Here is a 225,746-nt window from a genome sequence, read left to right on the forward strand (position 1 = left end):
ACCTTGGCGACGCGGTTCGCGGCGAGCTCCGAGATGTGGACGAGGCCGTCCTTGGCGCCGAAGAAGTTCACGAAGGCGCCGAACTCCATGCACTTCACGATCGTGCCGTCGTAGATCACGCCGACCTCCGGCTCCGCCACGATCGAGCGGATCCAGTTGTAGGCGGCCTTGATGGCCTTGCCGTCCGAGGAGGCGATCTTCACGACGCCGGTATCCTCGATGTTGATCTTGGCGCCGGTCTTCTCGACGATCTCGCGGATCACCTTGCCGCCGGTGCCGATCACGTCGCGGATCTTGTCGGTCGGGATCTGCATCGTCTCGATGCGCGGCGCGTACTCGCCGAGCTCGGGGCGGGCCGCCGTCAGGGCCTTGGCCATCTCGGCCAGGATGTGGGCGCGGCCGTCCTTCGCCTGGGCGAGGGCGATCTTCATGATCTCCTCGGTGATGCCGGCGATCTTGATGTCCATCTGGAGCGAGGTGACGCCCTCGTCCGTGCCGGCCACCTTGAAGTCCATGTCGCCGAGGTGGTCCTCGTCACCGAGGATGTCGGACAGGACCGCGAAGCGCTCACCTTCCAAGATGAGGCCCATGGCGATGCCCGCAACCGGGCGGCGCAGCGGCACGCCGGCATCCATCAGCGACAGCGAGCCGCCGCAGACCGAGGCCATTGAGGACGAGCCGTTGGACTCCGTGATCTCCGACACGACGCGGATCGTGTACGGGAACTCGTGGGCCGGCGGCAGGACCGGGCGGATCGCCCGCCAGGCGAGCTTGCCGTGGCCGATCTCGCGGCGGCCCGGCGAGCCCATCCGGCCGGTCTCGCCGACGCTATAGGGGGGGAAGTTGTAGTGGAGCAGGAAGCGCTCCTTGTAGGTGCCTTCCAGCGCGTCGATGAACTGCTCGTCCTCGCCGGTGCCGAGGGTGGCGACCACGAGGGCCTGGGTCTCGCCGCGGGTGAACAGGGCCGAGCCGTGGGCGCGGGGCAGCACGCCGACCTCGGAGAGGATCGAGCGGACCGTCTTCACGTCGCGGCCGTCGATGCGGGCGCCGCTGTCGAGGATGTTCCAGCGGACCACCTTCGACTGGGCCTCCTTGAAGGCGGCCTTGACCTTCTCGGCCGGGAACTTCTCGGCGCCCTCGGGGCAGAGGGCGGCCATCACCTTCGCCTTCACGGCGTCGACGGCGGCGTAGCGCTCCTGCTTGACGGTCTTGGTGTAGGCAGCGCGCAGCTCCGCCTCGCAGACCTCCAGCACCGCCTTCTCGACGTCGGCGTTCTCGGGGGCCTTGAAGTCGCGCGGCTCCTTGGCGGCCTTCTCGGCGAGGCGGATGATCGCCTCGATCACCGGCTGGAAGTGCTTGTGGCCGAACATCACGGCGCCGAGCATCACCTCCTCGGAGAGCTCCTTGGCCTCCGACTCGACCATCAGCACCGCGTCCTGCGTGCCGGCGACGACGAGGTCGAGGCTGGACTCTTCCTTGGTCTCGGTGACCAGCGGGTTCAGCCGGTAGCCGCCGTTGATGTAGCCGACGCGGGCGCCGCCGATCGGGCCCATGAACGGCACGCCCGAGATGGTCAGGGCCGCCGAGGCCGCGACCATCGCGACGATGTCGGGATCGTTCTCGAGGTCGTGGGTCAGGACGGTGACGACGACCTGGGTATCGTTGCGCCAGCCCTCGACGAAGAGCGGGCGGATCGGGCGGTCGATGAGGCGGGAGACCAGCGTCTCCTTCTCGGAGGGACGGCCTTCGCGCTTGAAGTAGCCGCCCGGGATGCGGCCGGCGGCGTAGGCGCGCTCCTGGTAGTTCACGGTGAGCGGCATGAAGTCGATGCCGGGCTTCGGCTCCTTGGCGGCGACCACGGTCGCGAGCACCGAGGTCTCACCGTAGGTGGCGATGACGGCGCCGTCGGCCTGACGGGCGACCTTGCCGGTCTCCAGGACGAGCTTGCGGTCACCCCACATCAGCTCTTCGCGTTGAACGTCGAACATTCTCAATCTCTTCCTTGCCTGCGGCGGGCCCAAGCCCGGCGCCGCCCGGGGGCAAGACGGCGAGACACTGCGCCGGAACATCCTCGGCGAAGTGTCTCGCGATCCTGCCCCGACGCTGGCGCCTCGAAGCGGCCCGCTTGTCGGGAGGCCGGACCCATTCCGGCAGCCCGTGATGGTGAAACGCGGCCCCGGGCCGGGCCCGGAACCGCGCGAGGGGCGCCTTAGCGGCGGATGCCGAGACGCTCGATGAGGGCGCGGTAGCGGGCCTCGTCCTTGCGCTTGACGTAGTCGAGCAGCGAGCGGCGCTGCGAGACCAGCTTGAGGAGTCCGCGGCGGGAATGGTTGTCCTTGCCGTGGGTCTTGAAGTGGCCGGTCAGGTTCGTGATCCGCTCGGTGAGGATCGCCACCTGGACCTCGGGGGACCCGGTGTCCTTGGCGTCCTTGCGGTGTTCCTTGATGAGCGCGGTCTTGCGCTCTGCCGTGATCGACATCGCGTGCCTTTCGGGTTGTGCTGGTCGGATGCGGCGCCCCAAACGGGCGCGCGCGGGCTCGGCGTTCGGCCGGTGCCGGGATGTCGTCCAGCACGGTCACAGCGCCAAGCGGCTCAAGCCCCGCCCGGCAACCCGGGTCGAGGCCGCGCGATCCATACACGAAACCGACGGTTATGCCAGTCCCGAGCCGGGCGGGCCGCAGCGGTGGCGCGTCGCGGCTGTCCGGGCTCGTCCAAAGAACGGTTAACGCCCCCGTGCTACCCGGAGCCGCTCACGCGACGCGGCCCGGCGATGAACGGCACCTTCTCGGATGCGTGCGGCGTCGTCGTCGCGACGCTGCTCGGCATCCCCCTCGTGCTCCTGCCGGGCTACGCCCTGGGCGGACTGACCGGCATCCTCGGATTCCGCACGCTCGCGCCCGGCGACCGCCTGCTGTGCGGGGCGCTCCTCGGGATCGGCCTCCTGCCCGCCCTCGACAGCCTGCTGATCCAGGCGGCCGGCGTCCCGGTCGCGGCGCTCGCGACCGGCGCCGCGGGGCTCGTCGCGCTCCGGCCGGCCCTGCGCGACCTGCGGGATTCCCGCGACCGGGCGGCGCGCGCCCTCGCGTTGTTCTGGCTCGGCGTCGTGGCCTACGCGCTGATCGACGTCGATACCGGCACCGCTCTCTACCGCCCCGCGACGATCATCGACCTCGTCAAGCACGCCGCCCTCACGCGCGCGATCGTCGAGCACGGGTTGCCGCCGGTGGATCCGTTCTTCGCCCGGCCCGAGCGGGCGGGCTACTATTACGGCTTCTACACGCTCACCGCCCTGGTCGACTCGGCGGGCGGGCGGCTGGTCGACGGCCGGACCGCCTTCGCGGGCTTGGCCTTCTGGACCGGGCTCGCGCTCCTCGGCCTGATCGACCGGCTCCTCGCCGCGACCGGCCTGGTCGCGGACGCCGCGCCCCGGCTCGTGCGCCGCGCGGTGCTCCTGCTGCTGCCGGCCGGAAGCCTCGACATCCTGCTGGTCCTCGCCGACCGGGCGACCTCCGGGACCTGGCTGCCGATCCCGGAATGGCTCAACGAGCAGGTCCTCAACTGGCCCGCCTCCCTGGTCTGGGTGCCGCACCACGTCGCCGGCGCCCTGGCCGGATGGCTCGGTCTCCTGGCCCTGGCGGAGGTCGCGGACCGGACGCGGCCGGACCGGCGATCGGAGGCCGCGGCGATCGGCGTCGCGGGGCCGGCCTTCGCAGCCTGCGCGGGCCTGTCCGTCTGGGTCTGCCTCGGCACNGGCCTGGAGCGCCGCTGGCGCGCCGCGGGCCGGCTGGCCGTTGCCGGCCTGCTCAGCGCCGCGCTGGCCGCCCCCTACCTGATGAGCATTCTGGCCAACCGGACCGACGACGGCGCGCCGATCCGGTTCTCGATCCGGCGCTTCGGCCCGCTCGACGGCCTCGTCGACGAGCCGGCGCTGAGCGCGCTCCGCCTGATCCTCCTGCCGCTGAACTACTACGCGGCGCTGGGCGTCTGCGCCGCCGGTGCGCTGCTGTTCTGGCGCGTCGTGCCCCGCCGCGAGGCCCACGGCCGCGAGGCCGGACGACTGCTCACCCTCTGCGCGGCGGCCAGCCTGCTCCTCGGCGGCTTCCTGCGCTCGGCGATCCTCAACAACGACCTCGGCGCGCGCGTCGTCCTGCTCGCGCAGGTCGCGACCCTGGTCTGGACCGTCGTGGCCCTGGCCCGCCTGAGCGAGGCGCGGCGGCTCCGGTTCCCCGGTCTCCTCGGCCCGCTGCTCGCCCTCGGTTACGCGACGACCCTCTACGGCTTCGTCGGGATGCGCGCCTATCCGGCCTCCGACCGGCCCGCCTTCGCCCGCCTCGCCGGCCATCCCGATATCGACCGGTCGCTGCGCGCGGCCTACACCTGGGCCGGCACGCACCTGCCCCGGGACCTGGTGATGCAGCAATCGCCGGTGCCGCGGCGGGTGTTCGATTTCGGGCTCTACGGTCTCCAGCCGACAGGAGTGGCCGACGCGGAGGCCCGGCTGTTCGGCGCGCCGCCGGAGGCCGTGGCCGCGCGGCTCGCCGATGTCGCGCCGATCTTCCGCGACATCCTGGACGGCGCCGCGGTGCGGCGGCGCGCCGCGGCGGCCGGGATCGGCGCCCTGGTCATCACCGCGCAGGACGCGCCCTGGAGCAGCCCGGATTCCTGGGTCTGGCGCAGCCCCGCGGTCTACGCCGATCCGCGCGTCCGGATCCTGCGGGTCGAGGATCTCCATGACTGAAGCCGGTTCCACGACACCCGCCCGCCCGCGGGCCGGGCAGGCCCTGCGCTGGCTCTGCGCGCAGGCGCTGCTGCAGGCCGCGGCGATCGTCCTCGGCCTCGCGAGCTTCGTGCTGCTGTTCCAGACCGATCTCTGGTCGGGCGTGACGATCCTGTTCTACCGCGGCCTGATCCTGCTCGCGGTCGCCTTCCTGCTGACCCTTGGGGTCACCGCGCTCCTGGCTGGACTCGGCCGGGCCTGGGGGCTGCGCCGGCGCGACGCCCTCGGCGCCTGCGTCCTGTCGCTGTCCCTGAACCTGAGCGCCTTCGTGATCCTGCCGGTGACGGTCGACCGCTCGATCAGCGTGTTCCTGCTCGGTCAGATGGCCGCCCACCCCGGGGAGCGCGTCACCCCGGACGCGGCGCGGGCGGTGTTCGAGCGGGTCTATCTCGGCGAGTTCCGGCAGATGGAGCGGCGCCTCGCCGAGCAGCAGGCGTCGGGCAACGTCGCGCGGGCGGGTGACGGCTACGTCATCACCCCGCAGGGCAGCGCCTTCATCCGCTTCTGCGGCCTCGTCGCCCGGGCGTTCCGGACCGACACCCGGATGATCGGCGGCGCGGGCGCCGCACCGCCCCAGTCCGGCGCGGGCGACCCGGGCGCGCCCGACGGTGCCGCCGGGCCCGGAGCGGTGGGGCGCGGGACCGGCCCGGGCGAGTCCGCCGGGGCCGCCGTCCGGGCATGGAATGTGCCGGGTGACGATCCGGGCGAGGGGGAACGGGCGCGATGGCGGACTCGGCGATGACCACGGGTGAACGGCCGGGGGCGGGGCGCGACCTCGCCCGGAGCCTGACCGCGCCGGGCCTCGTCGCCATCGGCCTCGGCGCCACGATCGGCGCCGGCATCTTCGTGCTCACCGGAACGGCGGCGGCGCAGTACGCGGGCCCGGCGCTCAGCCTCTCCTTCGTGATCGGCGGCATCGCCTGCGGCCTCGTCGGCCTGTGCTACGCCGAGCTGGCCGCCATGATCCCGGAGGCGGGATCCACCTACACCTACACCCGCGCGAGCCTCGGGCGTCTCCCCGCCTGGATCATCGGCTGGGATCTCGTCCTGGAATTCGCCGTGGCGGCGGCGACCGTGGCGGTGGGCTGGTCGGGCTACGCGCAGTCCCTGGCGGCGGAGTTCGGCCTGCATCTGCCGCCGGCCCTGGCCGGGGCACCCGGCGACGGCGGCGTCGTCAACCTGCCGGCGGCCGGGATCGTGCTGCTGCTCAGCGCCCTGCTGATGCGCGCCACCCGGGAGGCCTCCCTGGTCAACGGGCTGCTCGTCGCCTGCAAGATCGCGATCATCCTGGCCTTCGTGGGCGTCGGCGCGGCCCATCTGCGGCCGGAACTCTGGCACCCGTTCGTGCCGGAGAATGCCGGGACCTTCGGCGCGTACGGCTGGAGCGGCGTGTTCCGCGGCGCCGCGGTGGTGTTCTTCGCCTTCGTGGGCTTCGAGACCGTGGCGACGGCCGCGGGCGAGTGCCGGGCGCCGCAGCGCGACGCGCCGGTGGGCCTGATCGGATCGCTGCTGATCACCACGATCCTGTACGTGGCCATGGCGGCCGTCCTCACCGGCCTCGTCCCCTACCGCGAGCTGGGCGTCGCCGACCCGGTGGCCAAGGCGGTCGACGTGATCGGGCTGTCGGGCTTCTCCACGGTCATCAAGGTCGGCGCCCTGATCGGCCTGACCACCTCGGCGCTGACCGCCCTCTACGGGCAGAGCCGGATCTTCTTCGCCATCGCCCGCGACGGCCTGCTCCCGAGGATCTTCTGCCGGGTCCATCCGGTGACGCGCGTGCCGGTGGCGAGCCAGCTAGTGATCGGGCTGTTCACGGCGGCCGTGGCGGGGCTCGTGCCGATCGACGTCCTGGGCGAGATCGTCAGCATCGGCACGCTGCTGGCGTTCTGCCTCGTCTGCGCGACGGTGCTGATCCTGCGCCGGACCGCTCCGGACCGGGCGCGCCCGTTCCGCGTGCCGGCGGCGACGCTCACGGCCGGGCTCGGGATCCTGTCCTGCGTCACGCTGATGGCCTCGCTCCCGGCCGACACCTGGATCCGCCTCGCGATCTGGCTGGCGATCGGTCTGGCGATCTACGCCGGCTACGGCCGGCGGCACGGCCGGCTCAGCTGATCAGGTTGATCGTGGCCTGCGTCAGCGTGCTGAGCGAGGTCGAGGCGCTCAGGCTCAGCTCGTAGTTCCGGATCACCCGCTGCAGGTCGGCCGATTCGACCGCGATGTTCACGTTCGGCAGGCGGACATAGCCCCTCAGATCCGCACCGGGGCTGGTCGGGTCGTAGCGGGTGCGGAAGCCGGTCGTGTCGCGGACGATCCGGCCGACCGGGTCGCCGGGGCTGTCGGCGACCACGGGCGCGAACACCGCGATCTTGCGGGCGTAGGGGGCACCGCCCGGGGTGGTCGGCACCGAGTCGGCGTTGGCGAGGTTCTCGGAGATCGCGCGGATCCGCCCGCTCTGCACCTGCCGGCCGGCGGCCAGGGCGTCGGAGGCCGAGTGGAGGGCGCTGGTATCCGGCATGCGCGGGCCCTGTCGACGGCGAGGATCTGACCGAGTCCTTGCCGAACAGCCTTAACCGGGAGTTAAGATGCCCGCGCGGACAGGCTCAGCGCGTCCCGCAGGTCCTGCCCGTCGGTGAGCCGCAGGCCCCGGCGGCGCAGCGCGGCCAGCATCGCGCGGTCCGGGAACGGGCAGTACGGCAGAACCGGCGCGGTCCGCCCCTCCGGCAGCGCCCCGGTCCGGGCGATCTCGTCGAGCAGCCGGTCGAGCATCGCGCGCCCGTGGGCGTGGAGCGCCACCGAGGCCCGCGTCGCGGTCGTGCCCTCGGGCAGCGCCACCGCCTCCTGGGCGAGGATCGCGCCGGTGTCGATCGCGGCGGCCAGCCGGTGCAGGGTCATGCCGAACTGCCCGGGCCCGTCGGCCAGGGCGTGGATCGTCGGCACCGGGCCCCGGTGGCGCGGCAGCAGGCCGGGATGCCCGTTGATGCCGCCGAGCCGCGCCAGACCGATGGTCTCGGGTTTCAGGATCTGGTCGAAATGGTAGGTGAGGATCAGGTCCGGCGCCGCGTCCCGCAGGCTCCGGGCGACGTCGGGACCGTTGACGTCGTCGACGGTCAGGGTCGGGATGCCGAGGCGGCGGCACAGGGTCCTGAGGGGCGTCGCCTCCGGCGCGTCCCCGCTTCCGGACGCCGCCTGGGTCAGGGGTGCCAGGGGCCGCAGCAGGTCCGGGAGGCCGAAATTGACCGCGAGGTACGGCAGGATCCCGGTGCCCGAGCGGGCGAGGTGGCGCCGGATCTGGCCGGTCAAGCCGCCGCTCGACGGCCGCTCGGCATTCGAGAGCCCCACCAGCGCGATGTCGCCCCGGAGGTCGGCGACGAGCCGGCGCACCGCGCGGGCGTTCGGCAGCGCCTCCAGAACGAACAGCGCGATCCGCGGGCGCGCCATCAGCGCCGCTTCCGCCGCTGGAACCGGAAGGCGTAGAGGCCGGCCTTGCGGACGTTCTCCGGCAGGAGCAGCACGGTGCGGGCGAGCGCCGTGAGGATGTACGGGAAGGCGATCACGTCGCGGTTGGCCGCGATCCCCTTGGCGATCCGCACGGCCGCCTCCTCGGCGCTGATCTCCAGCGGCCGCCAGCCCTTGAGCTCGCCGCCCATCGGCGTCTTCACGTAGCCCGGGGTGACGACGTTGACCTTCACGCCCCGGGGCGCGACCTTCTGGCGCAGGGCGAGGCCGTGGGCGACCAGGGCCGCCTTGGCGCCGCTGTAGGCCGGCGCGTCCTGGAGCGGCGCGTAGGCCGCGAGCGACGACAGCAGCACGATCTGACCGCGCCCGCGCTGGAGCATCAGCGTCAGGGTCGGCAGGATCACGTTGAGCGTGCCGGTGTAGTTGATGTCGGCGGTCTCGAAAGCCACGTCCTCGGCCTCCACCTGCCCCTCCTGGTTCCCGCCGTTCACCGCCGCGTTGGCGATGACGAGGTCGAGGGGGGCCTCGGCATCGGACCGGTGGACCAGCGCCACGGTGGCGGCCCGGTCGCGGGTGTCGAGACGGGCGGTCTCGACGGCGGCGCCGCGGGCGCGGCAGTCCCGGGCGACCGTCTCCAGCCGCTCGGCGTTGCGGCCGACCAGGATGAGGCTCGCGCCGGATTGCGCGTAGTGGCGCGCCAGCGCGGCGCCGATGCCGCTCGACGCGCCGGTGATCAGAATGCGGGGCATGGGGCGGGTTACGCCGCCGCGCGGGGAAAGATCAAGGCCGGGAAAGGCTCACCGGCGGTGAAACCCGCTTCAAACGCCGCCGAACGGCGACGGATCCGGGAGCCGGCGATTCCGGTCAGTAGACCGGCGCGAGCTCGCCGTCGCGCTCGGCCACCGCGCTGACCGCCCGCGCCGCCGCCAGCATCGAGTCGGGCAGGGCCGCCTCCATCCGCGGAACGGAGCCGGCCACGGCCCGGTCGATCGCCTCCTTGGAGAAGAAGCCGCCGTTGACCTGGGTCCGGTGCAGGACCACGCGGCGGAAATCCGCCATCAGGTCCATCTCCGGCGGCGTCGGACTCTTCCAGAAGCTGTCGAGGTCGCCCTGATGGGTCAGGCCGGCCATGTTGTAGATCGCGGTGCCGACCGCGTGGGTCGGGCAGCCCATCTCCAGGGACAGCATCCCCACCGTCGAGTTGACGATGACGACGCCGCGCGCGCCCTTGATCAGGACCGGCAGGTCGCCGCCGTCGATGAAGTCGAGCCGGTCGCTGACGCCGTGGCGGCGGGCGGAGGCGCGCGCGAACTTGCGCCAGTTGATCAGGCCGCTGTCGAGCGGGTGCAGCTTCACCAGCAGCCGGGTCGGTGCCGACGAGCCGTCCGCGAAGGACTTGATCACGCGGTCCATGAAGCCCTCGACGCCGAGGAAGGGCGAGTGGACCCGGATCTGATAGTCGCTGTCGAGCTGCAGCGGCAGCAGGAAGTAGTCGCAGCCGACCGCGCGGTAGATCTCGTCGCAGCGCGCCGCCTCGCGGCGGGTATGGGCGCGGCGGGCGAACTTCTTGATCCAGCCGGCATACTCGGCCGCGATATGGGTCGGCCGGTGGCTGCGGAAATGCGGGAAGAGGTAGGGGAACAGGACGTTGGCGAGGTTGTAGCCGACGTCCCAGACGCTGCGGCGGGCCATGTCGCCCGTGGAGGGCATCGCCCGGCCGGGCTGCGGCAGGCGTCGGGCCAGGGCCCGGATCTCGGCGGCCGTCCGGGGGAGGGACGAGAAGCCGTTCACGCCGCCCAGTTCGCAGGTGATCCAGTTCGGGCGGATGTAGCCCTCCTCGAACACGTGCACCCGCAGGCCGCGATACTCGGCGATCATGCGGGCCGCCTTGTGGAACGGCCGGCAATCGCCGAACAGCACGATGTCGGTCACGCTCTCGCGGTCGAGATAGGCCTCGAGATACTCGCCCCAGGCCTCGCGGCGGCCGCGGTAATTGTCGGCCTCGCCGCTCCAGAACAGCCAGTCGCCGGGGCAGAGGTTGATGCGCCGGACGGAGTGTCCTCGCGCGCGCAGCGCCTTCCCGAGATCGGAGAAGAACGGCGTCGCGATGCCCTGCAGGAAGAGGAAGGTCGCGGGGCGGTCGCGGAGGGCGTCGGGGGCGGGCTGTTGCATTCCGCGGCGCTTCTGTCCTTGACCCTGGGCCGGATGAACCGGGCCGGCGAGAGACTCTTGAGGTGGCACGGTGCCCGGCGGGCCCGCAATCCGAAGCCATGCCGCGGCATGGCGTTTCCGCATCGGCGTGGCCCGTCTGCAACGGTCCCGCGCCTGCGGCTCAGCCTTCGGATTAGGGTGCCAATCGCGGCGACGATATGTCCAAATCCTTTCCAGGACGTGGCGACGGCGACGCGCGCTCAGGTTGTCCCCGCGTTGCAACACCATCCCATGCCGGCGAAAATGCGCTACAGGCCTGTTCCGCACCTCACCCGACCGGAGCCGGACACACCGACCATGCCCGCTGACCCGACCCCGTCGCTCTACGCGACCGGCCGCACGATCCGCCGCCTGCGGGCGGAGATCGAGGCCGCGACGGGTCTCGCCTTCGGCCCGGCGCGCCCCGGCGCCGTCGGCGCCGCCTGGAGCGCCGGCAGCCTCGCCANGCGCCTGCTGGCGCTGACGCGGCAGCGCCGGCTCGTGGTCGCGCCCGGGCCGCTCCTGAGCCCCTACGACTCGCCGGAGGCCGGCTTCGCCTCCCTGCGGCTCACCCTCGACGGCGCGCCGCTCGGCGGGGAGGGCGGCGTCCACTACTTCGACCCCTGGAGCCGGGCGACGATCGACCGCGCGGCCTGCGCCGAACGGGTGGCGTGGCTCGCCGCGCGCTTCGCCGAGAACGACCGGCGGGTGGTCTATGTCGGGATGTCGCGCTGGAAGCGGCCCGCCCTCGACGTCCTGGGCGCGGGGCCCGCCGGCCGGCCGATCCACACCATGACCACCGAGGCCGCGGTCGCCGCGGGGCAGCGCCACGGCGGCCGCATCCTCGCCTGGGCGACGCGGGCACCGGGCCAGCTCGAGGAGGCCTGCGCGCGGGCCGGCCTGCCCCTGGCTCGGGTCGAGGACGGGTTCCTGCGCTCCGTCGGGCTCGGTGCCAGCCTGCAGCCCGGCGCCTCCATCGTGGTGGACGACCTCGGCATCTACTACGACCCGCGCCGGGAGAGCCGCCTGCAGCGGCTGCTCGCCGAGGCCGACTTCACCCCGGACCTCGTCGCCCGGGCGCGGCGCCTGCGCGAGGAGGTCGTGGCGCGCCGGCTCAGCAAGTACAATGTCGGCCTCGACGCCGCCGCACTCGACTGGCCGTCGAGCCGGCGGATCGTACTCGTGCCCGGCCAGGTCGAGGACGACGCCTCGGTGCGCCACGGCTCGCCGCTGGTCCGCTCGAACCGGGCGCTGCTCGAGGCGGCGCGGCGGCGCAACCCGGACGCGTTCCTGCTCTACAAGCCGCATCCCGACGTGGAGGCCGGGTTCCGTCCCGGCATCATCCCGGAGCCGGAAGCCCTGACCCTGGCCGACCGGATCGTGGGGGGCATCAGCATCGTCGATCTCCTCGACCGGGTGCATCACGTCGAGACCATGACGTCGCTCGCCGGGTTCGAGGCCCTGATCCGCGGGCTGACCGTGGCGACGCACGGCCGGCCGTTCTACTCGGGTTGGGGCCTGTCGGAGGATCTCGCGCCGGGCGCCGACCGCGGCCGCCGCCTGAGCCTGGACGAGCTGGTGGCGGGCGCCATGATCCTCTACGCGCGCTACCTCGACCCGGTGGCGATGAAGCCGTGCACCCCGGAGCAGCTCCTCGACCGTCTCAGCGCGGCCCGGGCGGCGGCGCCGCGCAACGCCCTCTCCCTCGGCCGCACGGCCCATCTGGTGATGCGCGCCCGCTACGGCCTCCTGAATCCCGTCGTGCGGGCCCTGCGCAGCCGGCGCGGCGTCGGCCGCGAGGCCGGCGGCGGACCGCGCTAGGGCGGCGCGCGCGGCGCGAATCCGGTTCCGCGAGACCCTGATGTGACACCAAAGCGATAGCGCCCGCTGCTAGAGTCCGCCCGCAGCCGCCCGTCCCCGGGGCCGATTCCGATCATTCTGGATCAGGAACGGCTCGTAACGCCTTGCTCCCGCGCGCTGTTTCCCGCCAGGCCCGGATCCCGGCGGCGAGCAGGCCCGCCCCACGCCGAGTGCCCGTGTCTTGACGACGTTCCTCATCGCCACCGGTCTCGCGCTCGCCGTGTGCCTCGCCCTGGAGGTGTTCGCGGGCGACTCGATCGCCCGGGCGAGCCTCGCAGCCCGGGATCTCGGCCTGCGGCTGCTCGGCTACCTGCTGATCCTGCTGTTCTGGTTCGAGTTCTCCTGGCGGCCCTGGCTCGCGGGGCTCACCGGCGTGATCACCGTGGCGATCCTGATCGTCATCAGCCGCGCGAAGCGCTCCGTGATCGGCGAGCCGCTGCTGTTCAGCGACTTCGCCCTGCTTCCCCAGGTGCCGCGTCACCCGCAGCTCTACTACATCCCGCCCCTGTGGGACCCGCGCATCTCGGTGCCGGTGCTGCTCACCGCGGCCTTCACCGCCCTGTGGTACTGGATCGAGCCGAGCGTGCTGCCCGCCGCGACCGTGCCGCGGGTGCTGGCGATGCTCGGCCTGCCGCTCGCGCTCTGGCTGCTGGTCAAGGCCGCCCCGCGTCCGCCGCTCGCCCGGCTGATCGCCCGCTGGTTCCCGGAGCCCGATCTGGAGGCGGACGTGACCCGGGTCGGCCTCCCGGCGAGCCTCCTGGGCTACACCGCCCGGGCGCTGGCGGGCGGCGTGCCGGTGCCCGCGGCGCCGGCTCTGCCGGACGGGCCGGGCGACGACGTCGTCGTGGTGATCCAGCTCGAGTCCTTCGTCGATCCGGAGCGGCTCGGCGGCGCGGAGCTGCCGGCGATGGAGCTGTTCCGCACCCGGGCCGCGCAGTACGGGCGTCTCCGGGTTCCGGCGCACGGCGCCTACACGATGCGCAGCGAGCACGCGGTGCTCACCGGCCGACCGTCCGAGAGCCTCGGCTTCGGCCGCTACGACCCCTACACGGCCCGCGGCGGCGACGAGCCGACGAGCCTCGCCCGGCTCGCCGGGAAACGGGGCTACGGGACCCTGTTCCTGCACCCGTTCCACCGGGACTTCTTCCGCCGGGCCAAGGTGATGGAGGCCTTCGGCTTCGCCGACCTCGTCATGGGCGAGGCGTTCGCGGAGGCGCCGCGCGTCGGCCCCTATGTCGGGGACGTCGCCCTCGGCGCGCGGCTCCTCGCGGAGGTCCGGGCCCGGCCTACGCCGCTGTTCCTGTTCTGCGTGACCATGGAGAACCACGGCCCCTGGAAGCCCGGGCGGCTGCCGGGCATCGACGACCCGCAGGCGCAGTATCTCCATCACGTCGCCCATACCGGGCGGATGGTCGAGGATCTTGTCGCGGGCCTGGACGCGGTCGCCCGCGAGCGCCGCCAGACCATCACGCTCTGCGTGTTCGGCGACCACGCTCCGTCGCTGCCGAGTTGCAAGCCGGGCTTCGGCGGCCGGACCACCGAGTACGCCCTGTTCCGCTTCGGCCGCCCGCAGGCGGCGCCGCGGCGCGCCGACATCGCCGCCGACGAGCTCGGGCGGGCGCTGCGCGGGAGTCTCGCGACCGCGCCTGCGGACATCGCCGCGGGGACATGATACGGTTAAGCTTGCGCCGCATAAGCGTGGCCGTGCCACGCTGGTGACGCATTGCCCGCGGATAGCGCGACCGTCCGCGCGGTGGCCGCCCCTCCGGCGGGGCCATTAAAGCGATCGCAGCGTTTGGCGGTCAAACTGGGTGTCCCGGCTCGGGCCAGCGATGGCGCGGGCTCGGCGAGGAGAAATCTTTGTGATGCTGCGTAAGACGGCGTGCACCGCCCTGATGGCCGCCCTGGCGGCTGGATCTGCCGGCGGCTGCACGTACCTGCCCGCGGCGGGTCCGACGGCGAGCGCGATCCAGGCCGGGGCCGAGGTCGCCACGGCCGACGGCGGGATCCTCGCCCGCTACGAGATCATCGACGTCACGCCCTCCGTGGTCGAGGCCCTGCGCGGCCGCCCCCTCGACAGCCTGCTCGCCTCCTTCGGCGACCACCGTCCCTCCTCCGAGCCGGTCATCGGCATCGGCGACATGGTCTCGGTCTCCATCTGGGAAGCCGGCTCGGGCGGCCTGTTCTCCGGCCCGCTCGTCGCCGACCGCTTCTCCGCGGGCTCGAAGTCCGCCCTCATCCCCGAGCAGCCCGTCGGGCGCGACGGCGCCATCTCGGTGCCCTATGCCGGCCGCATCAAGGTCGCCGGCCGCCGCACCCAGGACGTCCAGGCGCTTATCGAGAACGAACTCGCCGGCAAGGCCATCCAGCCGCAGGTGCTGGTCTCGGTCACCCGCCCGATCTCCCAGGCCGTCACCGTCACCGGCGAGGGCGCCGCCGGCGCCCGCCTGCCGCTCTCCGGCCACGGCGACCGCATCCTCGACGTCATCGCCGCCMCCGGCGGCGATGACGTCGAGGATGCGGTCGCCGTGGCCGGGTCCCAGCGCGGCGGGCGCGCCCGCCGCGCTGGGACATGCCGGCCCGGCTCGCGGCCGCCACCGCCCTGGTCCTGCTGGTCTCGGGGCTGGCGCCGCATCTCGGCTCCGGCCTGAGCGGCGTCCTGGCGCCGATCCCGATCATCTCCTGGCCGCTCATCGTCTTCGCCCGGGCACAGGACGGGGTCGGCGCCGCGCTGGACGTGGTGCGCGGCAGCGCCCAGGGCGCCTTCGGCGTGCTGGCCTTCTATGTCTGCGTGCACCTGCTGCTCGGACGGATCGACCCGGTCGCGGCCTACGCCGCCGCGATCGCGGTGTCGGCGGCCTGCGTGCTGCCGTGGCTGGTCGCGCGGCGGCGCCCGCTCGCCGCGTGACCGGGCCGCGCCGAGGCGACCGCGGAGAGGATCGATGCTGCCGGATACCGGGATCCCGACCCTCGTTCCGGGCTATGCGGCGGTTCCGCCCGGCCACATCGCCACGATCGTCACCAGCCTGGAGATGCTGCGACCGCCGCCCCCGCGGCCCGGACGGCCGTTCCCGCCCGGGCTCGCCCTCGAACCCCTGGAACGCACCGACCCGGAGACCTACCGGAGCCTGTACCGGGCGGTCGGCGCCGACTGGCTCTGGTTCTCGCGCCTCACCCTGGCGGAGGAGGCGCTGGCGGCGATCCTCGCCGACGACGATGTCGAGATCTTCGCGCTCCGTCGGGACGGGCGGAACGTCGGCATGCTGGAACTGGATTTCCGCCAGCCCGGTACCTGCGAGCTGGTCTTCCTCGGACTGACCGGGGACGCGGTGGGAACCGGGATCGGCCGCACGCTGATGAACGCCGCAATCCGTCGGGCCTGGGCGCGCCCGATCGCGCGGTTCTGGGTGCATACCTGCACCCTGGACCATCCCGGCGCGCTCGCCTTCTACCGGCGCTCCGGCTTCGTGCCCTTCGCGGTCCACGTCGAGGTCGCGCCCGATCCGCGGCTCGACGGGACCCTGCCGCGCGACTGCGCCCCGCACGTGCCGCGGCTCGGCTGAGGCGCCGCGGGGTCCGGACACGAAGAGACCCGCGGCCTCGCGGCCGCGGGTCTCTTCGTGTCGTCAACCGTGCGCGCCGGTCAGGCGGCGGTGCGCTTGCGGGCTTCCTGCTTCGTGTCGACGCCGGCCGCTTTGATCTCGGACAGCTTCTGCGCGACGTTGCGCGAGAACACGAACTCGGCCGGGCGCTGGTTCTCCAGGCTGACCTCGGGGGCCATAGCGCCGTCGGTCTTGATGCCGCGAATCGCGTGCACCAGCGGCTTCCAGGGCTTGCGGACCGAATCGACCACCGAGGAGGCCTCGTAGCCCGAGTGGACCATGCAGTCGGCGCACTTCTCGTAGTTGCCGGTGCCGTAGGAGTCCCAGTCGGTGGTCTCCATCAGCTCCTTGAAGGTCGCCGCGTAGCCCTCGCCGAGCAGGTAGCAGGGCTTCTGCCAGCCGAACACGGTGCGGGTCGGGTTGCCCCACGGGGTGCAGTGGTAGGTCTGGTTGCCGGCCAGGAAGTCGAGGAACAGGCCCGACTGCTGGAAGGTCCACTTCTCGCGGCCCTTCTCCTTGCCGTGCCGGAACACGCCGCGGAACAGCTCCTTCGTCGCCTTGCGGTTCAGGAAGTGCTTCTGGTCGGGGGCGCGCTCGTAGGCGTAGCCGGGGGAGACGGTGATGCCGTCGATGCCCATCCGGGTCACGCTGTCGAAGAAGTCGGCGATCTTCTCCGGCTGGGAATTGTTAAAGAAGGTGCAGTTGATGGTGACGCGGAAGCCCATCTCCTTGGCCTTCGCGATCGCCGCCACCGCCTTGTCGTAGACGCCGCGCTGGCACACCGACTGGTCGTGCATCTCCTTGTCGCCGTCCAGATGGATCGACCACGTGAAGTACGGGCTCGGCTTGTACTCCTTGATCTTCTTCTCGAGGAGCAGCGCGTTCGTGCAGACGATCGCGAACTTCTTCTGGGCGATGATGCCCTCGACGATCTGCGGCAGGTCCTTGTGCAGGAGCGGCTCGCCGCCGGCGATCACCACCACCGGGGCGCCGCACTCACGCACCGATTCGAGCGCGTCGGCGACCGGAAGGCGCTTGTTCAGGATCTCGTCCGGGTAGTCGATCTTGCCGCAGCCGGCGCAGGCCAGGTTACAGCGGAACAGCGGCTCCATCATCATCACAAGCGGGTAACGCTTGCGGCCCGTGAGGTGCTGCTTCAGGATGTAGCCGCCGATCTTCGCGACGTACCGGAGGGGGATACCCAAGATTGCGGCTCCTTACTTCGTCGACCCCGGGGCATCGGGGTGCTTAACGCGAAAAAATCTCGAATTCCAGCGATCTAGCTTGGAACTAATCTGAAACGACCCCGTTTGGGCGGGGCGATGACATCTTATTCCGTGCCTGACGCAACGGCGCCACATGGACCGCGCGTGCGAAGCCCGTGGGCGGACGCGCCCGATCGTTGAGGACAGCACGTGCATTGCGTCGGCAATACGACCGGAATCCCACGATTCGGGTGGCCGCGCCAGAAACGCCGTGCGCTAGCGCACACGGGCGGGCGCGGGATGCGCGCCACGGCGGCCGCGTTGCAATCTGGCATCGCCCTCTTTACTGAGCCTCGTGGCCGCGATGCAAGTCCCGGCCCGCGGCGGGTGTCCCGATCGCGGACCGCGTCGGGCGCAATCAGTCGGGTGGCGGGCGCGCGCGGCGCGCTCGGATCGGGCGGTGTGGCGTTCCTCGAACCCGATGCGAACCCGGCCGAATCGCGGAGCGTCGCGCGGCGGGGTCCTGAGCCCACCCGCGCCGGTGGCCCGGGTTCGGACTTGACGGATGGCAGGAGCCGGTCGCGCGCGGGGCGCGTCCGGCGCGAACAGGCAGGGTGCTCGTGATCGAAAGTCTCGTCGCGTTCTCGGTGCGGTATCGGTGGATCGTGATCGCCCTCACGGCGCTCCTCACGGTCGCGAGCCTCGGAGTCGCGGCGCACCTGTTCCGGATCAACACCGACGTCGAGCGGCTGATCGACCCGAAGGAGCCGTGGCGCCAGGACGAGATCAATTTCGAGAAGGCGTTCCCGCAGCGCAGCAACACCATCGTGGCGGTCATCAACGGCGAGACGCCCGAGGAGACCGAGGAGGCGGCCGCCAACCTCGCCAAGGCGCTCACGGCGCACAAGAACCTGATCGAGACGGTCTACCGGCCCGACGGCGGCCCGTTCTTCAACAAGAACGGCCTGCTGCTGATGTCGCAGGCGGACCTCGACAAGACCCTGGAGGCGCTGACCCAGCAGCAGGGCCTGCTCGGGCCGCTCGCCGCCGACCCGTCGCTGCGCGGCATCATGCGGGTGCTGACGCTGGGCGCGCGCGGGGTGAAGACCGGCGACGCCAAGATCGAGGATCTCGAGAAGCCCATGGGGCAGATCGACGCCACCCTGCAGAAGGTGCTGGCGGGTCAGCCCGCGCGGATGTCGTGGCAGGAGCTCCTGTCGGGGGGTGAGACCAGCGTCACCGACAAGATGAAGTTCGTGGTGATCCAGCCGGTCCTCGACTTCAACGCCCTGGAGCCCGGCTACCAGGCGACCAAGCTGATCCGCAACGTCGCCAAGGATCTCGGGATCGACGCCCAGAACGGCCTGCGGATGCGCCTGACCGGCACCGTCGCGGTGGCGGACGAGGAGTTCGCGACACTGTCGGAGGATGCCGGCCTCAACAACAGCATCATCGTGGGCGCGATCGTGCTGTTCCTGTGGCTGGCCCTGCGCTCGGGCAAGCTCGTCGGCGCGGTGATCATCACCACCTTCGCGGGCCTCGTGGTCACGGCCGCCCTGGGCCTCATCATGGTCAAGGAGCTGAACCCGATCTCGGTGGCCTTCGCGGCCCTGTTCGTCGGACTCGGCATCGATTTCGGCATCCAGTTCTCGGTCCGCTACCGGGCCGACCGCTACGAGCAGCCGACGCTGGAGAGCGCGATCCGCGCCGCGGCGCGGGGCGTGGGCTGGTCGCTGACCCTCGCCGCGGTGTCGCTGGTGGCGGGCTTCTTCGCCTTCCTGCCCACGGCCTTCCGGGGCGTGTCGGAGCTGGGCCTGATCGCCGGCGTCGGCATGATCGTGGCCTTCCTGTTCTCGCTGATCCTGCTGCCGGCGCTGATCGCGGTGTTCAAGCCGGCGGGCGAGAAGGCGGCGGTCCAGACCGAGTGGCTCGTCGGCGTCGACCCGTGGATCATCCGGCACCGCAAGCCGATCCTGATCGGCGTCGGCCTTCTGACCCTGGCCGGCGCGCCGCTGCTCTGGCACCTGCCGTTCGACTCGAACCCGATGCACCTGCGCAGCGCCAAGACGCAGTCCATCGCGACCTACCTGGACCTGATCAAGAATCCCGAGACCAGCCCGAACTTCATCGACGTGCTGGCGCCCAACGTCGAGGCGGTCCCGGCGCTGTCGAAGACGCTCCTGGCCCTGCCGGTCACCGCCTCGGTCAACAGCATCGACACCTTCGTGCCGCGGGATCAGGACAAGAAGCTGGCCCAGATCGCCGACACGGCCCAGCTCCTCGACCCGGTGCTCAATCCCGGTCGCCGGCCGCCGCCGCCGACCGACGCCGACAACGTGAAGGCGCTCAAGGACGCCGCCGCGGCGCTCAACGGCCTCTCCGCCGACGCCAAGGGCGACGCGAAGGGCGCCCAGGAGGCGAAGCAGCTCGCCGGCACCCTCGACAAGCTCGCTGCCGGCCCGGTGCAGCTGCGCGAGGCGGCCTCGGTGGCGCTCACCAAGGATCTGGTGCCGCTGCTCGCCCGGCTGCGCGACCTGCTGCATCCCGAGAAGATCACGCTCGACAACCTGCCGCCGCAGCTCAAGGCCGACTGGGTGGCGGCGGATGGCCGGGCGCGCATCGAGGTCCACCCGAAGGGCGACTCGAACGACGACACGGTGCTGCGCCGGTTCTCGGACGAGGTCCTGAAGGTGGCCCCCCACGCCACCGGCGCGCCCGTGGCGACGACGCAGTCGAGCTACACGATCCTGGGCGCCTTCGTGCAGGCGGCGGTGACGGCCTTCGTGCTGATCTTCGTCATCCTCTCGGTCGCCCTGCGCAAGCCGTGGGACGTGGCGATGACCCTCGGCCCGCTGGTGATCGCGACCCTGTGGACGCTGATGGCGATGCGCATCGTCGGCATGCCGCTGAATTTCGCCAACATCATCGCCCTGCCGCTGATGCTCGCGGTCGGCGTGGCGTTCCACATCTACTACGTGATCGCGTGGCGGGCGGGCGTGACCGACATGCTCGCCTCCAGCCTGACCCGGGCGATCTTCTTCTCGGCGCTGACCACGGGCAGCGCCTTCGGATCGCTGGTCCTGTCGAGCCATCCGGGCACGGCGAGCATGGGCAAGCTCCTGGCGCTGTCGCTGTTCTTCACCCTGGTGGCGGCGTTCTTCGTGGTGCCGGCGACCCTCGGCGAGCCGCCGGAGCAGCCCGACGAGGATCGTCCGGAAGCCGAGAAGGCGGCCGGCGCGGCGCTGCGCAAGGCCGCCCCGCACCAGGATCCGGTACCGGCCAAGTAGGCTGACCGATCAGGGCCGGCCCAGTCGTGGCCGGCGCCTCGGAGGGCCTCAGAGGGCCTTCTCGAAGAAGTGGTCCGGGTAGGGATCGTCGTTGAAGCGGTCGATCTCCACCCAGCCCGACCGCCGGTAGAGCGTCAGGGCCTCGGGGAGGGCGCTGTTGGTGTCGAGCCGCAGCGTCCGGACCCCGAGGTCGCGGGCGGCGGCCTCGGCCTCCCGCATGAGCCGCTTGGCGAGGCCCAATCCCCGGGCCGCGGGATCGATCCAGAGCCGCTTGATCTCCGCCGCCGCGCCGCCGCTCCCCTTGAGCCCGACGCATCCCACCGGCAGGCCGTCGGCGCTCGCGAGGAGGAACACGCCGCGCGGCCGCACCATGGCGCCGGCCTCGGGGTCGCACGACCGGGCGACGTCGAACCCGCCGTCGAATCGGCTGGCCAGCTCGGCGTAGTAGGCGGCGAGGCAGGCGCGGGCGGCCGCGCTCGCGGGATCGGCCTCCCGGATCGCGACGGCGTCGCGGCCGAGGGCCAGGGCGATCCGGTCCATGGCGCGCAGGAGCGCGTCCACCTGCGGGGCGCGCTCCAGCAGGGCGACGGCGCGAGCATCCGACAGCGCCTCGTAGGCCGCGAACTCGCGCCGACCGGCCTCGGTCAGGGACGCGACCCGGCGGCGGGCATCCGCGGGATGCGGGGCGGTCGCGACCAAGCCCTCCTCCTCCAGGCCCCGCAGGAGACGGCTCATCAGGCCGGAATCGAGACCGAGATAGGCCCGGATCTCGCCGATCTCCGCGCGCCCGGCACCGATGGCGTTCAGGACGCGCGCGGCGCCCAGGGGACGGCCCCGGCCGAGGAACGACGAATCGAGCGCGCCCACCTCGGCGGTGACGGCGCGGGCGAAGCGGCGGACGCGGGCGATCTCGGCGGGTCCCATGATCTCTGACTAAAGTCAGATATCGATCCGGGTCAACCGAGGAAGTCGGAGAACCCGCCGCGGACCGCGCCCGACGCGTCGGCGGCCGACCGGGATGCGGGGGCGGTCAGCGCGTCCCGCTCGTCGGCGTAGCGGTAGCCCGGCGCCTCGCCGGGGAAGCCGCCGGCGGTGGCCGGGTGGGTGTAGAGCTCGGTCAGCCCGTCCGGGAGCTCGGCCAGCAGCGCCGCGACCCGGGCCGGTGTCATGGCGCCGGACCACGCGAGGCCGAGGGTGCGGTCGGGGATCAGCAGACCGGCCTGACGGGCGCGGACGGCGAGCAGCGCCGCCCAGGGGGCNGACGGCGCGCAGCGCCGCCCAGGGGGCGATGTCGAGGGCGGCACGCGGCCGGGCGCCGGGCTCGGCGCGCCGCAGGATCTCGCGGGGCTCCCGGGGCACCCGCAGGGCGCGCATCCCGAAATCGCGGCCGATCCGCAGGACCGCGCCCGCGACCAGCGGGTGGACGTGGAAGTGCTTGTGGGCGTTGACGTGGTCCAGCGGCAGGCTGGTCGCCCGGTAGGCCTCGAACTGCGCGCGGATCTCGGCGGCGAGCTGGCGCCGGGCCGCGGGCCTGCGGGCGAAGTCGAGGCCGAGGCGGGCCATGTCGGCCCGCATCAGGCCGGCCGCGTCCGTCAGGTCGGGCAGCTCCGCGGCGGGGAGGGTGGGCCACGCCTCCACGAGGACGAGGTGCAGCCCGACCCGCAGGGACGGCATCCGCCGGGCCCGCGCCACCGCGTCGGCGGCGGCCGGCGCCGAGACCATCAGGCTCGCGGCCGTGAGGACACCCTCGCGATGGGCCTGCTCGACGGCCTCGTTGACCTCGGGGCTGAGCCCGAAATCGTCCGCGGTGACGACCAGACGCTTCACGCAAACCTCGTAAAGGGTGTCGACTGGTCCAGGGCGGAGCCCTGGAAGAAAGAGCGGGGCTCTGCCCCGCGCTCTCCGCCGGGGCGTGAGGCCCCGGACCCCCGACTCACGCCGCCTTGGCGGTGCCCTGACGCTCCTTGAGGAAGCGGTAGAACTCGACGCCCTCGCGCAGGCGGCGCTTCATCATGTCGGGCGAGCGCACCATCTCGCTGACGATCGAGGCGATCTTCGGCGCCCGGAAGTAGAACTTCTTGTAGAACTCCTCGACCGAGGTGAAGATCTCGGTGTGCGAGAGGTGCGGATAGTGCAGCGGCGCGACCTGCACGCCGTTCTCGTCGACGAGCTCGGCGTTCTCGATGTCGAGCCAGCCGTTCTCCACCGCCTGCTTGTACAGGAAGGTGCCCGGATAGGGCGCCGCGAGGGAGACCTGGATCGTGTGCGGGTTGATCCGCTTGGCGAAGGCGATCGTCTCCTGGATCGTCTCCTTGGTCTCGCCCGGCAGGCCGAGGATGAAGGTGCCGTGGATGGCGATGCCCAGGTCGTGGCAGTCCTTCGTGAACTTCTCGGCGACCTCGACCCGCATGCCCTTCTTGATGTTGTGCAGGATCTGCTGGTTGCCGGACTCGTAGCCGACCAGCAGCAGGCGCAGGCCGTTCTCCTTGAGCACCTTCAGGGTCTCGCGCGGCACGTTCGCTTTGGCGTTGCACGACCAGGTGACGCCGAGCTTGCCGAGCTCGCGGGCGATCTCCTCGGCGCGCGGAAGGTTGTCGGTGAAGGTGTCGTCGTCGAAGAAGAACTCCTTGGTCTGGGGGAACTCCTTCAGGCAGTACTTGATCTCCTCGATCACGTGCGCGACCGAGCGGGTGCGGTAGGTGTGGCCGCCGACCGTCTGCGGCCAGAGGCAGAACGTGCAGCGGCTCTTGCAGCCCCGGCCCGAGTAGAACGAGATGTAGGGGTGCTTCAGGTAGCCGATGAAGTACTTCTCCATCTCCAGGTCGCGCTTGTAGACGCTGGTGACGAAGGGCAGCTGATCCATGTCGGTCATGATCTCGCGGTCCTCGTTGTGGACCACGACACCGTTGGCGTCGCGATAGGACAGCCCCTTGATCTCCGACATCGGGACGCCCTCGGCGACCTCCTTGACGGTGAAGTCGAACTCGTTGCGGGCGCAGAAATCGACCACCGGGGCCTGGGCCATCGCGCCGGCGGCGTCGACCGCGACCTTGGCGCCGATCAGGCCGGCGATCAGTTTCGGGTTGGCGGCCTTGAGCGCCTCGATCGTCTTCACGTCGGACTTGAACGACGGCACCGAGGTGTGGAGCACCACGAGGTCGAAGTCGTTGGCCTGGGCCACGATCTCGGCGAGCTTGATGTTGTGCGGCGGCGCGTCGATCAGCTTCGAGTTCGGCACCAGGGCGGCGGGCTGCGCCAGCCAGGTCGGGTACCAGAACGACTTGATCTCGCGCTTGGCCTGGTAACGGGAGCCGGCACCGCCGTCGAAACCGTCGAAGGTGGGGGCCTGGAGGAAGAGCGTGCGCATGGGGTTCAAGGCCTCAGGGCAATGCCGGGGAGAGGGCGGAGGACGAGGGAGCCGGGTTCAGCGGAGCGGCGCGCCGGCATCGCGGCCGAGTTCGGCGTCCGGGATCAGGGTGCCATCCGCAACCACGTGATAATCGTGACCTTTCCATGTCACCGCCCCCGACACGAAGGCCCAGGAGAAGTTCAGGAAGGAGAGGATGTCGCGGATCGGCAACAGTCCGTAGGGGTGCGGGGCGAGGCCGAAGGCCCGCTCCAGCTGCCGGCAGAGCAGGACGCGGCTCGCCAGCGCCGCCGCGGCGACCCAGAGGGCGCCGGTGCCGGCGCCGGGCAGGAGCGCGCCGAGCAGGGCCAGCGGGAAGGCGTGCGTGACGATCGAGCCGGCGTAGCCCGCCGGATCGACGGTGCGGATGGTGCGGTTCCAGCGCAGCTCGTGCCGCCACAGGCCGGAGAGATCGGTGTCGACGCTGGTGTGGCCGATCGTGAAGCTCGGGATCACCACCCGGCCGCCGAGGCCGCGCAGGGCGGCGCCGATGGCGTAGTCGTCCGCCAGATCGTTGCGGAAGGTGCGGAAGCCGCCGACCGCCTCCAGGCTCGCCCGGGTGAAGGCGACGGTGGAGCCGAAGCAGGGCTTCGCCAGACCGAGGCTCAGCCCCATCACGACGTTGGGCAGGAAGTGGGTGTCGATCGCGAGCGTCGAGAGCTGGTCGTACAGGCCCCGGAAGGCCGGGACGCCGTGGTACAGGCAGGTCACGCCGGTGACGCCGTCCTGCGACAGCTCCGCGACGAGGCGCTCCAGGTAGTCGGGTCCCACCACCATGTCGCTGTCGGCCAGGACCACCACGTCGTGGGCGATGGCCTCGGCCATGTTGATCAGGTTCGAGACCTTCCGGTTCGATCCGTGCTGGCGACCGTCGATCACCAGGTCGATGCGGGCCTCCGGATAGGCCTGCTGCAGGCGCTCGACCACGCCGATTGCGGGATCGGTGGGCTTCTGGACGCCGAACAGGACCTGGACAGGCCCGGCGTAGTCCTGGCGCAGCACGGTCTCGAGGTTCGCGTAGAGGTTGGGCTCGAGGCCGCAGAGCGGCTTCAGCACGGTCACGGAGGGCCGCGTCGCGCCGGCGGGGAGCGCCGGCGGGCGGCGGCCCGCGTAGCGTCCGGCGCTAAAGGCGGCGGCCAGCCCGTAGACGCAGCCCGCCGCCGCCAGGATCAGGCAGAGCAGCGAGAGCCACGAGAGGCCGAGCAGCGCCAGGGAGGAGACATCCATCCGGTCGGATCCGTGCGGTCGTCCGGCCGCCGAGGCGGCGATGGCCGCGAACGGCCGGGTTCAGGTCGGCGCGGACGCCGATGCCGCTCAGGGCGTCGGCTTGGCCGCGAGCATGCCGTCGGTCCGCGCCCGGAGGAACTTCACGACGCCGTCGGCCCCACCGGACTTCAGCGGCGCCGACAGGGCGTTCCGCTGCGCGGCGATCTCGCTGACGTCGCCGTTGAGCAGGACGTCCTGGATGCGGTTGTCGGCGTTGACGACGAAGTCCACGGCCGAATCGTCGCCGTCCGCGGCGGTGACGCGGGTCGGCACCACGCGCTGCGCGCCCCGCTCCTCGACCTTCGGGGTCACGTCGAACTTGCCGCCGGCGGCGCGGGCCAGCCGGTTGGCGTAGGTGACGGTCAGGCTGCGCTTGAACGCGTCGATCACGGCGGCCTGCTGCTCCGGGGTGAAGCTCGACCATTTCGAGCCCACCGCGATGCGGGTCATGGCGGGGAAGTCGAACGCCTTGTCGAGCGCGGGGCCGACGGCCTCGACCCGGGCCGGCAGCGGGCCCGGCCCGTCCTTCAGCGCGGCCGAGAAGGCGGCGTAGAGGTCGCGCACGGTCTGAACGGCCGGATCGTCCGCGGCCCATGACGGGGCCGGGACGAGGAAGTTCAGGGCCAAGGGAGCGGCGATGAGGGCGGCCGCGAGCCGGCGGGTCAGGCGCACTTCTTCAACTCCTCGCCGTCGCCGAGCCGCGCCCCCATGCGCGGCGGGGCGTAGCTGTAGAACGGGCCGAGGGTAGCGGGCTGCGCGACCCTCTTGGCCTTGCGCCCGGCCTCCGGCTCCGGCTCGCGCTCCTCTTCCTCGGGCGCCTCGGACCGGAGCCTGGACTCGATCCGGTGCCAGAGGAGGAGGCTCGGGAGCCCGACGCCGAGATCGGCGAAGCGCTTGACCAGTGAGAGGGCGAGGGCCGCCTCGGCCGGGATATTGAACAGGCCGCACAGGGCGATCAGGCCGCCCTCCTGCGCGCCCAGCGCACCGGGGACCGCGAAGGCCGCGCCGCGCACGGCCTGGGCGAGGCTCTCGATCATCAGCGCCTGCGCGAAATCGATCGGGTAGCCCATGAACCGCAGGCAGACGTAGACCTCGAGCGTGCCGATCACCCAACCGGCCAGATGAACCACCAGAGCCAGCGCGAACCGGCCGTGATTGCCGTAGAGCCGGCGCAGGCTGTCGTAGAGCTGATCGATGGCGCCGAAGGCACGCCACTCGCGCCCGGAGGCGAAGCGGCTGAGCAGGCCCTGGATCAGGCGGTGCCCGGCCCGGCGCTGGATCAGGTAGAAGGCGCCGAGCGCCGGCACCGCCAGGGCCAGACCGCCCTCGACCGTGTGGGCGATCGGGCCGTCGCCGGAGATCAGGACCAGCAGGGCGAGGCCGATCACCGTGAACAGGAGCTGCGTGAGCGCCTGGGTCATCAGGTCGACGAACATGCTGGCGCCCGCGAGCGCGCCCGGAACGTCGCGCTTCGACAGGAGCCGGGCGCCGACGAAGTCACCGCCGACGGTGGCCACGGGCAGCAGCGTGTTGATGCCCTCGCGGACGAAGCGGAGCGAGACGCAGTCGGAGAGCTTGGTCGCGCCGGCGGGGAACACGACGTACCAGCCGAGCCCCGCCCAGGCGACGGCCACGACGCGCGCCAGCACCACCAGGGCGGCGCCCCAGCCGGCGCTCACGACGGCGGCCGACACATCCTCCAGGCCGGAGGACATGAACAGGCCGACGACCGTGCACAGACCGGCGATCGAGGCCAAGGTCGTCAGGCGCTTCATTGTCGTCTTTCAAGCTCGCGTAAGGCTTGATGCGGGAAATCGGTCACGGTCGCGGCAGAAATAGGTCCGTCGGCCCGGGAACGTTTCTGTCACGTTGCAGCACGGATTAGCGGTGTCTATCACCCGTTTGACACACCGGGGGCCAAAGCGGCGGCGGGGCTGAAGAGCCCGCGCAGAAGGCCGCGGCACGTCGCAGAAGGGGCACACGTCATGGAGCGCGAATCACCGATCACGGCCCTCGAGGCCGTGACCGACGACACGCATGCGGGCGGGCTCCCGGGCGGGACCGGACCGGGCGTGCCGGCGCCCCAGTCGCCGGTGATGGCCTGGAACGAGTGGGATCCGCTGGAGGAGGTGATCGTCGGCTCCCTGGACGGCGCCACGATCCCGACCCACCACCTGACGGTGATCTTCAACCTGCCGCGCGCCGCGCAGCCGTTCTACCGGCTGGCGAGCGGCTGGAAGTATCCGAAGTTCATGAAGAAGCTCGCCCAGGCCGAGCTCGACAACTTCATCACCATCCTGGCCGGCGAGGGCGTGAAGGTCCGCCGCCCCGACGCGGTGGACTTCTCGAAGAAGTTCAAGGCGCCGCGCTGGTCGTCCCGGGGCTTCTGCGTCGCCTGCCCGCGCGACCCGTACCTCGTGATCGGCGACGAGATCATCGAGAGCCCGATGTGCTGGCGCTCGCGCTACTTCGAGGGCGACGCCTACCGGTCGCTGTTCAAGGAGTACTTCCGCGCCGGCGCCCGCTGGACCTCCGCGCCGCGGCCGCAGCTGACCGACGACCTCTACAACTACGATTACCGGGTGCCGAACCTGAAGGCCGGCGAGCCCATGCAGTTCACGGTCAACGAGTTCGAGCCGGTCTTCGACGCCGCCGACTTCGTCCGCTGCGGCCGCGACCTGTTCGTGACCCGCTCGAACGTGACCAACCTGATGGGCATCGAGTGGCTGCGCCGCCACCTCGGCCCGGGCTTCCGCATCCACGAGATCGAGAGCCGCTGCCCGCAGCCGATGCACATCGATTCGTCGTTCATGCCGCTGGCCCCCGGCAAGGTGCTGGTGAACCCGGACTACGTCGACGTCGAGAAGCTGCCGGCCGTGCTCAAGAAGTGGGACGTGCTGGTCGCCCCGCGCCCCGACCCGGTCGAGGGCTTCATGAGCAAGATCTCCATGTGCTCGCCCTGGACCTCGATCAACGTGCTCGCGATCACCGAGAAGAAGATCGTCGTCGACCAGAGCCAGCCGACGCTGATCAAGGCCCTGAAGGACTGGGGCTTCGACCCGATCCCGGCGCCGTTCCTCAGCTACGGCCCGTTCGGCGGCTCGTTCCACTGCGCGACCCTCGACGTCCGCCGCCGGGGCGTCCTGAAGTCGTACTTCTAGGACCGGCCCGCCGTCGTCCCGGGGCGCCGCGAGCGCCCCGGGACGACGGGCCACGTCACGCGGCGCCTACCGCGCCGCGATCCCCGCGATCAGCGCCGCGTTGAACCCCTCCGGGTCGGACATCTGCGGCGCGTGGCCGAGATCCGGGAACTCCACGAGCCGCGCGCCCGGGATCGCCCTGGCGGCCGCCTTGCCGAGTTCGGGATAGTTGCCGAGGCTCGCCCGCACCTCCGGCGGCGCGAGGTCCTTGCCGATCGCCGTGTTGTCCTTCTGGCCGATCAGGAGCAGCGTCGGCACGGCGATCTGCGGGAACCGGTAGACCACCGGCTCGGTGAGGATCATGTCGTAGAGCAGCGCCGAGTCCCAGGCGACTGCCTCCTTGCCGGGGCCGCCGTTGAGGCCCGCCAGCATCGCCACCCACGGCTCGTAGCGGGGCTCCCAGGCGCCGGCGTAGTAGGTCGCCGTCTCGTAGGCCCGGATCGAGGCCGCCGTCACCTTCAGCTCGCGCTGGTACCACTGCTCCACCGAGGTCGGCGGCACGCCCTTGGCCGCCCAGTCCTCCAGGCCGATCGGGTTGACCAGCACGAGCTGCTCCACCGCCTTCGGGTAGAGCAGGGCGTAGTGGGCGGCGAGCATGCCGCCCGTGGAGTGGCCGACCAGGATCGGGCGCTCGATCCCGAGCTTGGCCAGGAGCGCGTGGGTGTTCTCGGCGAGCTGCCGGAAGGTGAACTGGTAGGCCGCCGGCTTGCTCGACTTGCAGAAGCCGATCTGGTCCGGCGCGATCACCCGGTAGCCGGCCGCGCTGAGCGCCCGGATCTGGCTCTCCCAGGTGGCCGCGCAGAAGTTCTTGCCGTGCAGCAGCACCGCGGTGCGGCCGTTCGGCGTCCCCGGGCGGATGTCGAGATAGGCCATCTGCAGCGGCTGGCGCTGCGACGTGAACTGGAACCGCTCCACCGGGAACGGGTAGGCGAAGCCCTCGAGCTCCGGCCCGTAGGTCGGATGCGGCGGTGGCTCCGCGGCAGCGGGTCCCGCCGGGAGCAGGGCCAGGGGGGCCAGCAGGACGGAGGCGAGGAGGATTCGGAGCATGGCCTGCGTCGGAGCCTGATCTGCGAGCGGCGTGCGGCGCCGCGCCGCTCGCTCAGATCGGTCATCCGGGCGCCCCTGTCCACGCCCCGCCGAGCGCCGCGGCTTCGCGCCCGCCGCGGGGCGCGCTATCTCCCGGGCGCGACCGTCTCCCGCCGCGGATGTCCCGATGCTGCGCCTCACCGCCCTGACCGCCCTCGCCGGCGCGCTCCTCCTCGGACCGGCCCCCGCCCGGGCGGCGGATGCCTGCGACAGCCTGCTGGCGGATGCCCCGCGCCGGGGCGGCGCCGGCCGGATCCTGATGCTGTGCGAGACCGGCGCGCGCGCGGACGCGCTCCGGGACGACCGCACGGTCTGCCGCGTCGCGCCCCGGCCCGGGCTTTCGCGGATCCGCCGCGCGGGCTAGACCGGCCGGCATGTCGAAGATCGAGACACCCGGCCCCGTCGTCCAAGTCGGCGACGCGCGCTTCGCCAACCACCTGCCGCTGACGCTGATCGCCGGACCGTGCCAGCTCGAGGGGCGCCAGCACGCCCTGGAGATCGCCGCCGCCCTCAAGGAGATGGCCGCGGGCCTCGGCGTCGGCCTCGTGTTCAAGACGTCCTTCGACAAGGCCAACCGCACCTCGGGCAGCGCCGCCCGGGGCATCGGCCTCGACGGGGCGCTCCCGGTCTTCGCCGAGATCCGCGAGACCCTCGGGCTGCCGGTGCTGACCGACGTGCACGCCGCCGAGCAGTGCGCCCGCGCCGCCGAGGCGGTGGACGTGCTCCAGATCCCCGCCTTCCTGTGCCGCCAGACCGACCTGCTGCTGGCCGCCGCCGCGACCGGCCGGGCGGTCAACATCAAGAAGGGCCAGTTCCTGGCGCCCTGGGACATGAAGCACGTCGCCGCCAAGGTGACGGAGGCCGGCAATCCCAACGTCATCGTCACCGAGCGCGGCGCCTCCTTCGGCTACAACACCCTGGTCTCGGACATGCGCAGCCTGCCGATCATGGCGCAGGTCACGCAGGGCGCGCCGGTGGTGTTCGACGCCACCCACTCGGTGCAGCAGCCCGGCGGGCAGGGGGCGAGCTCCGGCGGCCAGCGCGAGTTCGTCGCCGTCCTCGCCCGCGCCGCCGTGGCGGTGGGCGTGGCGGGGGTGTTCATCGAGACCCATCCCGACCCGGACCGGGCCCCCTCCGACGGCCCCAACATGGTGGCGCTGAAGGACCTGCCGGCGCTGCTGGAGGAGCTCCTCGCCTTCGACCGGCTGGCCAAGCGCCGGACCGCCTGACCGTCTCAGGCGGCCGCCGGCTCCAGGACGTGGATCCGCAGGGGCTGGACGAGGCCGAACGGCCCGTCGGCCTCGCGCGCCGCGGCCCCCAGGAAGGCCTCCTCGATCACGGATCGCCGGTCCCGGATCGTCGCCTCGCGGGCCGGGTCCACGGCGCTGACGCGGGCCAGGAACGCGTCGAAGGAGTCGAAGCGCTCCCGCCGCTCGATCGTCGCGTCGCGGCGGCACGTGTAGGCACCGCGGGCGAGGGCGGCCGCGATGGCCTCCTGGGCGGCGGCGCGGACCGCCGTCTCGTCCTCGATCGGCCGCAGCGCCGCGAAGAAGCTGCCCTCCGCCAGGGGCTCAACCACGACCAGCCGTCCGCCCGGGACCAGCACGCGGGCCGCCTCGGCGAGGGCCGCCGCCGGGTCCGGGACGTGGTGGAGGGAATTCAGCATCACGGCGCCGTCGAAGCTGGCGTCGGGGAAGGGCAGGGCCTCGCCGGTCGCGGCCTCGAAGCGCGCCTCCGGCGCGGCGTCCCGCGCCCGGGCGAGCGCTGCCGCGCCGGGATCGATCCCGGTGACCCGCGCGCCGGCGTCGACCAGCCGCCGTGCGAGCGTCCCGGGGCCGCACCCGATGTCGACGACCCGCTTGCCGGCCAGGGGCGCGAGACTCTCACGGATCAGGGTCAGGGCATCCATCGTCGGTCCTCCCGGCAGATCCGTAGCACGGCCGGGTGGAAGGCGGATGGATTTCCTCCGCGCCCGGCGCGGTCGTGGCGGCGTCAGGACAGGAGTGTCGCGCCTGTAGTCGTCAGGTCTGCCCCGAACGGCCGCGCGCAAGAGTACGGAGACTCTTCCCGTAGAGACGCGCAAGCTTGACCGCAGTCACCGGCGAACTGGCAACGATGAACGGCGGTTCATAATCCAGGCCGGGTGCGAACCCGCACGCACGCACGTCATGAAATCTGGAACTGTCCGGATGCGGCCACGTTATTGGGCATGTTCGATCGAGGATCGAGAAGGAAGACTATGCGCAAGATCGGTATCATCGCCACCGCCGCCGTCATGGCTCTCGGCAGCGTCGCCGTCACCAGCAGCGCCGAGGCCCGTCCCTACGGCTACCACGGCGGCTACGGCGGCTACGGCCACGGCTACTACCGCGGCCGTCGCGGCATCGGCACCGGCGCGGCCATCGGCCTCGGCATCGCCGGCCTCGCGGCCGGCGCGATCGCCGCGGGCGCGGCCCGCGACAGCTACTACGGCGGTGGCTACGGCTACGCCCCGTCCTACGGGTACGGCTACGCCCCGGTCTACGGCGGCTACGGCTACGCGGCCCCGGGCTACGGCTACTACGGCTACGGCTACTGAGAACAGAGATCCGTCAGGATCGGGGGCGACCGGCGCGAGCCGGTCGCCCTTTTCGTTGGGCCGGTCAGCGCCCGCGGTAGGGCGGCACACCCGGGTCCGGCAGCCACGCGGTTTTCGGCAGCTCGCCGGTCTGCCAGAAGACGTCGATCGGGATGCCGCCGCGCGGGTACCAGAAGCCGCCGATGCGCAGGTAGCGCGGCTCCAGGAGGTCGCGCAGCCGCTTGCCGATCGCCACGGTGCAATCCTCGTGGAACGCGCCGTGATTGCGGAACGACCCGAGATAGAGCTTCAGCGACTTAGATTCGACGAGCCAGTCGCCGGGCACGTAGTCGATCACCAGGATCGCGAAATCCGGCTGCCCGGTGACCGGGCAGATCGAGGTGAATTCGGGCGCGGTGAACCGGGCGACGTAGTCGGTATCCGCGTGCGGGTTCGGGACCCGGTCGAGCCGCGCCTCCTCGGGTGAGGTGGGGAACGGCGTCGGCTGGCCGAGCTGGAGATGGTCGGTGGAGGTCATGGCGGGCATATAGAGCCTGCCGACGCGGCGCGCATCCGCCCGATCCGCGTCGCCGGCCCGGGCGGGCCCGGCTGTGCGCGGTCACCCTCCCGGCGCTTGCCGCCAGCCGCGGCTTGACGGATAAGCCGCCGCGATGCGCCGCACCCCTGATCTGGGCGCGGCCGCCGACCCGCGGCCCCCGCGAGAGGACGTTCCATGACCGCGATCACCAATATCAGCGCCCGCGAGATCCTCGACAGCCGCGGCAATCCCACGGTCGAGGTTGACGTCATCCTGGAGGACGGCTCCTTCGGCCGCGCCGCGGTCCCGTCGGGAGCCTCCACGGGCGCCCACGAGGCGGTGGAGCTGCGCGACGGCGACAAGAATCGCTTCCTCGGCAAGGGCGTCCTGAAGGCGGTCGAGGCGGCTCAGACCGAGATCCTCGACGCGATCGGCGGCATGGAGGCCGAGGACCAGGTCGCGGTCGACGAGGCGATGATCGAGCTCGACGGCACGCCCAACAAGGCCCGCCTCGGCGCCAACGCGATCCTCGGCGTGTCGCTCGCGGTGGCGAAGGCCGCGGCCGAGGCCTCGGGCCTGCCGCTCTACCGCTACGTCGGCGGCGTGCAGGGCCGGGTCCTGCCGGTGCCGATGATGAACATCATCAACGGCGGCGCGCACGCCGACAACCCGATCGACTTCCAGGAATTCATGATCATGCCGGTGGGCGCCGATTCGCTCGCCGAGGCCGTGCGCATGGGCTCCGAGGTGTTCCACACCCTCAAGGGCAAGCTCAAGAAGGCCGGCCACAACACCAATGTCGGCGACGAGGGCGGCTTCGCCCCGAACCTGCCGTCGGCCGAGGCCGCCCTCGATTTCGTGATGGACGCGATCAGCGCCGCCGGCTTCAAGCCGGGCCAGGACATGGCGCTCGCCCTCGACTGCGCCGCCACCGAGTTCTTCAAGGACGGCGCCTACGCGTACGAGGGCGAGGGCAAGACCCGCACCATCGAGGCGCAGGTCGACTACCTCGCGCAGCTCGTCGCCACCTACCCGATCGTCTCGATCGAGGACGGCATGTCGGAGGACGACTGGGCCGGCTGGAAGCTCCTGACCGACAAGATCGGCGACCGTTGCCAGCTCGTGGGCGACGACCTGTTCGTCACCAACGTCGAGCGCCTGTCCCGCGGCATCGCAGAGGGCACGGCCAACTCGATCCTGATCAAGGTCAACCAGATCGGCTCCCTCACCGAGACGCTGGCGGCGGTCGATATGGCCCAGCGCGCCGGCTACACGGCGGTGATGTCGCATCGCTCGGGCGAGACCGAGGACTCGACCATCGCGGACCTCGCGGTCGCGACCAATTGCGGGCAGATCAAGACCGGCTCGCTGGCGCGCTCGGACAGACTGGCCAAGTACAATCAGCTGATCCGGATCGAGGAGGGCCTCGGCCCGCAGGCGCTCTACGCCGGCCCGTCGGCGCTCAAGCAGCTCGCCCGCCGCTGATCCGGCGGATCCTGCTGGCCGGCCCGCTCGTCCTCGGTGCGGCCGGCCCGGCCTGCGCGGACCCGCTCTGCGACGGCGCCCGACCGACGCTCAGCGCGCAGCTGCTGTTCGGCCTGTCGCGGCCGGACGGCGGCCGTGTCCCGGGCGCCGCCTTCGACCGGTTCCTGGCCGAGCGGATCACCCCGCGCTTCCCGGATGGGCTGACGGTGTTCTCCGGCCGGGGACAGTGGCGGGGGCCGGACGGCCGCCGCGTCCACGAGGCCGCCCGCATCGTTCTGATCGTCACCGAACCGACACAAGAAGCGGTCGCGGCCCTGCGCGCCGTTCAGGACGAGTACCGGTCGCGCTTCGCGCAACGCGCGGTCGGGCTGGTGCTGCAGCGGAGCTGCGCGCTGTTCTGAGGTTGCCGGCCAAGTCGTCCGTGGCCGACGCGCGTCTCCCTCGCCCCTCTGCGGGGGAGGGAGGGCGCGTGACTCCAGATCCGGCTCCCCATCTCCAGCGCAGATCCACGGATCCGGTTAGCCTGTCCCGGAGATTGGCTCTGCGCCTCCTCCGACAGCCACGCCGTCGGACGGCTCTCCCGGCACGGTCCAGACCCGCATCGGCCGCGACAGGCCCCGCAATTCGATCGTCCCGACCGGCTCCAGCGGCCGGTCGCACCGCTCGGCGAAGGAGTCCGACACGAGAAGGTCGTGGCCGAGGGCCGCGCACTGGCTCTCGATGCGGCTGGCCTCGTTGACCGCCCGCCCGATGATCGTGAAGTCGAGCCGCCGCTCGGTGCCGACATTGCCGTAGATGACGGTCCCGAAATGCACGACGCACTCGGCCGGGAGCTCGGGCAGCCCCGCGGCGCGGCGGCGGGCGTTGAGCGCCGCGTTGGCGGCGAGCCCCTCGGTCGCGGCGGCGAGGGCGCCGCCGCAGACCGGGCAGGGGAGGGTGTCGGCGTCCGGGACCGGGAAGATCGCCAGGAAGCCGTCGCCCAGGAATTTCAGGATCTCACCGCCGTGCCGCGCCACCGGGTCGCCGAGGGCGTCGAAATGCTCGTTGAGCCACGTGACCATGTCGGCCGGATCCACCCGGTCGGCCAGGGCCGTGAAGCCGCGCAGGTCGGTGAGCAGGATCGCCGCCGGCACGGCCCGACCCTCGCCTCTCCGGATCTGGCCGTCGAGGATGCGCTCGGCGGTCGACCGGCCGAGATAGGTCGCTGACACTTCGCGGAACGTGTGGGCAAGGCCCATCTTGGCCATCGCCAGCGTCAGGAACGGGAGGACGTCGACGATGGCCGACAGGTGCGCGTCGGTGAAGCCGGCGGCCTCGCGGGTGCAGAACGAGACCGCGATGCCCCGCAGCGCGGTGCCGGGCGCGTACTCGGCGATGTGCAGCGCGTAGTCGACGCCGCCCTGCGCGCCGAGGGCCTTCAGGACCGGGAAGTCCACCGCCAGCCCGGGCGCGTCGAGGCGCCAGCGGCCGAAGGTCTCGCCCGTCTCCACCAGGGCGTAGACGGGGCTCAGGAGCCAGTCGCTCTCCTCGTCGGCGCCGTGGGCGTTGCCGACGAAGGAGATGCCCTCGCCCGCGTGCCAGTTCAGGCTGACGCCGCGCAGCGTCGGGTCCAGGGCCGGCGCCATGACGCTGACCCGCCAGACGGGGAGGCCGGCCTCGACCAGCGACTCGCAGAAGCCCGAGAGCAGGGTGTCGTGGTCGTCGGTCGCGGTGGCGTGCGCGGCGATCCAGCGTCCCAGATGCGTCAGGTCCATGCCTCAGGCTCGCCCCTGTCCGTCCCGGCCGCGGTCCGGCCCCGTCGCGGTCCCGTCCCGACCGCGGCGCGGTCGAAAAGAACCGTTAACCTTTCCGCGCGAGGGTCGCGCCATGGTCGTGCGCCGCCGAGTCAGAATGGTCGTGTTGCCGCTGGGTCTCTGGACCCTGTCGGCGCTCGTGGTCGGCTATTTCGTGTGGCAGGCCGAGAGTGGCAACCGCGGCCTCGAGGCCAAGAAGGCCCTGAAGATCCGCGCCTACGGCCTCAGCCAGGAACTCGCCGCCGTGAAGGCCGAGCGCGCCGTCTGGGAGCACCGGGTGAACCTGCTCAAGAGCGACCAGATCGACCGCGACCTCCTGGAGGAGCGCGCCCGTATCGTCCTGGGCCGGGTCCACGCCAACGACGTGGTCATCATCACGCCCTGACAGTCGAGCGGGTGTCCGCCGGAAGTCCAGGGGATCGTTTTCCGGAGTCCCGAAAGTCCTCTGACAAGAGCGGCTTCCTGTCAGAGCGGCAGCCCTCGCTTTCCAATCGTCGCTGTCCTACACCCCCACGAAGTCGCGTGGAATCACGGGGAGAGCGCCGATGGACGCCGCCAAGGAGCCTGCCAAAGAGCCCGCCAAGGACGCGTCGTCCGCGCCGGTGCAGGCCGCGAGCCCTCAGGCCGCCGAGGCGCACCGCCCCGCGCCGAACATGCCCCAGTTCACGCGGGACGAGGACCTCCACGCCTATCACGAGATGCTGCTGATCCGGCGCTTCGAGGAGAAGGCCGGCCAGCTCTACGGCATGGGCCTGATCGGCGGCTTCTGCCACCTCTACATCGGCCAGGAGGCCGTGGTGATCGGCATGCAGATGGCCTCGGTCGAGGGCGACCAGGTCATCACCGGCTACCGCGACCACGGCCACATGCTGGCCTGCGGCATGGACCCGAAGGGCGTCATGGCCGAGCTGACCGGCCGCCGCGGCGGCTACAGCCGCGGCAAGGGCGGCTCCATGCACATGTTCAGCCGCGAGAAGCAGTTCTTCGGCGGCCACGGAATCGTCGGCGCGCAGGTCTCGCTCGGTACCGGCCTCGCCTTCGCGGACCATTACCGGGAGAACGGCAAGGTCAGCCTGACCTATATGGGCGACGGCGCCGCCAACCAGGGGCAGGTCTACGAGAGCTTCAACATGGCGGCCCTCTGGAAGCTGCCGGTCGTCTACGTGATCGAGAACAACCGCTACGCCATGGGCACCTCGGTGGCCCGGGCCTCGGCGCAGACCGACTTCTCGAAGCGCGGCCTCTCCTTCGGCATTCCCGGTGAGCAGGTCGACGGCATGGACGTGCGCACGGTGCGCGAGGCCGCCACGCGGGCGATCGAGCACGCCCGCACCGGCCAGGGCCCGTACATCCTGGAGATGCAGACCTACCGCTACCGCGGCCACTCCATGTCCGATCCGGCCAAGTACCGGACCAAGGACGAGGTCTCGAAGATGCGCGACGAGCACGACCCGATCGAGATGGTGCGCAAGCGCCTGCTCGAGCTGCACGCCGTGCCCGAGGCCGAGCTGAAGGCCACCGACGCCAAGGTCCGCGAGGTCGTCAACGCCTCGGCCGAGTTCGCCACCAACGATCCCGAGCCGGATCCGTCCGAGCTGTGGACCGATATCTTGTTGGATGCGCACGCCTAGCGCGATCCTGGACCCCTGGCCGCCCCGACCGAAAAGACGACCGCAGAGCTGAGCATGGCGACCGACATCCTGATGCCCGCCCTCTCGCCCACCATGGAGGAGGGCAAGCTCGCCAAGTGGCTGAAGAAGGAGGGCGATCCGATCAAGTCCGGCGACGTGCTGGCCGAGATCGAGACCGACAAGGCCACCATGGAGGTGGAGGCGATCGACGAGGGCGTGCTCGCCAAGATCCTGATCGCGGAGGGCACCGAGGGAGTCGCGGTCAACACGCCGATCGCCGTCATCGCGGGCGAGGGCGAGGATCCGGCGAGCGTCCAGTCCGGCGGCGGCGCCAAGCCCAACGGTGCGGGCGGCCATCCGGCCCCGACCCCCGACATGCAGGCCGAGGGGATGGCCGACAAGGCCGCCCCCGCGGCCAAGACCGGCGACGACGCCCCGAAGGCGCCGGCCGCACCGGCCGTCATCACCAACAAGGCGCAAGAGCCGGTGATGGAGGAGTTCCCGGCCGACACGCCGATGGTCACCCAGACCGTCCGCGAGGCCCTGCGCGACGCCATGGCCGAGGAGATGCGCCGCGACGGCGACGTCTTCGTCATGGGCGAGGAGGTCGCCGAGTACCAGGGCGCCTACAAGGTCACCCAGAACCTGCTGCAGGAGTTCGGGCCGAAGCGCGTCGTCGACACCCCGATCACCGAGCACGGCTTCGCGGGCATCGGCGTCGGCGCGGCGCTCGCCGGCCTGAAGCCGATCGTCGAGTTCATGACCTTCAACTTCGCCATGCAGGCGATCGACCACATCATCAACTCGGCGGCCAAGACCCTCTACATGTCCGGCGGCCAGCTCGGCTGCCCGATCGTGTTCCGCGGGCCCAACGGCGCCGCGGCCCGCGTGGCCGCCCAGCACAGCCACGACTATTCCGCGTGGTACTCGAACGTGCCGGGCCTCAAGGTGATCGCGCCCTACACGGCCTCCGACGCCAAGGGCCTGCTCAAGGCCGCGATCCGCGACCCGAACCCGATCATCTTCCTCGAGAACGAGATCCTGTACGGGCAGTCCTTCCCGGTGCCGAAGCTCGACGACTTCGTGCTGCCGATCGGCAAGGCGAAGATCCACCGCACCGGCAGCGACGTGACCATCGTGTCCTTCGCGATCGGCATGACCTACGCCCTCAAGGCCGCGCAGGCTTTGGCCGAGCAGGGAATCGAGGCCGAAGTCATCGACCTGCGCACGATCCGCCCGATGGACACCGAGACGGTGGTCGCGTCGGTCAAGAAGACCGGCCGCTGCATCACGGTCGAAGAGGGCTTCCCGCAATCCGGCGTCGGCGCCGAGATCGTGGCCCGCCTGATGGTCGACGCGTTCGACTTCCTGGACGCGCCGGTCCTGCGCATCACCGGCAAGGACGTGCCGATGCCCTACGCGGCCAACCTCGAGAAGCTCGCCCTGCCGACGGTCGCGGAGGTCGTCGAGGCCGCCAAGAGCGTCTGCTACAAGTGACCGGCGCGCGGGCGACGTGTCGCCCGCCCCGGCCAGATCGAGGAACAGCCGGCGCGCCATGAGCCAGGATCCCAGCAGCGACTTCGCCGAACTCGCCATCCCGCCCGACGCCCTCGAGCAGGGCGGCATCGAGGTGCTGCGCGCCGCCGTGGTCGACGGCGCGGTCAGCGTGGCGCTGCGCCGCTCCTTCGACGACCCGGCGACCTGGGGAAGACTGCTGATCGACCTCGCCCGGCAGGCGGCCCGCGCCTACGCGCTGGAGACCGACCTATCGGAGGAGGAGGCCCTGGAGCGCATCCGCGCCGGCTGGGAGGCCGAGGGTCTCGACCCCGGCGGCCTCAACTAGCGATGGCGTGCGACCATGGCTGAGGCGGCTGTCCGGCAGGCGACCTACGCGGACCTGGAGGCGGTCCCGGAGCATCGCGTCGCGGAGATCATCGACGGCGTGCTGGAGACGCATCCCCGGCCGAGGCCGCGGCATGCCGGCGCGGCTGTGCGGTTGGGGGGCGAGCTCGATCTCACCTTCAGCCGGGGACGCGGCGGTCCAGGGGGCTGGATTATCTTGATCGAGCCGGAGCTCCATCTCGGATCTCAGATTGTGGTGCCCGACCTCGCGGGCTGGCGCCGTACACGCATGCCCACCGAGCCCGAGGGCGCCTATATCGAGACTTGCCCCGACTGGGTCTGCGAGATCCTCTCGCCATCCTCGACCAGCCTCGACCGGGGTCCGAAGCGCCGCATCTATGCCGAGGCCGGGATCGGCCACCTCTGGCTCCTCGATCCGGCCGCGGGCGTACTCGAAGGCTTCGCCCTCGCGGACGGGCGCTGGGTGCTCCTCGCCACGATCCAGCGCGGCGAGACCGTGGCGCTGCCGCCCTTCGACGCCGTCCCGTTCCCCTTCGACGATCTCTTCCCCTTCGACGATCCGGCCGCCCCGGCCCAGCCCGAGACCTGATGCCATGCCGATCAACGTGCTGATGCCCGCGCTCTCCCCGACCATGGAGAAGGGCAACCTCGCCAAGTGGCTGAAGAAAGAGGGCGACGCGATCAAGTCCGGCGACGTGCTGGCCGAGATCGAGACCGACAAGGCCACCATGGAGGTCGAGGCGATCGACGAGGGCGTGCTCGCCAAGATCCTCGTGCCCGAGGGCACCGCGGACGTGCCGGTCAACGACCTGATCGCCATCATCGCCGGCGAGGGCGAGGACCCGTCGAGCGTGCAGGCTGGCGGCGCGCCGAAGGCGGCCTCGAATGGCGAGGCCAAGGCCGAGTCCAAGCCGGAGCCCAAGTCTGACGCGTCGGCCGCGTCGCAGAACACCACGCCCGGCGGCGGCCACATGTCGTACGAGCGGGTGAACGCCGCACCGGAGGGCGCGCAGCCCGGCGGCGCCCCGCAGGCGGGCGCCCAGGCCGGCTCTGGCGGCCGGNCTTCTTCGACCGGCGCCGGGCGAGCCCGGTGGCGATCGGCCACGATGTCTGGATCGGTCACGGCGCGGTCGTCCTGCCCGGGCTCACGACCGAGCAGGTCAAGGGCTTCTTCGCCAAGGACGCGTACGAGGACGTGCCCCTCGACGGCATGCGCAAGACCATCGCCAAGCGCCTCACCGAGGCGATGCAGGTCGCCCCGCACTTCTACCTGACGGTGGATTGCGAGCTCGACGCGCTGATGAAGCTGCGCGAGACGCTGAACGGCTCCGCCGGCAAGGACAAGGACGGCAAGCCCGCCTTCAAGCTCTCAGTGAACGACTTCGTCATCAAGGCGATGGGCCTCGCGCTGACCCGCGTGCCCGCCGCCAACGCGGTCTGGGCCGAGGACCGGATCCTGCGCTTCAAGCACGCCGAGGTCGGCGTCGCGGTGGCGATCGACGGCGGCCTGTTCACCCCGGTGATCCGCCGGGCGGACGAGAAGACGCTCTCGACCATCTCCAACGAGATGAAGGACTTCGCCGCCCGCGCCCGCGCCAAGAAGCTGAAGCCCGAGGAGTACCAGGGCGGCGTCACCTCGGTGTCGAACCTCGGCATGTTCGGCATCAAGCACTTCACCGCGGTGATCAACCCGCCGCAATCGAGCATCCTGGCGGTGGGCGCGGGCGAGAAGCGCGTCGTCGTGAAGGACGGGGCACCGGCCGTGGTCCAGGTGATGACCTGCACCCTGTCGTGCGACCACCGGGTGCTCGACGGGGCCCTCGGTGCGGAGCTGATCTCGGCCTTCAAGGGGCTGATCGAGAACCCGATGGGCATGCTTGTCTGAGCAGGCCACTCTCCTCCCCCTTGTGGGGAGGAGTTGGAGGTGGGGGTGGTTCAGGATCGAGCGGTACGGTGCCTACTACACCACCCCCACCCCTGACCCCTCCCCACAAGGGGGAGGGGAAAGCGCGTCCTGGAATTTCGAGGTGGGGGAAGGTGGCAGGCATCGGTCAGAACACGCAATCCTGCTGCGATGAGCCGTGCTCCATGCGCACGGTTAGCTTGCGCCCATCAGCCACGTTCGCTTGATCTGCCGCCCGATGCCCTGGAACCAGCAGCCCCGAAGAGCAGCCTCGCCCAGAGCGGCCGCGAACGCGAAGACGCTGCGGCATTCGCTCACCGAAGCGGAGAAGCGGCTCTGGTGGCACTTGCGTCACCGCCTGCCGGTGGACGGCTCGCATTTCCGCAGGCAGGTCGCCCTCGGCCCCTACGTGGCGGATTTCTGCTGTCTGTCCGCCCGGCTCATCGTCGAGGTCGATGGCGAGCAGCACGGCTTCGAGGCTGGGTCGGCCTACGACACCCGTCGCGACGCCTATCTCCAGTCTGAAGGCTTCCGCGTCCTGCGCTTCCCGAACCGCATGGTCCTGCGGGAGATCGACACCGTCCTCGACACGATCCACGCGGCGCTCGCCGCAACCGACACGCCTCTTCCGGATTCAGCCGGCCTGGCGGAGCCACCCCCACCCCATGCCCCCTCCCCGCAAGGGGCAGGGGCGTTCGCGGAGCGGTAAATGTCCGACACCTACGACGTCCTCATCATCGGCGCCGGGCCCGGCGGCTACGTCACGGCGATCCGCGCGGCGCAGCTCGGCTTCAAGACCGCCGTGGTCGACCGCGAGCACCTGGGCGGCATCTGCCTGAACTGGGGCTGCATCCCCACCAAGGCCCTGCTCCGCTCGGCCGAGATCTTCCACTACTTCCAGCACCCCGGCGATTACGGTCTGACAGCCGACAAGGTCGGGTTCGACACCGCCGCCATCGTGAAGCGCTCCCGCGGCGTCTCGGCCCGGCTGAACGGCGGCGTCGGCATGCTGCTCAAGAAGAACAAGGTCGACGTGATCTGGGGCGAGGCCGCGGTCGACAGCGTCGCGCAGGGCAACCAGCCCGGCCAGGTCACCGTGAGGGAGACCAAGCGCGCCGAGCCGCCGAAGGGCGCCAAGGGCGCCGGCACCTACCAGGCCAAGCACATCATCGTGGCGACCGGCGCCCGCCCCCGGGCGATCCCCGGGATCGAGCCCGACAAGAAGCTGATCTGGACCTACTACGAGGCCATGGTCCCCGAGACGATGCCCAAGAGCCTGCTGGTGATGGGCTCGGGCGCGATCGGCATCGAGTTCGCCTCGTTCTACCGCACCATGGGCGCCGAGGTGACCGTGGTGGAGCTGCTGCCGCAGATCCTGCCCGTGGAGGATGCCGAGATCGCCGGCCTCGCCCGCAAGCGCTTCGAGAAGCAGGGGATCAAGATCCTCACCGGCGCCAAGGTCACGAAGGTCGAGAAGGGCGCGAATTCCATCACGGCGACCATCGAGGGCGGCGACGGCAAGACCCAGCAGATCACCGCCGAGAAGCTGATCTCGGCCGTGGGCGTCGTCGGCAACATCGAGAATATCGGCCTCGAGAAGCTCGGGGTGAAGATCGACCGCGGGATCGTGGTGACGGACGGGCTCGGCCGCACCAACGTGCCCGGCCTCTACGCGATCGGCGACGTCGCCGGCCCGCCGATGCTCGCCCACAAGGCCGAGCACGAGGGCGTCATCTGCATTGAAACCATCAAGGGCCTGCACACCCACCCGATGGACAAGGCCAAGATCCCGGGCTGCACCTACTGCCAGCCGCAGATCGCCAGCGTCGGGCTCACCGAGGCCAAGGCCAAGGAGCAGGGCTTCTCGGTGAAGGTCGGCCGCTTCCCCTTCGCGGGCAACGGCAAGGCGATCGCGCTGGGCGAGCCGGACGGGCTGATCAAGACGGTGTTCGACGCCAAGACCGGCCAGCTGCTCGGCGCCCACATGGTCGGCGCGGAAGTGACCGAGCTGATCCAGGGCTACGTGGTGGCGATGAACCTGGAGAGCACCGAGGAGGAACTGATGCACACGGTGTTCCCGCACCCGACGCTCAGCGAGATGATGCACGAGAGCGTGCTCGACGCCTACGGCAAGGTCATCCACACCTGAACGGCGGCCGGCGCGGCGCGCGGGTCGGACCGGAATCCGACCCGCGCGCCATCGACCGGTCAGTGCGGACCGGACCGCGCCGCGAGCCTCAGGCTCACGGCCTGGAACAGCAGGATCACCAGAACCGTCGCCGCGCTGCCGCCGATCGGGATCAGCAGCAGGGCAAGGAGCGGATCGAACCCCCGGACAAGCAGGAGCGTGATGCAGCTGCCGATCACGGAGGCGATGGTCATCCGAAAGATGCAGCATTCGGACGGTTGCATGCGCCCTCCGATCAGGCCCCCGTCGGGAGTGTGAAGACCCGCGTCCGAAAATGCAACCAAAGATAGTACTTATTGAATAAACAATCTTAGGTTAAGATCCCTGCGCCCCGCGAGCGCCAGCCCCTCAGGAGCATGCGCGATCCACGGGCTCGGCTTGGTCCGGGGACGGCACATAGGCGCACCACTCGCAGATGCCGCGCTCGGCCCCCCGTTGGGCGTTGTGCTGCGAGCAGAGCGGGCAGACCAGCAGGATCAGGCGCGAACCGGTGCGCAGCGCCAGCCCGCGCCCCCGGAAGGTCACCTCGGTCGCCGCGTCGCCCGAAGCGCGGTCGCGGGCGCTCACGGCGTGTCCCCGCTGCCGCGCGGTCGGCGCACCGGTCTGCGCGTCGTCTTGGTTGCCATGGCGATGCCGCCCCCCAGCGTTCCTGCCAAGTTGTCGCTGGGTATAAGCGGCGAAGCGGCGAATGGCTCCGCTTGCGCGTGTGGAACGGCGGGGTGCGCGCGGGCCGAAAGGCCCGTATGAGGAGCTGCGCCCCCGCCTCGCTCCGGCGCGGCCCCGGGCTGATGGTACGCGGACGAAGATGCAGGCGACGATGCACGACACGCAGCACGGCGAATCCGGCGCGGCCGCCGGCGGCCTTCCCACCTTCGCCGACGTGGCCCGCGCCGCGGAGCGGATCGCCGGGGCCGCGCACCGCACACCGGTCCTGACCTCGCGCACCGCGGACGCGATGACCGGCGGCCGCCTGTTCTTCAAGGCGGAGAACCTCCAGCGGGCCGGCGCCTTCAAGTTCCGCGGCGCCTACAACGCGATCAGCGCCCTGCCGGAGGCGGCCCGCGCCCGCGGGGTGATCACCTACTCGTCGGGCAACCACGCCCAGGCGATCGCCCTGGCGAGCCGGCTTCTCGGGGCACCCGCCACCATCATCATGCCGGGCGATGCCCCCGCGGCGAAGATCGCCGCCACCCGCGGCTACGGCGCCGAGGTGGTCCTGTACGACCGCTACACCCAGGATCGCGAGGCCCTCGGCCGCGAGATCGCCGGGGCCCGCGGCCTGACGCTGATCCCGCCGTTCAACCATCCCGACGTCATCGCCGGGCAGGGGACGCTGGCGCAGGAGCTGATCGAGACGGTCGGCCCCCTCGACGTGCTGGTGGCCTGCCTCGGCGGCGGCGGCCAGCTCGCGGGCTGCGCGCTCGCCGCCGCGGAGCTGTCACCGGGCTGCCGGGTGATCGGCGTCGAGCCGGAGGCGGGCAATGACGGGCAGCGCTCGTTCCGCGAGGGCCGGATCGTCACGATCCCGGTGCCCCGCACCATCGCCGACGGGGCGCAGTCGACGGCGCTGGGCGACATGACCTTCGCGATCATCCGCGCGCAGGTGTCCGACATCCTCACCGTCACCGACGCGCAGCTCGTCGAGACCATGCGGTTCTTCGCCAGCCGGATGAAGCTCGTGGTCGAGCCGACCGGCTGCCTCGCGGCGGCGGCGGTGCTGAGCGGCCTCGTGGACGTGACGAACAAGCGCGTCGGCGTGGTGATCAGCGGTGGCAACGTCGATCTCGGGACCTTCGCGCGGCTGACCGGCGAGGCCGCCTGAGGCGGGCTCGGGCAGCGATTGCCGGGCCGGTGTGACCCCGCCGCGGTGGACCGGGCCCGGGCCAATGCTTATCTTGTGCGGGTCGGAATGCGCGTCCCCGGGCCTTGAACCCGGATGGGCGGGAGGGTGACGATGTCCGCTGGTTTCAAGGTTCTCTCGCTGACCGATCGCGCCGCCGATCGGATCAAGGCGATCATGGCGGAGGCCGACCGGCCGATCGCCGGGCTGCGCGTCGGCGTTCGCAACGGCGGCTGCGCCGGGATGTCCTACACGATGGAATATGCCGAGGCGGCCAAGCCCGGCGAGGACGTGGTCGAGGATCGCGGCGTGCGCGTGTTCGTCGATCCGAAGGCGGTGCTGTTCCTGCTCGGAACCGAGATGGACTTCACCACCAACAAGCTGGCGTCGCAGTTCGTGTTCAACAATCCGAACCAGACGTCGGCCTGCGGCTGCGGCGAATCCGTGGCGATCACGCCGGTCTCGGCCGACCGCTTGGCCGCCCAGGTCTGAGGGGAGGGCACCGGTCCGCGCGGGCGATCCGGTCCCCGCGGACCCGTGACGACGGGCGGGGGACGCGACGGTCCGTGCCGACGCGTCGCCGATCCCTCGACGGGACCGGGCCGAGCCTACGCCACCTGCATCAGCGACTCGGCGGCGTCGTCCAGGAAGCGGTTCCGGCCGGCGCGCTTCGCCGCGAACATGCACAGGTCGGCCCGCTCCATCAGGGAAGCGGGCGTGTCGCCCGGGCGCAGCACCGCGACACCCAGCGAGATGGTGACCTTGCCGAGCGACTCGCCGGTCGAGCGCTTGACCAGCTCGCGCCCCATGACGCTGGCGCGGACCGTCTCGGCCACCTGCTTGGCCAGGACCCGGTCGGCCCCGGGCAGGATGATGCCGAACTCCTCGCCGCCGAACCGGGCGAGCTGCGCCTGCTTGCCGGCATTCTCGCGCATCACGATCGCCACGAGGCGCAGGACCTGGTCGCCCGTGAGATGACCGTACAGGTCGTTGAAGCGCTTGAAGAAGTCGATGTCGAGGATGATCAGGCTCATGGGCGTGGTGCGCGCCCGGGCCGTCTCCATGGACGCCTTCAGCGTCTCCTCGAAATGCTTGCGGTTCGCCAGCCCCGTCAGGGCGTCGGTCAGACTCTCGCGCCGGGTCGCCTCGAGCTTCTCCCGGAGGGTCTCGATCTCGCTGCGGGTCTCGCGCATGCGCGCTTCGAGAATCCGGTTGTTGGCGGCGACCTCCCGGGTCGTGGCGGCCAGGGTCGCGACGATCTCGCCGAACCGCGCCCGGCTCGGGACGCCCTGGGACAGATCCTGGGCGACCCCGCGCAGGGACTCGCTGTACTGCGCCGTCGAGCCCAGGGAGAGGTCCAGGATCTCGGTGACGGCCGCGATCTCGCTGAGGACGATGCGGCTGACGTCGTCGGTGGTGCTCGCGAGGCGGCGCCCGTCGAGATAGGTCTCGTGCAGGTCGTCGATATCGCCCTCGGTGAGGCAGCCATTCTGGGTGGTGAGACGCTTCACCGCATCGGCGAGGAGCGGCATCTCCCCCGAGACGTAGGCGTACCAGACGGCGTAGGCGCGCGGCGTCGCGGACGGGCCGTAGTCGCGAATCAGATCGTGGCTGCGCTTCGCCAACGCGAAGCTGCGATCGCGATCCGAATAGGTCTCCTGGCTCATCCGTATCCCGTGGTCCGGGGCGGCCGACGCGCCTGCGTCGTCGCCCTGTGCCAATATACGGCCGCCTGGTAGCCGGACAGTTAAGCCCGAACTGATCTCTGTTACTTTTCCTTCTTCACCAAGACTGGTCGAAGCAGGAATGCCGGGACGTGAGCGCCGAGGCCCACGGGCGTGTCCCCGTCCGCCTCGACCCGGCGCCCGCGCTCCTCGCGCGCCTCGCCACCGCGACCCGACGCGCGGCCCATCCGTATCCCGTGGTCCGGGGCGGCCGACGCGCCTGCGTCGTCGCCCTGTGCCAATATACGGCCGCCTGGTAGCCGGACAGTTAAGCCCGAACTGATCTCTGTTACTTTTCCTTCTTCACCAAGACTGGTCGAAGCAGGAATGCCGGGACGTGAGCGCCGAGGCCCACGGGCGTGTCCCCGTCCGCCTCGACCCGGCGCCCGCGCTCCTCGCGCGCCTCGCCACCGCGACCCGACGCGCGGCCCGACGTCNCTTGGCGGAGCGCCCGCCGCGCCGTCCGTCGCTCGACCGGCCGCGGTGGCGCGTGCCGGTGTCGGCGGACGCGTCGGGCACGCTCGTCAGGTCGCCGTCCAGCCAGGGGATCGGCTGGCCGATCAGCGCCTCGATGGCGCCGAGGGAGCGCGCGTCGTCCGGGGCGACCAGCGTGTAGGCGGTGCCGCTCCGGCCCGCGCGGCCGGTCCGGCCGATCCGGTGGACGTAGTCCTCCGGGTGATGCGGCACGTCGAAGTTGAACACGTGGCTGACCGCGGGGATATCGAGGCCGCGCGCCGCCACGTCGCTGGCGACGAGCAGGGCGGTCTCACCGTTGCGGAACCCGTCGAGCGCCGTCGTGCGGGCGCGCTGGTCCATGTCGCCGTGGAGGGCCGCGGCGTCGAAGCCGTGGCTGACCAGGGATTTCTGCAGCAGCGCCACGTCGCGCTTGCGGTTGCAGAAGATGATCCCGTTCTTGAGCTCGCCCTCGCCGCGGATCAGCCCGCGCAGGCGCTCGCGCTTGGCGTGGCCCTCGGAGCCGGTGGCGACGAGGCGCTGCGTGATGGTGGTCGCCGTGGAGGCGGGCCGGGCCACCTCGACCCGCTGCGGGTTGTGGAGGAACATGTCCGCCAGCCGCTCGATCTCCGGCGGCATGGTCGCCGAGAAGAACAGGGTCTGCCGCGTGAAGGGCACCATCTTCACGATGCGCTCGATATCGGGGATGAACCCCATGTCGAGCATGCGGTCGGCCTCGTCGATGACCAGCAGCTCGACGCCGGTGAGCAGCAGCTTGCCGCGCTCGAAATGGTCGAGGAGGCGCCCCGGCGTCGCGATCAGCACGTCGGTGCCGCGCATCAGCTTGGCGTCCTGGTCGGCGAAGGAGACGCCGCCGATGATCAGCGCCACGTTGAGCTTGTGGTTGGTGCCGTAGCGGTCGAAATTCTCGACCACCTGGGCGGCCAGCTCGCGGGTCGGTTCCAGGATCAGCGTGCGCGGCATCCGGGCGCGGGCGCGGCCGTTCTCCAGCAGCGTCAGCATCGGCAGCGTGAACGCCGCCGTCTTGCCGGTGCCGGTCTGGGCAATCCCGAGGACGTCGCGGCGCGCCAGCACGTGGGGGATGGCCTCGGCCTGGATCGGCGTCGGCTCGGTGTAACCCGCCGCTTCGACGGCGTTCAGGACTTTCTCGCTCAGTCCGAGGTCGGAAAAAGGCATCTGCGTTCAGGAACCGTTGCGCGCCCGGCCGGCGCGAAGGACACCGTCGCGGCAACGGCTGGGAAAGGCTCGCGCGGGGCGCTCGGACGCTCCCGGGGCCGCGGGGCGCATCGTCCACGTCAGTTAGGGCCTTGGCGCGACTTGTCAATCTCGCAATGGTGACAGGGCGGGTCCGCGCACAGGGGATCGGCCGCGGGATCGGCGGCCGATCAGGGACGGAGACGGTCGTCCGCGGGCGCACCGCAGGGGTCGAGACGGGTGGACCGGGCGGATCGCGCCGCCCCGATCGCGCCGGTCGTCTCGGGCTCGGGAGCGGGCGTGCGCGGCGCCGCCGCGAGGGTGGTCCCGGGCCCCGCGTTCCGGCGCGGCCGGACACGCGGGGCCCGCGCGACCGTCGGGCCGGCCCGCGGATCGGGCGCGGCCGCGGGCGCCCGGCGCTTGCCGAAGGTCGTCCGGCTCCGGTCGTCGGCGCTCTGCATGGACAGCGGTCTCCGCCGGCCGGGGACCGGGTTCGGTACGGCGCGATGGGGGCACGGGGACGGACCCGCGAGCGGCCGACCATCGGACAACAGGGTTAACCGACCGCTTACGCCCCGGCGCGCCGTCTCTTGAAAGGTGTACCGGAATAAAACGTCGGCCTCCGCCCGCCCCTGCAGAGACCTCCGTCGATCTCGCGGGCACCGTGCCGGTGTCCGCCAATATGCGCTCCGCGCAAAGCAGCTAGTCTTCCGCGTCTCTGCAACTCTCCGCGTCCTGTGAAGCCGCGCGATCGGGCCGTCTGCTGTGGGACGGGCCGGCTAGTCTTCATCTTTCGTTGACGGGATGTCCGTAGCCTGAGGAGGCTTGTTGCAGGAAAGCGACAGACCCGCCATCCGAGAGCGCCTAGAAGGCTGCCGGCTCAAGCTAACCCCAGGACCGAACACCACCATGAAGAAGCTTCTCCTCGCATCCACCGTCCTCGCCGGCATGACCGCCGCGGCGTCCGCCGCGGACCTGCCGCGCCGCGCCGCGCCGCCGCCGGTGTTCACGCCGGTGCCGGTGTTCACCTGGACCGGCTTCTACATCGGTGTGAACGCCGGCTACGGCTTCGACGCCAACAGCCGCAACACCACCAGCTACGCCCTGCCCGGCGGCTCGCTGATCAACTCCCCCGGCACCGCCGGCGTCGTCAGCGTCAACAACCGCAACAACAACGACGGCTTCTCGGGCGGCGCCCAGATCGGCTACAACTACCAGTTCACCCCGGGCTCCGGCGTCGTGATCGGCTTACCGCCGCGGCGTCCGCCGCGGACCTGCCGCGCCGCGCCGCGCCGCCGCCGGTGTTCACGCCGGTGCCGGTGTTCACCTGGACCGGCTTCTACATCGGTGTGAACGCCGGCTACGGCTTCGACGCCAACAGCCGCAACACCACCAGCTACGCCCTGCCCGGCGGCTCGCTGATCAACTCCCCCGGCACCGCCGGCGTCGTCAGCGTCAACAACCGCAACAACAACGACGGCTTCTCGGGCGGCGCCCAGATCGGCTACAACTACCAGTTCACCCCGGGCTCCGGCGTCGTGATCGGCTTCGAGGCCGACGCCCAGTACGTCGACTTCGCCCGCCGCGCCAACGCCACCCAGAACTACAGCTTCCTGGGCTTCCCCGGCGTCGCCTTCTCCAACCCGCCGGCCTTCGTCGCCACCAGCGGCAACGGCCTGGACTACTTCGGCACCGTCCGCGGCCGCCTCGGCTACGCCTTCGACCGCACCCTCGTGTACGGCACCGGCGGCTTCGCCTACGGCTCCGGCCAGGACGACCAGAACTTCTCCGGCAACCGCTTCCGCGACAGCTTCCGCACCGGCTGGGCCGCCGGCGGCGGCGTCGAGTACGCCCTGCCCACCGACTCCTTCCTGAACTTCTTCCGCTCCTCGGCCGTCACCCTCAAGGTCGAAGGCCTCTACGTCAGCCTCGACCGCCAGAAGAACTCCGCCGGCGGCGTCTTCTACGGCAACCTCCTGCCCCCGAACGGCACCGCCTACCTCAACGGCGCCGCCGCCAAGACCGAGTTCGCCGTCGTCCGCGCAGGCCTCAACTACAAGTTCGGCTCNCAGGACGACCAGAACTTCTCCGGCAACCGCTTCCGCGACAGCTTCCGCACCGGCTGGGCCGCCGGCGGCGGCGTCGAGTACGCCCTGCCCACCGACTCCTTCCTGAACTTCTTCCGCTCCTCGGCCGTCACCCTCAAGGTCGAAGGCCTCTACGTCAGCCTCGACCGCCAGAAGAACTCCGCCGGCGGCGTCTTCTACGGCAACCTCCTGCCCCCGAACGGCACCGCCTACCTCAACGGCGCCGCCGCCAAGACCGAGTTCGCCGTCGTCCGCGCAGGCCTCAACTACAAGTTCGGCTCGTACTGAGATCGAACGCCGGAGCCGGCTCTGCCGGCTCCGCGCACGGGAAGGGCCCGGCCGCATGGCCGGGCCCTTTCGCGTTTCGGGGCCGCGGGCCGGCCGGGCGGGTGCGACAGGGAGAGCCGGAACCGCGCGTCCCGCCCGCGATTGAGACCGCGGCGCCCCGCAGGCACCCGGGCGGGGCCTTCCACGCAGGGACCGGGCGCAGGAGCGATCAGCCATGCGAAGCCGTTTCCTTCTCCTGTCGCTGGCCGCCCTCGGCCTGGCGGGCGCGCCGGCCGCCGCGCAGGACGCCAGCGTCATCGGCAAGGACACGATCCTGCCGGGCACGGGGCCGGGCACCTCGACGGACGGCAACGGGGTGGGGCGGCTGATGGAGGCGGCGAGCGCCGAGGACGCCGCCAAGCGTCAGGGGCTCAAGCCCGTCACCTTCCTGACCACGAAGATGATCGGCGTGACGGTGCGCAACGCCGCGGGCGACAGCGTCGGCAAGATCGAGGATCTGCTGATCACCGACGGCGGGACACTCAAGGCCGTCGTGATCGACGTCGGCGGCTTCCTCGGCCTCGGCAGCAAGCTGATCGCGGTCGAGCCGGGCGCCCTGGTGCTGCGGCCCGGCGGCGACCGGTTCTCGGCGGTCCTCAACATGGGCAAGGACACGGTGGCGGCCGCCCAGCCCTTCGACCCGGCCAAGGTGATCGCGCCGCCCCGATGAGCCGCGACCGAGGCCCGTCCTCGCGAGCGGCCCCATCGACCGGCGCGGCCGCGCCGGTCGACAGGGTCAGATGTCGAGGTCGGCGCCCTCGGCGAAGGCCGCGCGCTCGCTGATGAAGGCGAAGCGCGCCTCGGGCTTGTTGCCCATCAGGCGCTCGACCGTGTCGCCGGTCGATTCCCGGGCCTCGTCCAGGACCGCGACGCGCAGGAGCGTGCGCTTCTTCGGGTCCATGGTGGTCTCCTTGAGCTGGGCCGGCATCATCTCGCCGAGGCCCTTGAACCGCCCGATCTCGACCTTGCCGCCCTTGAACACCGTCTTGACGATGCGCTCGCGATCCGCGTCGTCCCGGGCATACGCGACCTTCGAGCCCTGCTGCAGACGGTAGAGCGGCGGGATCGCGAGGTAGAGGTGGCCGCGGTCGATCAGCCTCGGCATCTGGCGGTAGAAGAACGTGATCAGCAGCGAGGCGATGTGGGCGCCGTCGACGTCGGCGTCCGTCATGATGATCACCTTCTCGTAGCGCAGGTCCGTCTCGCGGAACGCCGAGCCGGTGCCGCAGCCGAGCGCCAGGGTGAGATCCGAGATCAGCTGGTTGGCGCCGAGCTTGTCCCGGGACGCCGAGGCGACGTTGAGGATCTTGCCGCGCAGCGGCAGGATCGCCTGGGTCGCCCGGTCCCGGGCCTGCTTGGCCGAACCGCCCGCGGAATCGCCCTCGACGATGAAGATCTCGGAACCCGCGGTCCCGGCCGCCGAGCAGTCGGCGAGCTTGCCGGGCAGGCGCAGCTTGCGGGTCGCGCTCTTGCGGGCGACCTCCTTCTCCTGCCGGCGGCGCAGGCGCTCCTCGGCCCGGTCGATCACCCAGTCGAGCAGCTTGTTGGCCTGGGCCGGGGAGGCGGCCAGCCAGTGGTCGAAGGCGTCGCGCACCGCCGTCTCGACGATGCGCTGCGCCTCCACGGTGGCGAGCTTGTCCTTGGTCTGGCCCTGGAACTCGGGCTCGCGGATGAACACCGAGAGCATCGACGCGCAGGTCGCCATGACGTCGTCGGTGGTCACCGCGTTCATGCGCTTGGCCTGGTTCACCCGCTCGGCGTGCTCGCGCAGGCCCCGAAGCAGGGCGACGCGCAGGCCGGCCTCGTGGGTGCCGCCCTCGGGGGTCGGGATCGTGTTGCAGTAGGAGTGCGAGATCCCGTCCTCGGCGACCATCCAGGCCACCGCCCATTCGAGCGAGCCGTGCGAGCCCGGCTTGGTGATCTTGCCGGAGAACATCGCGTCGGTGACGAGTTCCTTGCCGTCGATGTCGCGGGCGAGATAGTCGCGCAGCCCGTCGGGGAAGCGGTGGACCGCCTCGGCCGGCACGCCCTCCAGCCCCTCGAGGAGGGTGGGGGCGCAGCGCCAGCGGATCTCGACGCCGCCGAACAGGTAGGCCTTCGAGCGCGCCATCTTGAACAGGCGGCGCGGGTCGAACTTCAGCGAACCGAAGATCTGGGCGTCCGGGTGGAAGCGCACGCGGGTGCCGCGCCGGTTCTGCACCCGCCCGACCAGTTCCAGCGCGCCCTGCGCGTGACCGCGCGAGAACGTCTGCCGGTAGAGCGTCTGGTTGCGCGCCACCTCGACCTCCAGCAGGTCGGAGAGCGCGTTCACCACCGAGATGCCGACGCCGTGCAGGCCGCCCGAGGTCTCGTAGACCTTCGAGTCGAACTTACCGCCGGCGTGCAGCGTGGTCATGATGACCTCGAGCGCCGACTTGCCGGGGAATTTCGGGTGCGGGTCGACCGGGATGCCGCGGCCGTTGTCGGTGACGACGAGGGCGCCGGTCTCCTCCAGCTCCACCTCGATGAAGCTGGCATGGCCGGCGACCGCCTCGTCCATCGAGTTGTCGATCACCTCGGCGAACAGGTGGTGCAGCGCCCGCTCGTCGGTGCCGCCGATATACATGCCGGGCCGGCGCCGCACGGGCTCCAGGCCCTCCAGCACCTCGATGTCGGAGGCGGTGTAGCCGCCCTCCGGCTCGGCGGCCGAGAGCGTCGCCACGGAGGCCGAGGCGTCCAGGCGCCGCCGCGGCTCGGGTGGGCGGGCCGCGGCGCCCTTGCCGCCCGGCCCGAACAGGTCCCGCGCCGGGTCGCTCACGCGCGGCCTCCGCGCGCGCGGCGCGTCGGCCGGCTCGGAATCGCGCGGACGGGCCTTGGGACGGGTCTCGGGTCGTGGAGCATGCGCCTTCATCCCCGCATGATAGCGGAACAAAACAGAAACATCAAAGCCGTTCGCCCTGCGGCGAGGCGGCCGCATCATCGCATGCTGCGCCGCCGCGAGCGAGGGCCGCGGCCGTGCCGGGTCACGGTTCCGCGCGCCGGGCCGTCATCACGACGTTGCACAACGATGGGTTAAGGCTTTCTCGCGGCCCGCGTGCCCGGCTTCCACACGGGAGGACCGGAACAGAACGGGACGATCGACGTTAGTGGCGGAGATAAATCTTGACCGTGGTCAGGGAGCCGCAGTCCATGAGCGACGCCGCGATCGAGGCCCGCCGCCTCACGCTGATCCGATTCGAGCACGCGGCCGGCGCCGCCTTCGGCTGCGATGACGACGCGGCCGTCGTGCCGGCCGGGCGGGCGCTGGTCAATGCCACGACGATCACCTTGGCGACCTTCGCGACTGCGGTCGCGGCGACGATCACCTACCTGGTCTGATCCCGATCGCTGACCGCGCTCCGCGGTGAGAGAGCTGCGACGCCGCCTCATCCGTGCCTTCGCGTGCGGCGCGAAGCAACCCGTTAGGCGCCACGCCCGATAGCTCCGGGCTGCCGCGGATTGCCTCGCTCCTCGCGCGCGGACGGGCCGGTCCCCTAGGGGCCGCGCCCGCCGGCCCGTCAGCCCGCGCTCGACGTCTTCGCCGCCGCCTTCTTGGCCGCAGGTTTCTTCGCGGCGGTCTTCTTCGCCGCCGGCTTGTCGCCGCTCGCGGCCCGCGCCGAGCCCTTCCGGACCGCCCCGCGCTTCGCCGGCTTGCCGCCGCCCGCGGCGCGCTTGGCGTTCACCAGGGCGACCGCCTCCTCCAGCGTCAGCGCCTCGGCGCTCATCGTCTTCGGCAGCGTGGCGTTGACCTCGCCGTCGGTGACGTAGGGCCCGTACTTGCCGGCCTTGACCACGAGGTCGCGGCCGCTGGCCTCGTCCTTGCCGAGCGGCCGGCCGGGATCGGCGGCCGGGCGGCCGCGTCCGCCGCCCTGCTCCTTGGCGACGATCAGGTCGATGGCGCGGTTAGCCCCGATCTCCAGCACGTCGTCGTCCTTGCCGAGATTGGCGTAGGTCTTCCCGTGCTGCACGTAGGGCCCGAACCGGCCGAGATTGGCCAGGATCGGCTCGCCGGTCTCGGGGTGGCGGGCCACCTCGCGCGGCAGCGCCAGCAGGGCCAGCGCCTTGTTGAGATCCACGTCCGAGGGGCTCAGCCCCTTGGGCAGCGACGAGCGCTTCGGCTTCTCGGCGCCCTTCTCGGCGGAGGCCTCGCCGAGCTGCAGGAACGGACCGAAGCGGCCGTCGCGCAGCGTCACCGGCAGGCCGGTCGCGGGATCGTCGCCCAGCACCCGCACGCCCGGCTGGCCGCCCTCGGCCGAGGAGCCGTCGCCGTCGCCGTCGACGCCCGAGGCCGAGAGCTGCCGGGTGTACTTGCACTCCGGGTAGTTCGAGCAGCCGATGAAGGCGCCGAACTTGCCGAGCTTCAGCGACAGCTGGCCCGAGCCGCAGGTCGGGCAGGTGCGCGGGTTCGAGCCGTCGCCCTTGTCGGGGAAGATGTGCGGCCCGAGGAGGCCGTTCAGCGCCTCAAGCACGTCGGCGACGCGCAGCTCCTTGGTCTCGCCGATCGCCGCGGAGAAGTCGCGCCAGAAGTCGCGCAGCACCGCCCGCCAGTCGATCTCGGCGTTGGAGACCCGGTCGAGCTGCTCCTCGAGGCCGGCGGTGAAATCGTACTCGACGTAGCGCCGGAAGAAGCTCTCGAGGAAGCCCGTGACGAGCCGCCCCTTGTCCTCCGGCTGCAGCCGCTTTTTCTCGATCTTGACGTATTCGCGATCCCGCAAGGTCTGGAGAACCGCGGCATAGGTCGACGGGCGGCCGATGCCGAGCTCCTCCATGCGCTTCACGAGGCTCGCCTCGGAGTAGCGCGGCGGCGGCTCGGTGAAGTGCTGGGTCGCGCTGATCCGCTCGCGGGTGAGCGGGTCACCGGCCTTCATGGGCGGCAGGCGGCGGCTCTCCTCGTCCTCCTCGTCGTCTTTGCCCTCCTGGTAGAGGGTCAGGAAGCCGTCGAACTTCACCACCTGGCCGGTGGCGCGCAGGTCGATGGTCCGAGGCCCGACCTTGGCGGTGACGTCCACGGTGGTCCGCTCAAGCTCAGCCGATTCCATCTGGCTCGCCATGGTGCGGGTCCAGATCAGCTCGTAGAGCCGGGCCTGCTCGGGCTCGAGGTGGCGCGCCACCGTCTTGGGCAGGCGGCCCATGTCGGTGGGGCGCACCGCCTCGTGGGCCTCCTGGGCGTTCTTGGCCTTGACGCTGTACTTGCGCGGCACGTCCGGCACGTAGCGGTCGCCGAACTCCTTGCCGATCACCCGGCGGGCGTCCTGGATCGCCTCCGGCGCCATGTCGACGCCGTCGGTCCGCATGTAGGTGATGATGCCGACCGTCTCGCCGCCGATGTCGACGCCCTCGTAGAGCCGCTGGGCGACCCGCATGGTCTGGGCCGGCGCCATCCCGAGCTTGCGGGACGCCTCCTGCTGGAGGGTCGAGGTCGTGAACGGCGGCTGCGGGTGGCGCTTGGCGGGCTTGGCCTCGACGCTCGCCACCTGGAAAGTCGCGAGCTCGAGGTCGCGCTTGAAGGCGGCCGCCTCGTCGCCCGTGCCGACGTCGAGGCGCTGGATGCGCTTGCCGTCGGCGCCCACGAGCCGGGCCTCGAAGGTCGCGCCGTCGGCGGTCGTCAGGGTCGCGATGAGCGTCCAGTACTCGCGCGGCTTGAACCGCTCGATCTCCATCTCGCGCTCGACGACGAGGCGGAGTGCCACGGACTGCACGCGCCCCGCCGAGCGGGCGCCCGGGAGCTTGCGCCACAGGACCGGCGAGAGGTTGAAGCCGACGAGGTAGTCGAGCGCGCGGCGCGCCAGGTAGGCGTCGACCAGCGCCTGGTCGATCTCGCGCGGCTTGCGCATCGCCTGCTCGACCGACGCCTTGGTGATGGCGTTGAAGGTCACGCGCTCGACCGGGATGCCCTTGAGCGCCTTGCGGGCGGTGAGCGCCTCCAGCACGTGCCAGGAGATCGCCTCGCCCTCGCGGTCCGGGTCGGTGGCGAGGATCAGCTTGTCGGCGCCCTTGACCGCCTTGGCGATCTCCGAAACGCGGCTCGCCCCGCGGTCGGCGAGCTCCCAGACCATGTGGAAATCCTGCTCGGGATCCACCGAGCCGTCCTTGGGCGGCAGGTCGCGGATGTGCCCGAAGGAGGCGATGACTTCATAGTCGCGGCCGAGATACTTATTGATCGTCTTGGCTTTGGCCGGCGACTCGACGACGACGACTTTCATTCAGACCTCTGCCCTGACGGGGCCTGGGCGCGACGGACGAATTCTGTTCGAGATTCGCGTGGGACGTATGCCCGCCGTCGGGCCGGGGCCGCGCGCCGGGCACAAGTGGGTCACGGGCGGCGGGTTGTCAAATGGCGCCGGCGCGGCAAGCCTTGCTCGAGGGAGCCGGCGTAAGCCGCACACGAGGCTTATCTGAGTCGTGTGCGATGGCGATCACATACGATCCCGTGAAGCGTGATCGAACCCTGGCGGAACGGGGACTCGATTTCGAGGACGCGGCTCTCGGGTTCGCTGGCCCAGTGTTCACCTTCGAGGGTGTCCGCCAGCATTACGGCGAATGCCGCATCGTCACCGCGGGCTTCCTGGCTGGCCGCATGACGATCATAATCTGGACGCCGCGCGGGCAGGACCGTCACGTTTTCTCGATGAGGAAGGCCAATGTCAGAGAGCAGAAGCGCTGCGCACCGCTCATCCGCTGACGCCGCGATCAAGAGCGACTTGGCGAAAGTGGACGCGCACACGATCACGCCGGAAGAGTACGACGAGGTTCCCGAGCTGACGGACGCGATGCTCGCCCGCGCCGATTTTTATGTCGGCGACCGCTTCTTGCCGCGTGGTCCGACCGGCCGGTCCGACGAGGTGGTCGCGATCCATCTCCTGCCGGAGATCGTCTCCTATTTCCGCGCCCAGGGTCCGGGTTGGCAGGCCCGCATCAACACCGTGTTGATGGAGGCGATCGAGCGCGAGCGCGCGACGCAATCTCGCTGAGCGCTCAGATCCCCGCATACCACTCGTAGCCGCGATCCTCCCAGTAGCCGCCGCTGCCCTGGCCGATGCCTCTGAGCGACTCCACCATCTCCACCCGCATCACGTACTTGGCCTGCTTGTAGCCGAGCTGGCGCTCGACCCGCAGGCGCAGGGGCGCGCCGTTCGAGACCGGCAGCGGCTTGCCGTTGAGATCGTAGGCCAGCATCGTCTGCGGGTTGACGGCGTCGTAGAGGTCGATGCTCTCGTAGTAGCGGATCGGGATCCCCGCCGGCTCCGGCTCCGGGGCGGGGCTGCCCTGGCCCCAATCGTCCTTGGGGGCGTCGGTGGCGGTCGCCGGGCCGCCCCAATCGTCGGCGGCGGCGAGCTGGATATAGGCCTCGCGCACCGCGCCCGGATGGCTCGGGCGCCACAGGGACGCCCCCTGGGCGCGGCCCTTGCCCCCGCCCTTGGGGCCGGCCTCGAACTCCAGCGTGTCGGCGCAGTGGAACACCGCGTAGCGCGCCTGCGGCTTCAGCCCGGCCTTCTTCAGCAGCTCGGCGAGCGGCACGCCGCTCCACTGCCCGATGCAGCTCCAGCCCTCGACGCAATCGTGGCGGGTGATCTGGGTGCGCGCCGGCAGGGCGCGCAGGTCCGCGAGACTGAGCGACAGGGGCGTCTGCACGAGTCCGTCCACGGAGAGCCTGAAGTCCGAGAAATTCTGCGCCGCCAGCGCCCGGTAGGCGCGGTCCGGCGGGTCGATCGTGCCGTTCGGCTTGAACCAGGGCGAGATCATCGAGGCCGGGAATTCCCGGGCCAGGGTCGCGGGCGACATCAGCAGGCGCTGGACGTACTGGTTCGCATCCTCGCCGACCTGGAGGGTGCGCTGCCCCGTCCCGGTCCCGGCGAACCGGTCGCAGCCGCCCAGCAGCGCGGTGCCCATCAGGCCGGCACCCGCGGTGAGGAGCTTGCGGCGGTGGAGGATCATCGGGCCGGTTCCTTCTCGGGACGGCCGAGGCTGAACCAGCCGGTGATCATGCCGCGCATGTTGTTGACGAGCCCGGACACGATGACGAGCAGCACGTGGACCACCACGAACAGCACGATCAGGCCGGCGGCGATGAAGTGGACGCTGCGCGCCGATTGCCGGCCGCCGAACAGCTCGGTCAGCCACGGCCAGGCGGCATCCATCCCGGGCGACATGGCGAGGCCGGCCAGCACCATGGCGGGCAGCAGGCCGAGGATCAGGACGAGGTAGGTCAGCTTCTGGATGACGTTGTAGCGCTTGGCCTCGGTGCCCTCGGGGAAGCGCAGGAGCAGGTGCTCCTTCACGGAGCCGCCGAAGTCGCGGATCTGGTCGCCGTCGGGGATCAGGCGGCGGCGGAGCTGGCCCGAGAACAGCCCGTAGAGCAGGTAGACCGCGCCGTTGATCACCAGGAGCCACGCGAACAGGAAGTGCCAGCGCCGCCCCGTGGCGAGGTCCTGGTTGGCCGGCAGCGTCGCCCAGGCCGGGAAGGCGCGCTCCACCTCGGTACCCCCCTCCTTCGACAGGCCGAGCACCCCGGTGGTGTCGAGGGTGCGGGCGCCGACCGTCACCACGCCGCGATTCGCACCGTCGCTTCCCTGCTCGCTGGTGATGGCGAGCGCCGGGTTGTCGAAGGTCGAGACCGCGCCCCAGTAGAGGGCCGGATGGGCGTTGAAGATCTGCAGGCCGCTCATCAGCAGCACCAGCAGCACCGCGGCGTTGATCCAGTGCGCCAGCCGGATGACCAGCGGGTGGCGGTAGAACCAGCGGCGCCCCTGACGGTCGACGGTCTCGGGGGCTTCGAGGGCAGGGGAGGCGGCCAAGCGTCTGGATCCCGGGCGTGCGGCGCGGGGCCGGGAAGCGTCCGCTTTCCGACCGTTCGGCCGAATACGTGGGGCAGGGCCCCTCGGTTACCATCCGCCGGGAAAAAGGCCGCAGCCCCTGACGGAGCGACGATCATGACTGGACCGGGATGAACGCCGAACAGCCTTGCCCCCCGGGCCCGCCGCACCTACACCCGGGCCTCATCATGACGACGTCCGCGCCCCCGGCCTTCCCGCACCGGCACCTCCTCGGCATCGAGGGCCTGACCCGGCCCGACATCGAGGTTCTGCTCGACGCCGCCGAATCCGCCGTCGACATCTCGCGGCAGGTGGAGAAGAAGCGCACGACCCTGCGGGGCCGCACGCAGATCAACCTGTTCTTCGAGCCCTCGACGCGGACGCAGTCGTCCTTCGAGCTCGCCGGCAAGCGGCTCGGCGCCGACGTGATGAACATGTCGGTGGCCTCGTCCTCGGTGAAGAAGGGCGAGACCCTGATCGACACCGCCGCGACGCTCAACGCCATGCGGCCCGACATCATCGTGGTCCGCCACGAATCGGCCGGCGCCGTCCACCTCCTCGCCCGCAAGGTCGACTGCGCGGTGGTCAATGCCGGCGACGGCGCCCACGAGCACCCGACCCAGGCGCTGCTCGACGCGCTCACGATCCGCCGCAACAAGGGCCGGATCGAGGGCCTGCAGGTGGCGATCTGCGGCGACGTCCTGCACTCGCGGGTGGCGCGCTCCAACATCATCCTGCTGCAGGCGATGGGCGCGCGGGTCCGCCTGATCGCGCCCTCGACGCTGCTGCCCGCCGGCATCGAGCGCTTCGGTGTCGAGACCTTCACGGACATGCGCAAGGGCCTCGTCGGCTGCGACATCGTGATGATGCTGCGCCTCCAGCGCGAGCGCATGAACGGCTCGTTCGTCCCCTCCGTGAAGGAGTATTTCCGCTATTTCGGCCTCGACGGCGAGAAGCTGGCGCTCGCCAAGCCCGACGCCCTGGTGATGCATCCGGGCCCGATGAACCGGGGCGTCGAGATCTCCTCCGAGATCGCCGACGGCGCGCAGTCGCTGATCCGCGAGCAGGTCGAGATGGGCGTGGCCGTGCGCATGGCCGTGCTCGAGGCGCTGGCGCGGCACCTGCCGAACGGGTGAGACCCGGACAAAGCCGGGCGGCCTTCACCCGCCCGGCTTGCCCGCGGGGCGGCCGTAGCGCAGTTTCCTGCCGAAATCCGGCCCTGTTCTGTATAAGGGGCCGTCGTAACATGCAGATCGCTTCATGACCGCCTACACGCTCGCCGACCTCGCCGCCCTCGTGGCGAGCCGCGCCGGGACCGATCCCGCGACCTCCTACACCGCCAAGCTCCTGTCCGAGGGTCCCGCCAAGGCGGCCAAGAAGCTCGGCGAGGAGGCGGTGGAGGCGGCGATCGCGGCCGTCCAGGGCGACAAGACCGGCCTGCGGAACGAGGCCGCCGACGTGCTCTACCACCTCGTCGTGCTGCTCCGCGCCGGCGGCGTCGAACTCGAGGCCGTGATGGCGGAGCTGGAGCGCCGCACCGCCCAGAGCGGCATCGCCGAGAAGGCCGCGAGGCGCCACGCGTGAACGCGGCCGCGCTGCCGGGCTCGGTCGAGGCGATCCTCGACGCGTCGGCCGGGCTCTCGCCCTATCGCCGCTTCAGCCGCGAGGAATGGGCCCAGCTACGCGCCGACACGCCGCTCACCCTCAACCAGGAGGATCTCGAGCGGCTGCAATCGATCAACGACCCGATCTCGGTCGAGGAGGTGGTGGCGATCTACCTGCCCCTGTCCCGGCTGCTCGCCCTCTACGTCGCGGCGACGCAGGGCCTGTTCAAGGCGACGCAGCGCTTCCTGATGGCCGAGCGCGAGACCAAGGCGCCGTACATCATCGGGCTGGCCGGATCGGTGGCGGTGGGCAAGTCGACCACCGCCCGCATCCTGACCGCCCTGCTGGCGCGCTGGCCCAACACCCCGAAGGTCGACCTCGTCACGACCGACGGCTTCCTGCTGCCGAACGCCGAACTCGCCGCCAACGGCCTGATGGAGCGGAAGGGATTCCCGGAGAGCTACGACACCGCCGCGCTGCTGCGCTTCCTCCACGACGTGAAGGCCGGACACAAGCGCGTGACCGCGCCGCTCTACTCGCACCTCGTCTACGACCGGGTGCCCGGGGAGGAGCGGGTGGTGGAGAGCCCCGACATCCTGATCGTCGAGGGCCTGAACGTGCTCCAGCCGGCGCGCCTGCCCCGGGACGGGACCGCGATCCCGTTCGTGTCCGACTTCTTCGACTTCTCGATCTATCTCGACGGCCACGAGGACGACCTGCACCGCTGGTACGTCACGCGCTTCATGAAGCTGCGCCAGACGGCGTTCCGCGATCCGCGCTCGTACTTCCGGAAATACGCCGAGATCGCCGAGAGCGAGGCGCTCGACATCGCCGACCGGCTCTGGACCACGATCAACCTGCCGAACCTGCGCGAGAACATCCTGCCGACGCGCCAGCGGGCGAGCCTGATCCTGACCAAGGGGGCGAGCCACCGGATCGAGAGCGTGGCATTGCGGCGGCTGTAGAGCGCTGCGAGACGATCGCGTGACCGCTCGCCCGAAGACCGGACCCGCGTCATCACGGGCGAGGCGAAGTGACCCAGGGCAGCGCGACGTTCGGAGGCATGTCGCCGACCCTGGTCGCTTCGCTGCCTTCGCGAGGACGTGAACGACCGAGCCCGGGCGCCTCACGCGAACGGGAACTCCGCCTCCGCCACGTACGGCCCGCCCCCGGTCGAGTCCCGCGCCGAGAACAGCGTCACCCGGTCCGCAGTGTAGGTCAGCGGCGCGAAGACCGGCGCCTGCGAGAGATACATCGCGGCCGCCTCCGGGGTCCCGTCGCGCCGAAGCCGGGCCAGCGTGACGTGCGGCGTGAACTTCCGACGCTCCGGCTCCACCCCGGCCCGGCGAACCAGCCGCTCCTGCTCGGCCTGCAGATCCATCAGCGCCGGATCGGCCACCACCGAGGCGTAGAGCGCCCGGGGCCTGTCGCCGCCGAAGACCCCGAGGCCGTCGAGCGTCACCGTCAGGGCCGGGCGCGCCCGCATCTCGGCGAGCGCCTCCACGACGTCGTCGGCCGTCGCCGCCGCGACGTCGCCGAGGAAGCGCAGAGTCACGTGGAAGTCGCCGGGCTCGATCCAGCGGGCGCCGGGCAGCCCGCCCTGGAACGCCTTCAACGCCTCGGCGACCGCCGGCGGCACGGCGAGCCCGGTGAACAGGCGCGGCACTACCGCGACGCCCCCTGCCGGAGGCCTCCCAGGAAAGTCTCCACCGTCGGCAGCATGCGCGCCGCGATGGTCTCCACGCCCTGCCGGTTCGGGTGGATCATGTCGTCGAGGTGCTGCGCCCGGTCGCCGATGATCCCGTCGAGGAAGAACGGGTAGAGGGTCAGGCCGTAGCGCTTAGCCAGCGCCGGGTAGATCGCGTCGAACCGGGCCTTGTAGTCGGGCCCGAGATTGGGCGCGGCCTCCATGCCGGCGAGCAGGACCGGGATGCCCCGCGCCTTCAGCCGCTCGATGATCGCCGAGAGCGCGCCCTCGGTGACCTTCGGGTCGGTGCCGCGCAGCATGTCGTTGGCGCCGAGCTCGAGGATCACGCCGGCGGTCCCGTCCGGGACCGACCAGTCGACGCGGTCGAGCCCGCCCGTGGCGGTGTCGCCGGAGACGCCGGCATTGGCGACCGTCACGTCCGCGCCCCTGGCCTTGAGCAGGCGTTCCAGCACGGTGGGGAAAGCGGCGTCGGCGGGGAGGCGGTAGCCGGCGGTCAGGCTGTCGCCGAGGGCCACGAGCTTGACCGGCCCGCCCGGGGCCGCCCGCGACGCTGTCATGAAAGGGACCACCAGGAGCGCTAGCGCTGCGGCATACAGGGCCGTGCGCCGGAACACGCCGCGCCCGTCATGGCGCGGCCCCAATGCGGAACCCATATCGCGGTGCACCCGCGGCCGGTACAGCCAGGATCGACCCCACGTGAGGACCTCGCGCGCCATGCTCGTCATCGCCCACAGATCGGCCGCCCCGTGAGCCAAGGCAAGGTGTCGCGCGCGCCCGCGATCGCGCTGTCGAACATCGACCTCAGCCTCGGGCGCGGCGCCGCCCGGGTCCACGTCCTGCGCGGGATCTCGCTCACCGTCGACCGGGGCGAGGCGGTGGGCCTCGTCGGCCCGTCGGGCTCCGGCAAGTCGACGCTGCTGATGGTCATGGCCGGGCTGGAGCGTCCCGATTCCGGCGGCGTCGTGATCGAGGACACCGACCTCGTCCGCCTCGACGAGGACGCGCTCGCCCGGTTCCGGGGCCGGCGGATCGGCATCGTGTTCCAGGCCTTCCACCTCGTGCCGACCATGACGGCTCTGGAGAACGTGGCGCTGCCGCTCGAACTTGCCGACCGGCCCGGCGCCCTGGAACGGGCCCGCGCCGAGCTGGAGGCGGTCGGCCTCGGGCACCGGCTGCACCATTACCCGGCGCAGCTCTCGGGCGGCGAGCAGCAGCGCGTCGCCATCGCCCGGGCCGTGGCGCCCGACCCGGCGATCCTGGTCGCCGACGAGCCCACCGGCAACCTCGACGAGGCCACCGGCCGCCAGATCGTCGACCTGCTGTTCCGGCTGAAGCGCGACCGCGGCGCGACGCTGGTGCTCGTCACCCACGACAACGGCCTCGCCCGCCTGTGCGACCGCACCGTGCGCCTGCGCTCGGGGCGGATCGAGGAGGCGGTGAGCGCCTGATGCACGGCACGATCACCCGCCCCGGCCCCGCGCCCCGTCGGATCCCGTTGACCCTGCGCCTCGCGCTCCGCGAGTTGCGGGCGGGGCTCGACGGCTTCGCGGTGTTCCTCGCCTGCATCGCGCTGGGGGTCATGGCCATCGCGGGCGTGGCGTCGATCTCGCGCTCGCTCTCGGACGGGCTCGGCCGGGAAGGCCGCCGGATCCTCGGGGGCGACCTCGCCTACAACCTCATCAACCGCGAGGCGACCGACGCGGAGCGGCAGGCGCTGGCGCGGGAAGGCCGACTCGACGTGGTCGCCTCCCTGCGCGCCATGGCGGTGGCGGGCAGCGGCGACGCGGCCCTGGTCGAGCTGAAGGCCGTCGATCCCGCCACCTACCCGGCCGCGGGCGACCTCGCCACCGACCCGCCGGGCCGCCTCGCCGACCTGCTGGCGGCGCGCGACGGGGTGCCGGGGGCGCTCGCCGACCCGGCCCTGCTCACCCGCCTCGACGTCAAGGTCGGCGATCGTCTCACCCTGGCCGGGCACCCGATCGCGATCCGCGGCACCATCGTGTCGGAGCCCGACAAGATCGCGGGCGGCATCGGCTTCGGGCCGCGGCTGATGGTCTCCGAGCCGACGCTGCGCGCCACCGGCCTCGTCCAGCCCGGCAGCCTCAACCGCTGGAGCTACCGCCTGATCCTGCCGCCCGGCACGCCGGACGCCGACCTCGACGCCGCGCAGGCCCGGATCCGCGCCGCGACCCCGGAGGCCGGCTGGGAGATCCGCNGCGGCGACCGGCAGCCGCTCGAGCGGGCCCGGGCCGGGCATCGGCGCCGCCGGTCCGAAGGAGAGGCGCCTCCGGGCGACGGTACACGCGCTCACGGATCGTCGCGGTCGGCGCGCTCCGCGCTCCGCGCGCGCGCCTGCGCCGATTCGGGGCCGACCATCGCGAGCACGGCCTCACCGAAGCGCCTCCGCGCGTCCGAATCGAGTCGGCGCAGGTGAATCCCGACCAGCGCCAGCAGCCGCTCCGTCTCCCGCTCGCTCATCCGCCGGTCGCCAAATCCGCGGCTATCGGGACCGTAGAACGCCTCGATCGGCAAATCGAGGGACTGCGCAATCCTGTTGAGCGCGCGCGCGGCCGAGGATTCCACCTCCCGGTCGGCAATCATGCGCAGGAATTCGAGCCCGTTCTCATCCATGTCGGTCCCTCGAACCACTCGCGACAGAGGATAATTTCCCAACCCTGACAAGGGGTGCCCCGGTGAACGGGTATTCGCAAGTGAACTCTTTGTCATCGCGCTTGAAGATTGGTACGGAGCTAGACATTCAGACTTCGAGCGGTCGGGGGGACCACCCAGCATGCGCATCAACGTCATCGATGGCTACGGGGAGAATACCGACCGTCTCCGCGCGGCTCTCGAAGCCTCGTGCGTTGTGGGGGCGTGGGAGTGGGACCATGTCCGCGGCGTGGTCGTCTACGACGCGGGCGCGGCCCGGCTGCTGACCGGCGATCCCGACCTCGCCGACCGTCCGATCAACGGGCCGATGGCCCTGGCCGCGGTGCATCCCGAGGACATGACGTGGCTGATGGACCACATGCTCCGGGCCGTCCGGTCGAGCGGGCTGGTCCTGGCCGAGTACCGCGTGTTCAAGGCGGACGGCTCCGTGCGCTGGCTCCTGAGTCGCGGGCGGACCCATCGGAACGAGGACGGCCAGCCGGAGCGCTCCCACGGGATCCTGATGGACATCACCGAGATCCGCGACGGCGGCGACCGCTACGTGGTCGGCAAGCCCGCGGCGGACGGCGACCCGCTGGAGCGGGCGGCCGAACTCGCCGTCGCGCTCAAGAAGACGCTCACCGACGACATGCCCGCGGAGGTGCGGGCCGCCGCGGAGCTGATGTTGCTGGGTCTCGGCCGCGCCCTCGCCCGCCGCATGACGCACTGAGCCACCGCTCCGGACGGCCCGGATCCCGCGCGCCGGAGACCGGATCTCGCGGGCCGCGGAGAGGTCGCGCAGGCTCGAACTCACCGCCGCGGTGGTCCCCTCCGGAAAAATCGGGGCGCGCGCGGGCGCGCGTGGCATAAGGAAGCCGTTAAGACTTCGCGCAGGCGCATCGAAACGCCTGGATGGCGGCAACCGTCAGTCGAACAACCCGACGACGGGGCGGAATTCATTTTAATCCCGGCCCAGATGGACAAAAATACATCCGCCGGACACGGAAAAGCGGCTCCGGAACCGTGGCCGGGGACTTGTGTCTCGGCGGCGGGCGCAACATATTCCTGACCGAGGCGCCAGCCTGGCGCCAGAGGTCCTGCGTGGGCCTCGCCCGAACACCACGCTGAGAGAGCCTCCGCAAGGAAACTCCCATGGCATTCGAGAACAGCCCCTTCCGGTACGGCGCCCAGCAGCCGACCGGCTACGCCGGCACCCAGGTCGAGGTCGACCAGGGCCTGCGCACCTTCATGCTCGGCGTCTACAACAACATGGTCGTCGGGCTCGGCATCTCGGGACTCGTCGCGCTCGGCCTGAACATGGCCTCCGTGGCGGCCTACCAGGGCACCCGCCCGATCCTGACCCCGTTCGGTCAGACGCTCTACCTCAGCCCGCTGAAGTGGGTCCTGATGCTCGCCCCGCTGGCGTTCATCTTCGTCTTCTCCATGCGGATGGACCGGATGTCGGCCTCCTCCGCGCGGACGATGTTCTGGGCCTTCGCGGCGGTGATGGGCGCCTCGATGTCCTCGCTCCTCCTGGTGTTCACCGGGGGCAGCGTGGTGCAGGTGTTCTTCATCACGGCGGCGGCCTTCGGCTCGCTCAGCCTCTGGGGCTACACCACCCGGCGCAGCCTCTCCGGCATGGGCTCGTTCCTGATGATGGGCCTGATCGGCATCATCCTCGCGTCGCTGGTGAACATCTTCTTCGCCTCGTCGGCCCTCCAGTTCGCCATCTCGGTGCTGGGCGTGCTGATCTTCGCGGGGCTGACCGCCTACGACACCCAGAAGCTCAAGGAGATGTATCTCTACGGCGGCTTCGACGGTGAGATGGCGGCCAAGATGTCGGTGAACGGCGCCCTGACGCTCTATCTCGACTTCATCAACATGTTCCAGTTCCTGCTGAGCCTGATCGGCGACCGCCGCTGAGCCAGCCCGAACGGCGAGACGAGGAGACCCCGGCGGGCGACCGCCGGGGTCTCTTTTTGTCTGGCCGCCGCGCGGGGATGCGCTAGGCTCGGGCCATGCCCGCGCTCTCCGGTCTCTCCGCCTTCCCGATCACCCCGAGCGACGCCGACGGCCGCGTCGATGCCGACGCGCTGCGCCGGCTGCTGGCGCCGCTGGCGGCCGCCGGGGTCGACTCGATCGGCCTGCTCGGCAGCACCGGGACCTACGCGTATCTCACCCGGGAGGAGCGGCGCCGGGCGGTGGCGATCGCCGCCGAGGCCCTGGGCGGGCGGGTGCCGCTCCTCGTCGGGATCGGCGCCCTGCGCACCGACGAGGCCGTCCGCCTCGCGCAGGACGCCCGGGCGACCGGCGCGGATGCCGGGCTCCTCGCCCCGGTCTCCTACACGCCGCTCACCGAGGCCGAGGTCGAGGCGCATTTCGCCGCCGTGGCGGAGGCGGGCGGCCTGCCCCTCGTCCTGTACGACAACCCCGCGACCACGCATTTCAGCTTCACGCCGGCGCTGATCGGTCGGATCGCCCGCCTGCCCGGCGTCGTCGCCGCCAAGTGCGCGGCGCCGGAGCCTCCGCAGGNGGCCCGCGCAGCGGCGCCCGGGGCCGCCTGAGGGCGCGGTCACACCGCCTTGGGCGCCGGCTCCAGCACGGCGATGACCCGGGCGAGCTCGGTGCCGCGCTTCAGGATCTGGCCGCTCGCGGCGACGACCGCGTAGGCCCCCTGGCGGCGGGCGAGCTTGGGGTCCTTCTCGATCCGGTAGAGCGGCATCTCGGAGGAGCGCCGGTAGATCGAGAACACCGCCTTGTCGCGGCGGAAATCGAGGGCGTAGTCGCGCCACTCGCCCGCGGCGACCTGCCGGCCGTAGAGGTTGAAGATCGTGCGGAGCTCGTCCCGGTTGAAGGCGATCTGCGGAGGGGCCGCGCGGCTGGGGAAGGGGATGACATGGCCCGCCGCCTCGTCGGGTCTCGACCCGGCGCTCGTCCTCTCGGTCATCACGGCTCCCGCGCATCGATGCTTTGCCGGATGATGGGCCTCGCCGCCGCCCCCCGCAAGGGTCGCGGCCGGGGCGGCGACCGCCGTGTCCCGCGAGACACGCCCAAGCGACAAAAGACACGGTTTGGCCCGATTCACGCCTTTTGCAGGCCGCGTTGCCCCGCGACAACAGGCATCGAACCTCGCCGGGTTCTGCCCGGTCGGCGACCGACACCCAGCTCCCCAGCCATCGGTCGCCGCACGGGATCCCGGGATCCGGCACTCCGAGGTTTCGAGACCCAAGACTTCAGGCCGCCCCTCGGGCGGCCTTTTTTCTGTTTCCCGTCGGGCCGGGTTCGCGGCTATGCCAGCCGCACCATGGGCCCGCCCGCCTTCGACGCCGCCTTCCTGCACGACCTCGACGCGCTGTTCGCGTGGCGCCGCGACGTGCGCCGCTTCCGGACGGATCCGGTCGACGAGGCCGCCCTGCGCGCCTGCCTCGCCGCGGCCCACCGGGCGCCCTCGGTCGGCAACAGCCGGCCCTGGCGCTTCGTGCGCGTCGCGGATCCNGCGACCTCGGTCGGCAACAGCCGGCCCTGGGGCTTCGTGCGCGTCGCGGAGCCGGGCCGGCGCCGCGCGGTCGCGGAGAACTTCGCCGGCTGCAACGACGCCGCGGCCGAGGGCTACGCGGCGGACCGGGCCGCGCAGTATCGCGGGCTGAAGCTCGCCGGCCTGCGGGAGGCGCCGGTGCACCTGGCCGCCTTCTGCGACGCGGCCACCGAGTCCGGCCTCGGCCTCGGCCGGGCCAGCATGCCGGAGACCCTGGCCTACTCGGTGGTGGGGGCGGTGCAGTGCTTCTGGCTCGCCGCCCGGGCCCGCGGCCTCGGCGTCGGCTGGGTCTCGATCCTGGAGCCGGACGCGGTCACGGCGATCCTGGCCGTGCCGGCGACGTGGCGGCTCGTGGCCTATCTCTGCGTCGGGTACCCGGTGGAGGAGCATCTCGACCCGGAGCTGGAGCGCCACGGGTGGCAGGCGGAGGACCGGCGCGGGAGCGCGCTCTACGAGCGCTGAGAGGCGCGGAGACGCGCGCTGCGACGCGCTCCCGGGCGGTCCGAACGGCGGTCCGAACGGCGGTCCGAGCGGCGGTCCGAGCGGCGGTCCGAGCGGCGGTCCGATCCCGCGGCAGCGGTCCGGACGCCCTGGATCGTGGTTGCTCTTTTACCGTGCCCCGCGGATCCGCAGAATGACACCGCGTCAACCATAGCTTTTCTCGGAACGGTAAGCTCGGCCGGGGATTACTTGCCCGCGTCTAGTCTAGCTTTGCGAGGATCGCGGTGATGTCGGGTCGGGTGGCGGCTCTATTCGGTTTGGCCGGCGCGATGCTGGCCGGTTGTTTCCAGACGGCGCAGGCGCGCGAGATCGTGCCCTTCGCGAACGGGGTCGCGCCGGGCTCGGTGGTGATCAGCGTGTCGCAGCGCAAGCTCTACCTGGTGAACGGGGACGGCACGGCGATCCGCTATCCCGTGGCGGTGGGCCGTCCGGGCAAGCAATGGTTTGGCATCAAGCCGATCGACGGCAAGTACGTCGCGCCCGCCTGGTCGCCCCCCGCGGAGGTGAAGCGCGACAACCCGCGCCTGCCGAACCTCATCGCGGGCGGCTCGCCGCACAATCCCATGGGGGCGGCGGCGATGACGCTCGCGGGCGGCGAGTACGCGATCCACGGCACCAACCGGCCGAGCTCGGTGGGCACCTACGCGTCCTATGGCTGCATCCGGATGTACAACCAGGACGTGGTCGACCTCTACGCGCGGGTCGATGTCGGCACGCAGGTCTACATGACCCACTGAGGCAGGGCGGCCTCACGCGGCCGGCGGGGCCGTCGCCTCGACGGCCGTGAAGGTCTCCAGGATCCGGTAGGTGTGCGCGGCGCCGGCCGGCACGCAGTAGGAATCGCCCGGCGCGAGCGCCACGGTCTCGCCCTCCAGCACGAGCTCGGCCCGCCCGCTGACGACGTAGCCGACCGTCTCGTGCGCCGAGGTGGTCATCGGCTTGTCGGCGTTGGGCTCCTCGGCCCGCCACATCCGCATGCCGAGACGCTCGCCGCGGGCGAGGGTGATCTCGCCGTGCGGGCCCGCGCTCGCGCTCCGGGCCGATACCGTCTTCGCCATCTTCGCCTCCCTCGGGTGAACCTGCCCAACGGGGCCCGGCGCCCGACGTTCCGCGCCCGACAGCGCGACACGTTCGGCAAGGCCCGCGCGGGCGGGCCGCTTGACGGCCCGCGCCGCGCCCGGACAGGATGACGCACCGGTCCGAGAGGCGCCCGACAGAGGCGCGGCCCGGTGCGGCGCCCGCGACCCCGCCCGGGTCCGGCGCGTCGGCGAACGACCCCGATCGGGAGGGACGCGCCATGCAGATCAAGGCGGCGATCGACAGGATTCCCGGCGGCCTGATGCTGATGCCGCTCCTGCTCGGCGCCCTGTGCAAGACCTTCGCGCCGGGCGCCCCGGCCTATTTCAAGGGCTTCACGCAGGGGATCATGACCGGGGTGATCCCGATCCTGGCGGTCTGGTTCTTCTGCATGGGCGCCTCGGTCAGCCTGAGGGCGACCGGCACCGTGCTGCGCAAGTCCGGCACGCTGGTCGCGACCAAGCTCGTGGCCGCCTGGGCGATCGTGCTGGTGGCCTCGCTGTTCATCCCGCCCGAGGGGATCCAGACCGGCTTCTTCGCCGGCCTGTCGATCCTGGCGATCGTCTGCGCCATGGATATGACCAATGGCGGCCTCTACGCCTCGCTGATGCAGACCTACGGCAGCCGCGAGGAGGCCGGCGCCTTCATCCTGACCTCGATCGAGTCCGGCCCGCTGATGAGCATGATCATCCTCGGGGCCTCCGGGGCGGCGCATTTCGAGCCGCAGATCTTCGTGGGCGCGGTGCTGCCCTTTTTGGTCGGCTTCGCCCTCGGCAACCTCGACCCGAAGCTCCGGGCCCTGTTCGCCCCGGGCGGCCAGCTGATGATCCCGTTCTTCGCCTTCGCGCTGGGGAACACGGTCGACCTCAACAACCTGCTCTCGCCGCTCGCGGGGCTCGGCATCGTGCTGGCGCTGGCGGTGATCGTCCTCACCGGAATCCCGCTGATCCTGGCCGACCGGGCGATCGGGGGCGGGACCGGCACGGCGGGGCTGGCGGCCTCCTCGACGGCCGGGGCCGCCGCCGCCAACCCGCTGGCGATCGCCGCCGTCGCCCCGCAATTCGCCCCGTCGGCCCAGACCGCCACCGTGCTGGTGACGATCTGCATCATCGTCACCTCGATCCTCGTGCCGATCCTGACCGGGCTCTGGTACCGGCGGTTCGGGGCGGGCGTCGCGGAGGCCCGGGCCGAGGCCGGCACGCCGCTGGCGGTCCCGGCCGAGTAGGCGCCCCGCGACGGGTTCGTCAGAAGTCGACCGCGAGGCCCTTGACCTCCCAGTCGTCGTAGCGGACCGGCTCCAGGCCGCCGCGCCCCTGGCGCTCGGGCCTGGCGCCGATCTCGGCGGCTCGGGCGTCGATCGCGGCACGGCGCTCGGCGGCCTCGGCGAGCGCGCGCTGGGCCGCCGGGCTGAGGGCGCGGGGCGGCGCGGCGCCGTCTCCGGTCGCCGCGGGCGGGTCCTGTCGGTGCGGCTCTTGTCGGTGCGGCTCTTGTCGGTGGAGGTCTTGTGCGGTCGGCTCTTGCATCGCGCTCGCTCGGGTGTGAGGGCGTGGGTCCGGAAACGTCGGATCTGGAGCAGAAGTGGCATCGCGGGACACAGGCCGCAACACGCGGAACGCAGCGGCACCGGGCGGGACCGGTCCGGACATCGCGGGACTGGGCGCGCGCCGCGCGGCGATGCAGGCGGTCTCGGCCCTGATCGGCCAGGACCGGGTGCTGCTGCTCCTCAGCTTCACCGCCTGGCTCGGCCTGTGCGTCTTCGTCGCCCAGTTCCTGCAGGACACGCGGGCCTACGGCGCGATGCTGTCCGGCTACACAGTGGCGATCGTCGCGCTCGGCCAGATCGACGATCCGCAGGGCACCTTCGACGCCGCCGTGTCCCGCGTCGCCGTGATCGTGCTCGGCATCGTCGTGATCACTGGGCCGCGCGGCTCGGCGCCGTGACCCTGCCGACCGGCTCCCTGCGCCTGCCGGAGAACGGCCCGGCCATCCCCGAGCTGCCGGGCTTCCAGGAGGGGGCGTGGTGGGTCCAGGACGCCGCCGCGGCGCTGCCGGCCCGCCTCCTGGCGCCGCGGGACGGCACCCGCGTCCTCGACCTCTGCGCGGCGCCCGGCGGCAAGACCCTGCAGCTCGCCGCTGCCGGTGCCCGGGTCACCGCCGTCGACCGGTCCGCGCCGCGGCTGGAGCGCCTGCGCGAGAACGTCGCGCGCCTCGGCTTCGCCGTCGACGTCGTGGTCGCCGACGCCCTCGCCCTGGAGCCGCAGGACCACGACGCCGTGCTGCTCGACGCGCCGTGCTCGGCCACCGGGACGATCCGCCGCCATCCGGACGTGGCCTGGACGAAGGCCGAGGCCGATATCGGGCGGCTCGCCGCGCTCCAGGCCAAGCTCCTCGACCACGCGGCCGGGCTGGTGCGGCCGGGCGGCCTGCTCGTCTACTGCACCTGCTCGCTGGAGCCGGAGGAGGGCGAGGCGCAGGTGGCGGCCTTCCTGGCCCGCGATCCCCGCTACGCGCGGGTGCCGGTCCGGTCCGAGGAGGTCGGCGGCGCCGCGGCGCTGATCGACGAGCGGGGCGACCTGCGCACGCTGCCGTGCCACCTGACGGAGCTGGAGGGCGCCCGCGGCGGCCTCGACGGCTTCTTCGCGAGCCGGCTGCGGCGGGCGGACTGACCGGACGCGGCTGCCCTCTCCCGTGCGGGAGCGGGGGCGAAGCAGCCGCGGCACGGCGCGCCGGTCGATGAAGCGGGGGCGCGCGCGAATCGACGCCGGAGCCGCACCCGGCGCGGGCGGACGCGGCGGCCCGCGGCGAGCCGCGACCCCTGGCAAAGTTGCCGGCGGCCCGGNGAAGCGGGGGCGCGCGCGAATCGACGCCGGAGCCGCACCCGGCGCGGGCGGACGCGGCGGCCCGCGGCGAGCCGCGACCCCTGGCAAAGTTGACGGCGGCCCGGCGGACTGCCATCCGCCGGTCCGAACGCCCGACCGCCCGTGGTCCCCGCCCGCGACCTCCTCGAGTCCATAGAACCCATGACCGACCTGATCGAGACGATCCGCCGGACGCTCGTGCCGATCCACAAGGAGGGCTATCCCTTCATCCTGATCGGCATCGTGCTGACGGTGCTGGCGGGCTACTTCTCCCAGTTCTTCGGCTGGATCTTCCTGATCCTGACCCTGTGGGTCTGCTACTTCTTCCGCGATCCGGAGCGCGTCACCCCGGTGGCCGACGGGCTCGTGATCTCGCCCGCCGACGGCCGCGTGAACCTCATCGCCACCGTGCTGCCGCCGCCCGAGCTCGACCTGCCGCAGGTGCCGACCCTGCGGGTCTCGGTGTTCATGAACGTGTTCGACTGCCACGTGAACCGCGTGCCGGTGGCCGGCCGGATCGGCCAGATCCACTACACGCCGGGCCTGTTCCTCAACGCCGAGCTCGACAAGGCCAGCGACGACAACGAGCGCAACGGCATGGTCATCGAGACGACCCATGCGGGCCAGCCGAAGCGGGTCGGCGTGGTGCAGATCGCCGGTCTCGTGGCCCGGCGCATCGTCGGCTTCGTCGCGGCGGGCGACGTGCTCGGCGTCGGCGAGCGGTTCGGCCTGATCCGCTTCGGCTCGCGGGTGGACGTCTACCTGCCGGCCGGCGCGACCGTTCTGGTCGGCCTCGGCCAGAAGGCGGTGGCCGGCGAGACGGTGCTGGCCGATCTCGGCGGCGGCCCGGAGCGGCTGTTCAAGCGGATCTGAGGCGGCCATGGACGATCTCTTCCCGCCCTTCGCGCCCGACCCGAACGAGCCGCGGCCGCGCCGGTTCAAGCCGGTGCCGTTCCGGATGATCGCCCCCAACATGATCACCCTGATGGCGCTCTGCCTCGGGCTGACGGCGATCCGGCTCGCCTTCGAGGGCAAGTTCGAGCCCGCCGTCATCGCCGTGGTGGTGGCCGGCGTGCTCGACGGCATCGACGGGCGGGTGGCGCGGCTGCTCAAGGGCACGTCGCGCTTCGGCGCCGAGCTCGACTCGCTCGCCGACTTCGTGAATTTCGGCTGCGCCCCGGCCCTGATCCTCTACGGATTCGTGCTGTTCCACCTGAAGTCGGTGGGCTGGATCGTGGCGCTGATCTTCGCCATCGCCATGGCGCTGCGCCTCGCCCGCTTCAACGCGATGCTGGACGACCCGAACCGGCCGGAATGGAAGAAGGACTTCTTCGTCGGCATGCCGGCCCCCGCGGGGGCGCTCACCGCGATGCTCCCGCTCTACCTGCATTTCCTGGGCTTCGGCATCGAGACCTGGGCGGCACCGGCGGTCCTGATCTACGTGCTGTGCATCGCCCTGATGGTGGTCTCCACGGTCCCGACCTACTCGGGCAAGACCATGGGCAAGCGGGTGCCGCGCAGCCTCGTCCTGCCGATCTTCCTGTTCGGCGTCGCGGCCTTCGGCATCCTGATCAGCTACCCGTTCGAGGCGCTGGTGGCCGTGAGCGGCGGCTACCTGCTGACCATCCCGGTGGTCGCCGCCCAGTACCGCCGCCGGCTCAAGGCCGAGCTCGCCGCCCCGCCCGGGGAGCGGTCCGCGGCCGGGCTGGACGCCCCGTCCGAAGGCGCCGCGGATATACGATCCGCGGCCGTGAAGCCCGACTAGGCGCTGGCCATCGCGGATTTCTCCCCTACCTTGGCGGCGTTCTGCGAGGGGGATTCGGCGATGCTCGAGGAATTCAAGAAATTCGCGCTGCGCGGGAACGTCGTCGACCTCGCGGTCGGCGTGATCATCGGCGCGGCCTTCGGGGCCATCGTCAACTCGGCGGTCCAGGACATCTTCATGCCGGTGATCGGCGCGATCACCGGCGGGCTCGATTTCTCGAACTACTACATCCCGCTCTCGTCGAAGGTGCAGGCCGGCCTGCCCTACGTGGACGCGAAGAAGCAGGGCGCGGTCATCGGCTACGGCCAGTTCCTGACCCTGACGCTGAACTTCGTCATCGTCGCCTTCGTGCTGTTCCTCGTCATCCGGGCGATGAACCGTCTCCAGCACGCGGAGGCCAAGAAGCCCGACGAGGTGCCGGCCGACGTGAAGCTGCTCACCGAGATCCGCGACCTCCTGGCGACGAGGCCGCGCGTCTGACGGTTCAGCCGGCGCGCGTGTCGTCGTCCCGCGGCTTCACCCCGAAGGCGTCGAGGATCTGGTCGAGGGCCTGACCGACGGCGCCGGTGCCCTCCTCGTGGGTCTTCAGGCGGGTCTCGAGCCGGCGGATCTGGGGCTCGAACGCGTCCGGCACCGGATCGTCGCCGAGGAAGCGCGGCTTGTCGGGCCCGACCGGCAGGACGCTGCGCAGCTGTTGGCCGAGATGGTCGCGCACCGGCTCGGGCAGCGTGGATTTCGGATCGGCGGAATCGTCGGTCATGATCGCCTCACGGGTCGAACCGTCTCTCAACGGCCGGACGGATGAAGCGTTGCGCCGGCGGCCGCGGCTAAGGGGGTGGCCCCCGGAGCGGTCTCCGGGGGCACAGGGGCCGGCACGCGGCCGGCCCCGGCATCGAGTCCGTCGCTCAGTCGATGACCTCGACGATGCGGTGACCGCGGTCGACCAGCACCGGGCGGTCGTTCACCACGGTGTAGCGGTAACCCGGCTGCACGCGGTACTCGCTCGGCACGTCGTAGTAGGTCACGCCCGAGGCCGGCAGGGTGGTGCCGACCGCGACGCGGCCGTCGTAGTCGTACGAGCGGACGTTGCGCTCGCGGACGTAGCTGCGGAAGCGCGGGGCCATGTCGACGCCGAGGATGCCGCCCACCGTGCCGGTGGCCGCGCCGACCGCGCCGCCGACGATGCCGCCGATCGGGCCGGCCGCGGCGTTCCCCGCNGACCTCGGGACGCCGGCCGGCAGCCGGCGTCCCGAGGTCGGGGACGACACGGCGTTCGCCGATCGCGGCGGTCTCGATCGCCCGATCGCGCGTCTTCCGCCCGGTGCGGCGAAGCCGTTCCCGAGGCCTGTGGCCATCCGGGCCCCCTCCCCCGGAACGTGCCAGCGCCGCGGCCCGGGGCTCGGTCACCGCGCGATCGACGCTCTCCCCGGCCCGGGTCGCGATCCGGGCCCTGCGGCCCGACGATCCCGCGCCGGCGCGACTCAGATCTGACGAAGGTACGGCGCTGGCTTCTGTCCCAGGATCCGCCAAGTGCCTGCGAGCCCGAGGAGGATCGCCAGCGCCACCGCGGCCACGGCCGCGACCAGCGCCCCCGACAGGTCGAGGCGGAAGTCGAGGTGCATGACCTTGGCGACGATCACCCAGCCGGCGAGCGTCCCGGCCAGGAGGCCGAACACGGCCGTGGCGAGGCCGAGCGCGGCGTATTCGAGGGCGTAGGCGGCGAGCAGCCGTGCCCGGCTCGCCCCCAGCACCTTGAGCACGACGGCGTCGTAGAGCCGCGCCCGGTGCCCGGCCGCGATGGCGCCCGCCAGCACGAAGAGGCTCGCCAGAACCGCCACGGCGCTCGCCCCGCGGATCGCCAGGACCAGCCGGCCGACGAGGTCGCCGATCGCGTCCAGCGCGTCCTTCACCCGGACGGCGCTCACCGAGGGGAAGGTCTTGGCGACGTCGCGCAGGATGCGGTTCTCGGCGGCCGCGTCGGTGCCGCCGGGCAGCGTCAGGGTGGCGAGGTCGGAATGCGGGGCGCCCCGGAAGGTGCCCGGCGAGAACACCATCACGAAGTTGATGCCGAGGTTGCGCCACTCCACCCGGCGCAGGTTGAAGATCGTCGCGGTGAGGTCGCGGCCGAGGACGTTCACCGTCACGGTGTCGCCGAGCTTCAAGCCGAGTTGGCGGGCGAGGTCGGCCTCGAAGGAGACCAGCGGCTTGGCGCCCTGCTCGGCGCTCCACCACGCGCCCTCGGTGAGGCTGGAGCCGTCCGGCACCGTGTCGGCGTAGGTGATGCCCCGGTCGCCGTCGAGCACCCAGGCGGCGTCCTCCGGGGGGCGGATCTTGCTCGCCGGCACGCCGTTCAGGGCGACGATCCGGCCGCGCATCATCGGCACGTCCTCGACCTTGCCGTTCGGTGCGGATCGGGCCAGGAAGTCCCGGAACTGGGCGGCGTCCCGGGAGGGGATGTCCAGGAAGAAGAGATTGGGCGCCCGGGCCGGCAGGGTCGCGCTGATCGTGCGGCGGACATTGGCGTCGATCAGGCTGAGCGTCACGAGGAGCGTCACGCCGAGCCCCAGCGACAGGACGATGGCGGGCGTCAGCGCGCCCGGGCGGTGCAGGTTGGCGAGCGCCATCCGGGGCGCGGGCCGGCTCGGGTGCGGAAGCCGGCGGGCGAGCGCCATCAGGCCGAGCGCCACCAGATGCAGCAGGCCGAACGCGATGGCCGCGGCGGCGATGAAGATCAGCGCCACGCGCCGGTCGAAGGCCGTGGCCACCGACAGGCCGACCAGGGCCGCGAGGCTGACGGCGAGCCAGATCCGGTAGCGCCAGCGCGGGCGGACGCGGGCCGGGTCGACCGTGTCGCGGAACAGACCCGAGACCGGCACGTCGTGGGCGCGGCCGAGCGGCGTGATCGCGAAGGCGAAGGCGGTGATCAGCCCGTAGGCGGCGGCGAGCGCCAGCTCGCCCGGGGCGAGCGTCGGGTTCAGCGGCAGCGGCAGGTCGGCGGAGAACAGGGCATCGAGGAGGAAGGGCAGGCTCGCGCCGACCGCGAGACCGATGAGGGTGCCGAGGCCGGCGATCAGCATCACCTGCGTCAGGTACAGGGCGACCACCTGCGAGCCCGGCGCGCCGACGCTCTTGAGGGTCGCGATCGAGGGGCGCTTGCGCTCGACGAAGGCGTGGACGGCGTTGCCGACCCCGACGCCGCCGACGATCAGCGCGGTGAGCCCCACCAGGGTCAGGAACTGCGTGAAGCGCTCGATGCTCTTGGCGAAGCGCGGGTCGGCGTTGGTCCGCGAGCGGATCTCCCAGCCGGCCTCCGGGGTCGCGGCGCGGATCCGGGCCTGCGCGGCGTCGAGGTCGGCGTCCGGCGTGCCGGGCGGCAGGATCAGGCGGTAGCTCCAGCGGTTGAGGCTGCCGGGCTGGACGAGGCCGGTGGCGCGCAGCGTCGGCTCGGAGACCATCAGCCGCGGCCCGAAGCCGATCCCCGGAATCGGATGCATCTTTTTTGTGGACTTTCGGCCGGGAGCCGACCGGTCGCCTACGCGTCCTTCGGCATCGCCGACTGGATGAACCGGTCGGAGCCGAGATCCTCCTCGTCGTAACCTAGGAGTTCCGCGAGGCGGCCGCGGGCGCGGCTGACGCGGCTCTTCACGGTGCCGACCTTGCAGCCCATGATGGTCGCGGCCTCCTCGTAGGAGACCCCCTCGGCGCCGACCAGCACCAGCGCCTCGCGCTGGTCCGGCGGCAGCTTGGCGAGCGCGGATTGCAGGTCCTCGACGTCGAGCCGGTCGCCCTGGTGCGGGGCGGTGGCGAGCCGGGCCGCGTAGGATCCGTCCTGATCCTCGACCTCGCGGACCCGCTTGCGGTGGTCCGAGTAGAAGATGTTGCGCAGGATCGTGAACAGCCACGCGTTCAGGTTGGTCCCCGGCTGGAACCGGGCCCGGTGCTGCCAGCCCTTGAGCAGGGTGTCCTGGACGAGGTCGTCCGAGCGGGCCGGGTTCGAGGTCAGCGACAGCGCGAAGGCGCGGAGCGACGGCACGGCGGCGAGCAGGCCGTTGCGGAATTCCGGCTCGATCGCCTCGCCCCGGGCGCGCAGCGCCGCCTCGAGCTTCTCGATCAGCTCGGCGAAGCGGGACGGCAGAGTCTCCTCGCCGATCCGCTCGTAGACCGTGCGCAGGTGCTCCCCGAGATGCGTGCGGATGCCGGGCGCCAGGTTCGGGCGGCCATCCCGAGTCCCGTCCTCCTGGGACAGGACGGTGTCGGTGTCGTCGCGGGTCATGCGTGTCGCGCTCGTCAACTCATCGTGGCTCGACCTGTGGTCCGGAGCGGGTCGAGGCGGAGCGCTTGCCGGCTCGACCCGGTGCGGAAGTCCGGCCGATGCGCTCCTGTTATCGGAGTTCTAGCGCATCGGGGGCGGGCATGCACCCTCAGGCAAAACACACTTAAGCTAAGTTCGCCGGTCTCAACAGCCGGATCGCCCCGTCGCGCAGGGTCAGGACGTCGCCGCGGGCGAGGTCGGTCCAGCACTCGTCCCGGGTCAGCGCCTGGGTGGCGATGACCGTCACCACGTCGTGCTCGGTCGTCTCCTGGGCGAAATCCACCTGCCAGTCCTCGTCGATCAGGGTGGCCTTCCCGAAGGGCGCGCGGCGGGTCAGGTAGCAGAGGCGCTTGCCGCAATGGGCGTAGAGGGTGCGGCTATCGGTGAGCAGCATGTTGAACACGCCGAGCGCGTGCAACTCGCCCGCGAGGTCGGCCACCGCCCGGTCGAGGGTCTCGGGGCGGGGCAGGGCGCGGAACCGGGCCTGGAGCCGGCCGAGCATCCAGCAGAAGGCGTGCTCGCTGTCGGTGGAGCCGATCGGCATGAAGCCGCCGAGCGGCAGCCGCTTCACGCCCTTGAGCTGGCCGTTATGCGCGAAGGTCCAGCGGCGGCCCCACAATTCGCGGGAGAACGGGTGGGTGTTCTCCAGGCTGACCCGGCCGCGGTTGGCCTTGCGGACATGGGCGACGACGATCCGGCTCTTGATCGGCATGTCGCGCAGGAGCCGGGCAAGCTGCGAGCGGGCGCTCGGCTCCGGCTCGTGGAAGCTCCGGCAGGTGCGGCCGTCGTAGAAGCTGATGCCCCAGCCGTCGGCGTGCGGCCCCGTCTCGCCGCCGCGCCGGGCGAGACCCGCGAACGAGAAGCGGATGTCGGTCGGCACGTTGGCGCTCATGCCGAGCAGTTCGCACATCGTGTTTCAGCCGGGCCATGCGGGGAAGCGGCCCCGTTTAGGAGCGTTCGGCCGCCCCGACAACGGCTTTCGCGCGGCTCAGCGGGCGAGATAGTCGGTCAGCGTCATGCCGACCATGATGGCGACCCAGAAGAAGCCGAGCCCCGAGAACAGCCGGATCAGCGGCGGCTCGTGGATCACCTCCATGGAAACGAGGAGGATCAGCGCCACCATCACGGCGACGACGGCGAGTTCGACGATCCAGACCTGCGCGAAGGGGAGGGTGGCGCCGAGCGTCACGTTGACGGCGAGAAGCGCCAGCAGCGCCAGGAAGGTGAGCACCGGCGTGCGCAGGCGCTTGCGGAGCAGGGCGCGGTCGTCGGCGCTCAGGGTCGCGAGGGGCTTCCGCATCCTACCGGTTCACCACGTAGAGAATCGGGAAGGCGAGGATCCAGACCAGATCGATGAAGTGCCAGTAGAGGCCGTAGACCTCGATCCAGTTCTGGTGCCGCGACAGGAACCCGGCCTTGGCCGCCATCCAGGTCATGCCGAGCAGGAGCGCGATCCCGGTGAACAGGTGCAGGGCGTGGAGGAGCGTCGCGACGTAGTAGAGGTTCACGAACAGCCGCGCCGCCGGCGTCTCGGCCAGCGCGAAGGGCCGGTTGCTGAGGAACGGCATCATGTGCTCGGCCCAGTCGGCGTAGTACTCGTAGCCCTTGAGCACGAGGAACAGGCCGCCGAGCGCCGCCGTCGCCAGCATCGCCCGGACCATGGCGCGCTGCCAGCCCATCCGCGAGAACTCGATCGCCATCGACATGGTCAGCGAGGAGCAGATCAGCACCACGGTGTTGGTGGCGCCGATCCAGAACTTGAGGTGCTTGGCCGCCGCGACCGTCGCCTCGGGGTGCTGGATCCGGGTGATCAGCGCCACCAGGAACAGGGCCGAGAACAGCAGCAGCTCGGTGATCAGCCACGCCCAGATGCCGAGCGTCGCCGCCTCGCGCTGCTGCGCGACGCTCTCGAAATGCTCGGCGCGGGCGACCCCGACGCCGTCGGCCAGCGGTGCGCTCATCCGTGCTGGTCCCGGGATTCCTGGGCCTGGATCGGGTAGTCGTACGGGATGCGCGGCACCTCCGGCGGGGACAGGAAGTTGTGCGTCGGCGGCGGGGACGACGTCTCCCACTCGAGCCCCTTCGCGTTCCACGGGTTGGCGGGCGCCTTGCGGCCGAACCACAGGGAATAGACGAGGTACAGCATCGGGAAGAGGTAGCCCGCCGCCAGGATCGTGGCGCCCGCCGAGGACAGGACATTGAGGAGCTGGAACTCGGCCGGGTAGGTCGCGTAGCGCCGCGGCATCCCCAGATAGCCCAGGATGAACTGCGGGAAGAACGTCACGTTGAAGCCGAGGAAGATCAGCAGCGCCGAGACCCGGCCCCAGGGCTCGCTGTACATCCGGCCGGTGAACTTGGGCCACCAGAAGTGCAGGCCGCCCAGGAACGCCAGCACCGTGCCGCCGACCATGATGTAGTGGAAGTGGGCGACCACGAAGTAGGTCGCGTGGATGTGCTGGTTGATGGCGAGCGTCGCGAGGTAGAGGCCGGTCAGCCCGCCGAGCACGAACAGTCCGATGTAGCCCATCGCGTAGAGCATCGGGGTGTCGAGCCGTAAGCTGCCCTTATGGATCGTGGCGGTCCAGTTGTAGACCTTGACGGCCGAGGGCACCGCCACCGCGAAGGACAGGGCGGAGAACACCAGCGAGGCCAGGTCGCTCTGGCCGTTGACGAACATGTGGTGGCCCCAGACGAAGAAGGTCACCGAGGCCAGCCCGATCGACGCGTAGGCGACGAAGCGGTAGCCGAACAGCTTCTTCTGCGCGAAGGCCGGGACGATCTCGGAGATCACCCCCATGCCGGGCAGGACCATGATGTACACCGCCGGGTGCGAGTAGAACCAGAACAGGTGCTGGAACAGCACCGGGTCGCCGCCATAGGCCGGGTCGAACACGCCGATATGGAAGGCGCGCTCCGCGATCAGCAGGATCAGTGCCGTGGTGATCACGGGCGTCGCCAGCAGGAAGATCAGGCTGGTGGCGTAGTGGGCCCAGACGAAGATCGGCAGCTTGAACCACGTCATGCCGGGCGCCCGCATGGTGTGGATCGTGACCACGAAGTTGAGCCCGGTCAGGATCGACGAGAAGCCCACGATCGTCACGCCGATCAGCGCCGGCAGGACCCAGGTGTTCGAGAACGCGGTCGAGAGCGGGGCGTAGAAGGTCCAGCCGGTATCGACCCCGCCGAGCACCACCGAGACCAGGGTGAACAGGGCGCCGGCCATGAACACGTACCAGCTCGTCAGGTTGAGCTTCGGGAAGGCGAGGTCCTTGGCCCCGATCATCAGCGGGATCAGGAAGTTGCCGAAGGTCGCGGGGATCGACGGGATCAGGAAGAACCAGACCATCACCACCCCGTGGATGGTGAAGGCCTTGTTGTAGGTGTCGTTGGTCATGATCGCGCCGTTCGGCACGACCAGCGCGAGGCGCACCACGCCGGCCGCAAGGGCCCCGATCACGAAGAAGCCGGTGATCGACGCGAGGTAGAGGATCGCGATGCGCTTGTGGTCGGTAGTGAGGAACCACGAGCGCAGGGTCGATTCCGCGTGCAGGTAGTCGGATTTGCGCCCGATCGTGGATTCCGGGGCGTGGGGTTCCCGCCGGGCGGTGCCGCCGATGCTGCCCGATGCGCTCATCGTGTCGCTCCCGGCAGCGTCGCGTCCGCGGCCTTGCCGGAGGCCGGGCCCGCGTAGGATTTCAGGAAATCGATCAGCGTGGCGAGCTCGTCCGCCGGGATCCGGCCCGCGAAGCTCGGCATCACCTGCTTGCCCCCGCCGGCGAGCCGGTCGCCGTTCGGGTTCAGGATCTTCTCGCGCAGCCACCCGTCGTCGGCCGTGACGGTGCGCCCGTCCGCCAGCTTGACGTGGCTGCCGTAGAGGCCCGCGAGGCTCGGCGCCTTCACGGACGAACCGGGCTCGTGGCATCCGGCGCAGCCATAGGCCTCGTAGAGGGCGCGGCCCGCCGCGACCCTGCCCTGCTGGGCGCCCGCGTGGGTCAGCCAGTCCTGGTAGTCACCGGGGTTCATGAAGGTCACCTCGCCGCCCATCACGGAATGGTCGGTGCCGCAATATTCCGAGCAGTAGAGATGGTAGGTGCCGGTCTTGTCGGCCTTGAACCAGAGGTCGGTGTAGCGGTCGGGCAGGGCGGCGACCTGCATCCGCACGGCCGGCAGGTAGAGGGCGTGGATCACGTCCTGGCTGATGATGTGCAGGCGGATCGGCTGGCCGATCGGCAGGTGCAGGTTGTTGATCTCGGACTGACCCGTCGGGTGCTGGAACTTCCACATCCATTGCCGGCCGATCGCCTCGATCACCATGGCGTCGGGGGGCGGGTTCTTCGACTGGATGAACAGCCGCGCGCCCCAGACGAAGAAGATCAGCGTCAGCAGGAACGGGATCAGCATCCAGCTGATCTCGATGAGGTTCGAGCGGATGCCCGAGGGGCTGCGGTCCGCCTCGGAGCCCTCGCGGTAGCGCAGGGCGAAGTAGGTGATCGCCACGAACACCGGCACGGTCAGCAGCAGCGTCAGCACCGTGAAGGCCAGGATGAGCAGGTCGGTCTCGCTCGCGGTGGCGGAGACCGCGGCGGGCCAGAGCTGGAGCGAGTCGTGGCTCGGCGTCATGGCGCAGCGGGCTCCGCCGGTTCGAGGGAGCGGCCGACGGTCAGGTCCATGGCGCGCCCGATCGGGATGCGGGCGCGGGTGCGGGCCGCGTCCCGGTACCCGTAGCCGGAGAGATGCGCCGCCGTCGCGGCCCGCTCGCGGTCGAGATCGGCGTAGGGGTCGGCCTGCAGGTTCGGCGGCGGCGGCGCCAGCCGCGTCGTCTGCTGCGGCGTCAGGGCGGGGAGCGACCGGCGCTGGCTCGCCACGAAGGTGCTCATCAGCCAGACCATCGTGCCGACGACCGCCAGCGCCGTGAGCGCGAGGCCCGCCATCACCATCACGGTGTTGCGGACGTTGACGTCGCGCGTCTCGTGCCCGGGATCGTTCGGATCGCGCTGGGTATTGGCCGCCGGGCGCGACGGCCGCCCGTTGAGGAGGCCGGTGCCGCGCAGGGTCAGCCCCGCGAGGATCGCCGGGATCAGGCCGGAGGGTCCGTTCGCGCTCATGCCGGCCTCCCGGCACGGCGGGCGGCCGAGGCCGCGCGGTCGGCGGTGCGCGGGGCGGCGCGCCTCATCGCGGGATCCGCCGGATCTCGAGGGGGCGCCCGGCCTCGGCCGGCAGGGACGCGAGCCGCCGCTCGATCCGCGCCGCGTCGAACCGGTCGCCCCGCGCCTCCGCGGAGAGGAAGAACCGGTCCTCCGAGGCCCGCAGGAAGCCCGGGATGTTGAAGGCCGGGTGGTTCAGGCGGGGCAGGCGGTTGAGGACGAGGAGCGCGAGGTGGATCGCCACGCAGCCCGCCATCATCGCGAAGGACACGCTCGGGACCACGAAGGAGGGCCAGGACAGGCGCGGGCGTCCGCCGATCAGGAACACGTAGTCGTAGGCCGTCGCGTAGATGCACATCGCGAAGAAGCCGAAGCCGCCGAGCAGGGCACCGGCCAGGGCGTAGGGCAGGATCGAGCGTCCCTCCAGGCCCAGGGGCCGCAGGGTGCGGGGCATCGGCACCGGGCCGTGCCCGTCGAGATGAACATGGTCCGGGCCGATCCCGGAGACCGCCTGGAGGGCGGCGGCGAGATCGCCCTGGCTCGCGAAGGTCGCCGAGACGCCCCACAGGGGCGCGGTGACCGGGCTCTCCTCCGGGCGGCCCGTGGCCCGGGACGCGGCCGCGCGGGCGGCCTCCTGCGCGGCCGGCGACACCGTCAGGGCCAGACGGCGGCTCTCGACGATCGAGACGGCCGGCAGATAGCGCAGGAACAGGAGCAGCAGGGTCAGGAACAGCCCGATCGAGCCCGCGAAGGTGGCGATGCCCCAGATGTCGGTCGTGTAGGGCAGCCTCGAGGACGGCAGGAAGTCCTGGGTCAGGGTGACGACCAGGACCATGACGTGGTCGGCGTAGGCGCCGATCGCCACGAGGAGACCGACCGCCGCGATGGTGAGCGGCGCCGTGCGGGCCCGGGCCGACCACAGGATCTGCGCGGGCAGGACGAGGCACAGGATCGCCGTCCAGGACACGAGGGCGTGTTCGCCGGTCATGCGCCGGACCAGGACGCCGCGCGCCTCGGCATCGCCGTTGAGGAACGTGTCGAAATACTCGGCCGCGTAGCAGTAGGCGCTGGCGCTGCCGAGGCAGAGCAGCAGCCGCCCCAGCACGTCGAGATGGCGGTCGGTCACCAGGGCGTCGAGGCCGTAGACGAGGCGGATCAGCATCACGATCACCGCCGTGACGCCGACGCCCGAATAGACCGCGTTGACCAGGAAGCTCACCGGCAGGAGCGTGCTGTGCCAGCCCGGCATGAGCGAGCCCGCCAGCATCACCGAGGCCCCGGTCTGGACCGAGACCACCAGCAGCACGCCGAGGAGCGCGACCGTCCGGTAGGCCTGGACCCAGATCTGCCAGTGGGCCGCCGAGCCGCGCCAGCCCGAGGCGAGGATGCCGTAGACCTGCGCGCGCAGGCGGGCGAGCTTGCGGGTCGGCGCCTTCCCGTCGAACTGGCGGAGGGCCTCGACGTGGGCCCGGTCGCGCAGCGTCGCGAGGTCCGGCAGCAGGCCGATGAACCAGAGGCTCACGCAGATCACCAGGAAGGACACGATGTCGATCGCGTCCCAGAGGAGCGGCGAGCGGAACTGCGGCCAGAGATTGTAGGTGTTGGGGTAGGGCAGGTTCCAGAAGAAGAACCACGGCCGCCCGAGATGGATGATCGGGTAGAGCCCGGCGGCCGCTGTGGCCAGCAGCGCCAGGGTCTCGGCGACGCGGTTCACCGCCCCGCGCCACTCCGCGCCGAGGAGGAGCAGGATCGCCGAGACCAGCAGGCTGCCGGAGGCGACGCCGATCCACCAGTCGTAGCTCGCGATGTCCAGTGCCCAGACGACGGCGTTGTTGTTCGCCCAGATGCCGGGGCCGGCGTAGAGCAGGTAGCCGAGGGTGAGCAGGAACAGGCCGAGGAGCGCGGCCGCGCCCGCGAAGGCGATCCACCAGCGCCGGTTGCCCGGATGGGTCAGCGGGATCGCCGTGACCGCGCCGCCGATCCCCTGGAGGGTCTCGTCGGGCCGCATCAGGGGCCCGGGCTGCGTGCCGCCGGAGAGGGCGCCGGCCATGCTCAGCCCTCCCTGCCGTTCGGATCCGCGGCGGGCGCGAGTCCGGCGAGGTAGGTGGTGCGCGGGCGCGTGTTCAGGTGCCCGAGGAGCGCGTATTCCCGCGTGTCCCGGCGGGCGGCCGAGATCTGGCTCCCCGGGTCGGCGACGTTGCCGAAGGTGATCGCCCGGGTCGGGCAGGCGCCCTGGCAGGCGGTCTCCACCGCGCCGTCGGGGATCGGCGCGTGGGCGTCCTTGGCGGATGTGATCCGCGCCGCCGTGATCCGCTGGATGCAGTAGGTGCACTTCTCCATCACGCCGCGGGACCGGACCGTGACCTCGGGATTGCGCTGCTGCTGCTCCACCGGGGTCATGCCGCCGGTATAGTCGCGGTAGTTGAAGCGCCGCACCTTGTAGGGGCAGTAGCTCTGGCAGGTCCGCGTGCCGACGCAGCGGTTGTAGACCTGAAGATTCAGGCCCTCGCTGTCGTGGAGCGTCGCCTCGACGGGGCAGCCGAGCTCGCAGGGCGCCTGCTCGCAATGCATGCAGGGGACCGGCTGGAAATGCGTGGTCGGCGCGTCGAGGTCGCCCGCGTAGTAGCGGTCGATCCGCAGCCAGCCCATCCATCGGCCGAGCGCGACCTCCTCGCGCCCGACGACGGGGATGTTGTTCTCCGCCTGGCAGGCGGTGACGCAGGCGTTGCAGCCGATGCAGGCGTCGAGGTCGATGGCCATGCCCCACTGCGCGGCGACCCAGCGGTCCTGGCTCTCCGGGGGTGGGTAGAACGAGGCCGGCGACGGCGCGCCCTTCGGGTCGCCCGCGGGCGCGGCGCCCAGGGCCTGCACGCGCACGAGGTCCTGCCCCTCCATCGTGCCGAGGTGCTGGGTGGTCACCGGCTCGTGCGCCCGGCCGGTCTTCGTCAGCCGGGCGCCGGCGAGCCGCCAGGTCGAACCGGCCGGGCGCAGGGGTGCGGCATCGTAGCCGAGGCCGCGGGCGAGGTGGTCGGGCACGTCGCGGCCGTAGCCCAGGGTGAGGGTGACGGTGTCGTCAGCCTGGCCGGGCAGGATCCAGGCGGGCCCCTCGACCGCGCGGCCGGCGGACTCGACCCGCAGGATGTCGCCCGTCGCGATACCCTCGCGCTCGGCGAGGCGCGGGCCGACCGCGACCACGTTCTCCCAGACCACCTTGGTCAGGGGCTTCGGGAGTTCCTGCAGCCACGCGAGGTCGGCGTGGGTGCCGTCCCAGATCGTCGGATCGGGCCGGAACAGCACCTCGACCCCGCCGGCCGGCGCGGGCGACGGAGCGGTCGCCGGGACGGCGGCCGCCTGCGTCAGCGCGACGGTCTCGGCCGGGCGCGCGCTGCCCGCCCAGAAGCCGACCCGCAGGGCCTCGGTGAAGCGGGCCTCGAAGGCCGCGTCGTCCTCGCCCGCGTTCCGCGCCTGCGCCTTGAGGAGGCCGAGGGCGTCCTGGCCGCCGTCACCGCCCTCGCCGCCGGCCAGGAAGGCCAGCATCTCCGGCAGGGTCCGACCGTTGTACAGGGGGGCAACCGTCGGCTGGATCAGCCCCACCGTCCCGTCGAGGGACCGGACGTCGCCCCAGGATTCCAGCGGGTGCGCGGCGGGCAGGTGCCAGTCGGCGTGCGCGCCGGTCTCGTCGTAGTAGAGGCCCGCGTGGATCTTGAGCGGCACGCGCGCCATCCGGGCGGCGAAGTCGAGGGCGCCCGGCGCCTCGTAGACCGGGTTGGCGCCGAGCACGACGAGCACCTCGACGGCGCCCTGATCCATCGCCTCCGCGAGTTCCGCCAGGCTTCCGGCACCGGTCTCCTCCGCGGGCACCGTGTGGATCAGGGTCGCGCCGGTGTTGCCGAGGGCGCCGTTGAGGCGGTGGACGAGCGCGTGCAGCTCGGGGCTCGCGGTCAGGCCGGCTGTGACGATGCCGCTCCCCCGGGCGCCGGCGAGCGCCGCCCCGGCGCTCCGCGTCCAGCGCGCGACGGGATCGGCGCCGGCTTGGGCCGGGACCACGAGGCCGCGATCCGCCTTGGCGCTGGTCAGCGTCGGCGTCGGCGCCGCCGCGTGGAGGGTGAGGAGGCGCCCCTCCGCGTAGGCCGCGCGCCGCGCCTCGCTCCAGCGCCGCGACAGGCCGACCTGGCCGGGCCCGAGGTCCAGAAAATCGCCGTCGAGCGCCACGATGGTTCGGGCGCGGCCGAAATCGGGGATCGTCTCCAGCGGCCGGCCGTAGGCTCGGCGGGCACCCTCGTAGATCCCGCCGCGCCCGGCCCCGGCGCCGGTGTACCAGCGCAACGCCGGGTAGGCGGCCCGCAGCCGCGCGATCTGCGACGCCACGCCGGGCGACGTCACGGGGCCGGTGAGCAGGGCCAGACCCTCGCCCCGGCTCTCGCGCCAGCCCGGCATCCGCGCCTGGAGATCCGCCCGGAACGCCGGCCAGGAGCTCGGCCGGCCGAGATGCTGCACCGCCTGCGAGCGGAACGGGTCGTAGAGTCCGAGCACCGAGGCCTGGGCCAGCACGTCGGTGCCGCCGCGGCTCCAGGGATGCTCGGGGTTGCCCTCGATCTTCAGAGGGCGGCCGTTGCGGGTGGTGACCAGGATGCCGTTGCCGAAGCCGTCGAACACCGCCGAGGAGGCGTACGACAGGTCCGTGCCCGGCACGATCCGCTCGGGCTGGTTGACGTAGGGAACCTCGTAGTCGCGGCCGCTGCCCCCGCCGCAGGCGGTGAGGCCGCCCAGCGCGAAGGAGGCGGCCATCAGCTTCAGGAAGCCGCGCCGCTCCGGGGCGGCGGCGAGCCGGGACGCCGACGGGAACTCGGCCGCCAGGTAGGCGCGGAACTCGGGGCTGTCGGCCACGGCGTCGAGGCTGCGCCAGAAGCGCGGCCCGTCGCCGCCGGCGAGCTTCGCGCGCAGGGCCGCGATGTCGGGGGCGCCGGTCATCGGTGGCAGATCCCGCATTCGGTCAGCCGCTCCCCGCCGCGGATATGGTACTGCGCCACGAGCTTCGGGCCCAGAATCGCCTGGTCGGCCGGCGGCTTCCAGGTCATGTTCCAGACCTGTTCCGGCGTGCGGACGTACTTCTCCGGGGCCCGGTGGCAATCGAGGCAGAACTGCATCTCGAAGGCGTTGGCCCGGTAGGTCATCTGCATCGACGTGACGTCGCCGTGGCAGGTCGAGCAGCCGATCCCCTTCGTCACGTGGACGGAGTGGTTGTAGTAGACGTATTGCGGCAGCTTGTTCAGCCGCTTCCATTCCAGCGGCGTGTCCTGCGCGTAGCTGTCGCGCACCGGCTTGAGCATCTCGGAGCCGGTCCAGATCTGCGAGTGGCAGGTCATGCAGGTGTGCGTCGGCGGGATGCCGGCGGTGGCCTCCCGGTCGACCGTGGTGTGGCAGTAGCGGCACTGGATGCCGAGCTCGCCGGAATGGTGCTTGTGGCTGAACGGGAGCGGCTGGGCCGGCGCGATCCCGACGCCCGTGACGTAGTTCGAGCGCACGATCCCGGCCGCCAGGACCGGGACACCCACCAGGCAGGCCACGCCGGTCATCAGCGCGAGGCGGTAGAGCGCGTCGGCGCCGGGGGTGAACAGCTGCGCCATCAGGCGGTCCCGGGCCTCGAGCCGGCCGGGCCGGGCCCTACGGTCTGCTCAGCCCCTCGCCGCACGCCTCACCCCATCCTCTGATCCCGACCGAGATCGGCTGCGCCGGCATGGCCGCGCGATGCGGCCCGAGCGGACGCGGCGACCGGACCGCGCGGCAATGTCCAGGGTCGACCCGCGCGCACAGGATCCAACCTAGAGCGCTTCCAGACCAGGGCTAGAACTTGGATCAGTTCGGCCGACATGTCGCACGGGCCCGGCTCGCGTCGGCCGCCCTTCCCGCCGCGGCCGCGAAGGCCTATGCCGCGAGCGGCGGCGGACCCCGCCCGACCCTGCCCGGAGACGCATGGAATCCGATCCCCTCCTCCTGACGTGGCGCGCCGCGCGGCCTCAGCACACCCTCGCGGCGGCCCTCGCGGTCGGGATCGGCGCGCCGCTCTGCGCGCTGGCGCTCCTGTGCCTGCGCGACCTGATCGCGGTCCTGCCGCGCGACGAGGCGCCGGCGCTCCCGTTCCTGCGCGTGGCGGTAGAACTCCCGGGCCGGGAACTGGTGCTCGTCCCCGGCATCCCGATGCGTCCCGCCGAACTCGAACTCACGGCCTTCCTGTGCATCGCGGTCTGCGCCCTGGCGCTGGCGGGGGTCGGCTGGTTCGTGGCGCGCCTGTGCTTCAAGGCGCAGAACAGGGCCGGGGACGCCGTCCGCGAGGGCGTGCTGCAGGCGATCCTCGACGCGCCCGCGGGCGCCCGGGACGAGGCGCGCGGCCTCACCCGGATCGTCGGCGAGGTGCTGGCCCGGGCCGACCGCCTGCTCGCGGCCGGCATCGTCCTGCCGGCGATGACCCTCGCGGCCCTGATCCTGGCCCTCGGCTTCGCGGCGCTCGCCGCACCCCGGCTGGTCCCCGCGGCGGTGATCGGCCTCGCGGCGATCGGCCTCGCCTACGGGCTGGTGCTCGAGCGCGCGCGCGACCGGCACGATCTGCGCCTGCGCTCGAGCGCGCGCGCGGAGGAGAGCCTGAACGACCTCGTCCGGCGGCTGCCCGCCGTGCGCAACCACGGCGCGGCCGCCATCGAGCGCCAGCGGATCGCCGTCCGCGTCGCCGCGATGCGCACGAATGTCGGACGGGCCGAGGCCACAGAAGCCACGCCGCCATCCGCCACCCGCGCTCGTGGGCGTAGCGGGACAGGCGATAGAGCCAGACCGCGTGATAGCCCCGGCGGAGGATCGCCGGCCCGCCCCCGCGCCGGCGCCAGTGAGCCCGGTCGGCGGCCAGGGCAGTCCGAACCTCCCCCCACCTCGGGCGCCGCCCCGGCTCGGCGTCCGTTCCGCGCGAGAGACGGCGACGGGCGAGCGCCTGACGGGCGTCGACATGGCCGTGTCGATGCCCGGCCACGTCGCGATCACGGGCAGCCGCGGCAGCGGCGCCCGCGCGCTGGCGGCGGTCTTGGCCGGCCAGGTCGAACCGACGGCCGGGGCCGTCACCTACGCGGGCGCGGACCTGCGCGACTTCGACGCCGCCGAGCGTGCCCGGCGGATCGCCTTCACGTCCGGCGAGGCGATCCTGATGGAGGGCTCCCTCCGGCAGAACCTCCTCTACGGCACCGATCCGGCGACCGCGCCCGACGACATCGCGCTGATCGGCATCTGCCGGCTCACCGGCCTCGATGGCTTCGTGTACGCCCGCGGGCTGACCGGGCGGCTCGATCCGGCCGCACAGCCGCGGCTCGCCGCCGCGATCGTCGCCGCGCGCCGCACCATGCGGGTGGCGCTGGCCGCCAAGGGCGCCGAGCGCCTCGTCGAGCCCTTCGATCCCGACCGCTACAACAACCAGGCGAGCATCGGCGAGAACATCCTGTTCGGCGAGCCGGTGGGCGGCACCTTCGCGCCCCTGCGCTTCGCCCGTCACCCCTACCTGCGGGCGGTCCTGGAGGCCGAGGGGCTGGTCCGCCCGCTCACCGAGATCGGCCTGTCGGTGGCCCGCAGCACGGTCGAGATCTTCGCCGACCTGCCCAACGACCACCCCCTGTTCGACGCCTACTCGCTGTTCCAGGCGGCCGAGCGGGGCTATTTCGAGGATCTCGTGGTGCGCCTGCCCCACGCGGCGAGCCTGCGCCGGGGGCCTGCCGGCCAGCGCGACCGCACGCGGCTGATCGGCCTCGCGCTGCGCTACAACGAGTCCCGCCACCGCTTCGGCCTGATCGACGGCCTGTTCGAGGAGCGCCTCGTGCAGGCGCGCCGGTCCTTCGCCCGGATGCTGCCGCCCCACCTCGCCGGCGCGGTGGTGTTCCACGACCCCTCGCGGGTCAATCCGGCCGCGAGCCTGGAGGAGAACCTCCTGTTCGGGCGGATCAGCCTCGGCGAGGCCAATGCCGAGCCGCGGGTGCGCGAGCTGGTGCGCCGGGTCCTGGCCGACGAGGGCCTGGAGGCCTCGGTCTACGGCCTCGGCCTCGACAGCAAGGTCGAGATCCAGCCCAGCACCGGGGCGCTCGCGGACGGCGCGATCAATGCCCGCGAACGGGTGGCGATCGAGCTGAGCCGGTGCCTCGCCCGCGATCCCGACATCCTCGTGGTGGCGGTCGCGATGGACGAGCGCAAGGCCGAGGGCGCGCGCGAGCGGCTCGCCCAGCTGCGGCAGGCGCGGGCCGGGCGGGGCCTCATCGTCTGCCTGCCCGAGACGGGCCTCGCGGACAGCGCCGTGCCGTTCGACGCGGTGATCGCCGTGGAGAACAGCGCCGTCGTCGCGCCCGTGCCGGCGGATGCCGAGCGGGAGCCGGCGCCGGCGGCCTGAAGGGCCCGTCGGCGGACCGGACGCGCAGCCTCACGGCCGCCGCAATAATCCGTCAGGTCGCGGGGCCGCGCCCGTCCGGCAGCCATCCCGGCCGATCCAGCGCGGACGGTTCATGCCCCTGTCGACCTCGATCCCCCTCGCCGCCGGCCTCGTTCTGCTCGCCCTCGCGGGCCCCGCCGCCGCGCAGGCGGGCAAGGCCGAGGCGCCGATCCCGGCCGCGACCCTCGCGCTGATGGCGCAGAAGGGCGTGACGGCCGCCGCGCCGGTCCTGTTCCGGGCCTACAAGAAGGAATCGGAGATCGAGGTCTGGAAGAAGGGCGCCGCGGGCTACGTCTACATCAAGACCTTCCCGATCTGCCGCTGGTCCGGCCAGCTCGGGCCGAAGCGCAGGAGCGGCGACCGGCAGACCCCGGAGGGGTTCTACACGGTGCCCCGGCGCCAGATGAACCCGAACTCGCACTACTACCTGTCCTTCGACGTCGGCTATCCCAACGCCTACGACCGGGCCCACGGCGGCACAGGCTCCGCCGTGATGGTGCACGGGATCTGCTCGTCCATGGGCTGCTTCGCCATGACCAACGGCACGGTCGGCGAGATCTACGCCATCGCCCGGGACGCGCTGAACGGCGGGCAGGCGGCGTTCCAGTTCCAGTCCTACCCGTTCCGGATGACGGCCGAGAACATGGCCCGCCACAGGACCGACCCCAACATCGCCTTCTGGCGGGAGCTCAAGGCCGGCTCAGACCGGTTCGAGGTCACCCGGGAGGAGCTTCAGGTCTCGGTGGTCGCGGGCCGCTACACCTTCGCGCCCGCCCGGGATCCCGCCGTCGAGGCGGCCGTCACCACCCGCCGGGCGGTCGAGGATGCGCGGATGAACGCACTCGCCGAGGCGGGCGAACCCGCCGTGCGCACCACCTATTCCGACGGCGGGCAGAACGCCTTCTGGGCGGCCTACACGGCCCGGGGCGGCGCGGTGGGGGACATCAGCCGGCCGGAAGCCCTCGCCTTCGCCGGCCAGGAGGTGGTCGTCGTTCCGGGCCACCGCGCCCATCGCCCGGTGCCCGACACGGTCTGGGCCAGCTGGGCCGCGCCCGAATCGGGCCTGTCGCCGCGGCAGATGGCGGGATTCGTGCCGGTCTACGAGCGGACGCCCGACCCGTTCGGGGCGCTGGTCGCGCCGCTCCCGACGCGATACAGCGACGCACTCCCGTCGTGGCTCGCCGCGGGACTCGCCGGATCGGCGGCCGGCCGCCCGATCCTGGCCGGGCCGTCGGCCAGTCTCGTGGCCGTCGCGGAGCCTCTCTGAGCATGCGTAGGCCCGTCCCAACAGCCCGTGCGTGTGCGCGGACGCACATCACGGCCGCGTGCGGCACACCAATTCATGATACGGCAGGGGATGAGCGGTACACCTGCTCCGTCGGCCTGCCGTATTCAGAGCTACCTTCCCGGAACGGCGACGGGGTTTCGATCATAAGTGATCGGGACCGACTGTCCGCGGATTCGTGATCGCCATGTCGAACAGTTCCGAGCCGACCATCCTGGCGGCCGACCAGGACCTCGCACTCCGCTTCTGGGGCGTCCGCGGCTCGACGCCCGTCAGCGGTCCGCAATACGCCGAGTTCGGCGGCAGCACGCCCTGCATCGAGGTGCGATGCGGCCAGCGCATGTTCATCGTCGACGCGGGCTCCGGCATCTACAACCTCGGGCAGGGTCACCGGACCGATCTGCCCCAGGAAGTCGACCTGCTGTTCAGCCACCTGCATCTCGACCACACCGCGGGTCTGCCCTTCTTCAAGCCGGCGGTCCTCGATCCCGACCGGGTGATCAACACCTACTGCGGCAACCTCGGCGGCGAATCGGCCGGCCCGACGCTCGACCGGCTGTTCGCGCCGCCGCTCTTCCCGGTTACGCTCGACAAGCTGTGCTGCACCTTTAACCACCACGGCTTCGAGGCGGGTCAGACCCTGGCCTTCCCGGACGGCACGCGGGTCGCCACGATCCTGCTGAACCACCCGCAGGGCTCGGTCGGCTACCGGTTCGAGCACCGCGGCCGACGCCTGTGCCTGATCAGCGACATCGAGCACAGCGACCCGTGGCCGGATCCCGAGCTCGCCGCCTTCGTGGCCGACGCCGACCTGATGATCTACGACGGCATGTTCACCGACGGAGAGTACCCGACCTGCCGGGGCTGGGGGCACTCGACCTGGCAGAAGGGCGTGGAGCTCGCGCGGAACGCGGGCGTCAAGGCGCTCGGGATCATCCACCTGCATCCGGCCCATTCCGACACGGCGCTGCGCGACATGGAGGCTGACCTCCAGGCCGAGATGCCGACGGCGTTCATCGCGCGCGAACGGCAGAGCCTGATCGTCGGCGCCCCGCGGGCTGTGAGCGGCCGGCAGAGCGGACGTCCGGCCGTGGCGCGGGAGATGCGCCGCCGGATCAAGGTCGCCTGAGGTGCGGGCTCAGGCGGAGTGCCGCCTGCGGGTCCGGCCGTACCGCGCCCAGGTGAACAGCACGAACAGCGCGACGCCGATGATCAGGATGCTCCAGCCGTAGTTGCTGACGAGCTGCGCGTCGATCGGGTGGCCGACATACCCGAGCGCCACCAACAGACCGAACACCGCGATCGCCGCGGAAACGAGCATCCCTACAATCATCGCAATCCCCGGCGCGTCCCACCCGCGCGATTCGGCAGGGCCGTGTGGTGGGGAAGAATGCACGGCGGCCGCTCCCGTTCCAGCGTTGTGACCGGCCCCCGCCGGACGGCACTCGGGCCGTCGGCCGCGATCATCCGCGCCCCGCTGTTCACCGGAATGGCCCGGCGGCGCATTCGGCGGCTCCCATCGCGCCGAAGTTAGGCTAAGTAGGCCGCCTGACGGCGCCCCGGGGCGCGCGAGGAGCTCGAGACCACGGCGATGAGCGGCCAAGACAACACGACGGCGTCCGCGACGGCGCACACCAGCCCGCAGACGCGTTCCGCCCCCGTCGCCGCGCCGGGCCCCGTGCGCCCGCAGGACCAGCTCGTGACGATCTACGGCGGCTCCGGCTTCCTGGGCCGGCACGTGGTCCGGGCACTGGCCAAGCGCGGCTACCGGATCCGCGTCGCGGTGCGGCGGCCGGACCTCGCGCTGTTCCTGCAGCCGCTCGGGAAGGTCAACCAGATCGTCGCCGTCCAGGCGAACCTGCGCTATCCGGACTCGGTGGCCCGGGCCGCCGAGCGGTCGGACGTGCTGATCAACCTCGTCGGCATCCTGCAGGAGACCGGCTCCCAGAGCTTCGCGCGGCTGCAGGTCGACGGGGCCGAGGCGATCGCCCGCGCCGCGGCCCGCCAGGGCGCCCGGATGATCCAGGTCTCGGCGATCGGCGCCGATCCGGCCTCGCCGTCGCTGTACGCGCGCACCAAGGCGGAGGGCGAGGCGCGGGTCTTCGCCGCCTGCCCGGACGCGGTGGTGTTCCGGCCCTCGCTGATCTTCGGGCCTGGCGACAGCTTCTTCAACCGCTTCGCCGCCCTCGCCCGGGCGCTCCCGGTCCTGCCGCTGGCCGGCGGCCAGTCGCGCTTCCAGCCGGCCTTCGTGGGCGACGTCGCCGAGGCGATCGCCCGCGCGGTCGACGGCACCCTGGCGCCCGGCAAGGTCTACGAGCTCGGCGGCCCGGAGGTGGGCACGCTGGAGCACTTCGTGCGCTACATGCTGAAGACGATCCGGCGGAAGCGGGTGGTCGTGGACCTGCCCGTGCCGGCGGCCAAGCTCCAGGCCCGCATGCTGGAGATCGCCGACACCCTGACCTTCGGCCTTCTCCCGGATTCGCTGAAGCTGACCCGCGATCAGGTCACCCTGCTCCAGAACGACAACGTCGTCTCGGAGGCCGCCAAGGCCGAGGGCCGCACCTTCGAGGGGATCGGTATCACGCCGACCGCCGCCGAGGCGGTGGTGCCGGGCTATCTCTGGACCTTCCGCAAGGCGGGTCAGTTCGCCACCGACCGGGACGCGGAGTACCTGTCCGAAGTGCCCGACACGCTGGCGTCGGAGCCCCTGGCAGCCGGCTCGCAGCACCGGCCGAAGACCGCCTCCGGTCCGGCGATCGGCGCCGATGCCGGCAGCTCGCCGGGGGCCGGGCAGGGCGGCATGGGCGTGCGCTGGGGAACCCGGAACCCGGGCTAGGTGACGGCCCGCGCCCGGGTCGCGCCGTGAGCNGCATCCTCGTCACCGGGGCGGCCGGCTTCGTGGGCGGCCACGTCCTGCCGCTCTTGGCGGGGGCGACGGCGGACTCGTCGGTGCGGGCGGCCGATCGCGTGGCCGGGATCGGGCGGGGGCGGTCGCCGCGCCTGCCGGAGGGCGTCACCTACGCGGCGATCGACCTCCTCGACGAGGCCGCGCTCGGCGGCTTCGTGGCGCGGTTCCGGCCGACCGCGATCCTCCACCTAGCGGGTCTCGCCTCGGTGGCGGATTCCGCGAGCGGCCCGGGCCAGACGTGGCGGGTCAACGTCAACGGCCTGATGAACCTCGTGGCCGCGGTCGAGGCGGTGCCGGGCTGCACCTTCTTCTTCGTCAGCTCCGGCGAGGTCTACGGCAGCGCCTTCCTGGCCGGCCACGCCCTCAGCGAGGCGGTCGAGCCCCTGCCGCGCAACACCTACGCGCGCTCGAAATGGGTCGGCGAGCAGCTGCTCCGCGACCTGCTGCCCCGCATCGGCGTGAAGCTCGTCGTACTCCGGCCGTTCAACCATATCGGCCCCGGCCAGGACGAGCGCTTCGTCGTGGCCTCCTTCGCGGGCCAGATCGCCCGGATCGAGGCCGGCCTCGTGCCGCCCTGCCTGGAGGTCGGCAACCTCTCCTCCTACCGCGACTTCCTCGACGTCGCCGACGTGGCGAACGCCTACGCCGACCTGATCGGCCGGGCGGACTCCCTGGCGGACGGGAGCGTGTTCAACATCAGCTCGGGCCAGCCGCGGACGATCGCCAGCGTTCTCGAGGACCTGCGCGCCCGGGCCCGGATGCCGTTCGAGATCCGCGTCGCCCCGGAGCGGGTGCGGCCGACCGAGATCCCCCTGGCCGCGGGCGATGCCGGCCGCCTCCACGCCGCCACCGGGTGGCGGCCGCAGGTCTCGTGGGACGCGGCCCTGACCCGGGTTCTGGACGACGCGCGGGCGCGCCTGGCGGGCACGGCCGCGACCGGCTGACTCGCCACCGGGTCTCGCGCCCGAGCGGGGCTCACCGTTCGGCGACGGCGATCAGGGCGGTGGAGGGGATCGGCAGGACGGGGCGTCCGGCTGCCATGCGCCGCGCCTCCGCGATCACCGCGGCCCGATCGTCCGCGCTCAGGTCGACCCAGTCCGGCGACAGGCCGAACACCGTGTCGGGGTCGTCGAGCAGGGCGACGTCGAGCCCGTAGTCGAAGGTCACCCGGTCGATCCGCGGGGCTCCGTACCCGGCCGCGACCATCTCCCGGGTGAACCCGGCCGGATCGCCGAGCGCCCGCACCCCTTCGGGCATCGCCCGGCTCTCGCGCTCGGAGAACAGCCGGCGGCGGATCTCGCCGAGCAGCAGGAACGTCGCCGCGCCCTGGTCCTGCCACGTCGCGACGACGCCCCGTCCCCCGGGCCGCGTCACGCGCGCCATCTCGGCGAGCCCCTTCCGCCAGTCGGGAAACATGATCACCCCGAAGATCGAGAACACCGCGTCGAAGCCGGCGTCGGGCAGGGCGAGGGCCTGACCGTCCATGACCCGCGCGGCGACGTTGGGCAGGCCCGCCCCGGCGATGCGCGCGACCATGCCGGGCGCGAAGTCGATCGCGAGGACCTGCGCCCCCGTCCGCGCCGCGGCCAGCGCGAGGGCACCGGTGCCGGCCGCGACGTCGAGCCGCGCCCGCGCCGCCGCGTATTCCCGGGCGAGCCGGGCGACGAGGTCGGCGGTCGCCGGCGCGTCCGCGATGGTGCCGACGCCCTGGCCGGCGCCCCAGACGTCCCGCCACGCCTTCACGCTGCCGCTGCCGAAGTTCATCGCGGTCTTGTCGCGCACCGGCAGAGCTTCGGGATCGAGCCCCGCGGCGCGGATGCTCGGCGTCAGGTAGTTGCCGGGCACGCCGGTGAAGTAGGGGGTGTAGAGGATGTCGGACGCCGCGCTGCCGGCGATCATGTCCTTGTAGGCGGGGGCCGCGTTCGCTTCCCGGGTGGCGATGAACCGGGTGCCCATGTAGGCGAGGTCGGCGCCCATGGCCTGGGCCGCCAGGATCGCCGAGCCCGAGGTGATCGCCCCCGACAGGATCAGCGGTCCGTCGTAGAACCGCCGGATCTCCCCGACGAGGGCGAAGGGGCTCAGCGTCCCCGCGTGACCGCCCGCCCCGGCGCAGACCAGGATCAGCCCGTCGACGCCGGCCTCCAGCGCCTTCTCGGCGTGGCGGACGGTGGTGACGTCGTGGAACACCACCCCGCCGTAGGCGTGGACCGGGCGGATCACCGCGTCCGGCGCCCGCAGCGAGGTGATGATGATCGGCACTCGGTGCCGGACGCAGGCCTCGACATCCTGCGCCAGCCGGTCGTTGGACGCGTGGACGATCTGGTTCACCGCGAACGGCGCGACCTTCCGCGCCGGGTCCGCCGCGCGGGCCTCCGCCAGCGTCCGCGTGATCCGCGCGAGCCACTCGTCGAGCAGCTCGGCCGGTCGGGCATTCAGCGCGGGGAAGGAGCCGACCACGCCGGACAGGCACTGCGCGATGACCAGCTCCGGGCCGGAGACGATGAACATCGGGGCGCAGATCACCGGCAGGGCGAGCCGGCCGCGCAGGATCTCGGGCAGGCGCCCGCCCGGGTCGCGCTCGGGACCGTCGCTCACCGCCCGCTCCTCACCGCCGGAACCCGCGCCGGACAGGCACCCCCGGGCCGCTCGCCCCGATCCTTGCCGCGCACCGCGATCCTCCTCCCCGTGCCTCCGGCGGCCCGGCCGTCGCGCGCCGGGCGGCGTCCGCAACCGAGTCTCGTCCAGGGCCGTTGTGATGCCACGGGCCCGGGCCGCGGGTCAAACGGCCGCGGCACCGATCTTCTGCACTGCAGAACAGTTGGATCCACTTTGTCGACGGACCTCGCCTGTCCTTGACGCTGGGGAACACACGGACCAACATCCCGCCGAAATGCGGACACTCATTCTGCATTGCAGAACATCAGGGAGCTTCGGGTGGTTCGTCAGGAGGTCGATGGCGGGGTGGCGGTGCTCACGCTCGCCAACCCGCCGGTCAACGCGCTGGGCGCCGCGCTGCGGGCGGCCCTCGACGAGGCCCTGACGCGAGCCGTGGCGGACGCCTCGGTCCGTGCCGTCGTGCTGGCCGCCGAGGGCAAGGTGTTCGTCGGCGGCGCCGACATCGGCGAGTTCGGCAAGCCGCAGCGGCCGCCGAGCCTGCCGGACATCCTGGACCGGCTCGACGCCAGCCCGAAGCCGGTGGTGGCGGCGATCGGCGGCGCGGCGCTCGGCGGCGGCCTGGAACTGGCAATGGCCTGTCACGGCCGCGTCGCCGCCCCGTCGGCCAGGATCGGGCTGCCGGAGATCAAGCTCGGGATCATCCCGGGCGCCGGGGGCACGCAGCGCCTGCCGCGGCTGATCGGGCCCGACGCCGCCTTCGCGATGATGCTCACGGGCGAGCCGGTCTCCGCCGAGAAGGCGGCGGCGCTCGGCATCGTCGACGCCGTCGTGCTCGGCGACCTGGTGGCGGCGGCCCGGACGCGCGCCCTGGAACTCGCCGATGCGGGGACGCTGCCGCGGGTGCGCGACCGTTCCGACAGACTCACGCGAGAGGCGCGCGACCGGTTCGAGGCGCAGGCCGCCGAGGCGGTGAAGCGCGATCCCGACGCCACCAACGTCCACGCCCTGGCGCGGGCGGTGCGCGCCGGCCTGGAGCAGGATTTCGACGCCGCGGTGGCGGTGGAGCGGGCCGAGTTCCGCACCCTGGTGGAGGATCCGCGCTCGAAGGCCCTGCGCTACGCCTTCTTCGCCGAGCGCGAGGCCGGCCGGGTGCCCGGCCTGCCCAAGGACACGCCCCGCCGTCCCGTCCGCACGGCCGCCGTGATCGGCGCCGGCACGATGGGGGGCGGCATCGCGATGTGCTTCGCCAATGCCGGCATCCCCGTGACGGTGATCGAGACGGAGGAGGGCGCCCTGGCGCGCGGCCTCGACCGGGTGAAGGGGCTCTATGCCGGCTCGGCCAAGCGCGGCTCGATCACGGAGGCCCAGCGGGAGGAGCGGGTCGGCCGGATCACCGGGGCGCTCGGCCTGGAGAACGCCCGGGAGGCCGACATTGTCGTCGAGGCGGCCTTCGAGGATATGGGCGTCAAGCGCGAGATCTTCTCGAGGCTCGACCAGATCGCCAAGCCCGGCGCGATCCTGGCCACCAACACCTCCTACCTCGACGTGAACGCCATCGCGGCGGTGACGGGCCGGCCGCAGGACGTGCTCGGCCTGCACTTCTTCAGCCCGGCCAACGTCATGCGCCTCGTGGAGGTGGTCCGTGCGGAAAAAACCGCGCCGGACGTGCTGGCCACCGCCCTCGATCTCGGCAAGCGCCTCAACAAGCTGCCGGTGACGGTGGGCGTCTGCTTCGGCTTCGTGGGCAACCGCATGCTGGAGCGCCGCAGCCGGGCCGGCGAGCGCCTGCTGCTCGAGGGCGCGCTGCCCCACGAGGTCGACGCGGCGGTGACCGGGTTCGGCTTCCGGATGGGGCCCTTCGCCATGGGCGACCTCGCGGGTCTCGATATCGGCTGGCGCTCGCGCAAGGATTTCGGCGGCCGGGCGCCGGTGGCGGACTCGCTCGCCGAGCAGGGCCGGTTCGGCCAGAAGACCGGCCGCGGCTTCTACCTCTACCCGGACGGCGCCCGCGCCGGCACGCGCGACCCCGAAGTCGAGGCGCTGATCGCGCGGGTCGCCGCCGAGCACGGCGTGAACCGCCGCAGCTTCACCCCGGACGAGATCATCGCGCGGCTGATGTACCCGATGGTCAACGAGGGCGCGCGGATCCTGGAAGAGGGCATCGCGGCCCGGCCCGGCGACATCGATACGATCTGGATCAACGGCTACAACTGGCCGGCCTGGCGCGGCGGCCCGATGCACTGGGCCGACACGGTCGGGCTGCAGACGATCGCGGAGGCGCTGTCGCGCTTCGCGGCCGAGACCGGCGACGACAGCCAGGAGCCGGCGCCGCTGCTGAAGCGTCTCGCCGCCGAGGGCGGCAGCTTCGCCGGCCTGAAGAACGCCTGAGCGGGAGAGAGATCATGACCGACGCGGTGATCGTCTCGACCGCCCGCACCCCCATCGGCAAGGCCCATCGCGGCGCCCTGAACCTCACCCGCGGCGCCGACCTCGCGGCCCACGCGATCCGCGGCGCCCTCGATCGGGCGCGCCTGGAGCCCGGGGCGGTCGAGGAGGTGGTGCTCGGCTGCGGCTATCCGGAGAACGCCACGGGGGGCAACGTCGCCCGGCACGCGGCCCTGGTGGCGGGGATCCCGGTCGAGTCGGCCGGCGTCACCGTCTCGCGCTTCTGCGCCTCGGGCCTGGAGGCGATCGCCAGCGCGGCGCGGCGGATCGTGCTCGACAGCGTGCCGGTGGCGGTGGCGGGCGGCGTCGAGTCGATCAGCCTCGTCCAGCCGAAGGTCCAGCGGGAATTGACCCGCAACGCGTGGCTGGAGGCGCACCTGCCGGCGATCTACATGCCGATGATCGAGACCGCCGACATCGTGGCGGAGCGGTACGGCATCTCCCGGGAAGCGCAGGATCAATTCGCGCTGGAGAGCCAGCGCCGGACCGCAGCGGCGCAGGAGCGCGGCCTGTTCGACGACGAGATTGTCCCGATGTCCGCCGTGATGGCTGTGACCGACAAGGCCACCGGCGAGACCCGGGAGGTCGAGACCCGGCTCGCCAAGGACGAGGGCAACCGGCCGGACACGAATCTGGAGGGCCTCGCCAAGCTCAAGCCCGTGCGCGGGGAGGGGGCCTCCATCACGGCGGGCAATGCCAGCCAGCTCTCGGACGGGGCCTCGGCCAGCGTGCTGATGTCGGCCGACGAGGCGGCGCGCCGGGGGCTCGAACCGCTCGGCACCTTCCGGGGCTTCGCCTCGGCGGGCTGCGGGCCGGACGAGATGGGCATCGGCCCGGTCTTCGCGGTGCCGCGGCTCTTGGAGCGGCAGGGCCTGCGCGTCGCCGACATCGATCTCTGGGAGCTGAACGAGGCCTTCGCGTCCCAGTCGGTCTATTGCCGCGACCGGCTCGGGATCGACCCGGCCACAGTCAACGTCAACGGCGGCGCCATCGCGGTCGGCCACCCGTTCGGCATGTCGGGCGCGCGGCTCGTGGGCCACGCCCTGCTGGAGGGCCGCCGCCGCGGCGCGCGCTACGCCGTCGTGACCATGTGCGTCGCCGGCGGCCAGGGCTGCGCCGGCCTGTTCGAGATCGCCCGGAGCTGAGCCGATGGACCTGCGCTTCACCGACGAGGAAATCGCGTTCCGCGACGAGGTCCGGAGCTTCTGCCGGACAGAGATCCCGGCGGAGATCCGGAAGAAGGTCTCGGAGGGGCGCAGCCTCTCGAAGGAGGATTACGTCACCAGCCAGCGGATCCTCAACGCCAAGGGCTGGGCGGTGCCGCACTGGCCGCAGGAATGGGGGGGCCGGGACTGGACCCCGATCCAGCGCTACATCTACACCGAGGAGCTGTTCCAGGCCGCGGTGCCGCTGCCGCAGCAGTTCAACTGCTACATGTTCGGCCCGGTGCTGGCGACCTTCGGGCGGCAGGACCAGAAGGCGCGCTTCCTGCCGCGCGCCGCCAATCTCGACGATTGGTGGTGCCAGGGCTTCTCCGAGCCCGGCGCCGGCTCGGACCTCGCGTCGCTGAAGACCAAGGCGGTGCGCGACGGCGACCACTACGTCGTCGACGGCCAGAAGACCTGGACCACGCTCGGCCAGCACGCCGACTGGATCTTCTGCCTGGTGCGCACCGATTTCGAGGCCAAGAAGCAGCGCGGCATCTCCTTCCTGCTCATCGACATGAAGACGCCCGGGATCACCGTGCGTCCGATCCTCACCCTGGAGGGCCGGCACGAGGTCAACGAGGTTTTCTTCGATTCTGTCCGCGTGCCGGTCGAGAACCTCGTCGGCGAGGAGAACAAGGGCTGGGACTACGCCAAATTCCTGCTCGCCAACGAGCGCACCGGCATCGCCCGGATCGGCCTCACCAAGGAGCGGATCGCCCGGATCAAGCGGCTCGCCCGCGAGATGCCGGCCGGGCCCGGGACGATGTGGGACGATCCCGCCTTCCGCTCTCGCGTCGCCGAGGTGGAGGTCGAGCTGAAGGCCCTGGAGATCACCCAGATGCGGGTGGCGGCCAAGCAGGGAAGGGCGGATTCGGTGGAGCCGGATCCGGCCTCCTCGCTCCTCAAGATCCGCGGCTCCCAGCTCCAGCAGGCGGCGACCGAGCTGCTGGTGGAGCTCGCCGGGCCCTTCGCCCTCGCGGCGCCCGCGCGGGGGGCCGGGGCCAACAACCTGCCCGGCGGCTTCGACTGGGTCGACGCGGCGGCGCCGAGCTACTTCAACAACCGCAAGGTTTCGATCTACGGCGGCTCGAACGAGATCCAGCACAACGTCATCGCCAAGGGCATTCTGGGGTTGTGAGCGATTTCCCCTCCCCCTTGCGGGGAGGGGTCAGGGGTGGGGGTGGTTCAGGATCGAGCGCCACGGTGCCTTCTGCACCCCCCCACCTCCGGCTCCTCCCCGCAAGGGGGAGGAGAGGGGGCAGAGGAAACACCATGGATTTCGACCTGAACGAGGACCAGTCGCTCCTGCGCGACTCGGTCGAGCGGCTCGCCGCCGACCTCTACCCGTCCCTGGAGAGCCGGCAGGCCCGGCTCAAGGCGCCGCTGGGCTTCCCCGAGGAGGGCTGGACGGCCTTCGCCGAACTCGGCGTCGCCGGCCTGCCCTTCTCCGAGGAGGAGGGCGGCCTCGGCGGCGGCCCGGTCGAGACCATGCTGGTCATGGAGGCGGTGGGCCGCAACCTCGTGGTCGAGCCCCTGCTCGCGAGCCTCGTGCTCGGCTCGACGGCCCTGCGGCTCGGCGGCAGCGCCGCGCAGCGGGAGCGCCTCGTCCCGGGCCTCGTCGCCGGCGACCTGCGCCTGACCCTCGCCCATACCGAGCGCCAGTCCCGCTACGACCTCGCCGACGTGGCCACCGCGGCCCGGCGCAGCGGCGACGGCTACGTGCTGAGCGGCGCCAAGAGCGTCGTGCCCAACGCCGACGCGGCCGGCCTGATGGTGGTCTCCGCCCGGGTCTCGGGCGAGCGGCGCGATCCGCACGGGATCGGCCTGTTCCTGGTCCCGACCGACGCCGCGGGCGTCGCCATCGAAGCCTACCCGACCCAGGACGGCGGCCGGGCGGCCGAGGTGTCGTTCTCGGACGTGACGCTCCCGGCCGACGCGGCGCTCGGCGATCCCGAGGGCGGCCTGCCGCTCCTGGAGCGGGTGGTGGAGCACGGCATCGCGGCGCTCGCCGCCGAGGCGGTCGGCTCCATGGACGCGCTCCACAAGCTGACGGTGGAGTACCTGAAGACCCGCAAGCAGTTCGGCGTCAGCGTCGGCTCGTTCCAAGCGCTGCAGCACCGGGCCGTCGACATGCTGATCCAGCTGGAGCAGGCCCGCTCGATGGCGCTCTACGCCGCCATGATGGTGGACGCGCCGGATGCCAAGGCGCGGGCCGCGGCCCTGTCGGCCGTGAAGGTGCAGATCAACAAGGCCTGCCGCTACGTCGGCCAGGAGGCGGTCCAGCTCCACGGCGGCATCGGCATGACGCTCGAGTATATCGGCGCCCACCATTTCAAGCGGCTCGCCATGATCGAGTACCTGCTCGGCGACACCGCCTACCACCTGCGCCGGATCACGCAGGACGAGAACGGGCTGCTGGCGGCGTAGGTCGACTCGGGCACTCGCACCGGCGCCGCGAGCGGCGCGGAGCGACCCAGCGGCGCCACGCTCGCGAGTGTGGCGCTGCCTCGGGCCGCTCCGCTCCCGATGACGGGGCGATCAGTTGAACAGCGAGCCGACCCCGCCCTGCACGCGGCCGAGACCGGCCCGCGCGACGGTGTTGTTGGGGTCGATCGTCGAGGCGCGCTGGTAGTTCTCCATCGCCTCCTTGCGCTGGCCCTGCTTCTCGTAGGCGAGGCCCCGATAGGCCCAGGACGTGGCGTCCTTGGCGTTCACGTTGAGCGCGGCGTTGTAGTCTTCGATCGCCTTCGCGTACTGGTTGGTCGCGATCAGGCTCTGGCCGCGGGCCGCGTAGGGCGCGGCCACGAACGGGTCGCGGTCGATGGCGGCGTCGAAATCGGCGATCGCCTGGGTGTCCTGGCCCTGCTTCTGCCGCACGAGGCCGCGGGCGTGGTAGGCCTGCGCGGATTCGGGGCTCAGGCGGATCGCGACGTTGAGGTCGTTCAGCGCCTGGTCGAGGTTGCCCTGCGCGCGCTCGACATTGGCGCGGCCGATATAGGCCGGCCCGTAATTCGGATCGATCCCGATCGCCTTGGTGAAGTCCTGCAGCGCCGGGCCGTCGCGGCCGATCTGCCGGTTCGCCAGGGCGCGGTTGTTGTAGGCGGAGGCGGAGTTCGGATCGAGCTGGATCGCCTTGGTGAAGTCGCCGATGGCGTCGTTGAACTGGCCGGCGCGGGCGTAGGCGGCGCCGCGGGTGTTGTAGGCCGCCGCGTCGTTCGGATTGCGCTGCACCACCTCGGTCAGGGAGGCGATGTTGACGTTGGTGGCGCCGGTCGTGTCCTTCTCCAGGACCGCGTATTGCCGCGGGCCGGCCGCGCTGCCGACGGTCTCGCAGCCCGCGAGGCCGGCAGCCGAGACCAAGGCCGCGCCGATCAGTGCCGTCTTCCGTCCCAGCCGGTTGCGTACGTTCATCGCCCCACTCTCCCCGAGGCGTCGCCCGCTCCGCGCGTGCCCGCCCCGCCCCTCACAGTCCAAGAGCCCGCGCCCTGCGCCGGGCACACCCGCATCCGGGGCACCGTCGCGCATCACGGTGAAGGCCGGCTTAAGAAGCGCCGCGTCGTGATCCGGCCCCCGCCGGTCCCGACGGGACCGAGGCGGTGCGGGCGGAATCGATCGACAGCATTCGGTACCGACCACGGTGCCGTGGAAGCGGCGGGATGTGGCGAAGGTATGGCTCGACCGTCGCGCGGCGCCGCGGACGGCCGTCCGGCGGTCACGCGGCGGCGCCGGTGTGCCTTCGAAGCCTCAGGAACCGGTCGGGGCGGGTCCGAGACGGGTGACGTGACCCATCTTGCGGCCGGGGCGCGCCTCGCCCTTGCCGTAGAGGTGCAGGTGGGCGCCGGGCTCGGCCAGCAGGGCGTGCCAGTCGTCGGCCTGGGCGCCGATCAGGTTGCGCATCTCCACCGAGAGCCCGCCGACCCGGGCCGGGTCGCCGAGGGGCCAGCCGCAGACGGCCCGGACGTGCTGGGCGAATTGCGAGGTCAGCGCCCCCTCGCTGGTCCAGTGGCCGGAATTGTGCACCCGGGGCGCGATCTCGTTGACCACGAGCCGCTCCGCCCCGTCCTCGCGGACGAGGAACATCTCGACGGCGAGCACGCCGACATAGTCGAGGGCGTCGGCGATCCGCCGGGCGATCTCGACGGCGGCGCGGCCCGTCTCGGCGGACACGCCCGGCGCCGGCACCCGGGTCAGCGCGAGGATGTGGTCGCGGTGCTCGTTCTCGCAGAGGTCGTAGGCCGCGAAGCTGCCGTCGCGCCCGCGCGCCCCCACGACCGAGACCTCGCGCTCGAACGGCACGAAGCCTTCCAGGATCAGCGGCGCGCCGCCGAACTCGGCGAACAGGGCGTTGCGGTCGCCCTCGGCCCGCTCGCGGAGCATGCGCTGCCCCTTGCCGTCGTAGCCGAAGCGGCGGGTCTTGAGCACGGCCGGCAGGCCGATCACCTCGATCGCCCGGTCGAGGTCGTCGGGCGTGTCCACGGCCCGGAACGGCGCCGTGGGGATGCCCAGGCCGTTGATGAACTCCTTCTCGGTGAGCCGGTCCTGCGTGGTCGAGAGCGCGTGCGCGTTCGGGTGCAGGGCGGCGTGCCGGGCCAGGACGTCGGCGGTGGCGTGCGGGATGTTCTCGAACTCGTAGGTCACGACGTCGACGCTGCGGGCGAAATCCGCGAGCGCCGCGGCATCGTCGTAGGCCGCGCAGGTGGTCCGGGCGGCCACGTCGAAGGCGGGGCTGTCCGCGTCGGGCGCGTAGACATGCGCCTTGAGGCCGTAATCGGCCGCCGCGAGCGCGATCATGCGCCCGAGCTGGCCCCCGCCGACGATGCCGAGGGTGGAGCCGGGGCCGAGGATCTTGTCCGTCACGCGTTCTCTTCCGTCACCGGCCGTTCGGCCACCGAGGCGCTCTGGGCCGCGCGCCACGCCTCCAGGCGCTCCGCCAGACCCGCGTCGGTCAGCGCCAGGACCGCCGCGGCGAGCAGGGCCGCGTTGACGGCCCCGGCCCGGCCGATCGCCAGGGTCCCCACCGGGATGCCGGCCGGCATCTGGACGATGGAGAGCAGGCTGTCCTGGCCGGACAGGGCCTTCGACTCCACCGGTACGCCGAACACCGGCAGGCGGGTCATCGCGGCCGCCATGCCGGGCAGGTGCGCGGCGCCGCCCGCGCCCGCGATCACGACCCTGAGACCGGCCTCGACCGCGCCTTTGGCGAAGGCCACGAGCCGGTCCGGCGTGCGGTGGGCCGACACGATGCGCGCGTCGTACGGCACGCCGAGCGCGTCGAGCGTCTCGGCGGCATGCCGCATGGTCGCCCAGTCGGACTGGCTGCCCATGATGATCGCGACCGGAGGAGGCGACGCCATCGTTGATCCCGGCAAAAGAGGGCGCTTACAGGCGGCGCGGGCCTGCGGCAAGGCGGGGCCCGAGGGCGTCCACCGGCATCAGGCGATGATGTCCGGCGTGAGCGCGTCCTCGATGTGGTAGATGCGGTCGCGCAGCGTGAGCTTGCGCTTCTTCAGGCGCTGGATCTGGAGCTGGTCCCCGGCGACGCTGCGCTCCAGCGCCTCGATGGCGCTGTCGAGATCCCGGTGCTCCTCGCGCAGCCGCGCCAGCTCGCCCAGGAGGTCCGACTGCGCACCCTCACCCGCCTCGTCCGCCATCGTCACCTGAGAACCCGAAGACCGTTCGTCGCCCGAGAGCATGCGTCACGCTCCGGCGCCGGACAAGGCGGCGCGGTAAGCAATCATCAGACTTAGCAGCAGAAAACGCTTCGACAGGTCCGGCATCCTGTGCCAATCTCGTTGTGTCGAAACGATGACAGGAGATTCGACTCATGTCGCTGCAGACGCATCTGAACCAGCTCGCCCGTAAGCACGAAGCCCTCGAGCGCGAGATTCAGGAAGCGATCCACAGACCTTCGGCGAATGACCTCCACATCGCCGAGCTGAAGCGACGGAAACTCCTCCTCAAGGACGAGATCAACAAGCTCCAGGCGGGCAACGACACGTTGCACTGACGCCTGACACGTCCATCTGATAGCGAATTCGAGCCGACGACCGCCGCACCGGGAGCCCCCGGTGCGGCGGTTTTGCTGTGGCGCCCCCTCGGGTCCCGGCCGTCGTGACCCGGACGTGGGCTTGCTCGTCCCTGGCCACTCCCGCGCGCGCGAGAATGGGCTACTCTGCGGACGGCCGCCGGAGAGCGGCCCGCGAGGAAACGCCGGACCAATGACGAGAGCCAGCCTGCCGGGCCGCTACCCGGAAATCTACGAATCGGCCCGCCGCGACCCCGAGGCGTTCTGGCTCGGGGCGGCGCAGGCCCTCGACTGGGCACGCGCGCCGGAGCGCGCCTTCGCGCCGGATTCAGGCCCCTACGGCCGGTGGTTCCCGGACGGCAGCCTGAACGGCTGCCACAACGCGGTGGACCGCCACGCCGACGGGGCCCGGGCGGAGCAGGTGGCGATCCGCTACGACTCGCCCGTGACCGGGACCAAGCGCAGCATCACCTACCGGGCGCTGCGCGACGAGGTGGCGGTGCTGGCCGGGGTGCTGGCCGACCTCGGCGTCGGCAAGGGCGACCGGGTGATCCTGTACATGCCGATGGTGCCCGAGGCGCTGTTCGGCATGCTGGCCTGCGCGCGGCTCGGCGCGGTCCATTCGGTGGTGTTCGGCGGCTTCGCCGCCAACGAGCTGGCGGTGCGGATCGAGGACGCGGCGCCGAAGGTGGTGCTCGCCGCCTCCTGCGGCATCGAGCCGAACCGCGTGGTCGCCTACAAGCCGCTCCTCGACGCGGCGATCGCGGCCTCGCGGCACAAGCCGGAGGCCTGCCTGATCCTCCAGCGCCCGCAAGGGCCCGCGACCCTCGTCGCGGGACGGGATCGCGACTGGGGCGAGACCGTGGCGGCGGCCCGGGCGGCGGGGCGGAGCGCGGGGTGCGTGCCGGTCGCCGCCACCGACCCGCTCTACATCCTGTACACCTCCGGGACGACCGGGAAGCCGAAGGGCGTTGTCCGCGACACCGGCGGCTACCTCGTCGCCCTCGCCTGGTCGATGCCGAACCTCTACGGCGTCCAGCCCGGCGAGACCTACTTCTGCGCCTCCGACATAGGCTGGGTGGTCGGCCACTCCTACATCGTCTACGCGCCGCTCCTGCACGGCTGCACCACGGTCCTCTACGAGGGCAAGCCGGTGGGCACGCCGGATGCCGGCGCCTTCTGGCGGGTCGTCGCCGAGTACGGCGTCGTGTGCCTGTTCACCGCGCCGACGGCCCTGCGGGCGATCAAGAAGGAGGATTCCGCCGGCACCCGGATCGCGGACTACGACCTCTCGGCCTTCCGCAGCCTGTTCCTGGCGGGCGAGCGCGCCGATCCGGACTCGGTCGCCTGGGCCGAGCGCGTGCTGGGCCGGCCGGTTGTCGACCATTGGTGGCAGACCGAGACCGGCTGGCCGATCGCCGGCAACCCGATGGGCCTCGGCCTCCTGCCGGTTAAGCACGGCAGCACCTGCGTGCCGATGCCGGGTTACGAGGTCGAAGTCCTGGACGAGGGCGGCAAGCCGGTTCCGGCAGGGACGATGGGCACGATCGCGATCCGCCTGCCGCTCCCGCCCGGCTGCCTGCCGACGCTCTGGGGTTCGGACGACCGGATGCGGTCGAGCTACCTCGCCACCTTCCCGGGCTACTACGACACCTCGGATGCCGGGGTCATCGACGCCGACGGCTACATCACGGTCCTGGGACGGACCGACGACATCATCAACGTGGCGGGCCACCGGCTGTCCACCGGCGGCATGGAGGCGGTGCTGGCGAGCCACCCGGACGTGGCCGAGTGCGCGGTCATCGGCATCCGCGACGCGCTCAAGGGGGAGGTGCCCTGCGGGTTCGTGGTGCTGAAGGCCGGCGTCGCCCGGTCGACCGAGACGATCGAGCGGGAGCTCGTGGCGAAGGTCCGGGACGAGATCGGCCCGGTGGCAGCCTTCAGGCTGGCGCTCACCGTGCCGCGGCTGCCCAAGACCCGGTCGGGCAAGATCCTGCGGGCGACCATGAAGCGCATCGCCGATCACGAGCCCTGGACGATGCCGGCGACGATCGACGACGCGGCGGCGCTCGAGGAGATCGGCGACAGCCTGAAGGACCGGGGGATCGGCGCGGCCCGGTGAGGAGGCCGCGGGTCCGCGCCGACCGGGCGGGAGACGTCCCGATCCGCCTCAGTCGACGTCGGGGCCGTCGTCGTCGCTGTCGGCGTCGACCGTCGGCTGCGACACGGCGGGCGCGTAGGCGCTCGAGGCGGATCCCGCGACGACCGAGGCCGGCACGCGCCGGGCGTTCGGCTCCGACGGGATCAGGGTCGCGGTGGCCGCCACGAGGCCGGCCATGGACCGGACGTCCTCCGGCTGACGCGGATCGCGCGAGATCAGCGTTGCCTCCTGCTGGAGGCGCAGGTTGCAGGCCTGCGAGGGCAGGCCACCCTGCGGCGTGCAGGCGTCGTGGCGCGCGCAGGCCGCGTCGAGGGCGTCGATCGGCGGGAGGGGCGCGTTGTTGCCCGGCCCGCAGTAATTGCCGTGGATCAGCATCTTGGGTCCGCCGAAGGCGGCGGGCTGCGCCTGCGCCGAGGCGGCGAGGGCGGCGCAGCCGGTGGCCAGGGCGAGCGGGACGGCGAGTCTGGTGAGCATCATCTGGACCTCGGGCGATCTCGCCCCCTCAGGCGGTTCGCGTCGATTGCCGCGATGCGGCGACAGGCCAGGAAACGGGCGGCCACATCCGCGAGTTCCGCAACGCCCGACCGCAGGGGTGCTCCGCCGCACCGCACTGGCCGCGACGCCCGTCCTGGGCCAGAGTGGTCCTTCCACCAGGAGTTGCCGATGACCGCTCGCCTGTTCGAACCGCTGACGCTCGACGCGCTCACCCTCGAGAACCGCATCCTGATCGCCCCGATGTGCCAGTACTCGGCGCGGGACGGCGAGGCGACCGACTGGCACATGATGCATCTCGGTCAGCTCGCCATGTCGGGGGCCGGCCTGCTGACCCTGGAGGCCACCGCGGTCTCGCCGGAGGCGCGGATCACCGCCTGGGACCTCGGACTCTACAACGACGGCTGCGAGCGGGCGCTGGGCCGGGTGCTCGACGCCGTGCGGGAGTACGCGCCGATCCCGGTCTGCATCCAGATCGCCCATGCCGGGCGCAAGGCCTCGAGCGAGGCCCCCTGGGCCGGCGGCCAGCAGATCCCGCCGGAGCACGCCTACGGCTGGCGCACCGAGGCGCCCTCGGCGGTCGCGCACGGGGAGGGCGAAGTCCCGCCCCACGCCCTCGACGCCGCCGACCTGAAGCGCGTCCGCGACCAGTTCGTGGCCACCGCCAAGCGGGCGGTGCGCCTCGGCATCGAGGCGGTCGAGCTGCACGGCGCCCACGGCTACCTGCTGCACCAGTTCCTGTCGCCGATCGCCAACAAGCGGACAGATGAATACGGCGGCAGCCTCGCGAACCGCATGCGCTTCCCGCTGGAGGTCTACGACGCCGTGCGGGATGTCGTGCCCGCCGGCGGCCCGGTCTGGCTGCGGGTCTCGGCCACCGACTGGGTCGAGGACGGCTGGGATCTCGACGAGACGGTGGAGCTGGCCCAGGCCCTGAAGCGCGCCGGATCGCCGGCACTGCACGTCTCGACGGGCGGCGTGTCGCCGAAGCAGGCGATCAAGCTCGGGCCGGGATACCAGGTGCCCTACGCCGAGCGGATCAAGGCCGAGACCGGGCTGACCACCATCGCGGTCGGGCTGATCACCGAGGCCCAGCAGGCGGAGACGATCCTGCAGGAGGGCAAGGCGGACGCGATCTCGCTCGCCCGCGCCATGCTGTACGATCCGCGCTGGCCCTGGCACGCCGCCGCCGAACTCGGCGCCCGGGTGCGGGCCCCCAAGCAGTACTGGCGCTCGCAGCCGCGGGAGTACAAGGACCTGTTCAAGGACACGGCCTTCGGCCAGCGCTGAGCGCGCCCCTCACCGCGGCAGCGCGCCGACCAGCGGCCCGAGCGGGCGGCTGATGTCGGCGCGGCCGAGATTCGGCGCGTAGAGGCTGGAGACCGAGCCGTCGAGGAACAGGGCGTTGCGGCAGCCGAGATCGTCGCGGAACAGCCGCGCGAAGGCCCCGAAGGTCACCGGGCGCTCGGAGATCGCGAAGATCGCCACGTGCCCGTCGCCGGGCACGCCGACGCCGTTGCGGATCTTCTGGCTCGGCCCGTCGGCGGCGATCTTCGGATGGATCTGGCCGTCGATCACCAGCATCGGCCCGGACTGCGTGGCGAAATCCGGCCGGATCTTCGCCCGCAGGTAGCGGGCCGTGTCGACCACCCCGGCGCGCTCGCCCTTCACCCAGAAGATCCCGTTGGGCTTCAGGTGGAAATTGCCCGGCCCGTCGGTCGTGGACACGCGCCTCAGCTCGTGCCCGTCCTCGACGTAGAGGCCGACCGGCGCCTGGTCCTTGTCGTACATGCCGGCGTTCATCGCGAAGGCGAGGCGGCCGCCCTGCTTCTCGGCGAGGGTGCCGAGGGCGCCGTAGGGCTTGCCGTCGTCCTGGAGCCAGAAGAGCCGCAGCCGCTGCTTCCGGAGGTCGATGGTGCAGACCGTGAAGGTCTCACCCTGCGCCTCGACCGCCCGGCAGGGCTCGGAGGCGGCCGCCGGAGCGGCCGCCCGGGCCGGGGCCGCGAGGGCGAGCAGCGTGATCAACAGGGCGTGAGCCGGTCGCAGCATCATCATTCGTTCCAGGCAGCTCGGGGACGGCGAGTCGGGGACGGCGGAGCGCGTCCGGCGCGCCCTTCGCTCTGGAAAGCGGCGAATTTCGTGTCCGAGCGGCGTCCGGCCCCGTCCGGCCGCGCGCCGCGGGCGGGGCTGGACNATCGGCAAAACGGTCCAGCCCCGCCCGCGGCGCGCGGCCGCGCGCCGCGGGCGGGGCTGGACCGTTTTGCCGATTCGGACGTTCTTAGCCGCAGAGGGCGTTTTTCCACGGAGATGACGTGATGAAGGGTGCAGTGCTCGGCTCGGCCCTGCTGGCGGCGGGTGCTCTGGCCTTGGCGCCGGCCAGCGCGGACGCGCGCGGCTTCGGCGGTGGCGGCTTCCACGGCGGCGGATTCGGCGGCGGCTTCCACGGGGGCGGGTTCGGCGGCGGCTTCCGCGGCGGCGGCTTCGGCGGGTTCCGCAACGGCGGCTTCGGCGGCGGCTTCCGCGGCGCCGGCTTCCGTCCGGGCGGTTTCGGCTACGGTCGCGGCTTCTACGGCCGGGGCTACGGCTGGCGCGGCGGCTACGGCTACCGCGGCGGTTACGGCTACGGCCTCGGCGGCCTGGGCCTCGGCGTCGGGCTCGGCCTCGCGGCCGGCAGCCTCTACGGCGGCTACGGGTACGGCTACCCGGGCTACGGCTACGGCGGCTACTACGCCCCGGCAGCCTACGATTACGGGTACGGCTACGGCGGCGGCTGCTACACGGTCCCGCGGGTGCGCTGGACGCCCTACGGCTACCGCCGGGTGCTGGTCGAGCGCTGCTACTGAGCCTCGCCCGACCGCGAAAAGAACGGGACAGGCCGCCTCCGGGCGGCCTTTTCCTTTCCTGTTCCTTGCGTGACCCGCCGCATCGTTGGACAGCTCTGACCGGGATGCCGATACTGGTATCGGACGGCGGGAGGCGGTGATGAGTTCAGCAGCCGGACAGGGGCGCGCGGGCGTGGACGCGGTCGAGATCCGCGACGCCAGCCTCACCGCCTTCTACCGATCGATGACGCCGCCGGAGCGGCACACCTTCTGGGCGTGCGCCGCCGGCTGGTGCCTCGACGGCATGGACTTCATGATCTACCCGCTGGTGATCGGGACGATCATGGCCCTGTGGCACGTCGATGCCGGCACGGCCGGACTCGCCGCCACGGTGACGCTGCTGGCCTCGGCGCTCGGCGGCTGGCTCGCGGGCTTCGTGGCCGACCGGATCGGCCGGGTGCTGACCCTGCAGATCACGATCCTCTGGTTCTCGGTCTTCTCCCTCCTCTGCGCCTTCGTGCAGAACTTCGAGCAGCTGCTGATCGCGCGGGCGCTGCTCGGCCTCGGCTTCGGCGGCGAGTGGGCGGCCGGCGCGGTGCTGATCGGCGAGACGATCCGCGCCGAGTATCGCGGCCGGGCGGTGGGCTCGGTCCAGTCGGGCTGGGCGATCGGCTGGGGCCTCGCGGTCCTGTCGCAGGCGGTGCTGTTCTCGGTCCTGCCGCCCGAGACCGCGTGGCGCTGGATGTTCGCGGTGGGCGCCCTGCCGGCGCTGCTGGTCTTCTACCTGCGCCGCTACGTGAAGGAGCCGGAGGTCGCCGCCGAGTCCCGCGCCCGGGCCGCCGCCACGGGCGACCGGCCGCAGATCTGGGAGATCTTCTCCGGCCCGATCCTCAAGACCACGCTGCTCGCCTCGCTGGCGGCGGCGGGCTGCCAGGGCGGCTACTACGCGATCACCACCTGGGTGCCGCGCTTCCTGACCACCGAGCGCCACCTGTCGATCGTGTCCTCCACCGGCTACCTCGCGGCCCTGATCATCGGCTCGTTCACCGGCTACCTCGTGGGCGCGTGGCTCGCCGACCGGCTCGGCCGGCGGCCGCTCTTCCTGATCTTCTCGCTGGGCGCCATCGCGGTGATCGTCGCCTACACACAGATCCCGCTGTCGAACGGCGTGCTGTGGGTGCTGGGCTTCCCGCTGGGCTTCTTCGCCTCCGGCTACTTCTCCGGCATGGGCGCGTTCCTGACCGAACTGTACCCGACGCGCCTGCGCGGCTCGGGGCAGGGGTTCTGCTACAATTTCGGCCGCGGCGTCGGCGCGCTGTTCCCGGCGCTGGTCGGCTACCTCGCGGAGCGCGCCGGCCTCGCCTCCGCCATCGCGATCTTCGCGGCCGTCGCCTACGGGATCTTCTTCCTCGCGGCCTTCGCGCTGCCCGAGACGCGTGGCAAGGTCCTCCACGCGGATTCCTGATCATGTCCGAGATCCGAGACTGCCCCGCCCCGGACCCGCATCCGCAAGGCCCGACCCGCTACGCCGTGCCCGAGGGCGCGGTCGACACGCACGCCCACGTCATCGGCCTGCCGCCGGACTATCCCCTGGTGGCGGACCGGAGCTACACGCCGCCGGCCGCGCCGGCCGAGCGGTACCTCGCGATGCTCGACGGGACCGGCATGGCCAACGGCGTGCTGATCCAGGTCAGCGTGCACGGCACCGACAACCGGCTGATGGTCGAGACGCTGCGCGCCCACCGGCAGCGCCTGCGCGGCGTCGCGGTGATCCCGCTCGGCCTGCCCGACGCCGAGCTCGCCGCGCTGAAGGAGGCCGGCATCGTCGGCCTGCGCCTCAACGTCCTGTTCGGCGGCGGGGTCGGCCTCGACGCGGTCGAGGCCTACGGGGCGCTCGCCCGCGAGATGGGCTGGCACCTCCAGTTCCTGCTCGATGCGCGCGAGCTGCCGCCGATCGCCGGCCGCCTCGCGCGGCTGCCCGTGCCACTGGTCTTCGACCATATGGGGCACATGCCGACCTCGGCGGGCGTGGACCATCCGGGGTTCCGGGCGCTGCTCGGCCTCGTCGCCGACGGCAACTGGGTGAAGCTCTCGGGCGCCTTCCGGGATTCCGTGACCGGGCCGCCCTACGCCGACACGATCCCCTTCGCCCAGGCGCTCAACGACGCCGCGCCGGAGCGCTGCCTCTGGGGCTCGGACTGGCCGCACGTGGCCGCCTGGGACGGGCCGCCGCGGACGCGGGAGCTCCTCGACCTGATGGCCGACTGGGTGCCGGACGCGGACAGGCGCCGGATGGTGTTCGTCGACAACCCGCGGCGGCTCTACGGCTTCGGCTAGGCGCGCGCGGGGCGCGCGCCGGTCAGACCCGCAGGTCGACGCTCTGGCCCTGTCCGGGAGGGGCCGGCGGGCCGGCGCTCGCCGCCTGGGCGGCGCTGTCCGCCACCAGCCCGGCGACGGCCTTGTCGGCCGACAGCTGCTGCTTGGCGACGGCGATGCCGATCTGCTGGTTCTGGGACGAACCCAGCATCTGGACGGCGGCTGCGGCGATCGAATCCATGCCGCCGATCCTAGACCACCGGTCTGAATGCGGCGTTACCCGGATCCGGCGCCTTTGACCGGTCGCGCTCACCCGTCGAGGAAGCCCCGCTGCCGGGCCCGGTAGCCGCCGATCGCCGTGACGCACAGGAACGACACGCCGGCCAGCGCCGTGCCGAACACCGCGATCGGCCACCAGTGGCCCTGGAACCGCTCGGCCAGCACGGTGCCGACGATCGGGGTGAGACCGCCGGCGAGCGCGCCGCAGAACTGGTAGGCGATGGAGATCGCCGTGTAGCGCACCCGCGTCGGGAAGGCGCCCGCGAGGTAGCCGGCGATCACCGCGTAGAAGGTCGCGCTGCCGATGACGTTCAGGGCGAGGCCCAGAACGATCAGCGGCACCGACTTGGTCTCGACCAGCCAGAACAGCGGGTAGGGGGCCAGCATCGCCCAGACCAGCGTCCCCTGGAGGAACAGCCGCTCGTTGCGGATCACCTCGGCGATCCGGGCCCCCACCGGGGTCATCACCAGCTGGACCACGGCGGCGATCAGCAGGGCGTCGAGGATCGTCGCCCGCGCGATGCCGAGATACTGCGTGGTGAACGCGATCATGAAGGTGTTGAACAGGTAGACCGAGGCGATCGCGAAGGTGTTGGCGCCCGCCGCCAGCAGCACCGGCTTCAGGCAGGTCGTCAGCACCTCGCGCACGGGCGCCGGCGGCGGCCCGCCGGCGGCCCGGGCCTTCTCGAAGGCCGGGGATTCCGCGACGCCGAGGCGGATCGCGAGCCCGACGCCGAGCAGCAGGATGCTGACGAGGAACGGCAGCCGCCAGCCCCAGGCCAGGAAGCTCTCCTTGTCGAGGAGGCCCGCGAGCCGGAAGGCCAGCAGCGACAGGATCTGCCCGGCGGGGCTGCCGAGCTGAGCGAAGGAGGCGAAGAAGGTGTTGCGTCCGGCCGGCGCGTGCTCGGCCGCCATCAGCACGGCGCCGCCCCACTCGCCGCCGACCGCGAGCCCCTGGATCAGCCGCAGGACCACCAGCATCACCGGCGCCCAGATCCCGATCGACGCGTAGGTCGGCAGCAGGCCGATGCCGGAGGTCGCGATGCCCATCATCACGAGCGTCGCCACCAGGGCGCGCTTGCGCCCGAACCGGTCGCCGAGATGCCCGAAGATCAGGCCGCCGAGCGGCCGGGCGAGGAAGCCGACCGCGAAGGTCCCGAAGGCCGAGAGCGTCGCGATGTAGGGGGACTCGGTCGTGAAGAAGAGCGGCCCGAACACCAGGGCCGCCGCGGTGCCGTAGATGAAGAAGTCGTACCACTCGATCGTGGTGCCCACGAAGGCCGCCAGCGCCGCGCGCGCCGACTGGTTCTGTCCGGGCCCGGCGGCCGGGGCGGCTGTGGTGACGGCCATCGATCCTCGCGCGGCATTATGAATTCAAACGCCGCCCTGCATGCGCCAGTCGGCCGGCCGACCGCAACGCCCGCACGCGACAGGCGGGGTGTTTCATCCGAAAGTCGCGCTCCGCCTCAGAAGCTCGGCGGCGTGCAGGCGCTCACCACTTCGCAGGGGTTGGGCCCGACGCAGCGGAACCGGTGCGGGCGGCGGCTGTCGAAGCTGTAGGCGTCGCCGGGGCCGAGGATCCGGCGCTCGGCGTCCACCGTCACCTCCAGGCGGCCGGAGAGGACGATGCCGCCCTCCTCGCCCTCGTGGGAGAGCGGCACCCGGCCGGTATCGGCGCCCGGCTCGTAGCGCTCCTTGAGGATCTGGAGCTTGCGCCCGAACAGGCTGTCGCCGACCTGCCGGTACGAGATCGCCCCCTTGGCGGCCCGGCGGCCGATCTCGGTGAGTTCCTCGGCGGCGAAGAACGCCTTGCGCTCCGGCTCCGGCTCCAGGGCGAAGAACTCGGCCATGCCGATCGGCACCCCGTCGAGGATCCGCTTCAGCGCGCCGACCGACGGGTTCACCCGGTTCGCCTCGATCAGCGAGATCGCGGAGTTCGTCACGCCGGCGCGCTTGGCGAGCGTCCGCTGCGACAGGCCGTGGCGGGCGCGCACGAAGCGCAGCCGCGCGCCGACATCGATGCTCATCCGGCCGGACCCCGTTTCAGGTGTTGCGGATCCCGCAACGGTGCCACCCGTGGCCCCGGTCCTGCAAGGGGTTGGCGGCGACCAGAAAAGGACTTGTTGCCCGATCGGCGAAGGTGTCCCCTTGTCCCGCCGCCCGATCCGCGCCGCCCGCCCCGGAGAACCGCCCCATGACCGACCATCCGCTCCGCAACACGCCCGCGATGGACGCCTTCTGGATGCCGTTCACGGCCAACCGCCAGTTCAAGGCGGCGCCGCGCCTGCTCGTGTCGGCCGAGGGCATGCACTACACCGCCGACGACGGCCGCAAGGTCCTCGACGGCTCCGCGGGGCTCTGGTGCGTCAACGCCGGCCACGGGCGGCGGGGCATCGCGGCGGCCGTGGAGCGCCAGCTCGCGACCCTCGACTTCGCCCCGACCTTCCAGATGGGCCACCCCGTCGCCTTCGAGTTCGCCGAGCGGCTGGCCGAGATCGCTCCGGGCGGGCCGGACAAGCGCCTCGACCGGGTGTTCTTCACCAATTCCGGCTCGGAATCGGTCGACACCGCCCTCAAGATCGCGCTCGCCTACCAGCGGGCGATCGGGCAGGGGACGCGGACCCGGCTCGTCGGCCGCGAGCGCGGCTATCACGGCGTCGGCTTCGGCGGCCTGTCGGTCGGCGGCATCGTGTCGAACCGGCGGGTCTTCCCGCAGCTCAACGGCACCGACCACCTGCGCCACACCCACGACCCGGCCCGCAACGCCTTCGTGAAGGGCCAGCCCGAGCACGGGGCGGAACTCGCCGAGGACTTGGAGCGGCTCGTGGCGCTGCACGGGGCCGAGACGATCGCGGCCTGCATCGTCGAGCCGGTGGCGGGCTCCACGGGCGTGCTGATCCCGCCGAAGGGCTATCTCGAGCGCCTGCGCGAGATCTGCACCAAGCACGGCATCCTGCTGATCTTCGACGAGGTCATCTCCGGGTTCGGCCGCCTGGGTGCGCCCTTCGCGACCGACTTCTTCGGCGTCGTCCCCGACCTCGTGACCAGCGCCAAGGGCCTGACCAACGGCACGGTGCCGATGGGCGCGGTCTTCGCGAGCCGCGCGGTCCACGACGCGCTGATGCAGGGTCCGGACGGGATCGAGCTCTTCCACGGCTACACCTATTCCGGGCACCCGATCGCCTGCGCGGCCGGCCTCGCGACGCTCGACATCTACCGGGAGGAGGGGCTGCTCACCCGCGTCGCCGACATCGCCGACGACTGGGCGGCGGCGATCCACGACCTGCGCGGGCGCAAGAGCGTCGTCGACATCCGCACCATCGGCCTCGTCGCCGGCGTCGAGCTGGCGCCGCGGCCGGACGCGCCGGGCAAGCGCGCCTACGACGTGTTCGTCGACTGCTTCGAGCGCGGCCTGCTCACCCGGGTGACCGGCGACATCATCGCGCTGTCGCCGCCGCTGATCATCGAGCGCGGCCAGATCGGCGAGATCGTGGACATCCTGGGCGCCGCGATCGACCGCGTCGCCTGAAAACTCTCGATCCGCGTTTCCAAGGGGCGAGCCCTAAGCTGCTTATGATGAACGCGCATTTCCCCTCCCCCTTGTGGGGAGGGGCAGGGGTGGGGGTGGTTCAGGATTGAGCGCAACGGTGCCTTCTGCGCCACCCCCACCTCCAACTCCTCCCCACAAGGGGGAGGAGAGCGCGTCTGGTCGGTATCCCGCCGGCCCGAAATCACCTTAACAGGGGCGGGCCTCGACCTTTCGAAACCGCGCCTGGAGCCCTCCGCATAGGTGCCTGTCCCACACGGCGGGGTTGTCGCGACACCGCCCGTGCCCATCTGCCCGGGACCCGGATTTGGGCCGGGCACGAGGGTTTCCATGTCGAACACCGCCCTGATCGTCGGCGCCAGCGGGATCGTCGGCAGCGCCACGGCGGCGCTGCTCCATCGAGAGGGCTGGCGGGTCGCGGGCTTGGCGCGCCATCCGGTGCGGCAGGACGGTGTCGAGCCGGTGGCCGGCGACCTGCAGGATCCGGCCTCCCTGGAGACGGCGCTGGCCGACCTCGCACCGAGCCACGTGTTCCTGGCGACCTGGCAGCGGCGCCCGACCGAGGCGGAGATGATCCGCGTCAACCGGGCGATGGTCGAGAACCTGCTCGACGCGCTCCGGCCGAAGAGGAGCGTCCGCCACGTCGCCCTGGTGACCGGGCTGAAGCACTATCTCGGCCCGTTCGAGGCCTACGGCAAAGGCACCCTGCCGCAGACGCCGTTCCGTGAGGAGCAGGGCCGCCTCGACATCGAGAACTTCTATTACGCGCAGGAGGATGCGGTGTTCGCGGCCGCCGAACGCGACGGCTTCACCTGGAGCGTGCACCGCCCGCACACGATCATCGGCAAGGCGGTGGGCAACGCCATGAACATGGGCACGACGCTCGCCTGCTACGCCACCCTGTGCCGGGAGCTGGGCCGCCCGTTCATCTTCCCGGGCTCGGCCGCGCAGTGGAACGGGCTGACCGACATGACCGACGCGCGGCTCCTCGCCCGCCAGCTGCTCTGGGCGTCGACCGAGCCCAAGGCCGCCAACGAGGCGTTCAACGTCGTCGACGGCGACGTCTTCCGCTGGAGCTGGATGTGGGGCCGGATCGCCGACTGGTTCGGGATCGAGGCGGTGCCGTTCGACGGCACGCACCGGCCGCTCGAGCCCCGGATGGCGCAGGACGGCCCGGCCTGGGCCGGGATCGCGCAGCGCTACGGTCTGGCCGAGCCGAACCTCGAGAAGCTGGCCTCACCCTGGCACACGGATGCCGATCTCGGCCGGCCGATCGAGGTCGTCACCGACATGAGCAAGAGCCGGCGGCTGGGCTTCACCGCCTACCAGCCGACCGACGACGCGTTCTACGACCTGTTCGCCCAGCTCCGCGCGGACCGGCTGATCCCCTGACGGCGGCTCACGCGGCCCTGCGCTCGGTCCCGCACCACTCGGCCACGAACAGCGCCATGGCGGTCGTGATCCGCTTCACCGAGGCGAGGCTCACGCGCTCGTCGAAGCCGTGGATGTTCTGGGAGGTCGGGCCGTAGCAGAGGGCCGGCACCCGGTCGTAGAGGGCGTGGACCCGGGTATCGAGGTAGCCCGCGGTCATGAAGCTCTGGAGCGGCGACCCGATCGCCCGCTCGTGGGCGCGGCCGAGCACCGCCTCGGCCTCCGAGCCTTCCTCCAGCACGTAGCCCTCGGCGAAGAAGCCGTTGAAGACCACGCGCGGCGGGCTGTTCGCCAGGAACGGGTCGGTGCGGGCGAAGGACGCCACCGCGGCCTCGATCTCGGCGGCGGCCTGCGCGGCGCTCACGCCCGGGTAGAGCGCCACCCGGCAGTGGATCCGGCACCAGGCCGGGACCGAGGAGGCCCAGTCGCCGCCCTCGATCTTGCCGATGTTCAGGTTGATCGGGTGGTCCTCGGTCTCGAAATGCGGGTGCGATGCCTTCTCGGCGTTCCAGCGGGCCTCCACGTCGCGCAGCGCGCCGATCACCCGGTAGGTGGCGTCGATGGCGTTGGCGCCCGCGCCCATCTCGCGGACATGGACCGGCACGCCCCGCACCTCGACGGTGAACCAGAGCACGCCGGTGTTGGCGCGGACGAGCTTCTCGTCCTCCGGCTCGGGGATCAGCACCGCGTCGGCCCGGTAGCCGCGCAGGTGGGTCATCAGGGCGCCGTTGCCGGTGGATTCCTCCTCGACGACCGACTGCACCGTCACGGAGGCCGCCGGCTGGAGGCCGAGGCGGGCGAGGGCGTCGAGGGCGAACAGGTTGGCGGCGTGGCCGGCCTTCATGTCGCCGGCGCCGCGGCCGTACATCCAGTCGCCCTGGATCACGGGATCGAAGGGCCGGTGGGTCCAGAGGTCGGCGGGTCCCGGCGGCACCACGTCGACATGGGCCTGCAGGATCAGCGAGCGGCCGGTCTCGGTACCGGGTCGATGGTGGCAGACCACGATCGGCGCGTCCGAATGGTGCGCGGCGTCGATCTTCGAGCCGCCCGGATGGGCCGCGATGGCGGCCCGGTCCATGGCGAAGCGCTCGGTGGCGTAGCCGCGCGCGCGGAACTGGTCGAAGACGTAGTCCTGGCAGGCATGCTCCTCCCCGCGCAGGGACGCGAACCGGACGAGCGCCTGCGTGTGGGCGACCTGATCGGCGAATCCCTCCGCCACGGAGGCTTCGATCTCGGCGGCGAGGGTGGGGTCGAGGGCCATGGGAACTCCGAACCGTCTGCGGCCGGGAGGAAGCGCCCGGGCCCGGGCAGCTGTCAACCGGCGGTTGCCGAGAGCATGGCGCGTGCCGGAACCGGGAGGTTCACGGCGCGTGCGCGACGGCCGTTCGGACCTGCTCGGCGAACCGCGCGAAGGCCGCGCTCGGCCGGTCGTCGGCGCGGTGGACCAGCAGGGTCGGGACGTGTCCCTCCCCGTCGGGTACGGGGTGGACCGAGACGCGGCCGGCGCGGTGCGCCGGGTCCGCCACGGCGCGCGGCACCAGGGTCACGCCCAGGCCGGCCGCCACGCAGCCGAGGATGCCGTCGAGGGTGCCGAACTCCATGCGCCGCACGTGCACGAGGCCCTGGCGCCCCAGAAAGTCCTCCAGGCGCCTCCGGTACGAGCAGCCGGCCCGGAACACGAGCACCTTCGCGTCGCGCGCCCGGGCCAGCCGGTCGAGCAGCGCCGCGAGGTCGCCGACGGCCGGGGGCGCCACCAGAACCAGCTCTTCCGTGAAGACCGGGATCCCGACGAGGTCGGCCTGCGCGACCGGGCCGGCCACGAAGGCCCCCTCCAGGCTCCGGTCGAGGACCCGGGCGATCAGCTGCTCGGTCGGGCCGGTCTCCAGCTCGATGTCCACCTCCGGGTGGCGCGCGGCGAAATCCGCGAGCGGGCCGGGCAGGCGCAGGGCCGCGGTCGTCTCCATGGCGCCGATCCGCAGGGGTCCGCGCGGCTCGCCCTCGGCCAGCAGGGCGTGGCGCGCCTCCGCGAGGAGCTGCCCGACCTGGAGCGCGTAGGGCAGGAGCCGCTCCCCCGCCCGGGTCAGCGTCACCCCGCGGCTACCGCGGTGGAACAGCGGCACGCGCAGGGCCTGCTCCAGGGCGCGGATCCGCCCGGTCACGTTGGACTGGACGGTGTTGAGCCGCGCCGCCGCCCGCCCGATGCCGCCGGTCTCGGCCACGGCCGCGAAGAACATCAGGTCGGTGCTGTTCATGTCATCTGCTTTTCCGATGCCTTCCTTCTCAAGGAATCATTTTCTCAGCACCGGACGGATCGTTAAGCCTGGACGGGCAGCGCGCGCAACCGCGCGTCCGAGACGTTCCGCGGAGGAGGGGACCCATGGCCCTGAGGACCAGACTCACCGACGCCTTCGGGCTGCGGCACCCGATCGTGCTCGCCCCGATGGACCCGGCCTCGGGGGGCGCCCTCGCGGCGGCGGTGAGCGCCGCCGGCGGCCTCGGCCTGATCGGCGGCGGCTACGGCGACCACGCGACGCTCGACCGGGAATTCGCCCGCGCGGGCAATCAGCGGGTCGGCTGCGGCTTCATCACGTGGTCGATGGCCCGGGACCCGTCGCTCCTCGACGCGGCGCTCGCCCGGTCGCCCGCCGCCCTGATGCTCTCCTTCGCGGATCCCGCGCGGGCAATCAGCGGGTCGGCTGCGGCTTCATCACGTGGTCGATGGCCCGGGACCCGTCGCTCCTCGACGCGGCGCTCGCCCGGTCGCCCGCCGCCCTGATGCTCTCCTTCGCGGATCCCGCGCCGTTCGCCGACCGGGTCCGCGCCGCCGGCGTGCGGCTCATCTGCCAGGTGCACACGCTGGCCCACGCCCGGCGCGCCCTGGAGGTCGGCGCGGCCGCGGTGCAGGGGACGGAGGCCGGCGGCCACGGCCTCACCGCCCGCGGCACCGCGGCCTTCGTGCCGGCTGTCGCCGACCTGATCGCCCGCGAGCGCCCCGAGACGCTGCTCCTCGCGGCGGGCGGCATCGCGGACGGGCGCGGCCTCGCCGCCGCCCTGGCCCTGGGGGCCGACGGCGTCCTGATGGGGACGCGGTTCTGGGCCACCCGGGAGGCGCTGATCCATCCGGCCGCGAAGCAGCGGGTCCTCGCCGCCACCGGCGACGAGACGATCCGCACGCAGGTCTACGACATCGCCCGCCAGCGGGCCTGGCCGGCGCCCTATACCGGGCGGCTCCTGCGCAACGCCTTCATCGAGACGTGGCACGGCCGCGAGGACGCGCTGCGCGCGGCCTCGGCCGAGCGGCGCCGGGACGTGGAGGAGGCCGACGCGGCCGGCGACTACGATGTCGCCAACGTCACGGTCGGCGAGGCCGTCGGGCTGATCGACGATCTGCCGGGCGCCGGCGACCTCGTCCTGCGCATCGCCGAGGAGGCGGAGGCCGCGATACGGCGGATCTCCGGCATGGCCACGGCGGCGCCCTGACGGCGCTCAGCAAAGCGTGACTACGCAGGGTTGCCGCGGACCGGAACCTCGGTGTTGCCGACGGCTTAGCGTGACGGCAAACCGTCGCTGTCTTTCCAGTCGGAGTCGCTCATGCGTATCGGTCTGATCTCCGTCCTGTCCGGGCTCCTTCTGTGCGCGGGCATCCCCGCGACGGCCAGCGCCGACGTGCTCGTCAATGTCGACAAGTCCGCGCAGCGCATGGAGGTCTCGGTCGACGGCCAGCCGCGCTACTCCTGGCCGGTCTCGACCGGTGTCGCGAGCTACGACACCCCGTCCGGCTCCTATCGCCCGTTCCGGATGGAACGCACGCACTTCTCGAAGGAGTGGGACGACGCGCCCATGCCCTTCGCGATGTTCTTCACGACGCAGGGCCACGCCATCCACGGCACCAACCACGTCCGGAGCCTGGGCCGCGCGGCCTCGCACGGCTGCGTGCGCCTGTCGGTGCGCAACGCCGCGACCCTGTTCAACCTCGTGAAGAGCCAGGGCATGGGCCGGACCCGGGTGGTGATCGAGGGGGCGGATGTCCCGATGGCCGACCGGGGTCAGCGCGGAACCCGCGTCGCCCGGAGCCGCAGCCCCTACGGGCCTGACGACCTGCTGGCGGACAGCGATCAGATGGGACGCCGGTCGGTACCGGCCTATTACCGCCCCGCTTCCCGGCCCGCCTACGCGCCCGCGACGGTCTACGGCTATCCGGCCGACACCGACGAGATGGACGGCTGGTAGGCCGGATCGCGCTCCGGGCCCGGTGTCCGCGGATCGGCGCCACGACCTGCCCTGACGCGCGGCCGGTCACCGACCGCGTTGTGTGACTGCGAAAGTCATGCGCCGCCGCTCCCGCCCATTGCCGAGCGCCACCTCTCGGCCTAGCTCCTGCGCGGCCAACAGAGCCTGCGCGGCCCCTGCCGCGACCTGAGACGGACGGAGACACCCCGAGATGCCCTTCGCTTTCTGCCGGTCCCTTCCCCTTGCCGCCCTGGCGCTCGCCGCCGCCACCGTGCCGGGCTACGCCCTGGAGGTCACGCGCTCGGCCGACATCGCCGCGCCGCCGGCCAAGGTCTGGCAGACCATCGGCGAGTTCTGCGGCATCGGCGACTGGCACCCCGCCATCGAGAAATGCGTTCTGTCGGACAAGGACGGCATGAAGGTCCGCACCCTCAGCCTCAAGGGCGGCGGCACCATCAAGGAGGAGCAGGTCTCCCGCGACGACAAGGTGATGAGCTACACCTACACGATCCTGGAGAGCCCGCTCCCGGTCTCGGACTACAAGTCGACCCTGTCGGTCGCCCCCGCCGGCTCCGGCTCGAAGGTGACCTGGACCGGGACCTTCAACGCCAAGGGCGCCCCGGACACGGTCGCCACCGACGCGATCCAGGGCATCTACGATTCGGGCCTGAAGGCGCTCGCCGACAAGGCGAAGTAAGTCCCGTCACGATTCGGAGCGCGCCGCCGGTGCAGGATGCCGGCGGCGCGCTCCAAGGTCCTGCTGGCACAGCGAAATCGCAAGCCGCCGGCGCTCGGCGTCCCGCGCTCCGCGCCCCCTCGGCATGTGGCCGTGGCGATTGACCCACTGCCAAGCTCGGCTCAAAACCTCGGCGGCGCGGTCCCTCGCGCCCCAACAGGATGATCGCCGTGCCCGCGTCCCGCCTCCCGATGCTCCTCAGCCTCGTCGCCCTCGCCGTCGCGGCGCTGGGCGCCTGCCAGCAGCGCGCCACGCCCGCGGTCACCGAGCCCGCGCCGGTCATCCCGGCCCCCCTGGCCCTGCCCACCGGCAGCGGCTGCGGCCCGGAGATCGCGCGCACCAAGGCGATCGTCGACAGCGACGTGGCCACCGGCAACCTCAACAAGCCGGTGGGCGACCGGTTCAGCGCCGACCTCGCCCATGCCGCCGCGGAATGCTCGGCCGGCAAGTCGGGCGAGGCCCTGCACCTGCTCGCCGCCGCCAAGAGCCGCTACGGCTATCGCTGAGCGGAGGCCGCGCCCGCGGCGGGCTCCGGCGCGATCCCCGGGACCGCGCGCAGTTCCGTGGCGAGGCAATCCGCCAGCAGCCGGACCCGCGCGATCCCGGCTACACGGTGCTGCCGCCCTTCGTCGCCTACCGGGCCGACGGCCTCGACGCGGCCGCGTTCGAGGCCGTGGCCGAGCGCCTGCGGGAGCGGCTGGCCGCGCTCGCGACGACGCCCCCGATCCCGTTCCGGCAGCAGAATGGCGGCGATTATCGGATCCCCAGCATGCAGCTGCGGCCGGGGCTGGAGGCGCCGGGCGCGCGGGGATTCGCCCTCCACCGCGCCGGCGCGTGACCGGCGCGGCCGAGGCCGCTCAGATCACGAACAGCAGGTTCAGTCCGGCGCGCCGGAATCCGTCCTCGGCGATCTTCAGATCGAGTCCGTAGGACGCGATGTCGTCCGCCACCGGGTCGAGGGCCGGCGCGCGGTGCTGGTGCAGGTGCTTGATGTAGCTGTGGCAGGTCGTGCAGGTCTCGACCTGAACGTCCTTCGAGACCTCGTCGAGCCCGTAATAGCTGACGCCCTCGCCGTCGCCGCAGGCGGTGCAGCGGATCCGGACGTGGTTCCAGTACGTGCCGCAGAGCGAGCAGCTGAGATACCGGGCCTTGTCGGCCGGGGTCCAGGAGACGATGACGCTCGCCACCGGCGCGCCGCCGCAGCACGGGCAGACACCGTCCGCCACGGGCTTCAGCGCCGTCCTGTCGAGGCGCGCGGCCTGCTCGGCGAGGCGCACCTGCAGCGCGGCCGAGACGAACACGCACTCGGCGATCCGGTCCACCGGCAGCGCGCCCTCGAAAACCTGGAGGGCGAGATCGAGACGATCCTCCCGCGAGGCGGCCCGCAGGGCATCCCGCGCCGCGCCCGAGGCCTCGGGCGCGGTCGAGAGATCCAGCTCGGCGAGCAGCGCGAGGAGGCACGCGTCGAAATCCGGGTCGGCCTCGAGGCCGTGCCGCGACAGCGGCGGCATGCCGTGCTCGCTCCGCAGCGCCTGATCGGCGGCATCCGGCGCCGCGGGGGCGGGAAACGTCGCCTGGATCACCGCCTGGGCCCGGGCGACCTCGCCGACGAACCGGAGATAGGCCTCCAGCGGGTGCCCGGGCGCGGCCTCCGCCAGGCGCGCGGCCCGGTCGGCGAACAGCGTGGCGGGATCGGGCAGGCGGACGAACGGCACCGAGCCCGAGATCCCGATCTTGTCGGGATCGGGCTTCAGCTCGCTGAAATCCCGGCGGCGGGGCTGGGGCGCCTCGGCTCGTGTCGGGGTCTTCTCCGCGACCGGAGCCGCGGGTTTACGCTTGAAGAAGTTGGCCAAGACTCAGGATCCGCGCTTGTCCACCGAGCCCTGGCGCGCCTTGCCGCCCGCGATCTGCCGGAACCACTTGCGGTGGTGCCGGTAAGCCCAGCCGCCCGTGACCGTGCCGCGGACCATCGCCCGGCCGGTGCCGCGCACCCAGATGCCGGCGTAGATGTGCACCACGATGATCGCGATGGCGATCACGGCGGCCAGCGAGTGGGCGAGCAGCGCCCAGCGCTGGGTCTCGATCGAGGTGAGCCCCCCGAAATAGGTGTTCCAGATCACCAGCCCGGTCACGAACATCACGCCGATCAGCGCGGTCTGGCCCCAGAACACGCCCTTCTGGCCGGCATTGTACTTGCCGAGTTCCGGGAGCCGGTCGTCGCGGTTGGTGACCACGTCGCCGATGTGCTTCGTCCACTCGACATCGTCCTTGTTGGGGATGTTGAGCTTCCAGAAGCGCACGAACAGGAAGAGGAAGCTGACCGCCAGCGCCACGCCGAACCACGGGTGGATCGCCCGGGTCGCCTGCCCGCCGCCGAACAGGCCGGTCAGCGAGAACAGGTAGGGCGTGAACATCGCCAGACCCGAGAGGGTCAGCAGCGTGAACAGGATCGCGGTGATCCAGTGGTTGACCCGCTGCACACCGGTGTAACGCGGGACGTACATCACCTCCGGCGCCGCGGACTTGGCGTGGTGGAGGGGGCGGGGATCGCCGTCCCGGATATCGCTGTGGATCGTCATCGGCCTTCACCTGCCTGATGCGGCGCCGGCCCCGCATCGCCGCGGAGGTGGCTCTGAAATGTAAGATAGGGCGAAGCGGCTGTACCGTCCTCGTCCTGTCGCTCGCGGCGCCGCCTCTCTCCCTCCCCCACAGAGAGGGGAGGGAGACCGTTGCGTCAGTGCGGCCGGACCTCGCCGCCGCCATTCTCCCGGCGCTTGGCCTCGTCGTACTCGACCGCCTCTTCCTCCTCCTCGGGCACGACCTCGTTCGGGCCGGCCGTCACGTAGTGGAAGAAGCCCGCCACGGCCGCGAAGCCCATCGCGGCGAGACCGAACACCTTGGCCCCGCCCTTCCAGAAGGCGACCAGCGGCGAGATCTTCGGGTCGTTCGGCAGGCCGGCATAGAGGCTCGGCTGGTCGGCGTGGTGCAGCACGTACATGACGTGCGTGCCGCCGACCCCGGCCGGATCGTAGAGACCCGCCTTGTCGAAGCCGCGCGACTTCAGGTCCTCGACGCGGTCGTGGGCCTGATCGATCATGGCCTGCTTGGTGCCGAACATGATCGAGCCGGTCGGGCAGGCCTTGGCGCAGGCCGGAGCCTGCCCCACCGCCACCCGGTCCGAGCACAGGGTGCACTTGTACGCCTTGTGGTCGGTCTGGCTGATGCGCGGGATGTTGAAGGGGCAGCCCTTCACGCAGTAGCCGCAGCCGATGCAGTTCTCCTCGATGAAGTCGACGATGCCGTTGGAGTACTGCACGATCGCGCCGGGGGACGGGCAGGCCTTCAGGCAGCCCGGCTCGGTGCAGTGCATGCAGCCGTCCTTCCGGATCAGCCATTCGAGGTTGTTGGTCTCCGGGTTCTCGTACTCGGTGAACCGCATCAGGGTCCACGACTTCGGCGTGAGGTCGTGGGGGTTCTGGTAGGTGCCCGTGTTGACGCCGATGTCGTCGCGCAGGTCGTTCCACTCCTCGCAGGCCGACTGGCAGGCCTTGCAGCCGATGCACTTCGACACGTCGATGAGTTTCGCGACCTCCACCTGGCGGCGGATCTCCGGCGGCGTCTCCGTGGAGGCGGAGCGCTGGCGGATGTCGAGGGAGCTGTAGTCAGCCATGTCTGCCGCTCCCCCTTACGCGACCGCGTCCGACGGAGGCGTGGTCGGCTCGATGTTCACGAGCCAGGCCTTGAACTCCGGCGTCTCGGTGTTCGCGTCGCCCACGACCGGCGTGAGCGAGTTCGGGTGCCATCCCTTCTTGGTGTGGCCCATGAAGCCCCAGTGCTGCGGGATGCCGACGACGTGGACGGGCTTGCCGTCGCAGATCAGCGGCTTGATCCGCTTCGTTACCACGGCCTTGGCCTTCAGGGAGCCGCGCTTCGACCAGACGCGGACCCAGCCGCCCTTGGCGATGCCCTTCTCCTTGGCGAGCTCCTCCGAGATCTKCACGAAGGCCTCCGGCTGGAGGATCGCGTTGATCCGGGCGTGCTTGGTCCACCCGTGGAAGTGCTCGGTCAGGCGGTAGCTCGTCGCCGCGTAGGGGAACTCCTTCGCGTCGCCGAGATCGGCCAAGTCGTCCTTGAAGATGCGGGACGCGGGCGCGCCCTTGATCTTCGGGAAGGCGAGGTTGGCCACCGGCGACTCGAAGGGCTCGTAGTGCGTCGGGAACGGCCCGTCGCGCATGAGGCCGCGGGTCCACAGGCGGGCGACACCCTCCTGGTTCAGGATGAACGGCCCGACGCCCTTATCGGGGGCGACGGTGACGCCGTAGTCCGGCACGTCGAAGCCGATCCACTGCTTGCCGTTCCACTCGATGAGCTTCTTCTTCTCCGACCACGGGCGACCCTCGGGGTCGCACGAGGCGCGGTTGTAGAGCACGCGCCGGTTGGCCGGCCACGCGAAGGCCCAGTTGGGCGCGATGCCGCGGTCGCCGGGATCGGTGTTGTCCCGGCGGGCCATCATGTTGCCCTTCTCGGTGTAGCAGCCCGAGTAGATCCAGCAGCCGCACGCGGTGGTGCCGTCGTCCTTGAGCTGGGCGAAGCCGTCGACCTGCTTGCCGGCCGGAATGACGGTCCCGTTGAGGTCCGGCGTCGGCGCCAGCGTGTAGCCGTTCAGCTCGCGGGCGAGCTCGGTCGGCGTCGGCGCCTCGGCGATCGCGTAGTCCCACTTCAGATTGACGATCGCGTCCGGGAAGGCCCCGCCGTCCTTCTTGTAGGCGTTGCGGATGCGCAGGAAGATCTCCGACATGATCTCGATGTCGGAGCGGCACTCGCCGGGCGCGTCCTGCGCCTGCCAGTGCCACTGCAGCCAGCGGCTGGAGTTCGACAGCGAGCCTTCCTCCTCCACGAACAGGGTGGTCGGAAGCTCGAACACCTCGGTCTGGATCTTGGTCGGATCGACGTCGTTGTACTCGCCGTGGTTCTCCCAGAACCGGGCCGTCTCCGTCTTGAGCGGATCCATCACCACGATGAACTTCATCTTGGAGAAGGCTTCCGTCATCTTGGCGCGATTCGGGAACGACAGCAGGGGGTTGAAGCCCTGGATGACGTAGCCGGTCATCTTGCCCTGCTTGGCGAGCTCGAACCCGCGCAGCACGTCGTAGGTCGGCACGTCGAGCTTGGGCAGGTAATCGTACGCCCAGTCGTTCTCCTTGGTGGCCTTGTCGCCCCACATCGCCTTCTGGAACGAGACGAAGAACTTGTTGTAGTTCTGCCAGTAACTCGTCTGTCCGGGACGCAGCGGCTTGAACTGCCGCTTGGCGATGTAGCTCGCGTAATCCGGCTCCTTCTCCACCGGGATGTTCAGATAGCCGGGGATGAGATTGCTCATCAGCCCGATATCGGTCAGCCCCTGGATGTTGGAGTGACCGCGCAGGGCCTGCAGGCCGCCGCCGAGCACGCCGAGATTGCCCAGCAGGGTCTGCACGATGCACATCGAGCGGATGTTCTGCGAGCCCTTGGAGTGGTGCGTCCAGCCAAGCGCGTAGAGCGAGGCCATCGACTTCTCGGGGGAAGCCGTGGTCGCCATCAGCTCGCAGACCTTCAGGAAGGTCTCCTTGGGCGAGCCGCAGATCTTCTCGACCATCTCGGGGGTGTAGAGCGAGACGTGCTTCTTCAGGAGCTGCATCACGCAGCGCGGGTGCTGCATCGTCTCGTCCACGACGGCGTAGCCGTCGGGGCCGATCTCGTAGTCCCAGGTGGTCTTGTCGTAGTCGCGCTTGTCCGCGTCGTAGCCCGTGAACAGGCCTTCGCTGAAGTCGTAGCCCTCGCGGACCACGTACCCGGCGTTGGTGTAGGCGGAGACGTAGCGGTGCTGCAGCTTGTCGTTGTCGAGCAGGTACTTGGCCACGCCTGACAGGAACGCGATGTCGGTCCCCTGCCGGATCGGGCAGTAGAGATCGGCCACCGACGCCGTGCGGGTGAAGCGCGGATCGACGACGATCAGCTTGGCGTTGTTATGGGCTTTCGCCTCGACGACCCACTTGAAGCCGCAGGGATGAGCCTCGGCGGCATTGCCGCCCATCACGGTGATCACGTCCGCGTGCTTGATGTCCATCCAGAGGTTGGTCATCGCACCGCGTCCGAAGGAGGGCGCCAAACTGGCGACCGACGGACCGTGTCAAACCCTGGCCTGGTTATCGAAGACCAGGGCCCCCATGCTTCGGACTGTCTTGTAGGTCAGCCAAGCCGTCTCGTTGGTGGTGGCCGAGGCCCCGAGGAAGCCCATCGTGGTCCACCGGTTGACCGTGAGGTCGCCGTTCTTGGCCACGAAGTTCTTGTCCCGGTCCTCCTTCATGAGCCGCGCGATGCGGTCGAGGGCGAAGTCCCAGGACACGCGCTTGAACTCGGAGGACCCCGGCGCGCGGTGGAGCGGGTACTTGGTGCGCGTCTCGGCGTGCACGAAGTCGAGCAGCGCCGAGCCCTTCGGGCAGAGCGTGCCGCGGTTGATCGGGTGATCGGGATCGCCCTCGATGTGCATGACCGAGGAGCGCGCGTTCTTCGAACGGTCCCCGAGGCTGTACAGGATGACGCCGCACGCGACCGAGCAGTACGGGCAGGTGTTGCGGGTCTCGCGCATCTGCGCGAGCTTGAAGGGCCGCACCGCGGCGGCCATGGCGGGCTCAAGTCCGCCGAATCCGAGCGCGCCCAGCGAGCCGCCCGCGAGGCCGGCACCGGCCCCCTTGAGCAGGCCACGCCTCGAGACCTGGACCGTCATCTCCGCTCCGTTAAAGCGATCTGGTATAATTCCAGGGTGTCCCAAAAAAGCGTGTGCGAGGCAAGTGCGGTTGCGTGACACAGCAAGTCGCTGTGTCTCGGCCGAAGCAACACGTTCATCGCTCCTGCATCATCCTGCAGGAGAACGAATTTTTTTACTTGCTGGGATTGGCCGGGTTGGAGCCGGACGGACCGGCGGTGCGGTGCTCCAGGGGCGCCTGCGGCTCGGTGGCGGAGGTGCCGCCTGTCTGGGCCGGCGGGACCGGGCGGTCGGCGTTCTCCTTGATCGAGCGGCCGCCCGGGTCGGGCGCGTCCTTGGCGGCCGACTGCTCCCGCGGCACCGGCGCCTGGCTCCAGCCGTCCTGCGCGCTGCGGGACTTGTCGCCCATCGCGTCCACGCCCTTGATCTCGCCCGGCTTGGTCTGCGCGAGGCAGGGCGACGCGGCCGTGGCCACGGCGAGGAGCACCGACATCATCAGGGGGATCGAGCGGGACACGGGGCGGCTCCAGGCTTTGGGCATCGCCCGGGCAACGTGGCCTTCGCCGCCGCAGTTCCGGCCTGCGACACCGTCCGGCACCGGGCACCCGGATCGCCGGCCGCCGTCGCGGCGCCTGTGGTGACGGCTCCTTAACCAAACCTTGCAACCGTACGTGTCCACAGGCGCGAGGATCTCCCGGTCATGTCGAAGCCGCATCCCGAGCGCCCGTCCGAGACCGAGCGGACCGTCGACGCGCCGCCGCTCAGCTCCGATATCCGACGGCACCTCGGCCAGAACCTGCGCGCGCTCTTCACCGAAACGCTCTCGGCCCCGGTCGATCCGCGGCTGGAAGCCCTGATCGCCCGGCTCGGCAAGCCGAAGCGCTGACGCGGATCGACGCGCGGAGCGCGGCGCGGGGAAGCCGCCGCGGCGCGGAACGCCGCCTCGTGTGCGCCAGAGCACATGGGATTGTTCGTTCTGAGAAACCCATTTCCGCGTAGCGATTCTTCTCCTCGGCCCGCGATCAGGAGAAGATCCATGCGTTCTCATTCTCTACACCCCTGTATTCCCTTGCATTTCCGGCCCGATCATCGATCCTGATCGGGCTACGGCATCGCGCAGGTCCGCATTCGAGGCTTGACTTCGTTCTGTAAAACGAACGATTTCGGGCGTCCCGGGGACGCTTGTCCCTGCGTCGCGAACGCGGATGGCTGGGGGATCGGACGTGATGACGAACGCTTCAGGTCGGGGCCGGTCGGCTCGGGCGATCGGGCTCTCCCTCATGGCCGGAGCCGCGCTGCTGGCCTGCGCGCTGCCGGTCGCGGCGGAGACCGCGCTCCTCAACGTCTCGTACGATCCGACGCGCGAACTCTACCGCGAGATCAACACCGCCTTCGCGGCGGACTGGAAGGCCAAGACCGGTGAGGCGATCACGGTGCGGGCCTCGCACGGCGGCTCGGGCGCGCAGGCGCGGACGGTGATCGACGGGGTCGACGCCGACGTGGTCACCCTCGGCATCCCCTCCGACATCGACGCGATCGCCAAGCTCACCCGCAAGATCCCCGAGGACTGGCGCACCAAGCTGCCGAACCAGGGGACGCCCTACACCTCGACGGTGGTGTTCCTCGTCCGGAAGGGCAACCCGAAGGGCGTCAAGGACTGGGACGACCTGGTCAAGCCCGACGTGAAGGTCATCACCCCGAACCCGAAGACGTCGGCGGGCGGGCGCTGGAACTTCCTCGCCGCCTGGGGCTACGCCTACAATCACGACAAGGACGCCGCCAAGGCCGACGCCTTCGTGGGGCAGGTCTACAAGAACGTGCCGGTGCTCGACACCGGCGCCCGCGGGTCGACCGTGACCTTCGCGCAGCGCGGCCTCGGCGACGTCCTGCCGACCTGGGAGAACGAGGCCTACCTCGTGCTCCAGGAATTCGGCGCCGACAAGTTCGACATCGTCTCGCCGCCGACCTCGATCTACGCCGAGCCGCCCGTGGCCCTGGTGGCGGTCAATGCCGAGCGGAAGGGCACCACCAAGGCGGCCCAGGCCTATCTCGACTTCCTCTACGGCGACCGCGCCCAGGCGATCTTCGCCAAGCACCATTACCGGCCGATCCGGCGGGAGGCGGCCGCCCCGGCGGATCTCGCCCAGCTGCCCGAGATCAAGCTGTTCAAGATCGAGGATCTGCAGGGATCCTGGGACGAGATCCAGAAGCGGAACTTCGACGCCGGCGGCCTGTTCGACCGTCTGAGCCGGGCCGGCCGCTGAGGCTTCAGATCATGGTCCAGACGCCCCGTCCCCGTCGGACATTCCGACGGCCGAGCGTGATCCCGGGCTTCGGGATCAGCTTCGGCTACACGCTGACCTGCCTCGGCCTGATCGTCCTGCTGCCGCTCGCGGGCCTCGTGGTGAAGGCCTCGGGTCTCGGCCTGTCGGGCATCTGGGAGGTCGCCACCGATCCCCGCGTTGCGAGCGCCCTGCGGATCAGCTTCGGCGTCTCGGCCATCGCGGCGCTGGTGGCCTCGGCCTTCGGCTTCCTCGTGGCCTGGGTGCTGACCCGCTACCGCTTCCCGGGCCGCAAGCTGGTCGACGCCGCCGTCGACCTGCCGTTCGCCCTGCCCACGGCGGTCGCCGGCATCGCGCTCGCCGCGCTCTACGCGCCGGACGGGCTCCTCGGCGCGCCGCTCGCGCGCCTCGGCATCCAGGCGGCCTACACGCCGGTCGGCATCTTCATCGCCATGGTGTTCATCGGCCTGCCCTTCGCGGTGCGGACCGTGCAGCCGCTGATCGCCGAGATCGACAAGGAGATCGAGGAGGCCTCGGCCACCCTCGGGGCGACGCGCCTCGTCACCCTCACCCGGGTGGTGCTGCCGCCGCTGATCCCGGCGGTGCTCACGGGCTTCGCGCTCGCCTTCGCCCGGGGCGTCGGCGAGTACGGCTCGATCATCTTCATCGCCGGCAACCTGCCCTACGTGTCGGAGATCGCGCCGCTCCTGATCGTCATCAAGCTCTCCGAGTTCGACTACGGCGGCGCCGCGGCCATCGCGACGATCATGCTCGGGATCTCGTTCCTGACGCTGCTCGCCATCAATCTCATCCAGGCCTGGTCCCGGAGGCGGTTCGGCTATGTCTGAGATCTTCTCCCCCGCCTTCGTGCCGGCCGCCAAGCCGGCCCCGGTCGCCTCCGAGGGCGCGGGCATCCGCGCGGTCCTGATCGGGATCGCGGTGGCGTTCCTCGCGCTCTTCCTGGTGCTGCCGCTGTTCGCGGTCTTCCTACAGGCCTTCTCGAAGGGGCTCGGCGCCTTCCTGGACGCGTTCCGCGAGCCCGATGCCTGGAGCGCGATCCGGCTGACGCTGACGGTGGCGGCGATCGCGGTGCCGTTCAACGTCGTGTTCGGGCTCGCCGCCTCCTGGGCGATCGCCAAGTTCGAGTTCCCCGGCAAGGCGCTGCTGATCACCCTGATCGACCTGCCGTTCTCGGTCTCGCCGGTGGTCTCGGGGATGATCTACGTGCTGCTGTTCGGGTCCCAGGGCCTGTTCGGCTCCTGGCTCATCGATCACGGCATCCAGATCCTGTTCGCCCTGCCGGGGATCGTGCTGGCGACGGTGTTCGTGACCTTCCCATTCGTCGCCCGCGAGCTGATCCCGCTGATGCAGGAGCAGGGGACCGCCGAGGAAGAGGCGGCGCTGACACTCGGCGCCTCGGGCCTGCACGCGTTCCGGACGGTGACGCTGCCCAATATCCGCTGGGGCCTGCTCTACAGCGTGCTCCTCTGCAATGCCCGGGCGATGGGCGAGTTCGGGGCGGTGTCGGTGGTGTCGGGCCACATCCGCGGCCTGACCAACACCATCCCACTCCACGTGGAGATCCTCTACAATGAGTACAACTTCGTCGCCGCATTCGCCGTCGCTTCGCTCCTCGCCGTCCTTGCCCTCATCACCCTCGTCCTCAAATCCGTCCTCGAATGGCGCTTCGCGGGCGAGCTCGCGCACGGCCGGGCGCACTGACAGGCCCTCGGATCGCCCTTCGACGGCGATCCGGGTCGAGAACGTCTCGAAGACGTTCGACACGGCGGCGGTGCTGCACGACCTGTCGCTGGACGTGCGGGCGGGCGAGCTGATCGGGCTGCTCGGCCCCTCGGGCTCGGGCAAGACGACGCTCTTGCGGATCATCGCCGGGCTCGACGCGCCGGACCGGGGCCGGATCCTGTTCGGGGACGACGACGCCACCGGACTCGCCGTGCAGGAGCGGGCGGTCGGCTTCGTCTTCCAGCACTACGCCCTGTTCAAGCACATGAGCGTGGCCGACAACATCGCCTACGGGCTGAACGCGCGCCGCCGCGCCGATCGCCCGTCCAAGACCGAGATCAAGCGCCGGGTCGGCGACCTGCTCGACCTGATCCGCCTGTCGGGGTTCGGCGACCGCTACCCGTCGCAGCTCTCGGGCGGTCAGCGCCAGCGCGTGGCGCTCGCCCGCGCGCTCGCCGTGGAGCCGCGGGTGCTGCTGCTCGACGAGCCCTTCGGGGCGCTGGACGCCCAGGTCCGAAAGGACCTGCGCCGCTGGCTGCGCGAGATCCACGACCGCACCGGCCAGACCACGATCTTCGTGACCCACGACCAGGACGAGGCGCTGGAGCTGTCCGACCGGGTGGCGGTGCTGGATCGCGGCCGGCTGGAGCAGGTCGGCACGCCGGACGAGGTGCAGGAGAATCCGGCCTCCGCGACCGTCATGAAGTTTCTGGGCGATTCCGTCGAGGTCGAGGCCATCGCCGAGGGCGGCCGGGTGCTGGTGCGCGGGCGGGAGACGCCGGTCGTCGCGCCGGTCGGCACGATCGGTCCGGTGAAGCTCTACGTGCGCCCCTGGCAGCTCCAGCTCGCCGAGCCCGAGGCTTCGCACCTCTCCGGCACCGTGCGCAGCTCCTACCGGACGCAGGGCCGCCAGCGGATCGAGGTGGCCGACGCCGAGGGTCGCGTACTGGCGGTCGAGGATTCCGACGGCGTGCGCTACGCCGCCGGGCACCCGGTGGGTCTGCGGATCAACGGGGGGCACGTGTTCGGGTGAGGCTCGCCAGCATGAGCACGGCGTCCTAGGCTCCTGCCCATGACCGCACCGAGTCGCGAACCCGCCCCCGATGTCCTCGCCGCCATCGGCCAGACGCCGCTGATCCGCCTGCGCCGGGCCTCCGAGGAGACCGGCTGCGCCATCTACGGCAAGGCCGAGTTCCTCAATCCCGGCCTGTCGGTGAAGGACCGCGCCGCGCTCTCGATCGTGCGGGACGCGGAGGCGCGGGGCCTGATCCGGCCGGGCGGCACGATCGTCGAGGGCACCGCCGGCAACACCGGCATCGGCCTCGCCCTCGTGGCCTCGGTGCGCGGCTACCGGACGCTGATCGTCATCCCGGTCACCCAGTCCGAGGAGAAGAAGCAGACCCTGCGGCTCGCGGGCGCCCGGCTGGTGGAGGTGCCGGCGGTGCCCTTCGCCAACCCGAACAACTACGTCCACGTGGCCCGGCGGCTCGCGGAGAAGCTCGCCGCCACCGAGCCGGCGGGCGCCTTCTTCGCCGACCAGTTCGACAACGTCGCCAATCGGCGGGCCCATGTCGACGGCACCGGTCCGGAGATCTGGGCGCAGACCGGCGGCCGGGTCGACGGCTTCGTCTGCGCGGCCGGGACCGGCGGCACGCTGGCCGGCACCGCCGAGGCCCTGCGCGCCCGCAACCCGCAGGTACGGATCGCACTGTCGGATCCGGAAGGCTCGGCCCTCTACGCCCACTACACGACCGGCACCCTGAAGGCCGAGGGCTCCTCGATCACCGAGGGGATCGGCCAGGGACGGATCACCCGCAACCTGGAGGGCTTCACCCCGGACCGCGCCTTCCGGATCCCGGACCGCGAGGCCCTCGACATCGTCTTCGGGCTGATGCGGGAGGAGGGGCTGTCGCTGGGCGGCTCGTCGGGCATCAACGTCGCCGGGGCGATCCGGCTGGCCCGGGACCTCGGGCCCGGCCACACCGTCGTGACGATCCTGTGCGACGGGGCGGCCCGCTACGCCTCGAAGCTGTTCAACCCGACCTTCCTCGCCGAGCGCGACCTGCCGGTGCCGGGCTGGCTCGACGCGCCCGCGGAGGCCCTGCCGGACTGGCACGCCTGAGGCCCGGGCCTCATCCGGAATTTTCCTCACAAAAGCGTAGCTTGGCGTTGAACGGAACGGAATGTCGCAGCGTTTGAACGGTCACGCTCGCACCAGCGCGACCGTCCGGAGAACGCGACCGATGTCCCTCGTCACCATCCTGCTCATCATCCTGATCATCCTGGCCTTCGGCGGCGGCGGCTTCCTCGGCGGCGGCGCGTATCGCGGGCCCGGCTTCGGCCTGGGCGGCATCCTGCTGATCGTGCTGATCGTTCTCCTGGTCACCGGGCGGCTCTGAGCCGGAACCCGTCGCCCGGGCGGACGATGGTCCGCCCGGGACCCTGGACGGCCGCGGGTCCCGGCCGAGCGACAGGACATCCGACCTTCGCGATCCCTACCGGCAGGTGATCCCGAACACGGCGGGCGCGACCGCGCCGGGCCCGCCCCCCGGTCGGGGCGGCGCGGCGGCGATGCCCTGGGCGGCGAGGAAGGCGGCGATNCCGCGACCGGCCCGGTGCCGAGGGCGATCAGGATCGCGAGGGCGGAGGCGCGCCGGGCGCGGCCGCGCGGGGCGCCCGGGATCCGACACCGCGACGCGTCACCCGAATCCATGCCCGCCCTCCGACCCTCGTCGGCCGATCCTGGCAGAGGCCGCCGCGACAGGCCAGATCAATCCGGCCCCGGCCCGATCCCGGCCCGATCCCAGCAGCCGTGCGTCCGGCGCCGCGATGCGCTACAGGGCGGATGTCCGGCCCTGGGCGGCGGCCGGCTCCCGGATCGGTCGTCCGGCCACGCGATGCCGCCACGGTTCGACGCGGGGCCCGGCATGAGCGACACCAACAACACCTTCAAGAAGGCGCCCAAGCGCAAGGCCGCCAAGGGCAAGAGCATCAGCGTGTCGCCGGAGATGCGGCAGGCCTACGCCGACCTGATCCAGGAGCGCGCGGAGAAGCAGGAGGCCTACGGCCGCCACCTGCCGCAGGACGAGACGCGGCGGCGGTAGCGCGAACGGTCGGGGGAAGCGCCGCCCCGAATCGGTCTCAGCGCCTGCGCACGAACTCGGTGCGCAGCACCAGGCCCTTGATGGTGTCGTGGCGGCAGTCGATCTCCTCCGGATCGTCCGTGAGCCGGATCGAGCGGATGACCGTGCCCTGCTTCAGGGTCTGGTTGGCGCCCTTGACCTTGAGGTCCTTGATCAGGGTGACCGAATCGCCGTCGGCCAGGATGTTGCCGGCCGCGTCGCGGACGGCCGTCGCCGCGGGGGGCGTGGCCGCGGAGCCGGGCGGGAGCCACTCGCCCGTCGCCTCGTCGTAGACGTAAGTTTCGTCGTCGCCGCTCAAAGCCGTGCCCCCTGTTCGGATCGGGGCCGGGTCCTGGCAGGATCGCGTGGGCCCGTCATCCGCGCGTCCCGGCACACCGAACCGGTCAGCGAGTCGGCGCGGGACGCCGCGAGCTTAGACGATCGGGCCGGCCCCGCGCGAGAGCGGGGCCGGCCCGACGGGGCACCCTACCGCTTGAGCGGGCCGGCCTCGATCACGTCCTCGACCGTGCGCAGGCCGGCGCGCGGGGAGTTGACGAGGCAGGCCATGTTGCCCGGCGGGTGCTGGTTCTTCCACATCTTGGTGTGGGCCTGGGGGATCTTGTCCCAGGGGAAGACCTCGCTCATGCACGGGTCGATCCGCTGGTCGAGCACGAACTGGTTCGCCGCCGAGGCCTGCTTGAGGTGGGCGAAGTGCGAGCCCTGGATGCGCTTCTGGCGCATCCAGACGTAGCGGGCGTCGAAGGTGATGTTGAAGCCGGTCGTGCCGGCGCAGAACACCACCATGCCGCCGCGCTTCACCACCAGCGCCGAGACCGGGAAAGTCGCCTCGCCGGGATGCTCGAACACGATGTCGACGTCCTGCTTGCCGGTGATGTCCCAGATCGCCTTGCCGAACTTCCGCGCCTCCTTGGTCCAGGCGTGGAACTCGGGGCTGTTGACCTTCGGGAGCTGGCCCCAGCAGTTGAAGTCCTTGCGGTTGATGACGCCCTTGGCGCCGAGGCTCATCACGTAGTCCCGCTTCGAATCGTCCGAGATCACCGCGATCGCGTTGGCGCCCGAGGCCGCGCAGAGCTGCACGCCGAACACGCCGAGGCCGCCGGAGGCACCCCAGATCAGCACGTTCTGGCCGGGCTTCACCGTGTGCGGGGCGTGGCCGAACAGCATGCGGTAGGCGGTGGCGAGCGTCAGCGTGTAGCAGGCCGCCTCCTCCCAGGTGAGGTGCTTCGGCCGGACCATGAGCTGGCGGGACTGCACCCGGCAGAACTGCGCGAACGAGCCGTCGCCGGTCTCGTAGCCCCAGATGCGCTGCGAGGGCGAGAACATCGGGTCGCCGCCGTTGCACTCCTCGTCGTCGCCGTCGTCCCGGTTGCAGTGGACGATGACCTCGTCGCCGACCTTCCAGCGCTTCACCTTGGAGCCGACCTTCCAGACGATGCCGGAGGCGTCGGAGCCCGCGATGTGGTACTCGCCCTTGTGCACGTCGAAGGGCGAGATCGGCTCGCCGAGGCCGGCCCAGACGCCGTTGTAGTTGACGCCCGCCGCCATGACGTAGACCAGCACCTCGTCGTCGCCGATCTCCCAGACCGGCAGCACCTCGAGCTGGTGGGACTGCTCCGGGGGACCGTGCCGCTCGCGCCGGATCGCCCAGGCATACATCTTGGCCGGCACATGACCCAGCGGCGGGATCTCACCCATCTCGTAGAGGTCCTTGACCTCCCCACCCGTCGGACTGATCGCAGCGCTCGCCGCCATCTCGCTCTCCTCTCGTCCCGCGTGTTTCTCACGGCCGCGGTTCTCCATCGCGCTATACCGGCGATGCCGGAGGCGTCCAAGTGGGCCGAAAGTCGAAAGCCGACGGTTTCCGACATGAAAAAAGCGCGAGCACAGGGCGCGCAGCCACGTATTCAAAATCGGCTTTCCGGCAGACCAAGTATTATTCGGCGCTGGCCTCGGTCGCCCGGTCCCGAGACCTTGCCCGACTCCGCCGCCGAGGGCCCGCGCTGCTCCCGGTCGCTGGGCGAGCACATGCCCCTCTAAGTCCTTGTTAAGACGTGCTGTCTCGCGCCTGACCGGCGGCAAGTCCCGCGCAGTACAGTTCAGGTAGACATTATACCAGCATTGACAGAGCGGGCCGGGACAACCGTCCGGACCGCGCGTGCGGGCGGCACGCGGCCGGCGGCGCGCCGCGGCACCTTCAAATCCCGCTGTTCCGGCGGGCAAGTTTTTTCATGAGCCGCCGATGCCCGCGCGGGCGTCTTGCACTTCCGTCCCGGATGACGCGTGCTCAAGCCTTCGCTACGGTGACCGCAAGGCCGCGCCCCGCGCGGATACAAAGATCACACGGAGGCGAGGAATGGGCGCGAGCGTCGCCGAGACCAGGAGCGACAAGTCGAGCCGCGACAAGCCCTGGATCATCCGCACCTACGCGGGGCACTCGACCGCGGCGGAGTCCAACAAGCTCTATCGGGGCAACCTCGCCAAGGGCCAGACCGGCCTGTCGGTCGCCTTCGACCTGCCGACCCAGACCGGCTACGATCCCGACCACGAGCTGTCCCGCGGCGAGGTCGGCAAGGTCGGCGTCTCGATCGCGCATCTCGGCGACATGCGGACCCTGTTCCAGGACATCCCGCTCGCCCAGATGAACACCTCGATGACGATCAACGCCACGGCCCCGTGGCTGCTGGCGCTCTACCTCGCGGTGGCCGAGGAGCAGGGCGCGCCGATCGCCGCGCTCCAGGGCACGACCCAGAACGACATCATCAAGGAGTACCTGTCGCGCGGCACCTACGTGTTCCCGCCCGCGCCCAGCCTGCGGCTCACCAAGGACGTGATCCTCTTCACCACGAAGAACGTGCCGAAGTGGAATCCGATGAACGTCTGCTCCTACCACCTGCAGGAGGCGGGGGCGACGCCGGTCCAGGAGCTATCCTACGCGCTCGCCATCGCCATCGCGGTGCTCGACACCGTGCGCGACGACCCCGAGTTCGACGCCGCGAGCTTCCCCGAGGTGTTCGGCCGGATCTCGTTCTTCGTGAACGCGGGCCTGCGGTTCGTCACCGAGATCTGCAAGATGCGGGCGTTCTCGGAACTCTGGGACGAGATCGCCCGGGAGCGCTACGGCATCGACGACCCGAAGAAGCGCATCTTCCGCTACGGCGTGCAGGTGAACTCGCTGGGGCTCACCGAGCAGCAGCCGGAGAACAACGTCCACCGCATCCTGATCGAGATGCTGGCGGTGACGCTGTCCAAGCGCGCCCGCGCCCGCGCGGTGCAGCTCCCGGCCTGGAACGAGGCGCTCGGTCTGCCGCGGCCCTGGGACCAGCAATGGTCCATGCGCATGCAGCAGATCCTGGCCTTCGAGACCGACCTCCTCGAGTACGACGACATCTTCGACGGCAGCCACGTGATCGAGGCCAAGGTCGAGGAACTGAAGGCGCAGACCCGCGCCGAGCTGGAGCGGATCGGCGGCATCGGCGGCGCCGTCGCGGCGGTCGAGACCGGGGCGCTCAAGCGCGCGCTGGTGGAATCCAACGCGCGGCGGATCTCGGCGATCGAGGCCGGCGAGCAGATCGTGGTCGGCGTCAACAAGTGGCAGCAGGGGGAGCCGTCGCCGCTCACGGCCGGGGAGGGGGCGATCTTCTCCGTCTCCGAGACCGTCGAGATGGAGGCGCAGGGCCGGATCCGCGAGTGGCGCGGCCGCCGCGACGAGAGCGCCGTGGGCCAGGCCCTCGACGCCCTGGAGCAGGCGGCGCGCTCCGGCGCCAACATCATGCCGCCCTCGATCGAGGCCGCCAGGGCCGGCGTCACGACGGGCGAGTGGGGCGCGCGCCTGCGGGCGGTCTTCGGCGAGTACCGGGCGCCCACCGGCGTGACCCTGGAGACGGTCTCGTCCGGGGCGGCCGAGGAGGCCAAGCTGCTGATCGCCGATCTCGGCGAGCGGCTGGGCGAGACGCCGAAGCTCGTGGTCGGCAAGCCGGGCCTCGACGGCCATTCCAACGGCGCCGAGCAGATCGCGCTCCGCGCCCGGGACGTCGGCTTCGACGTCACCTACGACGGCATCCGTCAGACGCCGGCCGAGATCGTCGCGAAGGCCAAGGAGACCGGCGCCCACGTGGTCGGCCTGTCGATCCTGTCCGGCTCCCACGTGCCGCTGGTGCGGGAGGTCCGCGCCAAGATGCGCGAGGCCGGGCTCGACCACGTCCCGGTGGTGGTCGGCGGCATCATCTCGCCGGAGGACGAGCTCGTCCTGAAGAACATGGGCGTGCGCGCCGTCTACACGCCGAAGGACTACGCCATCGACCAGATCATGGTCGGGCTCGCCAAGGTCGTGGAGAAGGGCCTGGAGCGGCGCGACGGCCCGGCGGATCAGCCGCGCGCGGAGGCACAGGTCTACTAGCGGACCGTTCCTGCCCGGATGTCGGCCGGTCCGGGCAGGATCCAAACAACTTTAACGTTTATCGGACAAGCATGGGCTCCGATCCCAGATACGGGATCGGGGACCAATACCTATGCGCGCCGGCATCTCCATCGCGGCCAAGCTCGGCCTGTGTCTCGCGGCCCTGGTGCTGCTGATCGCCGCCACGAGCGGTCTCTCGCTGGCCGAGCTCGGGCGCATCGAGTCCGCCGCCGCGCAGCTGCGCGACACGCGCATCCCGGCCACCGACGCCCTCGGCCGGATCGGCATCAACTTCATGCGGCAGCGGGTCAACGCCGTGCGCCTGATCACCGCCGACACGCCGGCGCTGCGCGCCGAGGTCGCCGACCAGATCGCCAAGCGCGACGCGCTGCTCGCCGCCCAGTACGCCCGGTACGAGGCCCTGCCGCTGACCCAGCCCGAGCGCGAGGCCTACGCGGTGTTCCGCCAGCACGTGGCCACCTACGCCGAGCAGCAGCGGGAGGCGGTGGCCAAGGCCGAGGCGGGCGACGTCGCCGGCGGCCAGCGGATCTACAACACGACGATGTCGGACAGCATCCGCGCCATCATGGCCGACTGGGAGAAGCTCGTCGCCCTGAACGGCGACGGATCGCAGGCGAGCGGCACGCTGATCGCGCAGACCTACGACGCCGCCAAGCGGAACGTGCTGGCGCTCGCCGGCCTCGCCCTGCTGGTGGCGCTCGGCGCCTTCGTGCTGGTGACCCGCGGCGTCAGCGGGCCGCTCCGCAAGATCGCCGCCGTGACGCAGCGCCTCGCGGCGGGCGACGCCGAGGTGGCGATCTCCGGGCAGGAGCGCCGCGACGAGATCGGGGCGCTGGCGGGCTCCGTGGTGGTGTTCCGCGACAACCTCGTCCGGGCGCGCGCCCTGGAGGCGGAGACGGCGCTGGCCCGCGCCGACGCCGAGACGCAGCGCCGCGCCGCCACCCGGCCGCTGGCTATCTGAAAGCGCTTTCAAAGAGCCGCTCGATCCGGCGGCCGCGGCGGGCGACGCCGCCGCCAACGTCAACACCGTCGCGGCCGCCGCCGAGGAGCTCGGCTCCTCCGTACAGGAGATCGGCCGGCAGGTCAGCGGCTCGGCGGAGCTCGCGCGGGTCGCCGTCGCCGAGGCGACCAACACGGTGGCGCTGGTCCAGGACCTGAGCGGCGCGGCCGCGAAGGTCGGCGACGTGGTGGCGCTGATCTCCGGGATCGCCGCCCAGACCAACCTGCTGGCGCTCAACGCCACGATCGAGGCGGCGCGTGCCGGCGCCGCGGGCCGCGGCTTCGCGGTCGTCGCCTCGGAGGTGAAGGCGCTCGCCGAGCAGACCGCCCGGGCCACCGAGGAGATCACCGGCCAGATCGGCCGGATCCAGTCCTCCACCGGGCAGGCCGCGTCGGCGATCGACGGGATCGGGCGGCGCATCCGCGAGATCGACGGCGTGGCCGCCAGCATCGCGGCCGCCGTCGAGCAGCAGGGGGCGGCCACCCAGGAGATCGTCCGCAACGTCGCCGAGGCGGCCGCCGGCACCGGCGCGGTCACCGGCACCATCGCGAGCCTCGCCCAGTCCGCCGAGGAGACGGGCGCCGCCGCCGCCCAGGTGCTCGGGGCCGCGAGCGAGATGTCGCGCCAGTCCGAGCATCTCGGGGCCGAGGTCGCGCGCTTCCTCGCCACGGTGCGGGCGGCGTAGCCCCCTCACGGTCGGGCGGCGGATCGCGTAGGACGGCGCCATGCCGCCCAACTTGCCGCCCAACTTGCCGCCCATTTTGCCGCCCGACGCGCCGCCCGCCCTGTTCGCCCTGCCGTTCGCCCTGCCGTTCGCCCTGACGGCGATCCTGCTCCTGGCGGTACCCCTCGCCGCCGCCCTCTCGGCGGGCCTGATCCTGCGCCTGCGCCTGCTGCTGCAGCGCTACGCCCTGGCCCGGCCGAACGCCCGCTCCAGCCACACCGTGCCGACACCGCAGGGGGGCGGGATCGCCGTGGTGACGGCGCTGGTCACGATCTCGGGCCTGCTGATCGCGGCGCCGGAGATCGGCGGGCGGCCGGACTGGATCTGGCTCGCCGGCGGCGCCCTGGCCCTGGCCGTCCTCGGTGCCGTGGACGACGTCCGGCCGCTGCCGGCCGCCCTGCGGCTCGCCGTGCAGGCCGTCGTGGTCGGCCTGCTGGTCTGGCACCTGGACGGGCGCCTGCTGCCCGGCCTGCCGCTCTGGCTGGAGCGCGGCCTCGCGCTGCTGGCCGGCCTGTGGTTCGTCAACCTGACGAACTTCATGGACGGGCTCGACTGGATGACGGTGGCGGAGATCGTCCCGGTGGCGGGCGCGCTCCTGCTCGTCGGCCTCGCCGGGCACCTGCCGCCGCTGCCGACCCTGGTGGCGGCGAGCCTGCTGGGCGCGGTGCTGGGCTTCGCGCCGTTCAACCGGCCGGTCGCGCGGCTCTTCCTCGGGGATGTCGGCTCTCTGCCGATCGGGCTCGTCACCGCGTGGCTGCTGTGTCAGCTCGCCCTGGCGGGCGGGCTCGCCGCGGCGCTGCTGCTGCCGCTCGTCTACCTCGCCGATGCCAGCCTGACCCTCGCCGCGCGGGCGGCGCGGGGCGAGCGGGTCTGGGAGGCCCATCGCGAACACTATTACCAGCGGGCCACCGTCAACGGGCTGACCGTGCCCGGCGTGGTCGGACGGGTGTTCGCGGCCAATCTCGCCCTGGCGGCGCTCGCCGCCGCGACCTTGCTTTGGCCGTCCTGGCCGGTCACGCTCGCCGCGTCGGCCGCCGGGCTCGCCCTGGTCGCCGTCCTGCTCCGCCGCGCGCAGCCGCGCCATCGCGCGGAACGCCTCGGCGAGCCACGCGATCGTCGGGTCGCCGACCGCGCCGGCACCGACCTGCCGGGCCGCCGCGGCGTTGCGGGCGTAGCGGACCGGGTCCCGCGACAGGCGGTTGCCCGCGTACGGGTTGGTGGCGATCGAGACCGGCTTGCCGAACGGGATGTAGCGGCTCCCGAGGCCGAGCCGCTGCAGCACCCGCGACAGGATCGCGGCCCCGGCCGGCCAGCGGACCATCCGGATCGACAGCATCGGCGCCAGGGTCACCAGCCGCCGGAACGGCAGCGCGCCGTCGAGGGCCGCGAGGAGGGCGACGCATCCGCCCATGGAATGCGCGAGGCCGACATGGGGCTCGGGCATCAGCGGCACCAGGACCGTCTCGGCCACGGCCCGCAGGTCGAGGCGGTAATCGTCAAACCGGGCGACGTGGCCCTTGTGCGGATCGTCGACCCGGCGGTCCGATTCGCCCTGGCCGCGCCAGTCGAAGGCCACGACCGCGAAGCCCCGGGCGCGCAGTTCGTGGATCGTCTCGTAGTACTTCTCGATGAATTCGGCCCGGCCCTGGAGCAGGCAGACCGTGCCCCGGCAGGTGCGCGCGGTGGTCTGCCAGTAGGCCGCCCGCAGGGTGCAGTCGTCGCGCGTGCCGACGGCGATCAGCGTGCCGCCCGGCGGGACCGGGTTGTCGGGCGTGCCGCGCAGGGTCAGGAGCGGCGGCTCGCGCCCGGTGTCACCGTCGAAGCGTCTCACTGGCCTCACCTCAGCGCCTCCGCGCACCGTCCCGTGCATCGAGCGTGCGCTGCCCGATGCGCGCTCGATGCACCCTCCGATGCACCCTGCGACCGTAGCGAAAAAATCTCGTTTCCGACCCTCGCCGGGGGTCTTGAAGCGCGATTTTCCCCCTCCGATATCTCGTCTGTGCCGGCCGTCAGGCGGCACGAGAGACGGGTCCGGCCCATCGGGCGGACCGGAATTGCATGTTGCTCAGACGAGGATATGTCATGCGTCAGTTCGATCTCGCTCCCCTGTACCGCTCCACCGTCGGCTTCGATCGCCTGTTCTCCGCCCTCGACCAGTTCGCGAGCGCCGAGGCGGCCCCGACCTACCCGCCCTACAACATCGAGCGGACCGGCGAGAACGCCTACCGCATCACCGTCGCGGTCGCCGGCTTCACCGAGTCCGACCTGTCGATCGAGGTGCGGGAGAACGCGCTCACGCTGAAGGGCGAGCGCAAGGCCGAGGGCAAGGCGGAGTTCCTGCACCAGGGCATCGCGGCCCGCGCCTTCGAGCGCCGGTTCCAGCTCGCCGACCACGTCCAGGTGACCGGCGCGGCGCTGGAGAACGGTCTCCTCCACATCGACCTCGTCCGCGAGGTCCCGGAGGCGAAGAAGCCCCGTCGCATCGAGATCGCCTCGGCGGTGCGCCCCGGCGCCCCGGTGATCGAGGGCGACGTCCGCAAGGACGCGGTCCAGCAGGCCGCCTGATCCCGCCCGGGGCGGAACCGTCAGGTTCCGATCGGGCCCCGATCAGGCTCTCGGAGCGCCCCGGCCCCGGCCGGGGCGCTTTCTCGTGGCGGCTGTCATAATGGCGTGTGGCCATCGTGCTCTCTGTCGGATTCGACGGTGCACGGACGCGCACCCGGAGTGAACCCGACCATGGTCGCCAATCTCGCCCGCGGAGCCTACAGCGCGCTCGGAGCCGGCTGGCACAAGGGCGTGCAATGGGGCGTCGGCGCGCCGATCGCCAAGCTGCGCCGCCGGTCGGCCCCGCGGCCGGGCGTCGAGGGCGCGGGTGGAATCGACGAGGTGCTTTCGGCCGAGCGGGCGATCCGCCTGCCCGAGCCGTTCGAGGGGCGCAGCCTCGGCCGCATCGGCAGCCTCGAGGTCCGGCTGGCGACGCGGAGATCGGAGATCCGGCAGGCCCAGCGGCTGCGCTACAAGGTCTTCTACGAGGAGATGTCGGCGGTGCCCTCCGGGCTCGCCGCCCTGTCCCGCCGCGACGTCGACGGCTACGACGCGGTCTGCGACCACCTGCTCGTCCTCGACCACGCGGCGCCGCGGCGGAAGAAGCCCTTCGTCGAGCCGCGCCCGAAGGTCGTCGGCACCTACCGGCTGCTGCGCGGCGCGGTGGCCGAGCAGCACACCGGCTTCTATTCCGAGAGCGAGTACGACCTCGCGCCGCTGCTCGCCGCGCAGGGGCACCGGCGGCTCCTGGAACTCGGCCGCTCCTGCGTGCTCAAGCCCTACCGGAGCAAGCGGACCGTCGAGCTGCTGTGGCAGGGGATCTACGCCTACGTCCTGCACCACCGGATCGACGCGCTGATCGGCTGCGCGAGCCTCGAGGGGACCGATCCGGACCGCCTGGCCCTGCCGCTCGCCTTCCTGCACCACCACGCCCGCGCGCCGGAGGGCTGGCGGGCCCGGGCGCTGCCGGAGCGGGCGGTGGCGATGGACCGGATGCCGCGCGAGGCGGTGGATACCAAGGCCGCGCTCCAGGCGCTGCCGCCCCTGATCAAGGGCTACCTGCGCCTCGGCGCCACCTTCGGCGACGGCGCGGTGATCGACCGCCAGTTCGGTACGACGGACGTGTTCGTCGCGCTGCCAGTCGAGGTGATCGGCGCGCGCTACCGGGGCCATTTCGCGCCGGCCGGGTGAGCGCGCGGGCCATCGGAGGCGAGAGCCCGCACCGTCCTCGCGAGCGAAGCGAAGCGATCCAGCGTCGCCGCGCTTCGCAGGGTCGCGCTGCCCAGGCTTGCTGCGCCCCGCCCGCGAGGACGGGGGCCGCGGGAGCCCCTCAGAGATCCCCCAGCGCCAGCTGACCCTGGTTGCGCGCCTTCGGCGGGGCCGTCTTGCGCTCCTTGGCCCGCGCGGAGGCGGGGCGGGCGGCGGCCGGCTTCTTGGGCTTCGGGTCGCCGCGCAACCGGGCCACCGCCTTGTCGCGGGCCACGGCCTCCGGGGCGCTCGGGTCGTCGGTCAGCCACTTGCCGCGCTTGATCACCTCGTTCACGCGGCCCTGGTTGACCCCGACCTTGAAGGCGATCTCCTGCTGGGTCATGCCGGTCGTGGCGTGCAGGTCCAGGATCGCCCGGGCGAGTTCCGGGGTCATCTTCTGGCCGGTCAGCCGCCGGGCGGGCTTCACCGTCCGGGTCGCGCGGTCGCGCTCGCGCAGGCGCTCCAGGAGCGCCAGCGCCATGTTCATGCCGTGCTCGCGCAGGGCTTCCTCGAATTCCTTCAACGTCGCCATCGGCGCCATCCTCCGCCGGGCTCTCGGGCCGGGTGCTGGCCGGGGAACGTGCCGGGAACGAAGCGGTTGCGCAAGCCGATCGGGCGGGCGCCCTCCGCCGGGCCGGTGGATGACACCGGCCGTCCACCGGAAATGCGCGGCCCTGGCCTCACCCCGGCGGCTCCGCTAGAGGGGGCGGAACCGTGACGGCAGCCAACGCGCAGACGATGATCAGCCCGATCCGCAGAGTCGCCCCCGGCGAGGCGCCCGGCTCCCTGGCGCGGGAGCTCGAAGCCGGAGCGGTGCTGCTGTTCCCGGACCTGCCCTTCCCGTTCAGCGACTTCGAGCGCCGGTTCACCGAGCGGCCCTTCGCGGACGGCAAGGCCAAGAACGTCAACATCCGCGGCGAGGCCGCGGAACTGCGCGGCGCGGCCGGCACGCCGGAGGAGCAGGAGGCCCTGCGCCAGCTCCTGATCCGCTACCGCGCCTTCGCCCGCGACCTGATCGGCACCCATCTGCCCGAATACCTCGACCGGGTGAGCCTCGCCGGCACCTCCTACCGGCCGTTCGACGTCGACCGGCGCAAGCTGAGCTGGCGGCGCGACGACACGCGCCTGCACGTCGACGCCTTCCCGTCGAACCCGATCGGCGAGAGGCGGATCCTGCGGGTGTTCCGCAACATCAACCCCGCGGGCGAGGCGCGCCGCTGGCGGGTCGGCGAGGATTTCGGGTCGATGGCGGAGAGGTTCCTGCCGCGGCTGCCGGGCTACGCGCCGCTCTCGGCGCGCCTGCTCGCGGCGCTGCGCATCACCAAGGCGAAGCGCTCGGAATACGACCACCTGATGCTGCACCTGCACGACGCTCTCAAGCAGGACGAGGCCTATCAGGCGTCGGCGCCCCAGGCCGACGTGGAGTTCCGCCCGAGCGAGACCTGGGTGACCTTCTCGGACCTCGTCATGCACGGGGCCATGGGCGGCCGCTACATGCTTGAGCAGACCGCCTACCTGCCGGTCTCCGCCCAGGCCGACCCCGCCTTGAGCCCGCAGCGCATCCTCGCGGCCAAGCTCGGCCGCCCTCTCCGCCCCTGAGACAGGAACCGCACCGATGATCCTCGAAATCGCGCAGATCGAGATCAAGCCCGGCCTGGAGGCCGAGTTCGAGAAGGGCATCGCCGAGGCCTCGGCGATCTTCAAGCAGGCCAAGGGCTGCCGGCACTTCGAGGTCCGGCGCTCGATCGAGCACCCGCAGCGCTACCGGCTGCTGATCCACTGGGACACGCTGGAGGCCCACACCAAGGACTTCACCGGCTCGCAGCCCTGGCAGGATTACCGCGCGCTGGTCTCCCACTGCTTCGCCGGCCCGGTGGCGGTCGAGCACGCCGAGCAGGTGCTGAAGGCGTTCTGAGCCGCGGCGCGGGGCCGGGCAGGGCCTCCAGCGATCCGGAGCGTTGCGGGCCCGACCGCCGGTGCTAGGCTCCGGCGCGACGGGACCCGGGGCGAATCATCGGGATTGCGGGTGGGGAACAGGCTGATGGCGCGGCTCGGACGGCTCGCGGGTGCCCTGGCGCTCCTCGGAGGGATCGCCAGCGGTCCGGCCCTCGCCCAGTCGCCGCTCGCCCAGACCCAGCTCGCCCAGACCCAGCTCGCCCAGTCGCCGCTCGCGCAGTCGCCTCCTGCGGCCCGCACCGCGCCCCGGCCGGCGACGGCCGGCGCCGGCTGGCCGCCCTCGGCGCCGCGGAGGCCGAGCAGGAATCCTGGCGCCCGGCGCTCGACGCCTACGCGGCGAGCCTCGCTCTGGCCGATGCCGCCCCGGTCCGGGAGACCTACGAGACCCTGCGGGCTCAGCACGGCTTCCGCATCCTCGACTACAAGGTCGATTCCGACGCGGCCGCCCCGCGGGCCTGCTTCACCTTCTCGGAGGCGATCCGGCCCAAGACCGACTACGCGCCCTTCGTCGCCGTCTCGGGCAGCAGCGCGGCCGCCGTGACCGGGGAGGGCTCCCAGGTCTGCGTCGACGGGCTCAAGCACGGCGGCCGCTACGCCATCGTGGTCCGCCCGGGCCTGCCCTCCGCGGTCGGCGAGAGCCTGCTCAAGGCCGCCGATTACGAGATCTACGTCCGCGACCGCGCCCCGCAGGTGCGCTTCACCGGGCGCAACTACGTCCTGCCCCGGACCGGCCAGGCGGGCGTGCCCCTGGTCTCGGTGAACGCGCCCAAGCTCGACGTCGAGGTGCTGCGCATCGGCGACCGCGGCCTGCTGCCGACCCTGCGGTCCGAGGACTTCCTGGGCCAGCTCAGCGGGTCCACCGCCCGGACGATCGCGTCCGATAAGGGCCAGCGCGTCTGGAAGGGCACCCTCGACACCGCCAAGGCCGAGATCAACCAGGAGGCGGTCACAGCCTTCCCGGTCCTCCAGGCCGTGGGCAAGCTGGAGCCCGGCCTCTACGTGATGCTGGCCCGCCCGTCGGGCGTGGCCGCCTCCGACGAGGAATACGACACCCAAGCGACCCAGTGGTTCGTGGTCTCCGACCTGGGGCTCACCGCCACCAAGGGCCGGGACGGGGTCACGGTGGTCCTGCGCTCGCTCGCCTCCGCGCAGGTGATGCCGGGCGCCGAGATCCGGCTCATCGCCCGCAACAACGAGGTGCTGGGCACCCGGACCACGGATGCGCAGGGCCACGCCGCCTTCGATCCCGGGCTCGCCCGCGGGGAGGGTGGCCTGGCGCCGAGCCTCGTGGTCGCCCAGGCGGGCGGCGATTACGGCTTCCTCGACCTCAATCTCGGCGCCTTCGACCTCACCGACCGCGGCGTGAAGGGGCGGCCCGAGACCGGCGGCCTCGACGCCTACCTGTTCCCGGAGCGCGGGGTCTACCGCACGGGCGAGACCGTCCAGCTCACCGCCCTTCTGCGCGACCCCCGCGGCACCGCCGTGCCGGACCTGCCGCTGACCCTGGTGGTCAGACGGCCGGACGGCGTCGAGTACCGGCGCGTCTCGGTGCCCGACCAGGGGCTCGGCGGCCGCGCCCTGCCGCTGCCGCTCCTGTCCGGGGCGATGCACGGCACGTGGCGGGTCTCCGCCTATACGGACCCGAAGGCGCCCGCGATCGGCGAGACCAGCTTCCTCGTGGAGGATTACGTCCCCGAGCGCCTGGAGGTGACCCTCAAGGCCCGGCAAGCGGCCCTGAACCGGGGCGAGGCCGCGCAGGTCGACGTCGCCGCCCGCTACCTCTACGGCGCCCCGGGCGCCGATCTCGACGTGTCGGGCAGCGTCACCGTGCAGGCGGCGGCCACCAGCGGCATCAAGGGGCTGGAGACCTATTCCATCGGTCTCGACGACGAGGCGGTCGAGCCGGCGACCCAGGAGCTGCAGGACCACGCCACCACGAGCGCGCAGGGCGCCGCCACCGTCTCGGTGCCGGTGCCGCAGGTCGCGGCGCCGCGGGCGCTGGAGGCGAAGATCACGCTGGCGGTCGGCGAGCCCGGCGGCCGGGCGCTGTCGCGCAGCCTGACCCTGCCGATCCTCCCGGCCAACCCGGTGCTGGCCCTGCGCAAGGGCTTCACCGACCTCAAGGAGGGCGGGATCGCGGGCTTCGACGCGGTGTTCGCGCGCCCCGACGGGGCGCTCCTGGCCCGGCCGGGCGTGACCTGGACCCTGTCGCGGATCGATTCCTCCTACCAGTGGTACCGGGCGGACGGGCGCTGGTCGTTCGAGGCGGTCAAGTCCGCCCGGCGCGTCGCCAGCGGCACCGTCGACCTCACGGCCGCCGGCCCGAGCCGGATCGAGGCGCCGGTCGGCCTCGGCCGCTACCGGCTGGAGGTCTCGACCGCGGGCGCCCCGGAGGCGAGCGCGAGCCTCGGCTTCGAGGTGGGCTGGGGCGGCTCCGAGACCGCCGAGGCGCCCGACCTGCTCGACTTGACCCTCGACAGGGCCGCCTACGCGGCCGGCGACACGCTGCGGGCCAAGCTCAGCCCGAAGTTCAAGGGGCAGGCCAGCCTGATGGTCGTCAGCGACCGCGTGCACCAGACCCTGGAGGTCAGCGTGCCGGAGGGCGGCACCACGGTCAGCATCCCGGTGAAGGCCGAGTGGGGCGCCGGTGCCTACCTGGTGGCCACAGCCTACCGGCCCCTCGACCAGGCGGCCAAGCGCCTGCCGGGCCGGGCGCTGGGTCTGGCGTGGTTCTCGGTCGACCGGGAGCGGCGCAGCCTCGGGGTCGCCCTGAAGGCGCCGGAGCGGGCGCGCCCGCGCCAGGACCTGACCCTGCCGGTCCAGCTCACCGGTCTGAAGGTCGGCGAGCCGGCGCGGATCACCGTGGCCCTGGTCGATGTCGGCATCCTCAACCTGACCCGCTACGCGGCGCCGGACCCGACCCAGTACTTCCTCGGCCAGCGGGCGCTCGGGCCGGAGGTCCGCGACCTCTACGGCTACCTGATCGACGGCATGCAGGGCTCGGCCGGGGCGATCCGCTCCGGCGGCGACGCGGGCGGCGGCGAGCTGGCCGATTCGCCGCCGACCCAGGCGCCGCTGGCGCTCTATTCGGGGGTCGTGACCGTGGGGCCGGACGGCGCGGCCAGCGTCACCTTCCCGATCCCGGCCTTCAACGGCACCGGCCGCGTCATGGTCACCGCCTGGAGCGGCGACCGGGTCGGGCAGGCGCAGGCCGACGTGATCATCCGCGACCCGGTCGTGCTCAGCGCCACGCTGCCGCGCTTCCTCGACACCGGCGACCGCTCGCGCCTGTTCGTCGCCCTCGACAATGTCGAGGGGCGTGCGGGCGAGTACACGGTCGATCTGAACCCGACCGGCCCGGTCGTGGTCGGCGCCAGCGCGCTGCGCCAGACGCTGCGGCTGGAGGCCGGCGCCAAGGGCCAGTTCGCGATTCCCCTCACCGCCGCCGGACCCGGCACGGCCCGCCTCGACCTCGCCCTGTCGGGGCCCGGCCTCCCGGCCGCCCTGAACCAGAGTTTCTCGCTCGGTATCGCGCCGGGGACCGGCGCCCTGCTGCGCCGCTCGGTGCGCAGCCTCGCCCCCGGGGCGAACCTGACGCTGACCTCGGACCTCCTCGCCGACCTGCAGCCCGGCACCGGCAGCGTCTCGCTCTCGGCCACGGCCCTGCCGGGGGTCGACGTGGCGGCCCTGCTCCGGGCGCTCGACCGCTACCCCTACGGCTGCTCCGAGCAGGTGGTGAGCCGGGCGATGCCGCTGCTCTACGTCAACAAGCTCGCGGCCCTGGAGAAGCTCGCCCTCGACGCGGGCGCGGACGAAAGGGTGCGCGAATCGATCGAGCGCCTGCTCGCCCGCCAGGATTCGAGCGGCGATTTCGGCCTCTGGTCGGCGCAGGGGTCGAGCGACCTCTGGCTCGACGCCTACGTGACCGACTTCCTGACCCGCGCCCGCGAGCGCGGCTTCGGGGTGCCGCAGAAGGCCTTCGCCCAGGCCCTCGACTACCTGCGCAACGCCGTGGCCAACGCCACCGAGGTGCGGGGCGGCGGCGCCGACCTCGCCTACGCGGCCTACGTGCTCGCCCGGAACGGCCGGCCGGTGATGGGCGACCTGCGCTACCTCGCCGACACCAAGATCAGCGACTTCTCCTCCGCCCTCGGGCGCGCGCAGCTCGCCGCCGCCCTGGCGCTGCTGGGTGACCGCGGCCGGGCCGCCAAGGCGATGGACTCGGCGCTCGCCGCGCTGCGCGCCGAGCGCGACAAGGGTGTCTACCGCGCCGATTACGGCTCCCGGCTGCGCGACGGGGCCGGGCTGATCACGCTCGCCGCCGAGAGCGGGCTGGCGCAGGGGGCGCTGGGCCCCGCGGCTTCCGTGCTCGGCGAGGAGCAGCAGGCCGACCGGCCGACGAGCACGCAGGAGAATGCCTGGATGGTGCTCGCCGCCGAGAGCCTGTCGAACGAGGCGGGCGCCCTCTCGTTCACCCTGGACGGCGCCCCGCAGACCGGGATGCTGGCCCGGGTCTACCGGGAGGCGGCCCTGGCCGACCGGGGCGTTCAGCTCACCAATACCGGCCGCAGCCCGGTGCAGGTGGCCGTGACCGTCAACGGCAGTCCCCTGGTGCCGGAGCCGGCGGCGCAGCAGGGCTACACGATCGAGCGCAGCTTCCGCCGGCTGGACGGCAGCACCGTCGACCCGGCGAGCGGCCTGCGCCAGAACGACCGGCTCGTGGTGGTGCTCAAGGTCACCGAGGCCAAGGCGGAGGCCGCGCGGCTGCTGCTGGTCGATCCGCTGCCGGCGGGGCTGGAGATCGACAACCCGAAGCTCCTCGACGCCGACGCGCTCCAGGGGCTCGCCTTCGCCAAGTCCGACGTCCAGCCTGTCCACACCGAGTTCCGGGACGACCGCTTCGTCGCGGCCTACGATCGCGACCCGAGCCAGTCGGCCTTCTTCACGGTGGCCTACACGGTGCGGGCGGTCTCGCCCGGGACCTACGTCCATCCGGGCGCGACGGTGGAGGACATGTACCGGCCGGCGCGGTTCGGCCGGACCGCCTCGGGCAGCGTGACGGTCGGGGCAGCGAAGTAGGCGCGGCCAAGTCGAGTCGGGGTCGCAAGCCGCCGCGCCGGGTCGCTGCGTTGCGGCGGGCACATGGTGCGGTGCGGAACCCCCGCGAGCGCCCACCCATTCCCATGGGTCCCGTTCGGAACCCGTGGAGCGATGCCCGATGCCGGACCTCGACGCGCTCGCCGGCTCCGCAGCCCGCGCGCTGGCCTACCTGCCGTGGTGGGCCGAGAGCCTGATCCTCATCGTCGCCTGCTGCGCCGTGGTGATGCCCCTGCACGGGGTCGTCTACCGGGCGATGAAGCGGGCTGTCTCGGGCAAGAGCCTGTTCTGGCGCTCGCTGGTGTCGCGCACCCGCGGGCCGAGCCGCCTCGGCCTGATCGTGGTGGCGATCAGCCTCGCCTCGACCACCGTGCACCTGTCCTGGGAGGTGCGGATCGCCCTCAACCAGATCCTGCTGGTCGCCTTCGTGACGCTGACCGGCTGGTGCTGCGCCACCGCGCTCCACATCGCCACGGTGATCTACCTGCGGCGGTTCAAGCTCGACGCCGAGGACAACCTCCTGGCGCGCAAGCACTTCACGCAGATGCGCATCCTGGAGCGGGCCGGCGTGACGCTGGTGGCCCTCGTCACCCTCTCGGTGGCGCTGATGACCTTCGAGCCGGTGCGACAGTACGGCGTCAGCCTGCTGGCCTCGGCGGGCGCGGCGGGCCTCGTCCTCGGGCTGGCCATGCAGCCGGTCCTGTCGAACCTCGTGGCCGGCATCCAGATCGCCATCACGCAGCCGATCCGGATCGAGGACGCGATCATCGTCGAGAACGAGTGGGGCTGGGTCGAGGAGATCACCGCGACCTACGTGGTGGTCCGCCTCTGGGACTGGCGCCGGCTGGTCCTGCCGCTGACCTACTTCATCCAGAAGCCGTTCCAGAACTGGACCCGCGACGGCGCCTCGCTGATCGGCAGCGTCTTCCTCTACGTCGACCATCGGGCGCCGGTGGCGGCGATGCGCGAGAAGCTCGCCGAGATCGCCAGGGCCACGCCCCTGTGGGACGGCAAGGTGGTGAACCTCCAGGTCTCGGACGCGAAGGAATCGACGATCGAGATCCGGATGCTGGTGAGCGCCCGCAACGCGCCCCAGGCCTGGGACCTGCGCTGCGTGGTCCGCGAGGCGATGATCACGTGGCTCCAGGCCGAGCACCCGGAGGCTCTGCCGCGGCACCGGACGGAGTGGGTCGGCGCCGAGGAGGCGCCGCTGCGCAGAGCTGACGCGCGACGTTTTGCTGCGTGAGCCACCCCGTCATCGCGAGCGCAGCGAAGCGACCCGGGGCGGCGGCGACAGCGGTGAACGGGGCGCTGCTCTGGATCGCTGCGCTCCGCTCGCAAGGACGGGTGTCAGTCGTCGGCGCCCGCGTAGAAGCTCTCCACGCCGATGCCCTCCTCCTGCATCAGCCGGGCGCGGGCGCGCAGCTTCTCGGTCTCACTCTTGAGCTGACCGCAGGCGGCCAGGATGTCCCGGCCCCGGGGCGTGCGCACCGGCGAGGCGTAGCCGGCGTTGAACACGATCTCGGAGAAGCGCTCGATCCGGTCCCAGTCGGAGCATTCGTAGCGGCTGCCCGGCCAGGGGTTGAACGGGATCAGGTTGATCTTGGCCGGGATGCCCTTGAGCAGGCGGACCAGCTCGCGGGCATCCGCATCCGAATCGTTGACGCCCTTGAGCATCACGTACTCGAAGGTGATCCGGCGGGCGTTGCTCAGGCCCGGATAGGCGCGGCAGGCGGCGAGCAACTCGGCGATCGGGTACTTGCGGTTGAGCGGCACCAGCTCGGCGCGCAGGTCGTCGCGCACGGCGTGGAGCGAGATCGCCAGCATGGCGTTGGCCTGCTCGCCGAGCCGGGGGATCTGCGGCACGACCCCCGAGGTCGAGACCGTGATCCGGCGGCGGGACAGGCCGAGCCCCTCCTGATCCGACATCACCCCGACCGCGTCGACCACGGCGTCGAGATTGTAGAGGGGCTCGCCCATGCCCATGAACACGATGTTGGTCACGAGCCGGCCGACCTCGCCGGAGCCGCCGGCGTCGCGGCTCGGCATCTGGCCGGGCCAGTCGCCGAGCTCGTCCCGGGCGGTGACGAGCTGCTGGACGATCTCGGCCGCCGACAGGTTGCGCACGAGGCGCTGCGTGCCGGTGTGGCAGAACGAGCAGGTCAGCGTGCAGCCGACCTGGGAGGACACGCAGAGCGTGCCGCGGTCCGGGCCGGGAATGTAGACGCACTCGATCTCGGCGCCGCGGTTGTGCTCCTGCCGGTTGGTCGGCGCCATGCGCAGCAACCACTTGCGGGTGCCGTCGCGGGAGACCTGCCGGCTCGCCACCTCGGGCCGCTCCAGGGTGAAGTGCTCGGCGAGCTGCGCCTTCAGCGCCTTGCCGACATTGGTCATCTCGGCGAAATCGGACGCCCCGCGGAAATTCACCCAGTGCCAGACCTGGCCGGCGCGCATCCGGCTCTCGCGCTCGGGCACGCCCATGCCGACGAGCTGCGCCTTGAGGGCGTCGCGGGTCAGGCCGACCAGCGACGGCCGGCGGCCGGGCAGCGCCTCGGGGAGGAGATCCGGCGCCTTCTCGATCGCGGCATCGGCCGCGCGGGCGCTGTCGAGCGACGGCGTCGCCATGGCGTTCAAACGATCCATACGTTGGAAAGGGTCTGATATAGGCGATCCCCGCGGCGAATGCGAATGCGCGCCGCCCAGAGCGGCCCTGACGGAGAGCCATGGCGACCGATACCCGCGCCGGGCAGGCGATCTACAATCCGCGGACGCTGCGGCTCTACGACCTCGTCGTGCTGCGCCTGTCGAACCCGCTGATCTGGCGCTGCCCCACGGCGCGGATCCTCGATCTCTACGACCGGCACGCGGGCCGCGCCCATCTCGACGTCGGGGTCGGGACCGGCTGGTACCTCGACCGCTGCCGGTTCCCGTCCGCCACACCGCGCATCGGCCTGATGGACCTCAACGCCGACAGCCTCGCCTTCGCGGCCGACCGGATCGCGCGCTACCGGCCCGAGACCTACCGGGTCGACGTCCTCGGCGCCCCGGTCACCGGCCTCGCGCCGTTCGACTCGATCGGGATGACCTACCTGCTGCACTGCCTGCCGGGCGACATCGCCGCGAAGGCCAAGGCCTTCGACACTTTGCGGCCGTGCCTCGCCGACGGCGGCGCGGTGTTCGGCGCCACGATCCTGTCGGGGGGCGTCCCGGCCACGGGGGCGGCGCGGGCGCTGATGCGGGTCTACAACCGCAAGGGGGTGTTCTCGAACGCCGCCGACACCTTGCCGGACCTGCGCGCGGCGCTCGACCGGCGGTTCCGGTCGGTGGAGATCACGGTCGTCGGCTGCGTGGCGCTGTTCGTGGCGCGGGAGCCGCGCTGACGGGCCATCGCCGTGGGGCTTCACCGTCTTTGCGAGCGCAGCGAAGCAACCCAGGGCAGCGCAAGGTCGGCGAGCGTGGCGCAACTGGATTGCTTCGCTGCGCTCGCAAAGACGGGCACGAAAAAGGGCGCCCGCAGGCGCCCTCATCCAACGTGCCAAGTCGTAAAAGAATCAGGCGGCGGCCGTCTTCACCGGCACGCCCTTCTCGGACAGGAAGGTCTGCAGCTCACCCGACTGGAACATCTCGCGGGTGATGTCGCAGCCGCCGACGAACTCGCCCTTCACGTAGATCTGCGGGATGGTCGGCCAGTTCGAGAAGGCCTTGATGCCCTCGCGGATCTCCTGGTCGGCCAGGACGTTCACGCCCTTGAACGGCACGCCGAGGTAGTTGAGGATCTGTACCACCTGCCCCGAGAAACCGCATTGCGGCATCTGCGGCGTGCCCTTCATGAACACCACCACGTCCTGGGAGGCGATCTCGTTCTGGATGGTCGTGTTGACGTCGGTCATCGGGTACCTCGGGTTTATTCGGTTGGCTTCATATCGACGGTCCCGGCCAGCTTCTCAAGGAGGCCGGCAACGGGCAGCGTGCCCGTGGTCAGATCCTCGTAGCTGAACGGGCACTCCTGCGGCAGGTCCCGCGGCACGCGGATCGCGTGTTGCGATAGGCTGGCAGCGGCATCGGACACGCCGCGCCGCCAAGCCGCGTTCAAGTCGATCAACCGACGCATCGATGGCTTCGCCTCATGGGAGACCCGGAGCAGAAACGCGTCGATCTCGATCCGCCAGTGATTGCGGCTGGGCGCGTTCGGGTCGGACAGAAGTTTCACCAAGTGCTCGAAAACCAGCTCCATCTTGCGGACCACGCCGCTGACTTGCGAGCGGCCCACGTAGAGGAGCTCCTGAACGATGTTCTGCCAGTCGATCTGCTGTGAGAGAGGGTCGGACCGCTCGGCGAGCTGTGCGAGCAGGGCGACCTGTTGATGGCACCACGCCACGGTGTCGCTGTCGATCAGTTCAGGCTGCTCACGTCGCAGCTCTGCGTCGGCGTGGATATCGAGCGCGTTCCTTATCGCATCGGAAGCCGGAGCACGCTCGGCAAGCAGACGGTCGAGCCAAGCGTCGATCCCGCCTTCCGCATCCCAAGCATAAGTGCCGAGCGCATCGGGGATCGCGTCACGATCGATCGCTCCGTCCGCCTCAACGATCTTGGGCATGGCCTCGAACAGGCGCTCGTGGAGGCCGATCGAGAAATCGTCGGGCGCGACCAAAGGACGAACGCCCGCGAAGAGGGATGAATCGTGCAGCAAGGCGCCGAGAAGTCCGCGTTCCCGGGCGAAGGTTTCCCCCCAGGTCGCCGGCCGTACGCGTTCGATGACGACAGACGGTTTGAGACTCATCGCGACGCCTGAGGGTCTTCTCCTCAATCCTGCGGGACGCCCGTGGTCAGCGCAAGGGCGTGGAGCACGCCGCCCATCCGGCCCTGGAGGGCGCCGTAGACCATCTGGTGCTGCGCCACGCGGGTCTTGCCCTTGAAGGCCGCCGACAGGACGGTGGCGGCGTAGTGGTCGCCGTCGCCCGCGAGGTCGCGGATCTCCACCTGCGCGTCCGGCAGGGCCTCGCGGATCATGCGCTCGATCTCGCCCGCATCCATCGGCATCGGGAAACTCCTCGTCAGAACGGGGCTCAGGCGGCCGGCGCGGCCGGCTGGCTCGCCATGTAGTCGGGCAGCCAGCCCTCGTGCGCCGCGGTGAGGTCGGCGAGCGATATGGTCTCGCCGCCCGGCAGGGTCAAACGGTCGGAGCCGGTGACGCCGACCGACGCGGCCGCCACGCCCTGGGAAGCGGCGGCCGCGAGGAGGTCGGTGGCCGCCTCCGGCCGCACCGCCAGCAGGTAGCGGCCCTGATCCTCGCCGAACAGGTAGGCGTGGGGCGGCAGGTCCACCGGCACGTCGGAGAGCGCCGCGCCGATCCGGCCCGCCATCGCCATCTCGGCGAGCGCGACGGCGAGGCCGCCATCCGCGAGGTCGTGGACCGTGTCGACGGTGCCCGCCTGGATCAGGCCGCGGACGAAGTCGCCGTTGCGGCGCTCCAGCGCGAGGTCGACGGGCGGCGGCGCGCCCTCCTCGCGGCCCTCGATCACCGACAGGTAGCTCGACTGGCCGAGCCAGCCCTCGCTCGCCCCGATCAGCACCAGCACGTCGCCTTCCCGCTTGAGGGCGATCGTCGCGTGGCGCGCCACGTCGTCCAGCACGCCGACGCCGCCGATGGTCGGGGTCGGCAGGATGCCGACGCCGTTGGTCTCGTTGTAGAGCGAGACGTTGCCCGACACGACCGGGAAGTCCAGCGCCCGGCAGGCCTCGCCGATGCCCTGGAGGCAGCCGACGAGCTGGCCCATCACCTCGGGCTTCTCCGGGTTGCCGAAGTTCAGATTGTCGGTGATGGCCAGCGGCTTGGCCCCCACCGCCGTGATGTTGCGCCACGCCTCGGCCACGGCCTGCCGGCCGCCCTCGACCGGGTCGGCCTCGCAGTAGCGCGGGGTCACGTCGCAGGTCAGCGCGAGGCCCTTCGGCCCGTCCTCGACCCGGACGATCGCGGCGTCGCCGCCGGGCTTCTGGACGGTGTTCCCTAAGATGAAGTGGTCGTACTGCTCGAACACCCAGCGCTTCGAGGCGAGGTCGGGGGAGCCGACGAGGCGCTTCAGCGCGTCGGTGAGCGAGGCCGGCGCCGGGACGTCGGCGGCCGCGACCACGGGCTGGTGCGTGTTGGCGAGGTGCGGCCGGTCGTAGAGCGGGGCCTCGTCGCCGAGCTCCTTGATCGGCAGGTCGGCCACGGTCTCGCCGTGCCACTTGATGACGAAGCGCAGCGTGTCGGTGGTCCGGCCGATCACCGCGAAGTCGAGGCCCCACTTCACGAAGATCGCCTGGGCCTCGGCCTCCATGCCGGGCTTGAGCACCATGAGCATGCGCTCCTGGCTCTCCGAGAGCATCATCTCGTAGGGGGTCATGCCCTCTTCGCGGGCCGGGACCTTGTCGATGTCGAGCTCGACGCCGAGGTCGCCCTTGGCGCCCATCTCGACCGCCGAGCAGGTGAGGCCGGCCGCGCCCATGTCCTGGATGGCGATGACCGCGCCGGAGGCCATCAGCTCCAGGCAGGCCTCCAGCAGCAGCTTCTCTGCGAAGGGGTCGCCGACCTGCACGGTCGGGCGCTTCGACTCGGATTCCTCGTCGAACTCGGCCGACGCCATGGTGGCGCCGTGGATGCCGTCGCGGCCGGTCTTGGAGCCGAGATAGACGATCGGGTTCCCGACGCCGGCGGCGGCCGCGTAGAAGATGCCGTCGGTGCGGGCGAGGCCCACCGCCATGGCGTTGACCAGGATGTTGCCGTCGTAGCGCTTGTGGAAGCCGGTCAGGCCGCCGACCGTCGGCACGCCGAAGGAGTTGCCGTAGCCGCCGACGCCCGCGACCACGCCCGAGACGAGGCTGCGGGTGCGCGGGTGGTCGGGGGAGCCGAAGCGCAGGGCGTTGAGCGCCGCGATCGGCCGCGCGCCCATGGTGAAGACGTCGCGCAGGATGCCGCCCACGCCGGTCGCCGCGCCCTGGTAGGGCTCGATGTAGCTCGGGTGGTTGTGGCTCTCCATCTTGAAGACGCAGGCGTGGCCGTCGCCGATGTCGATGACGCCGGCGTTCTCGCCCGGGCCCTGGATAACCCACGGCGCCGAGGTCGGCAGGCCGCGCAGGTGCTTGCGGGAGGATTTGTAGGAACAGTGCTCGTTCCACATCGCCGAGACGATGCCGAGCTCGGTCAGCGTCGGGTCGCGCCCGATCAGGCCGCGGAAGCGCTCGTACTCGTCCGGCGTCAGGCCGTGCTGGGCCACGAGCTCGGGGGTGATCGGAACGTCGTTGCGGAACATGGGCGGTCTCGACGAGGGCGGTCCGGGAGCCCCGGCGGGGCCCTCGACCCGATGCGCGCCCCGGACCGGGCCGCGCGCGGCGACGGTGACGGATTAGTGCGTTCCGCCACCGCGTTGCAATACGCCGGCAATGCTGGCCGTGTATGGGTGCCGGTCACGCCGCCGGCGGATGGGCCAGAAAATCGGCGATCGCGGCCACGAACTTGTCGCCGTAGGCCTCGCGCTTGCGCTCGCCGACGCCGTGCACGGTGCGGAGCGCCCAGAGGTCCACGGGCTTCTGGCGGGCCATCTCGATGAGGGTCCGGTCCGGGAAGACCATGAAGGCCGCGATGCCCTCGGCCCGGGCCAGCGTGGCGCGCAGGCCGCGCAGGTGCTGGAACAGAGCCTCGTCGGCCTCCGAGAGGGCGATCTCCCCGTCCTCGCGGGCCGCGGCCCGGCGGCGCTCGCGGGACTCGGCCTTCGGCTCCGGATCGGGGCGGAGCTGGACCGGCTCCCGGCCGAACAGGATCGCCTCGCCCTTCTCGGTCATGGACAGGCCGCCGTAACCGTCGGCGTTCTCGGCGATCGCCCCGGCCGCGAAGAGCTGGCGCAGGATCGCCCGCCACGCCGCCACCGGCTTGTCGGCCCCGACCCCGAAAGTCTTGAGGCCCGCGTGGCCGTTGCGGCGGATCTGCTCGCTCTCCTTCCCGTGGACCACGTCGCAGATGTAGGCCGCGCCGAAGCGCTGGCCCGTGCGCACGATCGCCGACAGGATCTTCTGGGCCGGGACCGTCCCGTCCACGAGGGTGACGCCGCCGCGGCACAGGTCGCAGCGGCCGCAAGCACCGCTCGACTCGCCGAAATAGGCGAGCAGCGACTGGCGGCGGCAGGTGGCGCCCTCGCACAGGGTGATCATCGCCTCGAGCTTGCGCCGCTCGACCCGGCGGCGCTCGTCCGAGATCTCCTTCTCGTCGATCTGGCGGCGGCGGAGCGCCATGTCGTCGAGGCCGTAGAGGGTCAGCGTGTCGGCCGGCAGCCCGTCGCGGCCGGCGCGGCCGATCTCCTGATAGTAGCCCTCGACGTTGTTGGGCATGTCGGCGTGGCAGACGAAGCGGACGTCCGGCTTGTTGATGCCCATGCCGAACGCGACGGTGGCGGTCATCACCACCCCGTCCTCCTGCAGGAACCGGTCCTGGTTCGCCATCCGCGTCGCCTGGTCGAGGCCGGCATGGTAGGGCAGGGCGTCGAAGCCGTCCTTCCGGAGGGTCTCGGCAAGCTGCTCGGTGCGCTTGCGCGACGAGCAGTAGATGATCCCGCTCTCCGCCCTTCGGTGCTTCAGGAACCGCTCGATCTGCCGGGCCGGGTTGTCCTTGGGCTGGAAGGTCAGCCGGATGTTCGGCCGGTCGAAGGAGTGGACGAAGATCTTCGGGGGCCGGTCCTGCGGGAACAGGCGCTCGGCGATCTCGGCGCGGGTCGCGGCGTCGGCGGTGGCGGTGAGCGCCAGGGTCTGGACGTTGCCCAGCGCCGTCCGGGCGCGGGCGATCTCACGGTACTCCGGCCGGAAATCGTGGCCCCACTGCGAGACGCAGTGGGCCTCGTCGACGGCGAGCCGCCGGACGCCGGCGCCGCGCAGGGCGTCCATGCAGCCGTCCATCAGCAGACGCTCGGGAGAGACGAACAGCAGCCGCAGGTCGCCCGAGCGCAGGCTGCGCCAGGTCTCGCGGGACTCGGTATCCGACACCGTCGAGTTCAGCGTCGCTGCGTGGATGCCGACGCTGCGCATCTGCTGGACCTGATCGTGCATCAGCGCGATCAGCGGCGAGACCACCACGGTCAGCCCCGGGTCGACCAGAGCGGGGAGCTGGTAGGTCATCGACTTGCCCGAACCCGTGGGCATCACGGCGAACACGTCGGTCCCGTCGAGCACCGCGCCGATCACCTCGTCCTGGCCGGGGCGGAAATCCTCGTAGCCGAACGTCTTCTTCAGCGCGGCACGGGCCTCGTCGAGGCGGGTCATCGGGATCCTTTGGGACGGTCGAGCCGTCTTGCGGCGGCCAACTTGCGGCAACGGTGTGTAGACACTAGCCTCCTGTGTCTACACGGGGGCCGCCATGCCGCTCAACATCCGCAGCGAAGAGGTGAATCGGCTCGCCGAGAAGCTGGCATCGCGGGCCGGCGTGAGCAAGACCGAGGCGGTGCGACTCGCGCTCGCGAACGAGCTGGCGCGGCGAGACGCGGAGCGCGAGACCTTCCTAGAGCGGGTCACGCAGATCCAGGAAAGGCTCGCGTCCTACCCGTCAACGGGGCTCAAGGCCGACAAGGCGTTCTACGACAGCCTGAACGACGAGTGATGTTCGTCGACGCGTCCGCCATCGTGGTGATCGTCGCCGGCGAGCCAGGACATCGTGCGCTGTTGGATCGGTTGCGCGACAGTCCGGTGCGGCTCACGAGCGGTGTGGCGGTCTATGAGGCGGTGCTCGCCATTGCCCGGCTCAAGGCCGTCCCACCCGAAGTCGCCGGAGAGATCGTGGACGATTTTCTGAACGCCACTGGCGTCAGGCGGGTCCCCATCGCAGACGCGGAGGCGCGGCTCGCCGTCGCGGCCCATGCCCGCTACGGCAAGGGCCGCCACCCGGCGCGGCTGAACCTCGGCGATTGCTTTGCCTATGCCTGCGCGCGGGCGCACGGCGTGCCGCTGCTCTCCGTCGGCGACGATTTCTCGCAGACCGACATCCGCTCGGTCCTCGGCTGAGCCTCAGCCGCCGTGGAACTCGGCCACGTGCTGGGCGACGATCGCGTCGAAGGATGCGTCCGCCCGGAAGCCCAGGGCCAGGGCGGCCTCCGGCTCGAACGCTTCCGGCCAGGAGCCGACGATCCGCGCGATGGTGGCGTCGGGTTCGCGCCGGATCAGCGCCACGGCCTTGTCGCCCGCCGCGCGCCGCAGGGCCTCGATCTCCTCCGTCACCGTCGCCGAGACGCCCGGCATGGTCAGGCTGATCCGGGGGCCGATCGCCGCGAGGTCGAGCCCGGCCGCGTGGGTGAGGAAGCCCACCGCCGCCGCGGGGCTGGCGAACCAGTGCCGGACCGTGTCGGGCACCGGCAGGATCGCCTCCTGGCCGGCGAGCGGCTCGCGGATGATCCCCGAGAAGAAGCCCGAGGCCGCCTTGTTGGGCTTGCCCGGCCGCACGCAGATCGTCGGCAGCCGCAGGCCGATCCCGTCGAGGAAGCCGCGGCGGGCGTAGTCGGCGAGCATCAGCTCGCCCATGGCCTTCTGGACCCCGTACGAGGAGGCCGGGCGCAGGATGTGGTCGTCCGGGATGACCTTGGGGAAGGGCGGCCCGAACACCGCCAGCGAGGAGGTGAAGACCAGCTTCGGCCGGTAGCCATCCGCCGCGCTGGCCGCCCGGATCGCGTCGAGGAGCAGGCGCGTGCCGTCGAGATTGACCCGGTAGCCCAGCTCGAGGTTGGCCTCGGCCTCGCCCGAGACCACGGCGGCGAGGTGGAAGATCACCCCCGGCCGCTCGGCGATGGCGGCCTCGGCGGCGCCGGGCGCCGTGAGGTCGGCGGCCTCGGCCCGCACCGGGCCGGAGAAGCCCTCGGGCGCCGACGGCGGCACCACGTCGAGCAGCGTGAGGGCGGTGAGCGGCTGCCCGCCGACCCGGCCGTCCCTCACCAGGGCGTCCACGAGGCGGCGGCCGATCATGCCGGCGGCGCCGAGAATCAGGGCGTGCATGGAAAACCTCCCGTCGGGTTGTGCGGTTTCAGAGCATCCCCCCGGGACCGGGGCGATGCTCTCAGTCGTTGGTGCCGCATCATCCTGTTCTGAATGCCGGACGCCACCTCTCGGGGCGATGCTCAGGCCATCATGTCGAGGGCGCGGCCGAAGAAGTCGGCGCCGCCGAAATTGCCGGATTTGAGGGCGAGCAGCATCGGCTCGGGCCGGCCCGCCGTGCGCAGGACCGGCACGCCCGCGGCGATCTCCGGCCCGAGCAGGAAGGCCGTGAGGCCCAGCCGGTCGACCACCGCGCCGGAGGTCTCGCCGCCGGCGACCACGAGACGGCGCACCCCGCGGGCGACGAGGCCCTCGGCGATCGCCGCCAGAGCCGCCTCGATGGCATGGCCNGCCGAAGTGGCGATCAGCACCGGGCCGGAGGGCAGGCGCGCCTCCGCGAAGGCCAGGGCCTCGGCGACCACGTCCTCGCCCGCCAGCAGCCGCGCCGGGTCGAGGCGCAGCACCGGCATGATCGCCTCCGCGGCGGCGACCTGCTGGAGGGTCGCCTGCGAGCAGCTGCCGGCGAGGCAGGCCGAGGCGCCGCCCACCGGCTCGCACACAGCCGCGCCGGCGGCGTCCCTGGTGCCGCGCCCGTCGGCCGCGAGCGCCCGCGCGAGGCCGAGGCCGAGACCGGAGGCCCCCACCGAGAATTTGCGGTCGAGGATCGCCCGGCCGAGCACCTCGAGGTCGCTGTCGAAGATCGCGTCCGCGATGGCGGCGCCCTTGCCCTCCTGCGCGAGGGCGTCGAGGCGGGCAGCCACGGCCTCCGCGCCCCGGGCGACCGTGGCGGTGTCGATCAGGCCGACCGGACTCCGGCTCTGGCGCCCGAGCACGCGCACGAGGTTGGCGTCGCGCATCGGGTTGAGCGGGTGGTCCTTGAGCGGGCTCTCGTTCAGCGGCACCGAACCGACGAACAGGTTGCCCTGGTAGACGCTCCGCCCCGTCTCCGGGAACGCCGGGGTGACCAGCGCGATGGTCTCGCCCGCGTCGGCCCGCAGGGCGTCCATGACCGGGCCGATATTGCCCGCATCGGTCGAGTCGAAGGTCGAGCAGACCTTGAACATCACGTGGGCCGCGCCTCGGGCCCGCAGCCACGCCTCAGCCTCGCGGGAGCGCGCCACGGCCTGATCCGCGGGAATCGAGCGGCTCTTGAGGGCCACCACCACCGCGTCGGCCTCCGGCAGGGTCCGGCCCGCCTCAGGCACGCCGATGGTCTGGATCGTGCGCAGGCCCGCCTTGGTCAGGGTGTTGGCGAGGTCCGAGGCGCCCGTGTAGTCGTCGGCGACGCATCCCAGGGCGAGGCTCATCGGGCGTTTCCTCTATAGGCGGCGAGCCAGCCGAGGCCCGCGACGGTGTCGGCGGCCGGGATGTACTCGCAGCCGACGAAGCCGGCGTAGCCGAGCCGATCCAGCTCGTCGAACAGGAAGGCATCGTTCATCTCGCCGGTGCCGGGCTCGTGCCGCTCGGGCACGCTCGCGGTCTGGACATGGCCGATGATCGGCATCAGGGCCCGCAGCCGCACGGTCACGTCGCCGTGCAGGATCTGGCAGTGGTAGAGATCGAACTGGAGCTTCAGGTTCGGCAGGGCGAGGTCGCGGATCAGGTCGGCGGCCCGGCCGAAATCGTTGAGGAAGTAGCCCGGCATGTTGCGGCCGTTGATCGGCTCCAGGACGAGGTCGAGGCCGGCCGGCGCCAGCCGCTCCGCCGTCCAGGTCACCGCCCGGCGGTAGGCTTCGATTGCCTTCGGATCGTCCCAGGGGGCGAGGCCCGCCATGAGGTGGAGCCGGCCGACGCCGGTCGCCTCGGCGTAGCGGAGCGCCGTGTCGACCCCCGCCTTCAATTCATCGAACCGCTCAGGAAACGCGGCCAAGCCACGCTCACCCTTTGAAAAATCTCCCGGCGGCAGGTTGAACAGCGCCTGGGTCAGGCCGTTCACCCGAAGACGCGCGCCGATGGCTTCCGGTGGATGCTCGTAGGGGAACAGGAACTCGACGGCGTCGAACCCGGCTCGGGCCGCGGCCTCGAATCGGTCGAGGAACGGCACCTCGTTGAACATCAGGCTCAGGTTGGCGGCGAAGCGCGGCATGGTTCCGTCCCCTCACGCTTTCTCGGGCAGCTTCGCGCCCGACACCTGGGCATAGAGCCGCGCCACCGAGGCATCGTCGTCCCGGCCCATGCCGGCGCCCGACGCCATCAGGAACATCTGCAGCGCCGCCGCCGCCACCGGGACCGGGTACTTCTCGGCCCGGGCCATGTCCTGCACGATGCCGAGATCCTTGACGAAGATGTCGACCGCGCTCTTCGGGCTGTAATCGGCGTCGAGGATGTGCGGCACCCGGTTCTCGAACATCCACGAATTGCCGGCCGACTTGGTGATCACCTCGTAGACGCGCCGGAGGTCGAGCCCCTGCTTGGCCGCGAAGGCCATCGCCTCGGCGGCGGCGGCGATGTGGACGCCCGCGAGCAACTGGTTGATCATCTTGAAGGCCGCGCCCTGGCCGGCCGCGTCGCCGAGCTCGTAGAGCGTGCCCGCCATGGCATCGAGGGCGGGCCGCGCCTTCGCGAAGGCCGCCGCCGAGCCCGAGGCCAGGAAGGTCAGGCCGCCCTCGGCCGCGCGGGCGGCGCCGCCNATGGTGGCGGAGGAGCCGAACACCGCGCCCTCCGGCATCGCGGCGGCGGCACCGGTCTCGCCGAACAGGACCGCCTCGGTCTGGGCGGCGTTGACGACGACGCTCACCACCACGTCGGCGTCCCGCGCCGCATCGGCGGGGTTCGCGGCGGCCCGGCCGCCGGCGGTGGCGAAGCGCGCCACCGCCTCCGGGTTCACGTCGCAGGCGGCGACGGAAAAGCCTGCCCGCAGGAGCGAGCCGGCCATGCCCGAGCCCATGGAGCCCAGGCCGATCACCGCGGCGCGGGGTGTTGCGTTGGTCATCGGGGGCTCCTGCGGGACTGGATGGGCGCCTCGGCATCACCGCGTGAGGCGCGGGGCCCCTCTCCCGTACGGGAGAGGGGGCAGGTTGCGGTCGGACCGAAGGTCAGCGGTTGACCATCCGAGCCGGTGTCACGAACACGCAGACCGCGCCGACCACCAGCATCGCGGCCAGCGCGTAGAGGCCCGTGGCGGTGCTGCCGGTGGCGTCGCGCAGCGCGCCGATCACGTAGGGGCTGGCGAAGCCCGCGAGGTTCCCCACCGAGTTGATCAGCGCGATCCCGGCGGCCGCCCCCGCGCCGCTCAGGAACGCCGTCGGCAGCGACCAGAACAGGGGCGAGCAGGTCAGCACGCCGGCCGCCGCCACCGAGAGCGCCGCGACGGCGAGCGTCGTCGACCCGGCATTGGCCGAGACCACGAAGCCGGCGGCGCCGATCAGCGCCGGGATGATCAGGTGCCAGCGGCGCTCGCGCATCCGGTCGGCGGAGAGGCCGAGCAGGACCATCACGATCGCCGCGCAGACGAACGGGATCGCGCTGATCAGGCCGATGTTGAAGTTGCCCTGCACGCCCGACGCCTTGACGATCGTCGGCATCCAGAAGGTCAGGCCGTACTGGCCGGTGACGAAGGCGAAGTAGATCAGGCTCATGAACCACACGCGCCCGTTGCGGAACACGGTGGCGATGGAGTGCGGGCTCGATTCCTTGCCCTGGTTGTCGGCCGCGATGTCGCGCTCAAGGAGCTGCTTCTCGGCGTCGGTGAGCCACTTGGCCTCGGCGGGGCGGTTGTCGAGGTAGAGGAACACCGCGAGGCCGATCAGCACCGCCGGGACCGCCTCGATCAGGAACATCCACTGCCAGCCGGACAGGCCGTGGGCGCCGTTGAACGCGTCCATGATCCAGCCGGAGAGCGGGTTGCCGAAGATGCCGGAGATCGGGATCGCCGCCATGAAGACCGCGATCACCCGGGCCCGGCGGTGGGCCGGGAACCACGAGGTCGTGTAGAGGATGACGCCCGGGTAGAACCCGGCCTCGGCGAGGCCGAGCAGGAAGCGCATCCCGTAGAAGCTCCACTCGGAGTTCACGAACAGGAACGCCCCGGAGATCACCCCCCAGGTGATCATGATCCGGGCGATCCAGACCCGGGCGCCGACCCGGTGCAGGATCACGTTCGAGGGCACCTCGAACAGGAAGTAGCCGAGGAAGAAGATGCCGGCGCCGAGGCCGTAGACCGTCTCGGAGAACTTCAGCTCCTGGGACATCTGGAGCTTGGCGAAGCCGACATTCACCCGGTCGAGATACGCCACCACGTAGCAGAGCATCAGGAACGGCACGAGGCGCCAGAACACCTTCGCGTAGGTGCGGTCGGCGAAGGATTTCTGGTCCGCGGCTGCGGAGGCGCCCCCCAGCGGGGCAGCTTGGACCGGCATGGCGTACTCCCTGGTCCGGGCCTCACGGCCGCCGGACATTGGTCTTCACCGCTCGTCGGGCGGCGCTGGGGCGGTGCCATATCGCCTTTTGGCAGCGCTGCCAATCCGGTTGTGTGAGATAATGCAGGTCGCTATGTCAGTCGTGGATCGCCGCGGACGGTCTTCCCATTCCTCGCCCTATCCCGAGGCGCCGCAGCGCGGCGGCGGCCTCCTTCGGGCCCGCTTCGCGGTCGCCTCAGGATGACGGAAGGAGGCTGGGACTTTCGACGGGCATCATGAAAAGAAACCGCGCCGGGAGAGCGGGGCCATGGACGACATCCAGCCGCCTGGGCGGCTCGTCACCCTCACCGACGTCGCCCGCGAGGCCGGGGTCGGCGAGAGCACGGTCTCGCGGGTCCTGCGCAACCACGGCTCCTACTCCAAGCGCGCCGGCGAGCGGGTGGCGGAGGCGGTCGCCCGGCTCGGCTACGTGCCGAATCGCCTCGCCGGAAGCCTCGCCGGCCAGGGCGCGAGCGCGCGGCTCGTCGGCGTCGTCATCCCGTCGCTCGCCAACGTGGTCTTTCCCGACCTCCTGCGCGGCCTCACCGCCGCCCTCGACGCCGAGGGCATCCCCTGCGTGATCGGGGTCAGCGACTACGACCCGGACCGGGAGGAGGCGCTGGCCGCCGCGCTCCTGTCCTGGCGGCCGGCGGCGCTGCTGCTCACCGGGCTGGAGCACAATCCCGGCACCGTCGCCCTGGCGAAGGCCGGGGGCGTGCGCGTCGTCGAGATGATCGACACGGACGGGGAGGGGATCGACGCCGTGGTCGGCTTCTCCAACCGGGCCGTGGGGGCGGCGAGCGCCCGCCACCTCGTCGCGCGCGGCTACCGGCGGATCGCCTATCTCGGCCACGACCTCGCGGTCGACCTGCGCGCGGGCAAGCGGCTCGCCGGGTTCGAGGCCGCGCTCGGGGAGTCGGGGCTGGCGCTCTACGGCAAGGAAATCCGGACCGGACCGTCCTCGCCGGCCTCGGGCCGGGCCGGGCTTGAGGCGCTGCTGGCGCGCGTGCCCGATCTCGACGCGGTCTACTTCTCCAACGACGACATGGCGCTCGGCGGCTACTTCGCCTGCCTGTCGGCGGGGCTGTCGGTGCCGGGGCGGCTCGCGCTGTTCGGCTTCAACGGGCTCGACTTCGCGGCGGCGATGCCCCAGCCCCTGTCGACGGTGCGCACGCCGCGCCTGGAGATCGGCCGGCAGGCCGCCGCCTGCCTGACCGGAGAAGGCCCGAGACGCATCGATCTCGGATTCGAGCTGATCGAGGGAGCGACCGCATGAGCGACGAGAGCCGGCTGCGCGAGGAGATCTGCCGCTACGGCCGCTCGCTGTTCGAGCGGGGCCTGACGCCGGGCTCCTCCGGCAACATCTCGCTGCGCCTGCCCGACGGCGGCTGGCTGGTGACGCCGACCAACGCGTCGCTCGGCTTCCTCGACCCGGCACGGATCTCGCGGCTGGATCAGAACGGCCGCCTGGTCTCGGGGGATAAGCCGACCAAGGAGATCCCGCTGCACGGCGCGCTCTACGAGAGCCGGAGCGAGGCGAAGGCCATCGTCCACCTGCACTCGACCCACGCGGTGGCGGTCTCGATGCTGCCGGAGATCGACCCGCGGCAGGTGCTGCCGCCGCTGACGCCGTACTACCTGATGCGCACCGGCGGCACGGCGCTCGTGCCCTACTATCGCCCGGGCGATCCGGCCGTGGCGGACGCGATCCGGGGCCTCGCGGGGAAGTACAGCTCGGTGCTGCTCGCCAATCACGGCCCGGTGGTGGCCGGCGACAGCCTGGAGGGCGCGGTCTTCGCCACCGAGGAGTTGGAGGAGACCGCCAAGCTCTACCTGCTCCTGCGCAATCTCAACCCGCGGCCGCTGAGCCCCGGGCAGGTGGCCGATCTGGTGAGCCATTTCGGCCTGACCCTGCCGGAGCCGGACGACCATGCCGGGCACGATCACGGGTGAGGGACTTCAGGGGCCGGTGCAGGGCGCGACGCGCCCCTCTCCCGCGCGGGGGAGGGGACGCGCTCCGATCCGAAGCCGGTCGTCCGCGGGGAAATCTCCGCCTCACCCCTCGATCTTCGCGAACTCCGCCACCTCCCGCGTCGCGGCGCGCAGCGCGTTGAGCAGAGCCAAGCGGTTCTCACGGAGCTTCGGATCGGGCGCGTTGACGGTCACGTCCTGGAAGAACGCGTCGACCGGCGCGCGCAGCGTCGAGAGCGCCTGCATGGCGCCTGAGAAATCCTCGCGAGCGACGGCGGCCGAGGCGGTCTCCCGCGCCTTCGCGAGGGCCTCGGCCAGCGCCCGCTCGGCCGGCTCACCCGCGGCGGCCAGCGCGGCGTCGGGTGCGGAATCGTAGGCGCGGCCGTCCTTCTTCTCCTCGATCCGCAGGATGTTGGCCGCGCGCTTGTAGCCCGCGAGCAGGTTCTTCCCGTCCTCAGTGTCGAGGAACTGCCCGAGGGCTTCGACGCGGCGGACCACCATCAGCAGGTCGTCCTGGCCGGGCAGGGCGAAGACGGCGTCGATCAGGTCGTGGCGGGCGCCCTGGTCGCGGAGATAGACCTTCAAGCGGTCGGCGAGGAAGCCGAGGAGGTCCCGCGCATCGGCGCCGGCCCGACCGGCGAGGCCGCGATCCGCCGCGCCGGCCTGCTCCAGCAGGCGCAGGCGCAGGCCGCGGTCGAGGATCAGGCGGATCACGCCGAGAGCCGCCCGGCGCAGGGCGAACGGGTCCTTGCTCCCCGTGGGCTTCTCGTCGATCGCCCAGAAGCCCGCCAGCGTGTCGAGCTTGTCGGCGAGCGCCACCGCGATGGAGACCGGATCGGTCGGCACCCGGTCGGAGGGGCCGAGCGGCTTGTAGTGCTCCTCGATGGCGGCGCAGACGCTGTCGGGCTCGCCCTGGAGCGCCGCGTATTTCCGGCCCATCAGGCCCTGGAGCTCGGGGAACTCGCCGACCATCTCGGTGACGAGGTCGGCCTTGGCGAGGCGGGCGGCGCGCTCGGCGAGGGCCGGGTCGGCGCCGACCAGCGGCGCGAGGCCCTTTGCCAGAGCGGCGATGCGGGCGATCCGCTCGCCCTGCGTGCCGAGCTTCTCGTGGAACACGATGCTGTCGAGCTTGGGCAGCCTATCTTCCAGGCGGGTGGCCTTGTCGGTCTCCCAGAAGAACTTCGCGTCCGAGAGGCGCGCCCGCACCACCCGCTCGTTGCCGGCGGTGATCGCCTGGCCGCCGTCGGTGGCGACGAGGTTCGAGACCAGGATGAAGGCCGGCGCCAGGTCCTCCGAGCCGCTCTTCCGCAGCACGAAGCACTTCTGGTTGGCCCGGATCGTCGCCCGGATCGCCTCGGCGGGGATGTCGAGGAAGCTCGCGTCGAACGAGCCCATCAGCACCACCGGCCATTCCACGAGGCCCGACACCTCGTCCAGCAGGCCCTCGTCCTCCACGAGGTCGAGGCCGCTCGCGAAGGCGAGGTCGCGGGCATCGTGCAGGATCACGTCCTTGCGCCGCTCGGGGTCGAGGACGACCTTCGCCCGCTCCAGCGCCTGGATGTAATCGTCGAACCGGCGCACCTCGATCGCCTCGGGGGCGAGGAAGCGGTGGCCGTAGGTCACGGTGCCGGCCGCGATTCCGCCGACCGAGAAGGGCACTGTTTCCGGCGTCTCGGTCTCCGGCCCGAAGGTCGCGACGATCGACTGCAGCGGGCGCACCCAGCGCAGGGAGCCCGGCTCGGCCGAGGCCGCGCCCCAGCGCATGGATTTCGGCCAGGGGAAGCTCTTGACGATCTCGGGCAGGAGTTCGGCCAGCACGTCCAGAGTCTCGCGGCCCGGGCGCTCGATCACCGCGAGGTAGAACGCGCCCTTCTTCGGGTCGGTGACGGTCGTGGCCTGATCGAGGCTCGTCAGCCCCGCGCCCTTCAGGAAGCCCTGGACGGCCGCCTCGGGCGCGCCGACCCGCGGGCCGCGGCGCTCCTCGCGCACGGCCTCGCCCCGGGCGGGCAGGCCGGCGATGTGCAGCGCCAAGCGGCGCGGCGTCGAGAACGCCCGGGCGCCCTCGTACAGGAAGCCGCGCGCCACGAGGGCGTCGGTGACGAGCTTCTTGAGATCCTCCGCCGCGCGCCGCTGCATGCGGGCGGGGATCTCTTCCGAGCGGAGTTCGAGCAGGAGGTCGGGCATGGGGCGGCCATATCGCCGCGCCGCACCCCTGTCGAGGGTCGGCGCGCGGGGCTCAGCGCGACTCGCCCTTGAGGATGGTCGAGAGCTGCCACTTGCGGTCGCCGATCGCGTGGGCGTCGGAGACCTTCCAGCCGCCGTCCTCGCGCACGAGGTCGTACACGATGACGTTGGCGCCGTTGCCGCCCCTGCGCTCGACGGTGACCTTCGCCTGGTCCTTGCCCTCGGTGGCCTCCTTGAAGGTCAGGTTCTTCACCGTGTCGGGCTTCAGGGGCTCGCCGTTCAGGCGGTAGTCGAAGTCGAGGTTGCCGGTGGCGCCGTTGGCCTGCTTCGCGTCGGCGTCGAACAGGCCCTGCAGGCGCTTCGAGTACACGGAGGAGTGATTCGGGTGCGGCTCGGCGTAGAGCTTCTTCACCGTGGCCTCGGGCCCGGGATCGGCCGCCAGCGCGGGGGCGAGGCCGAATCCGAGGAGGCTGAGGGCGAGGATCGTCTTCTTCATTGGGCATGTCCCGCGTCTGCGGACGCGCCGAGGCGCGCCGGTTGGCGGGGGTTGCAACGCGCGAGGGGGCAAGGGGCTCCGCGATGGGGCTCCGCTCCGTCATCGCGAGCGCAGCGAAGTGACCCAGGGTGTCGGCACGTCTGGCAGCGAGGAGCGACCCTGGATTMCTTCGCTGCGCTCGCAAGGACGGCGGCGCCACCGGGCACTCCGAACTGCGTCATCCGCAGCCGTCTGGCCGAGCGCAAGCGCCGACCTCACGCCCCCCCGGCGGCGGTCCTCAACCACGCCGCGCCGCAGGCCTTGGCCAGCTCGCGCACGCGCAGGATGTAGCTCTGGCGCTCCGTCACCGAGATCACGCCGCGCGCGTCGAGCAGGTTGAACACGTGGCTCGCCTTGATGCACTGGTCGTAGGCCGGCTGCGCCATGCGGTGGCGCTCCCCCTCCGCGCCCGGCGCGCCCGCCGCGAGGTAGGACCGGCAGGCGGCCTCCGCGTCGGTGAACTGGCGGAACAGCATCGCGGTGTCGGCCGCCTCGAAGTTGTGGCGGGAATATTCCTGCTCGGCCTGCAGGAACACGTCCCCGTAGGTGATCCGGTCGGCGCCCCCGGCGCCGTTGAAGTCGAGGTCGTAGACGTTCTCGACACCCTGGACGTACATGGCGAGCCGCTCCAGCCCGTAGGTCAGCTCGCCCGCCACCGGCGCGCACTCGAAGCCCGCCACCTGCTGGAAATAGGTGAACTGGCTCACCTCCATCCCGTCGCACCAGCACTCCCAGCCGAGACCCCAGGCACCGAGCGTCGGGCTCTCCCAGTCGTCCTCGACGAAGCGGATGTCGTGGAGCTTCAGGTCGACGCCGATGGCGGCGAGCGAGGCGAGGTAGAGCTCCTGCAGGTTCGGCGGGTTCGGCTTCAGGATCACCTGGAACTGGTAATAGTGCTGGAGCCGGTTGGGGTTCTCGCCGTAGCGGCCGTCCTTGGGCCGGCGCGAGGGCTGGACGTAGGCCGCCTTCCAGGGCTTCGGGCCGAGCGCCCGCAGGGTCGTGGCCGGATGGAACGTGCCGGCACCGACCTCCATGTCGTAGGGCTGGAGGATCACGCAGCCCTGCGCCGCCCAGAATTCCTGAAGCGTCAGGATCAGACCCTGGAAGGATTTTGTCTGGGACATCGGTCTCGGCGGCTCGGGATCGCGCGGCGGCTGGGGCCGTCGGCGGGCCGGTTTAGGTGCGGGCGGCCGGGGGTGCAAGCAGAGGGCGCGGCCGGGCTTGCCTGCCCGGACCGGATGGTGGTCCGATCCCGCCGTCCCGGCGGAGAGACACCCGGCGGAGAGACACGGAGCGAATCATGGACGACAGCCTCGCGATCCGCCCGATCGGGCCCGGCGACCGGGACGCGTGGCTGCCGCTCTGGCAGGGCTACCAGGCCTTCTACAAGGTCGACCTGTCGAACGCCGTCACCGACACGACCTGGCAGCGCCTCAACGATCCGGCCGAGCCGGTGGATGGCGCCCTGGCGTGGCGCGGCGCCGAGGCGGTCGGCCTCGTCCACCACATCCGCCACCGCTCGGCCTGGACGATCGGCGACTACTGCTACCTCCAGGACCTGTTCGTGGCGGACGGCACGCGCGGGCTCGGGATCGGCCGTCGGCTGATCGAGCACGTCTACGCGGCCGCGCAGGCCGCCGGCTGCTCCCGCGTCCACTGGCTGACGCACGAGACCAACGTGGACGCGATGCAGCTCTACGACCGGATCGCCGAGAAGTCGGGTTTCGTGCAGTACCGCAGGATCTTCTGAGCGCCGGCGCCCCACGTGCGCCGGGACACCCAAGCGTGGCGGTTTTTGGGCAATAAACCGGAACCGCCGAGCTGACGGCCAAGTTATCAGCGCAACAGGGGATCTCGGCACCTCAGCGCTGCCGAATACAGAACGTCGGACGACCCGTCATGTACAATGCTCGCACCCGCACCAGCTTCGGCCGCAAGAACATCGCCGTCTTCGCCGCGCTCGCCATCTCGTCGCTGGCCGCCACGCCCTTCGTGATGAGCGCCAGCCGCGCGCTCGCCACCTCCGAGGACCAGCCGGTGACCGCGACTCTGCGGGTCGAGCCTGTGGAGGTCGCCCCCGTGGCGGCCGCGCCGAAGGCTGAGGGAAGCTGCCTGCGTAAGGTCCGGGTGGTCTACAGCGGCTACGGCCAGTCGGCGGACGGCTGCGCGGCCCACTGAGGACCGCGCCCCGACTCAGCCGTGGGCCGGCGCGGTCCCGGCCAGGCGCTTGAGATGGAGTTCCTCCAAGTCGATCTCCGTCTCCAGCTGCCGCAGAACCGAGCTGTGGATCCGGTTCTGCCGGTGCAGGTCGATCAGGGCCGACCGGCCTGAGCGCACGGCGAGCAGCGCGGCGGCGAAGTGTTCGGTCTTCTCGGCCGCCAGCGCCGTGCGCTCGTCGCGGTCGCGCGAGGCCGCCCGCACCCGGCGGCGGTACTCCTCCACGAGGCGCGGGTGCTGCAGCGCGCCGGTCTCGGGGAACACGAGGCCCTGAAGGGCGGCGAGCCCGGCCTCGTTCACGACGACGCGGGCCATCGGCGCGTCGAGGTGGCCGTCGGGGAGGCGCGACGCGGGGTCGAGGCGGAGGCCGCGGATCAGCGGCCCCAGGGTCGTGCCCTGCACCAGCACGGTGAACAGGATCACCGCGAAGGCCGCCACCAGGATCGCGTCGCGGCCGGGGAAATCCACCGGCAGGGCCAGGGCGGCCGCCAGGGTCACGACCCCGCGCATGCCGGCCCACCCGACGATCAGCGGCACGGCCGGGTTCGGGGAAGGCTCCTGCGCGCGGACCCGCGGCGACAGCAGCCGCCGGAGGTAGACGGCGGGGAACACCCAGAGCAGGCGGGCGACGACGCAGGTCGCCGTGACGGCGAGCGCCAGCGGCAGCTCCGCCGCGAGCGCCCCCGGCTGGCCGCCGGTCCGGGCGAGCACGCCGCGGAGCGCCAGCCCGATCAGCACGAAGACCAGGGCCTCCAGCACGAAGACCACGAATTCCCACACCGCCACGGAGTGGCGGCGGGCATGGGCGTCGAAGGTCTCGTGCTCCCGACCGCCCATCATCAGGCCGCAGGCGACCACGGCCAGGACGCCGGAGGCGTGGATCTCCTCGGCCGCGAGGTAGGCCACGTAGGCGGCGAGGAAACTCAGCACCGTGATGGCGTTGGCGTCGTGCATGCGCCGCATCACCAGGGTCACCGCCACCCCGCAGGCGACCCCGACCGCGACGCCCGCCGCCGCGAGCCACGCGAAGCTGCCGGCCGCCGCCCAGGCGCTGAAGGTGCCGGTGAGCGCCGCCGCCACCGCGAACCGGTAGAGCACGAGGCCCGAGGCGTCGTTCACGAGGCTCTCGCCCTCCAGGACCGTGATCATCCGGCGGGGCAGGGCGACGCGGGCCAGCACCGCCTTGGCGGCGACCGCGTCCGGCGGCGACACGATGGCGCCCAGCGCGAAGCAGGCGGCCCAGGGCAGGGACGGCACCACCGCGTGGGCGACGAGACCGACCACCAGGGTCGTGAACAGGACCGCGCCGAGGGACAGGGACAGGATCGGGCCGAGGCTCGCCCGGAAGTCGCGCCAGACGGTGAAGTAGGCGGATTCCAGCAGGAGCGGCGGCAGGAACAGGACCATGATCAGGTCCGGGTCGAGATCGAAGGCCGGCAGCCCCGGCACCACCGCCAGCGCCATGCCGCCGACGACGAGGGCGGCGGCCGGCGGGAAGCCGAGGCGCCCGGCCGCCAGCGACAGCAGCAGGGCCGCGCCGAGGAGGCCGAGGATCAGTTCGAACAGGGCGACGGCTGTCATCGATGGATCGGGCCCGGCGCCGGAACTCCGGCAAGCGCGGCCGTTCTAGGACGTTTCCAGGCCGGATGAATACCGCGTCCGCCGCGGGGCCATCGAGGGGCCGCCGAGGATCGCGGTGCGGTCAGCGACCTACAGCGCCCCTTCCCGCACGGCACCCGGATCGGCCAGCGCGTGCAGGATGCGCGCGGCGCTGTGGGCGAAGCGCAGCGTCACGGCCTTGCGGCGGGCGCCGCTCAGCGGGTGCTCGGGCGGCTCGCGCAGGATCCCGGCCCCGTAGGCGTCGGCGACGATCAGGCCGCACTCCTCCGGGATCAGCGACTCGGGCACGTCCTCGGGGATGGCGAAGAAGAACCGGTCGCAGAAGTCGCGGTAATCCGGCCATTTCCGGTCGGCGCGGAAATCGGCCACGCTCGACTTGATCTCCACGATGGTGAGCTTGCCGGCGCCGCAGAGCGCGATCACGTCGGCGCGGCGGCCGTTGACGAGGGAGAATTCCGGCAGGGTGACGCAGCCCATCTCCGAGAACAGCCGGCGCACGCCGCGCTGGATGCGCAGGGCCGTGGGCGATTGCCGCCGGTCGGGCGGCAGCAGCGCCTCGACGGACGGGGGCGCGGAATCGGGGAGGCTGAGGGAAGCGGACATCGAGCTCGGGGGATGCGTCTGTGGGTGCGTCTGTACCGAATCGGGACATCCTGCCAAGTCGCGCCCGGTCCGTCACCTGCGGCGCGGCAGCGCCCCACGCATCACCCCGGGGCGATCACCCGAGGCAGGCCCGGATCGCGTCGAACCCGTCGGTGAGGGCGGCCGGGCCGGGCTGCAGGATCAGCGGCGACTTGATCTCGTGGATGCGCCCGTCGCGCACCGCCGGGATCGCCGCCCAGCCGGGCCGGGACCGGATCCGCTCGACATTGACCCGCTTGCCGCACCACGAGGCGAGGATCACGTCGGGCGCGGCCGCGATCACCTGCTCGGCGGTGACGATCCGGTCCTTCGCGGCCGGCTGGCGGCTCAGTTCCGGGAAGACGTCGCGGCCGCCGGCGAGGCCGATCAGGTCCGAGACCCAGCCGATGCCGGAGATCATCGGCGCGTCCCACTCCTCGAAGTAGACGCGCGGGGGCGGCCGGTCCCGCACCGTCTCGGCGGCCGCGGCCAGCCGCGCCTCGAAGCCCGCCGCCAGGGTCCCGGCCCGCTCCGGCAGGCCCACGAGGGCGCCGAGCGTCCGCACCATGGCGAGGCAGCCCGCCACGTCGCGCTGGTTGAACAGGTGAACCGCCACGCCCGCGCGGGCGAGGTCGGCGACGATGCCGGCCTGGAGGTCCGAGAAGGCCAGGACGAGGTCCGGCGCCAGCGCCAGGATCTTCGGGATGTCCGCGCTGGTGAAGGCGGAGACGCGCGGCTTCTCCCGACGGACCCGGGGCGGGCGCACCGCGTAGCCCGAGACGCCGACGATCCTGTCCTCCGCGCCCAGGAGGTACAGGGTCTCGACCGTCTCCTCGGTGAGGCAGACGATCCGCTCGGGCGGGAAGCGGCGCATCAGCGGCGGGGCCGGATCATCGGTCGAGCCAGTTCATCGGTCGAGCCACGTGAGCAGCCCGGCCCCGGGGGCCAGCAGCACGAAGGCCCAGACCAGGGCGGAGGCGACGTTGGCCAGCTGGAACGGCAGCCGCGCCAGGCCGAGGATCCCGGCGAAGAGCGGGACCAGGGCGCGGGCCGGTCCGAAGAAGCGCCCCAGAGCCACCGCGGCGATGCCCCAGCGGCCGATGAAAGCCTCGGCCTTGGCCATGAGCTCGGGGTAGCGCCGCAGCGGCCACTTGGTCTTCGCCCCGGGCCCGAGCCAGCGCCCGGCCTCGTAGGAGATCCAGTCGCCGAGAGCGGCTCCCAGCGCCGCGGCGATCACCACCGGCCAGAACGGGATGTCGGCGCCGCCGACGAGGGCCCCGATGCCCACCAGGATCACCGTCGCCGGGACGAACAGCGACAGGATGGCGATCGATTCGCAGAAGGCGAGGCCGCCCGCGATGACCGGCGTCCAGGCCTTGTGCGCCTCCACGAAGGCGAGGGTCGAGGTGCGCAGGGCTTCGATGTCCATGGGGCTCCGAACGGGGCTCGGCGGATGGGAGGAGGGTCGGTCCCATCTGAGGCGCGCGGGGGAGGGCGGCAAGGGACAGGGGTGCGGCCGGCGCCGGAACCGGCTAACCGTAGCGGGACAACGAGCGAGTCCCGCGTTGAACGTCCTGTCGATCCAGTCCCACGTCGCCTACGGCCATGTCGGCAACGCCTCGGCGGTGTTCCCGATGCAGCGACTCGGGGTCGAGGTCTGGCCGGTCCACACGGTGCAGTTCTCCAACCACACCGGCTACGGGGCGTGGCGCGGCCCCGTCTTCGACGCGGCGATGATCCGCGAGGTGGTGCGCGGCATCGGCGAGCGCGGGGTCCTGGGCGGCTGCGACGCGGTCCTGTCGGGCTACATGGGCTCGGCCGAGATCGGCGCCGCGATCCTGGAGGCGGTGAATGCCGTGCGGGCGGCGAACCCGCGGGCGCTCTACTGCTGCGACCCGGTGATCGGCGACGTCGAGGAGGGCGTCTACGTGCGGCCCGGCATCGAGGCCTTCCTGCGCGAGCGCGCGGTCCCGGCCGCCGACATCCTCACCCCCAACCAGTTCGAGCTCGGCCTCCTCACCGGCCTGCCGAGCGGCACCCTGGCGGAGGCCGGGGCCGCGATCGCGGCGCTCCGGGCGCGCGGGCCGCGGGTGGTCCTGGTCACCTCGGCGCTCTGCGCCGACACCCCCGCCGACAGCATCGACCTGCTGGCGGGCGCGGAGGGGCGGCTGTTCCGGGTCCGGACGCCCCGGCTCGCCATCGCGGTGAACGGGGCCGGCGACTGCATCGCGGCGCTGTTCCTGGTGCACTACGCCCGGACCGGCTCGGCCGAGGCGGCGCTGGGCGCGGCGGCGGCCTCGATCTACGGGCTGCTCAAGCGCACCGCCGAGGCGGGGTCGCGGGAGATCCTGACGGTGGCCGCGCAGGAGGAGTACGTGAACCCGAGCGCGCGGTTTCCGGTCGAGGCGGTCTGAGGCCCCCCGGCAAACCGCTTCGCTCAAATCCGCAGAGAGCAGCAAGGATCGAAACGATGGCGCGCCGCTTCGTCACCCTCGACGTGTTCACCGAGCGGAGGCTCGCCGGCAATCCCCTCGCCGTGGTGCTCGACGCGGAGGGGCTCGACACCGCCGCCATGCAGGCCATCGCGCGGGAGTTCAACCTGTCGGAGACGGTCTTCGTCCTCCCGCCCGCGGAGGCCCGGCATCGGGCGGCGCTGCGCATCTTCACCCCCGCCCGGGAGCTGCCCTTCGCCGGGCACCCGACGGTGGGCACCGCCGTGCTGCTGGCGCTGCAGGACCCGACCCGGGGCGACGCCCGGGCCTTCGGCCTGGAGGAGGGGATCGGCATCGTCCCCTGCGTGGTCGAGACCCTGGCGGACGGGACCGGCGGACGGGCCCGGTTCCGGCTCCCGGTCCTGCCGGACTATCTCGGGCCCGGCCCCGATCCCGCCGCGCTGGCGCGGCTGCTGGGCCTCGAGCCCGGCGACATCGGCACCGGCCGGCACGCCCCGAGCCGCCACGGCGTGGGGCCGACCTTCACCTGCGTGCCGGTCGCGTCAGTCGCCGCCCTCGACGCCGCCCGGACCGCCCAGGCACCCGATCCGGCCGACGGGCTCTACCTCTACACCCCGGATCCCGAGGGCACCGGCCAAAGCTGGCGCGTCCGCATGTTCGCGCCGAATGTCGGCGTCCCGGAGGATCCCGCCACCGGCTCGGCGGCCTCCGCCTTCGCGGGGGTGCTGATGCAGTTCGAGGCGCTGGGCGACGGCAGCCACGACGTGGCGATCCGCCAGGGCGAGGCGATGGGACGGCCGAGCGACATCGCGCTCCAGCTCACGATCGCGGCCGGCGCCCTGCAGGGCGTCGAGATCGGCGGCGCCGCCGTGATCCTGTCGGACGGCACCCTGCATGTCTGAACGCTCCTCTGACGGCTCATCGGACGGCGTCTCCGACGGCTTCCGGATCACCCGCGTCGCGGACGTGGCGGCGCGGTTCGTGGACCACGACTGGGCCTTCCCCCGGGCGCACGCGGCCGCCATCGCGGCCCACTGGCAGGCCCGGCTGCGCCGCAGCCCCGGCATGTTCGACGGGACCGTCCTGCTGTGCTGCGACCACGCCGTCGCCGACGGGGTCGCCCGCCTCGACCTGTTCGCGACGCGCTACGCGACCTTCACCTACTACCGCGATGGCCCCCGCGCCGAGGCCCGCATCGCCAACGCCTTCGCGGCGATCGTGCCCTGGACGGCGGACGGCGCCGTCCTGCTCGGCGAGATGGGCGCCCACACGGCCAATGCCGGCCAGCTCTACTTCCCCTGCGGCACCCCGGATCCGGACGACGTGCGCGGCGCGGGCGTCGACCTCACCGGCAGCGCCGCCCGTGAACTCGCCGAGGAGACCGGCCTCGCACTGCCGGACGGGGCCGAGACGGACTGGGTGCTGCTGGAGGGGGAGGGCCAGCTCGCCTTCCTGCGGCCGGTGCGCTTCCCCGAGCCGGCCGCGCGGCTCGTGGCCCGGATCGCCGACCATCTCCGCGCCGAGGCCGAGCCGGAACTCGCCGGGATGCACGTGGTGCGGGGCCGCGAGGACATCGACGCAGCGCGGATGCCGGGCTTCGTGCGGGCCTACCTGGCGGACGCGTTCCCGCCCACCCGCTGACCGGCGCGCGGACCGGCCCGATCGCCCTCGACGCGGGCGTCGTGGCGGAGGTCCAGCAGGCGGCGGACCGGGCGCCGCGGCACGGCATCCTGTCGCGGCCCCTCGACGTCGGGCGGGCCGTGGACCGGAGCTTCGCGGAAGCGGCCTCGAACTGGGCTAGGGACGGTCGTCAAACCCCGCGTTTTTTGCGGCACTGCGGGAGCTTCGCTGTTTTCGGCACGTTCACCAGGGGCTCCCCGCAGCGGCACGTGGCCGGGCGGGTCGCGTTCCGGAGTGTCCATGTCCGATTCCCGTCGTCCCGCATCGCAGGCCCGCGCGTCCCGCTCGCGCATCCAGGAAGGCCAACCCTATCCCCTCGGCGCTACCTGGGACGGGCTCGGGGTCAATTTCGCGCTGTTCTCGGCCCACGCCACCAAGGTCGAGCTCTGCCTGTTCGACGACCAGGGCGAGCAGGAGATCGAGCGGATCGAGCTGCCCGAGTACACGGACGAGATCTGGCACGGCTACCTGCCCGACGCGCGCCCCGGCACGATCTACGGCTACCGCGTCCACGGCCCCTACGAGCCGAAGGCCGGACACCGGTTCAACCCCAACAAGCTGCTGATCGACCCCTACGCCAAGGGTCTCGTCGGCTCGATCACCTGGAACCCGGCCCTGTTCGGCTACCAGATGGAGACGGGCGACGACCTGACCTTTGACGAGCGCGACAGCGCCCCCTACACGCGCCGCTCCCGCGTCATCGACCCGGCCTTCACCTGGGGACGGCACCGCAAGCCGCTGATCCCCTGGGAGAAGACCATCGTGTACGAGGCCCACGTCAAGGGCATGACCAAGCTCGACCCGCGGGTGCCGGAGAAGCTGCGCGGCACCTATGCCGGCCTCGGGACCCGGGACGTGCTCGACTACATCAAGAGCCTCGGCGTCACCTCGGTGGAGCTGCTGCCGGTCCACGCCTTCGTGCAGGACGACTACCTGCAGCAGAAGGACCTGGTGAATTACTGGGGCTACAACACGATCTCGTTCTTCACCCCCGCACGGCGCTACGCCGCAGTGCCGGACTTCGCCTTCTCCGAGTTCAAGGAGATGGTCTCGCGCTTCCACGGTGCCGGCCTCGAGGTGATCCTCGACGTGGTCTACAACCACACCGCCGAGGGCAACGAGAAGGGTCCGACCCTGTCGTTCAAGGGTGTCGACAACGCCTCCTACTACCGGCTGCTGCCGAACGAGCCGCGCTACTACATCAACGACACCGGCACCGGGAACACCTTCAACCTGTCGCACCCGCGGGTGCTGCAGCTCGTGACCGACTCCCTGCGCTACTGGGCGCAGGAGATGCAGGTGGACGGGTTCCGCTTCGACCTCGCGACGATCCTGGGCCGCGAGCCCTACGGCTTCGACGAGGGCGGCGGCTTCCTCGACACCTGCCGGCAGGACCCGGTGCTCAACAACGTCAAGCTGATCGCCGAGCCGTGGGATTGCGGCCCGGGCGGCTACCAAGTCGGCGGCTTCCCGCCGGGCTGGGCCGAGTGGAACGACCGGTTCCGCGACGACGTCCGCGCCTACTGGAAAGGCGACGGCGGGCTGCTGCCGGACCTGGCCGCGCGCGTCTCGGGCTCGGCCGACAAGTTCAACAAGCGCGGGCGCAAGCCCTGGGCCTCGGTGAACTTCCTCACCGCCCACGACGGCTTCACCCTGCACGACACGGTCTCGTACAACGACAAGCACAATGAGGCGAACGGCGAGGGCAACCGCGACGGCCACTCGCACAACCTCTCGTACAATTACGGCGTGGAGGGCCCCACGGACGATCCTGAGATCCGGGCGGTGCGCCTGCGCCAGATGCGCAACATGCTGGCCACCCTGTTCCTGTCCCGCGGCACGCCGATGCTGCTCGCCGGCGACGAGTTCGCCCGGACACAGAAGGGCAACAACAACGCCTACTGCCAGGACAACGAGGTCTCGTGGCTCGACTGGGGGGCGATCGGCGACGAGGAGCGGGATCTCGCCGAGTTCACACAGCGCCTGATCATCCTGCGCAACGCCCTTCCGATCCTGAGCCGCGGCCGGTTCCTCACCGGCCAGTACGACGAGGAGTTCGGCGTCAAGGACGTGACGTGGCTGCGGCCGGACGGCAGCGAGATGGCCGGCGAGAACTGGTCGGACGGCGAGGCCCGGGCCTTCGCGGTCCAGCTCGACGGGCGCGCCCAGGCCACCGGCCTGCACCGGCGCGGCGGCGACGCGACCTTGCTGATCATGTTCAACGCCTACCACGACCTCGTGACGTTCACGCTGCCGGAATCGGTTGGCGGCGTGGCCTGGACGCGGCTCCTCGACACCAACCTGCCCGACAGCCAGGACGTTGAGAGCTTCAAGTTCGGCTCCGGCTACGACGTGACCGGGCGCTCGCTCCTGATGTTCGTGCTCAAGCCCGAGGACAGCCCGGGCGTCGAGGACAACGCCATGGAGCGCTCCTACCAGCACGTGATGCAGGCCTTCGAGCGGGCGAACGTGGAGCATGTGCGCTTCCACCTCGACGACGCCGAGGCTTGAGGCGAGGGGTGAGGGACGCGGTCGGGCGGTTTTCGCACCGCCCGGCCGTCTGCGCCTTGCGCCGGACGGCGCACCCGGCTAACAGCACGGCACCGCGCGGCCCTGGCCGCGCCCGGCGCGCCGCGTGCGCGCCCGGGTGCCCGGTTCGCGGACGGAGGGGTGGCCGAGTGGTTGAAGGCGCACGCCTGGAAAGTGTGTATACCGGAAACGGTATCGCGGGTTCGAATCCCGCTCCCTCCGCCAGATATTCTGCCAGCCTGAAAATTTAGCCTCGACAAGGAGTCAAGCAGGACAGCCGTTATCTGTCCCCAGCAAGTGACCCATTGTATTCCCGCAATGTGCGTCATCTGGCCGAACGTCGTTCATCGTGGGAGCCCCGATCAGCTGAACCGCGCCGGGTTTCCCGAGGGCCCCAGCGCTTGCGAGGATGGGGCCTTGACGAAGCGAACCCCACCGGTTTCCCCTGAGATCCGTGAACGTGCGGTACGGATTGTGCGGGCGCGCCGGGGCGAGCACGACTCTTAGTACGGCGCGATCCGCTCGATTGCGGCTAAGATCGGATGCACGGGCGAGACGCTGCGCAACTGGGTGCGACAGGCCGAGCGCGACCGGGGCGTGCGAGAAGGTCCGACCACGGACGAGCGCGAGCGGATCAAGGCGCTGGAGCGGGAGGTGCGCGAGCTCCGGCAAGCAACGAGATCCTGAGGAAGGCGTCGGTTTATTTTGCCCAGGCTGAGCTCGACCGCCGGATTGTAGGCCGCGTGTCTCACGCTCGGCGCGGGCGGACGTCGTGCTCGATACCTTGGAGCAGGCCCTGCACGAGCGCCACCTCTTCGCTGGCAGTGGCCTCGTCTGCCACTCCGACCGCGGCGCGCAAGACGTGAGCATCCGCTACACCGAACGCCTCGCCGAGGCCGGCATCGAACCGTCCGTCGGCAGCGTCGGCGACTCGTACGATAACGCCCTCGCCGAGACGATCATCGGCCTGTTCAAGACCGAGGTGATCCATCGGCGTGGGCCATGGCGCTCCTTCGGGGCGGTCGAGTCCGCCACGCTCGAATGGATGGACTGGTTCAATCACCGTCGGCTGCTCGAGCCGATCGGCAACGTGCCTCCCGCCGAGGCGGAAGTCCGCTATTATGTCGAAGCCGGGCGCCAAGCCTTGGCCGCCTGACCCAAACCAAACGGCCTCCGGGAAACCCGGCGCGGTTCAGGGACCGATCGGTTGGGGCTTGCGGCGCCGCGCGGGATGATGGATCGAGCGCTTCTCTCTCGACCTCGGATCGCCCATGAAGCTGCGCCTGCCCAAGCTCTTCGATAAGCGCTCGCCGCTCGTCCAGGCGCCGCTTCCCGGCTTCGATCCGATCTATTACCTCTTCTGGTATCCGGACGTGCGTGCGGCCGGCCTGGACCCGCTGCGCCATTATCTCCTCGCCGGCTGGAAGGAAGGCCGGGATCCGAGCGCGGGCTTCAGCACAGGAGGTTATCTCGCCGCGAACCCCGACGTCGCGGCAATGGGCCATAACCCGCTGCTGCACTTCCTGAATGCCGGATTTGCGGAGGGGCGTGGCGGCTACCTCAAGGATCCCGCGGCGCCAGCCCCGCGGCCCAATTCCGCCGCTGAGCCGATGAAACTGCTCTCCGGGCCGAACTCGAAGCCGATCAGCGAAACGCTAGAAGGCTACGTCGACGAGATCACGCACACATACGTCCGTGGCTGGGCGTTGCCGCTCCGCTCGTCGGAAGCGCCGGCAGAGATCCATATCTTCCTCGACGACGTTATTGTTGGACGCATAAACGCAGATTTGCCGAGAAAAGATCTTCTGGAAAAGAGTATCGGCAGCGGCAGCTACGGATTTAAATTTGAATTCGATCCGCACCGCGACGCTTCTTCGCCTCGCACGGTTATCGTTCGGCGAGCGGGCGATGGCTATGAACTCGGGCGCGCCGTGATCGGCGCAGAAGTCGATCAGGCATGAAAGGGCCCGCGTCGGCGCATAGGGCGGGCTGGCATCATGTCTGAGGCGCCCTGACGGATCTACGCGGCCAGGCGCATTGCCGACGCCCTCGGCTGAGAGGCAGCGGCCCGTACGGCCTCGGCCAATGCTCCGCGCGCATCCCACCCCGCCAATCCTGCGGCCCGAGCCACGAGGATCGTCGTCTCCAGGCTATCGGCAATCGCCGTCGTGGGTTGGGGTATGGTGGGTCGCTGACTTGGCATCGAAGCTCTCGCTATCGCAGCGGAGGAGTGCGCCTGAATGATTACCGCCCTGTCTCCCAGGCGCACGCGCGCGGGAATGTGATGCAGCCGCAGGCGCACGAAGAAGGCCCCGCGCGGCGCTGCCGGCGGGGCTGAGTGCATCCTGGGAGGGATACTGGGCCGTCGCAAGGCGTGCGCCACGAGCACGAAAGGAATGTCTCGGCCAGAGCTGGGCAGCTCGACGTGATTGCATCAGAGATGCTGGGTCGACCCGCAGGCGGGTCGACGGTTCCGGTCCGCCACGCGGTCCCAATCCTCCAGGACGTCGCCGGACGGCGGGAGGACCATCCAAGGGCCGCCCGGGGGTTCGTCCTCCTGCTGCTCGGCCGCCTCGGGTTCAGGTTGTGGCTCTTCTAGGAAGTCGCGCGTTGCCGGAACAGGCTGCGGGTCTGCGCGCCGATGCGCGCCTATGCCGGCTGGCGACGGCGATGATGGCCGAGGCCTACGGTGGCCACGCGGCCGACCAGCTCGGTCGGGCGCACGTCGACCTTCTCAACGCCGAAGAGGCGCGCGTCCGCGAACTGATCGCCGCCGGCACGTGGCCGAAGCGCTGGACCGGCGACGAGCCGACCGCGGACGTGCCCCTCGACGGCGTCTTCTCGCACGGGTCCGTGCAGCGACTCCTCTTCACTGATCAGCCCGACCTCACGCCCGCAAAGTAGCCCTATGGCCGAGTCCAGCACCAGCGCGCGAGGTTCGCCCGTCAGACCATCAATTCGAGCTGTACGCCTTGAATGGTGAGATATCTGGAGGCGCCGTGCTTGAGGCATCGAAGCCTCACGCGCCCGTCCGGCTCCTGATGGCTGCTCAAGGCTATCAGAATCTCGCCGTCGTCCGTCCGACGCACACGACTACCGATTTGAACGCGCCAGACATTCTTCGCGTCAATCATAACGCTGTCGCCTCCCGAGGCGCACAGCGACGTTGCACTGTGCACGCTCGCTTTATCAGTTTTCAAGACGCGATGAATATCAGTTCTAATGACGCATGCCGATGTAATTCATGTGGACAATATGCAACCAAGAGTGGAATAGCGGGCGAGTCTGAGAACGCCACCGAGGCCGCGGACCGAGCGCAGTCATCTCGCCCTGCGACCTGTACCGCTACCGCGTCGAGCGCAGCATCGGCGGCTTCCTTGCCGGTCGGTCCGTGGTCTGGATCATGGTCAACCCTTCGACGGCCGACGCTGAGACCGATCACGCGACGACCCGGAAGGTAGTCGGCTCCGCCGAGCGCCTTGTGCAGTGACGCGGACGGAGGATTCGCGCGGACGGTGAGGGGTGCGAGTTTGGGCTATGGCTCCGACGGTATGCGTGCTCCTCAAACCGGTCGACACGGAACGGTTGGCTGCGACCGCCAGCGACCGTTCCTGTCCGCTCAAGTACACTCACCGCGCGCCCATCGAACCTGTTCGATGGGCGCGCGGTGTGGTCGGCCTCTGCCTGGATCCACCCGCCCACGCGGTGGTGCTGTCCATCGACGGGAAGAGCCAGGTCCATGCCCTGGAGCGGACCCGCCCCGACCGGCCGCTCGCTCCCGGCCAACCCGCCGCCCAGACCCACGACTATACTCGTCACGGCACCACGACGCTGTTTGGAGCCCTGAACGTCCTGGCGGGCACCGTGCTCGACCGCTGCATGCAGCGCCATCGGAACGGTGAGTTCATCCGCTTGCCGGGACGCCGTCGAGGCCGCAGTCCCGCCCGGCAAGGCGATCCACGCGATCCTCGACAACGTCGCAACCCACAAACATCCGAAGGTGCGCGCCTGGCTCGCCCGGCACCCGCGCTGGACGTTCCACTTCACCCCGACTTCGGCCTTGTGGCTCGATGTGGTCGAGGGCTTCTTCTCGGCGCTCACCCGCCGTCGGTTGCGACGCGGTTCCTTTACAGGCGTCGTCGACCTGCAGGTGGCGATCAAACGCTACATCGCCGAGCACAACCGGTGCGCCAGGCCATTCGCCTGGACCGAACCCGCCACCGACATCCTGGCCGCCGTCGGCCGATCTTCTGAACCATCCGCCTGAGTCAGTGCACGAGGTGTATGTCTCGCGCCCTCTTCGCGCACCCGTCTCCGATTAAGCTGTACCGCCCAGATACACCGGCGGCGGGGCGCCGAGCGAGGACATCGAGACAGTCCGTGATACCGGGGTGCGCGGATCATCCGCGAGACGGCGAAACAGCAGCGGGAGCTCCACCGGGAGTTCGCCGAGGATCAGCGCTTCGGGCATTGCCTGAACGCCGAACGGCAGCGTAGGTACCCGTGATCTGCCAGTTGCACAGGATCGCAGCGGCGTGCTGACTCTCCCGGCCCAAACGGCCGGTCTGATCGGAACCGCGCTTGCGGCCTCGAGCCTACCAAATTCGTGGCGCGGCTACCCGAAACCGCCCGTCTCCGGCCGCTGCGGTTTCTCGCGCCGGCGTTTCGCTGGACCGCCGCTCGCGATGACCTGATCATTCCCACCGACGTCAGCCCCGCCGATCCTGCCACGCGGGCATGTTTTTGCTTCTTCATAGCGCTCGGGGCACACTCCATTCGGGGACCCAGCCCAGCGATGGTAACCCAGATTTGCGTCTCGACGCCGGAATGATAATCAGGCGGCCGGTTGTGGAGGCGGCGCGCAGGCGTATCAAACCCCTTCGCGGCTCGCGGGCACAGGGTGCGGGAACGCCCAGGCAGTCCCTGCGTGAACAGTGTTTGCAAGTGCGATCAGAAGGACAGTGGACTTATGAGCGAAGGCGCGAGCAAATACATCGATATGCAGAAACGCTGGTACGAGGGCGCCGCTTCGGTCTCGAAATACCAGAGCGACCACAAGATTGACAACGTTGTTGGAAGCTACGACGAGCACAACAACTGGCCGGATTACGATAAATACCTGATGGGATTCGTGGATGAGAGCTGGAAAGACAAGCTCGCCCTCGATTTCGCGTGCGGACCCGGGAGAAATATCGTAAAATACAATCATTTGTTCAAGCGGATTGACGGGGCGGACATAGCCCAGGCCAACCTGAACAACGCGAAGGCGAACCTCGAATTTCACGGCATCGAGGTGCCGAACCTGTACCTCACATCGGGCAGCGACGTCGGACCGGCACCCGACAACACGTACGATCTTGTATTCTCAACCATCGCGATGCAGCACATCTGCGTTCATGAAATTCGCTTCGGCATCTTGCGCAATATGTACCGCGTTCTTCGCAAGTTGGGACGGATCTCTATCCAAATGGGATTCGGAGTTTCTCCCGGTAAAGCGCCCTATTTCGAGAACAATTACGACGCCCTATCGACCAATAGCGGATGCGACACGATGGTTGAGAACACAGATTTCATAGAGAGCGATCTGCGGCAGATCGGCTTCTCGAATTTCCGCTACGACATACGACCGATGGGTCCCGGCGACTCTCATCCGCATTGGATTTTCTTCTCTGCCGTCAAGTAATCCGAGCCGAAACTCTAAATTCAGACAGTAGATTTCGCAACTCAACGGGCGAAACGAGCCGCGCCGGGCTTGTCATGTCAACGGAGCGCCTGCGCGGCTCGACCGCCACGATCGGCCCCACGCGATGGATCAAGTTCCAGGGTGCTACCGGGTCGACCTCCGCGCCGCGGCCGGGAGCGCGCGGTCGGCCCCTGCGCGCGGCGCCGGCACGGACAACACCGGCACGGACAACGCCGGCGACCGGTCGCCGTGCCCCCTGTGGGTGCGTTGCGGCGCGGCGCTCGATGTTGATCCCCGCCACGTTGGGTGTGCGAAAGACTTCATTGTTCAGGCGCTCGGTCCGGACCGGCGCGTTGACGCTCGCGACGGGGCCGTGCCTCCGCGGCATACCCGGTGCGTTGCGGACCGTCCGCCTGCCGCCGGCCGGGGTCGCCCCGATCTTGGCGACGGATGCAGGCCCGCGGTCCGAACGAATGGATCCCGGTACGCCGCGCACCTGTGGAGGGCGAGAGCGGCATTCGCTTTGCGGCTGCCAGATCCCGGTCTCAAGATCCTTCATTTTCCGATCCTGATCGCTCTCCACGCCGTCCGCCGCCCTGCGCCAGCAGTGGGGGATCACTGCCGCCACGCCGTGGGCCCAGACCGCCTCGCCCCCCCTCTCTCCGGCCCCACGAGATCAGACCCTCCGCCTGCCGCACTCGGGCCGGAACGCCCGTCTATCGCCGCTGAGCCGGCCAGGTTGATCTAGCGGGCGCCTCGGATGGGCCAAGCTGGCTCTGTCCGCGGATCCGGTTCCGAGCAGGCACTGCACTTGAGTGTCATCCCGGCATCGGGGACGAAACTCGTCGAGGGCCAAGCCCCCAGGTAAATCGGCAACTCGCCAACGTGCCCGCACTCGCAAACCACTCGTATCGCCGTAACCCCTTTGTCGATTGCCTGCTGAAGGGTCATCGGCATTATTTCGCGCCCATCCGAGTCATAGGCGCGACGCGGATTGCGGATCAGAATCGGGACCCGCTTGCCGTGGCCGTAGGTGACCGGAAGAGTCATGCGCAGCGGCTCCTGATGTCGGTGGTCGACTGACGCCAGACCAGCGACATGCTGTTAGCGGCTCACATTCTCCGACACCATCCGGACGGGTCCATCCCGATCTCGGGGACGACCCTCAGCGCTCTTGCTTGCTAGGCCACGCGCCGGTCCGGCTCCGCATTCCTCCGCGAGCAGAAGCGCGCAGCGATCGGGCGCCCATTGAGGCGCGGCCGGCCAGCGGATGGAAACGGCGTTTCCTGCGGACGCACCGCGGTCTCGACCCGATCGACGTCCAGTCTGCGCGCGTTGCCGACAAGTCGGCGGATTGCGGCTCTCGCGGATCTCCTGGCCCCGTCGAGGCGCTACCGCCTTACCGGCCGCCCTTCACCGGCGATGAAGACGCGCACGATGTCGGCGGTGCCTCGCAATTTGACCAGCGCTTCTGAGCCCCTCTCGAGAGGCCACACCTTCACGATGACGCCGTCGATTTTGCCGTCGTCGGAGCAGTAGTCTTGCCCAACTTCAAGGCGTTTTCGCGCCAGGGTCATCCGCAACACCGAGACTGGATTCAGCTCACACCGTTGCGAAGACCAATAAATGTATCTGTTCTCGGCGGCTACGATGACCTGCACGCTCAGGCCGTTTTGTGGACAAGTGCGCCATCAAATTTCTGTGACCCGAGTTTTTAAGATGGGTTGTAGAAATATCCGACGAGCGATCAACTTATGGATGAGTGCAGCATCGAGCTCCTGAACTGTGCGTCGCTCAGCCTGGACGACGGTACCGGGCGCCGCTGGAATTCCATCAGAGCACAGCTGCCGATCGATTGCGCAATCGTGACTTCTCGTGCCAACGGTCGGGACCCTCGGGAGTGCGTGCGTCAAAGATCCGCAGCGGGGCGTCGCCGAAATCCAGATCGCCGCTGAGGCCGTGCCGCGGGTTTCCCCCCGCTCAGCACCCTTGCCCGACGGCCAGTCCGGATCAGCAGACGATCGACAGCATCGGCAATGCTCAACGTGCCGGGACGTAGAGCTTCGCAGCCGACCCGGCATCGGCCGTGTCGGCCGGTCTCTTGGCGTGCGCGACCGGGCGCAATGCCCAGGCCGGCACTCACGCCCCTCCTGACGCGGGCATGAGAACGGGAGCGGCGACGGCAGGAGCCGGGGGCAACGCGACAGCGATTGATCCGCGTTCACCGTGCGTTCCGGAACAGAGGATGCATCCGCATACCGCGCTCAGGTTGTCAGCCCGACTGCCGACGGCGGGCTGCCCGCACTTTCCCGGCCCCGGGTGCCTCATGTCCCAGATGGGTTCACCACACGCAGGCACCGCGAGGAGAGCGGGGCAACGAAACATCAGCCAGTGCGACGCTTCGGAGTCTGCGGTTCACACCCCAGAGATCCAGGTTGGCCCGTTTGACGATGGCGAACGAACAAGGCGCGGCGCGGCCGCGCTCTGTTCATTGACCATCACCGTGCAGGCCTTTTGTCTCCGTGGCGTAAAAGGCGGATCCGTTTCGAAAGATGAGAGCTGAGCTCCCAGAGCCCTCGTCAGACCATTGGTTAGGGCGCAATCTAGCCGGTGCCGCCGCCATGCGATCGGCGAGCGTCGCCCTCATACGGGACGCTATTTCGAGAAAATTCTGATCGATTTGAGCGGGACCCCACATTGACGCGGGTCGCCACCGAAAGCAGTCACCCCGCTTGTGATGTACAAACAAATTTGCCGAAAGACGCCATCACTTAACGCGCCGGTTCGAATCTTATGTGTGGTGAACGCTTCGTCGATCGCAGTTATTTCCGCTCTTGCTCCGTTAGCGAGGGCACCCATCGTCGCAACACCATTCAAATTCCAGACCTGGATCTGTATCTCGACTTCGTCAACATCGCTCGACAGAGTGATCGGGATCAATGCCTGGCCGTCAGTCCACCGAAGCGTCTCGTCTCGATAGATTTCGGGAGAGTACAGCCCCTTGAACGGCAGAGGACATCCTTTGGACCGTATCAGTTCAGCGCCCGACGAAATATTCTCAGAAATTTTCGAAATCATAAGACTATACGCAAACTGATACAGAGACTCATCAAGCAGATTTCTTTCTTTGATGAGTTGAATGATTTTCGAATCATCGATCCAGTTACGAGAGGCGCGCCGCACGTGCGGCACGGCGATTTCCGCGCCTTGGGTCAGTTCCGGGATCAGATGCTCGATCGACGCCTCGAGATGCTCGAAAATTAGCGGCGTTATGGAACGACTGAGCCGCATTTTGGCATGCTCGAGGTGTTCTTCCATAACAGTCGAGGAATTGAAAACTGAAATTGCCTCCCACCGTGCGCCATCATCATCCTGCTTCACGCGCCGCAAAAGGTCGTCAGGCAATCGGAAACCCAACATCCGAGTTTGAAGATTGTTCGTCTCGATCGCGTAGAGGGGTGAACCGAACATATCCGCAAAGGTTACTAATTTGTTCCTAATAAATATGTTCCCGTAGTGATTATTTTCATTCATTACGTGGTTGAGATAGGAAGTTACCCGCGATACCGGGTCCCTGATCACAGTAAAAATCGACCTATCGGCATCCTCGATATCGAGGTAGCAGGCGGGTATATGGCCGGTTATGGCCGAAAAATTTGATATTAATTTATTCATAAAAATAAACTGATGAGGATCGAGTTCGTGAAATTGCGATCCGAGCCTATTGGATAGAAATCTATTCAGAGATGTCCCCGCTGTCTTGGGGATGTGCAGATAAGCGTGCATTTTTACCTTACGGTTTTCCCGTTAAAGCCACATATTGGTCGTAAATAACGACGTATTGAGACTGCGTGATGCTGTTTAGCATAGCATATTGATACGACGAGTCCACACGATCTTGAGCATCTGACAAGGCGTGCATCGCACCAGCGCATTAAGTCTCCAAGGTCAGCGAAGCTGATACCGTCCGGTCCGCAGTCCCGAGCCGGCTTCCAGAAGCTGTTACGGGCCTGGGTGGGGTCTAATGCTCAGATGGGCGGGGATGAGCCCCGCCTAAAAGCCGTATTCATCCGACGTTTCCGATAACGAATGGCTTGATCCTCCCCTGATTTTGCGGAAACCGGAGTTTAGCTCACGGTCCGCTCGGCCTGCTCGGCCTGCTCGGGGGTGAGACAGCCGAGTGCCGAGTGGATGCGTCGTCGATTCTAGTAGCCTTCGATGTGGTCGAACAGATCGCGCCGCGCCTCATCTCGGGTTGCCCATCGCCGCTGATGGACGAGTTCGACCTTGAGTGTGTGGAAGAAGCTCTCCATCGGGGCGTGGTCGTGGCAGCAAGCCGTGTGGTTCATCGACGGCTTCGCCCCCAGACCGGAGAGCTGTCTCCGACAGGCCTCGGCCGCGTACGGGCCGCCGCGATCCGAGTGGCAGATCAGCCCAACGGCCGGTCGCTGCCGCTGGGCGGTCATCATCGGCGCCGCCACGCCCAGCTCGGTGCGCATGCGATCGCGCATCGACCAGCCGACGATCTTGCGCGTGGCCAGATTGGCGACGGCGGCCAGGTCCAGCCAGCCCTCGCCGGTCGGCAGGTCGGTGATGGCGCTGCGCGGACCGTCGGTTCGGCCAGCCAGACCGTGTCGGGCGGCGCGGCCGAGACGGTCTGCCTCACGAGGTTCGGGGCGATCGGGAGGTCGTGACGGCTATCCGTCGTGCAGGCCGGAACCGACGCCCAGCCAGGGCCCGGATGCCGCGCCGGCGCATGAGACGCACCGGCCAAGTCCGCACACGCTGCTCGAGGAAGGCGAAGAACACTCGGGCATCTCCGCGCAGATGCCGATGGCTTTTCTAGCACGTCGCGCTCCATGCGCGTGCGGTCGGGTTCACGCCGCGGCCGGGCGATCTCGGCGGCCTGATCGGATTGGGACGCGACCGGGCCCGGCGGCGAAATGTCCGTCGATCCCGGTGGTCGCGGCCGGGGTGAAGCCCTGTTCAGCGCAGCACGCTACGGCCGCAACTGGAGGGCTGGATCCCGAGCTCGGCCGCGACCTGGATCTGCGGCCGGACGCTGCTCTCCAGCAGGGCGACAGCTTCGCGTCCGAACTCGGGCGTGAACTCTCGTCCCGTCATCTCCATCCGACGTCTTCCGCGCTCAGCATGAGCGCATCAGATTGGTCCGCGAAGGCGAAGGAGGATCACAGTGTGCAGCGCCCGTCACTGCGATCGGTCCCGCCCCGGAGCTGCGGCGATTTGGGCTGATCGCGTCAGCCGGCAAGGCTTGGCTTCGGGATCGACATGGCTGAAGAAGCCCGCAAACAGCCAACCGCAGTGAGCCAGATGTCCGAAGCCTCGCAGAAGGTCCCGATCGAGCACGTGAATTGGGTGCGCCGCGACGGCAGCGAGTTGGTTGTCAGTTTGGTCACGATGGGTCGCTCGCTGGCGTTCAGCTTCTCGCCGGATGCCGCGCGAGCCCTTCTGGATGGCGTTGTCAAAGTGGCGCGTGAGCAGGCGGATGACGCGATACCCGTGCCGCCGGCGAGCCGATTTCCGCCGGACGCGCCGCGTACGGCCGGCCCCCCTGATCCCTCGTGCGGCGTGCTCGGGTCCCTGTCCCGTCGGGGCATCGAAACAGGCAGTTAACCAATCGGCTTCTACGCTGCGCGTTCGAACCCGAAGGACGCGCGCAGCATGGCCAACAAGCACTTCGTTCACGCCTCCACGCACCCGAAGGTGACCGTCGGCCTCGGCAGCTTCGACGTGCTGTGCACGCTGCTGTCGTCCACTGACGCGGAGGCCCACGTGCGCATGCCCACCACAGGCGGCATCCCCGAATTCCTCACCTTCGCGCGCGACGGCAGGGTTCAGCGTGCGCGGGTCGCGCTTCGCAAACAGGGTCCGCTCGGTATCGACCTCTGGCTCGACCTGCAGGGGGAGCAGGACGCGCGGGCCGCCTGAAATCGGCCCCGGAAGAACGCGGCGACCCGCCGCGCGATGCAGCACGCGCCGAGAGGAGCAGGAGGACCTGCTGCGGCCACGTCCACACCGCGAACGTCAGCATGGATGGCCGGCGCCCATTCAGTCCCACCAGCATCGTCGCGCGGGGCATCCTCGTGCCCGGCTCGCGGAACCGCCAGTGGTCGCGCCCGGTGAAGGCTTGCCGATAATGGTCAGGCGCATTGGCCGCAGCGCGCGCGAGGGCCGCGAAGCGTCTCGAGAGACTGTCTCTTCTATGCACCGCCAGTCACGGTCGCGCTCTCCAGTCGTGGCACGGCGATCCTCGTCATCTGGCAACAGGATTGGCAATCCTGGGACGTCCGATAGGCCATCGCATCGGCAGGGGCGACCGCGAAGCTCCGGCGGGAGGTGCGCGCGCCGCGCTCGGCTTCGTCGTCGTTCCGCCCCCTCTGCCCGCGGTCGTCAGTCCGCCGGTGCTCGCGTTCTCGCTCGCGTGAACGATTGCGTCGCGATGACGTTGAACGGAGCGGAGGTGCGAAGCATGCAGAGTAAGTGGATGGCGCTGGCAGAGGTGGCAGCCGACCGGCATCTGACCCTGGCCGAGGCCCAGAAGCTGGTCGACGAGAGCAATTGCCCGAAGGCTTTCAAAATCAACGGCACAATGTATCTGATCTGAGATCAGGCGCCGTCGCTTCTCGGCTACACCGAATCGGCCGCGCGGTCTCTGTTCATCGGACCGTGGCGCCTCCGAGCCGGGACGCGGACTGACAGGCAAGGACGAACGCAGCACGGCGCGCCGGCGATAGGTCGCCAAGCTGCGGCCGGTGGAGGGTCCGGTCTCGAGACGCCGGAACGTGCCGTCGGCGCTCCGGACCCTCGCCGCGACGACCGCGACCTCCACCGCTGGCACAGGGTGCAGGACGGGCCGGATAACGATCAGGCTCAATGGATGATAAGCGATCTCGAGATCGGCACCCGGCGGCCGCACGAGACGATCGCAGTTCTCACCCTCGACAAGCCGATCCGTCCGGAGGCCGCTCGACGACGCTGGCTCGCCCCGGCCGCAGTACCGGTATCGCGCCTGTCATGGATGTCCGGGACGGCGCCCGAAGCGCTGCGCGCCGTCGCGCGGCCAGCATCTCTCAGCCTGAGCCAGTAGGAGGATCGGCGCAGCGCATGGCTCTGCGCGACTGGAGACGATGGTCCACTCTGACGGCCGCTCCCGCGGAACTGGCACGCCGTTTCCGGCACGCCAACCGCCCAAAAAATCGGGTGGCACGGCCGAGGGCTGTGGCCTGATCCGTCCACGAGACGCGGAGCGAGCGGATCCGGCCGCGCGGGGGCTGAAGGTGTCGGCGCACCGCCGAAGCGAGGCCGGCCGCGGGCCGGACTTGGCTCACGCATCCGACTTCGACTAGAGCGGCGTCATCACGTCTGGTCCCGCGATTCTGTCGAAGCCCGCTTGCACGATGGCCAAAAGGTCCGGGTGCGCAACGTGATTGACAAGTTCACGCGGGAGCGCCCGGCGAGCCGCTCATCTCGCAAGCTGAAGGTTGCTGACTTGATCGACGTGCTCTCCGATCTGTTCGTCCTGCGCGGCGTGCCGGGATCGGCTCGTTCGGACCGCGGGCCTGCATCCGTCGCCAAGTCGGTGCGGCCCCGGCCGGCGGCAGGCGGACGGTCCGCATCGCACCGGGTACGCCGCGGAGACACGGCCCCGTCGCGAGCGTCAACGCGCCAGTCCGGACCGGGCGCCTGAACGGTGAAGTCTTTCGCACACCCAACGTGGCGCGGATCAACATCGAGCGCCGGCGCCGCAACGCACCCGCAGGGCGCACGGCGACCGGTCGCCGGTGCCGACGGTGTTCGTGCCGGTGTTGTCCTTGCCGGCGCCGCGCGCAGGAGCCGGGCGCGCTACCGGCCGCGGCGCGGAGGTCGACCCGGCAGCACCCTGGAACTTGATTCATCGCGTGGGGCCGATCATCCGAACACATCAGCGATCGGGAAGCGCGTGAGATATCCTTGAGTTGTGTGATAAGAAGCCTCATGAGCCGACCTTCCGACGACCCGAGCTTACGTAACGTTACTTGGCACGAACTGCAGCCGCGCGAGCGACGGTGGCACGCCCTGGGACAACGCCCGGTGATCGCGTGGCTGACGGGACTGTCTGGCGCCGGCAAATCGAGCATCGCCAGTGCGGTAGACGACGCGCTCATCCAGGCCGGGCGTCACACGATGGTGCTCGACGGGGACAATCTGCGCCACGGATTGAGCAGCGACCTGGGTTTCAGCGACGCTGATCGCGTCGAGAATATCCGGCGTGCCGCCGAGACGGCTCACCTGATGGCTGAGGCCGGCTTGGTCGTCATTGTCTCTCTGATCTCTCCGTTCCGCCAAGAACGCGCGATCGCGCGTCGCATCGCGAGCGACGTGCCTTTCCTTGAGGTTTTTGTCGATACGCCGCTGCAGGTTTGCGAAGCTCGCGATCCGAAGGGGCTGTATCAACGGGCTCGAAGCGGCAAGATCCCGAATTTCACCGGGATCTCTGCGCCCTATGAGCCACCTACAGCGCCCGACGTCATCGTTCGGACCGAAGCTCTCACGGTGCAGGAATCGGCAGAACCTCTGATAAAGGCATTGATAGAATTCTCTATTGCGTCCGATGCCGATAATTCGGGTCGCGTTACCTAGATTTTGGCCCGAGCCAACGGTGTCTGATGCCATGACGTCACAAGGTGGATAGGGCAGCCACTCAGCCTGTCGGCTCTCATCGGAGCGACAGGGGCAGATGCTTCCAGGGCTCGGATCGAGAAAGCCGTTGCAGGGGCTAGCATGTCAGGATTCCAGCCACCGTTTCGCGGTCTGCAGGTCGAGACGACAGAGCTCTTCCGGTTCACGGATGGGCGGTGAGCGGTCATCGAGCCGTCCATGCCCTGGGATCAGCCCGGACCTGAGCTGAAGAAAGACCGGCAGATCACTCGTGGCATTCGGGCCGTTCGCGAGCGCACGGCGAGCTGACCGGTCGAGCTCGGGCGGCCTGAGCATGGCCGGGGCCGGCGACCCGGTCCTGGGCAGGCGGCCAGAAGGCGCTTGTCTTATCGTCGCCACCGCGAATCTAAGAGCCGAAGCCGCCTCCGGCAGGCTGACCAGCGGCAAGCGCAGCGAGGCCGGCGCGGGCCGCCCGCATCGGGGAATACCCCACCGTCCGACTGATCGTCCGGATGCGAACGTCTCACCGCACCAGTGCAGCCATAGCTTCCACCACGGGGAACGAGTCGACACGCTCGACGGCGTATCGCGAAGCGGATGTGGCTCGGAGCGTCCGCTGTCGGCCGGGACAGATAACGGATGGCCGAGATCGGACGATGGTTCACGGCCGGGTCGGAGCCGATATGGTCACCCTACGGGGGACAGGCGCTCGATGCCGAGGCAGATCGCGTCCGATATGGCGTTCCGACGCGTGACGACGACACCGGCGCTGACATCGTCTCCGGCTCCGGCAGAAGAGGCGGCATAGCCCGGCTTGCCTTGAACAAGGCATTTTCATCGGCCCACCTCGCTGCTAAACGCACCTCAGTTTGACGAGGAGGGCAAATTGGCAGAGCCACTCACAATTGTGATCCCGATGGCGGGCAGGGGGAGCCGATTTGCAGTAGCGGGCTACAAAGACCCCAAACCGCTTATCCCTGTCCTCGGGGTGCCGATGATTCGGCTGGTGATCGAAAATCTGCGGCCGTCTCGCCCCCATAGATTTGTCTTCATTTGCCAACGCGACCACGTTAACGACTATCGACTCGCAGAACTACTTCCCGAATGGGCCCCGGGCTGCAGCATCGTCCAGCTGGACGGAATTACTGAAGGGGCGGCGTGCACAGTCTTGGCTGCCGAAGCAGAGATAGATAGTGCTCCGCTCATGATCGCGAACAGCGATCAATACGTCGATGTTGATATGAACGAATATCTTGCCGTTCAAGACCGAGGCTATGATGGTCTGATCATGACCATGACGGCCCACGACCCCAAATGGTCGTTTGTTGGACTCGACGACCGCGGCCTGGTCAGCACAGTCGTAGAAAAGGAGCCGATTTCGAATGAGGCGACTGTAGGGATATACAATTTCAAGAGCGGCTCCGATTTCATAGAAGGAGCGAGGAAAATGATTAATCAGAACAAGCGCGTCAACGGCGAATTCTATGTCGCCCCTGTGTACAACGAACTGATCGCGAGCGGCGCTCGTGTCGCGATCAAAAATATCGGAACCGATACCGACGGCATGTATGGCCTGGGGATACCCAGCGATCTCGAGTATTTCAGTTCTTTGCCGATCGCAACAAAGGCAGCAGGCGCCCTCCGATGAGGATCATCAGCCATCGTGGTCTCTGGAAGACGCCGGACGAGAAGAATAAGCGCGTAGCTTTCGATCGCACGCTCGCGGCCGGTTTCGGAACCGAGACCGACGTTCGTGATCAAAACGGCCGCTTGGTAGTCTCACACGACCCCCCCACGGCGGACGAGATGGCATGGACCGACATCGTGCAGGCCTTCGACGGGTCCGATTTACCGCTGGCCGTCAATGTTAAAGCGGATGGCTTGGCTCCGCTCTTGAAGAATGCCTTCGAGGGACGGGCCATCGACTGGTTCGCTTTCGACATGTCAGGCCCGGAGACCCTGCGGTATCAACGCGCCGGCCTTCCTTACTTCACGCGGCACAGCGACATCGAGCCCGACCCCATTCTATACGCCGATGCTCGAGGCGTCTGGCTCGACGCCTTTCATACCGATTGGTTTGATTGCAACACCATCAAAACGCATCTTAATTTCGGCAAATCCGTCTGCATTGTATCCTCAGAGCTGCATGGACGCGATCCATCGACTCTCTGGCAAATGTTGGCGCCGTTACAGAATTTGCAAGGCCTCATCCTCTGCACCGATAAGCCGGATCAAGCTGTGCGAGATATAAAATCATGATTAAGGCCGTCGTATTCGATATGGATGGCGTCCTCATCGACGCGAAGGAATGGCATTACGATGCGCTGAACAGAGCACTTCGCCTGTTCGGTACCGAGATCAGCAGGGCCGACCATTTAACGACTTTCGACGGCTTGCCCACGAAGCGAAAGTTGGAACTCCTATCCACGATGGAAAACTTCCCTACCTCGCTGCACTCGTTTCTGAACGAGTTGAAGCAGCTCTACACGATGGAGATCGTCAGCGTTCGCTGCAAACCGAATTTCATGCATGAGAGAGCTTTGTCGGCCCTCAAGGGCCGCGGCATGAAATTGGCCGTCGCCTCGAATTCCATACGCTCGACTGTCGAGGCCATGATGGCCCGGTCGAGATTGGATAAATATCTCGACGTGATGCTCTCCAATCAGGACGTTCGGCGGGCCAAACCTGATCCGGAGATCTACACATTAGCGGCGGACCGTCTGGGCGTCTCTCCCAGTGAAATCTTGATCGTCGAAGACAATGAGCACGGTGTCCGTGCTGCCCGCGCCTCGGGCGCGCATGTTCTGATCGTCAAATCTGTCCAAGAAGTCAATATCGAGAATATTGACACGAAGATTGCGGCGATCAATGGAGGTGCCTTGTGAACGTTCTGATTCTGGCTGCGGGCGATGCCCCGTCCGAACCGGGAACTCAAACGTACCCTACTTGGCTTTCGGAGGTCGACGGGACACTGCTTCTCGAGCGCCAAGTCCGGCTCCTGGAGGTCCTCAAGCCAACGAAATTCGCCTTTCTATTCCGTCAGGAGCACGTGGAAACATATTATCTGGATAATATTGTCGAGCAGATCGCGCCCGGATCAGCCGTATTAAGCATTCGTGGGCAGACGGCCGGCGCGGCCTGCACAGCTTTGCTGGCGATGGGAGAGATCGAGATGGATGGCGAACTGATCGTCGCAAGCGCGACCGATCAGATCGATGTCGAGATCAGCGGGGTCATCGATGGCTTCCGGCGTCGGGGCGCGGACGCGGGCGTGTTGACGTTTCCGTCCCTGCATCCGCGGTACTCCTATGTCCGCGTGAATCCCGAAGGCTGGGTCGTCGAGAGTTCCGAGAAAAGGCCCATCAGCCGGTCAGCGAGCGCCGGGCTGTACTGGTTCAGAAGAGCCTCTGAATTCTTCAGCGGCGCGAAGGAAATGATCATCAAGGATGCGCATGTCCAGGGGCGATTTTACATTTGCCCGGTCTTGAACGAGCTCGTTCTCGCACATAAGAGAATCGCCGTCTTCCCACTCACCGCCGAACAATATCATCCGCTAAAGTCTGACAAGATGGTCGATCATTTCGAGCATAGGATCGACGATGGAGTGACGGGATGAAGAGCGCGCACCTGAAGGATATGATCGGCGGATGGTTGGTCGGGAATTTTGAACCCTCGGTCGCGAGGACAGAGGATTTCGAATTCGGCATAAAGCGTTACGAGGCGGGAGATATAGACGCGGCGCATTACCATAAATTGGCGACTGAGATCACTGTCATCATAAGCGGCCAAGCCGTAATGGGCGACAAAGAATGGTCCGAAGGAGATGTCATCGTGGTCGAGCCGGGCGACGTCGTACAATTCCGTGCTCTGAGCGACGTCGTGCTGGCGGTCATCAAAATGCCGTCCGTCCCCAACGACAAGTATCTCGTGTAGATTTTCAGCTGAGAGACCGTCATCTGGCTCCGGGAGCATTCGTTGTTTGAAATACCTCGTGTGAACCTGCTCATTACAGGCCAGATCCGGAACGTTGCCGCCTTCGACGAGCAGATACGGCACGTGCGCAAACATAGGCCCGTTTTTGAGAAGGTCGCCTTCGCTACGTGGACACAAGAGATACTACATAACGCTGAGCCCGTCGCGAATGCCAGCGACGTCTTCACGATGCTCGATGCCGGAAATATTCTTCCCGTTACCCCGCTCATCAATAGAGATATCCTCAGCTTCATCGCGCAATTCAGGCAGCTCGCCTGTGGTTTCTCGCACTTCAACGACAACCGCCCGATCTTGCGGGTGCGGGCTGATGATGCCGACATCTGCGGAGTTGATTTAACGGAATTGATAGCGGCGGTCTCTGCAGATTGGTCACGCCGCCGTGCCGTTACGACCGTCGTCAAAGGCGCCGCCAGAAATATCCCATGCTTCTTGGACGACAGACTTTTCATACTCTCGCCCGACCTGATCAGCAAATTGCAAAGGCTCTCGCTCGCGTCGTTTCTGGATATGCCGCAGAATAATATATTTCCCGAATTCTTAATCTATTCCCAGCTATTCCTCGGCATCTCTCCCGATCTAGATACTATATTGAGAGGCGATATTCTCAGCCTCCAGAATGAGATACATGGTCCGCCGAGCTATCGGAGGAAGCTTCCGCGCGAGGTCCTCGTCAGAGGGCTCGAGGACTACGGTCGGATTCTCAAGTATAGGGTTGCGTTCTTTGCAGACGTCCTGACGCCAAGTCTCCAAAAACTGTCGGGCTTTCACAGCTACATAACGGCAGTTGAGCGTGACATGGGTCCTTCCACAATGACGGGACTGCAGTCTGCCGTTGAAGAAATGATACAGGCGGTCAGGAAGCCAGCGAATATTCCGGTTCCCGCACAGCTCGGCACGCATGCCCGGACCGTCGAGAATCAGAGGACCTATCTGAAACATTTGTTCGCGCGGAGAGACTACGCGGGTGTCCAGCGCGCCCGGGCCCTCATGCACAGCGATGTGATCACGGATCCCTCCAGTCGTGAGCAGATCGGCATCTCACTGTTCTATCTGGGTGAGAAACCTGAGGCTTACGATCTTCTCCGCTCGCTCTTCGACGAAGGGTCAAGGTCGTTCCATTCGTTGTTTTACATCTCGGCTCTCGCAGTCGAACGGCGAGATCAAGATCTTGTATATAAAGCGCTCCTCGAAATTCTAAAGTTTCACTCAGGACGCCGCGACGCGATGGATCATGTCTTGAACTGCGCCTTCAGTCTCGACAGCATCGATGAGCGTCGCACGTTAGCGGACCGTATCTTGCAGCATTGGAGCACAGAAGTCGCGATCGTGAACAAGGCCGCAGCCCTCATCGGTGACAGGGCCGTTTGATGGATCTGGTCCTCAAATCACAGGGTGCAAGCACAGGGGTGAATGCGCGGGTTCAACGGAACGCCGAGGCTGGATGAGGGACGCTTCTCTGGCGCCTCATATGGTCGGTCAGACCGCGCTCATGACGCGTTGGCGGCGCTACTCGGGGCCTGCGCATCCGTCCATGACGCGCGCCATGCCGCGCGCGATCGCCACCATGCGGCTGGTCTCGCCCCCTGCTGAGCGCTCGACTCCGCGCACGTGATCGCGCTCTCGACCTCGACAGCAACGCGTTGCAGGCCGGAGGCGCACTGCCTCAGCGCGCGAGACTGGGCCGGGGCTAGCCGATCCGCGGCAGGTGCTCCGCCCCCAGTGAAATTGCTCGCCCAGAGGTATGGCTTTCTGGCCGGTTTGATGGGTTAGAATCACTATGCGAAGAACCGGTGTCCGCGGACGACGGCATCACCGAACCGGATCAATGCCCCCCGAGGCCTTTCGCTGATTTTGTGGATAGCCGAGAAATTCGCTATTCCTACCGATCGGTCCACGACCCTTATCGAGTTTAAGCTGGTATGTATTGTAGTCGGAATCATTGTCTTCGATCAAATTTAGCCCTTTCCTGTCGACACGGCCTGCGCTCAGCTGACTGCTTCCGCCAATGATGTCACAGTATGAGGACGAACTTACGGCGATATCGCTGCTGAATTTTTTGCCACGAATATTACCATCACCAATAAAACCTGAAATCGAAACATACCTGCTGTTACTTATAACGATTCCACCGCCGCCGTTGTAGACTGTCTGTAAGCCGGATATGAGCAACCCGTTTGCCTGATCAATCAACACCCCGGGACCATCGGCGGTATTGGCTGCCCAGAGCATACTCATCCGCATCCGCGAGATCGGCCCCCCCGCACCGCCGGCGAAGACGAACCCGCTCTCGATGCAGCTATCCATCTCCGCATCATTGATATGCGGATAGACGAACTGGGTCTTCGGGAATGGTACGTCGGTCGGATCTTCGCCGTCGCCGTATTCGCCGGAGCGGCCGCACATCATTCCCACGCGGGCAGACAGGCCAACAGCACAGGTATGCGACGTACCGTGCGCACAGATCATTCGATAGACCACTTCCTGTGCCGATAAACTGTTGTGGTCACCATGCACAGAATTATTATCGTATTCCGGATTGATTCCACATTGGAACAGGCCGTATTTGTTCGTCATCGGATTACCGGCCTGGGCGATCGGAGACGTCAGCCACTCGGCTTTATTCCCCACCGCAAATGCGATGTTCCACATCCGGTTGCAGCCGCGGAAATCGACCCGACGGACAGCGACGCTGTTCGAGTAACGGGTTGAGATCCCGTGCGCGCGATTGAAATTCGAATTTTGATTGGCGCCCCAAGCTCCGTGGATCGTCATGTCCTCGATCGAGTGCCGTGCCAAGCCAGCAGCGCCGCCCGCGACCTGCGCAGCAGTCAGGTCCCCCGCGAAGACCGGGAAATTGTTAGTTTGGATGACTTCCAGGGCTCCCGCGCCCGGCCCGGCCTGCTTGACGTTGTGCAAGCCGAGGATGTTGAGCGCGTTCTCGAGCCGGATTCTGCCGGCTGGCCACCGAATCCGCCGCCCGGTCGGGTACACCGGCGACGCGGTGGCTCGGAGATGGTCGAAGAAGGCGTTGATGTAGTGATCAAGCGGCGTGGAGATGTCGCCGGCGCCAACAGCGGATTGCAGATCGCGCGGAATAACGTCCAGAAGCGAGCCGTACTCATCCGCGCGGTCCGAGGCAGGCCGCGCGTAGATGGTTGCATTCGGTGCAGTGGCCGGAGAGGCCGCGGGAAACCCCCTCTCTGATGCGGCTCCACCTCCGTCCAGTTTCGCCAACAGCGCGCCGCCGATGGCCCCGGCGCCAGCGGTGGCGATCGACGAAGCGACTTGGCGGCGTGTTGGCTTCAGACTCATGAGCACGGACATAGCAGCCTGACAGAGTTGGCGAAGCGGATAATCCGCAGCGTGCGATCGCAACCCGGAAGGGACGCCAAGAAGCATGCGACGCACGGCGAATGCATCCGCTCGATCCGGCGCATCGAGAGTGTTGCCGCAGGACAGGCCCTTCGCTCGGAACACGGAGCGCTGACGGAAGCGATGCAGGCAACCGGCCCGCCACGGACGCACCCGACGTGGTGGCTTCCGAGAGCGGTCTCAGAGCCAGGCATCGCCAGGGAGGATCTCGAGGTCGCTCGATCATACCGCAACGTGGCGCATGGACAGCGCCCCACCGGTGGCCGTCGGAGCTGTAGAAATCCGAGCGACGAGTCTGGCGAGGAGAGTTCCGCGGTTGCCGCGCGCTGCGTGGCATCGCCGGGTAGGCCTGACGGCGCCTTCCTCACGCGCGCTGCCCTCGGCGCCTGAGACGAGCCGGAATTTCCGGCCGCCGCCGGATTATCGCGGCTCGGCACACGTCAATATCCCGACATGCCAAGCTTGGGAGAGTTCTCAGCGTCGCCGGCCACGTCCCCTTCCGCGCCTCTTCGCGGACGAGGAGAGGGAAGGGCCACGCGCGGGCCACCGTCTGCCGCCACACGGCGACCGCGCCGCGAAGACGTGCGACGGAAGCCGGCGCGAAGCGCAGAATGACGCGATGTTGAGACCAATATAATCTACGCTCAGCCACAGATTTTTTCGCTTGCATCGCGCGTTTTTTCTGTCAGAAACGCGAAGCTAGTCTCATAAATTGGGGTTTATCAATGCGTATACTTGCGATCGGCGCCGTCCTCGCCGTCGTCATGCCTTTCGCCGCGCAGGCCCAGGAGGCCGGCGACGCTGCCGCCGGCGAGAAGGCGTTCGCCCCCTGCAAGGCGTGCCACAATTTCCAGAAGAACGGCGTGGGTCCCGACCTGAAAGGCGTCGTCGGCCGCAAGGCGGGCACCTACGAGGGCTATAATTACTCCGCCGCCCTGAAGAACTCCGGCATCACCTGGGACGAGGCCAACCTGCACGAGTGGCTGAAGAACCCGAAGACGAAGGTGCCCGGCAACAAGATGATCTTCCAGGGCATCGCGGACGACAAGAAGATCAACGACGTGATCGCATACCTCAAGACCCAGTCCTGAGTCTGACAGGTCCCGGGCCGAGGACGCGCGCGGCCCGTCGTCGCGCGTCCGCCGCGATTAACCCTGCCCGGCCCGGCCGGTCGGGGTTTTCTGTGCTGGCTTCAGGGATCTGCGCAAAAACAGTCTTGGTTTCTCTTCGCGAGATCTTCACATCGCGCAGGACGATGCTATTTTACGCCCAGTCGCTCGGCGTAACGCACCGGGCGTCCTCAACCTTCAGCCCCGCCGGCACCCGCCGCGCGGGGCTCTTTCGTGGCTCAGCGGCCGCTGCCTGAGGACAGGCTCGACCCGACGCTGCCGGAGAGCTGGCTCGGGGTGCCGAGCACGGTGCCGTTCGGATTGGTGTCCAGGTTAGGATCCTGCGTCGCGAGGCCACCGGGCGAGGGGTTCGTCGACTGGGCCGGCTCGAAGGCCTGACGGCCGCCGGCCAGCGGAACGATCACCCGCTCCGGCCGGATGGTGGTCTCGCAAATCCCCTGGCAGATCGGGACCGTGAGGTCGGTCTCCTGGCAGATCGCCCTCATCTCGCCCCGGACGCACGTGCAGCGGCACAGCGCCGAGGCGGGGGCGGGCAGCGCCAGCACGGCGGCAACGAGCATGAACAGGCGCATGGTGATCGACCTCAGTGCCCGCGACAGGGCGATCGGGGCTCAGCGGGGCTCATAGCACGGCGCGCCCCGGAAAGGCGCGTCGCTCAGCCGGCCGTGACGCGGCGGTAGCTCGCCGCGAGGGCCTCGGCGGCCTCGCGTGTCAGGTCCGTCACCACCAGCCCGGCGGTGTAGACGGTCCACCGTCCGTTCTGGTCTTCCGTGATGCAGATTTCGGCCATCGCGTGCCTCCACTCCACGCCACAACAAAGCCGAGCGAACCTGACGAGTTCCTGAACCGCGCCGGGCGATCACGAGGCCGGTCCATCGTCCTCCCGGAGGATGCGGACGGGCCGGAAGGCGCGCGCGGACACCGCGGCCTCGACCCAGGCGCGGGCCGCCGCGGCCGCGGGGTGATCGGTGAAGGCGGCGGGGCGCGGCGGCCATTCCGAACCGGACTGGACGACGTAGCCGCGCGTGCCCGCGGCGCAGGGGCCGACATAGCCGAAGACCTTGCCGGTCCCGTCGACGAGGTCGGTGCAGTGGACCGGCCCCTCGGTCCAGCGGAGATCAGGCATCCTCACCTTCCCGTGTCACGCCCCGTGCTCACCCCATCGGCGGTCCGGGGCCGCGCACCGCGCGGGCCGGGGCGAGTCGACGCCGGCGCGGACCGCCCCTATACGCGCCCGGCGGCCGGATCGTCATCGGCGCCCTCCGAGCCCGCAGAGGGATCCGGCGTGGCTGACGGAGTGGCAGACGGCTCAGGGGAAGACCCAGCGGACAGCTCGGCGGACAGCGTGGCGATCGTCGGCCTGGGCTATGTCGGGCTCCCGCTCGCCCTGGCGTTCGGCCGGGGGCGGGCCACGATCGGCTACGAGCGCGCCACCGACAAGGTTGCGGCCTACCGGGCCGGGCACGACCCGGCCGGGGAGATCGACGCGGAGGCGTTCCGGGCCGCCGCGCACCTCGCGATCACCGACGACCCGACCGCGCTGGGCGCGGCGAACGTGATCGTCGTCACGGTTCCGACCCCGGTGGACGCGGCCCAGTGCCCCGATTTCGACCTGCTGATCCGGGCCTCGGACCTCGTCGGCCGGCATATGCGGCCGGGCGCGACCGTGGTGTTCGAATCCACGGTCTATCCCGGGGCCACCGAGGAGGTCTGCATCCCGGTCTTGGAGCGCGCCTCGGGCCTGCGCTGGAAGACGGATTTCTTCGTCGGCTACTCGCCCGAGCGGATCAACCCGGGCGACCGCGAGCACAGCCTCGCCCGGGTGGTGAAGATCGTCGCCGGCGACACCCCCGAGACCCTGGAGCGGCTCAAGGCCCTCTACGGGTCGATCATCGAGGCGGGGCTCCACGCCGCCTCGTCGATCCGGGTGGCCGAGGCCGCCAAGGTCATCGAGAACACCCAGCGCGACCTGAACATCGCGCTCATGAACGAGCTGTCGCTGATCTTCGACAAGCTCGACCTCGACACGCAGGAGGTCCTCGCGGCGGCGGGGACGAAGTGGAACTTCCTGCCGTTCCGCCCCGGGCTGGTCGGCGGCCACTGCATCGGCGTCGACCCGTACTACCTGACCCACAAGGCCGCGATGATCGGCTACCACCCGCAGGTGATCCTGGCCGGGCGGCGGATCAACGACAGCATGGCGGCCCACGTCGCCCGCAGCACGGTGAAGCGGATCGTCCGGGCCGGCGGGACCGGGCGGGCGCGGGTCATCGTCCTGGGCCTGACCTTCAAGGAGAACTGCGCGGACCTGCGCAACTCGAAGATCGCCGACCTCGTGCGGGAGCTGGAGGAATTCGGCTGCGCCGTGTCGGTCCACGATCCCCGCGCCGCCAAGGCGGAGGCCCGGGCCGAGTACGGCATCGACCTCGTCGACTGGGCCGAGCTGCCCGCCGAGGCGGACGCCGCGGTGATCGCGGTCCCGCACCGCGACTATGCCCGGCTCGGTCCGGAGGCGATCGCCGCCCGGGTGAAGCCGGGCGGCCTGATCGTGGACGTGAAGGCACTCTTCGAGAAGGCGCCGTTCGCGCGGCTGGGCTACGAGGTCTGGCGGCTGTGACGGCGACCGCGTCGACGCCGGGACAGCGACGAGACGCCGGGCCATAAACGCGGCAAGAGATGCGTCGAGAGGCTCGGCGAGAAACGCCACACGACCCGCGATCATCCGGACGACGAGGGAAGACGCCATGGACGAGACGGGCCACGAGAACCGGCCACCCGCGCCCAGCGACGCGGCAGCGCTCGCGGAGCGGCACGCCCGCTACCCCGACGCGCAGATCCGCACGATCCTGAACGGCACGCGCACGATCGCGCTGGTGGGCGCCTCGGCGAATCCGGCGCGCCCGAGCTGGATCGTCCTGAAATACCTGCTCGACCGGGGCTACGCGGTGACGCCGGTCAATCCCGGCCTCGCCGGCCAGGACCTGCTCGGGCGCCGGGTGGCCGCCTCCCTCGCCGAGGTCCAGGCCGGGCTGGGCGACCAGCCGATCGACATGGTCGAGATCTTCCGCAACTCCGCCGCCGCCGGGCCGCTGGTCGACGAGGCGCTGGCGCTGACGCCGCCGCCGAAGACGATCTGGATGCAGCTCGGCGTGCGCGACGACGCGGCCGCCGCCCGGGCCGAGGCGCGCGGATTGACGGTGATCATGAATCGCTGCCCCAAGATCGAGTACGGCCGACTCTCCGGCGAGATCGGCTGGACCGGCGTGAACTCCCGGATCCTCAGCGCCCGGAAGCCGGTTCTGGCGGCCAAGGGCGTCCAGAAGCTCACCATCGCGGAGCGTGGCCGGCGCCCCGGGGGTTAGCGGTATTCAAGTACCTCAATCACCAACCCACGGAAAGAAATAGCTTTTTCGAGGCCCTGATTTTCTCAGTTGACCCGGCATCCGGGGCCGTCTATGCACCCGGCACCGCCGCCGCGTGTGCCCCACGCGGCGGCTCGTTTTTCGGCACCCCGATGTCCGCGGATCCCGACGCGTCGGGGTCCGGTCCGTCGGAACCCCTGGGATTTGGCTATGAAGACCACCTCGCTGAAGCCCGCCGAGGTCGACAAGAAGTGGATCGTGATCGACGCGGAGGGCCTCGTCGTCGGCCGCCTCGCGTCGATCGTGGCGATGCGCCTGCGCGGCAAGCACAAGGCCGCCTACACGCCCCACGTCGATTGCGGCGACAACGTCATCGTCATCAACGCCGAGAAGGTGAAGTTCACCGGGCGCAAGTACAATCAGAAGAGCTATTTCTACCACACCGGCTACCCGGGCGGCATCAAGGAGCGGACTGCCAAGTTCATCCTCGAGGGCCGGTTCCCCGAGCGCGTGGTGGAGAAGGCCGTCGAGCGCATGCTGCCCCGCGGCCCGCTCTTCCGCCAGATCCTCGGCAATCTCCGCGTCTACAAGGGCACCGAGCACCCGCATGAGGCCCAGCAGCCGCAGGCGCTCGACGTCGGCGCCCTCAACCGCAAGAACGTGAGCGCTTGATCATGGCGACCCTGCAGTCCCTCGCCGACCTCAACCGGTCGAACACCGGCGCGGTCGACCCCGCCAACGAGGCCCCCGTCCACGTCCAGAAGCTGGACGCGCAGGGCCGCGCCTACGCCACCGGCAAGCGCAAGGACGCGGTCGCCCGCGTCTGGATCAAGCCCGGCAGCGGCACGGTCACGATCAACAAGCGCCCGGTGGAGACCTACTTCGCCCGCCCGGTGCTGCGCATGATCCTGCGCCAGCCGCTGGAGATCGCCGGCCGCGTCGACCAGTACGACATCACCGTCACGGTGGCGGGCGGCGGCCTCTCCGGCCAGGCCGGCGCGGTGCGCCACGGCCTGTCGAAGGCCCTGACCTACTACGAGCCGGAGCTGCGCGCCCCGCTGAAGCGTGAGGGCTTCCTCACCCGCGATGCCCGCGTGGTCGAGCGCAAGAAGTACGGCCGCAAGAAGGCCCGCCGCAGCTTCCAGTTCTCCAAGCGTTAAGACACCCGGTCACACCGGTGTCACGGAGAGGGCGGCTCCTGCGGGGGCCGCCCTTTCGCGTTTTCAGGCCGCGGCACGGGCGTTGACAGGCTGTCGCACCGCGCGCACCTGATCCCCGTCCGCGGCGCCCGACTCGGGCGGCGAGGCACATTCGAGAGAGCGAGACGAGCGATGTCTGGCGCAGGCGCGACGAAGCCCACCGTGTTCATCGACGGCGAGGCCGGCACGACCGGTCTCGGCATCCGCGAGCGCCTGGAGCGCGACGGACGGGTCGCCCTGCGCAGCATCGCGCCGGAGCACCGCAAGGACCCGGCGGCCAAGCGCGCGCTGCTCGCCGAGGTCGACCTCGTCGTGCTGTGCCTGCCGGACGAGGCCGCCAAGGAGACCGTGGCGCTGGCCGACAGCCTGCCCGGCGGCGGCCCGCGCGTCCTCGACGCCAGCACCGCCCACCGGATCGCGGAGGGCTGGACCTACGGCTTCCCGGAGCTGACCCGGGAGCAGGGGGCGGCGGTGGCCCGCGCCCGGCGGGTCGCCAATCCCGGCTGCTACCCGACCGGAGGCGTCGCGCTCCTGCGGCCGCTGGTGGAGGGCGGCCTGATCCCGGCCGACCACCCGATCAGCGTCAACGCGGTCAGCGGCTACAGCGGCGGCGGCAAGAGCATGATCGAGGCCTACGAGCAGGGCACGGCGCCGCCGTTCCAGCTCTACGGTCTCGGCTTCGCCCACAAGCACCTGCCGGAGCTGCAGCGCTACAGCGGGCTCACCCGGCGGCCGATCTTCGTGCCGTCGGTGGGCAACTTCCGGCAGGGCATGCTGGTGAGCGTGCCGCTCCACCTCGACACCCTGCCGGGCCGGCCCAGCGCCTCCGACCTCGAGGCGGCCCTGCGCGACTGGTACGCCGGGCAGCCCCAGGTGCAGGTCGTGCCGGGCGCCGCCACCGGCGCGCACCGCGAGAAGATCGAGCCGGAGGATCTCAACGACACCGACCGGCTGGAGTTGCGGGTGTTCGGCTCGGCCGAGCACGGGCAGGCGGTGCTGGTCGCGCGGCTCGACAATCTCGGCAAGGGCGCCTCAGGGGCGGCCGTGCAGAATCTGGGGCTGATGCTCGGGCTCGACGGCTGAGGGAAACACCCGGACGCGGCGCGCCGGCGACCCGCCGGCTCAGGCTGCCGGCGGCGGGTCGAGCAGGACCCAGAGCCGGGCGATCCGGCCATCGACGATCTCGGCCGCGTCCGCCCCGGTGACCGCCACGGGCCCGTCGGCCGGGCCGGCCCGCCAGCGCAGCGTGCCGAGCCCGTGATGTCCGACGGCATCGCCCACCGGGGTGAAGCGGAAGGTCGGGCCGAATTGCTGGAGGAGCCGGCCCGCGACCTCCGCAATCGCGGCGCGGCCCCGCACCACGTCGGCGGGCTCGAACATCACCGGCTCGTCCACGAACAGCTCCGCGAGCGCGGCCGCACGCAGGCCGTCGTCGCGCTCGTTGAAGACGCGGTCGAGGTTCTGCCGGAGCAGGCGATCGTAGTCGGGCTCGGCGCCGGGCCGGCCCGCGGTCTTCTGCTCGGACATGAATGCTCCCTCGTGCCGGCACGACGGCGGCCGGCGCAGGATACGCGAGGTCAGCGCGGAACGCAGCCGGTGCGTGCGGGCCGGGTGGCACAATCGCTCCGCCCGGCCTATGCGACCCTCGGACCCGCCGCCTCCCCCGGCGGCAAGGATTGAGGGCGATGCGCGCGCAGGCACTCGGCGAGACGGAGGACGACCTGATCGACCTCGCGGCGGGACGGCCGTGGCATCGGGCGGATGACGTGTCCCTGCCGATCGGAACCGCCCGCGTCCAGATCGATCTCGGACTGCGCTTCCCGCTCCACGCTGTGCGGATCGTCGGGGGTAGCGCCGGGGATCCGGTCGGCCGGCGGCCCGATCTAGCCCTGTCGGACGACGGCGAGGTCTGGCAGGAGCCGGCCCTCGGCGCTGCCCCGGACGGCGCCGCGACCCTGACGCTCGCGGCCGGGGAGGGCGCCTGGGCGCGCCATGTCCGCGTCACGGCGGCCGGTCTGCCGGGCCGGGCGATGCAGGTCCTGTGCGCGCAGGCCGATTTCGATCTCATCGCCCTGCGGCGCGTGCTCGACGTGCCCTTCGACATGGCCGACGAGCGGCCCGGCGCGAACGCTTACGTCTCCTACCGCCTCGTCGGCGCAGAGCGGCCGCGGTCCCGCGCCCTGGTCGGGCTCGCGCTCCACGAGTGCGGCGCCTTCGGCAACTGCCTGATCCAGCTGCTGCTCGCCATCGGCATCGCCCGCAACCTGAACCTGAAATACATCAAGCTCCCGGCCGCGGACCGGAGCGAGGTGATCGGCCTGACCGGCCCGCTGACCTGCGGCGGCCTCACCTTCATCCCCGGCTCGGAGCCGCTGCCTGAGGCGGGCCTGTTCCTGTCGGGGATGTATTTCGACCTCGGGATCCAGCAGCTCGCCGGGAGCCTCGGCCCCGACGAGACCCGGGACATCGTGCGGACCTGCATCCGGCCGCTGTTCAACCGGCTGCCGGCGGAGATCCCTGCCAAGCCCGACGACGAGCTGCTGATCCACATCCGCTCAGGGGACATCTTCAGCACCTGGGTGGCGCCGACCTACCCGCAGCCGCCGCTCGCCTTCTACCAGATGGTGATCCGGCGGCTCCTGGCGGAGGGCCGCATCGCCCGGATCAAGATGGTGTTCGAGAACCGGCTCAATCCGGTGATCCCGGTGCTGGAAGCGTGGATCGCCGAGATCGGCGTGCCCCTGACGACCCAGAGCGGCACCCTGATCGACGACGTCGCGGCGCTGATGAACGGGCGCTACCTCGTCTTCGGCCTCGGCACGTTCGGGCCGGGCGTCTGCCAGCTCTCCGAGCACGTCGAGCAGGTCTACTACTTCGCCTCGGGCTGGCCGCAGCATTTCAAGAGCATCCCGACCATCGGGCGGGTCGTCGAGGTGCTGGACCTCGCCGGCGGCTACACGAAGGTCGGCGAGTGGGACAACTCGCCCGAGCGGCGCGCGCTGATGCTCGCGTATCCGGCCGAGAACCTCGCCTTCGACGACGCCTGAGCCCGGCCGCGCCGCCTTGCCGAAGCCGGCAAAACCGGTGACAAGCCCTCGAGCCACCGCCGGAGGACAGACTTGGCCAGCGCTGACCCATCCCCGGAAGCCCTGTGCGTCAACGCCTTCGACATGCACCGGGCCGAGGTGCTGATGCGGCTGCGGCGGCGGCTCCGGCCGCGCCACACCACCCTGGTCAGCTTCGCCGCCAAGTACCACTACGTCGAGAGCCAGCGCCGGCTGGTGGCCTCGGCCGCCGCCACGGGCGATTTCGACACGATCGAGAGCTGGTCCCCCGACCGGCTGCGCGGGACGCCGTTCTACCGGGAGCACCGCGCGATCCTCGACCGGTCCCGGGGCGCCGGCAACTGGGCCTGGAAGCCCTACGTCATCGCTGAGGCGCTGGAGAAGCGCCGCGACGGCGACTTTATCGTCTTCAGCGACACCGGCATGCAGGCGGTCGGCGACGACCCGCTGCCGCCGGTGGCGCCGCTGCTCACCTGGCTCGACGGCTCGGACCGCCGGGTCGCGGTGGGCGTGCTGCACGGCAAGCCGCAGCGGGCCTGGACCAAGCGCGACTGCTTCGTGCTGATGGACTGCGACGCCGCGCGCTACTGGGACGCCGACCAGATCCAGGCCTCCTGGATCGCCTTCATGGTGAGCCCCGCCACCCGCCGGCTCGTGGCCGAGTGGCTGCGCTACGCCGGCGACGCGCGGGTCGTCACCGACATCCCGAACCAGATGGGCCTGCCGGATCTCGAGGGCTTCATCGACCACCGCTTCGACCAGAGCATCCTGTCGAACCTGATCTACAAGCTCGAGCTGGAGATTCCGCCGCTGCGGCAGCCGTCCAAGCAGATCCGGACGCTGATCGACGAGCTGGAGATGGACACGCTCGTGGCGATGCGGCCCTCCGAGAACATCGCGCTGGGCAAGACCTGGACGGCGAGCTCCGCATCGCCCTGGTCGGGCACCACGGGCACCTACGGCGAGCGCACCACCGGCGACCCGTCCTTCTTCTTCCACACCGGGCTCGACCGGAACCCCTGGTTCGTCCTCGATCTCGGCGCGGTCGAGCGGGTCTCGGAGATCCGGATATACAACCGGTGGGGGCAGCTCAGCGAGCGGGCGCAGCTGATGCGGGTCTGGCTGGGCGAGACCGAGGGCGACTACCGCCTCGTCTTCGACGCCGTAGACGCGCACTGCCATCCCGGCCTGCCCCTCCACCTGCGGTTCGACAACGCGCGGTTCCGCTACATCAAGATCGATCTCGACGAGGAGCAGCACCTGCATCTCGACGGGATCGAGATCTTCGCGGCGCGCTGACGCCGCCCCGGATCGCGACGGCATGAGCACGCCGATGCAGGACAAGCCACAGTTCCCATTCGGGCCCTTCCTATTCCTGGGCGATTCGGTGACGGCCGGGTGGACGGCGCGGAACCCGCCCCTGTTCTCCGGACCGCAGGCCGTGGGCCGCGGCATCGCCGGCCAGTCGGTCCGGGACACGGCGCGCCGGCTCCGCTCGGAGATCGCCCTCTACGGTGCCAAGGGCCTGCACCTGCTCTGCGGCCGCGACGACATCCTCGGCGGCGCGCATTCGCCCACGCTGGACGGCATCGTGGGCGACATCGCCGCGATGCTGCGGGACACCAGCGACCTGTACGTGCGGACCTGGGTCGGCTCGATCCTGCCGGTCGATCCCAACGCGCCCGGGGCGGCCGGGCGGCCGGTCGCGCTGATCGGCGCGGTCAACGCGTGGCTGCGCGACCACGTGCAGGAATACGGGGCCCATTTCATCGACTACGATCCCGTCCTGGCCACGGGGGCGGGCGCGCTCCGGGCCGACTACAGCGACGACGGGATCGGCCTCAGCGCCGCCGGCCTCGCGGCGCTCGAGGCCGCGACGCTGGCGGTCCTGACGGTCCCGGATCTCGAGCCGATCTGGCCGCCGCCGGAGAGCGAGGACGCCGCGCGGCGGCGCAAGTTCCTACACCATTTCGGCTACCTCGACTCGAACACGCGCTATCCGAGCCCGTTCATCCAGTTCGCCGGCAAGCCGGGCGCGAGCCATTACGGCGTCCCGTTCGACGCGGACGGCTTCCTGAACGCCGCCCCGATCGTCGCGCGCAAGCCGGAGGGCGAGACCCGGATCCTGGTCGTCGGCGACTCGACCACGATCGACGGCGGCGACATCGCCAACACCCTGCCGGGCCGCATCGAGCGGATCCTGCGGGCGGACGGCCTCGACAGCGCGAAGGTCTACAATTTCGGGGTGATGTCGAGCTGCCTCACGCAGATGACGCACCTGATCTGGTCGCGGCTCGTGACCTACGGCCCCGACGCGATCCTCGTGCTGAGCGGCAGCACCGACCTGTTCCAGCCCTGGACCTACGATCCCCGGCCGGGACACCCCTACAACGCCTTCATCACCCAGCGGCTCTACGACCACTTCTTCGATACGCACGATCCCCGCGCCCGCGAGGACGGCCTGTCCTACGAGGCGCTGATCACGCTGATCTACGAGGAGCTGAAGCGGCTGCGGGTCGAGGTGGGCTGGCAGAGCCCCGGTTGGGAGGACGCGATCGTCCACCATTACGAACTGGCGGCGCACCGGCTGACCAAGCTGTCCCACGACCACGCGGTGCCGATCGTCAGCGTCCTGCAACCGACGATCCTGCGCAAGCGCCACCTCACCGAGGTGGAGCGCGGCGTCGCCTCGGGGGCGTTCCTGGCCTATCTCGACCGGCAATACGCCAAGCTGGAGGCGTTCACCGCGCAGCTCGCGGCGCGCCGCCCGTACCGGCGCACCTTCACGGCCCTCGACCTCAGCGGGATCTTTCGCGACCGGGAGGAGGGGACCTTCTACGACATCGTCCACTACGACGATCCCGCCCGCGAGATCGTCGCGGCCCGGCTGGCCGCCGAGATCCGCGGCGCCCTGGACCGGGCCCGCACCCGCACGCCGCTGGCCCGGGTGCGGCACCTTCTCGCCAGTCTCCGGCGATAGGGCCCAAAGCCGTCGCACCGGGGGCGCGGCGCCGAGATCGGCGCGGGTCCCCTCTCCCGTGCGGGAGAGGGACAGGGTGCGCGATCCGGATCCGTCTTGTCCCTCACCCCAACCCTCTCCCGCACGGGAGAGGGGGCACGTCGCGCTGCACGGAGTCGCTCCGCCCCGTGCGATGCCGAAAGTCAGCCCCGCTCGGCCGCCCGCTTGACCCGGTGGGTGAAGATCACCGAGAGCCAGGGCACGACCTCGTGCTCGACCTCGATGGAGAGCAGCACCTCGAGGTGGAGCGCGTAGGGGAGGGTGAAGCGGAAGCCGCAGCGGGCCTCCTCCATCGTGGTCGGCATGTCGCCGAGCACCGCCGCGATCACGTCCGGCCGGTGGACGTCCGCGGGGATGCGCTGGACCTCGCCGTCGGCCTCCACGATCAGCGTCGCCTTGGCGCGGCTCGCCGAGACGACCCAGCCGGCCAGGACCACCTGCCCGTCCTGGATCTCGGCCCAGACCCGGTCCCGGGGGGCCTCCAGGTTCGCGCGGGCGAAGGAATCCGGCAGCTCGCCGTCGAGCTCGGCCACGGTGCAGCCGACCTCGTACTTCTCGAAGCCGCGCCCTTCGCCGAAGATGGCGGCGAACTCCTTCTGGTACTGGGCGATCCGGGCGTTCTTGATGTCCTCCGGCAGACCCGACCACTGGCCCTTCTCCTGGACCGTGTAGACCGAGAGCAGCTCCCGCAGGAACGCGATCCGGCCCTTGTCGGCGACGTAGAGGTTCATCAGCCAGTCGGCCGCCGAGGCGTTCGCGTAATAGGCCTCCGGCACCCGGCGCAGGGCCTCGGCGCGGTAGAAGCAGCAGGAGAAGTTGGCGGTGAGCGGCGAGTTGGCCAGGACCGGGAAGCTGATCGTGCCGGTCGGATAGCGGCCCTGCTCGTCGTGCGGAACGTAGGAGCCGGTGGCCGGGTAGTGGAGCAGCACCCAGTTGAAGCACATGTCCAGCTTGCGGTCGTTGCGCAGCATCCGCATCTGCATGGCGATCTTGCGGTCGGACAGCCAGTAATCGTCCGCCTCGCAGAAGGCGACGTACCGGCCGGTGCAGGCGGCGAGGCAGTCCTGCATGTTGCGCAGCATGCCGAGATTGTGCGGCCGGGGCCGCACCGCGATCCGCTCTGGGTCGCGCGCCCGGTAGCGCTCGACGATCGCGGCGGTGCCGTCGGTGGACTTGTCGTCGCCGATCACGACCAGCATCCGGAACAGCCCGCGCTGGCCCAGCACCGCGTCGAGGCAGCGGCCGATATCGGCGGCGTGGTTGTAGGCCGTGACGATGACGCTGACGGTGAGCTGCTCCAGCAGCCACGCGCGCAGGGCCTCCGGCTCTCCTGAAAGGTCATCCGGCGCGTCGAGGCCCATGTCGCTCAAGGCGTCCCGGGCGATGTCCGGGTTGGCCTCGATCAGGCGCCCGAGGCTCGGCACGTCCTCCTCGTCGAGATAGGCCTCGGCCAGCCGCCGGAAGATCGACTTCTGCGCGGCCTCGTAGCCCGCGGCGTAGCGGCCGCCGAAATGGCCGCGCAGCTTGCGGAAGAACGCGATCTCGGAGTTGCCGAGCTTCTTGTGGCGGGCGAGTTCGGTGGCGTAGGTCGCCCACATCCCGGCGGCATGCTTGCGGTAGACCGCCATCACCTCCGGCAGGAAGCCGATGCGCCCGACCTCGGCATGCATCAGGTGGACGTACCAGTCGCCGGGGGCGATGCCCTCGTCGAACACGAACGCCTCCTCGCCGTGGTAGCGCCAGCGGTAGAGCACGCTGTTGGTCTGGACGAAGTTGTGGGCCACGAGGTCGGACAGCGACGGCTGCGGGCTGCACTGCTTCGGGTAGAGCTCGTCGACCCCCGGCATGTCCTCGTAGACGACGCGCACCCGGTGGAAGCAGAGGGTGAATTCCGGGCGCGCCCGCAGGAAATCGACCTGCCGCTGGAGCTTGCGCGGGTCGGTCCAGTAATCGTCGCCCTCGCAGATCGCCACGAACTCGCCGCGGGCGCGGGCCGTCAGGTCGGCGAAGTTCCTGTTCGGCCCGAGATTCTCGCTGCGCAGGACCGCCACGAGGTTGGGGTGGCGCGCGGCGTACTCGGAGATGATCTCGGCGGTCCCGTCCGTGGAGCGGTCGTCGCCGATCAGCAGCTCGAAGGGGAAGTCCGTGGCCTGGCAGAGGATGCTCTCCAGCGTCTGTCGGATGAAGGCCGCCTGGTTGTAGCTGATGCACAGGACCGACACGACCGGCCGGTTCCACG

The 225,746-nt window shown here is 70.7% G+C and carries 199 protein-coding genes, 1 tRNA gene and 18 pseudogenes (2 of these 218 only partly in view); 124 read left to right on the forward strand and 94 right to left on the reverse strand.

Features of this window, described 5'->3' with window-relative positions:
• A pseudogene (gene pnp, locus MMR14E_RS09825) lies at positions 1-1,988 on the reverse strand (polyribonucleotide nucleotidyltransferase); its annotated part reaches 151 nt to the left of the window's first position; the annotation flags it as partial.
• Positions 1,989-2,209: 221 nt separating this feature from the next.
• Positions 2,210-2,479, reverse strand: a complete 270-nt coding sequence (gene rpsO, locus MMR14E_RS09830) for a 30S ribosomal protein S15 (RefSeq protein WP_012317943.1) — start codon at positions 2,477-2,479, stop codon at positions 2,210-2,212.
• A gap of 291 nt (positions 2,480-2,770) precedes the next feature.
• Here rpsO and MMR14E_RS09835 point away from each other — a divergent pair, with 291 nt between their 5' ends.
• The 3 genes from MMR14E_RS09835 to MMR14E_RS09845 are packed head-to-tail and all read left to right on the forward strand — an operon-like array spanning position 2,771 to position 6,889.
• The gene (locus MMR14E_RS09835) at positions 2,771-4,738 is read left to right on the forward strand and encodes a hypothetical protein (RefSeq protein ID WP_331313913.1); all 1,968 of its coding nucleotides are present in this window, start codon (positions 2,771-2,773) and stop codon (positions 4,736-4,738) included.
• On the forward strand, positions 4,731-5,519 hold the full coding sequence (locus tag MMR14E_RS09840; RefSeq protein ID WP_331313915.1) for a hypothetical protein: 789 nt from the start codon (positions 4,731-4,733) through the stop codon (positions 5,517-5,519). The genes MMR14E_RS09835 and MMR14E_RS09840 overlap by 8 nt, the downstream gene beginning before the upstream one ends.
• A complete protein-coding gene (locus MMR14E_RS09845) occupies positions 5,501-6,889 on the forward strand; it encodes an amino acid permease (protein ID WP_331313917.1) in 1,389 nt (462 codons plus the stop codon). The genes MMR14E_RS09840 and MMR14E_RS09845 overlap by 19 nt, the downstream gene beginning before the upstream one ends.
• Here the strand turns inward: MMR14E_RS09845 and MMR14E_RS09850 are convergent.
• From MMR14E_RS09850 to MMR14E_RS09865, 4 genes are all read right to left on the reverse strand, one after another.
• Positions 6,882-7,292, reverse strand: a complete 411-nt coding sequence (locus MMR14E_RS09850; RefSeq protein ID WP_331313919.1) for a flagellar biosynthesis protein FlgC — start codon at positions 7,290-7,292, stop codon at positions 6,882-6,884. The two genes, MMR14E_RS09845 and MMR14E_RS09850, sit on opposite strands and share 8 nt — an antisense overlap.
• A gap of 62 nt (positions 7,293-7,354) precedes the next feature.
• Positions 7,355-8,215: a formyltransferase family protein gene (locus MMR14E_RS09855; RefSeq protein ID WP_331313921.1), complete on the reverse strand. Its 861-nt coding sequence runs from the start codon at positions 8,213-8,215 to the stop codon at positions 7,355-7,357.
• Positions 8,215-8,982, reverse strand: coding sequence for an SDR family NAD(P)-dependent oxidoreductase (locus MMR14E_RS09860; protein WP_331313922.1), 768 nt, complete (start codon positions 8,980-8,982; stop codon positions 8,215-8,217). Before MMR14E_RS09860 ends, MMR14E_RS09855 begins: the two co-directional genes overlap by 1 nt.
• Before the next feature lie 115 nt (positions 8,983-9,097).
• A complete protein-coding gene (locus tag MMR14E_RS09865; RefSeq protein WP_331313924.1) occupies positions 9,098-10,405 on the reverse strand; it encodes a capsular biosynthesis protein in 1,308 nt (435 codons plus the stop codon).
• A 336-nt stretch (positions 10,406-10,741) separates the two neighbouring features.
• Between MMR14E_RS09865 and MMR14E_RS09870 the strand changes: the two genes are divergently transcribed.
• From MMR14E_RS09870 to MMR14E_RS09890, 5 genes and pseudogenes are all read left to right on the forward strand, one after another.
• Entirely contained in the window at positions 10,742-12,244 is a 1,503-nt protein-coding gene (locus MMR14E_RS09870; protein WP_331313926.1) for a capsular biosynthesis protein, read from the forward strand.
• Between the two features lie 220 nt (positions 12,245-12,464).
• Positions 12,465-13,955 (forward strand): LTA synthase family protein, encoded by a 1,491-nt coding sequence (locus tag MMR14E_RS09875; protein ID WP_331313928.1) that lies wholly within the window; start codon positions 12,465-12,467, stop codon positions 13,953-13,955.
• Positions 13,956-14,148: 193 nt separating this feature from the next.
• Positions 14,149-14,838: pseudogene (locus tag MMR14E_RS09880) on the forward strand (polysaccharide biosynthesis/export family protein); the annotation flags it as partial.
• 17 nt (positions 14,839-14,855) lie between these two features.
• Positions 14,856-15,191, forward strand: a complete 336-nt coding sequence (locus MMR14E_RS09885) for a hypothetical protein (protein ID WP_331313929.1) — start codon at positions 14,856-14,858, stop codon at positions 15,189-15,191.
• 34 nt (positions 15,192-15,225) lie between these two features.
• A complete protein-coding gene (locus MMR14E_RS09890; RefSeq protein ID WP_331313930.1) occupies positions 15,226-15,846 on the forward strand; it encodes a GNAT family N-acetyltransferase in 621 nt (206 codons plus the stop codon).
• Positions 15,847-15,926: 80 nt separating this feature from the next.
• On the opposite strand, the gene hpnH is transcribed toward MMR14E_RS09890, so the two are convergent.
• A complete protein-coding gene (hpnH, locus tag MMR14E_RS09895) occupies positions 15,927-17,090 on the reverse strand; it encodes an adenosyl-hopene transferase HpnH (protein ID WP_331313932.1) in 1,164 nt (387 codons plus the stop codon).
• Between the two features lie 620 nt (positions 17,091-17,710).
• Here hpnH and MMR14E_RS09900 point away from each other — a divergent pair.
• Positions 17,711-20,377, forward strand: coding sequence for an MMPL family transporter (locus MMR14E_RS09900; RefSeq protein ID WP_331314400.1), 2,667 nt, complete (start codon positions 17,711-17,713; stop codon positions 20,375-20,377).
• Between the two features lie 48 nt (positions 20,378-20,425).
• Here MMR14E_RS09900 and MMR14E_RS09905 read toward each other — a convergent pair whose 3' ends face one another.
• The 7 genes and pseudogenes from MMR14E_RS09905 to MMR14E_RS09930 form a co-directional block, all read right to left on the reverse strand.
• The gene (locus tag MMR14E_RS09905) at positions 20,426-21,301 is read right to left on the reverse strand and encodes a bifunctional helix-turn-helix transcriptional regulator/GNAT family N-acetyltransferase (protein ID WP_331313934.1); all 876 of its coding nucleotides are present in this window, start codon (positions 21,299-21,301) and stop codon (positions 20,426-20,428) included.
• A 32-nt stretch (positions 21,302-21,333) separates the two neighbouring features.
• On the reverse strand, positions 21,334-21,681 hold the full coding sequence (locus MMR14E_RS29215; RefSeq protein WP_419539333.1) for a ChbG/HpnK family deacetylase: 348 nt from the start codon (positions 21,679-21,681) through the stop codon (positions 21,334-21,336).
• A gap of 28 nt (positions 21,682-21,709) precedes the next feature.
• Positions 21,710-22,204 (reverse strand): annotated as a pseudogene (hpnK, locus tag MMR14E_RS29220) (hopanoid biosynthesis-associated protein HpnK); the annotation flags it as partial.
• A 106-nt stretch (positions 22,205-22,310) separates the two neighbouring features.
• Positions 22,311-23,744 carry a hopanoid biosynthesis associated radical SAM protein HpnJ gene (gene hpnJ, locus MMR14E_RS09915; protein WP_012317976.1) on the reverse strand — a complete coding sequence of 478 codons (1,434 nt, stop codon included), beginning with the start codon at positions 23,742-23,744 and terminating at the stop codon, positions 22,311-22,313.
• A gap of 57 nt (positions 23,745-23,801) precedes the next feature.
• Positions 23,802-25,010, reverse strand: a complete 1,209-nt coding sequence (gene hpnI / locus MMR14E_RS09920; protein WP_331313936.1) for a bacteriohopanetetrol glucosamine biosynthesis glycosyltransferase HpnI — start codon at positions 25,008-25,010, stop codon at positions 23,802-23,804.
• Between the two features lie 87 nt (positions 25,011-25,097).
• Positions 25,098-25,721, reverse strand: a complete 624-nt coding sequence (locus MMR14E_RS09925) for an ABC transporter substrate-binding protein (RefSeq protein WP_331313937.1) — start codon at positions 25,719-25,721, stop codon at positions 25,098-25,100.
• Complete coding sequence (locus tag MMR14E_RS09930; protein ID WP_331313938.1) at positions 25,712-26,824, reverse strand: flippase-like domain-containing protein; 1,113 nt, start codon at positions 26,822-26,824, stop codon at positions 25,712-25,714. Before MMR14E_RS09930 ends, MMR14E_RS09925 begins: the two co-directional genes overlap by 10 nt.
• A gap of 210 nt (positions 26,825-27,034) precedes the next feature.
• Here MMR14E_RS09930 and MMR14E_RS09935 point away from each other — a divergent pair, with 210 nt between their 5' ends.
• Complete coding sequence (locus MMR14E_RS09935) at positions 27,035-28,210, forward strand: amidinotransferase (RefSeq protein ID WP_091980931.1); 1,176 nt, start codon at positions 27,035-27,037, stop codon at positions 28,208-28,210.
• Between the two features lie 66 nt (positions 28,211-28,276).
• Here the strand turns inward: MMR14E_RS09935 and MMR14E_RS09940 are convergent, their stop codons facing one another.
• Positions 28,277-29,296 carry an alpha/beta hydrolase gene (locus MMR14E_RS09940; protein ID WP_331313939.1) on the reverse strand — a complete coding sequence of 340 codons (1,020 nt, stop codon included), beginning with the start codon at positions 29,294-29,296 and terminating at the stop codon, positions 28,277-28,279.
• A gap of 166 nt (positions 29,297-29,462) precedes the next feature.
• Here MMR14E_RS09940 and MMR14E_RS09945 point away from each other — a divergent pair, with 166 nt between their 5' ends.
• Both MMR14E_RS09945 and kdsA read left to right on the forward strand, forming a co-directional pair.
• A complete protein-coding gene (locus MMR14E_RS09945) occupies positions 29,463-29,699 on the forward strand; it encodes a hypothetical protein (RefSeq protein ID WP_331313940.1) in 237 nt (78 codons plus the stop codon).
• Between the two features lie 10 nt (positions 29,700-29,709).
• Complete coding sequence (gene kdsA, locus MMR14E_RS09950) at positions 29,710-30,564, forward strand: 3-deoxy-8-phosphooctulonate synthase (protein WP_331313941.1); 855 nt, start codon at positions 29,710-29,712, stop codon at positions 30,562-30,564.
• Between the two features lie 5 nt (positions 30,565-30,569).
• Here kdsA and MMR14E_RS09955 read toward each other — a convergent pair whose 3' ends face one another.
• A complete protein-coding gene (locus MMR14E_RS09955) occupies positions 30,570-31,244 on the reverse strand; it encodes a class I SAM-dependent methyltransferase (protein ID WP_331313942.1) in 675 nt (224 codons plus the stop codon).
• Positions 31,245-31,574: 330 nt separating this feature from the next.
• On the opposite strand from MMR14E_RS09955, the gene MMR14E_RS09960 reads away from it, so the two are divergent.
• Positions 31,575-31,913, forward strand: coding sequence for a hypothetical protein (locus MMR14E_RS09960; RefSeq protein WP_331313943.1), 339 nt, complete (start codon positions 31,575-31,577; stop codon positions 31,911-31,913).
• Positions 31,914-31,977: 64 nt separating this feature from the next.
• Here MMR14E_RS09960 and queF read toward each other — a convergent pair whose 3' ends face one another.
• Positions 31,978-32,430: a preQ(1) synthase gene (gene queF / locus MMR14E_RS09965; RefSeq protein ID WP_331314401.1), complete on the reverse strand. Its 453-nt coding sequence runs from the start codon at positions 32,428-32,430 to the stop codon at positions 31,978-31,980.
• Positions 32,431-32,625: 195 nt separating this feature from the next.
• Between queF and eno the strand changes: the two genes are divergently transcribed.
• Both eno and MMR14E_RS09975 read left to right on the forward strand, forming a co-directional pair.
• Entirely contained in the window at positions 32,626-33,915 is a 1,290-nt protein-coding gene (gene eno, locus MMR14E_RS09970; protein ID WP_012317987.1) for a phosphopyruvate hydratase, read from the forward strand.
• A 104-nt stretch (positions 33,916-34,019) separates the two neighbouring features.
• Complete coding sequence (locus tag MMR14E_RS09975; RefSeq protein WP_331314403.1) at positions 34,020-34,316, forward strand: DUF3574 domain-containing protein; 297 nt, start codon at positions 34,020-34,022, stop codon at positions 34,314-34,316.
• Positions 34,317-34,433: 117 nt separating this feature from the next.
• On the opposite strand, the gene MMR14E_RS09980 is transcribed toward MMR14E_RS09975, so the two are convergent.
• Positions 34,434-35,669, reverse strand: a complete 1,236-nt coding sequence (locus MMR14E_RS09980; RefSeq protein WP_331313944.1) for an adenylate/guanylate cyclase domain-containing protein — start codon at positions 35,667-35,669, stop codon at positions 34,434-34,436.
• A 112-nt stretch (positions 35,670-35,781) separates the two neighbouring features.
• On the opposite strand from MMR14E_RS09980, the gene MMR14E_RS09985 reads away from it, so the two are divergent.
• From MMR14E_RS09985 to lpdA, 8 genes and pseudogenes are all read left to right on the forward strand, one after another.
• Positions 35,782-36,093: an FtsB family cell division protein gene (locus tag MMR14E_RS09985; RefSeq protein WP_012317989.1), complete on the forward strand. Its 312-nt coding sequence runs from the start codon at positions 35,782-35,784 to the stop codon at positions 36,091-36,093.
• Between the two features lie 160 nt (positions 36,094-36,253).
• Positions 36,254-37,339 carry a pyruvate dehydrogenase (acetyl-transferring) E1 component subunit alpha gene (gene pdhA / locus MMR14E_RS09990; RefSeq protein ID WP_331313945.1) on the forward strand — a complete coding sequence of 362 codons (1,086 nt, stop codon included), beginning with the start codon at positions 36,254-36,256 and terminating at the stop codon, positions 37,337-37,339.
• A 54-nt stretch (positions 37,340-37,393) separates the two neighbouring features.
• Positions 37,394-38,836 (forward strand): pyruvate dehydrogenase complex E1 component subunit beta, encoded by a 1,443-nt coding sequence (locus MMR14E_RS09995; protein ID WP_331313947.1) that lies wholly within the window; start codon positions 37,394-37,396, stop codon positions 38,834-38,836.
• A gap of 58 nt (positions 38,837-38,894) precedes the next feature.
• On the forward strand, positions 38,895-39,182 hold the full coding sequence (locus MMR14E_RS10000) for a DUF5076 domain-containing protein (protein WP_058607365.1): 288 nt from the start codon (positions 38,895-38,897) through the stop codon (positions 39,180-39,182).
• 15 nt (positions 39,183-39,197) lie between these two features.
• Positions 39,198-39,791 carry a Uma2 family endonuclease gene (locus MMR14E_RS10005; protein ID WP_331313952.1) on the forward strand — a complete coding sequence of 198 codons (594 nt, stop codon included), beginning with the start codon at positions 39,198-39,200 and terminating at the stop codon, positions 39,789-39,791.
• Positions 39,792-39,795: 4 nt separating this feature from the next.
• Positions 39,796-41,087 (forward strand): annotated as a pseudogene (locus MMR14E_RS10010) (pyruvate dehydrogenase complex dihydrolipoamide acetyltransferase).
• Between the two features lie 256 nt (positions 41,088-41,343).
• A complete protein-coding gene (locus MMR14E_RS10015; protein WP_331313954.1) occupies positions 41,344-41,814 on the forward strand; it encodes an endonuclease domain-containing protein in 471 nt (156 codons plus the stop codon).
• Entirely contained in the window at positions 41,815-43,254 is a 1,440-nt protein-coding gene (gene lpdA / locus MMR14E_RS10020; RefSeq protein WP_331313955.1) for a dihydrolipoyl dehydrogenase, read from the forward strand.
• A gap of 59 nt (positions 43,255-43,313) precedes the next feature.
• Here the strand turns inward: lpdA and MMR14E_RS10025 are convergent, their stop codons facing one another.
• Positions 43,314-43,487 (reverse strand): hypothetical protein, encoded by a 174-nt coding sequence (locus tag MMR14E_RS10025; protein ID WP_331313956.1) that lies wholly within the window; start codon positions 43,485-43,487, stop codon positions 43,314-43,316.
• A 154-nt stretch (positions 43,488-43,641) separates the two neighbouring features.
• Positions 43,642-43,860, reverse strand: coding sequence for a hypothetical protein (locus MMR14E_RS10030; RefSeq protein ID WP_331313957.1), 219 nt, complete (start codon positions 43,858-43,860; stop codon positions 43,642-43,644).
• Positions 43,861-44,098: 238 nt separating this feature from the next.
• Between MMR14E_RS10030 and MMR14E_RS10035 the strand changes: the two genes are divergently transcribed.
• Both MMR14E_RS10035 and MMR14E_RS10040 read left to right on the forward strand, forming a co-directional pair.
• Positions 44,099-45,115: a threo-3-hydroxy-L-aspartate ammonia-lyase gene (locus MMR14E_RS10035; RefSeq protein WP_331313959.1), complete on the forward strand. Its 1,017-nt coding sequence runs from the start codon at positions 44,099-44,101 to the stop codon at positions 45,113-45,115.
• 132 nt (positions 45,116-45,247) lie between these two features.
• Entirely contained in the window at positions 45,248-45,625 is a 378-nt protein-coding gene (locus MMR14E_RS10040; RefSeq protein ID WP_331313961.1) for an iron-sulfur cluster assembly accessory protein, read from the forward strand.
• A 116-nt stretch (positions 45,626-45,741) separates the two neighbouring features.
• Here MMR14E_RS10040 and MMR14E_RS10045 read toward each other — a convergent pair whose 3' ends face one another.
• Positions 45,742-46,800, reverse strand: coding sequence for a GGDEF domain-containing protein (locus MMR14E_RS10045; RefSeq protein ID WP_331313962.1), 1,059 nt, complete (start codon positions 46,798-46,800; stop codon positions 45,742-45,744).
• 149 nt (positions 46,801-46,949) lie between these two features.
• Here MMR14E_RS10045 and MMR14E_RS10050 point away from each other — a divergent pair, with 149 nt between their 5' ends.
• The gene (locus tag MMR14E_RS10050; RefSeq protein ID WP_331313964.1) at positions 46,950-47,117 is read left to right on the forward strand and encodes a hypothetical protein; all 168 of its coding nucleotides are present in this window, start codon (positions 46,950-46,952) and stop codon (positions 47,115-47,117) included.
• 43 nt (positions 47,118-47,160) lie between these two features.
• On the opposite strand, the gene MMR14E_RS10055 is transcribed toward MMR14E_RS10050, so the two are convergent.
• Positions 47,161-48,507 carry a DEAD/DEAH box helicase gene (locus tag MMR14E_RS10055; RefSeq protein ID WP_331313966.1) on the reverse strand — a complete coding sequence of 449 codons (1,347 nt, stop codon included), beginning with the start codon at positions 48,505-48,507 and terminating at the stop codon, positions 47,161-47,163.
• Positions 48,508-49,434: 927 nt separating this feature from the next.
• Between MMR14E_RS10055 and MMR14E_RS10060 the strand changes: the two are divergent.
• The 3 genes and pseudogenes from MMR14E_RS10060 to MMR14E_RS10070 all read left to right on the forward strand — a co-directional run.
• Positions 49,435-49,773, forward strand: a pseudogene (locus tag MMR14E_RS10060) (porin family protein); the annotation flags it as partial.
• Between the two features lie 26 nt (positions 49,774-49,799).
• Positions 49,800-50,597: pseudogene (locus MMR14E_RS10065) on the forward strand (outer membrane protein); the annotation flags it as partial.
• A gap of 517 nt (positions 50,598-51,114) precedes the next feature.
• Positions 51,115-51,609 (forward strand): PRC-barrel domain-containing protein, encoded by a 495-nt coding sequence (locus MMR14E_RS10070; RefSeq protein WP_331313969.1) that lies wholly within the window; start codon positions 51,115-51,117, stop codon positions 51,607-51,609.
• Between the two features lie 66 nt (positions 51,610-51,675).
• Here the strand turns inward: MMR14E_RS10070 and parE are convergent, their stop codons facing one another.
• Positions 51,676-53,736 carry a DNA topoisomerase IV subunit B gene (gene parE, locus MMR14E_RS10075; RefSeq protein WP_331313972.1) on the reverse strand — a complete coding sequence of 687 codons (2,061 nt, stop codon included), beginning with the start codon at positions 53,734-53,736 and terminating at the stop codon, positions 51,676-51,678.
• A gap of 371 nt (positions 53,737-54,107) precedes the next feature.
• On the opposite strand from parE, the gene MMR14E_RS10080 reads away from it, so the two are divergent.
• Complete coding sequence (locus tag MMR14E_RS10080; protein WP_331303216.1) at positions 54,108-54,296, forward strand: hypothetical protein; 189 nt, start codon at positions 54,108-54,110, stop codon at positions 54,294-54,296.
• Positions 54,297-54,475: 179 nt separating this feature from the next.
• Here the strand turns inward: MMR14E_RS10080 and topA are convergent, their stop codons facing one another.
• Entirely contained in the window at positions 54,476-57,160 is a 2,685-nt protein-coding gene (gene topA / locus MMR14E_RS10085) for a type I DNA topoisomerase (protein ID WP_331313974.1), read from the reverse strand.
• A gap of 206 nt (positions 57,161-57,366) precedes the next feature.
• Here topA and MMR14E_RS10090 point away from each other — a divergent pair, with 206 nt between their 5' ends.
• On the forward strand, positions 57,367-57,639 hold the full coding sequence (locus MMR14E_RS10090; RefSeq protein WP_331313975.1) for a BrnT family toxin: 273 nt from the start codon (positions 57,367-57,369) through the stop codon (positions 57,637-57,639).
• A gap of 28 nt (positions 57,640-57,667) precedes the next feature.
• Entirely contained in the window at positions 57,668-57,928 is a 261-nt protein-coding gene (locus MMR14E_RS10095; protein ID WP_331314405.1) for a BrnA antitoxin family protein, read from the forward strand.
• Between the two features lie 4 nt (positions 57,929-57,932).
• On the opposite strand, the gene MMR14E_RS10100 is transcribed toward MMR14E_RS10095, so the two are convergent.
• Both MMR14E_RS10100 and MMR14E_RS10105 read right to left on the reverse strand, forming a co-directional pair.
• Entirely contained in the window at positions 57,933-58,892 is a 960-nt protein-coding gene (locus MMR14E_RS10100; protein ID WP_331313977.1) for a molybdopterin-dependent oxidoreductase, read from the reverse strand.
• Positions 58,889-59,752: a cytochrome b/b6 domain-containing protein gene (locus tag MMR14E_RS10105; protein ID WP_331313978.1), complete on the reverse strand. Its 864-nt coding sequence runs from the start codon at positions 59,750-59,752 to the stop codon at positions 58,889-58,891. Before MMR14E_RS10105 ends, MMR14E_RS10100 begins: the two co-directional genes overlap by 4 nt.
• A gap of 206 nt (positions 59,753-59,958) precedes the next feature.
• Between MMR14E_RS10105 and MMR14E_RS10110 the strand changes: the two genes are divergently transcribed.
• From MMR14E_RS10110 to coaA, 3 genes are all read left to right on the forward strand, one after another.
• Positions 59,959-60,906: an aspartate carbamoyltransferase catalytic subunit gene (locus tag MMR14E_RS10110; protein WP_331313980.1), complete on the forward strand. Its 948-nt coding sequence runs from the start codon at positions 59,959-59,961 to the stop codon at positions 60,904-60,906.
• A gap of 124 nt (positions 60,907-61,030) precedes the next feature.
• On the forward strand, positions 61,031-61,354 hold the full coding sequence (locus tag MMR14E_RS10115) for a phosphoribosyl-ATP diphosphatase (protein ID WP_043356782.1): 324 nt from the start codon (positions 61,031-61,033) through the stop codon (positions 61,352-61,354).
• On the forward strand, positions 61,351-62,340 hold the full coding sequence (coaA, locus tag MMR14E_RS10120) for a type I pantothenate kinase (protein ID WP_331313982.1): 990 nt from the start codon (positions 61,351-61,353) through the stop codon (positions 62,338-62,340). Before MMR14E_RS10115 ends, coaA begins: the two co-directional genes overlap by 4 nt.
• Positions 62,341-62,501: 161 nt before the next feature.
• On the opposite strand, the gene thpR is transcribed toward coaA, so the two are convergent.
• A complete protein-coding gene (thpR, locus tag MMR14E_RS10125; protein ID WP_331313983.1) occupies positions 62,502-63,041 on the reverse strand; it encodes an RNA 2',3'-cyclic phosphodiesterase in 540 nt (179 codons plus the stop codon).
• Positions 63,041-63,640 carry an arylesterase gene (locus MMR14E_RS10130; protein WP_331313984.1) on the reverse strand — a complete coding sequence of 200 codons (600 nt, stop codon included), beginning with the start codon at positions 63,638-63,640 and terminating at the stop codon, positions 63,041-63,043. The genes thpR and MMR14E_RS10130 overlap by 1 nt, the downstream gene beginning before the upstream one ends.
• Positions 63,641-63,829: 189 nt before the next feature.
• On the opposite strand from MMR14E_RS10130, the gene MMR14E_RS10135 reads away from it, so the two are divergent.
• Both MMR14E_RS10135 and MMR14E_RS10140 read left to right on the forward strand, forming a co-directional pair.
• Positions 63,830-64,531, forward strand: coding sequence for an ABC transporter ATP-binding protein (locus MMR14E_RS10135; protein WP_331313986.1), 702 nt, complete (start codon positions 63,830-63,832; stop codon positions 64,529-64,531).
• A pseudogene (locus MMR14E_RS10140) lies at positions 64,531-65,298 on the forward strand (ABC transporter permease); the annotation flags it as partial. The gene MMR14E_RS10135 and the pseudogene MMR14E_RS10140, both read left to right, overlap by 1 nt.
• 92 nt (positions 65,299-65,390) lie before the next feature.
• On the opposite strand, the gene MMR14E_RS10145 reads toward MMR14E_RS10140, so the two are convergent.
• Positions 65,391-65,714: a hypothetical protein gene (locus tag MMR14E_RS10145; RefSeq protein ID WP_331313987.1), complete on the reverse strand. Its 324-nt coding sequence runs from the start codon at positions 65,712-65,714 to the stop codon at positions 65,391-65,393.
• Between the two features lie 160 nt (positions 65,715-65,874).
• Between MMR14E_RS10145 and MMR14E_RS10150 the strand changes: the two genes are divergently transcribed.
• From MMR14E_RS10150 to MMR14E_RS10160, 3 genes and pseudogenes are all read left to right on the forward strand, one after another.
• Complete coding sequence (locus MMR14E_RS10150) at positions 65,875-66,462, forward strand: PAS domain-containing protein (RefSeq protein ID WP_331313989.1); 588 nt, start codon at positions 65,875-65,877, stop codon at positions 66,460-66,462.
• A 422-nt stretch (positions 66,463-66,884) separates the two neighbouring features.
• The gene (locus MMR14E_RS10155; RefSeq protein ID WP_091786357.1) at positions 66,885-67,655 is read left to right on the forward strand and encodes a Bax inhibitor-1/YccA family protein; all 771 of its coding nucleotides are present in this window, start codon (positions 66,885-66,887) and stop codon (positions 67,653-67,655) included.
• Between the two features lie 95 nt (positions 67,656-67,750).
• A pseudogene (locus MMR14E_RS10160) lies at positions 67,751-68,257 on the forward strand (dihydrodipicolinate synthase family protein); the annotation flags it as partial.
• A 47-nt stretch (positions 68,258-68,304) separates the two neighbouring features.
• Here the strand turns inward: MMR14E_RS10160 and MMR14E_RS10165 are convergent.
• Positions 68,305-68,679 carry a DUF2794 domain-containing protein gene (locus tag MMR14E_RS10165; protein ID WP_331313990.1) on the reverse strand — a complete coding sequence of 125 codons (375 nt, stop codon included), beginning with the start codon at positions 68,677-68,679 and terminating at the stop codon, positions 68,305-68,307.
• Positions 68,680-69,036: 357 nt separating this feature from the next.
• Between MMR14E_RS10165 and bluB the strand changes: the two genes are divergently transcribed.
• Entirely contained in the window at positions 69,037-69,729 is a 693-nt protein-coding gene (gene bluB / locus MMR14E_RS10170) for a 5,6-dimethylbenzimidazole synthase (RefSeq protein WP_331313992.1), read from the forward strand.
• 266 nt (positions 69,730-69,995) lie between these two features.
• Complete coding sequence (locus MMR14E_RS10175; protein ID WP_419539327.1) at positions 69,996-70,505, forward strand: L,D-transpeptidase; 510 nt, start codon at positions 69,996-69,998, stop codon at positions 70,503-70,505.
• Positions 70,506-70,517: 12 nt separating this feature from the next.
• Here the strand turns inward: MMR14E_RS10175 and MMR14E_RS10180 are convergent, their stop codons facing one another.
• The gene (locus tag MMR14E_RS10180; protein WP_331313994.1) at positions 70,518-70,826 is read right to left on the reverse strand and encodes a cupin domain-containing protein; all 309 of its coding nucleotides are present in this window, start codon (positions 70,824-70,826) and stop codon (positions 70,518-70,520) included.
• A gap of 239 nt (positions 70,827-71,065) precedes the next feature.
• Here MMR14E_RS10180 and MMR14E_RS10185 point away from each other — a divergent pair, with 239 nt between their 5' ends.
• A complete protein-coding gene (locus MMR14E_RS10185; protein WP_331313996.1) occupies positions 71,066-72,070 on the forward strand; it encodes a 2-keto-3-deoxygluconate permease in 1,005 nt (334 codons plus the stop codon).
• Positions 72,071-72,089: 19 nt separating this feature from the next.
• On the opposite strand, the gene MMR14E_RS10190 is transcribed toward MMR14E_RS10185, so the two are convergent.
• Positions 72,090-72,368, reverse strand: a complete 279-nt coding sequence (locus MMR14E_RS10190) for a DUF1674 domain-containing protein (protein WP_331313997.1) — start codon at positions 72,366-72,368, stop codon at positions 72,090-72,092.
• Positions 72,369-72,534: 166 nt separating this feature from the next.
• On the opposite strand from MMR14E_RS10190, the pseudogene MMR14E_RS10195 reads away from it, so the two are divergent.
• The 5 genes and pseudogenes from MMR14E_RS10195 to mscL form a co-directional block, all read left to right on the forward strand.
• Positions 72,535-72,762 (forward strand): annotated as a pseudogene (locus MMR14E_RS10195) (FUSC family protein); the annotation flags it as partial.
• Positions 72,762-73,511 (forward strand): annotated as a pseudogene (locus MMR14E_RS10200) (RsmB/NOP family class I SAM-dependent RNA methyltransferase); the annotation flags it as partial. The pseudogenes MMR14E_RS10195 and MMR14E_RS10200, both read left to right, overlap by 1 nt.
• 354 nt (positions 73,512-73,865) lie before the next feature.
• Positions 73,866-74,576, forward strand: a complete 711-nt coding sequence (locus MMR14E_RS10205; RefSeq protein WP_331313999.1) for a phosphatidylserine decarboxylase — start codon at positions 73,866-73,868, stop codon at positions 74,574-74,576.
• A 7-nt stretch (positions 74,577-74,583) separates the two neighbouring features.
• Positions 74,584-75,468 carry a phosphatidylcholine/phosphatidylserine synthase gene (locus MMR14E_RS10210; protein WP_331314001.1) on the forward strand — a complete coding sequence of 295 codons (885 nt, stop codon included), beginning with the start codon at positions 74,584-74,586 and terminating at the stop codon, positions 75,466-75,468.
• Between the two features lie 60 nt (positions 75,469-75,528).
• Positions 75,529-75,948: a large conductance mechanosensitive channel protein MscL gene (gene mscL, locus MMR14E_RS10215; RefSeq protein WP_331314002.1), complete on the forward strand. Its 420-nt coding sequence runs from the start codon at positions 75,529-75,531 to the stop codon at positions 75,946-75,948.
• Positions 75,949-75,952: 4 nt separating this feature from the next.
• Here the strand turns inward: mscL and MMR14E_RS10220 are convergent, their stop codons facing one another.
• The 13 genes from MMR14E_RS10220 to MMR14E_RS10280 all read right to left on the reverse strand — a co-directional run bounded on the left by MMR14E_RS10220 (position 75,953) and on the right by MMR14E_RS10280 (position 90,551).
• Positions 75,953-76,228, reverse strand: a complete 276-nt coding sequence (locus MMR14E_RS10220; RefSeq protein ID WP_331314003.1) for a hypothetical protein — start codon at positions 76,226-76,228, stop codon at positions 75,953-75,955.
• A gap of 145 nt (positions 76,229-76,373) precedes the next feature.
• Complete coding sequence (locus MMR14E_RS10225; protein WP_331314005.1) at positions 76,374-76,736, reverse strand: DUF1236 domain-containing protein; 363 nt, start codon at positions 76,734-76,736, stop codon at positions 76,374-76,376.
• A 213-nt stretch (positions 76,737-76,949) separates the two neighbouring features.
• Entirely contained in the window at positions 76,950-78,962 is a 2,013-nt protein-coding gene (locus tag MMR14E_RS10230) for an ABC transporter permease (RefSeq protein WP_331314006.1), read from the reverse strand.
• A gap of 38 nt (positions 78,963-79,000) precedes the next feature.
• Positions 79,001-79,741: a NepR family anti-sigma factor gene (locus tag MMR14E_RS10235; protein ID WP_331291163.1), complete on the reverse strand. Its 741-nt coding sequence runs from the start codon at positions 79,739-79,741 to the stop codon at positions 79,001-79,003.
• 163 nt (positions 79,742-79,904) lie between these two features.
• Positions 79,905-80,690: a class II glutamine amidotransferase gene (locus MMR14E_RS10240; RefSeq protein ID WP_331314007.1), complete on the reverse strand. Its 786-nt coding sequence runs from the start codon at positions 80,688-80,690 to the stop codon at positions 79,905-79,907.
• A gap of 78 nt (positions 80,691-80,768) precedes the next feature.
• The gene (locus MMR14E_RS10245) at positions 80,769-81,080 is read right to left on the reverse strand and encodes an oxidase (protein WP_331314009.1); all 312 of its coding nucleotides are present in this window, start codon (positions 81,078-81,080) and stop codon (positions 80,769-80,771) included.
• A gap of 1 nt (position 81,081) precedes the next feature.
• Entirely contained in the window at positions 81,082-81,741 is a 660-nt protein-coding gene (locus tag MMR14E_RS10250; protein WP_331314011.1) for a cytochrome c oxidase subunit 3, read from the reverse strand.
• A complete protein-coding gene (locus MMR14E_RS10255; protein ID WP_331314013.1) occupies positions 81,738-83,414 on the reverse strand; it encodes a cytochrome c oxidase subunit I in 1,677 nt (558 codons plus the stop codon). The genes MMR14E_RS10250 and MMR14E_RS10255 overlap by 4 nt, the downstream gene beginning before the upstream one ends.
• Complete coding sequence (gene coxB / locus MMR14E_RS10260) at positions 83,411-84,400, reverse strand: cytochrome c oxidase subunit II (RefSeq protein WP_331314014.1); 990 nt, start codon at positions 84,398-84,400, stop codon at positions 83,411-83,413. Before coxB ends, MMR14E_RS10255 begins: the two co-directional genes overlap by 4 nt.
• The gene (locus tag MMR14E_RS10265) at positions 84,397-84,885 is read right to left on the reverse strand and encodes a hypothetical protein (RefSeq protein ID WP_331314017.1); all 489 of its coding nucleotides are present in this window, start codon (positions 84,883-84,885) and stop codon (positions 84,397-84,399) included. Before MMR14E_RS10265 ends, coxB begins: the two co-directional genes overlap by 4 nt.
• A 64-nt stretch (positions 84,886-84,949) precedes the next feature.
• A complete protein-coding gene (locus tag MMR14E_RS10270; protein WP_331314020.1) occupies positions 84,950-86,974 on the reverse strand; it encodes a quinol:electron acceptor oxidoreductase subunit ActD in 2,025 nt (674 codons plus the stop codon).
• Between the two features lie 2 nt (positions 86,975-86,976).
• On the reverse strand, positions 86,977-89,895 hold the full coding sequence (locus MMR14E_RS10275; RefSeq protein ID WP_331314022.1) for a TAT-variant-translocated molybdopterin oxidoreductase: 2,919 nt from the start codon (positions 89,893-89,895) through the stop codon (positions 86,977-86,979).
• Entirely contained in the window at positions 89,892-90,551 is a 660-nt protein-coding gene (locus MMR14E_RS10280; RefSeq protein ID WP_331314024.1) for a cytochrome c3 family protein, read from the reverse strand. Before MMR14E_RS10280 ends, MMR14E_RS10275 begins: the two co-directional genes overlap by 4 nt.
• A gap of 346 nt (positions 90,552-90,897) precedes the next feature.
• Here MMR14E_RS10280 and MMR14E_RS10285 point away from each other — a divergent pair.
• The 3 genes and pseudogenes from MMR14E_RS10285 (at position 90,898) to MMR14E_RS10295 (ending at position 95,790) form a co-directional block, all read left to right on the forward strand.
• Positions 90,898-93,337: pseudogene (locus MMR14E_RS10285) on the forward strand (ABC transporter ATP-binding protein).
• Positions 93,338-93,449: 112 nt separating this feature from the next.
• A complete protein-coding gene (locus MMR14E_RS10290; RefSeq protein WP_331314026.1) occupies positions 93,450-94,643 on the forward strand; it encodes a murein L,D-transpeptidase family protein in 1,194 nt (397 codons plus the stop codon).
• 205 nt (positions 94,644-94,848) lie between these two features.
• Entirely contained in the window at positions 94,849-95,790 is a 942-nt protein-coding gene (locus tag MMR14E_RS10295; protein WP_331314028.1) for an MBL fold metallo-hydrolase, read from the forward strand.
• A gap of 9 nt (positions 95,791-95,799) precedes the next feature.
• Here MMR14E_RS10295 and MMR14E_RS10300 read toward each other — a convergent pair whose 3' ends face one another.
• The gene (locus tag MMR14E_RS10300; RefSeq protein WP_331314030.1) at positions 95,800-95,982 is read right to left on the reverse strand and encodes a hypothetical protein; all 183 of its coding nucleotides are present in this window, start codon (positions 95,980-95,982) and stop codon (positions 95,800-95,802) included.
• A gap of 270 nt (positions 95,983-96,252) precedes the next feature.
• Between MMR14E_RS10300 and MMR14E_RS10305 the strand changes: the two genes are divergently transcribed.
• Both MMR14E_RS10305 and MMR14E_RS10310 read left to right on the forward strand, forming a co-directional pair.
• On the forward strand, positions 96,253-97,497 hold the full coding sequence (locus MMR14E_RS10305) for a complex I NDUFA9 subunit family protein (RefSeq protein WP_331314032.1): 1,245 nt from the start codon (positions 96,253-96,255) through the stop codon (positions 97,495-97,497).
• Positions 97,498-97,523: 26 nt separating this feature from the next.
• Positions 97,524-98,513 carry an NAD-dependent epimerase/dehydratase family protein gene (locus MMR14E_RS10310; protein WP_331314033.1) on the forward strand — a complete coding sequence of 330 codons (990 nt, stop codon included), beginning with the start codon at positions 97,524-97,526 and terminating at the stop codon, positions 98,511-98,513.
• A gap of 31 nt (positions 98,514-98,544) precedes the next feature.
• On the opposite strand, the gene MMR14E_RS10315 is transcribed toward MMR14E_RS10310, so the two are convergent.
• Positions 98,545-100,164 carry a nitronate monooxygenase gene (locus tag MMR14E_RS10315; protein ID WP_331314034.1) on the reverse strand — a complete coding sequence of 540 codons (1,620 nt, stop codon included), beginning with the start codon at positions 100,162-100,164 and terminating at the stop codon, positions 98,545-98,547.
• A gap of 339 nt (positions 100,165-100,503) precedes the next feature.
• Here MMR14E_RS10315 and MMR14E_RS10320 point away from each other — a divergent pair, with 339 nt between their 5' ends.
• The 4 genes from MMR14E_RS10320 to MMR14E_RS10335 all read left to right on the forward strand — a co-directional run bounded on the left by MMR14E_RS10320 (position 100,504) and on the right by MMR14E_RS10335 (position 106,265).
• Complete coding sequence (locus MMR14E_RS10320) at positions 100,504-102,573, forward strand: 3-hydroxyacyl-CoA dehydrogenase NAD-binding domain-containing protein (RefSeq protein ID WP_331314035.1); 2,070 nt, start codon at positions 100,504-100,506, stop codon at positions 102,571-102,573.
• A 14-nt stretch (positions 102,574-102,587) separates the two neighbouring features.
• Positions 102,588-103,775: an acetyl-CoA C-acyltransferase gene (locus tag MMR14E_RS10325; RefSeq protein WP_331314036.1), complete on the forward strand. Its 1,188-nt coding sequence runs from the start codon at positions 102,588-102,590 to the stop codon at positions 103,773-103,775.
• A gap of 4 nt (positions 103,776-103,779) precedes the next feature.
• The gene (locus MMR14E_RS10330) at positions 103,780-104,976 is read left to right on the forward strand and encodes an acyl-CoA dehydrogenase family protein (protein ID WP_331314038.1); all 1,197 of its coding nucleotides are present in this window, start codon (positions 103,780-103,782) and stop codon (positions 104,974-104,976) included.
• 134 nt (positions 104,977-105,110) lie between these two features.
• Positions 105,111-106,265 carry an acyl-CoA dehydrogenase gene (locus MMR14E_RS10335; RefSeq protein ID WP_331314039.1) on the forward strand — a complete coding sequence of 385 codons (1,155 nt, stop codon included), beginning with the start codon at positions 105,111-105,113 and terminating at the stop codon, positions 106,263-106,265.
• 111 nt (positions 106,266-106,376) lie between these two features.
• On the opposite strand, the gene MMR14E_RS10340 is transcribed toward MMR14E_RS10335, so the two are convergent.
• From MMR14E_RS10340 to MMR14E_RS10355, 4 genes are all read right to left on the reverse strand, one after another.
• A complete protein-coding gene (locus tag MMR14E_RS10340) occupies positions 106,377-107,249 on the reverse strand; it encodes a tetratricopeptide repeat protein (RefSeq protein ID WP_331314041.1) in 873 nt (290 codons plus the stop codon).
• Positions 107,250-107,582: 333 nt separating this feature from the next.
• The gene (locus MMR14E_RS10345) at positions 107,583-108,695 is read right to left on the reverse strand and encodes a 5-(carboxyamino)imidazole ribonucleotide synthase (RefSeq protein WP_331314043.1); all 1,113 of its coding nucleotides are present in this window, start codon (positions 108,693-108,695) and stop codon (positions 107,583-107,585) included.
• Positions 108,692-109,192, reverse strand: coding sequence for a 5-(carboxyamino)imidazole ribonucleotide mutase (purE, locus tag MMR14E_RS10350; protein WP_331314044.1), 501 nt, complete (start codon positions 109,190-109,192; stop codon positions 108,692-108,694). The genes MMR14E_RS10345 and purE overlap by 4 nt, the downstream gene beginning before the upstream one ends.
• Before the next feature lie 78 nt (positions 109,193-109,270).
• The gene (locus MMR14E_RS10355; protein ID WP_081636461.1) at positions 109,271-109,531 is read right to left on the reverse strand and encodes a YdcH family protein; all 261 of its coding nucleotides are present in this window, start codon (positions 109,529-109,531) and stop codon (positions 109,271-109,273) included.
• 131 nt (positions 109,532-109,662) lie between these two features.
• On the opposite strand from MMR14E_RS10355, the gene MMR14E_RS10360 reads away from it, so the two are divergent.
• Together MMR14E_RS10360 and MMR14E_RS10365 are read left to right on the forward strand one after the other, a co-directional pair.
• Complete coding sequence (locus MMR14E_RS10360) at positions 109,663-109,845, forward strand: YdcH family protein (RefSeq protein ID WP_012318068.1); 183 nt, start codon at positions 109,663-109,665, stop codon at positions 109,843-109,845.
• A gap of 211 nt (positions 109,846-110,056) precedes the next feature.
• On the forward strand, positions 110,057-111,985 hold the full coding sequence (locus tag MMR14E_RS10365) for a propionyl-CoA synthetase (protein ID WP_331314046.1): 1,929 nt from the start codon (positions 110,057-110,059) through the stop codon (positions 111,983-111,985).
• A gap of 48 nt (positions 111,986-112,033) precedes the next feature.
• On the opposite strand, the gene MMR14E_RS10370 is transcribed toward MMR14E_RS10365, so the two are convergent.
• Positions 112,034-112,501 carry a hypothetical protein gene (locus MMR14E_RS10370; protein WP_419539328.1) on the reverse strand — a complete coding sequence of 156 codons (468 nt, stop codon included), beginning with the start codon at positions 112,499-112,501 and terminating at the stop codon, positions 112,034-112,036.
• A 186-nt stretch (positions 112,502-112,687) separates the two neighbouring features.
• Between MMR14E_RS10370 and MMR14E_RS10375 the strand changes: the two genes are divergently transcribed.
• Positions 112,688-113,806: an NADH:flavin oxidoreductase/NADH oxidase gene (locus tag MMR14E_RS10375; RefSeq protein ID WP_331314048.1), complete on the forward strand. Its 1,119-nt coding sequence runs from the start codon at positions 112,688-112,690 to the stop codon at positions 113,804-113,806.
• Positions 113,807-113,815: 9 nt separating this feature from the next.
• On the opposite strand, the gene MMR14E_RS10380 is transcribed toward MMR14E_RS10375, so the two are convergent.
• Positions 113,816-114,568 (reverse strand): phosphodiester glycosidase family protein, encoded by a 753-nt coding sequence (locus MMR14E_RS10380; RefSeq protein ID WP_331314050.1) that lies wholly within the window; start codon positions 114,566-114,568, stop codon positions 113,816-113,818.
• Between the two features lie 263 nt (positions 114,569-114,831).
• On the opposite strand from MMR14E_RS10380, the gene MMR14E_RS10385 reads away from it, so the two are divergent.
• From MMR14E_RS10385 to MMR14E_RS10395, 3 genes are all read left to right on the forward strand, one after another.
• Positions 114,832-115,359: a hypothetical protein gene (locus MMR14E_RS10385; protein ID WP_331314052.1), complete on the forward strand. Its 528-nt coding sequence runs from the start codon at positions 114,832-114,834 to the stop codon at positions 115,357-115,359.
• A 139-nt stretch (positions 115,360-115,498) separates the two neighbouring features.
• Positions 115,499-116,803 carry an MFS transporter gene (locus tag MMR14E_RS10390; RefSeq protein ID WP_331314053.1) on the forward strand — a complete coding sequence of 435 codons (1,305 nt, stop codon included), beginning with the start codon at positions 115,499-115,501 and terminating at the stop codon, positions 116,801-116,803.
• A 2-nt stretch (positions 116,804-116,805) separates the two neighbouring features.
• Complete coding sequence (locus MMR14E_RS10395; protein ID WP_331314055.1) at positions 116,806-117,675, forward strand: amidohydrolase family protein; 870 nt, start codon at positions 116,806-116,808, stop codon at positions 117,673-117,675.
• Between the two features lie 22 nt (positions 117,676-117,697).
• Here MMR14E_RS10395 and MMR14E_RS10400 read toward each other — a convergent pair whose 3' ends face one another.
• The 3 genes from MMR14E_RS10400 to MMR14E_RS10410 form a co-directional block, all read right to left on the reverse strand.
• Positions 117,698-117,895, reverse strand: a complete 198-nt coding sequence (locus MMR14E_RS10400) for a hypothetical protein (protein ID WP_091682246.1) — start codon at positions 117,893-117,895, stop codon at positions 117,698-117,700.
• Positions 117,896-117,963: 68 nt separating this feature from the next.
• Positions 117,964-119,283 carry an MFS transporter gene (locus MMR14E_RS10405; protein ID WP_331314056.1) on the reverse strand — a complete coding sequence of 440 codons (1,320 nt, stop codon included), beginning with the start codon at positions 119,281-119,283 and terminating at the stop codon, positions 117,964-117,966.
• 116 nt (positions 119,284-119,399) lie between these two features.
• Positions 119,400-119,960 carry a cupin domain-containing protein gene (locus MMR14E_RS10410; RefSeq protein ID WP_012318079.1) on the reverse strand — a complete coding sequence of 187 codons (561 nt, stop codon included), beginning with the start codon at positions 119,958-119,960 and terminating at the stop codon, positions 119,400-119,402.
• A gap of 167 nt (positions 119,961-120,127) precedes the next feature.
• Here MMR14E_RS10410 and MMR14E_RS10415 point away from each other — a divergent pair, with 167 nt between their 5' ends.
• Together MMR14E_RS10415 and MMR14E_RS10420 are read left to right on the forward strand one after the other, a co-directional pair.
• A complete protein-coding gene (locus MMR14E_RS10415; protein WP_331314057.1) occupies positions 120,128-121,462 on the forward strand; it encodes an aspartate aminotransferase family protein in 1,335 nt (444 codons plus the stop codon).
• A gap of 348 nt (positions 121,463-121,810) precedes the next feature.
• Positions 121,811-122,872 (forward strand): SDR family oxidoreductase, encoded by a 1,062-nt coding sequence (locus tag MMR14E_RS10420; protein ID WP_331314058.1) that lies wholly within the window; start codon positions 121,811-121,813, stop codon positions 122,870-122,872.
• 7 nt (positions 122,873-122,879) lie between these two features.
• Here MMR14E_RS10420 and MMR14E_RS10425 read toward each other — a convergent pair whose 3' ends face one another.
• Together MMR14E_RS10425 and MMR14E_RS10430 are read right to left on the reverse strand one after the other, a co-directional pair.
• Positions 122,880-124,172 carry an ArgE/DapE family deacylase gene (locus tag MMR14E_RS10425; RefSeq protein WP_331314059.1) on the reverse strand — a complete coding sequence of 431 codons (1,293 nt, stop codon included), beginning with the start codon at positions 124,170-124,172 and terminating at the stop codon, positions 122,880-122,882.
• 100 nt (positions 124,173-124,272) lie between these two features.
• The gene (locus MMR14E_RS10430; RefSeq protein WP_331314060.1) at positions 124,273-125,163 is read right to left on the reverse strand and encodes a LysR family transcriptional regulator; all 891 of its coding nucleotides are present in this window, start codon (positions 125,161-125,163) and stop codon (positions 124,273-124,275) included.
• Positions 125,164-125,288: 125 nt separating this feature from the next.
• Here MMR14E_RS10430 and MMR14E_RS10435 point away from each other — a divergent pair, with 125 nt between their 5' ends.
• The 6 genes and pseudogenes from MMR14E_RS10435 to MMR14E_RS10460 form a co-directional block, all read left to right on the forward strand.
• A complete protein-coding gene (locus tag MMR14E_RS10435; RefSeq protein WP_331314062.1) occupies positions 125,289-125,687 on the forward strand; it encodes a nitronate monooxygenase in 399 nt (132 codons plus the stop codon).
• Positions 125,630-126,391, forward strand: a complete 762-nt coding sequence (locus MMR14E_RS10440) for a nitronate monooxygenase (protein ID WP_331314064.1) — start codon at positions 125,630-125,632, stop codon at positions 126,389-126,391. Before MMR14E_RS10435 ends, MMR14E_RS10440 begins: the two co-directional genes overlap by 58 nt.
• 111 nt (positions 126,392-126,502) lie before the next feature.
• Entirely contained in the window at positions 126,503-127,141 is a 639-nt protein-coding gene (locus MMR14E_RS10445; RefSeq protein WP_331314066.1) for a L,D-transpeptidase, read from the forward strand.
• Positions 127,142-127,352: 211 nt separating this feature from the next.
• A complete protein-coding gene (locus MMR14E_RS10450; RefSeq protein WP_012318087.1) occupies positions 127,353-127,838 on the forward strand; it encodes an SRPBCC family protein in 486 nt (161 codons plus the stop codon).
• Between the two features lie 200 nt (positions 127,839-128,038).
• On the forward strand, positions 128,039-128,383 hold the full coding sequence (locus tag MMR14E_RS10455; RefSeq protein ID WP_331314067.1) for a hypothetical protein: 345 nt from the start codon (positions 128,039-128,041) through the stop codon (positions 128,381-128,383).
• Between the two features lie 95 nt (positions 128,384-128,478).
• Positions 128,479-128,715 (forward strand): annotated as a pseudogene (locus tag MMR14E_RS10460) (flavodoxin family protein); the annotation flags it as partial.
• Between the two features lie 19 nt (positions 128,716-128,734).
• Here MMR14E_RS10460 and fdhE read toward each other — a convergent pair.
• The 5 genes from fdhE to MMR14E_RS10485 all read right to left on the reverse strand — a co-directional run bounded on the left by fdhE (position 128,735) and on the right by MMR14E_RS10485 (position 135,139).
• A complete protein-coding gene (fdhE, locus tag MMR14E_RS10465) occupies positions 128,735-129,730 on the reverse strand; it encodes a formate dehydrogenase accessory protein FdhE (RefSeq protein WP_331314068.1) in 996 nt (331 codons plus the stop codon).
• A gap of 3 nt (positions 129,731-129,733) precedes the next feature.
• Positions 129,734-130,456, reverse strand: a complete 723-nt coding sequence (locus MMR14E_RS10470; protein ID WP_331314070.1) for a formate dehydrogenase subunit gamma — start codon at positions 130,454-130,456, stop codon at positions 129,734-129,736.
• Between the two features lie 155 nt (positions 130,457-130,611).
• A complete protein-coding gene (gene fdxH, locus MMR14E_RS10475; RefSeq protein ID WP_331314072.1) occupies positions 130,612-131,547 on the reverse strand; it encodes a formate dehydrogenase subunit beta in 936 nt (311 codons plus the stop codon).
• 15 nt (positions 131,548-131,562) lie between these two features.
• Complete coding sequence (gene fdnG, locus MMR14E_RS10480) at positions 131,563-134,643, reverse strand: formate dehydrogenase-N subunit alpha (protein WP_331314073.1); 3,081 nt, start codon at positions 134,641-134,643, stop codon at positions 131,563-131,565.
• 154 nt (positions 134,644-134,797) lie between these two features.
• Positions 134,798-135,139 (reverse strand): hypothetical protein, encoded by a 342-nt coding sequence (locus MMR14E_RS10485; RefSeq protein WP_331314074.1) that lies wholly within the window; start codon positions 135,137-135,139, stop codon positions 134,798-134,800.
• Positions 135,140-135,322: 183 nt separating this feature from the next.
• Between MMR14E_RS10485 and MMR14E_RS10490 the strand changes: the two genes are divergently transcribed.
• The 8 genes from MMR14E_RS10490 (at position 135,323) to MMR14E_RS10525 (ending at position 141,751) form a co-directional block, all read left to right on the forward strand.
• Positions 135,323-135,508: a hypothetical protein gene (locus MMR14E_RS10490; RefSeq protein WP_331314075.1), complete on the forward strand. Its 186-nt coding sequence runs from the start codon at positions 135,323-135,325 to the stop codon at positions 135,506-135,508.
• A 340-nt stretch (positions 135,509-135,848) separates the two neighbouring features.
• Entirely contained in the window at positions 135,849-136,886 is a 1,038-nt protein-coding gene (locus MMR14E_RS10495; RefSeq protein WP_419539329.1) for a sulfate ABC transporter substrate-binding protein, read from the forward strand.
• An 11-nt stretch (positions 136,887-136,897) separates the two neighbouring features.
• On the forward strand, positions 136,898-137,752 hold the full coding sequence (gene cysT / locus MMR14E_RS10500) for a sulfate ABC transporter permease subunit CysT (protein WP_331314076.1): 855 nt from the start codon (positions 136,898-136,900) through the stop codon (positions 137,750-137,752).
• Positions 137,745-138,626, forward strand: coding sequence for a sulfate ABC transporter permease subunit CysW (gene cysW / locus MMR14E_RS10505; RefSeq protein ID WP_331314077.1), 882 nt, complete (start codon positions 137,745-137,747; stop codon positions 138,624-138,626). The genes cysT and cysW overlap by 8 nt, the downstream gene beginning before the upstream one ends.
• A gap of 70 nt (positions 138,627-138,696) precedes the next feature.
• Positions 138,697-139,680, forward strand: coding sequence for a sulfate/molybdate ABC transporter ATP-binding protein (locus tag MMR14E_RS10510; protein WP_419539330.1), 984 nt, complete (start codon positions 138,697-138,699; stop codon positions 139,678-139,680).
• 39 nt (positions 139,681-139,719) lie between these two features.
• Positions 139,720-140,769: a cysteine synthase A gene (locus MMR14E_RS10515; protein WP_331314078.1), complete on the forward strand. Its 1,050-nt coding sequence runs from the start codon at positions 139,720-139,722 to the stop codon at positions 140,767-140,769.
• 121 nt (positions 140,770-140,890) lie between these two features.
• Complete coding sequence (locus MMR14E_RS10520; RefSeq protein WP_007563230.1) at positions 140,891-141,046, forward strand: hypothetical protein; 156 nt, start codon at positions 140,891-140,893, stop codon at positions 141,044-141,046.
• Between the two features lie 528 nt (positions 141,047-141,574).
• Positions 141,575-141,751: a hypothetical protein gene (locus MMR14E_RS10525; RefSeq protein ID WP_012318104.1), complete on the forward strand. Its 177-nt coding sequence runs from the start codon at positions 141,575-141,577 to the stop codon at positions 141,749-141,751.
• Between the two features lie 37 nt (positions 141,752-141,788).
• Here MMR14E_RS10525 and MMR14E_RS10530 read toward each other — a convergent pair whose 3' ends face one another.
• Complete coding sequence (locus tag MMR14E_RS10530; protein ID WP_331314079.1) at positions 141,789-142,088, reverse strand: alkylphosphonate utilization protein; 300 nt, start codon at positions 142,086-142,088, stop codon at positions 141,789-141,791.
• Positions 142,089-142,255: 167 nt separating this feature from the next.
• On the reverse strand, positions 142,256-143,542 hold the full coding sequence (ccrA, locus tag MMR14E_RS10535; protein ID WP_331314080.1) for a crotonyl-CoA carboxylase/reductase: 1,287 nt from the start codon (positions 143,540-143,542) through the stop codon (positions 142,256-142,258).
• A gap of 601 nt (positions 143,543-144,143) precedes the next feature.
• Between ccrA and MMR14E_RS10540 the strand changes: the two genes are divergently transcribed.
• From MMR14E_RS10540 to MMR14E_RS10550, 3 genes and pseudogenes are all read left to right on the forward strand, one after another.
• On the forward strand, positions 144,144-146,186 hold the full coding sequence (locus MMR14E_RS10540; protein ID WP_331314081.1) for a protein meaA: 2,043 nt from the start codon (positions 144,144-144,146) through the stop codon (positions 146,184-146,186).
• A gap of 112 nt (positions 146,187-146,298) precedes the next feature.
• A pseudogene (locus MMR14E_RS10545) lies at positions 146,299-147,892 on the forward strand (methyl-accepting chemotaxis protein).
• Between the two features lie 40 nt (positions 147,893-147,932).
• Positions 147,933-149,012 (forward strand): annotated as a pseudogene (locus tag MMR14E_RS10550) (MraY family glycosyltransferase); the annotation flags it as partial.
• Here the strand turns inward: MMR14E_RS10550 and MMR14E_RS10555 are convergent.
• Positions 149,004-149,762: pseudogene (locus tag MMR14E_RS10555) on the reverse strand (alpha/beta fold hydrolase); the annotation flags it as partial. The pseudogenes MMR14E_RS10550 and MMR14E_RS10555 sit on opposite strands and share 9 nt — an antisense overlap.
• Positions 149,763-150,013: 251 nt before the next feature.
• On the opposite strand from MMR14E_RS10555, the gene MMR14E_RS10560 reads away from it, so the two are divergent.
• Together MMR14E_RS10560 and MMR14E_RS10565 are read left to right on the forward strand one after the other, a co-directional pair.
• On the forward strand, positions 150,014-150,496 hold the full coding sequence (locus MMR14E_RS10560; RefSeq protein WP_331314082.1) for an Hsp20 family protein: 483 nt from the start codon (positions 150,014-150,016) through the stop codon (positions 150,494-150,496).
• Positions 150,497-150,667: 171 nt separating this feature from the next.
• Entirely contained in the window at positions 150,668-151,666 is a 999-nt protein-coding gene (locus tag MMR14E_RS10565) for a GNAT family N-acetyltransferase (RefSeq protein WP_331314412.1), read from the forward strand.
• A 139-nt stretch (positions 151,667-151,805) separates the two neighbouring features.
• Here the strand turns inward: MMR14E_RS10565 and MMR14E_RS10570 are convergent, their stop codons facing one another.
• Positions 151,806-152,255 carry an RNA polymerase subunit sigma-70 gene (locus tag MMR14E_RS10570; protein ID WP_331314083.1) on the reverse strand — a complete coding sequence of 150 codons (450 nt, stop codon included), beginning with the start codon at positions 152,253-152,255 and terminating at the stop codon, positions 151,806-151,808.
• A gap of 206 nt (positions 152,256-152,461) precedes the next feature.
• Here MMR14E_RS10570 and MMR14E_RS10575 point away from each other — a divergent pair, with 206 nt between their 5' ends.
• From MMR14E_RS10575 to MMR14E_RS10590, 4 genes are all read left to right on the forward strand, one after another.
• On the forward strand, positions 152,462-153,322 hold the full coding sequence (locus MMR14E_RS10575; protein ID WP_331314413.1) for a Kdo hydroxylase family protein: 861 nt from the start codon (positions 152,462-152,464) through the stop codon (positions 153,320-153,322).
• Between the two features lie 16 nt (positions 153,323-153,338).
• Positions 153,339-153,638: an antibiotic biosynthesis monooxygenase family protein gene (locus MMR14E_RS10580; protein WP_042673072.1), complete on the forward strand. Its 300-nt coding sequence runs from the start codon at positions 153,339-153,341 to the stop codon at positions 153,636-153,638.
• 578 nt (positions 153,639-154,216) lie between these two features.
• Positions 154,217-158,758, forward strand: a complete 4,542-nt coding sequence (locus tag MMR14E_RS10585; protein ID WP_331314087.1) for an alpha-2-macroglobulin — start codon at positions 154,217-154,219, stop codon at positions 158,756-158,758.
• 139 nt (positions 158,759-158,897) lie between these two features.
• Positions 158,898-160,022: a mechanosensitive ion channel family protein gene (locus tag MMR14E_RS10590; protein WP_331314089.1), complete on the forward strand. Its 1,125-nt coding sequence runs from the start codon at positions 158,898-158,900 to the stop codon at positions 160,020-160,022.
• A gap of 104 nt (positions 160,023-160,126) precedes the next feature.
• On the opposite strand, the gene rlmN is transcribed toward MMR14E_RS10590, so the two are convergent.
• On the reverse strand, positions 160,127-161,401 hold the full coding sequence (gene rlmN / locus MMR14E_RS10595) for a 23S rRNA (adenine(2503)-C(2))-methyltransferase RlmN (RefSeq protein WP_331314090.1): 1,275 nt from the start codon (positions 161,399-161,401) through the stop codon (positions 160,127-160,129).
• A 98-nt stretch (positions 161,402-161,499) separates the two neighbouring features.
• Here rlmN and MMR14E_RS10600 point away from each other — a divergent pair, with 98 nt between their 5' ends.
• On the forward strand, positions 161,500-162,156 hold the full coding sequence (locus tag MMR14E_RS10600; protein ID WP_331314091.1) for a class I SAM-dependent methyltransferase: 657 nt from the start codon (positions 161,500-161,502) through the stop codon (positions 162,154-162,156).
• 171 nt (positions 162,157-162,327) lie between these two features.
• Here MMR14E_RS10600 and grxD read toward each other — a convergent pair whose 3' ends face one another.
• The 5 genes from grxD to recQ all read right to left on the reverse strand — a co-directional run bounded on the left by grxD (position 162,328) and on the right by recQ (position 168,064).
• Positions 162,328-162,666, reverse strand: a complete 339-nt coding sequence (gene grxD, locus MMR14E_RS10605; RefSeq protein ID WP_012318124.1) for a Grx4 family monothiol glutaredoxin — start codon at positions 162,664-162,666, stop codon at positions 162,328-162,330.
• A gap of 14 nt (positions 162,667-162,680) precedes the next feature.
• Positions 162,681-163,556 (reverse strand): DUF29 family protein, encoded by an 876-nt coding sequence (locus MMR14E_RS10610; RefSeq protein ID WP_331314092.1) that lies wholly within the window; start codon positions 163,554-163,556, stop codon positions 162,681-162,683.
• A 23-nt stretch (positions 163,557-163,579) separates the two neighbouring features.
• A complete protein-coding gene (locus MMR14E_RS10615) occupies positions 163,580-163,816 on the reverse strand; it encodes a BolA family protein (protein WP_007568343.1) in 237 nt (78 codons plus the stop codon).
• Positions 163,817-163,842: 26 nt separating this feature from the next.
• Complete coding sequence (purL, locus tag MMR14E_RS10620) at positions 163,843-166,068, reverse strand: phosphoribosylformylglycinamidine synthase subunit PurL (RefSeq protein WP_331314094.1); 2,226 nt, start codon at positions 166,066-166,068, stop codon at positions 163,843-163,845.
• A 154-nt stretch (positions 166,069-166,222) separates the two neighbouring features.
• Entirely contained in the window at positions 166,223-168,064 is a 1,842-nt protein-coding gene (recQ, locus tag MMR14E_RS10625) for a DNA helicase RecQ (protein ID WP_331314096.1), read from the reverse strand.
• A 94-nt stretch (positions 168,065-168,158) separates the two neighbouring features.
• Between recQ and MMR14E_RS10630 the strand changes: the two genes are divergently transcribed.
• Positions 168,159-168,398 carry a type II toxin-antitoxin system VapB family antitoxin gene (locus MMR14E_RS10630; RefSeq protein ID WP_331314097.1) on the forward strand — a complete coding sequence of 80 codons (240 nt, stop codon included), beginning with the start codon at positions 168,159-168,161 and terminating at the stop codon, positions 168,396-168,398.
• Positions 168,398-168,799, forward strand: a complete 402-nt coding sequence (locus MMR14E_RS10635) for a type II toxin-antitoxin system VapC family toxin (RefSeq protein ID WP_331314099.1) — start codon at positions 168,398-168,400, stop codon at positions 168,797-168,799. Before MMR14E_RS10630 ends, MMR14E_RS10635 begins: the two co-directional genes overlap by 1 nt.
• A 3-nt stretch (positions 168,800-168,802) precedes the next feature.
• Here the strand turns inward: MMR14E_RS10635 and denD are convergent, their stop codons facing one another.
• From denD to MMR14E_RS10660, 5 genes are all read right to left on the reverse strand, one after another.
• Entirely contained in the window at positions 168,803-169,780 is a 978-nt protein-coding gene (denD, locus tag MMR14E_RS10640; RefSeq protein ID WP_331314102.1) for a D-erythronate dehydrogenase, read from the reverse strand.
• 122 nt (positions 169,781-169,902) lie between these two features.
• Entirely contained in the window at positions 169,903-171,126 is a 1,224-nt protein-coding gene (gene otnK, locus MMR14E_RS10645) for a 3-oxo-tetronate kinase (RefSeq protein ID WP_331314104.1), read from the reverse strand.
• On the reverse strand, positions 171,123-171,905 hold the full coding sequence (otnI, locus tag MMR14E_RS10650) for a 2-oxo-tetronate isomerase (protein WP_331314106.1): 783 nt from the start codon (positions 171,903-171,905) through the stop codon (positions 171,123-171,125). Before otnI ends, otnK begins: the two co-directional genes overlap by 4 nt.
• Before the next feature lie 12 nt (positions 171,906-171,917).
• Positions 171,918-172,751, reverse strand: coding sequence for an NAD-binding protein (locus tag MMR14E_RS10655; protein ID WP_331314107.1), 834 nt, complete (start codon positions 172,749-172,751; stop codon positions 171,918-171,920).
• Positions 172,752-172,854: 103 nt separating this feature from the next.
• The gene (locus tag MMR14E_RS10660) at positions 172,855-174,177 is read right to left on the reverse strand and encodes an MFS transporter (protein ID WP_331314108.1); all 1,323 of its coding nucleotides are present in this window, start codon (positions 174,175-174,177) and stop codon (positions 172,855-172,857) included.
• A 307-nt stretch (positions 174,178-174,484) separates the two neighbouring features.
• Here MMR14E_RS10660 and MMR14E_RS10665 point away from each other — a divergent pair, with 307 nt between their 5' ends.
• Together MMR14E_RS10665 and MMR14E_RS10670 are read left to right on the forward strand one after the other, a co-directional pair.
• Positions 174,485-175,492 carry a LacI family DNA-binding transcriptional regulator gene (locus MMR14E_RS10665; protein WP_331314109.1) on the forward strand — a complete coding sequence of 336 codons (1,008 nt, stop codon included), beginning with the start codon at positions 174,485-174,487 and terminating at the stop codon, positions 175,490-175,492.
• Positions 175,489-176,169: an aldolase gene (locus MMR14E_RS10670; protein WP_331314110.1), complete on the forward strand. Its 681-nt coding sequence runs from the start codon at positions 175,489-175,491 to the stop codon at positions 176,167-176,169. Before MMR14E_RS10665 ends, MMR14E_RS10670 begins: the two co-directional genes overlap by 4 nt.
• A 102-nt stretch (positions 176,170-176,271) precedes the next feature.
• On the opposite strand, the gene glyS is transcribed toward MMR14E_RS10670, so the two are convergent.
• The 3 genes from glyS to MMR14E_RS10685 all read right to left on the reverse strand — a co-directional run bounded on the left by glyS (position 176,272) and on the right by MMR14E_RS10685 (position 180,030).
• Positions 176,272-178,371 carry a glycine--tRNA ligase subunit beta gene (gene glyS / locus MMR14E_RS10675; RefSeq protein WP_331314112.1) on the reverse strand — a complete coding sequence of 700 codons (2,100 nt, stop codon included), beginning with the start codon at positions 178,369-178,371 and terminating at the stop codon, positions 176,272-176,274.
• 52 nt (positions 178,372-178,423) lie between these two features.
• Entirely contained in the window at positions 178,424-178,867 is a 444-nt protein-coding gene (locus tag MMR14E_RS10680) for a DUF3828 domain-containing protein (RefSeq protein WP_331314114.1), read from the reverse strand.
• A gap of 254 nt (positions 178,868-179,121) precedes the next feature.
• Positions 179,122-180,030 (reverse strand): glycine--tRNA ligase subunit alpha, encoded by a 909-nt coding sequence (locus MMR14E_RS10685; RefSeq protein WP_331314116.1) that lies wholly within the window; start codon positions 180,028-180,030, stop codon positions 179,122-179,124.
• 176 nt (positions 180,031-180,206) lie between these two features.
• Here MMR14E_RS10685 and MMR14E_RS10690 point away from each other — a divergent pair, with 176 nt between their 5' ends.
• Both MMR14E_RS10690 and MMR14E_RS10695 read left to right on the forward strand, forming a co-directional pair.
• Positions 180,207-180,656 (forward strand): GNAT family N-acetyltransferase, encoded by a 450-nt coding sequence (locus MMR14E_RS10690; RefSeq protein ID WP_331314118.1) that lies wholly within the window; start codon positions 180,207-180,209, stop codon positions 180,654-180,656.
• Between the two features lie 149 nt (positions 180,657-180,805).
• On the forward strand, positions 180,806-181,084 hold the full coding sequence (locus MMR14E_RS10695) for a hypothetical protein (RefSeq protein WP_331314119.1): 279 nt from the start codon (positions 180,806-180,808) through the stop codon (positions 181,082-181,084).
• 15 nt (positions 181,085-181,099) lie between these two features.
• Here the strand turns inward: MMR14E_RS10695 and MMR14E_RS10700 are convergent, their stop codons facing one another.
• The 4 genes from MMR14E_RS10700 to MMR14E_RS10715 form a co-directional block, all read right to left on the reverse strand.
• A complete protein-coding gene (locus MMR14E_RS10700) occupies positions 181,100-182,704 on the reverse strand; it encodes a Na+/H+ antiporter (protein ID WP_331314121.1) in 1,605 nt (534 codons plus the stop codon).
• A gap of 129 nt (positions 182,705-182,833) precedes the next feature.
• Positions 182,834-183,346, reverse strand: a complete 513-nt coding sequence (locus tag MMR14E_RS10705) for an MmcB family DNA repair protein (protein ID WP_331314123.1) — start codon at positions 183,344-183,346, stop codon at positions 182,834-182,836.
• A gap of 115 nt (positions 183,347-183,461) precedes the next feature.
• A complete protein-coding gene (locus MMR14E_RS10710) occupies positions 183,462-184,238 on the reverse strand; it encodes a cobalamin-binding protein (RefSeq protein ID WP_331314125.1) in 777 nt (258 codons plus the stop codon).
• Positions 184,239-184,271: 33 nt separating this feature from the next.
• Positions 184,272-184,793 (reverse strand): DedA family protein, encoded by a 522-nt coding sequence (locus MMR14E_RS10715; RefSeq protein WP_056523547.1) that lies wholly within the window; start codon positions 184,791-184,793, stop codon positions 184,272-184,274.
• A gap of 136 nt (positions 184,794-184,929) precedes the next feature.
• Here MMR14E_RS10715 and pdxY point away from each other — a divergent pair, with 136 nt between their 5' ends.
• The 11 genes and pseudogenes from pdxY (at position 184,930) to MMR14E_RS10775 (ending at position 195,709) form a co-directional block, all read left to right on the forward strand.
• On the forward strand, positions 184,930-185,778 hold the full coding sequence (gene pdxY / locus MMR14E_RS10720) for a pyridoxal kinase PdxY (protein WP_331314127.1): 849 nt from the start codon (positions 184,930-184,932) through the stop codon (positions 185,776-185,778).
• Positions 185,779-185,834: 56 nt separating this feature from the next.
• Positions 185,835-186,719: a PhzF family phenazine biosynthesis protein gene (locus tag MMR14E_RS10725; protein ID WP_331314129.1), complete on the forward strand. Its 885-nt coding sequence runs from the start codon at positions 185,835-185,837 to the stop codon at positions 186,717-186,719.
• The gene (locus MMR14E_RS10730; RefSeq protein WP_331314131.1) at positions 186,712-187,458 is read left to right on the forward strand and encodes an NUDIX hydrolase; all 747 of its coding nucleotides are present in this window, start codon (positions 186,712-186,714) and stop codon (positions 187,456-187,458) included. Before MMR14E_RS10725 ends, MMR14E_RS10730 begins: the two co-directional genes overlap by 8 nt.
• Positions 187,459-187,737: 279 nt before the next feature.
• On the forward strand, positions 187,738-190,008 hold the full coding sequence (gene glgX, locus MMR14E_RS10740) for a glycogen debranching protein GlgX (protein WP_331314133.1): 2,271 nt from the start codon (positions 187,738-187,740) through the stop codon (positions 190,006-190,008).
• 153 nt (positions 190,009-190,161) lie between these two features.
• Positions 190,162-190,251 (forward strand) — tRNA-Ser (locus MMR14E_RS10745).
• A gap of 192 nt (positions 190,252-190,443) precedes the next feature.
• Positions 190,444-191,182, forward strand: a pseudogene (locus tag MMR14E_RS10750) (transposase).
• A gap of 115 nt (positions 191,183-191,297) precedes the next feature.
• The gene (locus tag MMR14E_RS10755) at positions 191,298-191,987 is read left to right on the forward strand and encodes a hypothetical protein (RefSeq protein ID WP_331314135.1); all 690 of its coding nucleotides are present in this window, start codon (positions 191,298-191,300) and stop codon (positions 191,985-191,987) included.
• A 649-nt stretch (positions 191,988-192,636) separates the two neighbouring features.
• On the forward strand, positions 192,637-192,930 hold the full coding sequence (locus MMR14E_RS10760; RefSeq protein WP_331314137.1) for a hypothetical protein: 294 nt from the start codon (positions 192,637-192,639) through the stop codon (positions 192,928-192,930).
• 433 nt (positions 192,931-193,363) lie between these two features.
• Positions 193,364-193,516, forward strand: a complete 153-nt coding sequence (locus tag MMR14E_RS10765) for a DUF1643 domain-containing protein (protein ID WP_331314415.1) — start codon at positions 193,364-193,366, stop codon at positions 193,514-193,516.
• A 179-nt stretch (positions 193,517-193,695) separates the two neighbouring features.
• Positions 193,696-194,293 (forward strand): annotated as a pseudogene (locus MMR14E_RS10770) (IS630 family transposase); the annotation flags it as partial.
• Positions 194,294-194,995: 702 nt separating this feature from the next.
• On the forward strand, positions 194,996-195,709 hold the full coding sequence (locus tag MMR14E_RS10775; protein WP_331314139.1) for a class I SAM-dependent methyltransferase: 714 nt from the start codon (positions 194,996-194,998) through the stop codon (positions 195,707-195,709).
• 1,391 nt (positions 195,710-197,100) lie between these two features.
• Here MMR14E_RS10775 and MMR14E_RS10780 read toward each other — a convergent pair.
• The 3 genes and pseudogenes from MMR14E_RS10780 to MMR14E_RS10790 form a co-directional block, all read right to left on the reverse strand.
• Complete coding sequence (locus MMR14E_RS10780; RefSeq protein WP_331314141.1) at positions 197,101-197,286, reverse strand: hypothetical protein; 186 nt, start codon at positions 197,284-197,286, stop codon at positions 197,101-197,103.
• A 1,078-nt stretch (positions 197,287-198,364) separates the two neighbouring features.
• Positions 198,365-199,495 carry a hypothetical protein gene (locus tag MMR14E_RS10785; RefSeq protein ID WP_331314143.1) on the reverse strand — a complete coding sequence of 377 codons (1,131 nt, stop codon included), beginning with the start codon at positions 199,493-199,495 and terminating at the stop codon, positions 198,365-198,367.
• 341 nt (positions 199,496-199,836) lie between these two features.
• Positions 199,837-200,839, reverse strand: a pseudogene (locus MMR14E_RS10790) (IS3 family transposase).
• Between the two features lie 159 nt (positions 200,840-200,998).
• Between MMR14E_RS10790 and MMR14E_RS10795 the strand changes: the two are divergent.
• The 9 genes from MMR14E_RS10795 (at position 200,999) to MMR14E_RS10835 (ending at position 209,728) form a co-directional block, all read left to right on the forward strand.
• Positions 200,999-201,343 carry a hypothetical protein gene (locus tag MMR14E_RS10795; protein ID WP_331314145.1) on the forward strand — a complete coding sequence of 115 codons (345 nt, stop codon included), beginning with the start codon at positions 200,999-201,001 and terminating at the stop codon, positions 201,341-201,343.
• A 48-nt stretch (positions 201,344-201,391) separates the two neighbouring features.
• A complete protein-coding gene (locus tag MMR14E_RS10800) occupies positions 201,392-201,658 on the forward strand; it encodes a hypothetical protein (protein WP_331314147.1) in 267 nt (88 codons plus the stop codon).
• Between the two features lie 2,046 nt (positions 201,659-203,704).
• On the forward strand, positions 203,705-204,349 hold the full coding sequence (gene cysC, locus MMR14E_RS10805) for an adenylyl-sulfate kinase (RefSeq protein WP_331314149.1): 645 nt from the start codon (positions 203,705-203,707) through the stop codon (positions 204,347-204,349).
• A 904-nt stretch (positions 204,350-205,253) separates the two neighbouring features.
• Positions 205,254-206,015 carry a glycosyltransferase family 2 protein gene (locus tag MMR14E_RS10810; protein WP_331314150.1) on the forward strand — a complete coding sequence of 254 codons (762 nt, stop codon included), beginning with the start codon at positions 205,254-205,256 and terminating at the stop codon, positions 206,013-206,015.
• Positions 206,012-206,626 (forward strand): hypothetical protein, encoded by a 615-nt coding sequence (locus MMR14E_RS10815; RefSeq protein ID WP_331314151.1) that lies wholly within the window; start codon positions 206,012-206,014, stop codon positions 206,624-206,626. The genes MMR14E_RS10810 and MMR14E_RS10815 overlap by 4 nt, the downstream gene beginning before the upstream one ends.
• Positions 206,623-207,252, forward strand: coding sequence for an HAD family phosphatase (locus MMR14E_RS10820; RefSeq protein WP_331314152.1), 630 nt, complete (start codon positions 206,623-206,625; stop codon positions 207,250-207,252). Before MMR14E_RS10815 ends, MMR14E_RS10820 begins: the two co-directional genes overlap by 4 nt.
• Entirely contained in the window at positions 207,249-207,983 is a 735-nt protein-coding gene (locus tag MMR14E_RS10825; RefSeq protein WP_331314153.1) for a glycosyltransferase family 2 protein, read from the forward strand. The genes MMR14E_RS10820 and MMR14E_RS10825 overlap by 4 nt, the downstream gene beginning before the upstream one ends.
• Positions 207,980-208,300 carry a hypothetical protein gene (locus tag MMR14E_RS10830; RefSeq protein WP_331314156.1) on the forward strand — a complete coding sequence of 107 codons (321 nt, stop codon included), beginning with the start codon at positions 207,980-207,982 and terminating at the stop codon, positions 208,298-208,300. Before MMR14E_RS10825 ends, MMR14E_RS10830 begins: the two co-directional genes overlap by 4 nt.
• A 60-nt stretch (positions 208,301-208,360) precedes the next feature.
• Positions 208,361-209,728: a hypothetical protein gene (locus tag MMR14E_RS10835; RefSeq protein ID WP_331314158.1), complete on the forward strand. Its 1,368-nt coding sequence runs from the start codon at positions 208,361-208,363 to the stop codon at positions 209,726-209,728.
• Between the two features lie 441 nt (positions 209,729-210,169).
• On the opposite strand, the gene MMR14E_RS10840 is transcribed toward MMR14E_RS10835, so the two are convergent.
• On the reverse strand, positions 210,170-211,678 hold the full coding sequence (locus MMR14E_RS10840) for a hypothetical protein (RefSeq protein WP_331314160.1): 1,509 nt from the start codon (positions 211,676-211,678) through the stop codon (positions 210,170-210,172).
• Between the two features lie 779 nt (positions 211,679-212,457).
• Here MMR14E_RS10840 and MMR14E_RS10845 point away from each other — a divergent pair.
• Positions 212,458-212,823, forward strand: a complete 366-nt coding sequence (locus MMR14E_RS10845) for a cytochrome c family protein (protein WP_331314162.1) — start codon at positions 212,458-212,460, stop codon at positions 212,821-212,823.
• 257 nt (positions 212,824-213,080) lie between these two features.
• Here the strand turns inward: MMR14E_RS10845 and MMR14E_RS10850 are convergent, their stop codons facing one another.
• The 3 genes from MMR14E_RS10850 to MMR14E_RS10860 form a co-directional block, all read right to left on the reverse strand.
• Positions 213,081-213,434: a hypothetical protein gene (locus tag MMR14E_RS10850; RefSeq protein WP_331314164.1), complete on the reverse strand. Its 354-nt coding sequence runs from the start codon at positions 213,432-213,434 to the stop codon at positions 213,081-213,083.
• Positions 213,435-213,517: 83 nt separating this feature from the next.
• Positions 213,518-213,652, reverse strand: coding sequence for a hypothetical protein (locus tag MMR14E_RS10855; protein WP_331314166.1), 135 nt, complete (start codon positions 213,650-213,652; stop codon positions 213,518-213,520).
• Positions 213,653-213,721: 69 nt separating this feature from the next.
• Positions 213,722-213,988: a hypothetical protein gene (locus MMR14E_RS10860; RefSeq protein ID WP_331314168.1), complete on the reverse strand. Its 267-nt coding sequence runs from the start codon at positions 213,986-213,988 to the stop codon at positions 213,722-213,724.
• A gap of 219 nt (positions 213,989-214,207) precedes the next feature.
• Here MMR14E_RS10860 and MMR14E_RS10865 point away from each other — a divergent pair, with 219 nt between their 5' ends.
• The 5 genes from MMR14E_RS10865 to argC all read left to right on the forward strand — a co-directional run bounded on the left by MMR14E_RS10865 (position 214,208) and on the right by argC (position 218,506).
• Complete coding sequence (locus tag MMR14E_RS10865; protein ID WP_331314169.1) at positions 214,208-215,479, forward strand: nucleotide sugar dehydrogenase; 1,272 nt, start codon at positions 214,208-214,210, stop codon at positions 215,477-215,479.
• A 127-nt stretch (positions 215,480-215,606) separates the two neighbouring features.
• The gene (locus MMR14E_RS10870) at positions 215,607-216,224 is read left to right on the forward strand and encodes a CoA-binding protein (protein ID WP_331314170.1); all 618 of its coding nucleotides are present in this window, start codon (positions 215,607-215,609) and stop codon (positions 216,222-216,224) included.
• A gap of 210 nt (positions 216,225-216,434) precedes the next feature.
• Positions 216,435-216,896 carry a 50S ribosomal protein L13 gene (rplM, locus tag MMR14E_RS10875; protein WP_012318175.1) on the forward strand — a complete coding sequence of 154 codons (462 nt, stop codon included), beginning with the start codon at positions 216,435-216,437 and terminating at the stop codon, positions 216,894-216,896.
• A gap of 2 nt (positions 216,897-216,898) precedes the next feature.
• Positions 216,899-217,384: a 30S ribosomal protein S9 gene (gene rpsI, locus MMR14E_RS10880; RefSeq protein ID WP_042671562.1), complete on the forward strand. Its 486-nt coding sequence runs from the start codon at positions 216,899-216,901 to the stop codon at positions 217,382-217,384.
• 171 nt (positions 217,385-217,555) lie between these two features.
• Positions 217,556-218,506, forward strand: a complete 951-nt coding sequence (gene argC / locus MMR14E_RS10885) for an N-acetyl-gamma-glutamyl-phosphate reductase (protein WP_331314171.1) — start codon at positions 217,556-217,558, stop codon at positions 218,504-218,506.
• Positions 218,507-218,545: 39 nt separating this feature from the next.
• Here the strand turns inward: argC and MMR14E_RS10890 are convergent, their stop codons facing one another.
• Positions 218,546-218,950, reverse strand: a complete 405-nt coding sequence (locus MMR14E_RS10890) for a nuclear transport factor 2 family protein (RefSeq protein ID WP_331314173.1) — start codon at positions 218,948-218,950, stop codon at positions 218,546-218,548.
• A 158-nt stretch (positions 218,951-219,108) separates the two neighbouring features.
• On the opposite strand from MMR14E_RS10890, the gene MMR14E_RS10895 reads away from it, so the two are divergent.
• The 3 genes from MMR14E_RS10895 to MMR14E_RS10905 all read left to right on the forward strand — a co-directional run bounded on the left by MMR14E_RS10895 (position 219,109) and on the right by MMR14E_RS10905 (position 223,468).
• Positions 219,109-220,470 (forward strand): coagulation factor 5 8 type domain-containing protein, encoded by a 1,362-nt coding sequence (locus MMR14E_RS10895; protein ID WP_331314175.1) that lies wholly within the window; start codon positions 219,109-219,111, stop codon positions 220,468-220,470.
• 72 nt (positions 220,471-220,542) lie between these two features.
• Complete coding sequence (locus tag MMR14E_RS10900; protein WP_331314177.1) at positions 220,543-221,787, forward strand: hypothetical protein; 1,245 nt, start codon at positions 220,543-220,545, stop codon at positions 221,785-221,787.
• A 22-nt stretch (positions 221,788-221,809) separates the two neighbouring features.
• Positions 221,810-223,468, forward strand: coding sequence for a GDSL-type esterase/lipase family protein (locus MMR14E_RS10905; protein WP_331314179.1), 1,659 nt, complete (start codon positions 221,810-221,812; stop codon positions 223,466-223,468).
• 182 nt (positions 223,469-223,650) lie between these two features.
• Here MMR14E_RS10905 and MMR14E_RS10910 read toward each other — a convergent pair whose 3' ends face one another.
• On the reverse strand, positions 223,651-225,746 hold the 3' portion of the coding sequence (locus MMR14E_RS10910) for a glycosyltransferase family 2 protein (protein WP_331314180.1). The gene runs 310 nt beyond the window's last position; 2,096 of the gene's 2,406 nt are visible here — the last part of the coding sequence; its start codon lies beyond the right edge, outside the window — the gene reads right to left on this strand; it ends in the stop codon at positions 223,651-223,653.

This window comes from Methylobacterium mesophilicum (genome assembly GCF_036441335.1).
Classification (GTDB): Bacteria; Pseudomonadota; Alphaproteobacteria; order Rhizobiales; family Beijerinckiaceae; genus Methylobacterium; species Methylobacterium mesophilicum_B.

Bases quoted from the DNA above. Each gene is read 5' to 3' on its own strand.
- rpsO (WP_012317943.1), bottom strand. From the start codon at position 2,479: ATGTCGATCACGGCAGAGCGCAAGACCGCGCTCATCAAGGAACACCGC.
- MMR14E_RS09840 (WP_331313915.1), top strand. From the start codon at position 4,731: ATGACTGAAGCCGGTTCCACGACACCCGCCCGCCCGCGGGCCGGGCAG.
- MMR14E_RS09845 (WP_331313917.1), top strand. From the start codon at position 5,501: ATGGCGGACTCGGCGATGACCACGGGTGAACGGCCGGGGGCGGGGCGC.
- MMR14E_RS09850 (WP_331313919.1), bottom strand. From the start codon at position 7,292: ATGCCGGATACCAGCGCCCTCCACTCGGCCTCCGACGCCCTGGCCGCC.
- MMR14E_RS09855 (WP_331313921.1), bottom strand. From the start codon at position 8,215: ATGGCGCGCCCGCGGATCGCGCTGTTCGTTCTGGAGGCGCTGCCGAAC.
- MMR14E_RS09860 (WP_331313922.1), bottom strand. From the start codon at position 8,982: ATGCCCCGCATTCTGATCACCGGCGCGTCGAGCGGCATCGGCGCCGCG.
- MMR14E_RS09865 (WP_331313924.1), bottom strand. From the start codon at position 10,405: ATGCAACAGCCCGCCCCCGACGCCCTCCGCGACCGCCCCGCGACCTTC.
- MMR14E_RS09885 (WP_331313929.1), top strand. From the start codon at position 14,856: ATGCCGGCCCGGCTCGCGGCCGCCACCGCCCTGGTCCTGCTGGTCTCG.
- MMR14E_RS09890 (WP_331313930.1), top strand. From the start codon at position 15,226: ATGCTGCCGGATACCGGGATCCCGACCCTCGTTCCGGGCTATGCGGCG.
- MMR14E_RS09905 (WP_331313934.1), bottom strand. From the start codon at position 21,301: ATGGGACCCGCCGAGATCGCCCGCGTCCGCCGCTTCGCCCGCGCCGTC.
- hpnJ (WP_012317976.1), bottom strand. From the start codon at position 23,744: ATGCGCACGCTCTTCCTCCAGGCCCCCACCTTCGACGGTTTCGACGGC.
- hpnI (WP_331313936.1), bottom strand. From the start codon at position 25,010: ATGGATGTCTCCTCCCTGGCGCTGCTCGGCCTCTCGTGGCTCTCGCTG.
- MMR14E_RS09930 (WP_331313938.1), bottom strand. From the start codon at position 26,824: ATGAAGCGCCTGACGACCTTGGCCTCGATCGCCGGTCTGTGCACGGTC.
- MMR14E_RS09935 (WP_091980931.1), top strand. From the start codon at position 27,035: ATGGAGCGCGAATCACCGATCACGGCCCTCGAGGCCGTGACCGACGAC.
- MMR14E_RS09940 (WP_331313939.1), bottom strand. From the start codon at position 29,296: ATGCTCCGAATCCTCCTCGCCTCCGTCCTGCTGGCCCCCCTGGCCCTG.
- MMR14E_RS09945 (WP_331313940.1), top strand. From the start codon at position 29,463: ATGCTGCGCCTCACCGCCCTGACCGCCCTCGCCGGCGCGCTCCTCCTC.
- kdsA (WP_331313941.1), top strand. From the start codon at position 29,710: ATGTCGAAGATCGAGACACCCGGCCCCGTCGTCCAAGTCGGCGACGCG.
- MMR14E_RS09955 (WP_331313942.1), bottom strand. From the start codon at position 31,244: ATGGATGCCCTGACCCTGATCCGTGAGAGTCTCGCGCCCCTGGCCGGC.
- MMR14E_RS09960 (WP_331313943.1), top strand. From the start codon at position 31,575: ATGCGCAAGATCGGTATCATCGCCACCGCCGCCGTCATGGCTCTCGGC.
- queF (WP_331314401.1), bottom strand. From the start codon at position 32,430: ATGACCTCCACCGACCATCTCCAGCTCGGCCAGCCGACGCCGTTCCCC.
- eno (WP_012317987.1), top strand. From the start codon at position 32,626: ATGACCGCGATCACCAATATCAGCGCCCGCGAGATCCTCGACAGCCGC.
- MMR14E_RS09980 (WP_331313944.1), bottom strand. From the start codon at position 35,669: ATGGACCTGACGCATCTGGGACGCTGGATCGCCGCGCACGCCACCGCG.
- MMR14E_RS09985 (WP_012317989.1), top strand. From the start codon at position 35,782: ATGGTCGTGCGCCGCCGAGTCAGAATGGTCGTGTTGCCGCTGGGTCTC.
- pdhA (WP_331313945.1), top strand. From the start codon at position 36,254: ATGGACGCCGCCAAGGAGCCTGCCAAAGAGCCCGCCAAGGACGCGTCG.
- MMR14E_RS09995 (WP_331313947.1), top strand. From the start codon at position 37,394: ATGGCGACCGACATCCTGATGCCCGCCCTCTCGCCCACCATGGAGGAG.
- MMR14E_RS10000 (WP_058607365.1), top strand. From the start codon at position 38,895: ATGAGCCAGGATCCCAGCAGCGACTTCGCCGAACTCGCCATCCCGCCC.
- MMR14E_RS10005 (WP_331313952.1), top strand. From the start codon at position 39,198: ATGGCTGAGGCGGCTGTCCGGCAGGCGACCTACGCGGACCTGGAGGCG.
- MMR14E_RS10015 (WP_331313954.1), top strand. From the start codon at position 41,344: ATGCCCTGGAACCAGCAGCCCCGAAGAGCAGCCTCGCCCAGAGCGGCC.
- lpdA (WP_331313955.1), top strand. From the start codon at position 41,815: ATGTCCGACACCTACGACGTCCTCATCATCGGCGCCGGGCCCGGCGGC.
- MMR14E_RS10025 (WP_331313956.1), bottom strand. From the start codon at position 43,487: ATGACCATCGCCTCCGTGATCGGCAGCTGCATCACGCTCCTGCTTGTC.
- MMR14E_RS10035 (WP_331313959.1), top strand. From the start codon at position 44,099: ATGCAGGCGACGATGCACGACACGCAGCACGGCGAATCCGGCGCGGCC.
- MMR14E_RS10040 (WP_331313961.1), top strand. From the start codon at position 45,248: ATGTCCGCTGGTTTCAAGGTTCTCTCGCTGACCGATCGCGCCGCCGAT.
- MMR14E_RS10045 (WP_331313962.1), bottom strand. From the start codon at position 46,800: ATGAGCCAGGAGACCTATTCGGATCGCGATCGCAGCTTCGCGTTGGCG.
- MMR14E_RS10070 (WP_331313969.1), top strand. From the start codon at position 51,115: ATGCGAAGCCGTTTCCTTCTCCTGTCGCTGGCCGCCCTCGGCCTGGCG.
- MMR14E_RS10080 (WP_331303216.1), top strand. From the start codon at position 54,108: ATGAGCGACGCCGCGATCGAGGCCCGCCGCCTCACGCTGATCCGATTC.
- topA (WP_331313974.1), bottom strand. From the start codon at position 57,160: ATGAAAGTCGTCGTCGTCGAGTCGCCGGCCAAAGCCAAGACGATCAAT.
- MMR14E_RS10090 (WP_331313975.1), top strand. From the start codon at position 57,367: ATGGCGATCACATACGATCCCGTGAAGCGTGATCGAACCCTGGCGGAA.
- MMR14E_RS10100 (WP_331313977.1), bottom strand. From the start codon at position 58,892: ATGATCCTCCACCGCCGCAAGCTCCTCACCGCGGGTGCCGGCCTGATG.
- MMR14E_RS10110 (WP_331313980.1), top strand. From the start codon at position 59,959: ATGACGACGTCCGCGCCCCCGGCCTTCCCGCACCGGCACCTCCTCGGC.
- MMR14E_RS10115 (WP_043356782.1), top strand. From the start codon at position 61,031: ATGACCGCCTACACGCTCGCCGACCTCGCCGCCCTCGTGGCGAGCCGC.
- MMR14E_RS10130 (WP_331313984.1), bottom strand. From the start codon at position 63,640: ATGACAGCGTCGCGGGCGGCCCCGGGCGGGCCGGTCAAGCTCGTGGCC.
- MMR14E_RS10145 (WP_331313987.1), bottom strand. From the start codon at position 65,714: ATGGATGAGAACGGGCTCGAATTCCTGCGCATGATTGCCGACCGGGAG.
- MMR14E_RS10150 (WP_331313989.1), top strand. From the start codon at position 65,875: ATGCGCATCAACGTCATCGATGGCTACGGGGAGAATACCGACCGTCTC.
- MMR14E_RS10155 (WP_091786357.1), top strand. From the start codon at position 66,885: ATGGCATTCGAGAACAGCCCCTTCCGGTACGGCGCCCAGCAGCCGACC.
- MMR14E_RS10165 (WP_331313990.1), bottom strand. From the start codon at position 68,679: ATGACCGAGAGGACGAGCGCCGGGTCGAGACCCGACGAGGCGGCGGGC.
- MMR14E_RS10175 (WP_419539327.1), top strand. From the start codon at position 69,996: ATGTCGGGTCGGGTGGCGGCTCTATTCGGTTTGGCCGGCGCGATGCTG.
- MMR14E_RS10180 (WP_331313994.1), bottom strand. From the start codon at position 70,826: ATGGCGAAGACGGTATCGGCCCGGAGCGCGAGCGCGGGCCCGCACGGC.
- MMR14E_RS10185 (WP_331313996.1), top strand. From the start codon at position 71,066: ATGCAGATCAAGGCGGCGATCGACAGGATTCCCGGCGGCCTGATGCTG.
- MMR14E_RS10190 (WP_331313997.1), bottom strand. From the start codon at position 72,368: ATGCAAGAGCCGACCGCACAAGACCTCCACCGACAAGAGCCGCACCGA.
- MMR14E_RS10205 (WP_331313999.1), top strand. From the start codon at position 73,866: ATGACCGACCTGATCGAGACGATCCGCCGGACGCTCGTGCCGATCCAC.
- MMR14E_RS10210 (WP_331314001.1), top strand. From the start codon at position 74,584: ATGGACGATCTCTTCCCGCCCTTCGCGCCCGACCCGAACGAGCCGCGG.
- mscL (WP_331314002.1), top strand. From the start codon at position 75,529: ATGCTCGAGGAATTCAAGAAATTCGCGCTGCGCGGGAACGTCGTCGAC.
- MMR14E_RS10220 (WP_331314003.1), bottom strand. From the start codon at position 76,228: ATGACCGACGATTCCGCCGATCCGAAATCCACGCTGCCCGAGCCGGTG.
- MMR14E_RS10230 (WP_331314006.1), bottom strand. From the start codon at position 78,962: ATGCATCCGATTCCGGGGATCGGCTTCGGGCCGCGGCTGATGGTCTCC.
- MMR14E_RS10235 (WP_331291163.1), bottom strand. From the start codon at position 79,741: ATGACCCGCGACGACACCGACACCGTCCTGTCCCAGGAGGACGGGACT.
- MMR14E_RS10240 (WP_331314007.1), bottom strand. From the start codon at position 80,690: ATGTGCGAACTGCTCGGCATGAGCGCCAACGTGCCGACCGACATCCGC.
- MMR14E_RS10245 (WP_331314009.1), bottom strand. From the start codon at position 81,080: ATGCGGAAGCCCCTCGCGACCCTGAGCGCCGACGACCGCGCCCTGCTC.
- MMR14E_RS10250 (WP_331314011.1), bottom strand. From the start codon at position 81,741: ATGAGCGCACCGCTGGCCGACGGCGTCGGGGTCGCCCGCGCCGAGCAT.
- MMR14E_RS10255 (WP_331314013.1), bottom strand. From the start codon at position 83,414: ATGAGCGCATCGGGCAGCATCGGCGGCACCGCCCGGCGGGAACCCCAC.
- coxB (WP_331314014.1), bottom strand. From the start codon at position 84,400: ATGACGCCGAGCCACGACTCGCTCCAGCTCTGGCCCGCCGCGGTCTCC.
- MMR14E_RS10265 (WP_331314017.1), bottom strand. From the start codon at position 84,885: ATGAGCGCGAACGGACCCTCCGGCCTGATCCCGGCGATCCTCGCGGGG.
- MMR14E_RS10270 (WP_331314020.1), bottom strand. From the start codon at position 86,974: ATGGCCGGCGCCCTCTCCGGCGGCACGCAGCCCGGGCCCCTGATGCGG.
- MMR14E_RS10275 (WP_331314022.1), bottom strand. From the start codon at position 89,895: ATGACCGGCGCCCCCGACATCGCGGCCCTGCGCGCGAAGCTCGCCGGC.
- MMR14E_RS10280 (WP_331314024.1), bottom strand. From the start codon at position 90,551: ATGGCGCAGCTGTTCACCCCCGGCGCCGACGCGCTCTACCGCCTCGCG.
- MMR14E_RS10290 (WP_331314026.1), top strand. From the start codon at position 93,450: ATGCCCCTGTCGACCTCGATCCCCCTCGCCGCCGGCCTCGTTCTGCTC.
- MMR14E_RS10295 (WP_331314028.1), top strand. From the start codon at position 94,849: ATGTCGAACAGTTCCGAGCCGACCATCCTGGCGGCCGACCAGGACCTC.
- MMR14E_RS10300 (WP_331314030.1), bottom strand. From the start codon at position 95,982: ATGCTCGTTTCCGCGGCGATCGCGGTGTTCGGTCTGTTGGTGGCGCTC.
- MMR14E_RS10305 (WP_331314032.1), top strand. From the start codon at position 96,253: ATGAGCGGCCAAGACAACACGACGGCGTCCGCGACGGCGCACACCAGC.
- MMR14E_RS10325 (WP_331314036.1), top strand. From the start codon at position 102,588: ATGACCGACGCGGTGATCGTCTCGACCGCCCGCACCCCCATCGGCAAG.
- MMR14E_RS10330 (WP_331314038.1), top strand. From the start codon at position 103,780: ATGGACCTGCGCTTCACCGACGAGGAAATCGCGTTCCGCGACGAGGTC.
- MMR14E_RS10335 (WP_331314039.1), top strand. From the start codon at position 105,111: ATGGATTTCGACCTGAACGAGGACCAGTCGCTCCTGCGCGACTCGGTC.
- MMR14E_RS10340 (WP_331314041.1), bottom strand. From the start codon at position 107,249: ATGAACGTACGCAACCGGCTGGGACGGAAGACGGCACTGATCGGCGCG.
- purE (WP_331314044.1), bottom strand. From the start codon at position 109,192: ATGGCGTCGCCTCCTCCGGTCGCGATCATCATGGGCAGCCAGTCCGAC.
- MMR14E_RS10355 (WP_081636461.1), bottom strand. From the start codon at position 109,531: ATGCTCTCGGGCGACGAACGGTCTTCGGGTTCTCAGGTGACGATGGCG.
- MMR14E_RS10360 (WP_012318068.1), top strand. From the start codon at position 109,663: ATGTCGCTGCAGACGCATCTGAACCAGCTCGCCCGTAAGCACGAAGCC.
- MMR14E_RS10365 (WP_331314046.1), top strand. From the start codon at position 110,057: ATGACGAGAGCCAGCCTGCCGGGCCGCTACCCGGAAATCTACGAATCG.
- MMR14E_RS10370 (WP_419539328.1), bottom strand. From the start codon at position 112,501: ATGATGCTCACCAGACTCGCCGTCCCGCTCGCCCTGGCCACCGGCTGC.
- MMR14E_RS10375 (WP_331314048.1), top strand. From the start codon at position 112,688: ATGACCGCTCGCCTGTTCGAACCGCTGACGCTCGACGCGCTCACCCTC.
- MMR14E_RS10380 (WP_331314050.1), bottom strand. From the start codon at position 114,568: ATGATGCTGCGACCGGCTCACGCCCTGTTGATCACGCTGCTCGCCCTC.
- MMR14E_RS10385 (WP_331314052.1), top strand. From the start codon at position 114,832: ATGAAGGGTGCAGTGCTCGGCTCGGCCCTGCTGGCGGCGGGTGCTCTG.
- MMR14E_RS10390 (WP_331314053.1), top strand. From the start codon at position 115,499: ATGAGTTCAGCAGCCGGACAGGGGCGCGCGGGCGTGGACGCGGTCGAG.
- MMR14E_RS10395 (WP_331314055.1), top strand. From the start codon at position 116,806: ATGTCCGAGATCCGAGACTGCCCCGCCCCGGACCCGCATCCGCAAGGC.
- MMR14E_RS10400 (WP_091682246.1), bottom strand. From the start codon at position 117,895: ATGGATTCGATCGCCGCAGCCGCCGTCCAGATGCTGGGTTCGTCCCAG.
- MMR14E_RS10405 (WP_331314056.1), bottom strand. From the start codon at position 119,283: ATGGCCGTCACCACAGCCGCCCCGGCCGCCGGGCCCGGACAGAACCAG.
- MMR14E_RS10410 (WP_012318079.1), bottom strand. From the start codon at position 119,960: ATGAGCATCGATGTCGGCGCGCGGCTGCGCTTCGTGCGCGCCCGCCAC.
- MMR14E_RS10415 (WP_331314057.1), top strand. From the start codon at position 120,128: ATGACCGACCATCCGCTCCGCAACACGCCCGCGATGGACGCCTTCTGG.
- MMR14E_RS10420 (WP_331314058.1), top strand. From the start codon at position 121,811: ATGTCGAACACCGCCCTGATCGTCGGCGCCAGCGGGATCGTCGGCAGC.
- MMR14E_RS10425 (WP_331314059.1), bottom strand. From the start codon at position 124,172: ATGGCCCTCGACCCCACCCTCGCCGCCGAGATCGAAGCCTCCGTGGCG.
- MMR14E_RS10430 (WP_331314060.1), bottom strand. From the start codon at position 125,163: ATGAACAGCACCGACCTGATGTTCTTCGCGGCCGTGGCCGAGACCGGC.
- MMR14E_RS10435 (WP_331314062.1), top strand. From the start codon at position 125,289: ATGGCCCTGAGGACCAGACTCACCGACGCCTTCGGGCTGCGGCACCCG.
- MMR14E_RS10440 (WP_331314064.1), top strand. From the start codon at position 125,630: ATGGCCCGGGACCCGTCGCTCCTCGACGCGGCGCTCGCCCGGTCGCCC.
- MMR14E_RS10445 (WP_331314066.1), top strand. From the start codon at position 126,503: ATGCGTATCGGTCTGATCTCCGTCCTGTCCGGGCTCCTTCTGTGCGCG.
- MMR14E_RS10450 (WP_012318087.1), top strand. From the start codon at position 127,353: ATGCCCTTCGCTTTCTGCCGGTCCCTTCCCCTTGCCGCCCTGGCGCTC.
- MMR14E_RS10455 (WP_331314067.1), top strand. From the start codon at position 128,039: ATGATCGCCGTGCCCGCGTCCCGCCTCCCGATGCTCCTCAGCCTCGTC.
- MMR14E_RS10470 (WP_331314070.1), bottom strand. From the start codon at position 130,456: ATGACGATCCACAGCGATATCCGGGACGGCGATCCCCGCCCCCTCCAC.
- fdxH (WP_331314072.1), bottom strand. From the start codon at position 131,547: ATGGCTGACTACAGCTCCCTCGACATCCGCCAGCGCTCCGCCTCCACG.
- MMR14E_RS10490 (WP_331314075.1), top strand. From the start codon at position 135,323: ATGTCGAAGCCGCATCCCGAGCGCCCGTCCGAGACCGAGCGGACCGTC.
- MMR14E_RS10495 (WP_419539329.1), top strand. From the start codon at position 135,849: ATGACGAACGCTTCAGGTCGGGGCCGGTCGGCTCGGGCGATCGGGCTC.
- cysT (WP_331314076.1), top strand. From the start codon at position 136,898: ATGGTCCAGACGCCCCGTCCCCGTCGGACATTCCGACGGCCGAGCGTG.
- cysW (WP_331314077.1), top strand. From the start codon at position 137,745: ATGTCTGAGATCTTCTCCCCCGCCTTCGTGCCGGCCGCCAAGCCGGCC.
- MMR14E_RS10515 (WP_331314078.1), top strand. From the start codon at position 139,720: ATGACCGCACCGAGTCGCGAACCCGCCCCCGATGTCCTCGCCGCCATC.
- MMR14E_RS10520 (WP_007563230.1), top strand. From the start codon at position 140,891: ATGTCCCTCGTCACCATCCTGCTCATCATCCTGATCATCCTGGCCTTC.
- MMR14E_RS10525 (WP_012318104.1), top strand. From the start codon at position 141,575: ATGAGCGACACCAACAACACCTTCAAGAAGGCGCCCAAGCGCAAGGCC.
- ccrA (WP_331314080.1), bottom strand. From the start codon at position 143,542: ATGGCGGCGAGCGCTGCGATCAGTCCGACGGGTGGGGAGGTCAAGGAC.
- MMR14E_RS10540 (WP_331314081.1), top strand. From the start codon at position 144,144: ATGGGCGCGAGCGTCGCCGAGACCAGGAGCGACAAGTCGAGCCGCGAC.
- MMR14E_RS10560 (WP_331314082.1), top strand. From the start codon at position 150,014: ATGCGTCAGTTCGATCTCGCTCCCCTGTACCGCTCCACCGTCGGCTTC.
- MMR14E_RS10565 (WP_331314412.1), top strand. From the start codon at position 150,668: ATGGTCGCCAATCTCGCCCGCGGAGCCTACAGCGCGCTCGGAGCCGGC.
- MMR14E_RS10570 (WP_331314083.1), bottom strand. From the start codon at position 152,255: ATGGCGACGTTGAAGGAATTCGAGGAAGCCCTGCGCGAGCACGGCATG.
- MMR14E_RS10575 (WP_331314413.1), top strand. From the start codon at position 152,462: ATGATCAGCCCGATCCGCAGAGTCGCCCCCGGCGAGGCGCCCGGCTCC.
- MMR14E_RS10580 (WP_042673072.1), top strand. From the start codon at position 153,339: ATGATCCTCGAAATCGCGCAGATCGAGATCAAGCCCGGCCTGGAGGCC.
- MMR14E_RS10590 (WP_331314089.1), top strand. From the start codon at position 158,898: ATGCCGGACCTCGACGCGCTCGCCGGCTCCGCAGCCCGCGCGCTGGCC.
- rlmN (WP_331314090.1), bottom strand. From the start codon at position 161,401: ATGGCGACGCCGTCGCTCGACAGCGCCCGCGCGGCCGATGCCGCGATC.
- MMR14E_RS10600 (WP_331314091.1), top strand. From the start codon at position 161,500: ATGGCGACCGATACCCGCGCCGGGCAGGCGATCTACAATCCGCGGACG.
- grxD (WP_012318124.1), bottom strand. From the start codon at position 162,666: ATGACCGACGTCAACACGACCATCCAGAACGAGATCGCCTCCCAGGAC.
- MMR14E_RS10610 (WP_331314092.1), bottom strand. From the start codon at position 163,556: ATGAGTCTCAAACCGTCTGTCGTCATCGAACGCGTACGGCCGGCGACC.
- MMR14E_RS10615 (WP_007568343.1), bottom strand. From the start codon at position 163,816: ATGCCGATGGATGCGGGCGAGATCGAGCGCATGATCCGCGAGGCCCTG.
- purL (WP_331314094.1), bottom strand. From the start codon at position 166,068: ATGTTCCGCAACGACGTTCCGATCACCCCCGAGCTCGTGGCCCAGCAC.
- recQ (WP_331314096.1), bottom strand. From the start codon at position 168,064: ATGACCCGCCTCGACGAGGCCCGTGCCGCGCTGAAGAAGACGTTCGGC.
- MMR14E_RS10630 (WP_331314097.1), top strand. From the start codon at position 168,159: ATGCCGCTCAACATCCGCAGCGAAGAGGTGAATCGGCTCGCCGAGAAG.
- MMR14E_RS10635 (WP_331314099.1), top strand. From the start codon at position 168,398: ATGTTCGTCGACGCGTCCGCCATCGTGGTGATCGTCGCCGGCGAGCCA.
- denD (WP_331314102.1), bottom strand. From the start codon at position 169,780: ATGCACGCCCTGATTCTCGGCGCCGCCGGCATGATCGGCCGCCGCCTC.
- otnI (WP_331314106.1), bottom strand. From the start codon at position 171,905: ATGCCGCGCTTCGCCGCCAACCTGAGCCTGATGTTCAACGAGGTGCCG.
- MMR14E_RS10660 (WP_331314108.1), bottom strand. From the start codon at position 174,177: ATGCCGGTCCAAGCTGCCCCGCTGGGGGGCGCCTCCGCAGCCGCGGAC.
- MMR14E_RS10665 (WP_331314109.1), top strand. From the start codon at position 174,485: ATGGACGACATCCAGCCGCCTGGGCGGCTCGTCACCCTCACCGACGTC.
- MMR14E_RS10670 (WP_331314110.1), top strand. From the start codon at position 175,489: ATGAGCGACGAGAGCCGGCTGCGCGAGGAGATCTGCCGCTACGGCCGC.
- glyS (WP_331314112.1), bottom strand. From the start codon at position 178,371: ATGCCCGACCTCCTGCTCGAACTCCGCTCGGAAGAGATCCCCGCCCGC.
- MMR14E_RS10680 (WP_331314114.1), bottom strand. From the start codon at position 178,867: ATGAAGAAGACGATCCTCGCCCTCAGCCTCCTCGGATTCGGCCTCGCC.
- MMR14E_RS10685 (WP_331314116.1), bottom strand. From the start codon at position 180,030: ATGTCCCAGACAAAATCCTTCCAGGGTCTGATCCTGACGCTTCAGGAA.
- MMR14E_RS10690 (WP_331314118.1), top strand. From the start codon at position 180,207: ATGGACGACAGCCTCGCGATCCGCCCGATCGGGCCCGGCGACCGGGAC.
- MMR14E_RS10695 (WP_331314119.1), top strand. From the start codon at position 180,806: ATGTACAATGCTCGCACCCGCACCAGCTTCGGCCGCAAGAACATCGCC.
- MMR14E_RS10700 (WP_331314121.1), bottom strand. From the start codon at position 182,704: ATGACAGCCGTCGCCCTGTTCGAACTGATCCTCGGCCTCCTCGGCGCG.
- MMR14E_RS10705 (WP_331314123.1), bottom strand. From the start codon at position 183,346: ATGTCCGCTTCCCTCAGCCTCCCCGATTCCGCGCCCCCGTCCGTCGAG.
- MMR14E_RS10710 (WP_331314125.1), bottom strand. From the start codon at position 184,238: ATGCGCCGCTTCCCGCCCGAGCGGATCGTCTGCCTCACCGAGGAGACG.
- MMR14E_RS10715 (WP_056523547.1), bottom strand. From the start codon at position 184,793: ATGGACATCGAAGCCCTGCGCACCTCGACCCTCGCCTTCGTGGAGGCG.
- MMR14E_RS10725 (WP_331314129.1), top strand. From the start codon at position 185,835: ATGGCGCGCCGCTTCGTCACCCTCGACGTGTTCACCGAGCGGAGGCTC.
- MMR14E_RS10730 (WP_331314131.1), top strand. From the start codon at position 186,712: ATGTCTGAACGCTCCTCTGACGGCTCATCGGACGGCGTCTCCGACGGC.
- glgX (WP_331314133.1), top strand. From the start codon at position 187,738: ATGTCCGATTCCCGTCGTCCCGCATCGCAGGCCCGCGCGTCCCGCTCG.
- MMR14E_RS10755 (WP_331314135.1), top strand. From the start codon at position 191,298: ATGAAGCTGCGCCTGCCCAAGCTCTTCGATAAGCGCTCGCCGCTCGTC.
- MMR14E_RS10775 (WP_331314139.1), top strand. From the start codon at position 194,996: ATGAGCGAAGGCGCGAGCAAATACATCGATATGCAGAAACGCTGGTAC.
- MMR14E_RS10780 (WP_331314141.1), bottom strand. From the start codon at position 197,286: ATGACCCTGGCGCGAAAACGCCTTGAAGTTGGGCAAGACTACTGCTCC.
- MMR14E_RS10785 (WP_331314143.1), bottom strand. From the start codon at position 199,495: ATGCACGCTTATCTGCACATCCCCAAGACAGCGGGGACATCTCTGAAT.
- MMR14E_RS10795 (WP_331314145.1), top strand. From the start codon at position 200,999: ATGGCTGAAGAAGCCCGCAAACAGCCAACCGCAGTGAGCCAGATGTCC.
- MMR14E_RS10800 (WP_331314147.1), top strand. From the start codon at position 201,392: ATGGCCAACAAGCACTTCGTTCACGCCTCCACGCACCCGAAGGTGACC.
- cysC (WP_331314149.1), top strand. From the start codon at position 203,705: ATGAGCCGACCTTCCGACGACCCGAGCTTACGTAACGTTACTTGGCAC.
- MMR14E_RS10815 (WP_331314151.1), top strand. From the start codon at position 206,012: ATGAGGATCATCAGCCATCGTGGTCTCTGGAAGACGCCGGACGAGAAG.
- MMR14E_RS10820 (WP_331314152.1), top strand. From the start codon at position 206,623: ATGATTAAGGCCGTCGTATTCGATATGGATGGCGTCCTCATCGACGCG.
- MMR14E_RS10830 (WP_331314156.1), top strand. From the start codon at position 207,980: ATGAAGAGCGCGCACCTGAAGGATATGATCGGCGGATGGTTGGTCGGG.
- MMR14E_RS10845 (WP_331314162.1), top strand. From the start codon at position 212,458: ATGCGTATACTTGCGATCGGCGCCGTCCTCGCCGTCGTCATGCCTTTC.
- MMR14E_RS10850 (WP_331314164.1), bottom strand. From the start codon at position 213,434: ATGCGCCTGTTCATGCTCGTTGCCGCCGTGCTGGCGCTGCCCGCCCCC.
- MMR14E_RS10855 (WP_331314166.1), bottom strand. From the start codon at position 213,652: ATGGCCGAAATCTGCATCACGGAAGACCAGAACGGACGGTGGACCGTC.
- MMR14E_RS10860 (WP_331314168.1), bottom strand. From the start codon at position 213,988: ATGCCTGATCTCCGCTGGACCGAGGGGCCGGTCCACTGCACCGACCTC.
- MMR14E_RS10870 (WP_331314170.1), top strand. From the start codon at position 215,607: ATGGACGAGACGGGCCACGAGAACCGGCCACCCGCGCCCAGCGACGCG.
- rplM (WP_012318175.1), top strand. From the start codon at position 216,435: ATGAAGACCACCTCGCTGAAGCCCGCCGAGGTCGACAAGAAGTGGATC.
- rpsI (WP_042671562.1), top strand. From the start codon at position 216,899: ATGGCGACCCTGCAGTCCCTCGCCGACCTCAACCGGTCGAACACCGGC.
- argC (WP_331314171.1), top strand. From the start codon at position 217,556: ATGTCTGGCGCAGGCGCGACGAAGCCCACCGTGTTCATCGACGGCGAG.
- MMR14E_RS10890 (WP_331314173.1), bottom strand. From the start codon at position 218,950: ATGTCCGAGCAGAAGACCGCGGGCCGGCCCGGCGCCGAGCCCGACTAC.
- MMR14E_RS10895 (WP_331314175.1), top strand. From the start codon at position 219,109: ATGCGCGCGCAGGCACTCGGCGAGACGGAGGACGACCTGATCGACCTC.
- MMR14E_RS10905 (WP_331314179.1), top strand. From the start codon at position 221,810: ATGAGCACGCCGATGCAGGACAAGCCACAGTTCCCATTCGGGCCCTTC.